Annotated in this window: 207 protein-coding genes, 1 tRNA gene, 2 pseudogenes and 1 riboswitch (2 of these 211 cut by a window edge); of the genes and pseudogenes, 113 read left to right on the top strand and 97 right to left on the bottom strand. The window is 68.1% G+C overall.

The window, feature by feature from the left end; genetic code table 11:
• The 4 genes from cls to PTQ19_RS14655 form a co-directional block, all read right to left on the bottom strand.
• Positions 1-129, bottom strand: the 5' end (the start) of a protein-coding gene (gene cls / locus PTQ19_RS14670) for a cardiolipin synthase (protein WP_274367875.1). Its footprint begins 1320 nt before the window's first position; the window shows 129 of its 1449 coding nt (coding positions 1-129); the start codon lies at positions 127-129; its stop codon lies beyond the left edge, outside the window.
• A complete protein-coding gene (locus PTQ19_RS14665) occupies positions 126-608 on the bottom strand; it encodes an ASCH domain-containing protein (RefSeq protein ID WP_274367874.1) in 483 nt (160 codons plus the stop codon). Before PTQ19_RS14665 ends, cls begins: the two co-directional genes overlap by 4 nt.
• Positions 609-624: 16 nt before the next feature.
• Entirely contained in the window at positions 625-1152 is a 528-nt protein-coding gene (locus PTQ19_RS14660) for a hypothetical protein (protein ID WP_241263509.1), read from the bottom strand.
• Between the two features lie 22 nt (positions 1153-1174).
• Positions 1175-1248: transfer RNA gene (locus PTQ19_RS14655), tRNA-Gly, on the bottom strand.
• A gap of 277 nt (positions 1249-1525) precedes the next feature.
• On the opposite strand from PTQ19_RS14655, the gene PTQ19_RS14650 reads away from it, so the two are divergent.
• The 4 genes from PTQ19_RS14650 to PTQ19_RS14635 all read left to right on the top strand — a co-directional run bounded on the left by PTQ19_RS14650 (position 1526) and on the right by PTQ19_RS14635 (position 4550).
• Positions 1526-2470, top strand: a complete 945-nt coding sequence (locus tag PTQ19_RS14650; RefSeq protein WP_274367873.1) for an ABC transporter ATP-binding protein — start codon at positions 1526-1528, stop codon at positions 2468-2470.
• The gene (locus PTQ19_RS14645; RefSeq protein WP_274367872.1) at positions 2467-3273 is read left to right on the top strand and encodes an ABC transporter permease; all 807 of its coding nucleotides are present in this window, start codon (positions 2467-2469) and stop codon (positions 3271-3273) included. The genes PTQ19_RS14650 and PTQ19_RS14645 overlap by 4 nt, the downstream gene beginning before the upstream one ends.
• 112 nt (positions 3274-3385) lie before the next feature.
• Positions 3386-3991, top strand: a complete 606-nt coding sequence (dcd, locus tag PTQ19_RS14640) for a dCTP deaminase (protein WP_274367871.1) — start codon at positions 3386-3388, stop codon at positions 3989-3991.
• Position 3992: 1 nt separating this feature from the next.
• Positions 3993-4550 (top strand): hypothetical protein, encoded by a 558-nt coding sequence (locus tag PTQ19_RS14635; RefSeq protein ID WP_274367870.1) that lies wholly within the window; start codon positions 3993-3995, stop codon positions 4548-4550.
• 121 nt (positions 4551-4671) lie between these two features.
• Here PTQ19_RS14635 and PTQ19_RS14630 read toward each other — a convergent pair whose 3' ends face one another.
• From PTQ19_RS14630 to PTQ19_RS14600, 7 genes are all read right to left on the bottom strand, one after another.
• Positions 4672-8538 (bottom strand): endo-alpha-N-acetylgalactosaminidase family protein, encoded by a 3867-nt coding sequence (locus PTQ19_RS14630; protein ID WP_274367869.1) that lies wholly within the window; start codon positions 8536-8538, stop codon positions 4672-4674.
• 236 nt (positions 8539-8774) lie between these two features.
• Positions 8775-10163 carry a bifunctional cytidylyltransferase/SDR family oxidoreductase gene (locus PTQ19_RS14625; RefSeq protein ID WP_274367868.1) on the bottom strand — a complete coding sequence of 463 codons (1389 nt, stop codon included), beginning with the start codon at positions 10161-10163 and terminating at the stop codon, positions 8775-8777.
• Positions 10164-10470: 307 nt separating this feature from the next.
• Positions 10471-13623: a CDP-glycerol glycerophosphotransferase family protein gene (locus PTQ19_RS14620; RefSeq protein ID WP_274367867.1), complete on the bottom strand. Its 3153-nt coding sequence runs from the start codon at positions 13621-13623 to the stop codon at positions 10471-10473.
• Positions 13620-14774, bottom strand: coding sequence for a CDP-glycerol glycerophosphotransferase family protein (locus tag PTQ19_RS14615; RefSeq protein WP_274367866.1), 1155 nt, complete (start codon positions 14772-14774; stop codon positions 13620-13622). Before PTQ19_RS14615 ends, PTQ19_RS14620 begins: the two co-directional genes overlap by 4 nt.
• A 17-nt stretch (positions 14775-14791) precedes the next feature.
• A complete protein-coding gene (locus PTQ19_RS14610; protein ID WP_274367865.1) occupies positions 14792-15946 on the bottom strand; it encodes a CDP-glycerol glycerophosphotransferase family protein in 1155 nt (384 codons plus the stop codon).
• Positions 15947-16140: 194 nt separating this feature from the next.
• The gene (locus PTQ19_RS14605; RefSeq protein WP_274367864.1) at positions 16141-17541 is read right to left on the bottom strand and encodes an MFS transporter; all 1401 of its coding nucleotides are present in this window, start codon (positions 17539-17541) and stop codon (positions 16141-16143) included.
• Between the two features lie 48 nt (positions 17542-17589).
• A complete protein-coding gene (locus tag PTQ19_RS14600) occupies positions 17590-19725 on the bottom strand; it encodes a substrate-binding domain-containing protein (protein ID WP_274367863.1) in 2136 nt (711 codons plus the stop codon).
• Positions 19726-19956: 231 nt separating this feature from the next.
• Between PTQ19_RS14600 and PTQ19_RS14595 the strand changes: the two genes are divergently transcribed.
• From PTQ19_RS14595 to PTQ19_RS14580, 4 genes are all read left to right on the top strand, one after another.
• A complete protein-coding gene (locus tag PTQ19_RS14595; protein ID WP_274367862.1) occupies positions 19957-20418 on the top strand; it encodes a DUF3817 domain-containing protein in 462 nt (153 codons plus the stop codon).
• Positions 20419-20540: 122 nt separating this feature from the next.
• Positions 20541-21440 carry a MetQ/NlpA family ABC transporter substrate-binding protein gene (locus PTQ19_RS14590; RefSeq protein ID WP_274367861.1) on the top strand — a complete coding sequence of 300 codons (900 nt, stop codon included), beginning with the start codon at positions 20541-20543 and terminating at the stop codon, positions 21438-21440.
• 3 nt (positions 21441-21443) lie between these two features.
• Positions 21444-22487 (top strand): methionine ABC transporter ATP-binding protein, encoded by a 1044-nt coding sequence (locus tag PTQ19_RS14585; protein WP_274367860.1) that lies wholly within the window; start codon positions 21444-21446, stop codon positions 22485-22487.
• Positions 22487-23146, top strand: coding sequence for a methionine ABC transporter permease (locus PTQ19_RS14580; protein ID WP_274367859.1), 660 nt, complete (start codon positions 22487-22489; stop codon positions 23144-23146). Before PTQ19_RS14585 ends, PTQ19_RS14580 begins: the two co-directional genes overlap by 1 nt.
• A gap of 24 nt (positions 23147-23170) precedes the next feature.
• Here PTQ19_RS14580 and PTQ19_RS14575 read toward each other — a convergent pair whose 3' ends face one another.
• Positions 23171-24109 (bottom strand): DUF1254 domain-containing protein, encoded by a 939-nt coding sequence (locus PTQ19_RS14575; RefSeq protein WP_274367858.1) that lies wholly within the window; start codon positions 24107-24109, stop codon positions 23171-23173.
• A gap of 54 nt (positions 24110-24163) precedes the next feature.
• Positions 24164-25819, bottom strand: coding sequence for a DUF389 domain-containing protein (locus PTQ19_RS14570; RefSeq protein ID WP_274367857.1), 1656 nt, complete (start codon positions 25817-25819; stop codon positions 24164-24166).
• A gap of 230 nt (positions 25820-26049) precedes the next feature.
• Between PTQ19_RS14570 and dnaK the strand changes: the two genes are divergently transcribed.
• Genes dnaK through PTQ19_RS14550 form a run of 4 tightly spaced genes read left to right on the top strand, consistent with a single transcriptional unit; the run spans position 26050 to position 29978 of the window.
• Entirely contained in the window at positions 26050-27906 is a 1857-nt protein-coding gene (dnaK, locus tag PTQ19_RS14565) for a molecular chaperone DnaK (protein ID WP_274367856.1), read from the top strand.
• A gap of 2 nt (positions 27907-27908) precedes the next feature.
• Positions 27909-28544 (top strand): nucleotide exchange factor GrpE, encoded by a 636-nt coding sequence (locus tag PTQ19_RS14560; protein WP_274367855.1) that lies wholly within the window; start codon positions 27909-27911, stop codon positions 28542-28544.
• A gap of 7 nt (positions 28545-28551) precedes the next feature.
• Positions 28552-29526: a DnaJ C-terminal domain-containing protein gene (locus PTQ19_RS14555; RefSeq protein ID WP_179409713.1), complete on the top strand. Its 975-nt coding sequence runs from the start codon at positions 28552-28554 to the stop codon at positions 29524-29526.
• A gap of 2 nt (positions 29527-29528) precedes the next feature.
• Positions 29529-29978, top strand: coding sequence for a heat shock protein transcriptional repressor HspR (locus PTQ19_RS14550; RefSeq protein WP_274367854.1), 450 nt, complete (start codon positions 29529-29531; stop codon positions 29976-29978).
• Between the two features lie 39 nt (positions 29979-30017).
• Here PTQ19_RS14550 and PTQ19_RS14545 read toward each other — a convergent pair whose 3' ends face one another.
• Positions 30018-31601, bottom strand: coding sequence for a cation:proton antiporter family protein (locus PTQ19_RS14545; RefSeq protein ID WP_274367853.1), 1584 nt, complete (start codon positions 31599-31601; stop codon positions 30018-30020).
• Positions 31602-31723: 122 nt separating this feature from the next.
• Here PTQ19_RS14545 and PTQ19_RS14540 point away from each other — a divergent pair, with 122 nt between their 5' ends.
• Positions 31724-32440 carry a hypothetical protein gene (locus PTQ19_RS14540; protein WP_274367852.1) on the top strand — a complete coding sequence of 239 codons (717 nt, stop codon included), beginning with the start codon at positions 31724-31726 and terminating at the stop codon, positions 32438-32440.
• Between the two features lie 148 nt (positions 32441-32588).
• Here PTQ19_RS14540 and mgtE read toward each other — a convergent pair whose 3' ends face one another.
• On the bottom strand, positions 32589-33947 hold the full coding sequence (gene mgtE, locus PTQ19_RS14535) for a magnesium transporter (protein ID WP_274367851.1): 1359 nt from the start codon (positions 33945-33947) through the stop codon (positions 32589-32591).
• A gap of 272 nt (positions 33948-34219) precedes the next feature.
• Between mgtE and PTQ19_RS14530 the strand changes: the two genes are divergently transcribed.
• The 10 genes from PTQ19_RS14530 to PTQ19_RS14485 all read left to right on the top strand — a co-directional run bounded on the left by PTQ19_RS14530 (position 34220) and on the right by PTQ19_RS14485 (position 45645).
• Positions 34220-34882 (top strand): GntR family transcriptional regulator, encoded by a 663-nt coding sequence (locus PTQ19_RS14530; protein WP_222446724.1) that lies wholly within the window; start codon positions 34220-34222, stop codon positions 34880-34882.
• Positions 34883-34989: 107 nt separating this feature from the next.
• Positions 34990-35955: a tripartite tricarboxylate transporter substrate binding protein gene (locus tag PTQ19_RS14525; RefSeq protein ID WP_274367850.1), complete on the top strand. Its 966-nt coding sequence runs from the start codon at positions 34990-34992 to the stop codon at positions 35953-35955.
• The gene (locus PTQ19_RS14520) at positions 35955-36473 is read left to right on the top strand and encodes a tripartite tricarboxylate transporter TctB family protein (protein WP_274367849.1); all 519 of its coding nucleotides are present in this window, start codon (positions 35955-35957) and stop codon (positions 36471-36473) included. The genes PTQ19_RS14525 and PTQ19_RS14520 overlap by 1 nt, the downstream gene beginning before the upstream one ends.
• On the top strand, positions 36470-38092 hold the full coding sequence (locus PTQ19_RS14515; protein WP_274367848.1) for a tripartite tricarboxylate transporter permease: 1623 nt from the start codon (positions 36470-36472) through the stop codon (positions 38090-38092). Before PTQ19_RS14520 ends, PTQ19_RS14515 begins: the two co-directional genes overlap by 4 nt.
• Complete coding sequence (locus PTQ19_RS14510) at positions 38089-38958, top strand: dihydrodipicolinate synthase family protein (RefSeq protein WP_274367847.1); 870 nt, start codon at positions 38089-38091, stop codon at positions 38956-38958. The genes PTQ19_RS14515 and PTQ19_RS14510 overlap by 4 nt, the downstream gene beginning before the upstream one ends.
• Before the next feature lie 58 nt (positions 38959-39016).
• Complete coding sequence (locus PTQ19_RS14505) at positions 39017-39997, top strand: LacI family DNA-binding transcriptional regulator (RefSeq protein ID WP_206550994.1); 981 nt, start codon at positions 39017-39019, stop codon at positions 39995-39997.
• Positions 39998-40292: 295 nt separating this feature from the next.
• On the top strand, positions 40293-41780 hold the full coding sequence (locus PTQ19_RS14500) for an FGGY-family carbohydrate kinase (protein ID WP_274367846.1): 1488 nt from the start codon (positions 40293-40295) through the stop codon (positions 41778-41780).
• 23 nt (positions 41781-41803) lie between these two features.
• Complete coding sequence (locus PTQ19_RS14495) at positions 41804-43435, top strand: fucose isomerase (RefSeq protein ID WP_274367845.1); 1632 nt, start codon at positions 41804-41806, stop codon at positions 43433-43435.
• Positions 43436-43563: 128 nt separating this feature from the next.
• Complete coding sequence (locus PTQ19_RS14490; protein WP_274367844.1) at positions 43564-44547, top strand: hypothetical protein; 984 nt, start codon at positions 43564-43566, stop codon at positions 44545-44547.
• 96 nt (positions 44548-44643) lie between these two features.
• Positions 44644-45645: an IS481 family transposase gene (locus PTQ19_RS14485; RefSeq protein ID WP_274369086.1), complete on the top strand. Its 1002-nt coding sequence runs from the start codon at positions 44644-44646 to the stop codon at positions 45643-45645.
• Positions 45646-45739: 94 nt separating this feature from the next.
• Here PTQ19_RS14485 and PTQ19_RS14480 read toward each other — a convergent pair whose 3' ends face one another.
• Positions 45740-46324 carry a hypothetical protein gene (locus PTQ19_RS14480; protein ID WP_179409725.1) on the bottom strand — a complete coding sequence of 195 codons (585 nt, stop codon included), beginning with the start codon at positions 46322-46324 and terminating at the stop codon, positions 45740-45742.
• Between the two features lie 155 nt (positions 46325-46479).
• Here PTQ19_RS14480 and PTQ19_RS14475 point away from each other — a divergent pair, with 155 nt between their 5' ends.
• Positions 46480-47694, top strand: a complete 1215-nt coding sequence (locus PTQ19_RS14475; protein ID WP_274367843.1) for a glycosyltransferase — start codon at positions 46480-46482, stop codon at positions 47692-47694.
• A 48-nt stretch (positions 47695-47742) separates the two neighbouring features.
• Here PTQ19_RS14475 and PTQ19_RS14470 read toward each other — a convergent pair whose 3' ends face one another.
• The 3 genes and pseudogenes from PTQ19_RS14470 to PTQ19_RS14460 form a co-directional block, all read right to left on the bottom strand.
• Positions 47743-48117, bottom strand: a complete 375-nt coding sequence (locus tag PTQ19_RS14470; RefSeq protein WP_179409727.1) for an SHOCT domain-containing protein — start codon at positions 48115-48117, stop codon at positions 47743-47745.
• 987 nt (positions 48118-49104) lie between these two features.
• Positions 49105-49938: pseudogene (locus PTQ19_RS14465) on the bottom strand (sulfatase-like hydrolase/transferase); the annotation flags it as partial.
• A 327-nt stretch (positions 49939-50265) separates the two neighbouring features.
• Positions 50266-51156 (bottom strand): formylglycine-generating enzyme family protein, encoded by an 891-nt coding sequence (locus tag PTQ19_RS14460; protein WP_274369085.1) that lies wholly within the window; start codon positions 51154-51156, stop codon positions 50266-50268.
• Between the two features lie 95 nt (positions 51157-51251).
• On the opposite strand from PTQ19_RS14460, the gene PTQ19_RS14455 reads away from it, so the two are divergent.
• A complete protein-coding gene (locus PTQ19_RS14455; RefSeq protein ID WP_206821488.1) occupies positions 51252-52184 on the top strand; it encodes an HAD family hydrolase in 933 nt (310 codons plus the stop codon).
• Positions 52181-53803, top strand: coding sequence for a SulP family inorganic anion transporter (locus tag PTQ19_RS14450; protein ID WP_274367842.1), 1623 nt, complete (start codon positions 52181-52183; stop codon positions 53801-53803). Before PTQ19_RS14455 ends, PTQ19_RS14450 begins: the two co-directional genes overlap by 4 nt.
• Positions 53804-53856: 53 nt before the next feature.
• Here the strand turns inward: PTQ19_RS14450 and PTQ19_RS14445 are convergent, their stop codons facing one another.
• Entirely contained in the window at positions 53857-54555 is a 699-nt protein-coding gene (locus tag PTQ19_RS14445; RefSeq protein WP_274367841.1) for an NRDE family protein, read from the bottom strand.
• 208 nt (positions 54556-54763) lie between these two features.
• On the opposite strand from PTQ19_RS14445, the gene coaBC reads away from it, so the two are divergent.
• A complete protein-coding gene (gene coaBC / locus PTQ19_RS14440) occupies positions 54764-55966 on the top strand; it encodes a bifunctional phosphopantothenoylcysteine decarboxylase/phosphopantothenate--cysteine ligase CoaBC (protein ID WP_274367840.1) in 1203 nt (400 codons plus the stop codon).
• A gap of 24 nt (positions 55967-55990) precedes the next feature.
• Here the strand turns inward: coaBC and PTQ19_RS14435 are convergent, their stop codons facing one another.
• Both PTQ19_RS14435 and PTQ19_RS14430 read right to left on the bottom strand, forming a co-directional pair.
• Complete coding sequence (locus PTQ19_RS14435) at positions 55991-56977, bottom strand: AraC family transcriptional regulator (protein WP_274367839.1); 987 nt, start codon at positions 56975-56977, stop codon at positions 55991-55993.
• Positions 56978-57234: 257 nt separating this feature from the next.
• Positions 57235-58446, bottom strand: coding sequence for a glycine rich domain-containing protein (locus PTQ19_RS14430; protein WP_274367838.1), 1212 nt, complete (start codon positions 58444-58446; stop codon positions 57235-57237).
• Between the two features lie 217 nt (positions 58447-58663).
• Here PTQ19_RS14430 and PTQ19_RS14425 point away from each other — a divergent pair, with 217 nt between their 5' ends.
• A complete protein-coding gene (locus PTQ19_RS14425; RefSeq protein WP_274367837.1) occupies positions 58664-60811 on the top strand; it encodes an ATP-dependent Clp protease ATP-binding subunit in 2148 nt (715 codons plus the stop codon).
• 139 nt (positions 60812-60950) lie between these two features.
• Here the strand turns inward: PTQ19_RS14425 and PTQ19_RS14420 are convergent, their stop codons facing one another.
• Together PTQ19_RS14420 and PTQ19_RS14415 are read right to left on the bottom strand one after the other, a co-directional pair.
• On the bottom strand, positions 60951-61718 hold the full coding sequence (locus PTQ19_RS14420) for an alpha/beta fold hydrolase (RefSeq protein ID WP_274367836.1): 768 nt from the start codon (positions 61716-61718) through the stop codon (positions 60951-60953).
• Positions 61715-61987, bottom strand: a complete 273-nt coding sequence (locus tag PTQ19_RS14415; protein WP_179409735.1) for a DUF1905 domain-containing protein — start codon at positions 61985-61987, stop codon at positions 61715-61717. Before PTQ19_RS14415 ends, PTQ19_RS14420 begins: the two co-directional genes overlap by 4 nt.
• A 56-nt stretch (positions 61988-62043) precedes the next feature.
• Between PTQ19_RS14415 and PTQ19_RS14410 the strand changes: the two genes are divergently transcribed.
• Positions 62044-62703 carry a TetR/AcrR family transcriptional regulator gene (locus PTQ19_RS14410; protein ID WP_274367835.1) on the top strand — a complete coding sequence of 220 codons (660 nt, stop codon included), beginning with the start codon at positions 62044-62046 and terminating at the stop codon, positions 62701-62703.
• A 10-nt stretch (positions 62704-62713) separates the two neighbouring features.
• Here PTQ19_RS14410 and PTQ19_RS14405 read toward each other — a convergent pair whose 3' ends face one another.
• The 13 genes from PTQ19_RS14405 to PTQ19_RS14345 form a co-directional block, all read right to left on the bottom strand.
• Entirely contained in the window at positions 62714-63301 is a 588-nt protein-coding gene (locus tag PTQ19_RS14405) for a nitroreductase family protein (protein ID WP_274367834.1), read from the bottom strand.
• Positions 63302-63549: 248 nt separating this feature from the next.
• Positions 63550-64659 (bottom strand): ABC transporter permease, encoded by a 1110-nt coding sequence (locus tag PTQ19_RS14400; RefSeq protein ID WP_274367833.1) that lies wholly within the window; start codon positions 64657-64659, stop codon positions 63550-63552.
• Positions 64656-65549, bottom strand: a complete 894-nt coding sequence (locus PTQ19_RS14395) for an ABC transporter ATP-binding protein (protein WP_274367832.1) — start codon at positions 65547-65549, stop codon at positions 64656-64658. The genes PTQ19_RS14400 and PTQ19_RS14395 overlap by 4 nt, the downstream gene beginning before the upstream one ends.
• Before the next feature lie 160 nt (positions 65550-65709).
• Positions 65710-66864: a benzoate/H(+) symporter BenE family transporter gene (locus tag PTQ19_RS14390; RefSeq protein WP_274369084.1), complete on the bottom strand. Its 1155-nt coding sequence runs from the start codon at positions 66862-66864 to the stop codon at positions 65710-65712.
• Between the two features lie 38 nt (positions 66865-66902).
• Positions 66903-67604, bottom strand: a complete 702-nt coding sequence (locus PTQ19_RS14385) for a response regulator (protein ID WP_274367831.1) — start codon at positions 67602-67604, stop codon at positions 66903-66905.
• A gap of 34 nt (positions 67605-67638) precedes the next feature.
• Positions 67639-68955: a sensor histidine kinase gene (locus PTQ19_RS14380; protein ID WP_274367830.1), complete on the bottom strand. Its 1317-nt coding sequence runs from the start codon at positions 68953-68955 to the stop codon at positions 67639-67641.
• A 29-nt stretch (positions 68956-68984) separates the two neighbouring features.
• The gene (locus tag PTQ19_RS14375) at positions 68985-69386 is read right to left on the bottom strand and encodes a RidA family protein (protein ID WP_179409741.1); all 402 of its coding nucleotides are present in this window, start codon (positions 69384-69386) and stop codon (positions 68985-68987) included.
• Positions 69387-69438: 52 nt separating this feature from the next.
• The gene (locus tag PTQ19_RS14370) at positions 69439-70689 is read right to left on the bottom strand and encodes an alanine racemase (RefSeq protein ID WP_274367829.1); all 1251 of its coding nucleotides are present in this window, start codon (positions 70687-70689) and stop codon (positions 69439-69441) included.
• Complete coding sequence (locus tag PTQ19_RS14365) at positions 70686-72272, bottom strand: N-acyl-D-amino-acid deacylase family protein (RefSeq protein WP_274367828.1); 1587 nt, start codon at positions 72270-72272, stop codon at positions 70686-70688. Before PTQ19_RS14365 ends, PTQ19_RS14370 begins: the two co-directional genes overlap by 4 nt.
• A gap of 56 nt (positions 72273-72328) precedes the next feature.
• Positions 72329-73144 carry an HAD family hydrolase gene (locus PTQ19_RS14360; RefSeq protein ID WP_274367827.1) on the bottom strand — a complete coding sequence of 272 codons (816 nt, stop codon included), beginning with the start codon at positions 73142-73144 and terminating at the stop codon, positions 72329-72331.
• Positions 73145-73146: 2 nt separating this feature from the next.
• Entirely contained in the window at positions 73147-73989 is an 843-nt protein-coding gene (locus PTQ19_RS14355) for an exodeoxyribonuclease III (protein WP_274367826.1), read from the bottom strand.
• A 94-nt stretch (positions 73990-74083) separates the two neighbouring features.
• A complete protein-coding gene (locus PTQ19_RS14350) occupies positions 74084-77533 on the bottom strand; it encodes a S8 family serine peptidase (protein WP_274367825.1) in 3450 nt (1149 codons plus the stop codon).
• A gap of 147 nt (positions 77534-77680) precedes the next feature.
• Positions 77681-78217 (bottom strand): YbhB/YbcL family Raf kinase inhibitor-like protein, encoded by a 537-nt coding sequence (locus tag PTQ19_RS14345; protein WP_274367824.1) that lies wholly within the window; start codon positions 78215-78217, stop codon positions 77681-77683.
• Between the two features lie 75 nt (positions 78218-78292).
• On the opposite strand from PTQ19_RS14345, the gene pyrE reads away from it, so the two are divergent.
• Positions 78293-78853, top strand: a complete 561-nt coding sequence (pyrE, locus tag PTQ19_RS14340; protein ID WP_274367823.1) for an orotate phosphoribosyltransferase — start codon at positions 78293-78295, stop codon at positions 78851-78853.
• A gap of 42 nt (positions 78854-78895) precedes the next feature.
• Here pyrE and PTQ19_RS14335 read toward each other — a convergent pair whose 3' ends face one another.
• Genes PTQ19_RS14335 through PTQ19_RS14310 form a run of 6 tightly spaced genes read right to left on the bottom strand, consistent with a single transcriptional unit; the run spans position 78896 to position 82641 of the window.
• Positions 78896-79060 carry a hypothetical protein gene (locus tag PTQ19_RS14335; RefSeq protein ID WP_179409749.1) on the bottom strand — a complete coding sequence of 55 codons (165 nt, stop codon included), beginning with the start codon at positions 79058-79060 and terminating at the stop codon, positions 78896-78898.
• Positions 79061-79083: 23 nt separating this feature from the next.
• The gene (locus tag PTQ19_RS14330; protein WP_274367822.1) at positions 79084-79716 is read right to left on the bottom strand and encodes a metal-dependent transcriptional regulator; all 633 of its coding nucleotides are present in this window, start codon (positions 79714-79716) and stop codon (positions 79084-79086) included.
• Between the two features lie 3 nt (positions 79717-79719).
• Positions 79720-80049 (bottom strand): hypothetical protein, encoded by a 330-nt coding sequence (locus PTQ19_RS14325; RefSeq protein ID WP_206551017.1) that lies wholly within the window; start codon positions 80047-80049, stop codon positions 79720-79722.
• A gap of 29 nt (positions 80050-80078) precedes the next feature.
• Complete coding sequence (locus PTQ19_RS14320; RefSeq protein WP_274367821.1) at positions 80079-80948, bottom strand: metal ABC transporter permease; 870 nt, start codon at positions 80946-80948, stop codon at positions 80079-80081.
• Positions 80945-81700, bottom strand: coding sequence for a metal ABC transporter ATP-binding protein (locus PTQ19_RS14315; protein WP_274367820.1), 756 nt, complete (start codon positions 81698-81700; stop codon positions 80945-80947). Before PTQ19_RS14315 ends, PTQ19_RS14320 begins: the two co-directional genes overlap by 4 nt.
• On the bottom strand, positions 81697-82641 hold the full coding sequence (locus tag PTQ19_RS14310; protein WP_274367819.1) for a metal ABC transporter substrate-binding protein: 945 nt from the start codon (positions 82639-82641) through the stop codon (positions 81697-81699). Before PTQ19_RS14310 ends, PTQ19_RS14315 begins: the two co-directional genes overlap by 4 nt.
• A gap of 78 nt (positions 82642-82719) precedes the next feature.
• Between PTQ19_RS14310 and PTQ19_RS14305 the strand changes: the two genes are divergently transcribed.
• Positions 82720-83346, top strand: coding sequence for a TrmH family RNA methyltransferase (locus PTQ19_RS14305; protein WP_274367818.1), 627 nt, complete (start codon positions 82720-82722; stop codon positions 83344-83346).
• 85 nt (positions 83347-83431) lie between these two features.
• On the opposite strand, the gene PTQ19_RS14300 is transcribed toward PTQ19_RS14305, so the two are convergent.
• Positions 83432-83587 (bottom strand): hypothetical protein, encoded by a 156-nt coding sequence (locus PTQ19_RS14300; protein ID WP_274367817.1) that lies wholly within the window; start codon positions 83585-83587, stop codon positions 83432-83434.
• Positions 83588-83770: 183 nt separating this feature from the next.
• Here PTQ19_RS14300 and PTQ19_RS14295 point away from each other — a divergent pair, with 183 nt between their 5' ends.
• A complete protein-coding gene (locus tag PTQ19_RS14295; protein WP_274367816.1) occupies positions 83771-85486 on the top strand; it encodes an acyl-CoA dehydrogenase in 1716 nt (571 codons plus the stop codon).
• A 375-nt stretch (positions 85487-85861) separates the two neighbouring features.
• Here PTQ19_RS14295 and PTQ19_RS14290 read toward each other — a convergent pair whose 3' ends face one another.
• The gene (locus tag PTQ19_RS14290) at positions 85862-87196 is read right to left on the bottom strand and encodes an MATE family efflux transporter (protein ID WP_425313130.1); all 1335 of its coding nucleotides are present in this window, start codon (positions 87194-87196) and stop codon (positions 85862-85864) included.
• A 93-nt stretch (positions 87197-87289) separates the two neighbouring features.
• On the opposite strand from PTQ19_RS14290, the gene PTQ19_RS14285 reads away from it, so the two are divergent.
• The 3 genes from PTQ19_RS14285 to PTQ19_RS14275 all read left to right on the top strand — a co-directional run bounded on the left by PTQ19_RS14285 (position 87290) and on the right by PTQ19_RS14275 (position 90930).
• The gene (locus PTQ19_RS14285; RefSeq protein ID WP_274367814.1) at positions 87290-87859 is read left to right on the top strand and encodes a DUF1992 domain-containing protein; all 570 of its coding nucleotides are present in this window, start codon (positions 87290-87292) and stop codon (positions 87857-87859) included.
• A 54-nt stretch (positions 87860-87913) separates the two neighbouring features.
• Positions 87914-89878: a M13 family metallopeptidase gene (locus tag PTQ19_RS14280; RefSeq protein WP_274367813.1), complete on the top strand. Its 1965-nt coding sequence runs from the start codon at positions 87914-87916 to the stop codon at positions 89876-89878.
• 116 nt (positions 89879-89994) lie between these two features.
• Complete coding sequence (locus PTQ19_RS14275) at positions 89995-90930, top strand: serine hydrolase (RefSeq protein WP_179409761.1); 936 nt, start codon at positions 89995-89997, stop codon at positions 90928-90930.
• Positions 90931-91011: 81 nt separating this feature from the next.
• Here PTQ19_RS14275 and PTQ19_RS14270 read toward each other — a convergent pair whose 3' ends face one another.
• From PTQ19_RS14270 to PTQ19_RS14260, 3 genes are all read right to left on the bottom strand, one after another.
• Positions 91012-92481, bottom strand: coding sequence for a peptide MFS transporter (locus PTQ19_RS14270; protein WP_179409762.1), 1470 nt, complete (start codon positions 92479-92481; stop codon positions 91012-91014).
• Positions 92482-92577: 96 nt separating this feature from the next.
• On the bottom strand, positions 92578-94020 hold the full coding sequence (locus PTQ19_RS14265) for an MFS transporter (protein ID WP_206822471.1): 1443 nt from the start codon (positions 94018-94020) through the stop codon (positions 92578-92580).
• 239 nt (positions 94021-94259) lie between these two features.
• Entirely contained in the window at positions 94260-95063 is an 804-nt protein-coding gene (locus tag PTQ19_RS14260; protein WP_179409764.1) for a TspO/MBR family protein, read from the bottom strand.
• Between the two features lie 45 nt (positions 95064-95108).
• Here PTQ19_RS14260 and PTQ19_RS14255 point away from each other — a divergent pair, with 45 nt between their 5' ends.
• Entirely contained in the window at positions 95109-96428 is a 1320-nt protein-coding gene (locus tag PTQ19_RS14255; RefSeq protein WP_274367812.1) for an alpha-hydroxy-acid oxidizing protein, read from the top strand.
• Between the two features lie 140 nt (positions 96429-96568).
• Here PTQ19_RS14255 and PTQ19_RS14250 read toward each other — a convergent pair whose 3' ends face one another.
• A complete protein-coding gene (locus tag PTQ19_RS14250; RefSeq protein WP_274367811.1) occupies positions 96569-97555 on the bottom strand; it encodes an SRPBCC family protein in 987 nt (328 codons plus the stop codon).
• Positions 97552-97797 carry a hypothetical protein gene (locus PTQ19_RS14245; protein WP_206822468.1) on the bottom strand — a complete coding sequence of 82 codons (246 nt, stop codon included), beginning with the start codon at positions 97795-97797 and terminating at the stop codon, positions 97552-97554. Before PTQ19_RS14245 ends, PTQ19_RS14250 begins: the two co-directional genes overlap by 4 nt.
• Before the next feature lie 94 nt (positions 97798-97891).
• On the opposite strand from PTQ19_RS14245, the gene PTQ19_RS14240 reads away from it, so the two are divergent.
• The 3 genes from PTQ19_RS14240 (at position 97892) to PTQ19_RS14230 (ending at position 101116) form a co-directional block, all read left to right on the top strand.
• Positions 97892-98581, top strand: coding sequence for a GNAT family N-acetyltransferase (locus tag PTQ19_RS14240; RefSeq protein ID WP_206821517.1), 690 nt, complete (start codon positions 97892-97894; stop codon positions 98579-98581).
• Positions 98582-98704: 123 nt separating this feature from the next.
• The gene (locus PTQ19_RS14235; RefSeq protein WP_179409768.1) at positions 98705-100090 is read left to right on the top strand and encodes a glycine--tRNA ligase; all 1386 of its coding nucleotides are present in this window, start codon (positions 98705-98707) and stop codon (positions 100088-100090) included.
• 360 nt (positions 100091-100450) lie between these two features.
• Positions 100451-101116 carry a hypothetical protein gene (locus tag PTQ19_RS14230; protein WP_274367810.1) on the top strand — a complete coding sequence of 222 codons (666 nt, stop codon included), beginning with the start codon at positions 100451-100453 and terminating at the stop codon, positions 101114-101116.
• Between the two features lie 135 nt (positions 101117-101251).
• Here the strand turns inward: PTQ19_RS14230 and PTQ19_RS14225 are convergent, their stop codons facing one another.
• Together PTQ19_RS14225 and PTQ19_RS14220 are read right to left on the bottom strand one after the other, a co-directional pair.
• Positions 101252-104257 (bottom strand): alpha-mannosidase, encoded by a 3006-nt coding sequence (locus PTQ19_RS14225; RefSeq protein ID WP_274367809.1) that lies wholly within the window; start codon positions 104255-104257, stop codon positions 101252-101254.
• Positions 104258-104294: 37 nt separating this feature from the next.
• The gene (locus PTQ19_RS14220) at positions 104295-105596 is read right to left on the bottom strand and encodes a glycoside hydrolase 5 family protein (RefSeq protein WP_274367808.1); all 1302 of its coding nucleotides are present in this window, start codon (positions 105594-105596) and stop codon (positions 104295-104297) included.
• Positions 105597-105734: 138 nt separating this feature from the next.
• On the opposite strand from PTQ19_RS14220, the gene PTQ19_RS14215 reads away from it, so the two are divergent.
• Positions 105735-106211 (top strand): adenylyltransferase/cytidyltransferase family protein, encoded by a 477-nt coding sequence (locus PTQ19_RS14215; protein ID WP_179409772.1) that lies wholly within the window; start codon positions 105735-105737, stop codon positions 106209-106211.
• A gap of 32 nt (positions 106212-106243) precedes the next feature.
• Positions 106244-106882 (top strand): hypothetical protein, encoded by a 639-nt coding sequence (locus PTQ19_RS14210; RefSeq protein WP_274367807.1) that lies wholly within the window; start codon positions 106244-106246, stop codon positions 106880-106882.
• 55 nt (positions 106883-106937) lie between these two features.
• Here PTQ19_RS14210 and PTQ19_RS14205 read toward each other — a convergent pair whose 3' ends face one another.
• Together PTQ19_RS14205 and PTQ19_RS14200 are read right to left on the bottom strand one after the other, a co-directional pair.
• Positions 106938-107360 carry a DUF1801 domain-containing protein gene (locus PTQ19_RS14205; protein WP_274367806.1) on the bottom strand — a complete coding sequence of 141 codons (423 nt, stop codon included), beginning with the start codon at positions 107358-107360 and terminating at the stop codon, positions 106938-106940.
• On the bottom strand, positions 107357-107932 hold the full coding sequence (locus PTQ19_RS14200; RefSeq protein ID WP_179409775.1) for an HhH-GPD-type base excision DNA repair protein: 576 nt from the start codon (positions 107930-107932) through the stop codon (positions 107357-107359). Before PTQ19_RS14200 ends, PTQ19_RS14205 begins: the two co-directional genes overlap by 4 nt.
• Positions 107933-108187: 255 nt before the next feature.
• Between PTQ19_RS14200 and PTQ19_RS14195 the strand changes: the two genes are divergently transcribed.
• Positions 108188-108631, top strand: coding sequence for a helix-turn-helix domain-containing protein (locus tag PTQ19_RS14195; protein WP_206821523.1), 444 nt, complete (start codon positions 108188-108190; stop codon positions 108629-108631).
• Positions 108628-108978, top strand: coding sequence for a HepT-like ribonuclease domain-containing protein (locus PTQ19_RS14190; RefSeq protein ID WP_274367805.1), 351 nt, complete (start codon positions 108628-108630; stop codon positions 108976-108978). The genes PTQ19_RS14195 and PTQ19_RS14190 overlap by 4 nt, the downstream gene beginning before the upstream one ends.
• A gap of 53 nt (positions 108979-109031) precedes the next feature.
• On the opposite strand, the gene PTQ19_RS14185 is transcribed toward PTQ19_RS14190, so the two are convergent.
• A complete protein-coding gene (locus tag PTQ19_RS14185; RefSeq protein ID WP_274367804.1) occupies positions 109032-109700 on the bottom strand; it encodes a FadR/GntR family transcriptional regulator in 669 nt (222 codons plus the stop codon).
• Positions 109701-109889: 189 nt separating this feature from the next.
• Here PTQ19_RS14185 and PTQ19_RS14180 point away from each other — a divergent pair, with 189 nt between their 5' ends.
• A complete protein-coding gene (locus PTQ19_RS14180; RefSeq protein ID WP_425313214.1) occupies positions 109890-111662 on the top strand; it encodes a 2-isopropylmalate synthase in 1773 nt (590 codons plus the stop codon).
• Between the two features lie 205 nt (positions 111663-111867).
• Here the strand turns inward: PTQ19_RS14180 and PTQ19_RS14170 are convergent, their stop codons facing one another.
• Entirely contained in the window at positions 111868-113157 is a 1290-nt protein-coding gene (locus PTQ19_RS14170; RefSeq protein WP_274367803.1) for a glutamyl-tRNA reductase, read from the bottom strand.
• Positions 113158-113236: 79 nt separating this feature from the next.
• Here PTQ19_RS14170 and hemE point away from each other — a divergent pair, with 79 nt between their 5' ends.
• From hemE to PTQ19_RS14145, 5 genes are all read left to right on the top strand, one after another.
• Entirely contained in the window at positions 113237-114250 is a 1014-nt protein-coding gene (hemE, locus tag PTQ19_RS14165) for a uroporphyrinogen decarboxylase (protein ID WP_274367802.1), read from the top strand.
• A 188-nt stretch (positions 114251-114438) separates the two neighbouring features.
• Entirely contained in the window at positions 114439-115692 is a 1254-nt protein-coding gene (locus PTQ19_RS14160) for an ABC transporter substrate-binding protein (protein ID WP_274367801.1), read from the top strand.
• A complete protein-coding gene (locus PTQ19_RS14155) occupies positions 115689-116651 on the top strand; it encodes a carbohydrate ABC transporter permease (RefSeq protein ID WP_206551045.1) in 963 nt (320 codons plus the stop codon). Before PTQ19_RS14160 ends, PTQ19_RS14155 begins: the two co-directional genes overlap by 4 nt.
• Positions 116641-117543: a carbohydrate ABC transporter permease gene (locus PTQ19_RS14150; RefSeq protein WP_274367800.1), complete on the top strand. Its 903-nt coding sequence runs from the start codon at positions 116641-116643 to the stop codon at positions 117541-117543. Before PTQ19_RS14155 ends, PTQ19_RS14150 begins: the two co-directional genes overlap by 11 nt.
• A 64-nt stretch (positions 117544-117607) precedes the next feature.
• A complete protein-coding gene (locus PTQ19_RS14145) occupies positions 117608-119302 on the top strand; it encodes a DUF4091 domain-containing protein (RefSeq protein WP_274367799.1) in 1695 nt (564 codons plus the stop codon).
• On the opposite strand, the gene PTQ19_RS14140 is transcribed toward PTQ19_RS14145, so the two are convergent.
• Entirely contained in the window at positions 119288-120430 is a 1143-nt protein-coding gene (locus PTQ19_RS14140; protein ID WP_274367798.1) for an ROK family protein, read from the bottom strand. The two genes, PTQ19_RS14145 and PTQ19_RS14140, sit on opposite strands and share 15 nt — an antisense overlap.
• Before the next feature lie 132 nt (positions 120431-120562).
• Here PTQ19_RS14140 and PTQ19_RS14135 point away from each other — a divergent pair, with 132 nt between their 5' ends.
• The 10 genes from PTQ19_RS14135 to PTQ19_RS14090 all read left to right on the top strand — a co-directional run bounded on the left by PTQ19_RS14135 (position 120563) and on the right by PTQ19_RS14090 (position 128847).
• Complete coding sequence (locus tag PTQ19_RS14135) at positions 120563-122092, top strand: protoporphyrinogen/coproporphyrinogen oxidase (RefSeq protein WP_274367797.1); 1530 nt, start codon at positions 120563-120565, stop codon at positions 122090-122092.
• Positions 122093-122244: 152 nt separating this feature from the next.
• The gene (locus tag PTQ19_RS14130) at positions 122245-122622 is read left to right on the top strand and encodes a hypothetical protein (RefSeq protein ID WP_274367796.1); all 378 of its coding nucleotides are present in this window, start codon (positions 122245-122247) and stop codon (positions 122620-122622) included.
• Position 122623: 1 nt separating this feature from the next.
• Positions 122624-123031, top strand: a complete 408-nt coding sequence (locus PTQ19_RS14125; RefSeq protein WP_274367795.1) for a phage holin family protein — start codon at positions 122624-122626, stop codon at positions 123029-123031.
• Complete coding sequence (locus tag PTQ19_RS14120) at positions 123018-123305, top strand: hypothetical protein (RefSeq protein WP_179409782.1); 288 nt, start codon at positions 123018-123020, stop codon at positions 123303-123305. Before PTQ19_RS14125 ends, PTQ19_RS14120 begins: the two co-directional genes overlap by 14 nt.
• Positions 123306-123363: 58 nt before the next feature.
• The gene (gene hemQ, locus PTQ19_RS14115; protein ID WP_274367794.1) at positions 123364-124041 is read left to right on the top strand and encodes a hydrogen peroxide-dependent heme synthase; all 678 of its coding nucleotides are present in this window, start codon (positions 123364-123366) and stop codon (positions 124039-124041) included.
• Positions 124038-125030 carry a hydroxymethylbilane synthase gene (hemC, locus tag PTQ19_RS14110; RefSeq protein WP_274367793.1) on the top strand — a complete coding sequence of 331 codons (993 nt, stop codon included), beginning with the start codon at positions 124038-124040 and terminating at the stop codon, positions 125028-125030. The genes hemQ and hemC overlap by 4 nt, the downstream gene beginning before the upstream one ends.
• A gap of 5 nt (positions 125031-125035) precedes the next feature.
• Positions 125036-125833, top strand: a complete 798-nt coding sequence (locus PTQ19_RS14105) for a uroporphyrinogen-III synthase (protein ID WP_179409785.1) — start codon at positions 125036-125038, stop codon at positions 125831-125833.
• Complete coding sequence (hemB, locus tag PTQ19_RS14100; RefSeq protein WP_274367792.1) at positions 125830-126816, top strand: porphobilinogen synthase; 987 nt, start codon at positions 125830-125832, stop codon at positions 126814-126816. Before PTQ19_RS14105 ends, hemB begins: the two co-directional genes overlap by 4 nt.
• Positions 126817-126876: 60 nt before the next feature.
• Positions 126877-128187: a glutamate-1-semialdehyde 2,1-aminomutase gene (hemL, locus tag PTQ19_RS14095; RefSeq protein ID WP_206551054.1), complete on the top strand. Its 1311-nt coding sequence runs from the start codon at positions 126877-126879 to the stop codon at positions 128185-128187.
• Positions 128188-128400: 213 nt separating this feature from the next.
• On the top strand, positions 128401-128847 hold the full coding sequence (locus PTQ19_RS14090; protein WP_274367791.1) for a hypothetical protein: 447 nt from the start codon (positions 128401-128403) through the stop codon (positions 128845-128847).
• Between the two features lie 19 nt (positions 128848-128866).
• Here the strand turns inward: PTQ19_RS14090 and PTQ19_RS14085 are convergent, their stop codons facing one another.
• Positions 128867-131152, bottom strand: coding sequence for an ATP-binding cassette domain-containing protein (locus PTQ19_RS14085; RefSeq protein WP_274367790.1), 2286 nt, complete (start codon positions 131150-131152; stop codon positions 128867-128869).
• A 136-nt stretch (positions 131153-131288) separates the two neighbouring features.
• Between PTQ19_RS14085 and PTQ19_RS14080 the strand changes: the two genes are divergently transcribed.
• Positions 131289-132347 carry an enoyl-CoA hydratase/isomerase family protein gene (locus PTQ19_RS14080; protein ID WP_274367789.1) on the top strand — a complete coding sequence of 353 codons (1059 nt, stop codon included), beginning with the start codon at positions 131289-131291 and terminating at the stop codon, positions 132345-132347.
• Between the two features lie 15 nt (positions 132348-132362).
• Here PTQ19_RS14080 and PTQ19_RS14075 read toward each other — a convergent pair whose 3' ends face one another.
• The gene (locus tag PTQ19_RS14075) at positions 132363-133568 is read right to left on the bottom strand and encodes a glycosyltransferase family 4 protein (RefSeq protein WP_274367788.1); all 1206 of its coding nucleotides are present in this window, start codon (positions 133566-133568) and stop codon (positions 132363-132365) included.
• A gap of 151 nt (positions 133569-133719) precedes the next feature.
• On the opposite strand from PTQ19_RS14075, the gene PTQ19_RS14070 reads away from it, so the two are divergent.
• Together PTQ19_RS14070 and PTQ19_RS14065 are read left to right on the top strand one after the other, a co-directional pair.
• The gene (locus PTQ19_RS14070; protein ID WP_274367787.1) at positions 133720-135447 is read left to right on the top strand and encodes an ABC transporter ATP-binding protein; all 1728 of its coding nucleotides are present in this window, start codon (positions 133720-133722) and stop codon (positions 135445-135447) included.
• Complete coding sequence (locus tag PTQ19_RS14065; protein WP_274367786.1) at positions 135444-137579, top strand: ABC transporter ATP-binding protein; 2136 nt, start codon at positions 135444-135446, stop codon at positions 137577-137579. The genes PTQ19_RS14070 and PTQ19_RS14065 overlap by 4 nt, the downstream gene beginning before the upstream one ends.
• 94 nt (positions 137580-137673) lie before the next feature.
• On the opposite strand, the gene PTQ19_RS14060 is transcribed toward PTQ19_RS14065, so the two are convergent.
• The gene (locus PTQ19_RS14060; protein ID WP_274367785.1) at positions 137674-139446 is read right to left on the bottom strand and encodes a D-alanyl-D-alanine carboxypeptidase family protein; all 1773 of its coding nucleotides are present in this window, start codon (positions 139444-139446) and stop codon (positions 137674-137676) included.
• Between the two features lie 49 nt (positions 139447-139495).
• A riboswitch (TPP riboswitch) is annotated at positions 139496-139605 on the top strand.
• Here PTQ19_RS14060 and PTQ19_RS14055 point away from each other — a divergent pair.
• The 3 genes from PTQ19_RS14055 to PTQ19_RS14045 all read left to right on the top strand — a co-directional run bounded on the left by PTQ19_RS14055 (position 139598) and on the right by PTQ19_RS14045 (position 142510).
• Complete coding sequence (locus PTQ19_RS14055) at positions 139598-140236, top strand: ECF transporter S component (RefSeq protein ID WP_206821536.1); 639 nt, start codon at positions 139598-139600, stop codon at positions 140234-140236. It overlaps the preceding riboswitch by 8 nt.
• Positions 140237-140252: 16 nt before the next feature.
• Complete coding sequence (locus PTQ19_RS14050) at positions 140253-141725, top strand: ABC transporter ATP-binding protein (RefSeq protein ID WP_274367784.1); 1473 nt, start codon at positions 140253-140255, stop codon at positions 141723-141725.
• The gene (locus PTQ19_RS14045) at positions 141722-142510 is read left to right on the top strand and encodes an energy-coupling factor transporter transmembrane component T family protein (RefSeq protein WP_274367783.1); all 789 of its coding nucleotides are present in this window, start codon (positions 141722-141724) and stop codon (positions 142508-142510) included. Before PTQ19_RS14050 ends, PTQ19_RS14045 begins: the two co-directional genes overlap by 4 nt.
• 143 nt (positions 142511-142653) lie before the next feature.
• Here PTQ19_RS14045 and PTQ19_RS14040 read toward each other — a convergent pair whose 3' ends face one another.
• Positions 142654-143391, bottom strand: coding sequence for an aminoglycoside 3'-phosphotransferase (locus tag PTQ19_RS14040; protein ID WP_274367782.1), 738 nt, complete (start codon positions 143389-143391; stop codon positions 142654-142656).
• Between the two features lie 190 nt (positions 143392-143581).
• Positions 143582-143944 carry a DUF488 domain-containing protein gene (locus PTQ19_RS14035; RefSeq protein ID WP_274367781.1) on the bottom strand — a complete coding sequence of 121 codons (363 nt, stop codon included), beginning with the start codon at positions 143942-143944 and terminating at the stop codon, positions 143582-143584.
• 124 nt (positions 143945-144068) lie between these two features.
• On the opposite strand from PTQ19_RS14035, the gene PTQ19_RS14030 reads away from it, so the two are divergent.
• Together PTQ19_RS14030 and PTQ19_RS14025 are read left to right on the top strand one after the other, a co-directional pair.
• On the top strand, positions 144069-144830 hold the full coding sequence (locus PTQ19_RS14030) for an SDR family NAD(P)-dependent oxidoreductase (RefSeq protein ID WP_179409796.1): 762 nt from the start codon (positions 144069-144071) through the stop codon (positions 144828-144830).
• Between the two features lie 32 nt (positions 144831-144862).
• Positions 144863-145693 (top strand): SDR family oxidoreductase, encoded by an 831-nt coding sequence (locus tag PTQ19_RS14025; protein WP_179409797.1) that lies wholly within the window; start codon positions 144863-144865, stop codon positions 145691-145693.
• A 283-nt stretch (positions 145694-145976) separates the two neighbouring features.
• Here the strand turns inward: PTQ19_RS14025 and PTQ19_RS14020 are convergent, their stop codons facing one another.
• Positions 145977-146639: a bifunctional 4-hydroxy-2-oxoglutarate aldolase/2-dehydro-3-deoxy-phosphogluconate aldolase gene (locus PTQ19_RS14020; protein WP_274367780.1), complete on the bottom strand. Its 663-nt coding sequence runs from the start codon at positions 146637-146639 to the stop codon at positions 145977-145979.
• 62 nt (positions 146640-146701) lie between these two features.
• On the opposite strand from PTQ19_RS14020, the gene rlmN reads away from it, so the two are divergent.
• Together rlmN and PTQ19_RS14010 are read left to right on the top strand one after the other, a co-directional pair.
• Complete coding sequence (gene rlmN, locus PTQ19_RS14015; RefSeq protein WP_218847908.1) at positions 146702-147970, top strand: 23S rRNA (adenine(2503)-C(2))-methyltransferase RlmN; 1269 nt, start codon at positions 146702-146704, stop codon at positions 147968-147970.
• 80 nt (positions 147971-148050) lie between these two features.
• Positions 148051-148539, top strand: a complete 489-nt coding sequence (locus PTQ19_RS14010; protein WP_274367779.1) for a SixA phosphatase family protein — start codon at positions 148051-148053, stop codon at positions 148537-148539.
• On the opposite strand, the gene PTQ19_RS14005 is transcribed toward PTQ19_RS14010, so the two are convergent.
• The gene (locus tag PTQ19_RS14005) at positions 148528-149094 is read right to left on the bottom strand and encodes a TetR/AcrR family transcriptional regulator (protein WP_179409799.1); all 567 of its coding nucleotides are present in this window, start codon (positions 149092-149094) and stop codon (positions 148528-148530) included. The two genes, PTQ19_RS14010 and PTQ19_RS14005, sit on opposite strands and share 12 nt — an antisense overlap.
• Positions 149095-149159: 65 nt before the next feature.
• On the opposite strand from PTQ19_RS14005, the gene PTQ19_RS14000 reads away from it, so the two are divergent.
• Positions 149160-149765, top strand: a complete 606-nt coding sequence (locus PTQ19_RS14000; protein ID WP_274367778.1) for an NAD(P)H-dependent oxidoreductase — start codon at positions 149160-149162, stop codon at positions 149763-149765.
• Positions 149766-149780: 15 nt separating this feature from the next.
• Here PTQ19_RS14000 and PTQ19_RS13995 read toward each other — a convergent pair whose 3' ends face one another.
• Positions 149781-151229 (bottom strand): PLP-dependent aminotransferase family protein, encoded by a 1449-nt coding sequence (locus tag PTQ19_RS13995; protein ID WP_274367777.1) that lies wholly within the window; start codon positions 151227-151229, stop codon positions 149781-149783.
• Between the two features lie 19 nt (positions 151230-151248).
• Between PTQ19_RS13995 and PTQ19_RS13990 the strand changes: the two genes are divergently transcribed.
• The 4 genes from PTQ19_RS13990 to PTQ19_RS13975 all read left to right on the top strand — a co-directional run bounded on the left by PTQ19_RS13990 (position 151249) and on the right by PTQ19_RS13975 (position 154907).
• Positions 151249-151569 carry a hypothetical protein gene (locus PTQ19_RS13990; RefSeq protein WP_274367776.1) on the top strand — a complete coding sequence of 107 codons (321 nt, stop codon included), beginning with the start codon at positions 151249-151251 and terminating at the stop codon, positions 151567-151569.
• 90 nt (positions 151570-151659) lie between these two features.
• Positions 151660-153345 carry a DUF4407 domain-containing protein gene (locus tag PTQ19_RS13985; protein WP_274367775.1) on the top strand — a complete coding sequence of 562 codons (1686 nt, stop codon included), beginning with the start codon at positions 151660-151662 and terminating at the stop codon, positions 153343-153345.
• 12 nt (positions 153346-153357) lie between these two features.
• The gene (locus PTQ19_RS13980) at positions 153358-153840 is read left to right on the top strand and encodes a hypothetical protein (protein ID WP_274367774.1); all 483 of its coding nucleotides are present in this window, start codon (positions 153358-153360) and stop codon (positions 153838-153840) included.
• 53 nt (positions 153841-153893) lie between these two features.
• Complete coding sequence (locus PTQ19_RS13975; protein ID WP_274367773.1) at positions 153894-154907, top strand: aldo/keto reductase family protein; 1014 nt, start codon at positions 153894-153896, stop codon at positions 154905-154907.
• A gap of 234 nt (positions 154908-155141) precedes the next feature.
• On the opposite strand, the gene PTQ19_RS13970 is transcribed toward PTQ19_RS13975, so the two are convergent.
• Genes PTQ19_RS13970 through PTQ19_RS13950 form a run of 5 tightly spaced genes read right to left on the bottom strand, consistent with a single transcriptional unit; the run spans position 155142 to position 161013 of the window.
• Positions 155142-156530, bottom strand: coding sequence for an FAD-binding oxidoreductase (locus tag PTQ19_RS13970; RefSeq protein WP_274367772.1), 1389 nt, complete (start codon positions 156528-156530; stop codon positions 155142-155144).
• A 22-nt stretch (positions 156531-156552) separates the two neighbouring features.
• Positions 156553-157458, bottom strand: coding sequence for a carbohydrate ABC transporter permease (locus PTQ19_RS13965; protein ID WP_224818046.1), 906 nt, complete (start codon positions 157456-157458; stop codon positions 156553-156555).
• Positions 157455-158420 (bottom strand): carbohydrate ABC transporter permease, encoded by a 966-nt coding sequence (locus PTQ19_RS13960; protein WP_274367771.1) that lies wholly within the window; start codon positions 158418-158420, stop codon positions 157455-157457. Before PTQ19_RS13960 ends, PTQ19_RS13965 begins: the two co-directional genes overlap by 4 nt.
• A gap of 5 nt (positions 158421-158425) precedes the next feature.
• Positions 158426-159733 (bottom strand): ABC transporter substrate-binding protein, encoded by a 1308-nt coding sequence (locus PTQ19_RS13955; RefSeq protein ID WP_274367770.1) that lies wholly within the window; start codon positions 159731-159733, stop codon positions 158426-158428.
• 44 nt (positions 159734-159777) lie between these two features.
• Complete coding sequence (locus PTQ19_RS13950) at positions 159778-161013, bottom strand: aminotransferase class V-fold PLP-dependent enzyme (protein WP_274367769.1); 1236 nt, start codon at positions 161011-161013, stop codon at positions 159778-159780.
• A gap of 166 nt (positions 161014-161179) precedes the next feature.
• Between PTQ19_RS13950 and PTQ19_RS13945 the strand changes: the two genes are divergently transcribed.
• Entirely contained in the window at positions 161180-161878 is a 699-nt protein-coding gene (locus tag PTQ19_RS13945; RefSeq protein WP_179409815.1) for a FadR/GntR family transcriptional regulator, read from the top strand.
• A gap of 22 nt (positions 161879-161900) precedes the next feature.
• Here the strand turns inward: PTQ19_RS13945 and PTQ19_RS13940 are convergent, their stop codons facing one another.
• Positions 161901-162410, bottom strand: coding sequence for a glycine cleavage system protein R (locus tag PTQ19_RS13940; protein WP_274367768.1), 510 nt, complete (start codon positions 162408-162410; stop codon positions 161901-161903).
• A 113-nt stretch (positions 162411-162523) separates the two neighbouring features.
• Between PTQ19_RS13940 and PTQ19_RS13935 the strand changes: the two genes are divergently transcribed.
• On the top strand, positions 162524-163702 hold the full coding sequence (locus PTQ19_RS13935; protein WP_425313203.1) for an IS30 family transposase: 1179 nt from the start codon (positions 162524-162526) through the stop codon (positions 163700-163702).
• A gap of 107 nt (positions 163703-163809) precedes the next feature.
• Here PTQ19_RS13935 and PTQ19_RS13930 read toward each other — a convergent pair whose 3' ends face one another.
• Genes PTQ19_RS13930 through PTQ19_RS13915 form a run of 4 tightly spaced genes read right to left on the bottom strand, consistent with a single transcriptional unit; the run spans position 163810 to position 167020 of the window.
• Positions 163810-164862 carry a PLP-dependent cysteine synthase family protein gene (locus tag PTQ19_RS13930; protein ID WP_274367767.1) on the bottom strand — a complete coding sequence of 351 codons (1053 nt, stop codon included), beginning with the start codon at positions 164860-164862 and terminating at the stop codon, positions 163810-163812.
• 22 nt (positions 164863-164884) lie between these two features.
• Positions 164885-165661, bottom strand: coding sequence for a GntR family transcriptional regulator (locus tag PTQ19_RS13925; protein WP_274367766.1), 777 nt, complete (start codon positions 165659-165661; stop codon positions 164885-164887).
• Complete coding sequence (rbsD, locus tag PTQ19_RS13920) at positions 165658-166068, bottom strand: D-ribose pyranase (protein WP_274367765.1); 411 nt, start codon at positions 166066-166068, stop codon at positions 165658-165660. Before rbsD ends, PTQ19_RS13925 begins: the two co-directional genes overlap by 4 nt.
• 10 nt (positions 166069-166078) lie before the next feature.
• Positions 166079-167020: a ribokinase gene (locus PTQ19_RS13915; RefSeq protein WP_274367764.1), complete on the bottom strand. Its 942-nt coding sequence runs from the start codon at positions 167018-167020 to the stop codon at positions 166079-166081.
• Positions 167021-167113: 93 nt separating this feature from the next.
• Between PTQ19_RS13915 and PTQ19_RS13910 the strand changes: the two genes are divergently transcribed.
• On the top strand, positions 167114-167770 hold the full coding sequence (locus PTQ19_RS13910; protein ID WP_274367763.1) for a transaldolase family protein: 657 nt from the start codon (positions 167114-167116) through the stop codon (positions 167768-167770).
• A 15-nt stretch (positions 167771-167785) separates the two neighbouring features.
• Here PTQ19_RS13910 and PTQ19_RS13905 read toward each other — a convergent pair whose 3' ends face one another.
• Complete coding sequence (locus tag PTQ19_RS13905) at positions 167786-168466, bottom strand: FadR/GntR family transcriptional regulator (RefSeq protein WP_274367762.1); 681 nt, start codon at positions 168464-168466, stop codon at positions 167786-167788.
• 56 nt (positions 168467-168522) lie between these two features.
• On the opposite strand from PTQ19_RS13905, the gene PTQ19_RS13900 reads away from it, so the two are divergent.
• Positions 168523-169401, top strand: a complete 879-nt coding sequence (locus PTQ19_RS13900; protein ID WP_274367761.1) for an amidohydrolase family protein — start codon at positions 168523-168525, stop codon at positions 169399-169401.
• Positions 169402-169513: 112 nt separating this feature from the next.
• Here PTQ19_RS13900 and PTQ19_RS13895 read toward each other — a convergent pair whose 3' ends face one another.
• The 3 genes from PTQ19_RS13895 to PTQ19_RS13885 form a co-directional block, all read right to left on the bottom strand.
• A complete protein-coding gene (locus PTQ19_RS13895) occupies positions 169514-170275 on the bottom strand; it encodes a DUF559 domain-containing protein (protein WP_274367760.1) in 762 nt (253 codons plus the stop codon).
• Between the two features lie 432 nt (positions 170276-170707).
• Entirely contained in the window at positions 170708-171502 is a 795-nt protein-coding gene (locus PTQ19_RS13890; RefSeq protein ID WP_274369082.1) for an SDR family NAD(P)-dependent oxidoreductase, read from the bottom strand.
• 5 nt (positions 171503-171507) lie between these two features.
• On the bottom strand, positions 171508-172401 hold the full coding sequence (locus PTQ19_RS13885) for a fumarylacetoacetate hydrolase family protein (RefSeq protein ID WP_274367759.1): 894 nt from the start codon (positions 172399-172401) through the stop codon (positions 171508-171510).
• Positions 172402-172524: 123 nt separating this feature from the next.
• On the opposite strand from PTQ19_RS13885, the gene PTQ19_RS13880 reads away from it, so the two are divergent.
• The 7 genes from PTQ19_RS13880 (at position 172525) to PTQ19_RS13850 (ending at position 179995) form a co-directional block, all read left to right on the top strand.
• On the top strand, positions 172525-173820 hold the full coding sequence (locus tag PTQ19_RS13880) for an L-fuconate dehydratase (RefSeq protein ID WP_274367758.1): 1296 nt from the start codon (positions 172525-172527) through the stop codon (positions 173818-173820).
• Positions 173813-174787 (top strand): aldo/keto reductase, encoded by a 975-nt coding sequence (locus PTQ19_RS13875; RefSeq protein WP_206822430.1) that lies wholly within the window; start codon positions 173813-173815, stop codon positions 174785-174787. The genes PTQ19_RS13880 and PTQ19_RS13875 overlap by 8 nt, the downstream gene beginning before the upstream one ends.
• A gap of 26 nt (positions 174788-174813) precedes the next feature.
• Complete coding sequence (locus PTQ19_RS13870) at positions 174814-175233, top strand: RbsD/FucU family protein (protein ID WP_179409826.1); 420 nt, start codon at positions 174814-174816, stop codon at positions 175231-175233.
• 65 nt (positions 175234-175298) lie between these two features.
• Positions 175299-176168 carry a sugar phosphate isomerase/epimerase family protein gene (locus tag PTQ19_RS13865; protein ID WP_274367757.1) on the top strand — a complete coding sequence of 290 codons (870 nt, stop codon included), beginning with the start codon at positions 175299-175301 and terminating at the stop codon, positions 176166-176168.
• Between the two features lie 159 nt (positions 176169-176327).
• A complete protein-coding gene (locus PTQ19_RS13860; protein WP_206551091.1) occupies positions 176328-177833 on the top strand; it encodes a sugar ABC transporter ATP-binding protein in 1506 nt (501 codons plus the stop codon).
• Positions 177830-178861, top strand: a complete 1032-nt coding sequence (locus PTQ19_RS13855) for an ABC transporter permease (RefSeq protein ID WP_206551092.1) — start codon at positions 177830-177832, stop codon at positions 178859-178861. The genes PTQ19_RS13860 and PTQ19_RS13855 overlap by 4 nt, the downstream gene beginning before the upstream one ends.
• Before the next feature lie 138 nt (positions 178862-178999).
• Positions 179000-179995 (top strand): ABC transporter substrate-binding protein, encoded by a 996-nt coding sequence (locus PTQ19_RS13850; protein WP_274367756.1) that lies wholly within the window; start codon positions 179000-179002, stop codon positions 179993-179995.
• Positions 179996-180060: 65 nt separating this feature from the next.
• Here PTQ19_RS13850 and PTQ19_RS13845 read toward each other — a convergent pair whose 3' ends face one another.
• Genes PTQ19_RS13845 through xylB form a run of 4 tightly spaced genes read right to left on the bottom strand, consistent with a single transcriptional unit; the run spans position 180061 to position 184459 of the window.
• Entirely contained in the window at positions 180061-181017 is a 957-nt protein-coding gene (locus tag PTQ19_RS13845; RefSeq protein ID WP_274367755.1) for a phosphotriesterase family protein, read from the bottom strand.
• The gene (locus PTQ19_RS13840) at positions 181017-181970 is read right to left on the bottom strand and encodes a shikimate dehydrogenase family protein (RefSeq protein ID WP_274367754.1); all 954 of its coding nucleotides are present in this window, start codon (positions 181968-181970) and stop codon (positions 181017-181019) included. Before PTQ19_RS13840 ends, PTQ19_RS13845 begins: the two co-directional genes overlap by 1 nt.
• 9 nt (positions 181971-181979) lie before the next feature.
• Positions 181980-182930 carry a phosphoglycerate dehydrogenase gene (locus tag PTQ19_RS13835; RefSeq protein ID WP_274367753.1) on the bottom strand — a complete coding sequence of 317 codons (951 nt, stop codon included), beginning with the start codon at positions 182928-182930 and terminating at the stop codon, positions 181980-181982.
• On the bottom strand, positions 182930-184459 hold the full coding sequence (gene xylB / locus PTQ19_RS13830) for a xylulokinase (protein ID WP_274367752.1): 1530 nt from the start codon (positions 184457-184459) through the stop codon (positions 182930-182932). Before xylB ends, PTQ19_RS13835 begins: the two co-directional genes overlap by 1 nt.
• Positions 184460-184548: 89 nt before the next feature.
• Between xylB and PTQ19_RS13825 the strand changes: the two genes are divergently transcribed.
• Complete coding sequence (locus PTQ19_RS13825) at positions 184549-185154, top strand: glucose-6-phosphate isomerase family protein (protein ID WP_274367751.1); 606 nt, start codon at positions 184549-184551, stop codon at positions 185152-185154.
• 78 nt (positions 185155-185232) lie between these two features.
• Positions 185233-186630, top strand: a complete 1398-nt coding sequence (locus PTQ19_RS13820) for a sulfatase family protein (RefSeq protein ID WP_274367750.1) — start codon at positions 185233-185235, stop codon at positions 186628-186630.
• A 19-nt stretch (positions 186631-186649) separates the two neighbouring features.
• Here the strand turns inward: PTQ19_RS13820 and PTQ19_RS13815 are convergent, their stop codons facing one another.
• The 3 genes from PTQ19_RS13815 to PTQ19_RS13805 are packed head-to-tail and all read right to left on the bottom strand — an operon-like array spanning position 186650 to position 190225.
• The gene (locus PTQ19_RS13815; RefSeq protein ID WP_274367749.1) at positions 186650-188065 is read right to left on the bottom strand and encodes a sulfatase-like hydrolase/transferase; all 1416 of its coding nucleotides are present in this window, start codon (positions 188063-188065) and stop codon (positions 186650-186652) included.
• The gene (locus PTQ19_RS13810) at positions 188062-189054 is read right to left on the bottom strand and encodes a Gfo/Idh/MocA family protein (protein ID WP_274367748.1); all 993 of its coding nucleotides are present in this window, start codon (positions 189052-189054) and stop codon (positions 188062-188064) included. Before PTQ19_RS13810 ends, PTQ19_RS13815 begins: the two co-directional genes overlap by 4 nt.
• 40 nt (positions 189055-189094) lie before the next feature.
• A complete protein-coding gene (locus PTQ19_RS13805; RefSeq protein ID WP_206551102.1) occupies positions 189095-190225 on the bottom strand; it encodes a substrate-binding domain-containing protein in 1131 nt (376 codons plus the stop codon).
• Between the two features lie 228 nt (positions 190226-190453).
• Between PTQ19_RS13805 and PTQ19_RS13800 the strand changes: the two genes are divergently transcribed.
• From PTQ19_RS13800 to PTQ19_RS13780, 5 genes are all read left to right on the top strand, one after another.
• On the top strand, positions 190454-191737 hold the full coding sequence (locus PTQ19_RS13800) for an ABC transporter substrate-binding protein (RefSeq protein ID WP_274367747.1): 1284 nt from the start codon (positions 190454-190456) through the stop codon (positions 191735-191737).
• Positions 191734-192693, top strand: coding sequence for a carbohydrate ABC transporter permease (locus PTQ19_RS13795; protein WP_274367746.1), 960 nt, complete (start codon positions 191734-191736; stop codon positions 192691-192693). The genes PTQ19_RS13800 and PTQ19_RS13795 overlap by 4 nt, the downstream gene beginning before the upstream one ends.
• Before the next feature lie 9 nt (positions 192694-192702).
• Positions 192703-193632, top strand: a complete 930-nt coding sequence (locus tag PTQ19_RS13790; RefSeq protein ID WP_224818025.1) for a carbohydrate ABC transporter permease — start codon at positions 192703-192705, stop codon at positions 193630-193632.
• Positions 193633-193641: 9 nt separating this feature from the next.
• The gene (locus PTQ19_RS13785; protein WP_274367745.1) at positions 193642-194976 is read left to right on the top strand and encodes a sulfatase family protein; all 1335 of its coding nucleotides are present in this window, start codon (positions 193642-193644) and stop codon (positions 194974-194976) included.
• Positions 194977-195053: 77 nt separating this feature from the next.
• Positions 195054-195413: a VOC family protein gene (locus PTQ19_RS13780; RefSeq protein WP_274367744.1), complete on the top strand. Its 360-nt coding sequence runs from the start codon at positions 195054-195056 to the stop codon at positions 195411-195413.
• On the opposite strand, the gene PTQ19_RS13775 is transcribed toward PTQ19_RS13780, so the two are convergent.
• Both PTQ19_RS13775 and PTQ19_RS13770 read right to left on the bottom strand, forming a co-directional pair.
• Complete coding sequence (locus PTQ19_RS13775; RefSeq protein WP_274367743.1) at positions 195406-196410, bottom strand: acetylxylan esterase; 1005 nt, start codon at positions 196408-196410, stop codon at positions 195406-195408. The genes PTQ19_RS13780 and PTQ19_RS13775 overlap by 8 nt on opposite strands.
• Positions 196407-196934, bottom strand: a complete 528-nt coding sequence (locus tag PTQ19_RS13770; protein ID WP_274367742.1) for a CGNR zinc finger domain-containing protein — start codon at positions 196932-196934, stop codon at positions 196407-196409. The genes PTQ19_RS13775 and PTQ19_RS13770 overlap by 4 nt, the downstream gene beginning before the upstream one ends.
• A gap of 48 nt (positions 196935-196982) precedes the next feature.
• Here PTQ19_RS13770 and PTQ19_RS13765 point away from each other — a divergent pair, with 48 nt between their 5' ends.
• Positions 196983-197945, top strand: a complete 963-nt coding sequence (locus PTQ19_RS13765) for an EamA family transporter (protein ID WP_274367741.1) — start codon at positions 196983-196985, stop codon at positions 197943-197945.
• A gap of 80 nt (positions 197946-198025) precedes the next feature.
• Here PTQ19_RS13765 and PTQ19_RS13760 read toward each other — a convergent pair whose 3' ends face one another.
• From PTQ19_RS13760 to PTQ19_RS13730, 7 genes and pseudogenes are all read right to left on the bottom strand, one after another.
• The gene (locus PTQ19_RS13760; RefSeq protein WP_274367740.1) at positions 198026-199363 is read right to left on the bottom strand and encodes an HNH endonuclease; all 1338 of its coding nucleotides are present in this window, start codon (positions 199361-199363) and stop codon (positions 198026-198028) included.
• 57 nt (positions 199364-199420) lie between these two features.
• Positions 199421-199678, bottom strand: coding sequence for a hypothetical protein (locus PTQ19_RS13755; protein WP_274367739.1), 258 nt, complete (start codon positions 199676-199678; stop codon positions 199421-199423).
• The gene (locus PTQ19_RS13750) at positions 199675-199935 is read right to left on the bottom strand and encodes a hypothetical protein (protein WP_274367738.1); all 261 of its coding nucleotides are present in this window, start codon (positions 199933-199935) and stop codon (positions 199675-199677) included. The genes PTQ19_RS13755 and PTQ19_RS13750 overlap by 4 nt, the downstream gene beginning before the upstream one ends.
• Positions 199936-200005: 70 nt before the next feature.
• Positions 200006-200773 (bottom strand): annotated as a pseudogene (locus PTQ19_RS13745) (ABC transporter permease).
• On the bottom strand, positions 200770-201567 hold the full coding sequence (locus PTQ19_RS13740) for an ABC transporter ATP-binding protein (RefSeq protein ID WP_425313123.1): 798 nt from the start codon (positions 201565-201567) through the stop codon (positions 200770-200772). Before PTQ19_RS13740 ends, PTQ19_RS13745 begins: the two are co-directional and overlap by 4 nt.
• Positions 201564-201935, bottom strand: coding sequence for a DUF1048 domain-containing protein (locus PTQ19_RS13735; protein ID WP_274367737.1), 372 nt, complete (start codon positions 201933-201935; stop codon positions 201564-201566). The genes PTQ19_RS13740 and PTQ19_RS13735 overlap by 4 nt, the downstream gene beginning before the upstream one ends.
• A gap of 1 nt (position 201936) precedes the next feature.
• Complete coding sequence (locus PTQ19_RS13730) at positions 201937-202266, bottom strand: PadR family transcriptional regulator (RefSeq protein ID WP_274367736.1); 330 nt, start codon at positions 202264-202266, stop codon at positions 201937-201939.
• Positions 202267-202461: 195 nt separating this feature from the next.
• Between PTQ19_RS13730 and PTQ19_RS13725 the strand changes: the two genes are divergently transcribed.
• From PTQ19_RS13725 to PTQ19_RS13665, 13 genes are all read left to right on the top strand, one after another.
• The gene (locus PTQ19_RS13725; protein WP_274367735.1) at positions 202462-203127 is read left to right on the top strand and encodes a GntR family transcriptional regulator; all 666 of its coding nucleotides are present in this window, start codon (positions 202462-202464) and stop codon (positions 203125-203127) included.
• Positions 203124-204641 carry an MmgE/PrpD family protein gene (locus tag PTQ19_RS13720; RefSeq protein ID WP_179411760.1) on the top strand — a complete coding sequence of 506 codons (1518 nt, stop codon included), beginning with the start codon at positions 203124-203126 and terminating at the stop codon, positions 204639-204641. Before PTQ19_RS13725 ends, PTQ19_RS13720 begins: the two co-directional genes overlap by 4 nt.
• Positions 204642-204789: 148 nt before the next feature.
• Positions 204790-205689, top strand: coding sequence for a methylisocitrate lyase (gene prpB / locus PTQ19_RS13715; RefSeq protein WP_274367734.1), 900 nt, complete (start codon positions 204790-204792; stop codon positions 205687-205689).
• Between the two features lie 18 nt (positions 205690-205707).
• Complete coding sequence (locus tag PTQ19_RS13710) at positions 205708-206898, top strand: bifunctional 2-methylcitrate synthase/citrate synthase (protein WP_274367733.1); 1191 nt, start codon at positions 205708-205710, stop codon at positions 206896-206898.
• Positions 206898-208079, top strand: a complete 1182-nt coding sequence (locus tag PTQ19_RS13705) for a thiolase family protein (protein WP_274367732.1) — start codon at positions 206898-206900, stop codon at positions 208077-208079. Before PTQ19_RS13710 ends, PTQ19_RS13705 begins: the two co-directional genes overlap by 1 nt.
• A gap of 86 nt (positions 208080-208165) precedes the next feature.
• Positions 208166-209002, top strand: a complete 837-nt coding sequence (locus PTQ19_RS13700) for a pyruvate, water dikinase regulatory protein (protein ID WP_274367731.1) — start codon at positions 208166-208168, stop codon at positions 209000-209002.
• Between the two features lie 22 nt (positions 209003-209024).
• On the top strand, positions 209025-211430 hold the full coding sequence (gene ppsA / locus PTQ19_RS13695; protein ID WP_274367730.1) for a phosphoenolpyruvate synthase: 2406 nt from the start codon (positions 209025-209027) through the stop codon (positions 211428-211430).
• 283 nt (positions 211431-211713) lie between these two features.
• The gene (locus tag PTQ19_RS13690) at positions 211714-212157 is read left to right on the top strand and encodes a hypothetical protein (RefSeq protein ID WP_274367729.1); all 444 of its coding nucleotides are present in this window, start codon (positions 211714-211716) and stop codon (positions 212155-212157) included.
• 140 nt (positions 212158-212297) lie between these two features.
• Entirely contained in the window at positions 212298-213800 is a 1503-nt protein-coding gene (locus tag PTQ19_RS13685; RefSeq protein WP_274367728.1) for a CoA-acylating methylmalonate-semialdehyde dehydrogenase, read from the top strand.
• A gap of 9 nt (positions 213801-213809) precedes the next feature.
• Positions 213810-215006: an acyl-CoA dehydrogenase family protein gene (locus PTQ19_RS13680; protein ID WP_222446847.1), complete on the top strand. Its 1197-nt coding sequence runs from the start codon at positions 213810-213812 to the stop codon at positions 215004-215006.
• The gene (gene mmsB, locus PTQ19_RS13675) at positions 215003-215905 is read left to right on the top strand and encodes a 3-hydroxyisobutyrate dehydrogenase (protein ID WP_274367727.1); all 903 of its coding nucleotides are present in this window, start codon (positions 215003-215005) and stop codon (positions 215903-215905) included. The genes PTQ19_RS13680 and mmsB overlap by 4 nt, the downstream gene beginning before the upstream one ends.
• Before the next feature lie 191 nt (positions 215906-216096).
• Positions 216097-216888, top strand: a complete 792-nt coding sequence (locus PTQ19_RS13670; protein WP_179409862.1) for an enoyl-CoA hydratase-related protein — start codon at positions 216097-216099, stop codon at positions 216886-216888.
• Between the two features lie 8 nt (positions 216889-216896).
• A complete protein-coding gene (locus tag PTQ19_RS13665) occupies positions 216897-217334 on the top strand; it encodes a putative immunity protein (RefSeq protein ID WP_179409863.1) in 438 nt (145 codons plus the stop codon).
• Positions 217335-217450: 116 nt separating this feature from the next.
• Here the strand turns inward: PTQ19_RS13665 and PTQ19_RS13660 are convergent, their stop codons facing one another.
• A complete protein-coding gene (locus PTQ19_RS13660) occupies positions 217451-217987 on the bottom strand; it encodes a MarR family winged helix-turn-helix transcriptional regulator (protein ID WP_206551122.1) in 537 nt (178 codons plus the stop codon).
• Between the two features lie 114 nt (positions 217988-218101).
• Between PTQ19_RS13660 and PTQ19_RS13655 the strand changes: the two genes are divergently transcribed.
• From PTQ19_RS13655 to pntB, 5 genes are all read left to right on the top strand, one after another.
• The gene (locus tag PTQ19_RS13655) at positions 218102-218875 is read left to right on the top strand and encodes an electron transfer flavoprotein subunit beta/FixA family protein (RefSeq protein ID WP_274367726.1); all 774 of its coding nucleotides are present in this window, start codon (positions 218102-218104) and stop codon (positions 218873-218875) included.
• A 1-nt stretch (position 218876) separates the two neighbouring features.
• Positions 218877-219845 (top strand): electron transfer flavoprotein subunit alpha/FixB family protein, encoded by a 969-nt coding sequence (locus PTQ19_RS13650; protein ID WP_274367725.1) that lies wholly within the window; start codon positions 218877-218879, stop codon positions 219843-219845.
• 2 nt (positions 219846-219847) lie between these two features.
• Positions 219848-221518 carry a cytochrome b/b6 domain-containing protein gene (locus PTQ19_RS13645; protein WP_274367724.1) on the top strand — a complete coding sequence of 557 codons (1671 nt, stop codon included), beginning with the start codon at positions 219848-219850 and terminating at the stop codon, positions 221516-221518.
• A 180-nt stretch (positions 221519-221698) separates the two neighbouring features.
• Positions 221699-223255, top strand: a complete 1557-nt coding sequence (locus PTQ19_RS13640) for a Re/Si-specific NAD(P)(+) transhydrogenase subunit alpha (protein WP_274367723.1) — start codon at positions 221699-221701, stop codon at positions 223253-223255.
• The gene (pntB, locus tag PTQ19_RS13635; protein ID WP_274367722.1) at positions 223252-224652 is read left to right on the top strand and encodes a Re/Si-specific NAD(P)(+) transhydrogenase subunit beta; all 1401 of its coding nucleotides are present in this window, start codon (positions 223252-223254) and stop codon (positions 224650-224652) included. Before PTQ19_RS13640 ends, pntB begins: the two co-directional genes overlap by 4 nt.
• Before the next feature lie 163 nt (positions 224653-224815).
• Here pntB and PTQ19_RS13630 read toward each other — a convergent pair whose 3' ends face one another.
• Entirely contained in the window at positions 224816-225322 is a 507-nt protein-coding gene (locus tag PTQ19_RS13630) for a GNAT family N-acetyltransferase (protein WP_179409870.1), read from the bottom strand.
• Between the two features lie 119 nt (positions 225323-225441).
• Between PTQ19_RS13630 and PTQ19_RS13625 the strand changes: the two genes are divergently transcribed.
• Both PTQ19_RS13625 and PTQ19_RS13620 read left to right on the top strand, forming a co-directional pair.
• Positions 225442-226002, top strand: a complete 561-nt coding sequence (locus PTQ19_RS13625) for an acyl-CoA thioesterase (RefSeq protein WP_206821597.1) — start codon at positions 225442-225444, stop codon at positions 226000-226002.
• A gap of 51 nt (positions 226003-226053) precedes the next feature.
• Positions 226054-228159, top strand: the 5' portion of a protein-coding gene (locus PTQ19_RS13620; protein ID WP_274367721.1) for a proline dehydrogenase family protein. Its footprint extends 1584 nt past the window's final position; 2106 of the gene's 3690 nt are visible here — the first part of the coding sequence; its start codon is at positions 226054-226056; its stop codon lies off the right edge, out of view.

Here is a 228159-nt window from a genome sequence, read left to right as displayed (position 1 = left end):
CAGCAGCCAAGCCATCGCGGCGGTCGGCTTGCGTTCGCGCGGGATGTAGATCAGGGCGACGATGTTGATCGTGAACGCTGCGAGCAGCGAGACCAGCCAGATGAGGTTGGTCGACAGCAGCGCGCTCATGCGTTCGCGTCGGTTGCGGCGGGGAGCGGATGCACGAGCTCGAATCGCTCGCAGAGCACCGGCATGTCGGGTTCCCAGCCCCGCGGGCTCTCGGAGTGATTGCGCCAGAAACGCTCGTGGATCTCACGCCAGGCGGCCAGCGAGAGGTCGCCCTCACCCTCGGCGTGCGCGTGCTCGGCGGTGACCTCGCCGAACGGCACGATGTCTACTGTCGTCGTGCGGATCACGGCCTGTGGTTCACCGGCGCTGTCGAGGATCACGCTCAGATCGCCGGCTTCGGGCATCCGATCCCCGGCGGCCTCGTAGTCCCACACCGACGATGCGGTTCCGGTCTTGGTGCCCGTGAGCACCAGCTCGAGCAGCGAATCGGCGTGCTCGGGGGTCGCGCCGAACGCCCAGGCCTCGGGGACGGCGGCGGGCAGGTTCGGGACCTCGGCGCGCACTCGGCGCCAGTAGGTGTCGAGCAGCTCGATGGTCATGGGGGCTCCTTGCGGATCAGTGGACGAAGGCCTTCAAGGCCACGAAGACGATGCCGAACGACGCGGTCATCAGCGCGCCGAGCAGGCGCATCAGCATCCCGTTGCCGCGGCGCAGAAACGCCACGTACCCCAGGAAAGCGAGGATCACGGTGCCCGACCACAGGGCCACCTCGTTGGCAGCGTCGTCGGGGATCACCCGGGTGGTGCCGAGCAGCAGGATCAGTGCGGGGACGGATGCTGACGTGAGCATTCCGAACGAGTGGGCCAACGAGTGGGTCAGCGCCGCCCGCACACCGACGTGGCCGTTCTCGGTCTCCTCGCCCATGCGAGCGACGGTTCCGGCATAGACGTGCGCGGCCCAGAACACCAGCACCGTGACCCCGACCGTGATCAGCACCACACCCGAGGTCTCGCCGTGCGCCGACGAGACGGCGATCAGGCCGCTGACCAGGATCGTGCCGTACACGGCGGCCTCGGTGCCGAACCCCGGCTGCAACGCCCGATGCGCCTTGAGGAACGGATGATCGTGTCGTGATCCTGGCATGGATCAGAGCCTATTCGGTGGGTGGAGGGGCTGACGGGAATCGAACCCGCGCTGTCTGCTTGGGAAGCAGAAGTTCTACCATTGAACTACAGCCCCGCACGCCGTTCGGCGCTTTGCAAGCATAACAAACCCGCGCCCAGCGATGAGCGCGGGGATGCTGGCATCCGTCGCTCGGAGATCTGCGCAACTTCGGAGCAGAACCGGGGAGGGTTCTCCGAGATTCTGCAGATCTCCGAAGTTGTGCCGCGCCACACCGCAGCCCGCACCCCACAGCCCCCACGGGCAGCATCCGACGAGCGGAGTACGCCGCACGGACCGATGTCATCCTGTGGGACGACGCGGCGCCGGGGCCCCGCCGAATAGCGTCGAAGGCATGATCACAGCAGAAGGTCTCAGCAAGCGCTACGGTGACAAGCTCGCCGTCGACAACGTGTCGTTCACGGTGCGACCGGGCAGTGTCACCGGCTTTCTCGGCCCCAACGGCGCCGGCAAGTCGACCACCATGCGCATGATCGTGGGCCTCGACCGCCCCTCCACTGGCCGCGTCACCGTCAACGGAAACGACTACGCGAAGCTGCGTGCGCCGCTCACCGAGGTGGGCGTGCTGCTCGATGCCAAGGCGGTGCACACCGGCCGCAGCGCGCGCAACCACCTCAAGGCGATGGCCGCGACTCATGGCATCCCCACGTCGCGCGTCGACGAGGTGATCGAGATCACCGGTCTGGGCTCGGTGGCGGGCAAGCGCGCCGGCGGATTCTCGCTCGGTATGGGGCAGCGCCTCGGCATCGCCGCCGCGCTGCTCGGCGACCCGCACACGCTGATCCTCGATGAGCCGGTCAACGGGCTCGACCCCGAAGGCGTGCGCTGGGTGCGTCAGTTCGTACGGCACGCAGCCTCCGAGGGCCGCACGGTGTTGCTCTCCAGTCACCTCATGAGCGAGATGTCGCAGACCGCCGATCACGTGATCGTGCTCGGCCGCGGCAAGGTGCTCGCCGACGCTCCGCTGCCCGAACTGGTGCGCGCGTGGACCACCGCCCGCGTGCTGGTGCGCAGCCCGCGGGCATCCGAACTCGCCGACATGCTCACCGCCCCCGAGGTCGAGATCGTCGCCGCCGACCGTTTCACGCTCGACGTCACCGGCCTGCCGGCCTCGCGCATCGGCGACCTCGCCGCCGAGCGCGGCATCGCCATCCATGAACTCACCCCCACCAGCGGTTCGCTCGAAGACGCGTACCTCGCCCTCACCGGCGATTCGGTCGAGTACCGCACCCGTGCCGTCCCGCAGGGCGGCGCCCAGCTCGAGGAGGCCCTCGCATGACCGCGATCCAGGCCGGTGCCGTGCGCACCCGCACCAGTCCCTACCGGGTGAACTTCGTGCACCAGGTGCGCAGCGAACTGCTCAAGCTGCTGAGCGTGCGCGGCACCTGGTGGTCGGTGGCGATCGTCGCCGTGCTGAACGTGGGGCTCGCCTTCGCGATCACCTGGGCGCTGGAGGCACCCGCCGACGTGATGATGGCCGTCGTCGCCCCCGTGCAGTTCACCATGCTGCTGGCCGGCATCCTCGGCGTGATCTCGGTGACGGGCGAATACTCGACCGGCATGATCCGCTCGACGCTCACCGCCAACCCGGTGCGCGGCGCGGTGCTCGCCGCCAAGGGCGTGGTGCTGGCAGTGTTCATGTTCGTCGTGGCGTCGGTGATCATGGTCGCCAGCGCGGTGGCGATCACTCCTCTGGCCGCATCGCGAGACCTGAGCATCGCTTGGAGCGAACCCGAGCAGTCGATCCTGCCGATCCTGTCTGCGGCGGGCGCGATGGCACTGTTCGCCATCCTCGGTGTCGGACTCGCCTTCGTGCTGCGCTCGGGGGCCGGAGCGATCGCGGTGACCGTCGGCATCCTGTTCGTGCTGCCGATCATCGTCAGCCTGCTGATCGGCTTCATCCCCGACATCGCCTGGCTGCAGACGCTCGGCGACTACCTGCCCTCGAACGCGGTGCAGAGCGCCGTGATGCCCTCGGAGGAGTGGGGGCTGAGCCGCGGTGAGGCGTGGCTGGCTCTCACGGGATGGTCAGCGGCTGCACTGCTGGGCGGTTGGGCTGTACTGCGCGGTCGCGACGCCTGACACCTGCCAGACATCACAGAGCCCCGTCGTGACGACCACGACGGGGCTCTGTGATGTCAGTGGGCTCTGCGATATCACGGCGCGCAGGCCCTCGGCGCGTTACGCTGAATGCGTGCTTCTCAGCGACCGCGACATCAAGGCAGAACTCGAATCGGGCCGCATCGGGCTCTCGCCGTTCGACGACGAGATGGTGCAGCCGTCGAGTGTCGATGTGCGCCTCGACCGGTACTTCCGTCTCTTCGATAACCACAAGTACCCGTTCATCGATCCGTCGGTCGATCAGCCCGAGCTCACGCGCCTGATCGAGGTCGATCCCGACGAGCCGTTCATCCTGCATCCGGGAGAGTTCGCCCTCGGGGCGACCTTCGAGCAGGTGACGCTGCCCAACGACGTGGCCGCCCGGCTGGAAGGCAAGTCGTCTCTCGGACGTCTGGGGCTCATCACGCACTCGACCGCGGGCTTCGTCGACCCGGGCTTCAGCGGGCACGTCACGTTGGAGCTCGCCAACGTCGCCACCCTGCCGATCAAACTCTGGCCCGGCATGAAGATCGGCCAGTTCTGCTTCTTCCGGCTCACCTCGCCGGCAGAGAACGCCTACGGTTCGGGACCGTACGGCAACCGCTACCAGGGGCAGCGCGGGCCCACGGCATCCCGCGCATTCCAGAACTTCCACCGCACCGATGTGAGCACGACCGATGCGGGAGCGATCGGAGGCTGACATGTCAGACCCTGTCAACGGCGAGAACGAAGAGGCGACCCGGCCCGCGTCGCCCGAGACAGGGGCGGAGTCGCCCGAGCAGGCGGCGGCGGATGCCATCAGCGAGGCCGCTGCGCTCGCCGACGCACCGGCACTGACCGAGGGCGACGTCTCTGACGTCGTGATCGCGGATGCTGAGATCCCGCCGCCCACTGTGCCTGAGCTCGACATTCCCGAGCCGGTGCTTCCGGCATCCGTGTTGCAGGAGCCGGAGATCCCGCCGGAACCGGGCGGCGCCGTCGATGCGCCGACGACACGGGCCGCACGCCGGGGGCTACCGCCACCCGAGTCGCTTCCCGAGCCGGCGCCCATTCCGCGCGATCCGGCCGTGGTGCCGCCCGCTGGCGGTGCGACCACGGGCGGCTACCGCGCGTGGACGATCGTCGTCTTCATTCTTCTCATCGTGCTCCTGACCGCCGCGGTCGTGACAGTTGTCGTGCTGGCAACGACCGGTCCGGCGCTGTTCTCAGCAGAGACGGTCACGGTCGCTGACAGGGCGTTCGGCGGTTCGCCGGCGTAGCGACGCACGCAGGGACAAGCGCACCCAGAGACAAGCGCACACGGCACTGCGGGGCCGGAAACTCGCCCTCCCGTAACCGAGAAGGCGTGTCTCCGACCCCGCAGCGGGTCTACTCAGCGGATCAGCCGCAGGTGAACTTCGCGTCGGCCCAGTCGGCGTGGTCGTTGCCGTTGCCGTCGGGCGTGGTGTCGGCGATCAGTTCGACGAACTGGCCACCGCTTACATCGGCGGTGAGGGCGAACGTCTCGCTGGTGGCCGTCTGCAGCGGCGAGGTCACGACGGTCTCGCCGTCGACCTTCACCGAGAAGATCACCGTTCCTCGGGACGCCTGTGCGTCGTCGATGCCGACGTCGGCCGTGAAGGTGCTGCACTGCCCGCCGAGGAAGTACTTGATGGTGCTGGGCGCGTGCGCACCCAGCCCCTTCTCGTACACGACGCCGTTCAGCGTCAGCGGCGTGCCGTCGCCCGCGCCCTGCGGCCCGTTCGACATATCGCGCTCGACGGGGCCCCAGCCATTGCTGGCCGTCACCCAGTCGTGATCGCTGGCGAACACGGTGGTCGTGGGTGCCTTCGGCAGCGTCTTCACCTTCGTCACGCTGGTGACCTCGCGCTCGCCGACGGGATCGACGGTGGTGGTGTATGTGGCCGTGGCGCCGATGTCGTACGAGCCGTCGACGTCGGCCGGCGCGGTGATGCTCCAGCGGGTCACCAGCGTGCCCTTCGGATCGATCGATGCAGCGGTCGCCGAGGTCACGGCTTCGGCCGTCCATCCCTCGGGCAGGGTCAGCGAGACCTCGACATTCTCGATCGCCGAGCCCTCGTCAGAGGTGAACGTGGTCGTGAACTCGGTCGACGTGCCCTGCTGGATCACGTCGGCACCCAATGCACCACTCAGCTGCGCGCACGCGGGGACCGCTTCGGATGCCCCGAGGTGCTCGACGGTGAAGTCATCGACGATCAGGTCAGCCGCGCCGCCGCCGATGCGGTTCAGGCCCACGAACGTGTCGCCGCAGGCGCTGGCATCCACGATCTGCTCGAACCGCGTGGTCTCGTGCACGGCACCGAACTCGGTGCTCGCGGTGATGCGCGGTCCGGTCGACGAGTCGTAGCCGGTGACCCAGGCGTACTGGCCGGCATCGGTCGACTGGTAGTCGAACGAGACGCGGTAGCGCTGCCCTGGCTCGAACGGCACCGAGTAGTCAGACGTGCGGTAGACGAGCCCGCGGTTCTCCTGGTGGGCCATCAGCGAGTACTCGCCGTTCAGGATGTTGTCGATCTTGCGACCGTTCCACCCCTTCTGCGTGTAGTCGTTGCGCTTGGCGATGTGAGTACGCGGGTCATTGGTGCCCCCGGCGCTGCCCTTGAAGAACGGCCCCCATCCGGCATCCGTGTCTTCGAAGTCCTCGCGGGCGATCACGTCGTCGCCCAGCGTCGGTGCCTTCGCCTCGATGATGCGCACGTCGTCGACGCGCACCGGCGCGTCGCCGTCGCCGGCGGCGATCGTCAGCGTCGTCTTGCCGTTGCCCTGAGCGGGCACGGTGAAGTGCACCTTCAGTCGTTGCAGGGTCGTGCCGTGCCACTCGTCGGATGCCACATAGTTGACCGCCTTCGACGAGTCGATCGTGACGGTGGCATCCGACCCCTTCGGCACGTCAATGCCGAGCGTGACCTCGCGCGTCTTGTCCTTGTCGACGCCGACCCAGGCGCTGGCGGTGTACTCGCCGGCGGGCAGCTTGTCGAGACGCTGCGAGATCGACGACGCCCCCTCGCCGAACAGCGCCGCACGGCGCCCCTTGGCATCGCGATCGATGCTCACGGTGCCACGGGGGTTCCAGGCATCGAGGTCGGTGAGATTGAAGCCCGGGTCGGTGATCGTGGTGCCTTCACCGAAGGCCACCTTCTTCGGCAGAGCGCTGCCGGAGTCGCCCTTCTTTCCGCCGACGAGCACGTAGGGCTGGCCCGCCTCGGCATCGATGGTGACGGCACCGTCGACCACGGCGACGTCGGCGATCTTGGTGCGGCCGCCGTCGCCCAGCGCGAACAGCTGCAGCGAGCGGTTCTTCGCGAAGGTGTCGGTGAGGGTCCAGGTGGTCTCACCGCCGGCAGGGTTGTAGTGGTACATCTTGTCGACCTTCTGGCCGGGCTTCGACGACCACGGCAGCAGGTAGGTGTCGCCGCGCAGCACCTCGTCGCCGTCGACGGTGATCGAGCGGTCGGATGCCGTCGTGCCGGTGATCCGCACGTCGTCGGCGAGGTCGATGGCATCGTCGGTCCAGCGCATGATCTCGTGGTGCTGCACGAACTTCGCCGGCACGTTGGCCGTCCAGACGTTCTCGAGGAAGGCGTTGAAATCGTTCTGACCGGTCCACCCCTCGAACTCGATGATGTGAGCGGTGCCCAGACGGGGGTCGGGGTTCCAGGTGTCGGATTGCGTGTTGTTCACGAAGCGCAGGATCTGCGAGTTGACGCCCTTGTTGGTCGAGCCGCCGTACTTCTCGTCGGTAGCCCAGTGCGACCAGGTGTTGTTCGCCGCGAGCTTGTCGGCCCACTCGGACGCCACGCGGAAGTCGTTGTCGATGAGGGATTCCTGGATCTTCTTCGCCAGCCACCCGTACTTGTAGTAGACGTCGACGTAGACCATGTCGAGGTTGTCGTGAGTGGCGTCGGCCAGTTCGCTGATGCGCTGGTCGAGCAGGCCCTCATTGGTGTCGTAGCGCTGGTCGATGTAGTACGACTGGTCGAGCCAGTTCCAGCCCGGTGCCCGGGGGTCCATGATCTCGTCGCTGAACGAGTTCGCCTCGGGGTAGATCTCGGTGGCGTTGATGTGCACCCCGAACGAGGCGTTCCATTTCTCGCCGGCCTTGAGAGTCTTGTTGAGGTCGTCGAGGCCGCCGGCGCGCTCATTGAAGTTGTCGCCGTAGTCGGTGTTCGCCGAGTCATGGCCTTCGCTGGTGTAGCCCTTCAGCAATGCGACCTGACCGAGCCCGTCGGTGTTCTGCGCGATGCGCTTGACGTCGTCGAGCGTGCGCAGGAACGGGTGGGTGGCCTGTGAGGCGAAGTTGAACGGGATGTGCGTGATGACGTTGTTGGGCGTCTGATCGCCCTTGAACGGGGCGACGCGCAGGTCGCGCAGTGCGATGGCGCCGTCTTGCCAGTCGACGGTGCCGTCGCCGTTGGCATCTGAGGTGATGGCCACCTTGACCCAGGGCAGTTCCTCGGTCTCGGGGGCGCCCTTGGCGCGGTACAGCCACTGGCCGCTCGAGACGCCGACCTCGACGTCGTCGCCGTCCTTGACGATCTGGCGCCAGAAGTTGCCGGAGTCCTTGTGCGCGGGCCCCGACGAGTCGTCGTACATCGCGTTGGTCGTGAAGGTCGCGGCCAGCTCGGATGTGTTAGCGATAACAGTGTTCGTTGAGACCGGCTTGGGGTCGAGGGCGGTGTCGGCGGTGATGGGGAGGAACTTGTCACCGGAGACCGCGCGGTCAACCGACAGGTCGGCCGTGGCGATGTGCGCACCCGGCTGCGCTGATGACACGGTGACGAGATCGTGCCCGGGGATGCGCAGTGTGGCGACCTTCTTGTCGGGGTCGATGATCTCGGTGAACGCGAGCGTGACGACGTTCTGCTTGACGCTGAGCCGCGCCGTGAACTCGACGTCGTCGAGCGCCGTCGGGGTGAGGGTGTACTCGGCGGTGGAGCCGTCGATCTTCTTCGAGCGCACCTCTACCGGTTGCGCCGTTCCGTTGATCTCGAGCTCGGCGAGGGCTGCGTTGTTGCCGTGCATGACGGCGCCGCTGGCGCGATCGGTGTACTGCACGACCTGGGGGAACGTGCCGGAGGCGTGCACCTCAAGGGCGCCGGTGCGCAGGGTGATGCCTTCTGGGGTGGCGTCGGCGCTGAACGCCGGAGCTGCTGCGAGTGGCGACAGGCCTGTGATGACGAGGGCTGCGCCCAGCCCCACTCCGGCCCATCTACGAGGGGTCTTCATTTCTGGCTCTCCTTCGAATCAGTTGCCGGCCTGGGGTACCGGCAGGTTCGAGGATGCCACGTAGTGTTAGCGGAAACAAGGGTTGTGAGTGAATGAACGTGACTGAATAGTGCGCATGTGCGCAGAAAACAGCAACAGCACCCTGCTATTGGGGTTGGCGGGAGGCAACCGCAAACGTCGTGCAGTGGCGGACGCGCCGCTGCAGTCCTGAAGTGCAGCGGCCCGTTTACGTCCGTCTAGATGCTCTGCTGTGCGGCTACCTGTTCTACGCGCACGTTAACGATCTGACCCGTTAGGCCGCTGTCGAGCACCTGGAGGCTCACGGCGGCGACGTTCTGGGGATCGAGAAGAGTGCCCTCGGGCTCTTCGCCAAAAGCGTTCGTGCGCATAGGGGTGCGAGTGCGTTGCGGGTTTATGCAGTTGATGCGCACCCCGTCAGCGGCCCACTCCTCCGACAGTGCTTGGGTCAGGTTGACCACAGCGGCCTTGCTGGCCGAGTAGACACCATAGTTGGCGCGTCCCCGTGTGTGGGAGCTCGATGTGAAGAGAAGCATCTGCCCACCAGTTTGAGCGAGGTACTTGTGTGCGGCGCGAGAGACAATCACTGGCGCGAGAAAGTTTGTCTCGATACTCGACTCGATGTGCTTGACCTTCGTGGCCGTCAGTGGCCCCATACGGAGAACGCCTGCAGACATCACGACCGCATCGATACGGCCTGATTGCTCGTGAGCATGCTTGAGGGCCTTCTTGACGTCAGCGCGAGAACGCACGTCGGTCTGAGTGCTTGATCGACTGAACTGATGAACAGTGGCGCCGGCTTGTTCGGCGAGCTCAACGATGCTCTCGCCAATGCCATAACTGCCGCCGAACACGACGACTACCTTGCCCGCGAGGTCGGGCAGGGTGTCGTCTGCTGTCAGACTGGCTGCCTGCAGCTGAAAGAGCTTGTCGGCGATATGCACGTCGATGGGCTCGGTTACCTTCATGTTCTCTGCTGTGCCGTCGACAACAAAGATCGGCGTGTCCGGCAGGTAGGTGAATACGACTCCACAGTCATCCGTTGCGTGAAAGGTCTTGTCATGGCTGGCCAGTTCGTACGCCTTGCGGATCGTGCCGAGCCGGAACGCCTGCGGGGTCTGCCCGCGTCGGAGCGTCGATCGATTAGGGATGCCCGTGATGTGCGAGGCGGAATCGACCTGAATGATCGTGTCTGCGGAAGGGATCGCTGTGTCCACGGCGTCGTAGTCATCGAGAGCATCGACACAGTCTTCGAGAATCCGATCGTTGATGAACGGTCGGACGGCATCGTGGAAAAGCACCTTGGTGTCAGGATCGTCGCCGAGCGCGTTGAGTGCCGCCATCGTCGAGTCGTTGCGGGTATCGCCCCCGGGGATGATGCGTGTCAGCTTCGGGAAGCGTGCCGGATCCTTGAGCGAGTCAAGCTGATCGATCGCGCCGGCGTTCATGACGATGATGATCTCGTCGACTACGGAGCTGGCGTTCATGACCTCGAGCGTGTGCTCGACTATGGCCTTGCCGGCGATCTTGATCAGTTGTTTGGGGATCCCGAGGCCGACGCGGACCCCGATCCCTCCCGCGAGAAGTACAGCAACGGTGCGTGTCATGGGTGGGTGTCCTCCGTGAAAGCAATGGACGATGACGCGGACGGATCAACGCCGTGCATCTCGCGGGTCAGTCCAATGTCGATGGATATGTTGGGCCTCGTCAAGTGAGTTGCGCCTCTTGGGGCGCGTCTGGGTTCCACGCTGCGCCACCAGACGCCGAATCGGGGCCGAGCCTGACTCGTGGCCGGAGTGTGCAAGCGCCCGAGCGCTCTTCTGCAAATGCTCACTCGGTCGCAGGTCAACGCAAATACTCGGCGAGATCGGTCGGAAGCGATCACAGAGCCATCGACTGGCATTCCGCCGTCCGTCACTTCTCGCCACCCTCTTGCGTGGATATAGCGACATCATTCAGTAGCTCATCACTGAAGAGCCAGGTGGACGAAACTGCTGGGGACGGCGCGCCTCGCAGACGCCGGATGATGCGTCGGAACCCGAATCGCTGTTGCGCCTTGAGCAGCAGGCGCGGGAGGCCCTTGGTGCGCACCGACGTCATCTTCCAGTTCCTGCTGACGGAGGAGCGTGTGTGACGGTTGAGGTAGCGCAAGAACAGCTTAATGTCGAGTGCTGGGGCGAACTCGCGCTCTGCTTCGCCCAGAGCAACCGCATCTCGCAGAGGGGCGAGGTGTTCTACATAGGCGGCATCGGTCGGACTCGATTGGAAGTAATCAAACGCGAACGTGAACAGCGCACGACGTGTGCGCGGCGCGTCTACGAGCGGCAGGGCTAGGAACTCGCGCGTATACGCCGGCAATTCGGCCTCAAGCGCGGAGTGCAAAGCCGGATTGTTGTTCCGCGGCGAGGTTATCGGGACCCAGTGCCCTTCCTCCTGCGTGTACCCTTCGGTCGTTCCATAATCAAGGTTCGCGAACAAGGTCTCCGGGACGAGCATGGAGAACGCGCTGGACGTGAAGTTGTGACGGATGCTCTCCTCGGAGCTGTCGTAGATGCTACGCGCGTAGTAGAACGGCAGAGCGCCGTCGAGCAGGCCACCTGTGCGTAGGATCATACCGAGACAGTCTTGGGTGTACCCGCGTCCCCAGAACTCGACGATCGCGAAGGGCTCCCCAAAATCGATCTCTTGATTCATGTAACCGAGTACCGAGGTGCGCTCGTGTTGCCCTACATCCAGGAGGTGGAGTCGGAGCGCTATAGACGCCGCACAGGCGCCACGGATTGCACGCTGCTGCGCGGGTGTGAGGTGTTTCTCGCCCGCCAGGGGCTTGGCGGCGGGGATGATGTCGATAAACTCGTCCAGCGTCAAGCGCGCCTGCCGAGCAAAAGCCTCAACGGACGTGGCGCCGCCGAAGCTACCAAACGGGCCGAAGACCTCGTCATCGACGTTGTCCACCTGCGCGGCCAACCGCCACGCTTGGCGTGAGCCGTAGACATACTTCGTTTTCAGATCGAGTCCACGCAATCTGATGGCTTCATCGGCGATGCGCTTGAGGTGATAGCCGTCGCGAGCGAGAAAGTACAGGGATTTGTAGCCGCGCTCCAGCGCATCTTCAATGACCCAGAGGACGTATGGCACAAGATACGGCGCTATGTAGTGGTAAGCGAAGTCATGAACGGGGGGGCGCTCGTGGTCACTGATCCGCTTGTCGTAGTGCATTCCTGCGACCTGGAAGCCGTCGAAGCTCTTCAATGATCTGACGACGCGCCATTCGTAAGGGGAGAGTTTGGCTTGGGGGAGCCGCCGAGTCACTATCCCAAGCGCGCGCGCGGGTTTCTCGTCGGCATGGGGGTTGTCGCCAATATGCCGCCATTCCGCGTAGTCATAGGGCTGTTCCTTATATACCTCAAGGTACAGCCTTCCGGTTGTCTTCTGGACTCCGCGCGTACTTGACAGGTACAGCGGAACGTTAGCAAGCTCTGGGTCCGCCTTCATGAGCAACTCGCGGACGACTGCCTCAGGCAGATACATGTCACTGATGAACACCACGCAACTTCCGGTGTTGATCAGGCTCTTGACGCGGGCCACTTGCTGGGGTATTGGACGCGTGACCGAAAGCTCAGTGTCTACTTCCCACACCATCAACTGATCGCGCTGTGGGGCGCTCAGCCCGTAAAGCGATGATATTCGATCGTAGATCTCGAAGAAGTGGATCTCGAATGCCTTGGACTTCTCAAGAGCCGGGTTCTTGCGATTGCGCTCGCGCACGGCCTTCTCGGCTGTGGTCCGAATTCGAACGAAGTCGAATCTTAGATCCGCCGGAAATCCGAGATCGCTCTCAGAGATCAGCTCCTGCACGCGATGGAATACGCTGATCGGCTCGATTGTGGTGCGTCCGATAACCGTGTCGAAAATGTCGAAACTGTAGAGGTTAGGGAGCTGGTTGTCAGCGATATCACGGGTCAGGCCAGCTTCAATCAGGAGTTCGAAAGTTTGATCGTTGTCAAACGCCCAGAAGTGATCCATCAATCGTTCGCGGTCGTTGGAGCTGATTCGGTTCTCTGAGCGCAGCGCCGTGAGGAGTTCGTCGAATGAGTCGGCGAGGGTTCCTGCGGACAGGTCGAGGTAATCTGAGCTGTGGTTGAAGACGCCTTCTTGATCGCGGTCGAAAGCATATCGGATGAACCGGTTTAGGCCGGCCGCGAGCAGGTCGTAGTGGATCGAGGAGTAGTCAATGATCGCGAGGTCGATTTCTGGGAAGATTTCGTATATGTCATCGCTGTTCTCCCAGAAAAGCAAGTGCGCTTCATCTGCATACTTTGTGCGAAGCTGCTGAAACGCCGTATCTGACGCCATATGCGGGTGCATCTTAAGGATCAGCAGAGTATTCGTTTCGCGCAGGGTATCAATTAGCGCCTCCGGGTGAGGGAAGGCCGCGTGTAGGAATGACGAACCGTCATGAATCGTGCGGAAGGTTGGTGCGTACATCGCAAGGCGGGTGTCCGCAGACAGGCCCTGTCGAGTTCGGACGTCGTGATCGAAAGACCTGAATGCACCGAATCGACGTTGGTAAATGTTCTGCGGATAGCTCCCCCTGATGAGCTGATCCTCGCGAAGTCCGACCTGGGAGGTGAAATGCGACTCCATCGCGGGTGAGGTGACAAGGAAGTGTTGCGTATCGCGGTACGCTTTGTTGTTCCGAATGTACTTGCCGGCGATTCGTGGCAACAGGTCGCCGTCGACAAGTCGCCTCTCGATCGTCTTGACCCCAACGCCATGCCACAGGTTCAGGAGGAGGATGCCCGTCATGTCGACGGGGATTCGCTCCTTCACCTGATTCACGACGAAGACACCAGCGCGTCGCTGAACTGCGATGCCCTTGCGGGAACTGAGAACTTCTGCCTTGAACCCGAGCGAACGTACGAATCGGACGCATTCCTCGGATTCGCTCACCCAGATCGCCTCGATGTCGGGGCGTTGGTTGACGATGTACAAGAACATCCACTTTGGGTTGCCCGAAAAAGTGTCTGCACAATTGAATATCCAGGTGCGGCGATTTCGTGTCATCGAGAGTAAGCTCCTTGAAGCGGATTGAGAATTGTGAGAGCCAGCGCATCGCTGCTGAAGGTCGGGGCAAGCGAGGGTGGGAAGAAGATGAACTTCTCGCGCAAGGTCGTCATCATCGCAGCATCCGAGGCTTCGTCGCGCACCATCTCGACGAGCTCGTCGACGCTGCGCGCCATCGGTAGTCCGAGGTCATCGGGGTAGCGGGCGTAGAAGTCGCGCCGCTGGGCGTACTCGTCGAGGTCGGGCGCGAGCAGGTACGACGGCACCTCGGCGACGGCTGCCTCGAACACGGCTGATGAGTAGTCGGTGATGAAGACGTCGACGACCAGCAGAAGGTCTTGCGTCGACAGGCCGGGTGCCGTGCGGAGGCCACCGTGGGTCGGTGCAGGAACGAGCGGATGCAGCTTGGTGACCAACGCATAGCCGGCGTCATTCATCGCCTGCGTCAGCTCGACCGGATCGACGGTCGCGAGGCGTCCCTCGGTGCGGAACGTCGGCGCGAACAACGCGACCTTGGCCCCCACCAGGTCGGGGTAGAGGTACTCGAAGCGCTCGCGTATCGCGGCGCGGCGAGCAGGATCACGCAGCTTGTCGACGCGGGGGAGAGGGGCGACCACCACCTTCGACACGTCGACGCCGAAAGCTTCGGCGAAGGGGGCGCGGCACCGCTCGGCGCTGGCGATCACGACGTCGTACCCGGCGTGCATCCGCATCGCCTTGGCGAGCCGCGGATCGCGTCCCCCCGGCTGTCCGACGATGCTCAGTCCGAATTTCTTCAGCGAGCCGAGTGCGTGCCACAGCTGCACGACGGTCAGGCCCTTCGATTGTGGCGTGGCCGACGCGATGATCGAATAGCCGTCGACGACAAGCACGCGCGACGTCGATGCGTGATACATCTCCAGCAGCAGGTGGGCGGCGTATCCGAGCTTGCGCAGGAGGCCCGGTGGCACCATTCTCGCGATCATCACCACTTCGACCGTCGGGTCGATGCGCAGCATCGCTGTGCGCAGAAGGCGGAAGTCAGACGGGGGCGTGCGGCTCTGTCGGGTGAGCAACGTCACCTTGTGCCGCCGCGGTAGCACCCGCATTACGACGCTCACCAGTGTGAGAGCGAAACGTGCGGCGTACGCGGCGACGACATCCAGTCGCATGCGCCGTGCCCAGGCCATCACAGCGCCATCTCCCCGGCGTTCCCGCCGAGCAACTCGCGGGCAATGCGCGCGCTGGAGCGCCCATCGAGGGCATCTGCGAACTCCGAAACGAACGCATCGAAGCGCTCGACGTCAACCTGCGCGCCTCGGATCGCCTCGGCAAGTCCATCGGCTTCGCGCACTACGGGGCCGACGGCATAGTGGTCGAACGGGCGGTAGAACGATCGTGCGGCCTCGTACTCGTCGAGATCTGGAACGAAGAAGACCATCGGGCGGCGCAGTAGCGCGAACTCGAAGATTGACGACGAGTAGTCGGTCACCAGCACGTCGGTGGCCATCAGCAGGTCGTTCATATCGCCGATCTGCGACGCATCGATGATGCCGTCGGGCAGCGCCCCTTGGGCGACGAACGGGTGCTGGCGAATACCGATGCGCCAACCGGCGCCCAGCGCGTCAGCTATGCCTGCCCAGTCGGCCACCGGCGCTGCGGTAGCGCTGCGTTGGCCGTTGCCGCGGAACGTCGGCGCGAAGACCACGAACCGATCGCCCTCTCCGATACCCAGCGCGCGGCGCACACGCTCGCGGGTCTGCGTGGCGGTGCTCACGTTGAAGAAGGCATCCGATCGGGGCATACCCCAGGGGTGCACCCGCTCAGCGGGAATCCCAAAAGCTTCGGCGTAGTCGTCGACGATGCCCGACGAACTCACGACCGCATCGGTGTAGTTGCGGTGAATCTCGCTGCCCGGCGTCGGGCCGCCCGGGAGGCCCGCGCGGCTGTGCCCCACCTGCTTGAACGCGCCGGCGGCGTGCCAGATCTGCACCAGGCGCGCTTCATCACGCACCGGGAACCGATATATTAGAGGGTAGAAGTCATCGAGCACGATCACCGAACTCGTCGCCAGAAGATACGGCAGGCGCAGCACGTCGCGCAGGGGGCGCCGCGCAGACAGGCTCGACTTGAAGATGCCGATGACTTCCAGAGAAGAGCTCTCGCGCAACATCGCCTCGCGAAGAAACTGCATGTTTCCGACGAAGCCGTCATGTGAATCCGACAGGAACAGGACTCGGTCTGGTGCGACGGATTTCAGGGTCGCCCAGAGCCGATACGGCAGTGAATACGGAAGAAACCGGATGCGACGCAGCAACAGGCTCCTTCGAAGCCATTGGCGCACGGACTGTTCACCTGATGTTCTTCGAGCGGACGGAATCCGTTCAGTATAGGAGAGCGCGTCGACTCGTAATTCTCAGTTTCACAGGTGCCTCAGCGACGCGACCGCGTGGCCCGCACGGGTATCGCTAGGGCGGTACCGCGGCCTGCTGAGAACGCCAGTACGGAGTCGAGCGCGACATCCTGACGGTGGGCGTCTCAGGCGCGACGCTCGTGCACCGGCAGCAACAGAAGCAGGCCGACCAGCAGCACCAGCACGATGCCGAGAATGCCGAAGGTCGTCGACTGCGTCGTCACGATCAGCAGCGTCCACGCGCCCGATGCCATCCAGCTCGCCGCGCGTCCGGTCGTGGCGTACAGGCCGAAGATCTCGCCCTCGCGCCCGGCCGGGGTCAACCTCGCCAGGAACGAGCGGGCCGCGGACTGCGCCGGGCCGACGAACGCGCACAGGATCAGCCCGCCGATCCAGAACACCGTCGTTCCGGCATCCACCAGGAAGAACACCGCCAACCCCGAGATGATCATGGCGCTCAGAGACAGCAGAATGATGCGCTTGGGGCCGAAGCGGTCGTCGAAACGTCCGGCGATGATCGTCGAGACGCCGGCGATCAGGTTGGCGGCGATGCCGAAGATCACCAACTCGGTGAATCCGAAGCCGAACACGACCGCCGCGATCACCGCGCCGAAGGCGAACACGCCGCCCAGCCCGTCGCGGAAGACCGCGCTCGCCAGCAGGAACCAGAACGTCGGTCGCGTCTCGCTCTTGCGGTACAGGCTGACCACGTCTTGTGTGAGCAGCACGTACGACTTGAAGAACCCGGCCTTGCGCTCGGGGCGCCCGAGCGACGGCTCGGGAACGTTCAGGAAGATCGGGATGCTGAAGATGATCGCCCACACCGCGCAGCCCACGGCGATCAGGCGGAACGGCAGGCCGTTGTCGGTCGACATGCCGAACCAGTCGGCGGTGTCGAGCACGACGACGATGACGAGGGCCACGATGCCGCCGAGGTATCCGAAGCCCCAGCCGAGGCCCGAGATGCGCCCGATGTTCTTCGGGTTGGCGATGCCGATCAGCATGGCGTTCGAGTTGACCGCGGCGATCTCGCCGAACACCGATCCCGCCGAGATCAGTGCGACGCCCACCCAGAACATCGACGGCACCGGCGTGACGAACCACAGACCGAACATGCACAGGATCAGCGCGCCGGTGCCGATGCCCAGCCACAGCTTCTGGCGGCCCGCGGCATCCGCCTGCTGTCCGAGCACCGGGGCGAGCAGCAGAATCGCCAGGGCGGCGATCGTCGAACCAAGACCCAGCCCCGAGGTCAGCTCGGCGAGAGCGGCCTCTTTGAGAGGGTCATCGTCGGCCAGCCCCTGCAGATCGGTCGGCAGGAATGCGTCGCTGACCAGGTACAGCGCGGTGAAGATGAAGGTGAGGATGACCGTGTTGAACGGCTGCGTCGCCCAGTCCCACAGGGCCCACGAGTAGACCTGCTTCTTGGGGGCGGGGGTGTCGCCACGCAGGTCTAGCCCCATCACCGCCACGGCATCGGTGCTGGCGGTCGCCTCGGGGTGCGGCACCCGGTGGTCATCACTCATGCTCGCAGTCTGGCCGTGACGGGTGAACGAGCGGTGACGACGCGCCGCTCAGAAGCTGGTCACCAGGTCGCCGAGGATCGCGGTGACCTCGGTCGGGTCGGTCGCGTCATAGAACTGTGCGCCCGTCGCCGACGCGATCTGCTGCAACGTGTCGACATCGGCGCTCGAGCCGTAGGCGAGTGTGAACACCTTCACAGCGGCATCACGCGGCAGCCCGGTGAGGTCGTCGAGCATCTCGGCCTCGGTGATGGTGGGCACCAGGGTCTCATCGGCGCCGTCGCTGAGCACGATCACCGCATTGATGTGATCGGCGACGTGCTCATCCGACCGGGCGCGGGTGAACTCCGACACGGCCGAGTGCAGCGGCGTGTACGCATCCGCCCGCAGGCTCTTCACCCCTGACAGCAGTGCGTCGCGGTTGCTCGCGATGTCGGCAACCGGCGTCAGCATGCCAGGCGCCACGTCAGCCCCACCCGATGACGAGAAGGCGGCCAGGCCCACCAGGTCGCCGTCGGTGAAGTGTCCGAGCGCGGCCGTGATCGCCGACTTCGCGGCCTCGATCTTGGTCTGCCCGCTCGGGATCGTGTTGTTCATCGATCCCGAGGTATCGATGAGAAACAGCACGGCGGCGCGTTTGCGCACACTGGAGAAGCTGTCATGCAGCGCCGTGACCACCTCGCCGGAGGGAAGCTCGATCGCGTTCGGCACACGTCGCGGCAGCACGCCGACGTCCTTCACCACGGGCGCCAGTCGGCCGTCGAGGTCGCGGTATCCGGCATCCGTGACGATCTTCTGTCCCTCAGCGGTGTGCGCGAATCGGAGGAAGTCTGCGGCGGCCGAACGCTCTTGCTCATTGACCCAGTCGCCGTCGAGCACGACGGCGGTACTCTCGGCGACGTACACGCCATCGGTCGGGTAGATCGCCACGAGTTCGTCGTGGGGCACGTCGCCCTTGACTCGGGTGATGCCGTCGTGGCTGATCATGCCCCGGTTGTAGTCCCACACCGATTTCTCATCGACGATCACCGCCGAGAGGAAGTCCGACGACGCGCCGCTCTCTTCGGCCTGCCGCGCGTGCCACAGGAAGTGCTCGGGGGTCGACAGGTAGTGGCTGGTGGCCAGCTCGTGCGTGCGCACCTGATCGAGCACCGCCGTATCGCCGAAGTCGGCCGCCGTCGACGCTCCCACGCCGCTGCCCGAGGCGCCGAACGATGCAAGCAGCGCCGCCTCGCCCGAGGTCGCGACCAGCGGGCTGGTCTTGCCCAGCTTGAACGTGCCCCACTCGGGGTGCCCGAGCACCGACCAGAAATCCGGGCGGTTCGCCAGTGAGAACACCTCGGTCCAGGTGGGCGCCTCGTTGTACCAGCCCGTCGCGAAAGCGAGCGGCGCGGGCATGGCGAGGACGATCCCCGTGCTGGCGACCTCGGTGCCCTCGGTCGGTACGACGGTCGCGCCCTCGTCGTTGGCCACGGACAGCCACGTCGCCGAGTCGGGTAGCCAGATCGTCGGACGCTGATCAGCAGGAACGTCGGCGAAAGAGCCGGCGGCCCGGGTGGCGGCGGCTCCTGACTTGTCCTTCGCGGTGGTGACGGTGACGCAGCTGCCGTCGATGTCGCGCGGAGCGGCGTTGTAGCCCTCCGCGAGCTTCTCGACCATCTCGGTGTTCTCGAACGAGGCCAGCACGTGCACGGTCGTGCACGGCGTCGCCCCGGCCGCCGCTGCGGGGGTGTCGAGCGGGAACAACGGCGTCGCCAGCGTCGAGGGGACGTTCTCATCAGCATCCGACATCGCAGCGGTCGCACCGCCCGGCGCGAGGTTCGCGACGATGGCGGTGCCGACCGCGCCCAGCGCGCCCAGCAGGACGACGATGGTCGCGGTGAGCAGGATCAGCGCCGGGCGGCGGTTGCGTCGCGGGGCCGGGTCGGTGTCGGGTTCGGCGTTCGCCGGTTCGGAGGGAGCGGATGCTGACGCCGGCGCCGCGGTCGGTGCAGGTGCGGTCGATGCCGTCGCCCGTGCCGTGCTGGAGGCGCCGGTGAAGGCGGGGAGCGACGCCGTCTTGCGCGTGCGGCGGCTCGAGCGAGAGGGCGCCTCCGAGCCCGCGACCAGCGCGGTTCCGGCGTCGTCGACGCCGGTGTCGACGTGGGTCGAACGGCGGGCGGGAGGTGTGTCTTCGGGCTCTGGCATGCGCGTACTCCGTCGGGCGCGGTGCTTGTGGCACGTTGCGATGTGGCCGCGCGTGTCGGGGCGCGGCTCAGGGCACGACCAGATTAGTTCATGATCCTTCCTAATTCGACCCCCTTTTCCTCTCCACCATTCGGATGATCTTCTTTGCTGTAGCCCCGTGGATCCGCGCCTGTGGAGCGGATCCATCGACACGGTCGCCTAGCGTGGACGCAGACCCGACGAGGAGACGACTTGTTCATGACACCCGCCCGCCTGTACCGCGTCCTCGCGATCGCTGAAGCGATCACCTGGACCCTGCTGATCAGCGCCCTCATCGCGCGCGCCCTCGGCGTCGACCCGCTGGTCGTCACCATCGGCGGTGGCATCCACGGATTCGTCTTCCTGTCGTACGGCGCGATGGCCGTGCTCGTCGCCTTCAACCAGCGCTGGCACCCGGGCGTCGCGATCACTGCCATCGCCAGCGCGATCGTGCCGTTCGCGACGATCCCTGCCGAGATCTGGCTGCACCGCACGCACCGGCTCGAAGGGGAGTGGCGGCTCACTCAGACCGACGACCCGCGCGACCACACCTGGTACGACCGCACGATGCGCTGGTTCCTGCAGCGCCCGTGGGTGCTCGGCGCACTCATCGCCGTCGCCATCGTCACGCTGTACACCGTGCTGCTGATCGTGGGCCCTCCCGGAGGTAAGTGAGCCCTGCCGGGCGAAGATTAGCGGTGCACGCACCGCTGTGACGCAATGTGACGCACCGATTGTCGGTGGTATCGGGGCAGAACATACGGTTTCTCTCGTCCCCACGAGAGGAAACGATCATCATGTCCCGCCGCATCACCACCGTCGCCGCCGCTACCGCGGCAGTTGCGCTCATCGCATCCCTCGCCGGCTGCGCCTCGTCTCCTGCCACCAGCGGTGAGAGCGAGAGCGACGTCGTGCGCATCGGCGTCGTCGGCAAGAGCGACCCGCAGTGGCCCGCCTTCGTCGACGCGGCAGCGGCCGAGGGCATCGAGGTCGAACTGGTCGACTTCGCCTCGTACGAGCAGCCCAACCCGGCACTTGCCGAAGGCGAGCTCGACCTGAACCAGTTCCAGCACATCGTCTACCTGGCCGACTACAACGTCGCCTCGGGCCAGGACCTCACGCCGATCGGTTCCACGGGCATCTACCCCCTCGGCCTCTACTCGCAGAAGGTCGACGACGTCGCCGACATCAAGGACGGCGACACCGTGCTCGTTCCCGACGACGTCTCCAACCAGGCCCGCGCCCTGCTCGTGCTGCAGTCGGCCGGACTCATCGAGCTGACCAGCGGCGGCACCATCTTCTCTGACCTCGCCGACATCGACGAGGAGAACTCCAAGGTCGAGGTCGTCGCCCTCGAGGCTGCACTGATCCCGAACTCGCTGCCCGATGCCGCCGCGGCGATCATCAACAACGACTTCGTCACGCAGGCCGGCCTCAGCTTCGAAGACGCCATCGCCCAGGACGACCCCTCGGACGCCAACGCGCTGCCGTACGTCAACATCTTCGCCGCTCGCGCCGATGACAAGGACAACGAGACGTACCTGAAGCTCGTCGAGATCTTCCAGACCGACGAGGCCGTGCAGGCGGGCCTCGTCGAGGCATCCGGCAACACGATCGTTCCGCTCCAGACCCCGGTCGCCGACCTCGAGGCCTCGCTCGCGAAGGTCGAGAAGGACACCGCAGAAGCAAAGGGCTGATTCATGGCCATCGTGACTCTCACCGATGTCACGAAGACGTACCCGGCCGCGGTCAAGGGCGCACAGCCCGTGACCGCGGTCGGTGGCGTGACGCTCGACATCGAACAGGGCGACGTCTTCGGCATCATCGGGTACTCGGGTGCCGGCAAATCCACCCTCGTGCGACTCATCAATGCGCTCGAACCCGCCACCAGCGGGTCGATCGTCGTCGACGGCGTCGACATCACCACGCTGTCCGAGCGTGAGCTGCGCGACGTGCGCGGCGGCATCGGAATGATCTTCCAGCAGTTCAACCTCTTCGCCTCGAAGACCGTGAAGGCCAACATCGCCTACCCGCTGCGACTCGCCGGGTGGAAGAAGGCCGACATCGACGAGCGCGTCTCCGAACTGCTCGCCTTCGTCGGACTCAGCGACAAGGCCAAGGCCTACCCCGAGCAGCTCTCGGGTGGGCAGAAGCAGCGCGTCGGCATCGCACGCGCGCTCGCCACCCGCCCCGCCATCCTGCTCGCCGACGAGGCCACCAGCGCCCTCGACCCGCAGACCACGCACGAGGTGCTCGCCCTGCTGCGCCGCGTCAACCGTGAGCAGGGCGTCACCATCGTCGTCATCACGCACGAGATGGACGTCATCCAGACCATCGCCACCAAAGTCGCCGTCATGGAGCACGGTCAGGTGATCGAGCAGGGCGACGTGTTCGAGGTCTTCTCCGACCCCCAGAACCCGGCCTCCCAACGCTTCGTCGGAACCGTGATCAAGGGCATCCCGTCGCCCGCCGAGGCCGCCTCGCTGCGCGAGCGGCACGACGGCCGCCTCGTCACCTTCTCGTTCCGCGACGGCGACTCATCTCAGGCGCAGGTGTTCGTCGACCTCGCCCAGGCCGGGCTGGACTTCGAGCTCGTCTACGGCGGCATCAATGACATCCGCGGCCGCGCGTTCGGTCACCTCACCCTGGCGATCCGAGGGGCGGATGCTGTCATAGACGCCACGCTGACCCGCATCGGCGCGCACGCGACCGTCACCGAGATCGCGCCGGAGGAGGTCGCCTGATGGAACGCCTCAACGAACTGTGGCCCGAGTTCTGGGATGCCGCGCTCGAAACGCTCTACATGACGACGTTCGCGCTCGTGCTCGCCGGCATCCTCGGCACTCTTCTCGGCATCGGACTGTACGTGACCCGACCGGGTGGGCTCATGCCCAACCGCGTCGTGAACGCGCTGCTCGAGCTGCTGGTGAACTTCTTCCGCCCCATCCCGTTCGTCATCTTCATCGCCGTGCTGCAGCCGGTCACCCGCGCCGTGGTCGGCATCGGCATCGGAACGACGGCCGGAGCGTTCGCGATCGGCATCGCCGCCGCATTCGCGATCGGCCGCATCGTCGAACAGCACCTCGTCTCGGTCTCGCCCGGCGTCATCGAGGCGGCGCGTTCGATGGGTGCCGGCCCGTGGCGCATCCTGTTCACCGTCGCGATCCCCGAATCGCTCGGCCCGCTGATCCTCGGCTACACCTTCGTCGTCGTCGCGCTGATCGACATGACCGCCATGGCCGGAATGGTCGGCGGTGGCGGACTCGGCGCCTTCGCGCAGATCTACGGCTTCCGACGGTTCGAGCCGGTCGTGATGTGGGCGGCGATCATCCTGATCGTGCTGTTCGTGCACCTGATCCAGCTGCTCGGCACCCGACTCGCACGTGTGATCATGCGGCGGTGAGCGCGGTCAGGCCTGCAGAGTAGGTCAGGCCTGCAACGTCGGGAACGTCCAGGTGCCGTCGATGATCTGCGCCCGGGGACGGTAGAAGCGCACCAGGTAGTTCCAGCCCTCGGTGATGGGCAACGCATTTGGTGTGCCCTCCGGGTAGTCGCCGAAACGCACAGTGATCGAGCCGTCGTCGTCGCGCGCACCGGTGATGTTGTTGATCGTGTACGCGTCGCGGTCGTTCGGCTCGAAGAACCCCGCGGCGTTGTACACGGAGACCGACCAGAATCCATCGACCGGCACGTCGCGTACCGTCAGCGCATACTGACCCACGGGCAGGCGCGGCTCGACCCCCACGTACACGGCCTCAGAACTGGGAAGCCCACCCCACCCGGCGGCGGAACCGATCAGGTGATGCACCGGGTCGACCTCGTCGCGCGTGCCGAACGTGCGGTCGAACGACGGCAGGTTGCGCGCGAGTGCCAGCAGGGCGTCTCGAGTCTCGTCGAATGTCGTCGCGTCGTAGTCGGGCATTTCGAACGGCCGTTGTGAATCCGCGCGCAAGGCGAACCCGTCTTGCAGAGCGGCGACCGCGGCAACGTCGGCCGGGTCCGCAGGATCGACGAGCGTACGCACGGCGAGCACGACGTGGCGAGTGCCGTGCTGATCCATCGAGAGGTGGTGTTCACCCGCATCGTGGAACACCGCATTGATGTAGTGATGCTCGTTGACGACCATCACTGATACATAGCGGTCGCCGTGCTCGGGGATCGTGATCGTCGCACCCGCACTGATATCGACCACTGCCGCACTGTAGAGCGTGTCGCGGTTCATGCGGATGACCGTCTGCTCGTCGATCGGCGTGGGTACGCGGTTGTGGCGGAAGACGTTGACGCCGCCGTTCGCGGCCTGAATGTCGCGCATCATGCGGTGGGTCTCAGCGGTGGCGAAGTTGTCGACGTTCACAGGAGTGCTCATGGGCACATTGTGTGTGCTCGATGCTCGTGTGACAAGAGGGCATCCGCTTCTGCGTCAGCCCTCTGCGGGCAGCACCGTCACCTCGACGGGGATGACGGTGAGCTCTAGGGCGACAGCAGCGGGGAAAGTGGCTTGCAGCGTCTCATGGAGATCGCTGGCCTGTGGGGGCTCGCCGGGGCCGCTGATCGTGATGCTGACGGTGTCGCCGGTGACCGAGATGTCTGAGACGACGAAGTCGGTGTCGTCGCCGAGCCAGTCCTCGACCGTGTGCTGCACGTCGCGCTGACGGTTCTGGGACTGCAGGATCCCCTCGGACGTCAGCATGAGGGGCAGCAGAATGATGCCGGCCAGGGCGATGAACGGCACGACGGTCTGCATGATCTGACGCGGGCGGTTGCGCAAGGCGTAGGGGCGGGCGAAGCCGGTGAGCACGAACACCGCCGAGGCGCTCAGAACGATCGCCACGAAGTTCGTCAGGAAGAGCAGCGTGGCGCCGCCCGCGTCGGCGTACTGGCCGCCGTTCAGGCTGATGCCCACCACCGCGAGCGGCGGCACGAGGGCGACGGCGATCGCCACACCGGCGATGCCGCTGGCGACGCGTGCGTTGACGGTCGCAAAGGCGCCGGCCGCGCCGGCCGCGATCGCGATCAGCATGTCGACCGTCGTCGGGCTCACGCGCGAGACGATCTGCGAGTTCGTGGCGTGCGAGATGGCGATGGGAGCCCAGGCGCTGATCCCGTAGGCGAGCGCGACGGCGGCCAGAGCACCCGCGACGATGAGGGTTGCCGAGTCGAACGCCCGTCGGCCCCAGCCGTTTACGAGAGCACCGGCGAGGCCGAGGATCGGCGTCATGAGGGGCGCCACGAGCATGGCCCCGATGACGACAGCAGTCGAATCGGCCAGCACGGCGAACGAGGCGATGGCGACCGAAAGCACGAGCATGACCCACCACGTGCCGAGCTTGGTGAGGCGCTGCGGGCGCTCGAAGTACAGGCCGGCGGCGTACTCGGCACGCTGCTTGCGGCCGATGTCGGATCCATCGATCCAGTCCCAGATCAGTTCGGGAACTGTGGCCGTGGGCGGCACGGTCGTCGTGCCTCGGGCTGAGTGACGCAGACTCCACGCGACCAGCAGCAGACCGAGTACCAGCGCGGCCACGGCGCCGCCGATGATCACCGTCGAGACGACCGAGGATGGAACCAGGTATGCCAGGATTCCGGCGATGACGGCGATGGAACCGCCGGCCAGGCGCGGTAGCGGGTCGCGTTCGCGGCGCTTGAGCAGGGCTCCGATGATCGCAACGACCCCGCGAATGCCGATGAAGATACCCGCGAATCCCACGACGAGGGTCAGGGTGAGCGCGTCGCCGGCCGCGTAGATCGCGAGGATCATTACGGCAGCGAGGGCGAGCGCGGCGAGCCCGCGCAGTGCGGCGAGCCAGCGACTGATCCCCTTGCCGAACCAGCGGCGCCCTGACGCCGCGTACCAGAGGTCGGTCGCGCCGCTGAGAGCGAGCAGGGCGACCACGATGAACGTGACGAGCATGGTGGTCGCGTTGGGCAGCAGCAGCACGACGGTGCCGCCGGCCATCGCGAGGAGTCCGCGGACGCCGGCGGGATTGGACAGCGCGGCGACCATCGCGCGGAACCGCTCCCGCGGGGTCGATGTCGGTGGCGGGCTGACCGTGTCTGCCTTGTCGTCGAGCGTCACAGCTGCCTCCCCGTTGCCCTTGTGGTCAGCATAGGATGACGCGCGCGCGTGCGGGAGATGCGTGCGGGCGACGGGGGAGGTTGCACCCAAGGTTGAGTCACCTCATATCAACTTTGAATTGACAGCATCCGACGTTCTGTTTACACTTGAGTCATCACGACTCAGGTTCTCGGCGACCGCCGAAGGGGCCGGGTCGTCCCACAGACTCTCACCCACTAAGGAGAAAACACATGGCACGTGCTGTCGGTATCGACCTCGGAACCACCAACTCCGTCGTCAGCGTCCTCGAAGGCGGCGAGCCCAAGGTCATCGCCAACGCCGAGGGTTTCCGCACCACCCCGTCGGTGGTCGCATTCACCAAGGACGGCGAGGTGCTCGTCGGCGAGACCGCCAAGCGCCAGGCCGTCACCAACGTCGACCGCACCATTTCATCGGTCAAGCGCCACATGGGCACCGACTGGTCGTTCGACGTGGACGGCAAGAAGTGGACGCCGCAGGAGATCTCGGCACGCATCCTGATGAAGCTCAAGCGCGACGCCGAGTCGTACCTGGGTGACACCGTGACCGATGCGGTCATCACCGTTCCCGCGTACTTCAACGACGCCGAGCGTCAGGCCACCAAGGAGGCCGGCGAGATCTCGGGCCTCAACGTGCTGCGCATCATCAACGAGCCCACCGCCGCCGCTCTGGCGTACGGCCTCGACAAGGGCAAGGAAGACGAGCTCATCCTGGTCTTCGACCTCGGTGGCGGAACCTTCGACGTCTCGCTGCTCGAAGTGGGCAAGGACGACGACTTCTCCACCATCCAGGTGCGTGCCACCGCCGGTGACAACCGCCTCGGTGGCGACGACTGGGATCAGCGCGTCGTCGACTACCTGATCAAGCAGTTCAAGGAGACCACCGGCGTCGACGTCTCGGGTGACAAGATCGCCCTGCAGCGCCTCAAGGAGGCCGCTGAGCAGGCGAAGAAGGAGCTGTCGAGCTCGACCAGCACCTCGATCAACCTGCCGTACCTGTCGCTGACCGAGTCGGGCCCCGTCTCGCTGTCCGAGACTCTCACCCGCGCGAAGTTCGAGGACCTCACCAAGGACCTGCTCGACCGCACCAAGAAGCCCTTCGAAGACGTCATCCGCGAGGCGAACATCAAGGTCGGCGAGATCGACCACATCGTCCTCGTCGGTGGCTCGACCCGTATGCCCGCCGTTGCCGAGCTCGTCAAGCGCGAAACCGGCAAGGAAGCCAACAAGGGTGTCAACCCGGACGAGGTCGTCGCCGTCGGCGCCGCCCTGCAGGCCGGTGTGCTGAAGGGTGAGCGCAAGGACGTTCTGCTCATCGACGTCACCCCGCTGAGCCTCGGTATCGAGACCAAGGGCGGCATGATGACCAAGCTCATCGACCGCAACACCGCCATCCCGACCAAGCGCAGCGAGACCTTCACCACGGCTGACGACAACCAGCCCTCGGTCGCGATCCAGGTCTTCCAGGGCGAGCGCGAGTTCACTCGCGACAACAAGCCGCTGGGCACCTTCGAGCTCACCGGTATCGCCCCGGCTCCCCGTGGCATCCCGCAGGTCGAGGTGACCTTCGACATCGACGCCAACGGCATCGTGCACGTGTCCGCCAAGGACAAGGGCACCGGCAAGGAGCAGTCGATGACCATCACCGGCGGCTCGTCGCTGTCGAAGGAAGACATCGACCGCATGGTGCGCGAGGCTGAAGAGAACGCTGCCGAGGACAAGAAGCGCCGCGAGGCCGCCGAGGTCCGCAACCAGGCCGAGACCCTCGCCTACTCGATCGAGAAGCTGATCTCCGAGAACAGCGACAAGCTGCCCGAGGACGTCAAGACCGAGGTGCAGGCCGACGTCGACGCGCTCAAGACGGCGCTCGCCGGTGAGGACGACGACGCGGTCAAGACCGCATTCGACAAGCTCAACGAGTCGCAGGGCAAGCTCGGCGAGGCGATCTACGCCTCGCAGCAGGCCGACGCATCCGCTGAGGGCGCCGCTGAGGAGTCCACCGCAGAGGCGGCCTCTGACGAGGATGTCGTCGACGCCGAGGTCATCGACGACGAGGACGAGAAGAAGTAACCATGACAGACAAGAACTTCGACGAAGTTCCCGAGAACGAGGGGTCGGATGCTGCGGCATCCGGCCCCGCGCCGGATTCGGGAATCCCCGAGAACGCCGACGCGGCTGAGGCCGCAGCGGCGGAGGGTTCGGACGACGACCTCACGGTCGACGACATCCTGGGCGCCATGCAGACCGACGAGGCGACAATGCATGACGCCGACGGCGCAGGCATCGCCGACGCCGAACACGCCCTGCTCAACGATCTCAAGCGTCTGCAGGCCGAGTACGCCAACTATCGCCGCCGTACCGAAGAGCAGCGCCACATCGAGGTCGCCCGTGCCAAGGGTGAGGCCGCCAAGGGCCTGCTTCCTGTGCTCGATGACCTCGACCGCGCCCAGCAGCACGGCGACCTGGTTGAGGGCTCGGCCTTCGCCGTGATCGCCGAGAAGGTGCGCGCGGTCGTCGAGCGGCTCGGTGTGGTCGCCTATGGCGCCGCGGGCGAAGAGTTCGACCCCCAGCACCACGAGGCGATCTTCCAGCAGCCCACCCCCGGCGCCACCACTTCGACGATCCTCGAGGTCGCCGAGGTCGGCTACCGCCTCGGTGATGTCGAGCTGCGCCCGGCGAAGGTCGTCGTCGCCGTACCAGCGGAGTAGGTGATCGATGGCCAGCCAGGATTGGTTCGACAAGGACTTCTACAAGACACTCGGCGTCAGCAAAGACGTCTCGGATGCCGATCTCAAGAAGACCTATCGCAAGCTCGCCCGCAAGTACCACCCCGACTCCAATCAGGGTGATGCCAAGGCCGAGGCGCGGTTCAAAGAGATCAGCGAGGCCTACGCCGTGCTCAGCGACGCCGAACAGCGTCGCGAGTACGACGAGATCCGTGCGATGGGTTCGGGAGCGCGCTTCACGGCGCCCGGACCCGGGGCATCCGGCGGTTTCGAAGACGTCTTCAGTCGTTTCGGACAGGGTGGCCAGCAGGCCGACTTCGACGACATCTTCTCGATGTTCTCGCAGGGCGGCGGATCGTTCGGCTCGGGCCGGTTCGGTCAACCGACCGGCGGGTTCCGCGGATTCGGCGGCCCCCAGAAGGGTGCCGACGTCACCGCGCGCACGACGCTCGACTTCGTCACCGCGGCCAAGGGTGAGACCATCACCCTGCAGGCCGAGGACGGCAAGCCGTTCAAGGTGAAGGTGCCGGCCGGGGTCGCAGACGGGCAGAAGATCCGTCTGCGCGGCCGCGGCCGGCCCTCGCCGGATGGCGGCGAGAACGGTGACATCGTCGTGCAGGTGAAGGTCAGGCCGCACCCAGTCTTCACCCGTGACGGACTCAACCTGCGCCTGACGGTGCCGGTGACGTTCACCGAGGCGACGCTCGGTGCCACCATCGAGGTGCCAACGCTCGGCGGCGAGACGGTCAAGCTGCGGGTCGCCCCCGGCACGCCCTCCGGGCGCGTGCTGCGGGTCAAGGGCCGTGGCATCGTCTCGTCGAAGGGCACCGGAGACCTGCTCGCCGAGCTTCAGGTCGCCGTGCCCAGTCACCTCGATGATGCCGCCCGCGAGGCTCTTCAGCGCTTCCACGACCTGGAGCCGAAGGAGAACCCGCGCGCCGACCTGATGGCGAAGGCGAAGTAGCGATGGACGCCGACGCCCCCGTCTTCGCGATCGCGGTCGCCGCGGAGCTGGCCGGAATGCACCCTCAGACGCTGCGGCAGTACGACCGCATCGGCCTGGTGGTGCCCGGCCGCACCCGCGGCGGCTCGCGCCGCTACTCGATGCGCGACATCGAGCAGCTGCGTGAGGTCGCCCAGCTGTCGAGCGAGGGGATGAGCCTGCCCGCCATCGCCCGCCTGCTCGATCTGGAGGACGAGGTGCGGATGCTACGGCGTCGCGTCGTCGAATTGGAGGGCGCGCTGCGCGCCGAGCGCGAGAACCGGCCCGGTGTACGCGTGTTCGCCGCCGGCGCCACCGGGTCGATCGTTCCGGTCGGCTCCGGCCGCCGGATCCGTCGTTCGACAGAGGTCGTGCTGTGGCATCCGCGTTCCCGCCGCGACGACGACCCCGACCCCGAGCCCTCCGGGGCCTGACTCGCGCGCATCCCGCCGCCCCCTGACCCGCGCAGCGCGTCAGGCGTCGTCGAGGGGGAGTGCGAGGGTCGCGTCCGCGAGTGCGGCGCCCGCGCCGCCATAGACGTTCACCACCGCTCCCACGCCCTCGCCCGCCAGGTGCGCGAGCTGATCCGGATGCTGCGCGACGGCCGACACGCGGCCGTCGAAGCCCGCGGCCCGCAACTGCTCCAGCGCGAACAGGTTCGAGTCGTGGATCGGCATCGCCAGTACGACGGTACGCACGAAACCGCCCGCCACGATGCGGTTCCAGAACTCGTGGTCGGTCGCATCGCCCTCAACGACCTTGTACCCGTCCTCCATGAGTCGCTGCACGACGAGGTGGTCGTTGTCGACGCCCAGTGGCCGCAACTCGCCCTCTTCGGCGAGGCGCGTGTACGCCGCCCGGCCGACCCGGCCCATGCCCAGCACGACAGCATCCGCATCGCTGGTGTCGATCGGGCGATCCGCCACGCGCAAGCGGAGCGGATCCTGCTCGGGCAACCACGTGCTGAGCCGATCGGTCAGATTGAGGCTGCGTGTGTTCACCAGCGACGAGATGACCATGCTCAGCGGCACGGCCACTGCGACGATCGTCAGCCACTTCTCCGAGACGAGGGCAGTCGAGACTCCGACCGCCGTGACGATGATCGAGAACTCCGAGAAGTTGCTCAGCACCAGGCTGGTGCGGATCGTGGTGCGATTGCGCAGGCCGAACAGCCTGCCCAGCAGCACGAACCCGATGAACGTGAGCGGCAGCAGTACCACGCACAGCAGCGTCGCGATGCCCAGATCGAGCCAGGTCGGGCTCGCGCTCAGGCCGATCATCACGAAGAACCCGACCAAGAAGAGCTCCTTGACGCTGAACAGCGACTTCGAGAGCTCGATCGCGCGCGGATGCGTCGAGAACAGCAAACCGGCGACGAGCGCACCGAGATCACCCTTCAGGCCGACCGAGCTGAACGCGAAGTAGCCGGGGCCGAGCGCCATGACCACACCGAACAGCACCAGTAGCTCGCCGTGGCCGAGACGATCGAGCACCCGGCGCAGCACCCACGACAGCGGAACGAGCAGAACGAGCAGCAGCGCCCAGGGGCTCGGCGGGGTGTCGGAGTTGGCGGTCAGAAAGCCCACGGCGATGATGTCTTGCATGACGAGGATGGCGATGGCCGTCTGCCCGTAGAACGAGCCGTCGTCGGAGCGCTCTTCAAGAACTTTCACGCACAGCACGGTCGACGAGAACGACAGGGCGAAACCGACGACCGCGGCCTCGCGCCATCCACCGTCGAGTGAGCTCAGAGCGATGGTCGAGATCAGCCCGACCGTGCCCATGCTGATGACGGTGAGCATCGCGAGGTGGATGGTCGCCGTGCCGTAGGCCTCACGGCGCAGAAGAGAACGTAGGTCGAACTTCAGGCCGATCGTGAACAGTAGCAACACGACACCGAGGTCGGCCATCTGCTCCAACCCGGGGAAGGGCTGCATGCCAAACGCGCCCAGCAGAAAGCCCGCGCCGAGGAATCCCACCAGCGGCGGGATGCGCAGTGCGTACGCCAGGGTGCCCAGCGCCGCCGCCGTCAGCGTCGTCAGGACGATCTGTTCCATGCGGGGCTCCTCGCATCGATCCGCGACGGATGGCGGCGGCGGGCCTGCCGGTTCGCTCTCTTCTTCGAGCGTAGCGGTCTGGGGATGTGGTTCCGAGTGCACCCGATGGCGATATATTGCTAGTGAGTTTGCTGTGGACCCGCTATCTTTGGCTCTACGCGCAGGTGATCGAGGGGGATGCAGTGGTCGAGCAGCAGTCAGCGGCAGTCACACGAGACAGCGGGTGTGGCGGTGTCTCGCGCCGCGCCGTCGTGTCAGCGGCGTGGGCTGCACCGGTCGTTCTGGCGGCGACCGCCGCACCTCGTGCCGCGGCATCGACGAACGCTCAGGTCGACCTGGTTGCGACGGCGCGCCATCCGATTGACTCCGACGGCAGTCACAACTCGCTCGCTTACTACGAGGGCCCGCGTCTGTGTGACTTCACTTTCACGTTCGCCAACGAGGGCCCCGACGTGCTGCCGGCGGGGTCGAGGATCGAGCTCGGTGTGCCGTTCCCCTCGATTTGGAACCTCGACTCGCTCACCATCGTCTCGTCGGGCGCGCAGACGCTGGTGCCGGCGGGGCGCGGCACCGTTGACATCACGACAGGGGACAACCCCACGGCCTATCGCCAGCTGTTCTACTTCACCGTGACAACACCTGTGCCCGTGGGCGCCTTCAACGTGAACTTCACCATTCAGATGAATGGCACGCAGAACACGGCGACGAACTTCTACTACGTGCGCACCACCGCCCGCTTCACTCCGGGCGTCGGCGCGAACGACATCGACCCCGGGAACAACGCCGACTTCGCCGACAACTACGCCTACTACAACCACGCACCGGCGACGACTCCGTAGTCCCGCCGGCGGCACCCCTCACCCGTCTATTCGTCACAGATCGGCCCTATTGCGAGGCGATAGCGCGGGTTCGTGACGAATAGACGGGTGCGCGAGGGCGCGACGGGTGCGAGACGGTCGCGCGGGCGCGCGCGGAGAGGGGCGCGGGTCAGAGGCCCAGCACGGCCTTCGCGATCAGGAAGTAGATGATCAGGCCGGTCGCGTCGACGAACGTCGTGATGAACGGGTTCGAGAACACGGCCGGGTCGACCTTGATCGCGCGCGCGATCAGCGGCATGATCCCGCCGATGGAAGCCGCAACCGTGCAGATCGCGATGAGCGTCAGCCCGATCACGAGACCGACATGCCAGTCATACGCGAGCCCCGCCAGCGCGAACCCCAACAGTCCCAGCAATAGGCCGAGGCTGAAACCGACGCAGATCTCGCGCACGAGCACTTTGCCCACATCGCGCGGGGTGATCTCGCCCAGTGCCAGTGAGCGGGTCACGGTGGTCGCCGCCTGGTTGCCCGTGTTGCCGCCCGTGCCGATCAGCAGCGGCACGAACAGTGCGAGCACGGTCATCTGCGCCAGCGTCGCCTCGAACGCGTCGAGCACCTGCACCGTCAGCGTGGCGCCGACCGCGAGCACCAGCAACCACACCACGCGCGAGCGCACGAGCCGTCGGACGGGTGTCGACAGGTATGAGCGCCGCAGAGGTTCGACGCCGCCCTGGCGGGCAGCATCCTCACTCTCCTCCTGCTTGAGGATGCGCGCGGCGTCGTCGATCGTCAGCACGCCCACCAGGCGCTGCTCGCTGTCCACGATCGGAAGCGCCAGCAACCCGAGGTCCGTCGCGCGGCGCGCGGCGGCCTCGGCGTGCTCATCGGCACTCGCGACGTGCGCGTCGACCATGAGGTCGGCGATCCGGGCATCCGACGCCGCCGCGAGCAGATCGCGCAGGCTCACCACGCCGACGACGCGGCGCCCCGCGTCGGTCACCGGCAGCGTGTAGATCGTCTCGGCGTGATCGAGCGCACCGCGCACTCTCTGCATCGTCTCTCCGACGGTCAGCTGCGGATGGGTGACGACCACCTCGGGGCTCATGCGGCGCCCGATCGCGTTGTCGGGGTAGCCCAGGACGGATGCCGTCAACTCGCGCTCATGCGGTGGCAGTCCGCGCAGTAGCTGGGGTGCGACGGATGCCGGCAGCTCGTCGAGCAGCCAGACACGGTCGTCGGGATCCATCTCGGCGAACAGGGTGGCGACCTCGGTGTGGCGCATCGCCTGCACCAGATCGCTCTGGGTGCCGGGGGAGAGCGCCTCGAACACGTCGAGCGCGCGACCCTTCGCGAGAAGTCGGTACACGATCGCGGCGTTCTCGACGGACAGCCGATCGAGGAGTTCGACGATCTCGGGGACCGGCATCGGAGTGAGAGCGGCGGATGCTTGTGCGAGATCACCGCGGTCGATGGACTGCTCGATCGCGTCGGCGATCTCGGAGATGTGCTGCAGCTGCTTCGGAGTCATGATGTGCCTTTGCGGAGGGCACCGGGATCGGCAGACGCGCAGCGACGAAGCGCCGCTCAGCCGGGCGGTGCGAAAGCGAGAAGGGGAGAGTATCTGTGACTCGGACTGTCACCGGACATGATGAACCACCTCGCTTTCCGTACTCGGGGCTTGTGCGTTGCGCGTTCCAGGAACCGCTGCGCCTCTCAGCCTACTTGTGGTGATCATGGGTGCCACCTGTGGTTGTACCCTGTCAACAGTTGACAGGATTCGGGTGAACAAGAGGAGAACGCGTGGCGGACACAGTCAAGCGCGGTGAGTCGTTGGGGGCGCAGGTCGCCAACGTGCTGCGCCAGCGGATCGTGCGCGGTGACCTCGCTCCGGGCGAGCGCATCACTGAAGAAGCGCTGGCTGAGGAGTTCGACGTCAGCCGCGGACCGATCCGCGATGCGCTGACGCAACTGAGCTTTGAGAAGCTGGTGCGCATCCAGCGGCCCCGTGGAGTGTTCGTCGTCGGGCTCACCAGGGATGATGTCGATCAGCTCTACAGTCTGCGTGCGGCGCTCGAGCAGCTCGCGCTTTCGCGGGCGATCCGCGTCGAGGACGACGCGCGCTGGCAGACGATGGCGCGCGCGGTGCGCCGCATGACCGAAGCTGCCGAGGTCTCGGATCACACCGCTTTCGCGGCGGCCGACCTCGACTTCCACTCGCAGATCTACGCACTCGCCGACCACCCGCGTCTCGAGGGCGCGTGGCGCCAGTACCTGCCGACGTTCTCGGCGTTGCTCGATGTGACGATCAATCACGATTCGGATCTGCACGACTCCGCCGTCGATCACGTCGCGCTGTTCGACGTCATGCGCAGTGGCGACGCGGCGAAGGCCGCCGATGTGCTGACGGCGCACCTTGACGGGGCTCGGGATCGGATGCTGAGTGAGATCGCCATGTCCGAATGACGTGTCGCGGCATAGGTGCTCGGCTTGGTCGTTGACTGTTAACAGTCAACACTGATACGGTCGGGGAGGCCGACAACCGGGTCGGTCCCCGCACCCGAGGAGCAAAGATGCCCCGCATCCGCATGACCCGCGCGACGGTCGCCATCGCAACCGCCGCCGCAGCCGCGCTCGTCCTGGCCGGCTGCAGCCCGGTGGAAGAGGGCGGCGAAGCGTCGTCCTTCCCCGACAAGGACATCCGTCTGATCATCCAGGCCAACCCCGGCGGCGGTTCCGACCTGTCGTCCCGCGCACTGGCATCCGAGCTCGAGAACATCCTCGATGTCAGCGTGATCCCCGAGAACATGCCCGGCGCCGCGGGTGCGCTGGCCATGGAGTTCGTCGGCGCTCAGGAGGCCGACGGGTACGTGATCGGCTTCGCCCCCGTCGAGATCGCCATGCTCAACACCACTCAGGGCGCCGACGTGCTGCCAGAGAACTACGACCTGCTGGGTCAGATCATGCTCGCGCCCGGTGTCGTCACCGTCGGCGCCGACAGCGGAATCGAGTCGCTCGACGACCTCGTGGCCCAGGCTGAAGCGGGCGCCGTGACGGTCGCCAACTCCGGAGCCGGGTCGATCTGGGAGGCCGCGACGCTCGGCCTCGCCGACGCGACCGGTGCCGAGTTCACGCCGGTCGCCTACGACGGCGGCGCCACCGCCGTCGGCGCGGCGGCATCCGGTGAGACCGTCGCGGCCGTCTCCGGGCTCGGCGAGGCACTCGCCCAGGGTGAGGCCGTCCGCATCCTGGCCGTCATGCACGACGAGCGCCACCCTGACGCGGCCGACGTGCCGACGGTCGAAGAGGCGATCGGCGAGGCCGTGGAGTTCGGCGGATGGGGCGGGATCTACGCACCCAAGGGTCTGCCTGACGACGTGAAGGCGACGCTCGAGTCGGCGGTGCAGCAAGCTGTGGAGTCGGACTCGTACCAGGCCTTCCAGAAGGATGCCGGAAACCTCGTCGTGTACCGCGACTCGGCCGAGTGGACCACCTTCGTCGGCGAGCAGTTCGACCTGTTCCAGGAACTGCTCGGCTGATGACCGACGTCGTCGACACCGACCTTCGGGGAGCGGCACCCTCCCGCTCCCTGGAGGTCGTGTTCGCCGCGGTCGCCCTCGCGGTCGCGGCGGGGTACCTGCTGCTGGCGACGCAGATCCCGTTGCGGCGCGAAGCCGCTCCAGGGCAGATCGACGCCCGCTTCTGGCCGACGGCGATCGGCGTCGCCGCCGTCGCGACCGCGATCGTGCTCCTCGTCGTCGCCCTCACTCGCCCCGCACCGACCCGCGATGACGTTGAACGCATCCAGCCGGGCGGTGTGCTGCGCGTCGTGCTCACCATCGTCATCGCGGGGGCGTTCATCGCCGTGTGGTCCCTTGGATCGGTGGTGCTGTTCGGCTATCGCATCGAGGTGTTCCCGATCGCCGCCGGACTGCTCATGGCCGGACTCATGCTGCTGTACGGGCACCGACGCTGGCTGAGCCTCATCATCTACTCCGCCGCGGTGACAGCATTCGTCTACGCCGTCTTCGGCATGCTTCTGAGGATCCCCCTATGACTCCCATCATCGACGGGGTGAACTCGCTTCTCGACATCTCGATCGTCCTCTACATGGGTGTCGGGCTCGTGCTCGGATTCATGGTCGGCGCCTTCCCCGGGATCACCGCCACAATGGCCGTCGCACTGGCGGCCGGGTTCACGATGACGCTCGAGCCGGTCCAGGGCCTGGCCGTGCTACTCACGATCTACGTCACCGCGAACTTCGGTGACCGAGTGCCGTCCATCCTCATCAACACCCCCGGCACACCGGCATCCATCGCCACCACACTCGACGGATACCCGATGGCCAAGCAGGGGCGTGCGGGGCTCGCCCTGACCATCTCGGCGATCGCCTCGGCGATCGGCATCCTGGCATCCCTCGTGCTCTTCGCGATCGCAGCCGTGCCGATCGCGAACTTCGCCCGCGACTACTTCCGTTCTCCCGAGCTGTTCGCACTGGTCGTCTTCGGCATCGCCATCATGATCGGTATCTCTTCAAAATCGATGCTCAAGGGCATCCTCGCGGGCCTGTTCGGACTCATGCTCGGCACGGTGGGCACCTACTCGGCGACAGCTGACCAGCGCTTCACCTTCGGGCTGCTCGAACTCGTCGAGGGCGTGAACTTCATCGCCGTGATCATCGGCCTGTTCGGCATCGCGGAACTCTTCGATCAGCTGCTCACCCACCGCAAGAACCGCACGCGACCGATCTCCAGCCTGGGCCGCTGGTGGCCCAACCGGCGCGAGCTGAAGCAGAGCGGGAGAGCGACCGCGGTCGGCGGCGCTGTCGGACTCGGCGTGGGCCTGATCCCCGCCGCCGGCGGCGACATCGCCGGCCTCATCGGGTGGGAACGCGCGCGCAAGATGTCGAAGACCCCCGACGCCTTCGGCAAGGGGTCGATCGAGGGAGTCGCGGCATCCGACACGGCCTCCAGCGCGACTCTGGGCGGCTCGCTCACCACGACCATGGCGCTCGGCATCCCCGGCGACTCGGTGATGGCCGTGATGATCGGATCGATGATCATCTGGGGAATCACCCCAGGGCCGAATCTGTTCTCGGACCGCCCCGACCTGGTCGTCTCGATCGTCGGCATCATGCTCGTGGCCACCCTGCTGGCGCTCGGACTGAGCCTCGTGCGCATGAAGGGCATGGTCAAGCTGCTCGATGTGCCGCAGCCGTATCTGTGGAGCGGCATCCTCATCTTCTGCATCATCGGCACTTACGCCACCTCGAACAGCCTCTCGACGGTCATCACCATGCTCGTCTTCGGGGTGCTGGGTGTGCTGCTCAAGCGCATGCAGGTACCCGCCGGACCGATCGTGCTCGGGCTGTTGCTCGGACCACTCGCCGAAGAGAACCTCGCACGCACGCTCGCGATTCTGCCGACGCGGCCGTTCTTCGAGGTCGTCAGCCCGATCGCGATCGCACTGCTGCTGCTGGCCGTGCTCTCGATCGTGATGCCGGCGATCCGTTCGGCCCGCAAACCGCGCGCTGAACGGGCATCCTTCGCCGAGTCGGTGCTCGACACCGCGAGCCTCGAGCAGATCGCTCACGCCCACGACCAGCTCGCGGCCGATCCCGACCTGCTCACGTCGACCGTGCGCACAGAGAAGAAGAACCCCAAGGAGAAGAAGTGACCCGCTATGACATCCTCACCGCGATCCCGACCGCCTTCGGGCGTGACGGAACGCTCGATCTCGAGGGGTCGCGTGCGATCTTCCGATACGTCGCCGCGTCGGGCAACGAGGGGGCGTTCGTGCTCGGCACGACCGGGGAGTTCCCCGCGGTCGACGTCGAGGAGTTCTCGGATCTCGTCGCAGCGGCGCTCGACGAACTCGCCGACCGCATGCGGGTGATCGTGCACGTCGGTCGTCCCAGTGCCTTCGAGGCGGTGCGGCTCACGCGGATCGCTCGCGACCTGGGTGCTCGCGAGTTCGCAGCGCTGACGCCGTACTACCTCCGGTCGTCGGATGATGCGGTGTACGAGTACTTCCGTGCGGTGTCGGATGCTGTCGGCGACGGCCGCCTGTACGTGTACGTCTACCCGGCGCGCAGCGGTAATCCCGTCACGCCGCAGTTGCTCGTGCGGCTGGCGCAGCTGCCCAATGTCGTCGGCGCGAAGGTCAGCGAGCTCTCCCTGGAGGAACTGGCAGCGTACCGGGCGGTCGTGCCCGCCGACTTCGAGCTCTACACAGGCGCCGACCGGGATCTGATCGCGGCCGTCGAGGTGGGCGCGCAGGGCGTCGTCTCGGGGGTCTCATCCGTGACGCCGAAGCCGTTCCGAGCGCTCGCCGAGGCCGGTCGAGCCGGTGATGCGGCCGCGGTCGCCGCCGCTCAGGTAGCCGTCGACGAGGTGGTCTCGGTCGTCGGGGGAGACATGGCGCGTATGAAGGAGGCGTACCGAGTGCTCGGCGTCGCCGATGCGTACTGTCGGATGGCCCTCGACGAGCCCGACGCCGCTGCGCGCGCCGCGGTTGCCGCGGTCGTAACGGCGCACGGCTAGGCGGGAGTGGCGGGAGGGGGCGCGGCGCTAGAGTGAGCAGCGAGCTCAGGGGGAACACGTGGCCACGATCTACGACGTCGCGAAGCGCGCCGGCGTCTCACCGGCGACCGTGTCGCGGGTGTTCAACGGCACCAGCGTCTCGCCCGAGAAGGTCGAGGCGGTGCGCGCGGCCGCGGAGCAGCTGAACTTCACGCCCAACCGGGCGGCGCGCACGCTGCGCAGGCAGAGTTCCGAGGTGATCGCCCTGGTGATCCCCGACATCGAGAACCCCTACTTCACCGAGATGGCGCGAGGGGTCGAGGATGCCGCGAGCGAGGCCGGCTACTCGGTGGTGCTGTGCAACTCCGACGCCGACGTCGAGAAGGAATCGACCTACCTGCGCATTGCGATCGCCGAGAACATGGCCGGGGTGATCCTGGCGGCAGCATCTGACCACACGAACCTCGACGAGATCCTCGCCACCGGACGCCCTGTCGTGGCCGTAGACCGCGGCACCGGCTACGGCATCGACGGCGTCGTGATGGCGAACCGCGCCGCCGGCGAAGCTGCGACCCAGGAGCTCATCCGTGCGGGCTATCGCCGTATCGCGTGCATCAGCGGACCGACGCACATCGATACCGCTGCGGAACGCGCCGCGGGATGGCGCGACGCCCTCGACGCCGCCGAGCGCGCGGTCGACCCCGAACTTCTGCGCGTCTCGACTTTTCGTGTCGACGGCGGCAGGGCCGCGATGGAAGAGCTGCTCGCCCTGCCCGAACCCCCGGATGCCGTCGTCGCGAGCAACAACCTCATCGGCGTCGGCGCGATCCAGGTGCTCACCGAGCATGGGCTCACGCCTCCCGCCGTCGGGGTCGCGGTCGTCGGCTCACTGCCGTTCACCACGCTGTCGCCCAGCGCGGTCACCGTCGTGCGGCTTCCCGCCCGTCGCATGGGGGTCACTGCCGCGCGGATGCTGCTCGAGCGCATCCGCGGGAATGACCAGCCGGCCCGTTCGGTGGTCCTGCGCGATGAGGTGCAGCCCGCCAGCATCCGGCGCTGACGCGCCGCCCGCTGACCTGGCGCCCGCTGTCGCGCCGGGCGCTGGTCCGGCACCCGCTGGTGCGCCGCCCGCTATCACGGCGTCCGCTGTCCCGGTATCCGCTGTTCAGGTCGCACTTTCTCCCGCTTCAAGCGCAGCGAAACGGGAGAAAGTGCGACCTGAACACGCGCGGCACCACGGTTCCGGGAGAAAATGCGACCTGAACGCCCGCGGCACCGCGAGTCCGCACCCGCACTTGCCGCTTGAAATCGATTTCGCGTACGCTGGGTTCAGCTTGTCGTATCAAGGAGGACACATGCGCTGCACCCTCGGGGTCGACATCGGAACGTCGAGCAGCAAGGGCGTGCTCGTCGCCGACGACGGCACGATCCTCGCGACTGCCACGCGCGCGCACGAGGTCGATCGCCCGCACACCGGCTGGGTCGAGATGGATGCTCGCATCTGGTGGGACGAGTTCGTCGCGATCGCCCGCGAACTGCGAAAAGCGCACCCGGACGCCCTCATCACCGCCGTGGGAGTGAGCGGCATGGGCCCCTGCGTGCTGCTCGCCGACGAGCATGACGAGCCCGTGCGTCCCGCCATCCTGTACGGCGTCGACACCCGCGCCGCTGAGCAGATCGACCGGATGACCGACGAGCTCGGCCCGAAAGAGATCACCCGCATCGGAGGATCGACCCTCACCTCGCAGTCGGCCGGTCCCAAGATCGCCTGGATCGCCGACGAAGACCCGGATGCCTGGCGACGCGCGAAGCGTCTGTTCATGCCGGCATCCTGGCTGGCGCGCAAGCTCACCGGGGCCTACGTGCTCGACCACCAGTCGGCCAGCCAGAGCTCCCCGCTCTACGACATCGAGAACGAGCGCTGGCACGACGCCTGGTGGCAGCAGTATGCAGACGGCATCGAGCAGCCGCCGCTCACCTGGGCGGGTGAGATCGCCGGGACGGTGACGGCGACAGCATCCGCCCTCACCGGCATCCCCGAGGGCACCCCCGTCATCACCGGAACCATCGACGCATGGAGCGAAGCCGTCAGCGTCGGCGCTCACGGCGACGGCGACCTGATGCTCATGTACGGCACGACCATGTTCCTCATCGCGACGGGAGCGCAGACGCTGCGCACGCCCTCGATGTGGACCACGGCCGGAGCCTTCTCCGGCACCCGCAACCTCGCCGGCGGACTCTCGACCTCGGGCGCCCTCACCGCCTGGCTCAAAGATCTCACCGACGCCGACTACCCGCAGTTGCTCACCGAGGCCGAAGCATCCGGCCCCGGCGCACGGGGGCTGCTGATGCTGCCGTACTTCGCCGGAGAGCGCACCCCGATCCAAGACCCGGATGCTCGCGGCGTCATCGCCGGACTCACTCTCAGTCACGGACGCGGCGACCTCTACCGCGCCGCACTCGAAGCGACCGCACTCGGCGTGCGCCACAACGTCGAGACCATGCGGGCTGCCGGAGCCGACATCCGCCGGATCGTCGCCGTCGGCGGAGGCACACAGGGCCGCCTCTGGCTGCAGATCGTCTCGGATGCCACCGGACTGGCGCAGCAGATTCCCGCCACCACCATCGGCGCCAGCTACGGTGCGGCGTTCCTGGCAGCATCCGCTACCGCACCCGCCGGGCAGGAGCCGCGCATCGACGCCTGGAACCCGGTCACCGAGACCATCACGCCCGATCCTGCCGCCCAACCCGTCTACGACGAGTTGTTCGACCGATACCAGCGCCTGTACGCAGGCACCCGCGACGTCGTGCACGAACTGGCCGCCGTACAACGCGCCCTCTGAACCCCCTCACAACGGAGAACCACATGAGCTACACCCTCCCCGCGCCGGTCGCGCGGCCCCAGGCCACCCCGAAGACCGCCTACCTCATCACCTCAGGCGATCTGCGCGAGTCGGCGAACATCGCCGGCTGGCCCACCCAGGTCGCGCTCGAAGCCGGCGTCACCGGTGTGCTCGAAGACCTCGGTTGGAGCGTCATCCGCCCGTTCGGCGTCGACCCCGCGACCGGGCACGGCTTCATCTCGAGCCAGCGCATGGGCATGGAGATCTTCAAGAGCATCCCTACTGACGCACCGCTCATCGTCGCGATCGCGAACTGGCAGTACTCGCACCACGTGCTCGCCGGCCTGCGCACCCACCAGGGCCCCATTCTCACCGTCGCCAACTTCGCGGGCGACTGGCCCGGCCTCGTCGGCCTGCTGGGGTTGAACGCCGGCCTCACCAAGATGAACAAGCCCTACGCCACCACCTGGTCGGTCGACTTCACCGACGCCTGGTTCACCGACGGCATCCGCGAATGGACCGAAACCGGTGCCATCGTGCACGACGCCACCCACGTGCGCCCGCTGCCCGAACTTCCCGACAGCCCCGAGAAGCAGCTCGGGCAGGCGCTCGCCGCCGAGCTCATCGCCGACAAGGCCATCATCGGTGTCTTCGACGAAGGCTGCATGGGCATGTACAACGCCATCTTCGACGACGAGCTGCTCAACCACACCGGCATCTACAAGGAGCGCCTGAGCCAGTCGGCGCTGTACGCCGAGATGCTGCGCGTCACTGACGACGAGGCCGACGCCGCGTACGACTGGCTGATCGCGCAGGGCATGACCTTCAAGTACGGCGAGGATGCTGCCACCGAACTGACCCGCGACCAGGTGCAGTGGCAGCTGAAGATGTACATCGCCGCGCTGCGGATCGCCGACGACTTCGGGCTCGACGCCGTCGGCATCCAGTACCAGCAGGGACTGAAAGACCTGGTGCCGGCATCCGACCTCGCCGAGGGCATCCTCAACTCCACCGAGCGTCCCCCGGTCACCTCCCGCGACGGTTCGCGCGTGCTGCACGAAGGCCGGGCGTTCCCGCACTTCAACGAGGCCGACGAGGGTGTCGCCGTCGACGCACTCGTCACCGACCGCGTCTGGCGGGCCATGGGACTGGTGCCCGACAACACCCTGCACGACGTGCGCTGGGGCGAGGAGTACGACGGCCAGTTCGTGTGGGCGTATGAGATCTCGGGGTCGGTGCCCGCGTCGCACCTGGGCGGCTGGGACAAGGCTGAGGGCTGGCGTCAGGGGCACGTGTTCTTCCCTGCCGGTGGGGCCACCATCAACGGGGTCTCGAAGCCCGGAGAGGTGGTGCTGAGCCGGGTGTTCATCGCCGACGGCATCCTGCAGGCCGACATCTTCCGCGCGTCGGTCATCGACCTGCCTGCTGATGAGACCCAGCGCCGCCACGACGCCACCAACCCCGAGTGGCCGATCGCGCACGTGGTGTTGCACGGGCAGACCCGCGATCAGTTCATGGCGCGGCACAAGGCCAACCACGCCCAGCTCGTGTACGCGCCTGACGCCGAGACGGCCGATAAGGCGCTGATCGCCAAGGCCGCGATGTTCGACGGCATGGGCATCAAGGTCAACCTGGTGGGCGACGTCCGCCTCTGACCCCCTTCCGCACCCGTCTATTCGTCACAAACCGGCCCTATCGCCGCCGGTTTCCTCGGATTTGTGACGAATAGACGGGGCTGTGGATAACCTCAGCGGGCCGGCGCGCGCTGCGGCAGGTTCGAAGGGTGGGACGACGACGCAGCGCGCTACCGGGCGGGATGCCCGAGGCCTTCACGATCGCGGATGCCCGAAACCGGGGCATCCGACCGGGACGGCTCGACGGCGACGATCTGATCCGGCCGCACCACGGTGTGCGTGCGATCCCGTGCGGTCCACCCGCGCACGATGAGGTGCTGACCGAGCGCGAGCGGTACTGGCGCGATGTGCGTGACCGCCACCTGCAGCGCATGCGCCACTATCTGCCGGTGCTGCCGGCGGGAGGCTACTTCTGCGGCCCGACCGCGGCGTTCATCTGGGGCATCCCGGTGCCACCGCGCGAGTGGCCCGACCTGCACATCGGCGTCCCGCGGCCGCAGCGCTCGCCGCGTCGCCCCGGCGTGGCCGGGCATCAGCACTCCGCCGGGTACGTGCGCACCCGGTTGGCGGAGGGCGTTCCGGTCACCGATCCGGCGAGCACGTGGGCGACCCTGGGCGGGTTGCTCGGCGTCGACGATCTCGTGGTCGTTGCGGATCACGTGTTGCACATACCGCGGATGCCCGGACGCCTCCGCCGCCTGGATGAGACCGCCCTCGCCACACGCCCTGAGCTTGAACTGCTCGCCGATCGCAAGGGCAGGCCTGGTGCACCCCGGCTGCGCCAGGCGCTCGAACTTGCGCGGACCGCGTCGGCCTCACCGCCCGAGACGCGCGTGCGACTGCTGATGCACGACGCCGGGTTGCCCGAGCCCGTGCTCGACCACGATGTGTACGACGATCGCGGGCGGCTCCTGGGGTGCAGCGAGCTCGCGTACCCCGAGTTCAGGGTCGCGATCGAGTACGAGGGCGACGGGCATTTGACGCCCGCGCAGCTGCGCCGTGATGTCGACAAGTACCAGTCGTACGCCGAGGCCGGTTGGACGACGGTGCGCCTGACATCCGAGCACGTGTTCCGTCGTCCCGGCGAGGCGATCCGTCGCATCCGCCACGCCCTGCGCACCGCGCGCCCCTAGCTGTAGTTCCTCGGGAGGTTGTGAACGCGTGACATAGAGAAGACCTCCGGCAAGGATGTGGGTTACCACACTCGCATCTCTAAACCGGAGGTCTCCATGACTCACGCTAATGCTCCGTTGACGCCTGAGGGGCGCCGGCGTCTTGCCCTGTTGATAACTCGTGATGGATGGTCGCTTCGCCGTGCTGCGGAGCGTTTTCAGTGCTCGCCGGCGACAGCGAAACGGTGGGTCGATCGGTGTCGGGCTGGGCTGCCGCTGACGGATCGCAGTTCGAAGCCGCGGAGGTCCCCGAATCAGTTGCCGCGCAAGACGGAGCGGCGCATCGTCGCGTTGCGGTTCACGCGTCGGTGGGGGCCGCATCGGATCGCATATCACCTGCGGTTGCATCGCTCGACGGTCGGACGGGTACTGGCCCGGTATGGGATGCCGAAGCTGACCACCGTCGATCAGGCCACCGGGCTGCCGGTGCGTAGGTCAAAGCCAAAGCGATATGAGGTTGCTGCACCGGGGCAGTTGGTGCATGTGGACATCAAGAAGCAGGGACGGATCCCGGACGGTGGCGGTTGGCGTATCCATGGGAAGGGGTCGATGCACGACCGAGCTGCCGGCGTCGTAAGAGGACGAGCGGCACGCGCCGGCGCGACGGGCTCCCGCGGCTACCGCTACCTGCACCATGCCGTCGACGACCACTCACGGGTGGCGTACTCGGAGATCCTTGACGACGAACGCAAGGAAACCGCGGCCGGGTTCTGGACTCGCGCGAACGCGTTCTTCGCCGGTATCGGCGTAACCGTCACCGCCGTGATGACCGACAACGGCGCGTGCTATCGATCACACGCATTCGCCGAAGCGCTGGGCGACACAGTGAAGCACAAGTGGACCAAGCCCTACCGGCCGCAAACCAACGGGAAGGTCGAGCGATTCAACCGCACCCTAGCCACTGAATGGGCCTACGCGAAGCCCTACACCAGCGAAGCGGAACGGACCGCCGCCTACGCGGCCTGGCTACATCACTACAACCACCACAGACCCCACACCGGCATCAGCGGCCAAACCCCATCAGCCCGTGTACACAACCTCACGGGGAAGTACACCTAGCGTCCCACCCCTTCAAGCCCGTCTATTCGTCACAAACCCGGGCAGAACGGCGCCGATAGCGCGGGTTTGTGACAAATAGAGGAAAGAGGGCAGGTCAGGCCGGGGGGAGGCGCAGAACGTCGGACTCACCCGCGGTGAGGTCATCGGCGATGCGGATGCTGCGCGCGAGGTCATCCAGCGCCCGCTCGACCGTCCCGAAGCGCTCGCGGTCGCCGCTGACGGCGTTGAGCGTGATCAGGTGCGTGCCGGTGTCCCACGTGTACGTCGCCGACGGCGGCGATGCGGGGTTCGGCGGCGTCGGCATCAGCAGCTTCTCGCCCACGCCGAGCGGGGTGGGGAAGTTCTCTGTGTCGTCGTACTCCATGGGCATGGAAGCCCGTGCCATGCGCAGCTGCGGAGTGAGCTCCTGCGCCATGGCCATGGCGACGACGAGCTCGGGATCGGCCTTCCACGTCCAGGCGAGCACCCGTCCGTCGGCCTTGCGCATCGCCAGCGGGATCGCCTGGCTCGCCAGCCACGCACCGACCCGAGACCCGGGCCGGCTGTCGTGTCCGAGCGATGCGTTCGCCTGCGCCATCAGCATCCGCACCGCGGCCTTGCGGTGCCGGCGTCCGCGCAGCCCGAGCGACCCGGTCACGGGCATCCACAGTTCGGAGTCGGCAGACGAAGTCAGACGCATGCTCCCACGCTACGCGAGCGTCCCGGCTTCCCGCTGGGAGTGCGGGTATCGGATGCTACGGCTCGCCGCCCCGGACGATACAGCCCCCTCCGGTAGAGTGGCGTGCGCCCCGGCCGCGCCATGCGGCCCTGAGCGACAGATAGGCAGCATCCTTCGTGACATCCTCCTCCGACGACCACTCGACAGGCTCTGCCGACTCCGGACGTCCTCTGAAGATCCTCATCGGATGCGACACCTTCTCCCCCGACATCAACGGGGCCGCCCGCTTCGCCGAGCGTCTCGCTGCGGGTCTGGTCGAGCGGGGGCATGAGGTGCACGTGATCGCGCCGAACACCCGCTACCGGCGCGCGGACGCCCGCACCGAGATCATCGAGGGGCAGCCGATGACCATGCACCGGCTGCCGTCGGTGCGCTGGCTGCCGCACGACTGGCTGCGGTTCATCTGGCCGTGGCGTTCGAAGCACTACGCCCGCAAGGTGCTCACGGCGGTGCAGCCCGACGTGGTGCACATCCAGTCGCACATCGTGATCGGCCGTGGCCTGGCCCGCATTGCACGACAGCGTGATATTCCGATCGTCGCCACGAATCACGTGATGGCCGAGAACATCCTCGACCACACCACGATGCCCGACTTCCTGAACCGCATTGTGCTGAAGTTCGCGTGGGAAGACGCCGAGCGCACCTTCCACATGACCCGCGCGGTGACGACGCCGACGCGCCGGGCCGCCGACTTCCTCGAGAGCACGATCGACATCGAGGGCGTCGTACCGATCTCGTGCGGCATCGACCGCCGCAACTACACGCCGGTGATCGGGCCGCGCGAGAAGAACCGCATCCTGTTCGTCGGGCGTCTCACAGGTGAGAAGCACGTCGACGTCGTGCTGCGCGCCCTGGCCAAGCTCGACCCGGCTCTCGATGTGACCTTCGACATCGCCGGCGGAGGCGATCAGCGCAAGGCCCTCGAGGTGCTCACCGCGCAGCTCGGTCTCTCGGACCGCGTCACCTTCCACGGGCGGGTGTCCGATGAGCAGCTGCGCGAGCTGTACTCGCGGTCATCGGTCTTCGCGATCGCGTCGATCGCCGAGTTGCAGTCCATCGTGACGATGGAGGCGATGGCATCCGCTCTTCCCGTCGTCGGGGCCGACGCCGTCGCGCTGCCGCACCTCGTGCACGACGGCGAGAACGGCTATCTGTTCGAGCCGGGGAACGTCGACGATCTCGTCGACAAGCTCACGCGCGTGCTCACCGCCGCGCCGGAGGAGTACGAGCGGATGCAACGGGCATCGCTCGACGGGGTGAACGGGCACGACATCAACCGCACGCTCGATACGTTCGAGGCGCTCTACCGAGACGAACCGCTTCCGGCATGAGGAAAGGGCGCCCCGCAGCAGCCGGACGCCCTTCGTGTCTGACGATTCTCAGGCCAGAGCCTTGGCCTTGAGCTTCTCGTACTCTTCGGTGGTGATCGTGCCTGCGGTCAGCAGCTTCGCGGCATCGGCGATCTCATCCGACGGGCTCTTGCCCGCCGCCTGACGAATGTACGCGTCGGTCGCGTCCTTCGCCTGCTGAGCCGAAGCAGCGCTGCGCTCGGCCATTCCCCGCCCGCGGGCGATCAGGTAGACCAGCGCGGTGAGGAACGGCACGAAGATCAGGAAGGCGATCCAGATCGCCTTGAACCAGCCGTTGAGCTTATGGTCGCGGAAGATGTCACCGATGATCGAGAACAGCACCATCAGATAGGCGACGAAGAAGAACGCCCAGATCATGTACCAGAAGAAATCCCAGAACCCCATTGTGTTTTCCTTTCTTGGGAAAGTCGGCGATGCCTGCGATCCCGATGCGTTCATCATCGGGATTTCACGGGCAACAAAGCAATAATGGCGCAGACGCGCGCCGCTGTCTGCAGTCGGTGTGCTTATTCGCGTGCCAGAGCGGCCATCGCCTCCAGTTCCAGGTCCGAGGTACTGCTCGTCGCTGACGTCGACGCCGACACCGAGTAGCGTGCCGGTGAACGTGAACGGACTGGCGTACTGCGCGCTGACCGGGTCGCCGTTGTCGTAGCCGACGCACAGCCCGTCACCACCGAGCGAGAACTTGCCCACCTGAGCGCGCATCGGTCCCTCGGCGACGACCTGGTCATCGATGTACAGCTTGCAGGTGCCAAGGGACTCGCCGTGCTCTCCCGCATCTTCTCGGATGAACTCCATGCCCAGCGCGTGCTTTCCCGGCGTCAGCTCGCCCGACGTGTACGAGCGGCCGCGCACGTTCACGGCGACGCTCTCGGCGATCGCGCTGGTGTGCGGGTAGTAGACGTACCGCGAACGCGGCGGTTCGGACTGCGGCCGCTCGATCGTCAGCAGGTCGCGCGCCGCGCGATCATCCAGCGGCAGCACATGGTTGCGTTCGGCTTCGGAGAACCATGTGTCGATCAGCTCCTTCAGCTTCTCGGGGTGGGAGGCGGCGAGGTCGTTCGACTCGGAGCGGTCCTCATCGACGTGGTAGAGCTCCCAGCGGTCCTCGTCGAACCGGCCGTGGCCGGTCAGCGGCGCATGGATCGCGGATGCCTTCCACCCGTCCTTCCAGATGCCGCGGGTGCCGATCATCGTGTAGTACTGCACCTTCTTCTCGGTCGGCCCGTCGGGCTGTGCGTCGAAGGAGTACTTCATCGACACCCCGTCGAGTGGTCGCTGTTCGACGCCGCGGAACACCTCGGGCATCTCGATGCCGATCACATCGAGCACGGTCGCGACGATGTCGGTCGAGTGGTGGTACTGGTGCCGGATCTCGCCCTTGGCCGTGATGCCGGCCGGCCAGTGGATGACCATCGGGTCGCACGTGCCGCCCGAGAACTGCGAGTAGCGCTTGAACATCTGGAACGGGGTCGAGAACGCCGTCGCCCAGCCGGTGGGGTAGTGGTTGTAGGTCTCGGGCCCGCCCAGCACGCCGATCTTGTCGAGGTTCTCTTTCAGGTCGTCGGGGAATCCGTTGAAGAACTTGTTCTCGTTCACCGAGCCGTCCGGCGATCCCTCGCCCGAGGCGCCGTTGTCGGCGCAGTAGAAGATGAGCGTGTTCTCGAGCTGGCCGGAGTCCTCGAGGTAGTCGATGACCCGGCCGACCTGCGCGTCGGTGTACTCGCTGAATCCGGCGAACACCTCGGCCATCCGGGCGAACAGGCGCTTCTCGTCATCCGAGAGTGTGTCCCACGGCTTGACGTAGTCGGCCGCGTTCGCCTGGTCTTCGGGCATCGGGTTGATGGGGGTGAGGGCGGTGCCCTCGGGCAGGATGCCGCGTTCGATCATGCGGCCGAGCACCCACTCGCGATAGGCGTCGTACCCGTCGTCGAAGGCGCCCTTGTACTTGTCGATGTACTCCTTCGGCGCGTGGTGCGGTGCGTGGTTGGCGCCGGGGCAGAACCAGGTGTACCAGGGCTTGGACGGGTTCGAGGCGTTCTGGTCGCGGATCATGCGGATGGCCTGATCGGCGAGGTCTTGCGAGAGGTGGTACCCCTGCTCGGGCGTGGCAGGCGGGTCGATGAAGTGGTTGTCCTCGACCAGGTCGGGGTACCAGTTGTTGGTCTCGCCGCCGAGGAATCCGTAGAAGCGGTCGAAGCCCATGGACAGCGGCCACTGCTGCTTGCTGCCACCGGTCGAGCGTGGGCATGCTGATGCGACCGCCGTACGGCGACCAGGAGGCCATCCCGGTGTCGTCGTACAGGATGACGAGGATGTTCGGCGCCCCCTCAGGTGCCTTCGGCTGCTCGTACGGGCCCCAGTCGGCGACCGAGTCGCGGACGTCGAGGGCGATCTTGCCTCGGAACTCCTTGGTCATCGTGCTCCCTTCGAACGGCGCGCAGGAGCGCGCGCATCGTGGGCATCACGCTAGTCAGAGCGGGCAAACGCGGGGGGAGCGGCGTCACCCGGGGCGGGTGACGCTCGCTGGGATCAGAGATCGGATGCCAGTCGGAACCCGACATGCGACATGCCGGTGTCCTCCGCCTGTGGTGAGCGTGCCGCGGGACGGAACCGCAGGCAGTAGTCCGGAGAGCACAGGAACGACCCGCCCTTGAGCACCCGTCGGGGGATCTGCTCGCCCTCTCCCTTGCTGCCCGCGGCGAGAAGATTCTGGCGCTTGCCGGCATCGACGGGGCGGTCGGTGGGCACGATGTGGCGGGGCGTGTAGTAGTCGCTGGTCCACTCCCACGTGTTGCCGATCATGTCGAACAGGCCGTAGCCGTTCTCGGGATAGGAGCCCACCGGCGCGGTGCCACCGACGCCTCGACTGTCGTACGGAAAGCGACCCAGCCACGAGTTGGCCAGAGCGCGTCCGCCCGGATACGGATCGGGACCCCACGCGAAGCGGGCGCCGTCCTTACCCCCGCGGGCGGCGTACTCGTGCTCGGCCTCGGTGGGCAGACGCTTGCCCGCCCAGGTCGCGTAGGCCGTGGCATCCTCGAACGCGACGTGCACCACCGGGTGGTCGGCGCGGCGCTCGATCGATGAGCCGGGACCGAACGGGGCGCGCCAGTGCGCTCCGGGCTGCCACCGCCACCAGTTGCGCCAGTCGCGCAGGTCGACCGGCCCCTTCGTCGGGGTGAACACCATGGCGCCCGGCACACGGTCCTCGGCCGCAACCCCCGCGTACAGGGCGGGGTCGAGGGGGCGCTCGGCGACCGTCACGTAACCCGTCTCGTCGACGAAGCGGGCGTAGTCGGCATTCGTGACCGCGAAGCGGTCGATGCGGAACGCCGCGACCTCACGCACGTGCACCGGACGCTCATCCGGATAGAACTCCTCCGACCCCATGCGGAACGAGCCCGCCGGGATCAGCACCATCTCACGTGAGTCATCGGCCATGTCACCACCGTAATGCTCGCGCGCGGCCGTCGCGCCTGACAGGATGCACAAGAGATACGACCGGAGGAGCCGTCATGACCCATCTGCCCTCATGGAACGACACCGTCACCCGTCAGAAGATCGTCGATTTCGTCGAATCGGTCAGCTCGGGCCCGGACGCCGTGCCGGTCGAGGAGCGCATCGCCGTTTTCGACAACGACGGCACGCTGTGGTCCGAGAAGCCGGTCATCATCCAGCTCGACTACATCATCGGGCAGTGGGCCGCCGAGCTGAAACGCGACCCCTCGCTCGCTGAGCGGCAACCGTACCGGGCCGTCGCGACCGGGGATCTCGGATGGCTCGGTGCCGCCGTCGAGAAGCACTACGCCGGTGACGACAGCGACCTGAAGGTGCTGCTGGGAGCCCTGGTCGGGCTGACCGACGGCATGCCGGTGGCCGAGTATGCAGCATCCGTCGCGGAGTTCTTCCGCACCGCGACCCACCCCACCCTCGGCACCCCCTTCTCGGGGGCCGTGTACCAGCCCATGCGCGAACTGCTGCGCTATCTGGAGCACCACGGATTCAGCTGCTACATCGTCTCGGGTGGCGAACGCGACTTCATGCGCAGCATCACACAGGAGTACTACGGCATCCCCCCGGAGCGGGTCATCGGATCGGCCTACGGCCTCACCTACGACGCCGAGGCGCGCACCGTGCGCTACTCGGCGAACCTGGACTACCTCGACGACGGGCACATCAAGCCGGTGCGCATCTGGAGCCGCACCGGACGGCGCCCGCTGCTGGCCGCCGGCAACGCGAACGGTGACCTGCCCATGCTGCAGTTCGCGGTCGGCGACGGTACGGCGCGGCGCGGACTGGCGCTGCTGGTGCACCACGACGATCACTCGGGTCGCGGCGACACCCCGTACGACAAGGGCGCCGAGCAGGCGCTCGCCGCCGACGACATCACCGTGATCAGCGTCGCCGACGACTGGTCGCAGGTGTTCCCCGCACAGGGTGAGGGATGAGCACTCCGGCCTCCGGGCCTGCCGCGCTGAGCTGGCTCGCGCCCACGCTGCGCGGGTATCGGCGCGAGTGGATCGGGGCCGATGTCGTGGCCGGTCTGTCGGCCGGCGCCGTCGTGATCCCCCAGGCGATGGCGTACGCGACCATCGCGAACCTGCCGGTGCAGATCGGCCTGTACACCTGCATGGTGCCGATGCTCGTGTACGCTCTGCTGGGCGGATCGCGCGCGATGAGCGTGTCGACGACCTCGACCATCGCGACGCTCAGCGCCACGACGCTGCTCACGGCCGGCGTCGCCGCCGACGCCGAGAACCCGATCCCCGACCTGATGGCGCTGACGCTGATCGTCGGGGTGATCCTGTTGCTGGCTCGGATGCTGAAACTGGGCGGTCTGGTCGAGTACATCTCGAAGCCGACCATCCTCGGTGTGCAGATCGGAGTCGGGGCCACCGTCGCAATCGGTCAGCTGCCCAAGCTGCTGGGCGAGAACATCGAGCCGTCGGCAGAAGGGTTCCTCCGAGCGATCCTCGCCGCGATCCGGGCGCTGCCCGACGCGAATACGGCGACCGTGCTGCTATCGGTCGGGTCGGTGATCGCGCTGCTGGTGCTCAAGCGCTTCGCGCCGAAGGTGCCGGGCCCGCTCGTGCTCGTCGCGGTCGGCATCGCGTTGATGGCCTTCAGCGGGCTGCGCGAGGCCGGGGTCGCGTTGATCGATCCGGTACCGCAGGGTCTGCCGCCGTTCGAGCTTCCATCGTTCGCGCACGCGGCGGGGCTCGTCCCCGGGGCGTTTGCGATCGCTGTGATGGTGTTCCTCGAATCCAGTGCCGTGGCGCGCAGCATCCGCCGCCCCGGCGAACCGCGCATCGAGAGCAATCGCGAGCTGTTCGCCGCCGGAGCGGTCAACGCTGTCGGCGCGTTCTTCCAGGTGCTGCCCGCCGCCGGAGGGTTCTCACAGAGCGCCGTGAACCGAGCCGCCGGTGCGCGTTCGCAACTGGCCGCCCTCGTGACGGTCGCGATGGCGGTGATCGTCGCGCTGTTTCTCGGGCCGGTGCTCAGCCTCATGCCGCAGGCCGTGCTCGCCGCGCTGGTGTTCGTCGCCGTCGCCGCTCTGATCGACGTGCGCGGCCTGGTCGGCCTCTGGCGGCTGAACCGGTCTGACTTCTGGGTTGCCGCGGTGACGACCGCCGTGGGACTGACCGCGGGGCTGCTCGTGGCCGTGGCCGTCGGAGTCGTCGGCACGTTCGTCGTGGTGCTGCGCGAGCTGAACAAGGTGCGGCTGGCGGTCGACGAGCCCCGCGGCGGTGTGCTGTCCGTGCACCTGCACGGACCGCTCTACACAGCCAATGCGCTGTCATATGAGTCCGCAGTGCTCGATGCGGCCACCGCCGTGCCGGAACTGCGCGTGCTCGTGCTCGACGCCGCGCAGCAGCGCGCACTCTCGGTGACCGTGCTCGACGCGCTGCGAGAGCTCGATGACGAGCTGGCAGGGGCGGGCGTCGAGCTGCGCCTGGCCGCCGTTCCGGACGGAGCCGCTGAGGTGGCTCGCCGCGGTGACTGGTTCGCCGGACTGGAGGAGCAGGGGCGGGTCTTCGACAGCGTAGAGGCCGCCGCGCGCGACTGAGGCGACCTGGGGTCGGTGGGGCTCGGGCGCTTGCCTGCTCGTGGTGCTGTGGATCAGTGCCAGTGGCCGGGTGTGGGCAGCACGTGCGAGTCGACGGCCGCGCCGCCCGCCCCGATCTCGGCCGTGCAGTACAGCAGCGACAACGTCGGATAGCCGTGCACGCGGTTGTCGCGGATGATCGCCCGGTCATCGGTCGGGTCGAGCGTCGTCGTGTCGGCGAGCAGGCCGGCCCAATGAGAGGCCCAGTCCGTGGCATCCGCCGTCTGTCGCGCCTCGGCGCGGAATCGGGGCAGCCACGCTGAGATCCGCGCCGTCGCCTCGTCGTCGAGATCGTCGTGCGCGATCATGTGCACGCCCGGTGCGACCGGCGTCTCGCGCAGCGCGGCGCCGTCCCAGGTGAGCACGCGCGAGTGCTCGGGCGTCACCTCGAGCAGGTTGAACCCGTGCGTGCGCACCGGCGCGGCGGGCGAACGGCCCGCAACCGACTCGAGCACCAGTCCGCCGCGCGAGCGCAGGTCGCTCTCGGGCAGGTCGACGAGGTCGGCCCGGTTGAGCAGTACGGCCAGGCGCCGCGTCGTCGGGTCGAACGCCAGCCACGCGCCACCGGCACGGCGATCGCGGATGCCGATCACACCCGGGTAGTGCTCGGGCCACCAGGCGCCCAGATCGTCCCAGTCGCGCTGCGGATCCTCATCGCGCACGGCCAGCAAACGCGCCTGCCCCAGCTCGACGTCGATCACCACGGTGCACATGAGATCGAGTCTATGGGTGCCCGGTGCGCCGGCCGACTGTACACAACTCCGGAGAATCTGCCGCGTGCGGGTCTCAACAGGCCCGAAACGGGCCCAAGCGACAGGTTTCTCCGGAGTTGCGAACGCAGTGCCGGGTATGACCGGCGGATGCAGCGGTGCCGAGCGGACGTGGATGCCCGGCCGGCGCGCGTGGGGCAGAATCGGAGGCGTGAACATCGTTGTCGCAGTCACGGGCGGCATCGCCGCGTACAAGACGGTGCACCTGGTGCGCCTGCTGATCAAGGCCGGCCACGAGGTGACCGTCGTGCCCACCGAAGACGCGCTGCGGTTCGTCGGCCTGCCCACCTGGGAGGCGATCAGCCGCAACCAGGTCACCACGAGCGTGCACGAGGACGTCGCCCGCGTGCGACACGTCGCGCTCGGACAAGCCGCCGACCTGGTGATCGTCGCGCCGGCCACCGCGAACACGATCGCAAAGATGGCGGCGGGGCTCGCCGACGACCTGGTCGGCACCACGCTGCTCGCGACGACGGCCCCGGTCGCCGTCGCCCCGGCGATGCACACCGAGATGTGGCAGCATCCGGCGACGCAGGCGAACATCGCCACCCTGCGCTCGCGCGGTGTCACGATCCTCGGTCCCGACGACGGCGAACTCACCGGTGGCGACTCCGGACCGGGGCGGATGCTGGAACCCGAGCACATCATCGAACGGGCCCTCGCGCTGATCGGCGACCGCGACCTCGACGGGCTGCGCGTCGTCGTCTCGGCAGGGGGCACGCGAGAGCCGCTGGACCCGGTGCGGTACCTGGGCAATCGTTCCAGCGGGCGACAGGGTGTCGCCCTCGCGCTCGCCGCCGCCGACCGCGGCGCCGAAGTGGTGCTCGCGGCCGCGAACATCGATGCGTCCGTGCTGGTGGATGCCGCGCAGCATCCGCTCATCCGCACCGAGCACGTCGGGACGGCAGCCGAGCTCGCGGCGCTCATGCGCGCGGTATCGGACGACGCCGCGGTGATCGTCATGGCCGCCGCGGTCGCCGACTACCGCCCGGCCGAGATCTCGGCGGGAAAGCTCACTAAAGAGTCCGGCGGCCTCGAACGCATCGAACTGGTCGAGACCGAGGACATCGTCGCCGGGCTCGCCGCCCGCCGCCGACCCGGACAGCTCGTGGTCGCCTTCGCCGCCGAGACCCCGCACGACGACGAGGAACTGCTCGCCCGCGCCCGCCGCAAGCGCGAGCGCAAGGGGGTCGACCTGCTCGTCGTCAACGAGGTCGGGTGGCAGCGGGGCTTCGAGACGGCCGAGAACGCGGTGCACGTCATCGGCGACGAGGGTGAGGTGCTGGCGACGGCCTCCGGCACGAAGCGCGTGGTCGCCGACGCGATCTGGGATGCCATCGCCGACGGGCTGTGACGGCGGGGCGGGAGCGCCCAGTGTCTACCCGCTGGTGCCGGCACCCGGACGACGGGCGGCGCTCGCGCTCACACCGTACACGGCCAGCAGGGCCCGGTTCATCGTGGTCACGGAACGGAAGCCGCTCGCGGCGACCACCTCGTCGAGCGTGAGCGATGTGCTCGCGGTGAGCAGCGGGAACGCCCGTTGGGCGCGCGAACGGCGGATCTCTTGAGCGGGGCGTAGCCCCTGATGCTCGTACAGGCGGTCAAGCGTGCGTCGCGACACGTTGCAGTGCGCCGCCAGCGCATCGACGTCGAACTCGGGGTCGACGGAGTGCTCGTCGATGGTGCGTTGCGCGCGCAGGAATGTGTCGCTCGAGCGGTGCTCGGTGATCGCCGCCTTCATCAGTGCCCGCGCCACTTCACGGGTAAGTGTGCGCAGCACCTCGGTTGCCTCGTCGGGTTGATCAGCGATGCGAGGAACATCGACAGCTGCCTGCAGATAGGCGTACGCGGCACGGAAAACACTCGTGCCGGGGCGAATATCGCCGATGTTGGTGGGCGTGAGGATGTGCGGGGCGATCTCGTCGCGGTCGAACGCGAACAGCACCGCCTCGCTCTGCTCGCTGATCTGCAGGTCGACGGGTTCATCACCGGGGAAGACGACCCCGAGGCCGCCGCCGGCCGACACCCAGCGGTCGGCTTCGCCGTCAATGCTGACTGAGCCGTGGTTGGCGAAGATCAACAGGTACCGCGATTGTGCGGTCACGCGCGCGCGTGACCAGCGGACGTGTATAGCCGGCGTGCGTAGGTGCGAGATGAGGAACGTGCTGAAACGCATCGCCTTGAACTCGAGCAGGCGCGGGTCGCCGCTGATGAGGTCCAGGCCCGCGCCCCGCAGGAAGGCTGTTACCCAGTCGGCGTTCTCCGCCGCCGCCGGCGAGTGCCGGTAGCGACGGTGGCCGACAAGAGCGCGCCACCCCTCCTGCTCGTGGGTAGGCGCCAGCTCGTCGAGAGGATTGTTCTTCATCCGCCTTCTCCAAGACGTCCTGTGCCAGTGATTCTCGCGGGCGCGCCGGTCAGCAGAGTCGAGTGGGCGCTGCTCATAGTGTGCCGGGGTTCGTGCACCGCCGGGCGGCATTGAAACACATCGGCGCGTTGGATGGGCCGCGCGGTGCGTGGCCCATCCATGAAGACCACGAGAACAGACGTGGTGTTACGGCAGAGTCAGCGCAATGGCTGAAACTGACGCACCATGGCGGGGAATGAAGTCCTTGTCTCTTCGCTTCAGCAGGTGTAGAAGGTGACCTGCACGTAGCCCATCTCGCCGTCGTCGGTGCTGACGGGGCGCGGGTCGAGCTGGGTGATACGGTTCGTGACATCGTCGCGCAAGTAGCTGCTGCCGCCGCCGCCTGCGCCGGCGATGCCGTACTTGCCGTCATACGGTGCCGGAACGCCCCACCAAGCAGTCGCCACGGCGGCTCCGCCGCCACCACCGCTGAAGCCGCCGCCACCGCCGCCGGGCCCGCCGCCGGTCGGGGCGCCGGGGGCGGCTGCGCCGTTGCCGCCATTGCGTCCGCTACCGGCCGAGCCCGAGCGTGCCCAGTAGTTGGCGAAGTCCGGGCCGGCGACCCACTGTGGCACGCCGCCCGCGCCGCCGCTGTTCGCGCCCGCGCCGCCGCCGATGCCGCCGCCCGACATCAGCACGATCTGCGTCGGGGTCGGTTCGGCCAGCGAGCTGCGCTGGCCCATCCAACCCAGTGAGCCGGTCTGGCCGCGCACGCCGGGCAAGCCCGCGTTGCACGCTCCTCCGAATGCTGTGACCGAGGAGCTGCCATAGGTGGCGACTTGGTCGTGCTCGAGGCTTGCCGAATAGAGAGCGGCGTTGGGCCCGTCAGGGTAGAAGTTCGTGTTGCTGCCTCCTCCTCCTCCGGCAACCGCGATCGGGCTGCGGCTCGCGTCGAGCAGGGCGCTGGCGCCACCACCACCGTCACCGTGGAAAGCAGCGCCGCTGGCCGTGCTCGCGCCGCCGTTGCCGCCGTTGCCGTAGAGCGACTTGCCCCCGCGTCCGTAGCCGCCGCCGGAGTCGGGGTACCATCCGAACTCACCGCCCGCCCCGGCCTGCAGGTAGAAGGTGCTTCCTGCGGTGACAGCGACATCGCCTTCGAGATACGCGCCCTTCCCTGAGGCATAGCCGCCATTGCGCACGGCATAGCCGCCGTCCCCGCCGACGACGACGAAGTGCATCCGCGTCACGCCGGCCGGGATCGTGACCGGCACTTCCGGGCGCGCGGTGGCGAAGTTCTGCGTGGTCGCGCGCGTCTCGACGAGCTGCCCGACCTGCGTGCATCCGCTCACAGCGTACGCGGGCGCAGCGGCGGCCGCGGCGATGAGGGGCACGCTCCAGGCGGCACCCTTCACGATTGTTCGGCGGTGCAGCCGCGGTACCGCGCTGTCGGCGCCGGTGGCGCGCGTATTGACCTCGACGTTGTCGTTCATTTCTCTCCCCAGGTGGTGCGCGTACTAAGCCCCCTGCTCAGCGCGATCCTGTTGTCAGTTTTTCGGGCGCGCGCGAGGGCCTTTCGCGATTGCGCGCTTTCTGGCGCTGGAGCGATTGAAGTTGGCGGGAATTGAATGGCTTGCCTTTGATCGCACCGTGCGAGTAAACTTGAGTCAACCCCACTCAAGTTTTAAGGAGTCTCCTCAGGAGGAACGAATGGTCAACCCCGCACAGAACGAAGAGCAGCAGAGCGCCCTCGAGCAGTTCGGCATCAACCTCACCGACCGTGCCCGTCAGGGCAAGCTCGATCCGGTGATCGGCCGAGACAGCGAGATCCGTCGCGTGAGCCAGGTGCTCACCCGACGCACCAAGAACAACCCCGTGCTCATCGGGGAACCCGGCGTCGGCAAGACCGCCGTCGCCGAAGGGCTCGCTCAGCGGATCGTCGCGGGAGACGTGGCCGAGTCGCTCAAAGACAAGGAGCTCATCTCGCTCGACATCTCGGCGCTGGTCGCCGGTGCGATGTACCGCGGGCAGTTCGAGGAGCGGTTGAAGAGCGTTCTGAAGGAGATCACCGAGTCCGAGGGGCGGGTGATCACCTTCATCGACGAGCTGCACGTGCTGATGGGAGCCGGCGGCGGTGAGGGCTCGGTGGCGGCATCCAACATGCTCAAGCCCATGCTCGCCCGCGGTGAGCTGCGCCTGATCGGCGCGACGACGCTCAACGAGTACCGGGAGTTCATCGAGAAGGATGCCGCCCTCGAACGCCGCTTCCAGCAGGTGTACGTGGGTGAGCCGTCGGTCGAGGACACCGTCGCGATCCTGCGCGGGCTGAAGGGGCGCTACGAGGCGCACCACGGGGTTACGATCTCGGACAGCGCACTCGTCGCGGCGGCCTCGCTCTCGAACCGCTATCTGCCCAGCCGGCAGTTGCCCGACAAGGCCATCGACCTTGTCGACGAGGCCATGTCGCGCCTGAAGATGGAGATCGACTCGTCGCCGGTCGAGATCGACGAGCTCAAGCGTCAGGTCGATCGGATGCGGCTCGAAGAGCTCGCGCTCAAGCGTGAGAAGGACGCCGCGTCGAAGGAGCGTCTTGCGGCGCTGCGCGAGCAGCTCACCGGTCTCGAGCATGAACTCGCCGGTCTCGAAGAGCGCTGGGCCCGCGAACGCCAAGGGCTCAACCGGGTCGGCGAGCTCAAGAAGAAGCTCGACGATGCCATCACCCAGCGTGATCTCGCCATGCGCGATGCCGACTACACCCGGGCATCCAAGCTCGAGTACGAGACGATCAAGCGTCTGCAGGCCGAGATCGCCGAGGCCGAGCAGGCCGAGGCTGCCGTCTCCAGCGAGGGCCGCATGGTCAACGAGCAGGTCAGTGACGAAGACATCGCCGCGGTGATCGCGGCGTGGACGGGCATCCCCGTCGGGCGCCTGCTGCAGGGTGAGAGCGAGAAGCTGCTGCACCTCGAGAACGAGCTGGGCAAGCGGCTGATCGGGCAGAAGGACGCCGTTACGGCGGTATCAGATGCTGTGCGTCGCTCGCGTGCGGGGATCAGCGATCCCGGTCGTCCGACCGGATCGTTCCTGTTCCTCGGCCCGACCGGCGTCGGCAAGACCGAGCTGGCCAAGGCGCTCGCCGAGTTCCTCTTCGACGACGAGCACGCCATGGTGCGCATCGACATGAGCGAGTACGGCGAGAAGCACTCGGTCTCGCGTCTGGTGGGTGCCCCTCCCGGGTACATCGGCTACGAGCAGGGCGGGCAGCTGACCGAGGCCGTTCGTCGTCGTCCGTACTCTGTGGTGTTGCTCGACGAGGTCGAGAAGGCGCACCCTGAGGTATTCGACGTGTTGCTGCAGGTACTCGACGACGGTCGCCTGACCGACGGTCAGGGGCGCACGGTCGACTTCTCGAACGTGATTCTGATCCTGACGAGCAACATCGGGTCGCCGATCCTGATCGACCCGATCATGTCGACCGAGCACAAGCGCGAACAGGTGATGGCGCTGGTGCGGCAGTCGTTCCGCCCCGAGTTCTTGAACCGCCTTGATGACATCGTGATGTTCCAGGCGCTGAGTGAGGACGACCTGGCGCAGATCGTCGAGCTGTCGGTGGATCAGCTGCAGCGTCGGCTGGCGGATCGCCGGCTCACCCTGGCCGTCACTCCGGATGCCCGTGCCTGGCTCGCCGAGCGCGGCTACGACCCGGTGTTCGGTGCTCGTCCGCTGCGCCGGCTCATCCAGACCGAGGTGCAGAACCGGCTTGCGACGGCGCTGCTGTCGGGCAACGTGCACGATGGTGACACTGTGCGCGTCGACGTCGCCGCTGACGGCGCCGGCCTGGTGCTCACCAGCCAGTCCTGACCCCGGCCGCGCCTTCCGGCCCCGCACCTGGCGCGTTCCGCATCCGTCTATTCGTCACAAACCTGCGCTATCGGCCCCGTTTTCGGCCGGTTTGTGACGAATAGACGGGGGAGGGGGAGAGGGGCAGGGGAGGGGATGGTCAGGAGAGCGGATGCAGGAAATCGGCCAGGCGTTGTGCCATGGCATCCGCATTCCAGGCGTGGTCGGATCCGGGCATCCGCTCGGAGGTTCCGGTCGCGGCGGCGGCCGCCAACGCGTCGGCCGTAGCGACCATGCCCGGGAACGTCTCGGTCGCTGTGAGTGCGACCAGCGGCGCTGACGTGGCATACCCGCGCTGCTCGACGGCGGCCAGGGCCTCACCGTCGGGAACCCAGCCGAGCACGATCCGCGGATACTCGGGGGTCTGCTTCAGCGCATCGAGCCACTCCGGTGGCATCCCGGCCATGTATCGCGCGACCGCCGCCTCAAGGTCGCCGGCGTCGATCGATTCGCGCACCGATGCCCACCATGCCGCCGCTCCTTCGGGAAAGAGGCCGAGTGGCGCTTCCCACAAGAACATCCCGGCGACGTTCGGAACTCTGGCGGCCGCGAGCATCGCGAGTGCGCACCCCGATGAGTGGCCGACGAACGCGATAGGAGCGCGGGAGATCGCGGCGAGTTCGGCGATCGCGGCCAGCTGCGCGTCGAGCGTGATGGGGCCGTTCGACACGCTCTCGCCGCGTCCCAGGCGGTCGGCGAACAGCGAGCGGATTCCCTGGGCAGCCAGGAGTTCGGCCGTGGCCCTCGTGGTCGGGTCGCCGGCGCGATCCGGGCCGGCGCCCGTGATGAACACGACGGCGGGGGCATCCGCCGGACCGGAATCGTCGTAGGCGATGCGGTCGCCTCTCACCGTGGTCAGGACGCTCACGCTGCGGCCTCGATCCTCACCGCGATCGTGTCGCCCACATCCTTGCCGAGCATTTTGCGTGTCGCGGCCTTGACCGGCCCGAGATGGTACCCGTGCCCCGAGGGCAGCAACGTCAGAGCCACCGTGACGGCGTCCAACGTGCCCACGACGCGTACCGGCTTCCCCGTGCCGAACGCTTCGGCAGACCCGGGTGCTTCGAACACGATCCATCCGCCGGCTTCGCTTGCGCGAACCAGCTCTGCGTCGAACTGCATGGATGGTGAGGGCATGGCGCACCACTTTCAAGACTGATCGGTGTGATTTCTCTCAAACTAGACTCATGCGTATGAAAACGTCAAGCGCCAATCGTGCGCTGCGCCCCTCGTCCGTCGCGAAGCGCGAGGCGATCCTCGATGCCGCGCAGGTCGAGTTCCTCGCGCACGGCTACGAGCGCGTGACCATGGATGCCATCGCGCGTCGTTCTGGTGTTGCCAAGCAGACGCTCTATGGGCACTTCGGCGCCAAGGAAGCGCTCTTCCTCGAACTGGTGCGCTCGCAGACCCGTGCGGCGACCGAGCGTGTGCATCGCAAAGAGGCGAGCGGCGATGAAGGCGCGCGTGAGCAACTCGAGCGGGTGTTGATCCAGCAACTGCAGACGGTGCTCGCGCCGAATCTGCTCGCGCTGCGCCGGCTGGTCATCGGACTCATGGCACAGTTTCCTGAGCTGGCCCGCGAGCTCTACGAACAGGGGGCGCAGCAGGCGATCCGGGCGCTGGCCCAGCGTCTGGAGGCGCTGACGTCGGCCGGTGAACTCGCCGTCAGCGACCCGTCACGCGCAGCGACGCAGTTGAACTGGCTCGTCATGGGCGAGCCGGTGAACCGGGCAATGCTGCTCGGCGACGCCGCGGCGCTGGGCGACAGAACGGTCGAAGAGCACGTCACCGAGGCGCTCGATGTGTTTCTGGCGGCCTACGGCGTAGCATCCGATTCCGCCCCCACGCGGTGAGGAGCGGGCGTCAGGCGTTGACGAGCACCGTGTCGGCGAGGGGGCGGCGCACGCGCGGGGCGGTCTCGCGCTCCTGCAGCACCTCGGGAAGGCGCGCGGCGTCGCCGATCTCACCCAGCGCCAGCACCGTCATCGGCGCGAAACGCTCATCGAGACCGAACGTCTCGCTCACCTGAGCGGCGTCGAAACCGCTCATCTGGTGCACGTGCAGTCCGTCATGGTGCGCCTGCACCGACAGGTGAGCGACGGCCTGACCGAGGTCGTAGACCGCGTGGCTGATCGGGGCGCCGTCGGCGCCCGCGACCTCGGCCACTGCGACGATCAGCACAGCCGCGTCGCCGGCCCACGTCTGGTTGAATCCGACGAGAGTCGAATGGATGCCATGGTGCGCCGCCGACCCGCGTCGCGCGACGATGAACCGCCAGGGCTGCGAGTTGCTCGCGCTGGGCGACCACCGTGCGGCTTCGAGAGCGGATGCCAGCTTCGCCTCGTCGATGGGGGTCTCAGCCTCGTAGGCGCGAGGACTCCAGCGCCCGGCGAGGACGTCGAGCACGGGGTGATCGGTCTGGGCGGCGCGGTCGAGGACGGAGTTGCTCACAGGAGGGTCCTTTCGGAGTGTCGGTCAAAGAGGACCCCATCGTCCGAACTCTGCAACCATCCTATGCACGCGCATATTCCGGACTCGTCGCGCTCGCGTGCCCCGCTCTCCGCGCCCCGGCCCCTTGGACGAGAAACCACTTCCCGTTTGAGAAACACGCACACACGTGGTTTCTCAAACGGGAAGTGGTTTCTCAGCGGAAGGCGACCGGCGCGCGAGGCGGCCAGCGAGGCGAGTGCGCGGGGCGCCTAGCCGCGCAGGGCGTCCTTCAGCGAGACGCGGGCGCCCATCCGCAGCAGCGAGTTCTCGTAGATCTTCGCGCCGAGCAGGATCATCGCCACGCACGACGCGAGCAGCAGCGCGAGCGCCGCCAGCGGCTCCCACCACTGGGCCTCGCTGAAGAACAGGCGGATCGGCATGGCCACGGGGGCCGAGAACGGCACGTACGACAGCACGGTCATCACGGTGCTGTTGCCGCCGAAGAAGATCACCAGGAAGTACGGGATCATCGTCAGGTACATCACCGGTGTCAGTGTCGCGCCGGCATCCTCCTGTCGCGACACCAACGACCCGGCCGCGGCGAACATCGCCGCCAGCAGGATGAACCCGAACAGGAAGAACACCGCGAACCACAGCACCGGCGCCCCGAAACCTCGCAGCAGATCATCCTGACCCGTCACGATCAGCCCGACCATGGCCACGCCGATCAGCAGCAGAATCTGACCGAGCGCGAGCACGGTGTTGCCGATCACCTTTCCGGCCAGCATCACCCGTGCGGGGATGGCCGAGAGCAGGATCTCGATGATCCGCGTCTGCTTCTCTTCGACCACGCTGGTGGTGATCGGTGTGCCGAACGAGATCGCCGCCATCATGAACACCATGCCGAACAGCAGCCCCAGCACGGACCGGGCCCCGAAATCGGGGGCGTTGGGAGTGAGCAGTTCAACGGTCGGCGCAACCGATAGCGCCGCGACCAGCCCGTCGGGCGCCGACTCATCGGCGACGATGATCACGCCCGTCGGCGATGCGCTGTCTTCGATGACCGCGGCCTCGACGTCGCCCGAGCGCACCAGCTCTTCGGCATCCGCCCGCCCGGCGACCTCGGTGACCTCGTAGGCGTCCGACGCGGCCAGCCCATCGGCGGCGCCACCGACCGCGGCGATCGAGGTGGTGCCGCTGCTGCTGGAGCCGATGCCCATCCAGAGGATGCCACCGAACACGGCCAGCACCAGGATCACCGTCGAGATCAGGAACGCCTTGCTGCGCACACGCGCGCCGATCTCGCGTTCGGCGACGAGCCAGGCACCCCGCGAGGTGGACAGGGCACGCGGGCGCGCCGGAGCGGTTGGGATGCTCATCGGATGACCTCCTTGAAGATCTGGGCGAGGGTGGGGCGCTGCGGAGCGAAGTGCGAGACGGCGCCGTCGGCCAGCGCGCGGCGCAGCACACGCTGCGCGGTGTCGTCGTGGTCGACGTCGAAGATCGCGTCGCCGGCCTCGAAGTCGATCACGGTCACGCCGGGCTCGGTGCGCAGCCAGCCGACGTCCGATGTGCTCTGCAGCTCCCACCGCGGTGCGGAGTGCTCTGCGCGCAGGTCGGCACGCGGACCCGCCGCGCGGATCGTTCCGTCGGCGATGATGATCAGGTCGTCGCACAGCCGCTCGACGACATCGAGCTGATGCGACGAGAACAGGATGGCGGCGCCCTGCGCGGCGCGCGTCTGCAGCACACCGGCGACGACATCGACCGCGAGCGGGTCGAGACCCGAGAACGGCTCGTCGAGGATCAGCACCTCGGGGTCGTGCACGAGAGCGGCGGCGATCTGCGCGCGCTGCTGGTTACCCAGCGACAGCGCCTCGATCTTGTCGTCCAGGCGTTCGCCGAGACCGAGTTCGGTCAGCAGCGCGGTGGCGCGTTCGGTGGCATCCGCTGTGCTGAATCCGTGCAGTCGCGCGAGGTAGACGACCTGCTCGAGCACCTTCATCTTCGGGTACAGGCCGCGCTCTTCGGGCATGTAGCCGAACAGCTGACGGTCGGCGGCGGTGGCCGGAGCGCCGTTGATGCTGACGGTGCCGGCATCGGCCGCGAGCACACCGAGGATGATGCGCATCGTGGTGGTCTTACCGGCGCCGTTGCCGCCGACGAAGCCCGTCAGTCGCCCCGGGGCGACGTCGAATCGGATGCTGTCGAGCACCGCCCGGGAACCATAGCTCTTGGTGATGCCGTCCAGGCTCAGATGTGTTGCCACGTCGACTCCGTCCACTCAGTGCAGCGCATGCCTCCACGCTACGAATCGGCGGTGCTCGGGGCATCCCCCGCCGGGCGGATTCTGCGGCATCCGTCGTACGGGTGACCGGCGGATGCGAAATGACGGATACGAAGCGACGGATGTGGAACGGCGGATGCCCTCAGCGCTGCCCCAGGTGCAGCACGCCGCGCACGATCAGGCCGGCTCCCAGTGCCCAGAACGCCGCGCTGATGCCGAATGCCGCGATGCCGGATGCCGCCACCAGGAACGTGACGACGGCGGGTAGGCGCTCGCCGGGGTCATCGATCGCCTGCTGCACCGACGATCCGAACGCCCCGAGCAGCGCGAGCCCTGCCACCGCGGGGATCACCGCGGCCGGGGCGAGCAGCACCAGGGTGACGAACACTGCCGAGCACGCCCCGAGCGCGATGTACGACACTCCCGTCGAGACGCCGGCCACCCAGCGTCGTGCCGGATCGGGTTCGGCATCGGGAGCCGCGGCCAGGGCCGCGCTGATCGCGGCGAGGTTGATCGCGTGCCCGCCGAAGGGTGCGCCCACCGCTGAGCCGATACCGGTGACGAGCATCGCGGGACGCCACGGGACCTCATAGCCGTAGCTGCGCATGACGGCGATGCCGGGTACGTTCTGCGACGCCATGGTGACGATGAACAGGGGCAGCGCGATGCCGATGATCGAACCCACGGTGAATGTCGGCGCCGTCAGCGTCAGGGTGGGGAGCAGCTGCGCCGGTTCGACCGCCGTGCCCGAGTTCACGATGCCGACGACCACGACGACGGTCGCCGTGGCGAACGCCCCGGGCACCGCCCAGCGCGGCGCGATCCGCACCAGCAGCAACCAGGTGAGCACCACCGGCAGCACGCCCCAGGGGTTGACCACGATGCCGGTGACGGGAGCGAGGCACAGCGGCAGCAGCACGCCGGCGAGCATCGCCTGGGCGATCGACGGTGGGATCGCCGCGATCAGGGCGCCGAGCCGGGGCACGAGAGCGGTCAGCAGGATCAACGCCGCGGCCACCAGGAACGCCCCGACAGCCGCCGACCAGCGCTGCTCGGGTGGCCCCTCGGTAGCGCTGACGGCGGCCAGCAGTGCGGCACCGGGCGTCGACCAGGCGGCGGTGATCGGCATCCGGTACCGCCACGCGAGGACGACGCAGGCCAGGCCCATCGTGAGGCTCAGCATCAGCAGGCCGCTCGCCGCCTGTGCCGGGCTCGCCCCGACCGCGTCGAGTCCGGTGAGCACCACGGCGAACGAGCTGGTGAATCCGACCAGGGCCGTGACGATGCCTGCCACGATGGGGCGCGACAGCGAGGTGGAACCCGATCGCGTCACGGTCAGGCCAGTCCCTGCCGGTGGGCGATCACGACGGCCTGCACGCGGTCCCGTGCGCCGAGTTTCTGCAGGATGCGCGACACGTGGGTCTTCACGGTCGCCTCGCCGATGAACAGGGCCGAGGCGATCTCGGCGTTGCTGCGGGCATCCGCCATCAGAGCGAGCACCTCGCTCTCGCGCTCGGTGAGCGCTTCGGTCGCGACGAGTGCGGTCGCGGGGTGCGCGGGCGCCGCGGCACGAACGGGCGGAGCGGCGGGCGCGGGGGTGGCGGATGCTGCGAAGCGGGCCAGCACACGGCGCGTGACCTCGGGCGCCAGCATCCCGTCGCCGGAGGCCAGTGCGCGCACGGCGGAGATGAGCTCTTCGGGGCCGGCGTTCTTCAGCAGGAACCCGCTGGCCCCGGCCTCCAGCGCGGCGAAGAGGTACTCGTCGCGGTCGAAGGTGGTGACGATCGCGATGGCGGATGCCACGTGCCCTGCGCCGACGATGCGGCGGGTGGCTTCGAGACCGTCCATGTCGGGCATCTGCACGTCCATGGTGATCACGTCGGGCGCCAGCCGGGCCGCGAGGTCGACCGCGTCGGTGCCGGTCGCGGCCTCGCCGACGACGTCGATGTCGGGCTGGGTGCCGAGAATCGCGCGGAACCCGGCACGCAGCATGCTGTGGTCGTCGACGATCAGCACGCGGATCGGAGAGTCGGTCATGGCGTCCTTCGAGAGCGGTGGCGGCGGGCGGGCATCAGCGCGCGACCGCGGGGGAGCGGGTAGCCGATGTCGCCGGCGATGCGGTGGTGAGGGGAACCGTGACGCGCACGCGGAAGCCACCCTGCGGGCGGGGCAGCAGTTCGATCGTGCCGCCCGACGCCAGCGCACGTTCACGCATGCCGATCTGTCCGAGACCGGCGCGCGGTGCTGAGATCACCCGCCCCGAGTTGAGCACTTCGAGCTCGACGGCATCGGCGTCATAGCGCACGCGCACGTCGGCAGTGGCGCCGCTCCCGGCGTGCCGGCGGGCGTTCGTCAGCGCCTCCTGGGCGATCCGGTAGAGGTTCACGGCGACCGTGCTGGGGACTGCCAACGGCTCACCGATCACCGTGTAGGCGGTGGGCAGACCGGCATCCCGAGACGCCTGCACGAGGTGTTCGATGTCGGTCGGGGTGAGCGCTGCGGCCGAGTCGTCGTGGTCGTCGTCGTGGGCCCGCAGCGTCTCGAGCAGCCGGCGGAAGTCGCCGATCGCCTCGCGGGAGGACTCCTCGACCGCGGCCATCATGGTCTTGGCGCGGGCGGGGTCCTGATCGACGACCAGCCGTGCGGCGCCGGCCTGCACTCCCATCACCGAGACGTGGTGCGCGACGACGTCGTGCAGTTCCCGGGCGATGCGCACGCGGTCGAGGGCCACCGCCTGCGCTGCGGTCACCTCGCGCTCGTGCTCGAGCTCGCGGGTGCGCTCTTCGAGCGCGATGAGCTGCTGGGCGGCGGCCCACGAGCGCTCGCCGAAGTAGTACGCCCCGCCGAAGTAGAGCGCGTTGATGAGCACCTGGATCATCATGTAGGCCAGCACGGGTGAGAACGCGCCGGCGGTGACGTCGGCCTCATCCGCCCCGGTGAGGACCTCGCGGTACATCACCGCGATCAGCCAGATGAACATGCCGACGATGATGCCGACACGCACCCAGAGAGCCGCCCGCCGGTTGTTCATCCAGGCGCCCACCGTGTAGATCGCGATGAACATCGCGATATTGATGACGTACACCTCGGGCGCCCGCAGCGAGACGCTGACGAAGAACAGCACCGCGATGAACACGGCGACCAGCGCCGGCCAGCGGCGTCGCAGGGCGAGGGGAGCGGTGACGCCCAGGACGAACAGCAGTGCGGTCCACAGGGGCGCCTGTTCGTCGCCGTAGAAGCTCGCGACGCTCGTCAGACCGGCGCTGATGATGCCGCCGAGCAGCAGTGCCCCGGCCAGGAGCAGGTCCTGTCGCAGTTCCCGCGGGGTCGGGGTGCGCACGAGGGGGGAGGATGCCGACATGAGACCACCGTAGAGCGTGGGGCTCACGCCGGCATCCACCGCGAGGGGGACAGCGCTCAGACGACGGCGAGGGCGTCGATCTCGACGAGCATCTCGGGGTGCGGCAGGCCGGTGAACACCGTGGTGCGGCAGGGCAGCGCGCCGCTGGGCACGTACTTCTGCACGAACTCGCCGTAGGCCTCGTTCATCGCCGGGAAGTTCGCCTGGTCGGTGAGGTAGACGCGGAACATCAGCACGTCCTCGACAGAGGCGCCGCCGGCCTCGAGGATCGCGCGCACGTTCTCCAGCGTGCGCAGCGTCTGCGCGTGCACGTCGCCCTCAGCGATGTACGTGTTCGTCTCGGGGTCCATCGGCCCCTGGCCCGAGACCTGCAGCATGTTGCCCTTGCGCAGGCCCTGCGAGAACACGTGGGCGGGTGCAGGGGCGGCGTCGGTGCGGATGACGGTGGTGTCGGTCATTTCTCTCCTTGGGAGTTCTGGTGAAGTTCGGCGTTCTGGTGAAGTTCGGCGTTCAGGTGAAGTGCAGTCTGATCAGGTCGCGGATGCGCAGGTCATCGTCGACGAGCGGAACGAGTCCCCACCGGTCGAGGGTGGTGCACGGGTGCGAGATGCCGAGCTCGAGAAGGTCGCCGACCCTGGGGGCGGCGGTCTCGCCGGTGGCATCCGCGTCGAATCGGATGAACGCGTGCTGGTCGGCGAGCTGCACGATCCGGCCGGCGAATGCGCGGGGGGCGGAGCCGTCGCGGCCGCGCACGCCGAGCACGACGGGTAGGTCCTGGTCGAAGCCGACGTCGCGTCGTCCGCACAGTGCGATCACGAGGCCCGGCTCGGGGATGCTGAGCACCGGCGCCCACACCCGGATCGCGGAGCGCAGTTCGGGGCTGCCTGCGCTGGCGCGGGTGAGGGGCGTCGTGCGGGCGTAGAGCCCGTCGTCGTGGGTGAGATACGCACCACTGCGCAGCAGGATGCGCGCGGCGGGGAAACCGCCGTCGATGAGGCCGTCGACCGCTGCGTCGAAGTACGCGCTGCCGCCGAGTGACACGATGCCGTCTTCGGGCAGAAGTCCCTCATCGTGCAGTGCGAGGGTCAGTGTGGCGAGCTCGCGCGCGAAATCGCGCACGTTGTCGGCTTTGGCGGTTTCGGTGTCACCCGCGAGGGTGCCCTCGTAGGTCGCGATACCGACGACGCGGATGCCCGGGGTGCGGGCGGCCTGCTCGGCCAGGGCACGCAACGCGTCCGCGCCGCGCACGCCGGTGCGTCCGCCGGGGTGCCCCACCTCGAGCAGCACGTCGAGGGGACGCTGATCGGCGGGGCCGGCGAGCAGCGCGAGGCCGTCAAGGGAGTCGGCGTACACCGGGCACGTGAACTCCGCATCGGCGGCGAGTTCGGCACGCAGCCAGGCGATGGCTCCGGGCTCGACGAGCTGGTTCGCCAGCAGCAGGCGCGGCAGCCCCGCCGCGCGGTACACGCGCAGCTGCGTGGGGGTCGCCGCCGTGATGCCCCAGGCGCCGGCATCCATCTGCCGCCACGCCAGCGCGGGCGACATCGCGGTCTTGCCGTGCGGGGCGAGCGCCACACCGCGTGATCGTACGTACGTCATCATCTGGGCGATGTTGTGCGCGATCGCCGACTCGTCCAGAGTGAGCTGCGGAAAGTCGCGGTCGGCGGCGAACAGCGAGGTGCCGTGCAGATCGGCCGTGCCGGCATCGTCGAGGCTCGGGCCCAGGCCCTTGGTCAGGCGCAGCGGTGCGGATTCGATCATCGTGAGGGCCTTTCGGTGAGGGTGCTGGCACCCATCGTGCACAGTTCCGCACCCGCGAGAACAGGGGTGCCGCCCACGATGACGTCGGCGATGCCTTTGGCGAGCAGCGTCGGTTCGTCGTAGGTCGCGCGGTCGGTGACCGCGGCGGGGTCGACGAGGCAGAAGTCCGCGCGCGAGTGCGGTCGCACCAGGCCTCGGTCGCCGAAACCGAACCGCCGCGCTGCGCGCAGGGACAGGTGCTCGGCGGCCTCCCACCAGGTCCAGTCCTGCCAGTCGATCACGTGCCTGCGCAGCATCCGCGAGAAGCTGCCCCAGCCGCGGGGGTGCGGATGCCCGCCGAGGAAGATGCCGTCGGAGCTACCCAGGTGCGCACGGTGGTTGGCGATCGCACGAACGTCTTCGAGTCGGTTGGCGGCCGGCTGCTGCACGATCGCGCCGGCACCGAGACCGGTTGCGACGATCAGATCGCACACCGTCTCACCGATCGGGCGGCCTATCCGCTCGGCGATCACGGGCAGGGGCAGCCCTTCGGCCCAGACCCAGTCGGGGTGGTCGGCGACGCTGATGGTGACGCGGCCGAGCAGGTCGGTGATGCCGGGGAACCACTCGCGTTCCAGGCGCCCGCGTGTCGCCGTGTCGGCCAGCACCGCGAGCGTGCGGTGCGGGCCCTCCTGCTGCAGGGCGGCGGGGATCGCCAGCATGGCGAGGATCGTGTTGCCGCGACGGTACGGGTAGGCGTCGAACGTCAGGTCGATGCCCTCGTCGAGTGCCGCGTCGATGATCGGCAGCGCCAGCTCGGCCGGCGCGTGCAGGTGCGCTACATGCACCGGGGCACCAGTGTCACGGGCCAGGGCGATCAGCTCGCCGAGCCCCGCGGGCGCATCGGCCTCGTATCCGCGCACGTGCGCGACGAGCGGCAGCCCGGTATCGGCACCGATCTCGGCGTAACGCCGCAGCTCGTCAGGGTCGGCGAATCCGCCGGGCACATACTCCAAGCCGAGAGAGATGCCGGTCGCGCCCTCGCTGATCGCCGTGCGAGTGATCTCTTCGCTCTCGTCGAGCTGGCGAGTGGTGAGCGGGGCGGCCGAGAATCCGCTGATCGCCGTGCGCACCGTGCCGGCGGGCACGAGCAGGGTGCTCGTCAGGCGCGACACCCGTGCGAAGTGCGCCAGCATGCGTCCCGCACTCATGCCGTGCGGGTGTTCTGCGGGCAGCGGACCGTTGACGGCGGCGAAGTAGCGTTCGTTCAGCGGTGCGGTCTGCGGCGTCGTCGGTGCGAACGAGACACCGTCCTGGCCGAGCACCACGCCGGTCAGGCCCTGACGCAGCAGGGCGAGCTCGCGGTCGTCCCGTCCGAGGGCGCCCTCGCCGTGACTGTGCGCGTCGATGAAGCCGGGCATCAGCACACGACCGGCGGCGTCGATCACCGCCGTGCCCTCCGGAAGGTCGTTGGTGCCGGCAGGAAGAACGTCGGCCACGCGCCCGTCGGCGATGAGCACGGTTCCGCGGTCGAGGTCCGCCGTTCCGGCGGTCGGGAAGCGCGCATCCCGGATGGCGAGCGGTCGCTGTGCCGACCCGGTCATGCTCAACCCCTTTTGTTAGCGACGTGTACTTACAGTGTCTCACGCCGTCCAGGGCGTCAGATCGCCAGCATCCGCTCGATCACTGTCGCGACGCCGTGCTCGTCATTGGTGACCGAGACCTCGTCGGCCGCCGCGCGCACCACGTCGACAGCGTTGGCGACGGCGACGCCGTGCCCCGCCCATCGCAGCATCTCGAGATCGTTCAACGCATCGCCGAACGCGAGCACGTCATGCTGCTGCACGCCGAGGTGCGCGCACAAGCGGGCGAGGCCGGTCGCCTTGGTCACTCCCTGCGCCATCACCTCGACGAACGGTGCACCCGACAGCGTCGCCTCGAAGCCGGTCATCCCGAGTGCTGTGAGTGCCTCGAACAGCGCACTCGGGGTGAGCTCGGGATGCCGGATCACGAGCTTCAGGCTGGGTGCGGCCAACACCTGGTCGAGCTCGACTCCGCCCATCGTGCGCGGGTCACGCTTATGATCCGAGAGCGCGGCGACCTCGGCGTAGCCGTGCTGGGCGATGAACGACTCCCCGCCCTCGCGCACACTGGCGAACAGCAGATCGGGGATCGTCGCACGCAGCGCATCGGCGAGCGTGCGGATCGTCTCGGACGGCAGCTCCTCGGCGAACAGCATCCGCCCCGTCGTCAGGTGCACGCCGAACGCCCCGTTGCCACACAGCGCCCACTCCTCGAAGCCGGCGTCGCCGGCGAGAGCGCGCAGTCCGATCGGCTGGCGCGCCGTGACCGGCACGACGTGGATGCCCCTGTCTCGGGCCGCATCCAGCGCGCGGCGTGTGCGCGGGCTGACCGATGAGTCGGAGTCGAGCAGGGTGCCGTCGAGATCGGTGGCGATCAGCCGGGGCATCGTCATCGTCAGGCGAAGATCATCGGCAGGTCGTCGTCGTCCTCGTCGCCCCGGTTGATGTCGACCACCACGGGGACGTGGTCGCTGGGCTGCTCGCCCTTGCGCTCATCGCGATGGATCGACGCGCCCGTCACCGCCTCGGCGAACGTGCGCGACCCGAGCACGAAGTCGATGCGGATGCCCTCATTGCGGGGGAACTTCAGCCGCTGGTAATCCCAGTACGTGAAGCCCTCGGGGATCAACGGTCGCACCACATCGGTGACACCGGCCTTCTCAAGCGCGAAGAACGCCTCGCGCTCTGCGGGCGAGACGTGGGTCGAGACGCCCTCGACGATCGACGGGTCACCGTTGTCGTGGTCGAACGGAATGATGTTGAAGTCGCCCACCAGCGCCAGCGGCAGATCGGGGTTGGCGGCCAACTCGGCGGCCGTCGCGGTACGCAGCGCCTCGAGCCAGTGCAGCTTGTACGTGTAGTGCTCATCGCCCAGTGCTCGACCGTTCGGCACGTACAGGCTCCAGACGCGCACACCGTCGACCATGACTCCGAGCGCGCGGGCCTCCAGCGGCGCATCCGGCCCCTCGTGCCCCTTCGCGAAGCCGGGCTGGCCGGCGAACGAGGTGCGCACATCGGTGATCGGAAGGCGGCTGGCGATGGCCACGCCGTTCCACTGGTTCAGGCCGTGCGCCTCGACGTGGTACCCGGCCGCCTCGAACGGCTCGTAGGGGAACTGCTCGGGCTTGCACTTGATCTCTTGGAAGGCGAGCACGTCGATGTCCTCGCGCACCGCGAAGTCGACGGCGCGCGAGACGCGCGTGCGGATCGAGTTGATGTTCCAGGTGGCCAGACGCATGCATCCAGCCTATTCGGGCGCGCCGACACCGAGCCCCACGCCTCAGGGGGCGGATGCTGCAGCATCCGCCCCCCCTGAGTCTTGCGATCGCGGTCTACTCGACGACGATCGGCGTGCGCGCCGTCGGGGTCGTGCGCAGCGCGTCGGACGAGAGGGTGGCCACAGCTCCCCATTCGCCCTTCGCCTGAGCCCGCACCGAGTACTCCAGCGTCACCGTGCCACCCGCGGTCGGCGGCGTCGTGCCGACGGCGAAGCCCTCGTCGGCCGACGGCAGACCGTCGAGCACTGCGGCACTGGTGCCGTTGCGGTTCTCGGCCGCGGTGGCCGCCGCCGTGGCGTCATCGGCCGCGCCGTCCTGTCCATAGGTGAACCACACGCCCTCCGTGGCTCCGGTCTGGAGCCACGTCTGCATGGTGTTGGTCGCATTGCCCGAGTAGGTCGGCACCTCTGCCCAGTCGACGACGATCCAGCTATTGCCATCGCCGTCGCCGAGAACGCCTACGCGCACGCCTCCGCTGCCGGATGTCTGCGACGGATCGAGATCCGTCCACAGCGGCGCGAGCACGTTGTTCGGCGCAGCCGGGTCGGGCATCGGCCGGGGCTGGTACCAGATATCGGCATCCGTACCGCCGCCGATCACGAGGTACCCGTTCGACACCACACCGATGCGGGTATAGGTCTCGCCGCCGAAGAGGAACGGGGGAACGTTGAAGTTCACGATGTCCTCGTCGCCGATACCGACCGGGCTGATGCCGAAGAGCGACAGCGGCAGGTAGCCGTCGCCCGGACCGAGATCAGCAGTGAACCCGGTGATCTGCGGCGCCACGGCGGCGCCGAGCGTGCCGCTCCAGCTGGCCGTGTTGCCCTTCTTGCGCAGCGGGTCCTCAACCGACTCGACCTTCAGCTTGCCGTCCGCGGCCACCTCGATCGTGGCCTCAACCTCGACCGGCAGGAAGTTCGACGCGGTCACCGTGCAGTCGGCCACCTCGCGCGGGCTGAGCGTCGTCGGCGTGCAGCTCTGCGTCAGGTTGATACCGGCATCGACGGCATTCGCAGCAACCGGGATCACCAGCGCATCGCCCTTGCGCGGCGTGAGAGTCACCTGACCCTCATGCCACCCGTCCGAGGCGCCGATCGTGTTGATCGTGACCGTGATCTCGCGCGACTGCCCGCTCGGGATCGTCAGCGTCTTCGGTGAGACCGTGATGTCGAACTCACCATCGGTGCTGGCCGCGGTGCGGAAGACCTGCGTCTGCCCGCTCACGTTCGTCACCGTACGGGTCGTCGTCACCGCGCCGGGCAGCGGATCGGCGTTGATGCTCGGCAGGTTCAGATCGATGCGGGTCTTGGCGTCCGCGGCGCTCGCCGCGAAGGCCTCGGCCGACTCGCTGATCGTCGCCAGCGGCGCGATGGCGCGGTCCGCGCGGATCGAGCCCGCGCCGCGGTCGAACACACCGGCATCCGAACCGTCCACGTTGACCACGTCCTGCACCGACGACGTCATCAGCGCCGACTTGATCTGCCCCGGCGTCCAATCGGGGTGTGCGGCCACGAGCAGCGCCGAGACGCCCGCCGCGTGCGGTGCCGACATCGAGGTGCCGGCGATCGCCTGGTACAGCTCGCCCGTGGGCCCACCGTCGATGCCGATCGGCGTCGGCGTGTGCCCGGCGATCACCTGCACGCCGGGTGCGGTGATGTCGGGCTTGAGGAACGGGCCGATCGGTCCGCGCGAGCTGAAGCCGGCCATCACGTCACCCGGGGCGACGTTCGCGGTCCCCTGCGCCCACGTGGCGGTGACGCCGGCGTGCTCGCTGATGAACGACACGATGTCGTCGTTGGGGCCCTCCAACTGGATCGCCGGCAGGAAGTGGTTGTCGGTCTGCAGATCCATCGGCTCGGGGTTCGCCAGGATCATGCCCGCCGCGCCGCCCTGCAGCACGTTGTAGCCCTTCGCGATACGACCGACCTCGCCGCGCATGCACAGTACGACCTGGTCGGTGACCGAATCGGCCGGCATCGGCTGGGTGCACAGCGCATCCTCGTAGCCCGCGACATCGGCCGCCAGCACGACCGGCACATCGCTCACACCCTGCGTGATCGTCGTGCCCTCCTTGACGAGGGTCTCGCCGTCGGTCGAGGCCAGCACCAGAGCCGAGCCGAACGCGCGGTCGGAGGTTGAGGCGCCGACCGTGGTCGTCCACGGGCTGGCGTGGTTGGCCGTCGCTGCTCCCGGTCCCGAGTTGCCGGCCGAGGAGTTGACGGCGATGCCTGCCGCGAACGCGTCGAGGAACGCCAGCTCCGTCGAGTCGTACGGGTCGGCGCTGCCACTGATCGAGTAGTTGATCACGTCGACACCGTCGAGCACGGCCTGACCGATCGAGGCGACCAGGTCGCCCTCGTAGCCACCGGCCGGACCGAGCGCGCGGTACGCGATGACCGAGGCACCGGGGGCGACACCACTGAACGGTCCGCGTTCGATGCCCAGGATCTCGGCCGACTCGACGTTGGCACCCACCGCGGTGGTCGCCGTGTGCGTGCCATGGCCCTCAGCGTCACGCGCCGAGCACAGCGTGCCGTCGCAGTACGCGTCGGCGCCGGCCGCGCCCGAGGTGGACTGGTAAACGTCGAGCATGGCGTAGGCGCCGATGAGCTTGTTGTTGCAGTCGAACTCGTCGCCGACCGTGCCGTCGCCGAACTCGCACGCCCAGGGCCCGCCGTCAGGCACACCCAGGCCGTTGTCGATCAGCATCGGATGCTCGGGCCAGATGCCGGTGTCGATCACGCCGACGATCACGCCCTCGCCGGCGCGATCGCGACCACCCAGGCTCGGCCATACGGCGTCGGCGCCGATGAACGTCGTCGCGTCGTTGTCGGGAGCCGGGGTCGTCTCGGGCAGTTCGGCAGCATCCGCCAAGTCCGAGGTGACCGTCAGTGGAACCGAGATCGTCCCCGTCGTGAGCGATGATGCGTCGACCGAACCGGTCGTCTGACGCAGCTCATTGGACTGCACCGCGGCGATCGACCCCAGCTTCAGCACGTCCTTGGCGCTCTTGGCGGGGATCATGGCCGAGAAACCGCCGTACACCGTCACATAGTCCGAGATCAGCGTCGCCGAGCCGATCAGCCCGGTGACCTCTTTCTTGGCATCGGCGATGGCCTTGGTGACGTACTCGGTGTAGGCGTCGATGGCGGCGCTGCCCTCGGCGATCGGAACACCGGTGACCTCGGGGCTCGTCGCGGCGTAGCCGTCGATCGAGCCGGTGTACGAGGCGACGGGGTCGACGTCGACCTTCACCATGACGGCGACCTGGTCGGCATCCGAGCGCTTGAGAAGCTCGTCGTCGTTGGTGGCCAGGCGACCAGAGGCGGACTTGGCGTTGTTGCTGAAACTGTTGTCCGGTGTCAACGGCGTCGCGCTGAAGCGTCCCGTGTCGTCGTCGCCATCCTCTGCGACGGCCGGGGCGACGCCACCGGCCATCAGAAGGGCGGTCGTCGCCGCGGCCACCGCCCAGATCCGATTACTTCGTCCGTTCGAACTGCGCATTTCACTCCCTTGTGAGGCTGCTGTGGCGAGCCCCGGTCGGGTTCGTCACGTTCGCCCCGAACGGTATCGGGAGAGACGGTGGATGCGCTACGGCTTGTCGCGTCCGCTCGAGCGCCGATAGACTGCGCCGTTCAGCGGAGGGCATGTTCAGCGCTCGGCGGGGTCGCCCGTGCCGATCAGGATGCCGCGGGCCAGCGTGTGGAAGTGACGGTTGAAGCCGAGCACGCCCGGCGTCGAACCCGCCTCGAGGTCGAGGCGCTCGACATCGAGGGCATCCACCACGAAGAAGTAGCGGTGCACACCGGTGCCGACCGGTGGAGCGGCGCCGATGTAGCGCTCCAGGCGCGCTTCGTTGGGCAGCACGACGGCGCCGGCGGGCAGACTCTGCGCCGTGCCGTCGCCGCTCTCGAGGGAGCGCAGATCGGCGGGCAGGTTGTATGCCGCCCAGTGCCAGAAGCCCGAACCGGTCGGGGCGTCCGGGTCGAAGCACGAGATGGCGAAGCTGAGGGTGCCGGCCGGCGGCTGCGACCACTCCAACGTCGGATGCCGGTCTTCGCCGGCGCGCTCCGATGACCAGGCGAAACCGGGTAGCGCCCCGCCGGGCGCGAAGTCCGGACTGTGCAGCTCGAGCGGCGCGACGGGGCGCAGCTCGGCGAGGGCGGCGTAGGGGTCGTACGAGAACATGTGTGGCCTCCTTCTTCCACCGTAGGACAGCATCCGGCATCCGGGATCGGGCGCACGCCGAATAGACTGGATGCCGTGACCGAACTCGAATCCGACCGCCAGGCCCTGCTCGATCTGATCACGGCCGAGGCCGTTTTCCACGGTGACTTCACGCTCTCCAGTGGCAAGAAGGCGACGTACTACGTCGACATGCGCAAGCTCACCCTCGACCACCGGGCCGCTCCCGCCATCGGTCGGATCATGCTCGACCTCATCGCCGACCTCGACGTCGAGGCGGTCGGCGGGCTCACGCTCGGTGCCGACCCGATCGCGAACTCGGTGATGCACGCCTCGGTGGCCACCGAACGTCCGCTCGACGCGTTCGTCGTGCGCAAGGAGCCCAAGGACCACGGCCGCGGTCGTCAGATCGAGGGCGCCGACGTCGCCGGCAAGCGCGTCGTGGTGCTCGAAGACACCTCCACCACGGGGCAGTCGGCGCTGAAGGCCGTTGAGGTTCTGCGCCGCGAGGGTGCCGAGGTTGTTGCGGTCGCCGTGATCGTCGATCGCAAGACCGGCGCGCAGGCCGCCATCGAGGCCGAGGGCCTGCAGTGGCTGGCCGCCTACGACCTCGACGACCTGGGGCTCGACCCGCAGTAGCGCGCGCCGCGGCGGCGCGCGCCGCCTCACGATCGGATGCTGTCAGCTGCGGGGCCCGCGGTGACGGTCGTCGTCATCCCAGGGGCCCTCGTACCACTCGCCGCGGTTGTCGCGCTTGTCGCGGCGCAGCAGACGGAACGAGAACAGCGCGAGCGTGGTCAGCCCAATGCTGATCAGCACCAGGAACAGCAGGTCGTCCTGAGTCATGTGAGTCAGCCTACGTTCCGTGCCTATGCGCTCAGCCAGATCGCCTCTGCCGCGCCCTCGGGCAGAGCATGGCGGATGCCGTCGAGCACGACCCCATCGGTATCCACGCTGGCGACCGCGCCGACGGCGACGCCGATCCCCTCGAGCCGCTGCAGCAGTTCCGGGTCGCGGTCGCTGACCCGCAGCACCCGACCGCGGTGCCCGGCGGGTGCGTCGGCGAGCAGCACGAAGGGTTCGCGGTCGACGTTCCCCTCAGCATCCGGGATCGCATCGCCGTGCGGATCGAACCGCGGGCGACCGAGGCGCTGATCGATGGCATCCAGCATCCGATCACTGATCGTGTGCTCAAGCACCTCGGCTTCGTCGTGCACCTCGTGCCAGGCGTAGTCGAACTCGCGCACGAGCCACGTCTCGATCAGCCGATGGCGGCGCAGCATCTGCAGGGCGCGGGCGCGTCCGGCATCCGTCAGTCGTACCGCGCCGTAGGGAACGTGCGAGACGAGGTCGGCCGCGGCCAGCTTCTTGACCATCTCGGTCACGCTCGACGGGGCGATGCCCAGTTTCGCCGCCAGTTGCGAGGGCGTGATCGGCGCATCCTGCCACTCGGTGTGCGAGTAGACGGTCTTCAGGTAGTCGTCGTACGCGGGGGATGCCATGGCTCAGCCGCCCAGTGCCGCCAACAGGCGGAACGCCTCGCCGCCGGCGAAGAACAGAATGGCGAAGCCGGCCATCGCGGCCAGCAGTGACAGGCGACCGTCGTAGTCCTCGACGCCGCGGGTGCCGATGGCACGGGCGCGGAACGCGAGGAACAGTGTCATCGCACCGAGAGCCAACTGCACCCAGGGGCCACCAGCCGGCAGCAGGTGGGGCCAGGCGATCAGCACGACACCGAGTGCCCCGGCACCCAGCGCGAACCAGGTGCTCAGACGCATCGCCCGGCGGGCCTCGGAATCGTCGCGCGACGGCTTGCTGGATCGTGCTGAGGGCATACGTCGAGCCTAGTCGCGGTGGATGCGCGTCATGCGCCGACGGGTTCGGATGCCCGGTGCCGGCGCAGCTGTCGGCCGATCACTCCCTGCCTCGGGCTGAACAGATAGACGAGCGCGAACACCGCCCCCTGAACCAGCACGACCAGGCCGCCGGGCGAGGCGTCCAGCCAGTAGCTGAGGTAGATGCCGATGACCGAGGCTGAGGCTGACAGGATCGGGGCGATCAGCAGCATCGTGCCGAATCGGTCGGTCAGCAGATGAGCGGTGGCGCCGGGGATGATCAGCATCGCCACGACCAGGATCACACCGACCACCTGCAGGGCGACGACCGCGGTGAGGGCGAGCATGCCCAGCAGCAGGGCCCCGAGCAGGCGGGGTGACAGCCCGATCGCGAACGCGTGCGCGGGGTCGAACGCGAACAGGGTCAGATCGCGGCGCTTGAGCATCAGTACGACGAACGCGATCGCCGCGAGCACGCCCACCTGCACGAGGTCATCCGCCGTGACGCCGAGAATGTTGCCGAAGATGATGTGGTTCAAATCGGTCTGACTCGGTGTGACCGAGATCAGCACCAGCCCGAGGGCGAACAGGGTGGTGAAGACGATGCCGATCGCGGCGTCCTCCTTGACGCGACTGGTGCCGCGCAGCAGTCCGATCAGGCCGACGGCGAGGAATCCGAACACCAGCGCCCCGAGGGCGAACGGCGCCCCCACGATGTAGGCGAGCACGACACCGGGCAGTACGGCGTGCGAGACCGCATCGCCCATCAGCGACCAGCCGATCAGTACCAGCCAGCACGACAGGATCGCGCACACGACGGCGGCGATCACCGTGGTGGCCAGGGCGCGCACCATGAACTCGTACTGCAAGGGCTCCAGCAGCAGGTCGATCGGGGTCATGAGTCGTCCCTTTCCAACACGTCGAGGCCGAAGGCGCTCGCGAGGTTCTGCGGCGCGAGAGCCGTGCGCACGTCGTCGTGGAAGATCACCCGGTGGCGCAGCAGCACCGCCTCGTCGGCCAGCGCAGGTAGAGCATGCAGATCGTGCGTCGACACCAGCACCGTGCGCCCCTCGGCTGCGACATCGCGCAGCAGGCGCACGATCATGGCCTCGGAGCGCTTGTCGACGCCGGCGAACGGTTCGTCGAGCAGCAGGATGTCGGCGCCCTGCGCGAGTCCGCGCGCCATGAACGCGCGCTTGCGCTGCCCACCCGAGAGTCGACCGATCTGGCGGTCGGCGAGATCCGCCAGCTCGACGCGGTCGAGCGCCGCGTCGACCGCTGCGTGGTCGACGCGCCTCGGCCGACGCGTCAGTCCGAGCCCGCCGTAGCGCCCCATCATGACGACATCGCGCACCGACACCGGAAAGGCCCAATCGACCTCCTCGCTCTGCGGGATGTATCCGATCAGGCGCCGCCGCCGCGCCTCGGCGGGAGTGCGGCCGCCGACGCGCACCGTTCCGTGCGAGGGGCGGATGCTCCCCGTGAGCGTCTTGAACAGCGTGGACTTGCCGGCCCCGTTCATACCCACCAGGCCCGTCACGCGTCCGGCCGGGATCGTCAGAGAGACGTCGTCGAGGGCGCGCACGTCGCCGTAGCGCACCGACACACCGTGCACCGCGATCGCGGGTTCTTCGGCGGGAACGGCGCTCATGGCGTGTCACCGCGCAGCGCCGTGGTGATCGTGTCGACGTCGTGCCGCAGCAGGTCGAGGTAGGTCGGCACCGGCCCACCGGCTTCGGAGAGCGAGTCGACGTAGAGGACGCCCCCGAACGTGGCATCCGTCGCCTCGACCACCTGCTGCATGGGCTTGTCAGACACGGTCGACTCGCAGAACACGGCGGGAACCTCATCGCGTCGCACTGCCTCGATCGCCGCAGTGATCTGCTGCGGTGTCGCCTGCTGTTCGGCGTTGACGGGCCAGATGTAGATCTCGGTGAGGCCGGCGTCGCGCGCAAGGTACGAGAAGGCGCCCTCGCACGTGACCAGCGCCCGCTGCTGCTCGGGAATGGTCTGCAGCTCGGTGACCAGCTGATCGTACACCTGCTGCAGCTCGCTCTTGTAGGCCTCGCCATTCGCCGTGAAGTCGGCCGCATGCTCGGGCGAGAGGTCGCTGAAGGCCTCGACCATGTTGTCGACATAGATCTGCACGTTGAGCGGGCTCATCCAGGCGTGCGGATTGGGCTTGCCGGCGTACGCGTCGGCGGCGATGTCGATCGGCTCGATGCCGTCCGAGACGACCACGTGCGGCACGTCGACGTTGTCGACGAACTGCGCGAACCAGGCCTCCAGGCCCAGCCCGTTGTCGATGATGAGGTCGACGTCGGTTGCCTTCGCGACGTCACGCGGCGTGGGTTCGTAGCCGTGGATCTCGGCCCCGATCTTGGTGATCGATTCGACCGCGAGATGGTCGCCGGCGACGTGCTGCGCGATATCGGCGAGCACGGTGAACGTCGTCAGCACGGTCGGTCGCTCATCGGCAGGCTCTTGCCCTGCGGGGGCGCCGGAGTCGGGGGCGCACGCGGACAGCGTCACGGCGAGTACCAGGGCGGCACCTGTGGCGCCCGCGCGGAGGAGAGAACTGGTTTTAGGCACACCGAAAGATTAGCCGGTTTTCGGTGCGCCTAAAAGTGTGGGCCGCTCGTTTGCGCCTGGGCCGGATACGCTGACGGGATGGACGAGCAGACCCCCGAGCACACCACACACGGGGTCGGCCCCTATCCCGGCGGGCGCGAGGCCTGGCCCACCGAAGAGCACTTCGACCCGGAGCTGCTCGAGCACGGCGACACCCGCAACGTGATCGACCGCTACCGCTACTGGCGTATGGAGGCGATCGTCGCCGACCTCGACACCAAGCGCCACGCGTTCCACGTCGCGATCGAGAACTGGCAGCACGACATGAACATCGGCTCGATCGTGCGCAGCGCTAACGCGTTCCTCGCCGACACCGTGCACATCATCGGCCGTCGCCGCTGGAACAAGCGCGGCGCGATGGTCACCGACCGATACCAGCATGTCGTCCACCATCCGGATGTGGCGTCGTTCGCCGACTGGGCGGCCGCCGAAGGCATCCCGATCCTCGCCGTCGACAATGTCGGCGAGGCCGTTCCGGTCGACAAGGCTGAACTGCCCGAGCGGTGCGTGCTGCTGTTCGGGCAGGAGGGGCCGGGGCTCTCGGATGAAGCGCTCGCGGCAGCATCCGCGCACATCGAGATCACGCAGTACGGATCGACGCGCTCGATCAACGCCAGCGCGGCCGGTGCGGTCGTGATGTACGAATGGTGCCGGCGCTACGCCTGAACCGCATGAGACCCGGTCAGTCGCGCTGGGTGCCGAAGGTGTGCTTCATCAGGGCGTTGACGTCGTTGTCGAGTCGGTCGATGCGCTAATGCACCCCGTCAAACCCGGATCGCATCTCGGTGCGCACTGAGCCGATCTCGGTGCGTACCACGCGCACGAACATCGTCGACATGAGCGTCAGCATGCCGAACAGTCCGGCGGCGAACACGCCGATCAGCGTCCAGACCTGGGGTTCCGTCATCGTCAGCACCTCTCCATCATCACCCGTTTCGATCGAGGATGCCAGGGGTCGCCGACCTCGGAGTCCCGAAGGCTCACCGTCTGGGGAAAACGGTCGCAATCGGCGGAATGTGTAGGGCATCACTAGCCGCTGAGACGCAGTCTCGCGTACACTGACTCTCAGTCTCAGTGATTGGAGTGCACGATGGCATCCGACTACACCCCGCCGGTCGACGACTACACCTTCCTCTTCGGAGAGGCTTTCGGGCTCGACCTGCCCGCGCGCGCGACCGACGGCGCCTTCAGCGCCGACGACGCCGCCGAGATCATCGCGGGCGCCGGTGAGTTCGCCGCATCCGTGCTCGCGCCCCTCGAGACCGTCGGAGACCGCGAAGGCGCGCGCCTCGAAGACGGCCAGGTGACCCTCCCGGCCGGATTCGCCGAGGCGTACCGCGCGTTCGTCGACGCCGGGTGGATCACCGCCGAAGCGCCCGAGTCTGCCGGCGGCGACGGGCTGCCCGGATCGATCCGCGCAGGGCTCGGCGAACTGTGGAACGGCTCCAACGCCGCCTTCGCACTGTGCTGGCTGCTGACAGCGGGTCAGATCCATGCGCTTGACGCCGTGGCATCCGATGAGATCCGTGCCACGTACCTCACCAAGCTCGTCTCGGGCGAGTGGACCGGCACGATGAACCTCACCGAACCCGACGCCGGCACCGACCTGGGCGCGATCCGCACCATGGCGACGCCGCGCGCCGACGGCTCGTGGGGCATCAGCGGGCAGAAGATCTTCATCACCTGGGGCGACCACGACGTCGCCGAGAACATCGTGCACCTCGTGCTCGCGCGCACCCCGGATGCCCCCGAGGGTGCCAAGGGTCTGTCGCTGTTCGTCGTGCCGAAGTTCCTGCCCGAGGCCGATGGCACTCCGGGCGCCCGCAACACCGTGACGACTGTCGCGCTCGAGCACAAGCTCGGCATCCACGGCAGCCCCACCTGTGTGCTCGCGTACGAAGACGCCACCGGGTACCTCGTGGGCGAGGTCGGCGGGGGGCTCGCCGGCATGTTCGTGATGATGAACTCCGCTCGCGCTGGCATGGGCTTCCAGGCCACCGGCATCTCGGACCGCGCCTACCAGCAGGCCGTCGCCTACGCCGAGGACCGCCTGCAGGGCGCCGTGATGGACCGACCGGCGGGCACGAAGATCGCCGAGCACCCCGACGTGCGGCGCCTGCTGCTGTCGATGCAGAGCCGCATCTTCGCGATGCGCGCACTGGGCGTGTACCTCGGTGACCTGTTCGACCGTGCCGAGACCGCTGGCACCGGCGCTCTCGCCGAGTTCCTCGTGCCGATCCTGAAGGGCTGGGCCACTGAGGACGCCGTGGCGATCACCAGCGACGCGATCCAGGTACATGGCGGCATGGGCTTCATCGAAGAGACCGGCGTCGCCCAGCACTACCGGGATGCCCGCATCATGCCCATCTACGAGGGCACGACGGCGATCCAGTCGAACGACCTGATCGGTCGCAAGCTGATCCGCAACGGCGGAGCGACCGCCGAAGCGCTGTTCGCCGAGATGGCCGCAACCGTCGAGACACTGCGCGGTCTGGGCGACCCGGTCGCGACGCGCACGGCCGACCGCCTCGACCGTGCGATCGCCGCGGCGCGTGCTGCGACGGGCTCGCTGCTCGGCTTCGGCATGACGCGAGACGCCTACGGCGTCAGCGTGCCGTATCTGATGCTGCTGGGCACCCTCGCCGGCGGATGGATGCACGCGCTCGCGGTCGTCGCCGTGCTCGCGCACGAGACAGCGGATGCCACCGACCGGGCCCGCCTGGTCAGCGCCGACTTCTACGGTGCACACCACCTGCCGCGCGTGCACATGCTGGCCGAGACGGTCGCCGCGGGCGAGGTCGCCTGACGCCCGCTCCGCGCCCGCTCCTGGCGCTGCCTCCCGCTCCCACCCGCCGACACCCCTACTTCTCGCCGAGACCCCTACCTGCGGACGCCCACAGCTAGGGGTCTCGGCGCAAGGTGGGGGTGTCGGCGACGGTGCGCGGGAGTGATTGCGGCGCCGGGCGCTCTGGTGCGTACCCACGTGGCATGCCGCTGGGGTGGATTGTTCGATGCTCCGTTCGAACTTCGCACTTCTCCACCGCTCTCCACCGGTCTGTGCACAGGCAGGCAGCGCGTTTCGCACAAGTTATCCACCTAGTTATCCACAGGTGGATAACTCAGTCGGCGTTTCGACCGAGTCTCGGCGCCGGCCGCTGCCGGTCAGCGGGGCTGACCCGATTCAGGCATCCACTTTCGTCCAGGCGTCGGTGCGTACGCGCCAGCTGAGGGTGCCGAGTCTGGCCAGCAGGTAGACGCCGAAGAAAGCGACCGCGAGCCAGACCAGCCCTGCGGCACCGTCGACGCCGGTGGCGGCGATGATCCAGAGCGCCGGCAGGAAGGGCACGAGGTTGAGCACGCCGACGATCGCCAGGTAGCGGGCGTCGTTCGCCCCCATGAGTACCCCGTCGAGTACGAACACGACGCCGGCGATCGGCTGGGCGATGGCGAGCACGATGAGGGCGGGCTGTATGAGTGCGGCCACCTCTGCATCCCCCGTGAACAGCAGACCGATCACCGGCGACGATGCGGCGATGATGACGCCCACGAGCACTCCGAACCACGCGCCCCACGCAACGGTGCGGCGCAGTACGCGGTGCACCTGGTCGAGGTCGCCGGCGCCGAGACCCTTGCCGACGAGCGCCTGCGCGGCGATCGCCAGCGCGTCGAGCGCGAAGGCCGCGGTCGAGAAGATGGTGAACGCGATCTGCCACCCCGCGAGCTCCTGCGTGCCGATGCCGGTAGCGACCCCGACGGTCACCAACAGCGCCACACGCAGACTGACCGTGCGCAGGAACAGCCAGCCGCTGGAACGAGCAGTCACGCCGAGGCCACCGCGTTGGGCCCGGACAGATGCCCCGTGCCGCACGGCCAGGCGCCGGATGACGAGGGCGTACGCGGCGACCATGCCCCATTGCGCGACGACCGTGCCGAAGGCCGAGCCGGCGATGCCCCAGCCGAGCCCGTAGATGAACACCCAGTTCAGGCCGGCGTTGGCCGCGAAGCCGAGCCCGGCGATCCACAGCGGGGTCATGGTGTCTTGCATGCCGCGCAGCAGACCAGTCGCGGCGAACACGATGAGCATCGCGGGCAGGCCCCACATCGAGATGCCGAGGTAGGCGCGCGCTTCGCCGGCGACCGCATCGGTGGCGCCGAACAGGTCGACCGCCCCCGGCGTCAGCAGCGATCCGACGATGGCGAGCAGCGCACCGAGCGCCAGGGCGAGCCACATGCCGTCGATGCCGACCGACACGGCGTCTCCGGGCCTGCCGGCGCCGAAACGCCGTGCGACGGCGGGAGTGGTCGAGTAGGCGAGGAAGACCATGAGCCCGACGATCGTCTGCAGCACGGCGCTGGCGATGCCGAGCCCCGCCAGCGGCACGATGCCGAGGTGCCCGACCATCGCGGCGTCGATGATGAGAAACAGCGGCTCGGCGACGAGTGCACCGAGCGCGGGTACTGCGAGTCGCAAGATCTCGCGGTTCAGCGTCGCGGGCGGGGGAGTGGATGCCACCATTCGACCCTATGGTGTGGTGCAGACATCTTCTGATGCCACCCGCGCCTGCTCGCCGCTTGACGACGTACCCTGGTGGCACCGGAGGTGATGGCCATGTCGGACGCGATGGGAGAGGCGGCTCGGTACCGCGCCCACCAGGCGGTCGGTGAGGCGCCGGAGGCGGATGCCGACACGCCGCCGCCCATGACGCTGAACGCTCAGAACAAGGCGGAGTTCGTCGAGACCGCGATCCAGATCGCGATCCGGCAGGGGCAGTTCGATGACCTGCCTGGTGCGGGCAAGCCGCTGGAGGGGCTGGGCACGCATCATGATCCCGACTGGTGGATCCGTCGCAAGATCGAGACCGAGAACCTGTCGGGGCTGGGGCCGCCCGCGCTGATGCTGCGCGTGGAGGACCGTGGGCTCGCCGACGATCTCGATCGGCTCACCAACGAGCAGGACGTGCGTGACGTTGTCGAGGACTTCAACCGCCGTGTCATCGATGCGCGCCGGCAACTCAACGGCGGCCCGCCGGTCGTCACGCGCACGCGCGACGTCGACGCCGAGATCTCGGCCTGGCGGGAGCGCCGTGAGGCCGCACGGGCCGCCGAGACGCAGGCGGCGAGGGCGGATGCTGCGAACGAGCCTCGACGACGACGCCGCCGACTCTTCCGACGCCGGTGACGAGCCGAAACGGACCTGCCGCTCGTGTCGGCCCCGGCGCATAGGGTGGATGCCATGACAGACGTTCTGCCCTCCGGTCTCGCCGTCTCCGAGTTCAACCACGACATTCGTCCGCAGGACGACCTCTACCGTCACGTGAACGGCACGTGGCTGGAGGCCGCCGAGATCCCCGCCGACAAGGCACGCTGGGGATCGTTCCACATGCTGGCCGAGCAGGCCGAGAAAGATGTGCACGCGATCGTCGAGGAATCGCAGTCGGCCGAGCCCGGCACGCTTGCCCGCAAGGTCGGCGACCTGTTCACCAGCTTCATGGACACCGAGCGCATCGCGGCCCTCGGTACGGCACCGCTTGCCGAGCAGCTGGCCAAGGTCGACGCGATCGACAGCATTCCCGCATTCCTCGCCACGGTCGGGGCTTTCGATCGCGACGGCGTCGCCGCGCTGATCGGCGTTTTCGTCGAGCCCGACCCCGGCAACCCCGAGCGGTACGTGCCGTTCGCCGTTCAGGCCGGTCTGTCGTTGCCCGATGAGAGCTACTACCGCCTGGAGAACTTCGAGGGAACCCGGGCCGCCTACCGGGCGCACCTCGAGCGGCTGCTGAACCTGGCATCCGTCGCCGATGCTGCGGGCACCGCAGACCGGGCGTTCGCGCTCGAACACGAGATCGCCGGTCACCACTGGGACAACGTCGCATCGCGCGACGCCGTGAAGACCTACAACCTCAAGACGTGGGGCGAGTTCGAACAGCTCGTCGGCGTCGATCTCTCGCCGTGGCGCGACGCGGTCGCCGAGGTGAACCCGGCGGCGTTCGATGAGCTCGTCGTCTTCCAGCCCAGCTTCTTCGAGGGGCTCGGCGCGCTGCTCACCGACGCGCGACTCGAGGACTGGAAGGCCTGGCTGCGCGCGAAGGTCGTGCACGGCGTCGCCGCGTACCTGACCGACGAGTTCGTCGACGAGAACTTCTCGTTCTACGGCACCGAGCTGACCGGCACCCCGAGCATCCGCGAGCGCTGGAAGCGGGGCGTGTCACTCGTCGAGGGCGCTCTCGGCGATGCCGTCGGGCGGATCTACGTCGAGCGGCACTTCCCGGCCGAGTCGAAGGCCGCGATGGACGAGCTGGTCGCCAACCTCATCGAGGCCTACCGCCAGAGCATCGAGACGCTCGAGTGGATGAGCCCTGAGACGCGTGAGAAGGCGCTCGCCAAGCTCGCGACCTTCCGACCGAAGATCGGCCACCCCGACGTGTGGCGCGACTATGACGCCGTCGAAATCGCTGCCGACGACCTGATCGGCAACGCGCGCCGAGCGACCCGGTTCGAGCACGACCGCCAGATCTCGAAGGTCGGCAAGCCGATCGATCGCGACGAGTGGTTCATGCCGCCGCAGATGGTCAACGCCTACTACAACCCGCTGATGAACGAGATCGTGTTCCCGGCGGCGATCCTGCAGTACCCGTTCTTCGATCCCAACCGCGATGCGGCCGCGAACTACGGCGGGATCGGTTCGGTGATCGGTCACGAGATCGGGCACGGCTTCGACGACCAGGGCAGCCGCTACGACGGCGACGGGCGTCTGCAGGACTGGTGGACCGACGCGGATCGCGCGGCGTTCGAGGAGCGCACCAAGGCTCTGATCGCCCAGTACGACGCTCTTACCCCGCTGGGCCTCGATGACGAGCACAAGGTCAACGGCGCCCTCACGATCGGTGAGAACATCGGCGATCTGGGTGGGCTCGGCATCGCACTGAAGGCCTACGAGCTGTCGTTGCAGGGTGGGGAAGACGTTGTGATCGACGGGTACACCGGCGTACAGCGGTTGCTGTTGAGTTGGGCGCAGGTGTGGCAGCAGAAGAGCCGCGACGCCGAGACGATCCGCCTGCTGACGATCGACCCGCACTCGCCGAACGAGTTCCGTTGCAACCAGATCCTCAGCAATGTCGACGCGTTCTACACGGCGTTCGAGGTCTCCGAGGGCGACGCCCTCTACCTGCCCGAACAGCAGCGCGTCACGATCTGGTGACGTGCTGTAGAGGGGCACGGGGGAGCGGACTACGATGAGCACTACGGCTGGAACCGCCGCCGGGGGGACGGCGGTTCCACAGGCCGTGACCTCCCCCATCCCCCGTTAGGAACTGCGTGTCCCCGCACTCCTCTTCTGTTCCCGAGCCCGTCGAAGGCGCCCGCGCGTCGTTGCGCCGTGCGCGGCACCGTGGGCGTCGCGCGCCCCGTCGCGCCGCGGTCGGTCGTCGTTCGTTCGGGTCGAGTCTGCGCGCACTGCAGGAGCTCGCTCAGTCCGGCGCCCAGGTGTCAGTGCACGTCGCCGACCTCGACACCGGCGACGTTGTGCTCTCTGGAGACGACCACGTCGCGCTGCCCATCGCCGGGCTCGGCGTCGTGCCCGTGCTGGTCGAGACGGCGGCAGGTCTGGAGACCGGCCGGATCGAGCCGTTGCAGATCATCGACCGTGTCCGTGCGCAGTTCGTCGCGGGCTCCGGCCTGTGGCGCAGTCTGCGTGCACCGGCGTTGCCGATGGTCGACCTCGCGGTGCTCGCGGCGGCCGCCGGCGATCCGAACGCGGCCAACGCGCTACTCGACGTCGTCGGTCATGACCAGGTGCGTGCCCGTATGGTGAGCCTCGGCATGCCGCGTAGCGCCGTTCTCGACAGATTCCGCGACAAGCGCGGCCCCGACGACGCCCCGCACGTCGCGGTCGGAACGACGCGTGAGTTCGCCGGGCTCATGGCCGCCCTGGTGAACTCCAAGGTCGTCAACGCCGCGGTCAGTGCACAGGTCTCGGAATGGCTGAGCTTGAACCACGACCTGAGCCTGGTCGCTTCGGCGACGGGGCTCGACCCGTTCGCCCATGATCAGGACGCCCACGGGCTGCTGTTCATCAACAAGACCGGACGTGACCGCGGCGTGCGCGCTGAGGCCGGTGTGCTGGGTGGTCCGCGCGCCGGTGTCGCCTATGCGCTCACGGTCTGCTTCGATGACCTCTCGATCAGCCACCGCCTGCGGGCGCATGAGGCCTTCCGCATTCTCGGCACCGACCTCATGGAGTACGCGCACTGATCAGAGGGCGCGTCCTCTGACGAAGGGGCCCGGCGGTGCTGAACGCACCACCGGGCCCCTTTCATCGTCGAGTGTGTGTGCTCAGCGCACTCCGCGCATGAGCGTCAGCACCGGCTTCGCCGCGAGCAGCAGCCCCGCCCCGACCACGATGGCGATGCCGCCGAGGATCGAGAAGTACGGTGCCTCATTGGCTGGGTCGTAGAACTGCACCAGCCAGCCCGAGATGGCCGATCCCAGCGCGATCGAGAGGAAGAACAGCGCCACCATCTGCGTCTGGTAACGGGCCGGCGCCAGCTTGGTCGCCGCCGACAGCCCGATGGGCGAGATCAGCAACTCGGCGACGGTGAAGATGAACAGGATGCCGACGATCGCCAGCAGCGGCGTCGAGCCGGGGCCACCGTTCGCGAAGGGCAGGAACAGCAGGAACGCCCCGCCCATGATGGCGGTGCCGAGCGCGAACTTGACCGGAGTCGACGGCTGCCGTGTGCCCAGGCGCGACCAGAGGGCCGCGAAGACGCCCGAGAGCAGGATGATGAAGACCGGGTTGATCGACTGCACCCACGGGATGGGCATCTCCCAGCCGAAGATCTCACGGTCGAGGCGCTTGTCGGAGTACACCGTGAGTACGGTGAACTGCTGCAGATACAGCGACCAGAACGCCACGCTCGTGATGAACAGCGGCAGAAAGGCCCACACGCGCGAGCGCTCCTGCGAGGTGACGTGACGGCTCGAGAGGATCACGGCGAAGTACGCCACCGTGGCGACCAGCGCGCCGAGGATCACGATGTCCGACAGGTTGTCGGCGCGGATCACGCCGATCAGCACCAGCACGGCGAGCACGGCGATCGAGGCGATCGCGATGATGCCCACCAGCGGGTAGCGGTTGCGCGGCAGGGGGTTGTGCACGACGTGGGCGCTCGCAGGCAGTTCCTTGCGCCCGAAGGAGTACTGGATCAGACCCAGGGTCATGCCCACCGCGGCGAGGCCGAAGCCCCAGTGGAAGCCGGCGGTCGACTGCAGCAGGCCCGTCAGGATCGGACCCAGGAACGCGCCCAGATTGATGCCCAGGTAGAACAGCGAGAACCCGGCATCTCGGCGGGTGTCCTCGGGGGAGTAGAGGGTGCCGACCACCGAGGTGGCGTTGGCCTTCAGCCCGCCCGAGCCGAGCGCGATCAGCACCAGGCCGACGCCGACGCCGATCAGACCCGGCAGCAGAGCCAGCGACAGGTGGCCGGCGACGATCACGATCGCGCTGACGAACAGCACCCGCTCCGAGCCGAACATGCGGTCGGCGAGCCAGGCGCCGAGGATCGTCGACAGGTACACCGATCCGCCGTAGGCACCGAGGATGCCACCGGCGATCGCCTCGGGAACGCCGAGGCCGCCGTCGGCGACCGAGAAGTACAGGTAGATCAGCAGGATGCCCTGCATGCCGTAGAAGCTGAAACGCTCCCACATCTCGACGCCGAACAGGTGCACGAGCGCGCGCGGTTGGCCGAAGAAGCGGGTGTCGCGCGAGGCCGGTTCGGCCTCAGTCGGCGAAGAAGTCATGGGTTCCAGCGTACGCGCGCCGACCCCGGGCATCCGAACCGGGCATCCGAACCGGGCATCCGATACCGACGCGGGCGCGTCCGCCGCGCGGCGGAATCAGCCCGGCAGCGCGGGGTGCTGCTCGGAGTGCGGATGCCGCGGAATGACGAACGTCAGCGCGAAGGCGATGATGCCCGCGGCGATCGCCAACCAGAAGCAGACCTCGAAGGCTTCGCGGGTGGGCACGGCCATGCCGTTGACGTCGATGCTCATGGCGGCGAGGACGCCGCCCATCACTGCGGATGCCGTCGACGTGCCCACCGAGCGGAACAAAGCGTTCAGCCCGTTCGATGCCCCGGTCTCGTGGGCGGGAACGGCGCGCATGATGATCATCGGCATGGCGGCGAATGAGAAGCCGATGCCGACGCCGATGAGGAGGTTGGCGATCAGCAGGTGCCACACCTCGGTGGACCACAGCAACACGAACACGTAGGCGAGCACGATCGCCGCGGTACCCACGGTGAACAGGGGGCGGGGGCCGACCGTGCGCTCGAGGAAGCCCGACAGCGGCGAGATGATCATCATCACCACGCCCGAGGTGGCCACGACCAGGGCGGCCGAGAACATATCGAGTCCCAGGCCCGAGCCGGTCGCGACGGGCAGTTCGAGCAGCTGCGGGAACGTCACGTTCGACGAGAACAGCGCGAAGCCCATGCAGATGGCGGCGATGTTGGTGAACAGCACCGCGGGCCTGGCGGCCACGCGCAAGTCGAGCAGCGGCTCTCGGGTGCGCAGTTGGTACCAGCCCCAGATCAACAGCACGAGGATGCCGCCGACCAGGCTGATCAGTGATGCCGGAGCCGTCCAGCCCCACTCGGCGCCGCGCGACACGTAGAGCAGCAGCCCCGTCAGGCCGATGGCGAGGCCGATCGCTCCGACGATGTCGAGGCGTCCCGGTGACAGCAGCACGTCATCGGGCACGATCAGCATCACCAGGATCGCGCTGATCACTCCGAGGGCTGCGGCGAGCCAGAACAGCGAGTGCCAGTCGGCGTTCTGCGCCAGGTAGGCGGCGACGGGCATGCCGACGGCGCCGCCGACGCCCATGGTCGCGCTCATCAGTGCCACCGAGGTGCCGAGGCGTTCGGGCGGCAGGACGTCACGCATGATGGCGATGCCGAGGGGAACGACCCCGGTGGTGGCGCCCTGCAGGCCGCGGCCGATGATGACGCCGATGATCGAGTTCGACAGGGCGGCGATCACCGATCCGAAGATCAGCAGGATCAGTAGCGCGATGACCACGCGGCGCTTGCCGTACATGTCGCCCAGGCGCCCCGAGATCGGGGTGGCGACCGCGGCGACGAGCAGGGTGATGGTGACGACCCACGAGGTGTCCTCGCGGGAGGCATTCAGGATGCGAGGGAGCTCGGCCTGCAACGGCACGACGAGCGTGAACATGAATGCCGAGCACAGGCCGACGAAGGCGAGCACGGCGACGATCGCGCCACGGGGAGGAACGCGTGACAGGCGTTTTCTCGCTCTGTCGTCCGCATCATCCATTCGCACAGGCTATCGCCACTGGAGCACGCCTGGCCGCGTCGTGTACAGCCACGAGTGCACGCAACTCCGGAGAATCGGATGCCACAGCCGGCAGAACCGCCGATCTCGGCCGTTTCAGCCGGGGTTCTCCGGAGTTATGAACGCAATCCACCTCGCTGCTGGCTGATCATCATCGACTCGGGCGGGGTCTCGGGGCGCGGACCCCTCGGGGCGCGGATCCTTCGGGGCTCGCCGGCAGCTCAGCTCGGGGCGTCCGCTGCGCGGCGCCGCTGACGCCGGAGGCTGCCGGCCACGGCGGCCACCAAAATGCCACCGGCCACGATGATCGCGGTGATCCCGATCGCGTCGCTGTGCGGCTGATCGGTGATGCGCCCCACCGCCAGCCAAGCCAGGCCCCACGAGGTTGCCAGGGCCGGGGCGATCCTGCCGGTGACGAACCCGCTGAGCGCGGCGATCACGAGAACGACGACCAGCACCGCGATGCCCCACGCATCGGCAGACTGCGCCCACTGGCCGGGGACGCTCTGCGTGAGCCAGGCGGCCGTGTTGGCAACGGTGGCGATCGTCACCCACCCGAAGTGCAGACCCATCACACCATCGAGCAGCAGGCGGTCCACCCATCCGCGTGCGGGTGGCGTGTCGAGGCGCACGATGATCACGGCGAGCACCGCCAGCAGGGTTGCGATCACCAGCACGGTCAGCGGCAGTGTGAGGAACTGGGCGGTGACCAGCCAGAGGCCGTTGAGCAGCATCGACAGGGCCACCCACCAGCCGGTGCGCATCTGCCGGGGGTCTTCGCGCTGGGAGGGCAGCGCCTGCCACACCGTGTACCCGATGAGGCCCACGTAGATGACCGACCAGATCGCGAAGGCCGGTCCTGCCGGAGCAAGATATGACCCCTGCGCGGAAAGAGCGCCGTCCTGCAGATCCTGCACCGGAGTGCCCCCGAGCGCACCGCCGCCAATGGTCGCACCAATGAGCATGAAGACCGCCGCAGCGATGACGGTCGACTGCCGGAGTACTGCTGTGCCCGCGCTCGTCATGGCACGACCCTACTGGGGTGCGGCCCGTGAGGATAGGGTGACCGCATGAGCAACGTGGCTCCGAACGATCCGGCGGCGGCGCGGGGGATCTCACGCCGCACGCAGTCCGATATCTACCGTGCGGGCATCAGCGGTGAACGACCGGCCGTGCCGATCGATGCGACCGCGCTCCAGTCCGCCGCACAGGCGGCGCTCACGCCCGAAGCGTATGCGTACGTGGCCGGGGGCGCCGGCGCGGAGGCGACCGTGGCCGCGAACCGCGCCGCCTTCGGCCGCTGGCAGGTGTGGCCGCGTCCGTTGCGCGATGTGAGCAGTCGTGACCTGTCGGTGGAGTTCCTCGGGCGCACCCGACCCACACCCCTGCTGCTTGCGCCTTTGGGGGTCATGGAACTCGCGCACCCCGAGGCCGATCTCGCCGTGGCGCGGGCGGCAGCATCCGCGGGTGTGCCGTACACCGTCTCGAACCAGGCGTCGTTCCCGCTCGAGCGGATCGCGCAGTCCGCACCGGGCGCTCCGCGACTGTTCCAGCTGTACTGGTCGGCCTCCGATGAGCTCAACGCGTCACTGCTCGCCCGCGCCGAGGCGTCGGGATGCGAGGCGATCGTCGTCACGCTCGACACGCACCTGCTTGGGTGGCGCACACGCGACCTCGATCTGGCCTACCTGCCGTTCACGAGGGGGATGGGTATCGCCCAGTACACCTCAGACCCGGTGTTCCAGAAGTTGGTGCAGCAACGGGCATCCGCTTCCTCCGGTGACAGTTCGGCCGTGCGGGTGACGCCCAAGACGATCGCCGCCGGGGTGTCGATCGCGCGCAGGGGCGCCGCGCTCACCGGCAGCCGCAGCTTGCGCGACAACCTGCGCTCGCCGCTGCCGCGCGCTGCCGTCGAGACGTTCCTCGACGTGTTCTCGACCCCGACGCTCACGTGGGACGACCTCGCCAAAGCGCGTGAATGGACGTCGCTGCCGATCATCTTGAAGGGCATCGTGCATCCGGACGATGCCGAGAGGGCGGCGGATGCCGGAGCCGACGGCGTCTGGATCTCGAACCACGGCGGTCGGCAGATCGACCGCTCGGTGCCTACGCTCGACGTGCTGCCCGAGATCAGCGAGCGCATCGGCGGGCGGATGCCGGTGATCTTCGACTCCGGGGTGAGGGGCGGTGCGGACGCCGCGATCGCCCTCGCGCTCGGTGCCGACCTGGTCGCCCTCGGACGCCCGTATGCGTACGGGCTCGGCATCGCCGGCGAGCGGGGCGTGCAAGAGGTGATCCGCAACGTGCTCGCCGAACTCGACATCACCCTGGGCCTTGCCGGGCTGACCTCAGTGGCCGACCTCGATCGCGACGCGTTGCGCGCAGTGTGAGCGCGCGACGGTCGGAACTTCGGCGCCGTTGACGGTTCGCAACTCCGGAGATCCGTGCGTTCGGACGGCCGATCTGGCACCTGACGCCCTGCACGGCGAGGTCTCTCCGGAGTTGCGTGCAACGGCGTGCGAGTCTGCCGTCAACGGAACTCGCGGCTGACGGCTCCGCCGATCTGGAAGAGCATTATCCACATGACGAACTTCTGTACGGGGCGCAGCGCGATACCGACGACGCGCCGCCAGCCCGGCCTGCGAGACCAGGAGAGGGTGATGGTGACCTGCGTTCCGCCGGTCGTGGCGGAGAGGTCGAAAGTCGTGGTGACCGGGCTCGCGTTCGCCGCATCGGGATAGGCGAAGCGCCAGACGGCGCGCTCGGGCCGCTGAGCGGTGACGAGTTCGATGGTTCGTCGTCTGAAGTCCGGCCGGACCTTCGTGGGGCGCCCGTCGGGGCGGTGTTCCGGGGCGCGCCCCTCCCAGACGGAGTCGACTCGTGCCTCGTGATCAGTAGTGTCCACCTCGCCGATGCTCGGCTCCCAGGAGGGCACGCGCGCCGGGTCGGACACGAAGCGCCACACCTCATCGACAGGGGCAGGCACGAAGGTCTCGGATGCCATCGTTGCGCGGCCCTTCTTCTTTGGACGGGGTGAGGGCGTGCGACGGGCCGCATCGATGCGGTCGAGATGCGAGGTCACTTCTGCGGGGGTCGTCCCGAGCCTCTGCAGGATGCCACTGATCAAGCCGCTTGGCTCTGCGACGAGTTCCCGTAGAACAGCTGCGGCATCCCCGGATCGTCCTTTGCCGCTGGAACGGGCGAGCAGGTCGGTGGCCCGCTTGCTCCACGTGTACCCACCGGTCTCGTGAAACACGATGGGCCCCGCAGCGGGGAGTTGCGTCTCGATGCCGAGGGTGGCCAACTGCATCTCATGCTGCTCTTGAACGGCACGGCGTGCGGTCTCGATGTCGATGCCCAGCTCGCGCAGTGCCTGCCCCGCGTTCTGATCGGTGATGACCAGCGCGAGCAGGAGGTGTTCGAGGTCGGCTTCACGGCGCCCGGTTCGTGAGGCCTCCTCCATGGCGGAGAGTGAGAGCGATTGGCTTGTCTGCGCGACGCGGACGAACTTGTTCATGCGTTTCTCCTGGGGGTGGGGATTGTGGGGTCGACCCGCTTGGCGTGCTTCTTGTGTGCGGCCTGGCGGGTGACGCCGAGGGCGTCGGCGATCTCCTGCCAGGTCATGCCCGACCGCAGTGCCGCTTCGACCTGGCGCAGCTCCAGGGTGTCGGCCAGTGCGCGCAGAGACGCGACGGCACGAAGGCCCCGCTTCGGATCAGCGGTGTCTGCGGCTACGGCTGCGAGCTGCGTGGATTCCATGGTGTCAACCTAGGTTGCTACAGACTGCGGTGTCAACCTGGGTTGCTCACCACGCCGGTTTCGGCATCGGGGCATCGAGGGGCAGACTGGGGGCGTGCGCACCATCCGAGATCTCGACACTGTTGAACTGATCATTGAAGCCCAGGGGCTGCTGGATTCGATCCGCGGGCCCGAGCGGGTGATCGACGCGGGCACACTGCGTGCTCTGCAGCAGTCCGGAAACTACGTGGTCGGCCTGTTCGACGGCGACGACGGTGATGAGCGCATGGTCGGCGCATCGGTGGCGTTCTTCGGTGTGCCGGGCCGGCGCACGATGCACTCGCACATCACCGCACTGCTTCCCGATTACCGCGGCCGCGGCTGGGGGCGTGAGCTCAAGGAGCACCAGCGCCAGTGGGCGTTCTCGCGCGAGGTCGGGCGCATCACGTGGACCTTCGATCCGCTCGTGGCGCGCAACGCCCACTTCTTCCTCACCGTGCTCGGCGCCCGCGTCACCGACTACGCCGTCAACCAGTACGGCATCTTCGGCGGCGGCGATGCCGGTGACGAGAGCGACAGGTTCGACGTCGAGTGGGCGCTCGCCGATATCGCGAAGCCTCCGGCATCCGATGCCGTCGTCGCCACGCTTGAGATCCCCGCCGACGTCGAGGCGATGCGGGAGTCCGACCCCGCCGCGGCGCACGAGTGGCGGTTGCGCCTGCGCGGCGAGGTCGAGCAGCTGCTCGGGCGCGGACTGCGCGTGGCCGGGTTCGAGACTGGCCGGGGCTACCTCTTCAGCGAGTAGGCGCCGACCTCTGACCCTCGGAGGGCATCCGAGGGCGGACCACCGTGCGAGGGGCTCGCCGGTAGGATGAGGATGCCCGCTTCTCGGGCGAATTCCCCGCAGCATCCGACCATTGGAGCCACCGTGGCCGAACAGTCCCGTCTTGACAAGGTCATCGCCCTCGCCCGCCACCGCGGGTTCGTGTTCCAAGCGGGTGAGATCTACGGCGGTTCCCGCTCGGCATGGGACTACGGTCCCCTCGGCACCGAGCTGAAGGAGAACATCCGCCGGCAGTGGTGGCAGACCTTCGTGCGCGGCCGTGGCGACATGGTCGGCCTCGACTCGTCGATCATCCTGCCCAAGCGCGTGTGGGAGGCCTCCGGCCACGTCGCGACCTTCACCGACCCGCTGGTCGAGTGCCTCCAGTGCCACAAGCGTCACCGTGAGGACCACCTCATCGAGGCGTTCGAGGCGAAGAAGGGGCGTCAGCCCGAGAACGGCATGGCCGACATCGTCTGCCCCGATTGCGGGACCCGTGGTCGCTGGACCGAGCCGAAGTCGTTCTCCGGCCTGATCAAGACGTACCTGGGCGTCGTCGACGACGAGTCTGGCCTGCACTTCATGCGCCCCGAGACCGCGCAGGGCATCTTCGTGAATTTCTCGAACGTGCTCACCGCCTCGCGCAAGAAGCCGCCGTTCGGCATCGGCCAGGTCGGCAAGGCGTTCCGCAACGAGATCACGCCCGGAAACTTCATCTTCCGTACCCGCGAGTTCGAGCAGATGGAGATCGAGTACTTCGTTCCTCCGGCCGAGGCGCAGGAGTGGTTCGAGCACTGGGTCAAGGCCTGCTGGGACTGGTTCATCGACCTGGGTGTCGACCCCGAGAACATGCGTCAGTTCGACGTTCCCGAAGAGGAGCGCGCGCACTACTCGGCGGGCACGATCGACTTCGAGTACCGCTTCGGCTTCCCTGGCAAGGAGTGGGGCGAGCTGATGGGTGTCGCCAACCGCACCGACTACGACCTCTCCAGCCACTCCGAGGCATCGGGCCAGAGCCTGACGTACTTCGACCAGGCCTCTGGCGAGCGGTACACGCCCTACGTGATCGAGCCCTCGTTCGGTCTGACCCGCTCGATGATGGCCTTCCTGGTCGACGCGTACGAAGAAGAAGAGGTGCCCAACGCCAAGGGCGGCACCGACACGCGCACCGTGCTCAAGCTCGACCCGCGCCTGGCGCCCATCAAGGTCGCCGTGCTGCCTCTGTCGCGCAACGAGCGCCTGTCGCCGCTGGCACGTGAGGTCGCCGACACCCTGCGCGGCACCTGGAACATCGACTTCGACGACGCCGGCGCCATCGGCCGCCGCTACCGCCGCCAGGACGAGGTCGGTACGCCGTTCTGCGTCACCGTCGACTTCGACTCGCTCGACGACCGCGCCGTCACCGTGCGCGACCGCGACACCATGGGCCAGGAGCGCGTGCCGCTCGACGCCCTCGAGCAGTACCTGGCCGAGCGCCTGCGCGGAGCCTGACAGGCCTGGCTCCTACGACGAAGCCCCTGCGGATCCTTTGGATCGGCAGGGGCTTCGTCGTGCGCGCGTGCGCTCAGTAGTCTTCGCCCTCGGCCTGCGAGGGGTGCTTGTCGAACCAGAGCGGTCGACCGATGAACAGGTGTGCATCGGTGTCGAAGAGTTCGTTGGTCTCGTTGCGGTTCACGATGGGCTCCTTTGCGCGAGTGGTCCATATCAGGATCGCTCATAGAATCGTGCTCTTGTGCAGGGGATGGCGCGAAAGAACATGCGAAGTTTCGTCAAGGGCAAGTCGAGGGGTGGGTGCGGCAGATCTGTGGATAACCTGCGTCGACGCGCACGCGGCGACGTAGCCTCGTCGCCATGCATACGACAACCGAAATGACTGCGGATGCCACGGTCGCGACCGCCCGCGCGAAGACTCTGCTCATCGGTGGCGGACTGCTACTGCTCGGCGGCGTCCTCGAAGTCATCGGGCCGTTCGGATGGGGTGAACTCCTCGCTACGTCTGTTCTGGTCCCCCGACTGCTGGTGCTCGCGTCGGCCGTGGTCTTCTCGGTCGGGGTCGGCGCGGGAGCCGCACTCGCAGGCACTCGGCCATTGAGTCGGATCGCACTGATCCTGCTCGGTTTCTCGAGCTTCGTGTCGCTCATGGCCCCAGACGTGTTCATGCTCGTCGTGTTCTTCGGCTACCTGGTGCCGCCTGTGATCCTTCAGCCGACGGTCATCATCACCGTCGCCGCCAGCGCGCTCCTCCCGGTCGCATTCGCGGTGATCGCGGGCGTGAGCATCGGTCGCGCCCGCGTTATGCCGAACCCGTGGGCATGGGTGCCGCTCCCTCTTCTGGTGCTGGGCGTCGCTGCTGGCACACTTCAGGCGCTCATCTACAGCCGGCTCACGCCGCTCACAGATCCGCACGCCGGCACGCGACTCGAACTCGTGCACACCGTCATCCCGCTCATCCTCGGTGGCCTTGCCGTGGCCGTCGGGCTCGTTCTGGCCCGGCGCCGTGCCGTCAGCTCTCGGTGATGCCCAGTCTTCCGGCATCCGCCACTGTCTGAGAACAGGCCCGTTCGCCGCAACAGGACGAATTCTCAGGAATCGGCCTGTTCTCGGTGAACGGCCTGTTCTCGGTGACAGGCGGGGTCGCGAAGCGCGCCGTCGTCAGCGCACGATGCGCATCGTGCGCACCTCGAACGGACGCAGCGCGAGCTCGCCGCCGACACGCGCGTCGTCGAGGTCATCCTCGATCAGCGAGACCTCGCGGATGCCCGAGTGCGCGAACCCGACCGACAGGATGCCGCGGGCACGGCGCCCGAGCGACTCGTACACCCGCACGATGACGTCGCCCGAGCGGTCATCGGCCAGCTTCACCGACGACACGACGATGCCCTCGCCTGACACCGCCACGAGGGGTTCGACCTCGTGCGCCCCGCGCATCAGTGTCGGCATTGCGTTGAGGCGGATGCCCTCGGCGGTCGCGATGGCGGCATCCGCTCCGATCACGAACCCGACCTCGATCTGGTGCGCGCCGTGGTCGGTCTCGGGATCGGGAAAGCGCGGCGCCCGCAGCAGCGACAACCGGATCGTCGTGGTGACATCGTCACCGTCGACGTCGCGCGAGGTGTCGTAGCCGTAGATCGAGTCGTTCACGAGCGCGGCGCCGAACCCGTCGTCCTCCTGTGCGAGTACGAACCGGTGCATCGAGGTCTCGAACTTCGCCGCCTCCCAGCTGGTGTTCACATGGGTGACGCGGCGCTGAAAGCCGAACTGCGTCTCGGCGAGGGTCTCTCGGGCGAACAGGTCGAGGGGGAAGGCGAGTTTGAGCAGCTTCTCGGTTTCGTGCCAGTCGATGTCGTTCAGCAGCAGAACGGTGCGTGAGCCAGGCCGCAGAAGGATGGTCTGCTCGATCGTGGACTGCGAGAACTCGCGCCGCACGATGACCGAGGCAACACCGTTCAGCACCGACGTGTCGATCGACGAGACCGCGGTGAGGTCCTCGACGCGGTTGCGGTAGTACCGGTCGATGTCCCATGCGTCCCACATGTTCGGGAAGTCCTGGTGCAGCTGGAACAGGTTCGCAGGCGACCCTGCGGGGATCGTCTCGCGGCCCGTGGCCTTGTCAATCGCCGAGACGATCAGACCGTCGTGCGAGACGGTGACCGTGACGAGATCGTTGGCGAGCACGAAGCCGTCGGCCTGTTCGGTCAGCGTGGCGGGCGCATGACCGGAGTCCGTCTCTGAGACGGCGGTCGCGCCGAGCGGGCGGTCATCGGATGCCCCTCGCACCGACGACGGGGTGAATCGCAGCAGCCGATCGCCGTGGCCGGCCAGGGCGCGGCGCGCCGCGGCAGACAGATCTTCGGCATCCGAGATCACATCTCCCAGCGCCTCGACGGCCTCGCGGTGCACCCACGCGATCGACGTGCCGGGCAGGATGTCATGGAACTCGTGCAGCAGCACGACCTGCCACAGGCGGTCGAACGCGTCGTAGTCGTACGCGGTGCCGCGCTGCACGGCGGCGGTCGCCGCCCACAGCTCCGCCTCGATCAGCGCCTGCTCGGCCCAGCGGTGCAGCGCCTTGGTGGCGTGCTGGCTGGTGAGCGTGCCGCGGTGCAGCTCGAGGTAGAGCTCGCCGACCCAGACGGCCGGGTCGGTCAGCTCTGCGCGCGCCTCAGCGAAGAACGCGTCCGGATGCTTCCACTCGACCTTCGCCGAGCCCTCCAGATCGGCCAGACGGGCGGCCTTCCCCGTCATCTCGCGGGTCGTTCCGCCGCCGCCGTCACCCCAACCGACCGGGGCGATCGACATCGACGCGACCCGGTTCTCTTTGAACTGGCGGGACGCCTTGGCCACCTCGGAGCCGCTCAGCTGCGCGTTGTAGGTGTCCATCGGTGGGAAATGCGTGAACATGCGCGACCCGTCGATGCCCTCCCACAGGAACGAGTGGTGCGGAAAGACGTTGCGCTGGTTCCACGAGATCTTCTGCGTGAAGAACCACTCGAACCCGGCCCGACGCATCAACTGCGGCAGTGCGGGGGAGTATCCGAAGCTGTCGGGCAACCACACCCCCTTCGAGCGGATGCCGAACTCGCGCTCGAAGAACCGCTGACCGTACGCGAACTGGCGCACCAGCGACTCACCGGTCGGCATCACCGTGTCGGACTCGACCCACATGCCGCCCAGCGGCACGAACCGGCCCTCAGCCACGGCCTCACGCACCCGCTCCCACACCTCGGGGCGATGCTGCTTGATCCACGCGTACTGCTGCGCGCTCGACATCCCGTACCGGAAGTCGGGATCATCCTCCAGCAGTGCCGTCATCGACGAGGTGGTGCGGGCGACCTTGCGGATCGTCTCGCGCACTGGCCACAGCCAGGCCGAATCGATATGCGCGTGCCCGATGGCGGCGATGCGGTGCGCACTCGCCTCGGCAGGAGATGCCAACACCCCGGCCAGGTGCGCGCGGGCATCCGACGCCGTTTCGACGATGCGCTGCAGATCCAACGCATCGAGCGCGTCGTCAAGCGCCTGCAACACGCGCATGCGCCGCGGAGACGTCTCGGGCAACTCACCCTGCAACTCCAGCAGCACCTCGAGGTCGAGCGAGAGCTCGAACACCTCGGGCTCGAACACGGCGAGGTCCATGTGCCGCACGCGGTACAGCGGCTCGGGTGACGAGGTGAGGACGTCGCCCTCCTGCGTCGGCAGGAACGGGTGGTAGTCGAGCAGCACCGGGTTTGAGGCACCCTCCAGGTAGAACTCGACCGACCCGCCCGCCTCAGCATCCACCGGCAACCACTGGTTGCGCGGATTGAGGCTCTTGATCGGCGTTGCGTCTGGGCGGTAGGCGAGGGCCTCGCACTGGAACCCGGTCATGTTCACGTCGAATCCGAGGTCGATCAGGGCCTCGACCTTCTTGCCCGCCCACTGCGCTGGCACCTCGCCGCGTACCCGGAACCACGTCGTGCCCCACGCCGGCCCCCACAAGCCGCCCGCGGCGAACGGCTCGTAGTCCAGTGCGAGGCCCTCCGCCGGAGCGATCGGCTCACCGGGCAGGGAATGAGCAGCGATCTGCAGCGGGACACGAGTCGAGTGGATCGCCGGGCGCACGCGCTCTGCGAGCACCCGCGTCACCCGCCCGACCGTGAGCGAGGTCTCTTCGTGCATCGCGTCCTCCTTGTCGCGGGTGTGAGGTCGAGCCTACTCAGACGACGGTGTTGTTCGACGAGTAGGTGCCCACGCCGTCGGCGGAGTCCGGGACCAGCAGCTCGGTGATGCCACGGCGGGCGAGCAGGGCGGCATCCGCCGCATCGGTCGAGGTGACGAACGTCGCATCCGCACCCGATGCGCAGGCCTGCACCCACGCCTCGAACACGGCACCGCCGGGGCTGAGCGCCGCGCGGCTGACAGGCACATCACCCTCGTCCACCTCGACGACGATGCCCAGCGACCGCGCCGGGGCGCTCGGGCGCTCGCGCAGCTCGGGGATGATCTCGGCGAAGCGGCGCCCGATGGGCTTGGCGGCGCCATCGTTGTCGATCAGCCCCAGCGAGTACTCCAGCTCGGGGTAGTCGGCCAACGCGCGGCTGACATCGTGCGAGCACCACCAGGTGACGCCCCACAGGTTCTCGGTGCGCGCCGCGCTGCGCACGGTCGCTTCGAGAAAGTCGGGCATCTCATCGGTGCTCAGGCAGTTCGACGGCGCACCGACCTCCTGCAGCCAGATCGGTCGCCGCGCGTCGGTTTGGAAGGCGCGTGAGAGCTCGATCATGTACTCGGCGTGGCGATCGGATGCTACCGACCGGCCGCCGTAGCGCTGAGCGGTGCCGTTGAAGATCCACGAGTGCACGGTCGTCATGGCACCCAACCGTGACGCGAGCGCGGGGGTGAAGCCGTGGCCGTCCATGTACCAGGCGGCGTCGTACTCGCTGTGCACGTGCGGCTGGTCGGGTGCGGAACGCTCGGCGGCATCGAGCAGCGTGGTGATCCAGTGGGCGGCGTCGGACTCGGTCACGGGCCACGGATGCGGGTGATTGCGCGCCGAGAACTGATTGGTCTCGTTGCCGAGGGTGAACCCGAGGAAGTTGCCCGCGTCGCCGAGTGCCGCGCCCAGGCGCTCGACCAGCGCCACCTGTCCGCTGAGCGCGTCAGGGTGGGTGAACATGTTCTTGTCGTGCCAGGTGAACAGCCAGGACGGCACGAAGTCAAAACTCGACAGGTGCCCCTGGATGACGTCGACGCTGGCGTCGAGCCCGAACTCCGCGGCGACGTCGACCACGGCACGCACGTCGGCGACGGCCTCATCGCGGATCAGGGTGCGGTTGGGCTGCAGCACCGGCCACAGCGGAAAGACACGCACGTGATCGAGACCGAGCTCGGCAAGGCCCGCGAAGTCTCGACGCACGGCATCGAGATCGAGCGAGAGCCAGGAGTGCATCCACTCCTTCGACGGGGTGTAGTTGGCGCCGAAGCGCAGCGGTGCGTCGGGGGAGGAGAACGCGGGCATAGTCGACCTTTCTCAGCGCCGGGAAGCGATCGGATCTCGGCAGACGCTAGCACGCCGGCATCGGTACCGGGGCTACGCTCAGCAACGCCTGTCGTGCGGCCGCATAGACTCATCACGGCACGATCTGAAAGGACCGCTATGACGGACGAAGCGCCCAAGAAGCACCAGGACTACAATCCGGGACCGCGGGTGGGGATCACCTTCTCTACCTTCGATCTGCTGCACGCCGGGCACATCATGATGCTCGCCGAGGCGAAGCGGCAGTGCGATTATCTGATCTGCGGTCTGCAGATGGATCCGACCCTCGACCGGCCCGAGAAGAACGCGCCGACCCAGACGGTCGTCGAGCGCTACATTCAGCTGCGCGGGTGCGAATACGTCGACGAGATCGTGCCGTACTCGACCGAGCAGGACCTCGAAGACATCCTGCGCTCGTTCAAGCTCGATGTGCGCATCGTTGGCGATGAGTACATCGACCGTGACTTCACCGGCCGCGAGTACTGCGAGCAGGCCGGCATCGAGCTGTACTTCAACAGCCGCAACCACCGCTTCTCCAGCTCGGGGCTGCGCAAGATCGTCGCCGCGAAGGAAGCCGAGCGTCTCTCCCGGGCCTGACAACAGAACGCGAACGGCACTAGGGTGGGCGGATGTCTTCCGCCCACCCCCTGACCGATGACCTTCGCGCCCGCCGACGCACGTGGCTGCTCGGCGGGGTGCTGTTCGTGGCGTACGTCCTTGTCGGCTGCAGCCAGCCGGCCGTTCCCGGTCTGTTGACGGGCTGGGTGCCCAATGTGCTGTTCGGGGCTGGGGCTGTCGTGTTCGCGATCGGACTCGGCCGCGCCGGAAGCGTCACGGGGCGTCAACCGCTCGGGACCGGCGCGATTATCGCTCTGGCGGTGTGGCAGCTCCTGGCCCCGATGTGGGGGGCGATGCTGTTCGGGCCGTCGCCCGAGGTCGACGATCTGCTCGGGATCATGATCGTCGACACGGTCGTTCCGGTCGTCGCGGTCATGCTCGCGGCCATCGCGGTGGTGCAGATCGCGCGCGCCGGGGTGGTGCCGCCGCGGTGGCGCTGGGCTCCGCTGTGGGCTTTGATCGCTGTGGTCGTCGTGCCGCTGCTCGAGGCGGTGCTGAATGCCGCCCAGGTGCTCACCGCATCAACGGGGTACTACGTCCTCCTGGCCTTCGGTGGTCTTATCCACGCCGCCGCGATGACCTTCCTCGGCGTCTTGGCGATCGCCCTTGCGTCGCAACAACCCGTGACGGCTACCGAGGCGTCGGCGTAGCCGCGCTCGTCTGATGGCCGACGCGACGGCATCCCGCACGCGGCGGTGGATGGCGTCAGCCGGTGACGGTGATCGTCGCGTACTCGCCGCCGCCGTTCTCGGACCACTGCAACGACGCGGTGAGGATGCCGCGGAGGACGTCGAGATCCACTGTTTCGAGGTCCTTGATGTAGAGGCAGCCGACGCCGGTCGTGTGCGGGCCCAGCCGGCCCAGCGCGTCGGCGTGCGCGGCCGTCGACTCCAGGTAGATGGTCGAGGCGGCCCTGCGCGGAGCGAACGCCAGCAACGGCATATCGCCCTCGTTGCCGGTCGGGTACCGATAGTGGCAGCTGCCGAACCCCACGATCGTTCCCCACAGCACGGGCTCGCGGCCCGAGACCTCCTGCAGCATGGCCGTCAGTGTCTCAGCATCCCGTTGCCGTTTCGCAGGGCTCACCTCCGCGATGAACTCCGCGACGTCACCCCCGGTCGGCTTCATGGCTTCGCCGCCTTCGCGGCGGCCTTCATCGCCTTCTTGTGCTCGCGCACCTGGGTGAGCGACTCGGGCGAGACGATGTCGGCGACGCTGCGGTAGGCGCCCTCTTCGCCGTAGGGAGCGGATGCCTCCCGCCAGCCCGCGCCGGTGAAACCGTACTGCTTGCCGAGCAGGGCAAGGAAGATCTTGGCCTTCTGCTCACCGAAGCCCGGCAGCTTCTTCAGGCGCTTGAGAACTTCGGCGCCGTCGGGGTTCCCCTGAGTCCACAGCGCGGCAGCGTCGCCGCCCCATTCATCGACGAGAGTCTGGCAGAGCGTCTGCACCCGTGCCGCCATCGAACCGGGAAAGCGATGCACGGCCGGCGTCTGCTTGAACGCTTCGAGGAAGGCATCCGGGTCCATGCCGGCGATCGCTTCGGCATCCGTCGCTCCGGTGCGCTGTTCGATCTTGAGCGGGCCAGCGAACGCGGTCTCCATGGGAACCTGCTGGTCGAGCAGCATTCCCACCAGCAGAGCGAGCGGGTTCTCGGTGAGCAGGGTGTCGGCGGCGGTGTCTCCGGTGATGTGAAGGGCCATACGACCAGTGTGCCATTCGTGTCTGTGTCAGCTTCGAGCAGTCCGAAGATGTGCGTGCGGAACGTGACGGTCGACGGGGTCGCACTCTGGCGCGAACGGTCGAGGCGGAAGCTCTGTGCGGCTTGCCCGCCCCGCGTGACAGATATGGGTGCGCCTACCGGGTTCCGGGCGGCGGGACGTCGTCGAGGTCATGATCCACTCGGCGCCCGCGCCCTTGCTCTTCCATCGAACTCCACCGGGCCATATCATCGAGATATGGGAGAATCGCTGCGCGAATTGCGCGAGCGGGCGGGGCTCAGCCAAGCGCAGCTCGCGGCGCGCAGTGGTGTTGCGCAACCGAACATCGCTGCATACGAGTCGGGGCGGCGACACCCCTCGGCTGCCATGGTCGACCGATTGCAGGCGGCCATGCGCCCGCTGCCGCGCGAGGCGCTCGAACGGCATCGTGACGAGCTCAAGGATCTCGCGTCGGAATTTGGGCTGAGCAACATTCGCGTGTTCGGATCCGTTGGCCAGGGAACGGACACGACGGAGAGCGATCTCGACATCCTCGTCACCCGCTCTCCGAACATCGGGTTGCTGGCGATCGCCGAGTTCACCATCGCGGCGGAAGAGCTGCTCGGCGTCCCCGTGGACGTGGTCACTGACGGCGGGCTCCCCATGGATCATCCGATTCGCCAGTCAGCGGTGGCTGCATGAACGAGCGGGACGAACGAGCCCTGTGCGAGATTGTCCGACTATGCCATGACGGCACCCGACTCGCCGAGCGAGGACGCGACTGGTGCGCGTCAGATGAGTTGAACATCCCCGGTCTGGCCGCCGAATCGATCATCATCAAGATCGGCGAGAACGTTGCACGGTTGAGCGCCGAGACGATTGTTGCGAACCCGCAGGTTCCCTGGTCGAGTATCAAGCGCATGCGCGATCGGCTTGCGCATCACTACGAGGCGACTGACTACGACGCGGTGTGGGCCACGCTCACCGTCGAACTGCCACGTGTTCGCGTCGTGATCACCTCGCTCCTCGCCGAGACAGCTGGCGATTGATCACGCATCCGCCCAGGGTTGGCCGTTGTTGGCCATGAGGTTGTTGACAGGGGTTAGTTGAGCAGTTCCTTGAGCGCTTGGAGGTGGGCGCGGGTCAGCCCGGCGGCGGCTTCGACGTCATGTGAGGCGATTGCGTCGTAGATGCGTTCGTGGACTCCCTGGTCGACGTCATCTCCGTGGTGGCCTCGAAGGCGGAGCATGTCGGTCATCGCTTGTCGGCTGCGGGGCGCGAAGCTATTGAAGAGTTCCAAGAGGACCGGGCTCTGCGCCGCGACGATGATGGCGCGATGGAACGCCATGTCGGTCTCCACGTGCTCTCCGATGCCAGAGCGGTGTTGTTCTCGCTCGTCTAGCGCAGCGCGTAGGGCCTTCAGCTCCGCGAACGTGTGACGTTCGGCGGCAAGCGAGGCTGCTTCGACCTCGATCGCGGTCCTCGCCTCGATGACCGCGACGATATCGGCACGCTCTAGGAGAGCATCCCAGCTTTCAGGGATGTCGGTGGCGGTGACGAACACACCGGATCCTTGGCGAGTGGCGAGGATGCCGCGCCCGGCGAGGATGCGGATCGCCTCCCGCGCCGTTGACCGCCCGACGCCGAGTTGCGGAGCGAGCGTCGTCTCGCCCGGCAGCTTCCCACCGATCTCCCATTCCCCACCCCGGATGCGAGTGATGAGAAGCTCGGCGGCCCGCTCGGCGAGGGATTCGCGGCGCACCATTGTCATGCGGCCATTCTCCCATCAAACGTCACTTCTCTACTTGTCTGAGGAGTTGTGATAGTTTCGACCCGTGTTCAACTCCTGGTTCCTCCTCCTTCGCCGCCACGGCGGGGCCTAGCCAGACCGGCTCCCCGACGTGGGGCCGCAACGCGCGCCGGTCGACTACTTCTGAACGCTCCGGACAGGAACCTGACCATGACCAGCAGCACCTTCCCGACCCTCGCCACCCCCGCAGGCCCTATCCCGGGCGAAGCGCCAACGTGGAACCGCCAACGGCACTCGCAGATGCCTTCTCACCGCTACCAGGACGTGTACTCCCGCGTCTCGTTGCCGCTCACTACCCGTGACTGGCCCGCCAACCGGCTGACGACAGCACCGCTGTGGGTGCCGGTGGACCTGCGCGACGGGAACCAAGCTCTGGCCGAGCCGATGGACCCAACCCGCAAACGGCGCTTCTTCGAGCTGATGGTCGCGATGGGCTACAAAGAGATCGAGGTCGGGTACCCGTCGGCCTCGCAGACGGACTACGACTTTGTCCGCCTCGTCGCCGAAACTGACATCGCACCCGACGACGTCACAATTGTGGTCTTCACCCCGGCGCGGCGCGATCTGATCAGGCGCACCGTGGAGTCCATCCGCGGCATGCGCAATCCCGTCGTGATCCACATGTACACCGCCACCGCCCCCACCTGGCGCGCACTCGTCCTCGGCCAGGACCGCGACAGTTTGAAAGCGCTGATCTTGTCAGGCGGCCGGGACGTGATCGAGTTCGCAGGGCACCTGCCGAACGTCAGGTTCGAGTTCTCGCCCGAGGTATTCAACCTCACCGAACCCGATTACGTTCTCGACGTTTGCGACTCGATGACCACCCTGTGGGATGCTGCGCCGGAGCGCCCGGTAATCCTGAATCTTCCGGCGACCGTGGAGATCGCGACACCGAACGTGTATGCCGACCAGATCGAGTACATGCACAAGAACCTCGCCCGCCGCGATGCCGTGATCCTCTCGGTGCACCCCCACAACGACCGCGGCACCGGTGTTGCGTGCGCCGAGCTCGCAGTCCTCGCCGGTGCGCAACGAGTTGAGGGCTGCATCTTCGGCAACGGCGAACGCACCGGGAACGTCGACCTCGCCACCCTCGCTCTAAACCTACATGCGCAGGGCATCGACCCGATGATCGACTTCTCCGACATTGACGAGATTCGACGCACCGTCGAGCACTGCAACCGCACCGAGATCCACCCCCGTCACCCCTACGTCGGCGATCTCGTCCACACCGCTTTCTCCGGCACCCACCAGGACGCAATCAAGAAGGGCTTCGCCGAACACCGCACCCGCTCCGCCGCAGAGGGCCGACCTGAGTCGGAGATCGCGTGGCGGGTCCCGTACCTGCCCATCGACCCGGCCGACATCGGACGTAACTACGACGCCGTGATCCGCGTGAACTCACAATCCGGCAAAGGCGGCATCGCCTACTTGCTGGAGGCCGAGTACGGGATTGAACTCCCGCGCCGCCTCCAGATCGACTTCGCCCGCCACGTCCAACAACACACCGACGAGACCGGCAGCGAAGTCACCGCCGAACAGCTCTGGAGCATCTTCAACGCCACGTACCTCGCCACTCGGGCCGATGCCCCCATCGAACTCGTCGGATACGACACGACCGACCAGAACACCACCATCACGCTCCGGGCTGGCGGCATCGAGCACACCACCACACACGATGGTGTCGGGCCTGTCGAAGCACTCACCGCAGCGCTCGAGCAGCGTGGATTCCCGGTCGAGATATTGAACCTTCACCAGGCCAGCACCAGCGCCGGCAATGACAGCGACGCCATCACCCTCGTCGAATACCGCCACGGCCCGCGCACCGCATGGGTCGCAGGCAAAGACCGATCCGTCCTTACCGCCTCCTTGACCGCCATCATGAACACGACAGCAGATAAACCCGGAGCGATCGCGCGGTGAACAGCCACCGCAATGCGCTCAGAACGCCAACGAGAGAAGGCGCTCGAGACCTGGAACCTGCACTACAACTACCACCGGCCCCACGGCGGTAGGCCGCCGGCATCCACAACACCATCACACGTCAGCAACGTCTTGGCCCCATACAGTTAGCGCACAAATCCGCGCGAAGCGCACGCCCGAGCACCCGCGAAGAGCTCGCAGTCGATCAGGCGATGGCGGTCACCGTGGCGTCGGCGCCAGCATCCGGCCCGAGGCCGTACAGCGTCTGCATCGCCGCGGCGAACTCGGCGCCGCGCCCCTCGGCGGCCAGCTCGTGCGCGCGCGTGGTGGGCGTGTGCAGCAGCACGCCGGCGAGGTGGCGCATCGCCTGCTCGACCAGTCCGTCTTCGTCGCCGCGGCGGCGCGCGCGATCGATCTCGGCTTCGAGCAGCCCGAAGATGTGCGTGCGGAACGCGACGACCGACGGGGTGACGCTCTGGCGTGACCCGTCGAGGTGGAAGCTCTCGGCGGCCTCGCGCACCACGACGCGGGCGGCATCGGTGGCCTGCAGCTCCTCCAGCGGTGCGTGCAGGCGGATGGTCTCAAGATCGAGCAGCGCGACGCCTTCGAGCTGTGCGACGGTGAGGTCGACGTTGCGGGGCATGCCCAGGTCAATCACCAGCTGCGAATGCGGGGCATCCGCCGCCATCGGACCCATCGGGCAACCTGCGCCCGCCTCGTTCCCGTTGCGCGCGAACTGCGCCGGGCCGAGCACGGGCTCGGTCGCGGTGGTGCACGTGATCAGCAACGTCGACCGCTGGGCGACAGCGGCGTACTCGTCATCGAACACCGGTGTGATGCCGTACTTCTTCGCGAACAGCTCGGCGCGGCCCGACGGCGAGTACACCGAGATGTCGACGGCGCCGCGTTCGCGCAGCGTCGCCAGCGTGACGGCCGCATATTCACCCGTGCCGACCAGCAGCACCCGCTCGGCGGCCCAGTCGGCGATGCGACTGTCGGCGAGCTCGAGCGAGAGACGCACCAGCGAACGGCCGGCGCGGTGCAAAGCGGTGACGTTCTTGACTTTGCGCTGGGCCTGGCTGGCGCGCTGGAACAGGCGCTCCAGCTCGGATGACGTGGTGCCCGCCTCGCGGGCGACGGTCAATGCACGGCGCACCTGACCGGCGATCTCGCCCTCACCCGAGACGACCGACTCCAGTCCCGACGCCACGGCGAACAGATGCTCGGCGACGTGGCGATCGCCGATGACGCGTGACGACCCGTGCAGGTCGGTCGCCGGGATGCCCGTGGCCAGCGCGACCGCCTCGACAACGGTGTGCTGCTCGAAGTCGTCCGCTTCGATGTACGCCTCGAAGCGGTTGCACGTCGCCAGCACGACCGCGCCCTGCGCACCGGCATCCACCAGGTTGGGTGCGACGGTGTCGGGGGTGCGGCTGAGGCGTTCGAGCAGATCGAAGGAGGCCGTCTTGTGACTGGCCGTGACGCAGAACAGCACGAAGGGGAGTGTACCCCTCTCATCTTTGAACGAGCTTGGCGACCGGCGGACGCATAGGAGCGGATGCCACGATAGGCGCATGAGTGATCTGCTACGCGCGCTCGCCGGAGACAAGCCCGAGCGCACCCCGGTCTGGTTCATGCGTCAGGCGGGGCGGTCCCTGCCCGAGTACCGCGAGTTGCGCGTCGGCACGCGGATGCTGGATGCGTGCCTCACCCCCGATATGGCTGCCGAGATCACGCTGCAGCCGGTGCGACGCCACGATGTCGACGCCGCCGTGTTCTTCAGTGACATCGTCATCCCGCTGCGTCTGGCCGGTGTCGAGGTCGAGATCGAGCCCGGTCGCGGCCCGGTGTTCGCCAACCCCGTGCGCACCGTTGACGACGTCGCGCGCATCACACAGATCGACCCGGCTGACCTCGATGGCACGGCGATCGCTGAAGCTGTCCGCCTGACGGTGGCCGAGCTCGGCGACAAGCCTCTGATCGGATTCGCCGGCGCGCCCTTCACCCTCGCCGCGTATCTGATCGAGGGTGGTCCGTCGAAGGAGCACCTGCGTGCCCGCGCGATGATGCACGCCGACCCTGACTCGTGGAACGCCCTGGCCGGCTGGCTCTCGCGCATCTCGCGCCGGTTCCTTGAGATCCAGCGCGACGCCGGCGCGTCCGTGGTGCAGCTGTTCGATTCGTGGGCCGGTTCTCTGAGTCCCGCCGACTACCGTGCGCACATCGCCCCGCACTCGCACGCCGCGCTCGACGGCATCGGTCTGCCCAGCATCCACTTCGGTGTCGGAACGGGGCCGTTCCTGGACGACATGCGTCTCGGTGGGATCGTCGATGGCGTCGGTGTCGACTGGCGGATGCCCTTGGATGAGGCGATCCGCATCGTCGGCCCGGACGTGGCCGTGCAGGGAAACATCGACCCGGCACTGTTGCAGGCGCCGTGGCCGGTGCTCGAAGCGCACGTGCGCGACGTCATCGCGCGCGGGCGCGGCGCCAAGGGGCACATCCTCAACCTCGGCCACGGCGTTCCGCCCGAGACCGACCCCGACCAGCTGACGCGCATCGTGCGGCTCGCCCACGGCGAGATCTGACCCGCACTCTTCTCTGAGAACCGCGTGGTGCCCGAGGGCGCCACGCGGTTTCTTGTTCTCGGGAAGGCGTCGATCTATAAGAAAAGTCACATTAATAAAGTGGTTTATGATATGAATGATGCGTGAGCACCGACGCGCTCGCATCGCCGCGATGGCGACTGACCCCGATGAAGAGATTGGTTTGCCGCATGAACATGAAGTACCGGACGATCGCCGCAGTCACATGCGTCGGCGCTCTGACTGCACTGGCTGCTTGTACGACGGACGGCGCGGCCGCTGACAAGGCTCTCGAAGTGTGGATGCCCACCACCTTCGCCGCGGCAACAGCCGACGAGGAGGCCGCGACCTGGCGAAGCATCCTTGCCCCGTTCGAAGAAGAACACGGCGTCGAGGTCAATGTCACCCTGGTCCCCTGGGCCAGCTACGAGGAGAAGTACCTCACGGGTGTCTCCAGTGGACAGGGGCCCGACGTCGGCTACATGTACACCGAGATGATGGGTGACTACGTGTCGAACGGAGCACTCGCGCCGTTCGATGATCACCTCTCCGAAGAGACCACGTCGAAGATGCTGTACCTCGACCAGGGAAAGGTCGACGGCAGCCAGTACGCCATGCCCTTCGTCGTCGGCGGCATCCGACTGCTGTGGGGGAACATGGACCTGCTCGCCTCTGCAGGCATCGACGAGGTCCCAACGACATGGGACGAATTCCTCGACGATGCCCGAACCCTGCACGAAGCGGGCATCACCCCGCTGTACCAGGAGTGGGGCGCACCGAACCGCGGAATGCTCAACGCGACTTACTTCCCGCTCCTCTGGCAGGCCGGCGGAGAGATTCTGAACGAGGAGGGCACGGCGACGGCGTTCAACAGCGACGCGGGTCTCGCCGCCGCCGAGTTCCTCAAGACCCTGCTCGACGAGGACCTGATGCCCGCCGATGTCTCCGGCCTCACGCCGGAGGAAGTGCAGAGCGCCTTCTACGAGGGGGAGACCGCATTCTTCTTCGGCAGTGACGGAACGTGGGCCGACCTGGAGCAGACCGAGATGAACGTTGAGTTCGTCCCGGGACTCGTAGGCAAGCAGGCGGGCACGTTCGTGGCCAGTGACGCGCTTGTGATGTTCGAGTCCTGCGCCGATAAGCAGCTGTGCGCTGATCTCGTTGCCTTCCTGCTCGGTGGTGACCAGATGGCCGAGTTCCACCAGCAGATCGTCGCCTACCCGCCGGTGGCGACCGATGAGCAGAGCGAACCGACGAAGTTCACCGAGACGTATGCCGAATCGGCGGAGTCTCTGCATTCGCTGCCGATCGCGGCCGGTGGCGCCGGCGTGTACAACGCCCTGTACGAGAACCTGCAGCAGATGGTTCTCGGCCAGAAGTCTCCGCAGCAGGCGCTCGCCGACGCCGCCGAGGCGGGCGACGCCGCACTGGCGCAGGCACGATGAGAACCGGGGCAGGCGCCGGAGCGAGCGAGCCGGTCGTGAAGGACGACGCAGCGTTCGCCGTCAGACCACGCCAGCGACGGCGTCGCCCCGGAAAACGGGCTGGGCAGTACGTCGGAGTGCCCTTCGTGCTGCCCAGCCTGGTGATCCTGATGGTCGTCGTGATCATCCCCATCGTGATGTCGCTGTACTTCAGCATGACGCAGTACAGCGTGCTCGGATCACCGACCTGGGTCGGCACGGACAACTACACGAAGCTGCTCAACGATGATGCGTTCGCCGCGGCGCTGGGCAATACCGTCGTCTACACGCTGATCTCGGTGCCGCTGCAGACCGTGATCGCCCTGCTGCTCGCCGATGTGCTGGCCAGACGCTTCCGCAACCGATTCGGCGCGATCGTGCGCTCGACTCTGTTCATCCCGGTGATGAGCTCCCTGGTCGTCGTGGGTGTCGTCTGGCGGACGATCCTCGGCACCAACGACGGCGCGGTGAACGTGTTCCTCGAGGCGTTCGGGCTCGAGCGCGTGAACTTCCTCGGCGACCCCACCCTGGCGATCTGGGTTGTCGGCCTGGTCACGGTCTGGAAGAACATCGGCTACTTTCTGGTCATCTACTACGCCGGGATGATGGACGTTCCGGCCGAACTGTACGAGGCGTCCGGCCTCGACGGCGCGGGGCGCTTCGGGCAGCTGTGGCACGTGACGATCCCGTCCCTGCGCCCGGTGACCCTGCTGGTGGTCATTCTCGGCACAATCTGGTCGTTCCAGGTGTTCGACCTCGTCTACGTGATGACCGGTGGTGGTCCCGGCGGTGCCACGACGACCATCGTCATGATGATCTTCCGTGCGGGGTTCCAGAACTTCCAGATGGGATACGCGAGCGCCATGGCGGCGGTGCTGTTCGCCCTGATCCTGATCATCGCGGTCGTCCAGCGGAAGGTGCTCAAGAGCAATGAAGACTGACATCGTCGAGGTCACGACCCGCTCATCGGTCGTCGTTGACAAGGCGGCACTGCGACGAGAATCGCGCCGACCGCAGGGGCGCGGATGGCCCCGGCTCGCAGACAGCATCGCTGCCACCGTGCTGATCGTGTTCTGCCTGATGGCGTTGCTGCCGTTCGCCTTCATGGTGGTGACATCGCTGCAGCGTACGAACGTCATCACCATCTTTCTCGACCCCGCCAAGCTCGAGCTGTCGAACTACGTGCGGTTGTTCACCGAGAACGGGTTCGGGGCTGCGTTGGTCACCAGCATCGGCGTGGTCGTGCTTGCCTGTGTCGTCAACGCGATCGTGTGCTCGTTCGCCGCCTATGCCTTCGCAAAGCGTCCCTTCCCGGGGTCGGAGGCGCTGTTCTGGTTGTACGTGGCCACGATGATGGTCCCCGCACAGGTCACGCTCATCCCGCTGTTCACGATCATGCGTGATCTGGGTCTGCTCAACACCTGGGTGTCACTGTTCCTTCCGGTGATCAACGCCTTCGGGGTCTTCCTCATCCGCCAGTTCATGTCGTCCATTCCGGACGAGATGCTCGAGGCGGCGCGTATCGACGGCGCCAGCGAGATGCAGCTGTTCTTCCGGATCGTGCTGCCCTCTATGAAGCCGGTGATCGTCGCGCTGACCATCTTCACGTTCTTGACCACCTGGAACGACTTTCTCTGGCCGCTCGTCTCCATCACGAACGACCGGATGCAGACCGTCACCCTCGCGGTCGCCAAGCTGCAGGGGCGTCTGCTCACCGACTACGGGATCATCATGGCGGGCGCGACGGTGTCGTTCCTCGTGCCGTTGATCGTCTACTTCGTGCTGCAGAAGCAGTTCGTCGAAGGCGTGACCTCCAGCAGCGTCAAGGGCTGACGCCTTCTCATCTCTTCCTCTTCTTTCCTCTCTCCCCACCCCATCCCGTTGAAGGAGCCCTTTGTTGACCCCACACAGCACCTGGCAGACCGTTCTCTGCGACTCGCTTGAGAAGGTGTTCCCAGATCAGGCGCCCAGGCCGTTCACCGAGTCCGTCCCGTTGGTGGCTTACCGCGGGCAGCTCGCGTCATTCCAGATCGCTGTGCGACCGCCGCGCCTGCGGGAGTCGACACGGCTCGGTGACGTCGAACTCGAGATCGTCGCACCGCCGGGCCTGCGCGCCGACGTCAGCGTGGTCGACTTGGTTCCCAACGACCTCGCCGCCTTCGAGGACGCGGATGAGGGGTACCTGCGCACCGGCCCAGGGTTGTTCCCCGATCTGCTGCGCCCTGCGCCTCACGCCAGGCTCCAGCCGGTCGTTGGTCAGTGGCGAGCTCTGTGGGTCGATGTCATTGCCGACGCCGAGGCGGCAAGCGGTGACCAGACCGTGCTCGTGCGAGTGCACAGCCTCGCCGATGAATGCGTGATCGGCGAGTTCCAGGTGCCGGTGCGCGTGCCTTCCGTGGACCTCGCGCCGCTCGAGATCGCACACACCGAGTGGTTCCACTGCGACGGACTCGCCGATTACTACGGCTTCGGGGTCTTCTCGGAGCCGCACTGGGCGGCGATCGAGAACTTCCTCGAGTCGGCCGTACGCGCCGGGGTCAACACGATCCTCACCCCGGTGTGGACTGCCGCGCTGGACACCGGCGTCACAGAGCGGCGAACACCTACGCAGTTGCTGCGGATCATCGATCGCGGCGAGGAACAGTACGAGTTCGACTTCAGCGGGGTGCGCAGATGGATGACGGTCTGCCGCAAGGTCGGCATCCGCAATCTCGAGATCGTGCACCTGTTCACGCAGTGGGGTGCGCGGGCGACACCGCCGATGATCGTCGACACGCCGGAAGGGCCAGAGCAGCGGTTCGGGTGGCATGTACCTGCCGATGACCCCCGATACCGGCGACTGCTCGAACAGATGCTGCCGGCACTGCGTCGGGTGCTCGACGAGGAGTGGGGGCTGGACCGGGTCTTCTTCCACGTCTCCGACGAACCCACGCTTGCGCATCTCGAGTCCTTCGCTACGGCGTGGGGAATCGTGGCCGATCTGCTGGAAGGGTGCACGGTCATCGACGCGCTCGCCGAGCTCGAGCTGCACTCGAAGGGCCTCGTGGCCCTTCCGATCGTGTCGAACGATCATGCCGATGCGTTCCTCGACGCCGGGGTCCCATCGATGTGGCTGTACTACTGCGTTGCGCAGAGCCGGCGGGTGGCGAATAGGTTCATGGCCCTGCCCTCGTCTCGCAGCCGGGTGCTGGGCGCGCAGTTGTATCTGACTGGTGCGGAGGGATTCCTGCACTGGGGGTTCAACTTCTACAACTCCTTCCTGTCGCGACGACGAATCGACCCGTTCCGCGATACCACGGCGGGGAGCGCCTTCCTCGGGGGCGACGCGTTCCTTGTGTACCCGGGACCCGAGGGCAGACCTTGGGAGTCGATCCGGCATCGTGTCGTCGCAGAAGCGTTCGTGGACCATCGGGCGATGGCGATGCTGGCACGATGTACTTCGGATGGGAACGTGCGCGCCATCGTCGATCCGTCGGCCGATCTGACGCTCACGTCTTTCCCCGCGGATCCCGATCACTATCGCCGGGTTGCGGTCGCGCTGGCTGACGGGCTCGTTGACGCAGCCGGTAGCCGATCCTCAGACCAGGCCTAGTTCACGGGAGAACACCTCGCTCGCCGCTCCGATCAGCGCGAGCGAGGTGCCATCCGTGTACGCGTCGATGAGCACGTCTCCGGCCATCGCCGGCATGATCCGGGAGCGAACCGTCTCATCGACGGCGTGCAGGAACGTGCCCGGTACGAGTTCGGGGTCCCCGATGACGGCGACCTCACTGACATTGAGGAAGTTGACGACAGGGGCGAGCGCGTCACCGAGCACCTGACCAGCATCCGCCAACAGCGCCTCCCGGTCTTGCGGGGCCTGCGCCAGAGCCTGGCGGAGCGCGTCGCCGCTGACGATCGTGTCCAGGCACCCGCGCCCGCCGCAAGAGGGGCACAAGTGACCGTGATCGCGCATCTTCAGGTGACCGAGCTCGCCCGCGGCGAACTGCTCGCCGAGCAGAATCCGCCCGTCGATGAAGGCCGCCCCAGCCGCACCGTGGTCGATCGCGATCGCAATGAGATCTCTGTCGGAGCGCCGGCGGAATCGGCGAATGCCGAGCGCCATCAGGTCTACGTCATTGCCGATGATGGTCGGCAGCCCGGTCTTCTCGGCGATGAGTGAGCCGAGCGGAAGTTCACGCCAGTCGAACCTGTTCGCCAGGTGCACGATGCCCGCGTCGTCGACGAGGCCGTGCGAGGCGACCCCGATGCCGACGAGCGGCAGTGGCGCCGCGTCGATCAGGGTGTCGAGCAGTTCCATCAGCACATCGAGTGCGGTGCCCGGTGTGCCGTCGTGCGGGTGCGTGAGGCGAAGCTTCTCTTCGCCGGCGAGGTTGAAGACCGCCCCGACGAAGCCACCACGTGCGGTGGTATCGACCGCGACGACGAACGCACCGTCATCGTTGATCTGCACGTAGCTAGCAGGTTTTCCCACGCGCGCAGCGCCGTCGATGCCGATATCGCACACCACCCCGGCATCGGACAATTCCCCGATCAACGTCGTGACGGCCGGTACCGAGAGGCCCGAGAGGCGTGACAGCTGCGGTCGCGTGCGCGGGCCTTCGGCCCGAAGCAAGCGCAACAGCAGCGTCCTGTTGTGCACGCGCTGGTCCTGCTGGTCGGACTTCTTGAGCTCTTCCGGGGGACGCCGCAGCGCACGCAGCTTCTCGGTGGTGAGCATCCGAGAGTCCATTGGCAGCTCCAGGCGCGAGTTCTCGTTGATCCCCCCATCTTCGCAGGCGTTCGCCCGCCAGGGGCTTTCGCCCGGCCCGCACCGGGGAATTCGCATAGACGGCGGTGGAAGAATCAGAGCATGACCGAACACGCCGCCCCCGCACTGGCCGCCCGCGCCGCTGAACAGCACGTCGTCGTCGTCGGCGGTGGCATCGGTGGTCTTGTCGCGGCGCGCGAGTGCGCCAAGGTGGGCATGCGTGTGACGGTGCTCGAGGCGACGGATGCTCTCGGCGGCAGCATCCGCACTGCTGAGCTCGACGGCCTGGTCGTCGACGCGGGCGCCGAGAGCTTCGCGACCCGCGGCGGGCACGTGCGCGCGCTGGTCGATGAGCTCGGGCTCAGCGACCTGGTGGTGGCGCCCGAGGGAGGCGGGGCATGGCTGAGCGGGATTCCGGATGCCCCGGATGCTCCGCTCCCGGTCGGCGGTCTGCTCGGCATCCCGGCCAATCCGTTCCAGGACGACGTGCGCCGCATCATCGGCTGGCGCGGCGCCTGGCGTGCTTACGTGGATCGCCTGCGCCCCCCGCTGACAATCGGCCACGAGCACAGCCTCGGCAAACTCGTGCGCGCCCGCATGGGCGATCGCGTGCACGACCGACTGGTCGCGCCCGTGACCGCCGGTGTGTACTCGGCGCTGCCCGGTGACATCGACACCGAGGTCGCCGCTCCCGGACTCAACGCCGCACTCACCCGCACGGGGTCGCTCAGCGGTGCTGTCGGCACGCTGCTCGCGCAGCGCGATGCCCGCGACCCCGGAAAGGCACCGGGGTCGGCGGTGCTCGGCCTGATCGGGGGGATGGGCAGGCTGGTCGAGGCGCTGCGCGACGACCTCGTGACCTACGGCGTCGAGGTGCGCACCGGCGCGCGGGTGACCTCTGTGGTGCGCGAAGGCGCGGCGTGGGTGGTCGCGTACGAGACGACGCCGGATGCCCCCGACGAGGGTGCTGCGGATGCCGCCGCTGACGAAGAATCGGCGCTCGGGACCGCGGAACCAGAGCAGAAGTCGCTGGCCGCCACGGGTGTGATCATCGCCACCCCCGAGCCCGCGGCGCGCGCGCTGCTCGGTGCTCACGCGCCCGAGCTCGGCGATTCGGGCGATGCCCCCGAGATCGAGCTCGTCACGCTCCTGCTACAGGCGCCCGCCCTCGACGACGTCCCGCGGGGGAGCGGAGTGCTCACCGTACCCGGAAGCCACGTCGCCAAGGCGCTGACCCACTCCACTGCCAAGTGGGGCTGGCTGCGCGATGCCGCGGATGGTCACCACGTCGTCCGCGTCTCGTTCGGCACCCAGGGCGAGGTCGCGCCCACCGTCGGTTTGGATGACGACGCGGCAGCAGAGCTGGCGATGTCTGAGGCATCCGCGCTCCTCGGGGTTGATCTCGCACCCGAGCAGCTGCTGGCCGCGCATCGGGCACGCTTCGTTCAGGCGCAGCCCGTTTCGCTCATCGGGGCGGGCGAGCGCCGCGCCGCCGCGCGCGAGGCTGTGCAGCAGATCCCGGGTCTCGCCGTGGTCGGCGCGTGGATGGCCGGAACGGGGCTTGCGCAGGTGATCCCGGATGCCATCGCCGAGACCGACCGGTTGCGCAGCGCGCTGCTCTGGGAGGACTGAGCGCCGCACTCCGCGGCATTACACCGCCGGGCGGCATCGCACAACCGTAGATGCCGAGCCAGGAATATGCGACTACGCTGGAGACCGATCGCGCGGGGTCCGGCGAGTTCCGGCCCGGTGGAGACGCCGCAACAGGAAGTCAGGAGGCTCCCATGAAGGGGAAGATCGGACTCGTCGTCGGGCTCGGCGTCGGATACGTGCTCGGCACGCGCGCGGGGCGCGAGCGTTACGAGCAGATCAAGACGCAGTGGCTGAAGCTGTGGCACACCGATCCGGTGCAGCACCAGGTCGAGCGCGTGCAGCAGTTCGCCAAGTCGCAGGCCGCCGCCGTACCGGGTGCCGTCTGGAACGGCGCCGTCAAGGTCGTGAAGGCGGTCTCGTCGGCGGGAACGCCGGGTGAGAAGCTCGACGGCGCGATCGACGCGACCAAGGACGCCGTCGAAGAGGTCGCCGACGCTGCCGAAGACACGGTCGAGGACGCGAAGAAGTCCGCTGCGAAGAAGAGCACCTCTAAGAAGAACGGGTCCTGACATGCGCCGCGGATACCGCGACCGCGCCGACGACAGCCTGCTGACGCTGCTCGGCGATCTGCCCGAACTGGTGCGCAACCTCGTCGTCGCCGAGGTCGAAGCAGCCAAGGCCTGGGTGCGTCGCACCGCCAAGGACGGCATGTTCGGCAGCCTGTGGTTCATCATCACGCTGTTCCTGCTGTTCTGGGCGATCCCCGTGTTGCTCGCGTTCGCGATCATCGGGCTCTCGTCGTGGTGGCCCGCATGGGTCGCCGCATTGTCGGTGTTCGGGTTCCTGCTACTCGCGATGGTCGTCTTCGCGCTGCTCGGCGTCCTGCGCTTCCGCAAGATCATGAAACGACAGAACCCCGGGCAGGCCGTCGCCACCGACGTCCGTCTGGTGAAGGAGGCAGGCCATGACGAACTCTGAATCCCAGCATCCGACGCCTCTTCCCCGCACCGCAGTGCCGGACGGCATCACCGACCCGGTGGAGTCCGCTCGCGCGGAACTCAAGGCGGCCCTCGCCGCGATCGAGGTGCGCGGTAACTTCCCACGCCGCATCGAGAAGGCCTCGCAGCGCGGCATCGTGCAGGCGCGCGCGTTCGCGCAGCGCAACCCGGTGGGCGCAGCGGCGGCCGTCGCCGGTGTCGCGGCCGTCGTCGGCGGTATCGTCTGGCTGATCGCCCGCGCCGCGTCGCGCTGAAACCCCGATATGCCGGCCCCGGTTCGCTGTCCTGGCGTTCACGAGGCACACTGGAGACATGTCGGAACCTCGTGTTGACTCCCCGTCCGGATTCACCCTGTGGGCCGTGTGGCGCCGCAACCCCGATGCACCGGTCCGTGAGACCGATGCGACCGAGCTCGAGACGATCGTCGGCCATATCGAGGACTCCGGCGTCGCCGTGCGCGGGTTCTACGACGTCAGCGGGCTGAAGGCAGACGCCGATCTGATGGTGTGGCTGCACGGCGACATCGCCGAAGAGCTGCAGCAGGCGCTGCGGCGCCTGCGTCGCACCGAGTTGCTGCGCACGCTGCTGCCGGTGTGGAACGTGATGGGCGTGCACCGTGACGCCGAGTTCAACCGCGCACACGTGCCCGGCTTCCTGCGGGGCATCGAGCCGAAGGGCTGGCTGTGCCTGTACCCCTTCGTGCGCACGCCCGAGTGGTACCTGATCGACGAGGACGACCGCCGGCGCATGCTGGCAGACCACGGTCGACGCGGCGCCGCCTTCACCGGCGTGATCGCCAACACTGTCGCTGCCTTCGCACTGGGCGACTACGAATGGCTGCTGCCTCTCGAAGCCGACGACCCCACCGAGCTCGTCGACCTGATGCGCGACCTGCGCTACACCGAGGCTCGTGAGTATGTGAAGGAAGAGGTGCCCTTCTACACCGGGCGTCGCCTGCGCCTCGACGAGATCGCCGACGTGCTGCAGTGAGCACCGCGGCCCCGATCCGTCTCGGCACGCGCCGCAGCCCGCTCGCGCAGGCGCAGTCCGGTCATGTCGCCGACGCGTTGGCCGAGGTCGCTGGACGCCCTGTCGAGCTCGTGCCGATCGTGTCGGAGGGTGACACGAACCGGGCTTCCCTGTCACTGATCGGCGGCACGGGGATCTTCGCCAACCGGCTGCGTGAGGCGCTCGTCGCCGGGGAGTGCGACATCCTCGTGCACTCCCTCAAAGACCTGCCGACCGCCATCCCGGCCGAGCTGACAATCGCGGCGACCCCGTCCAGGGCGGATGCCCGCGACGTCGTCATCACCCGCGACGGCACCCCGTTGCACGAGATGGGCCGCGGCGCCAAGGTCGGCACCGGCGCACCACGGCGCATCGCCCAGGTGCGTCGCCGTGCACCGCACGCCGAGGTCGTCGACATCCGCGGCAACGTCGATTCGCGCCTCGAGCGGGTGTCGTCGGGCGAGCTGGATGCCGTCATCCTCGCCGCCGCGGGGCTCTCCCGCCTGCGGCCCGAGATGCGGCTGCACCGCGAAGAGCTCGGATTGAGCGAGTGGCCGACCGCACCCGGACAAGGATCACTCGCTGTCGAGACGACCGTCGACGCCCCGCAGGAACTGCTGGCCGCGCTCGCACAGCTCGATGACGAAGACACCCGCCTCGCCGTCACGGTCGAGCGGGCGATCCTCGCCGGACTCGACGTCGGATGCCAGGCGCCGATGGCCGCCCACGCGGTGGTGACCGGCGACAGCATCCGCGTGCGCGCTGTGGTCTACGAGCCCGGCGGTGGCCGCCGGATCGGACTTGATGTCACCGAGTCCCTGAACCGGGGGTATATTCGACGAAACGGCAGCGGCAACGGTGCGGATGCTGCCGATGGTGCAGACCCGATGCGCGTAGCCCGTGGCATCGGCGAATCTGCGGCCCATCGGCTGCTCGAACAGGGAGCGGCCGACCTTCTCCCGCGAGAGTGAACCTGATGACTGCTTCCGAAACAAAGACGGCCCGGCCGCTGGACGGCTGGCGAGTTCTCGTACCCCGTGGTGGCCCGTGGGGTGACAGTGTCGCTGCGAGCCTGCGCTCGCAGGGCGCCGTGCCGGTGGTGGCACCGCTGATCAACTTCGCCCCCACGACCGACCAGGACGCGCTGGACGCCGCCCTGGCGCGACTGGCCGCGGGGGAGTACGACTGGCTCACCATCACCAGCGCCACCACCGTCGATGTGCTCTTTGCGCACCGCGTGGAGGTGCCGCGCAGCACCAGGATCGCGGCCGTCGGCGAGACCACCGCGGCCGCTCTGCAGGCCGTCGGCTACGAGGTAGCGCTCGTGCCCGATCTCGACAATTCGGCGGCCGGTATGGCCGAGCAGATGATCGCCCTGGAGCCCGACCCCCGGCGTGTGCTGTCGCTGCGCAGTGAGATCGCCAAGCCCGTGTTGTCGGTCATGCTCAAGGACGCCGGGCACGACGTCGACAGCGTGGTTGCCTACCGCACGGTGGGCGTGCCGGTCACCGACCGCATCCGCCGCGACGTCGAGAACGGGCGGATCAACGCGATCCTCATCACCAGTGGCTCGGTCGCCGGGCAGGTGCGCGAGCAGTTCCCCGAGATCCCCGACAGCACGTTGCTGGCGGCTATCGGCCCCCGCACCGCGAACGACGCCCGCCGTGCGGGCCTGACCATCGCCGCCATCGCCGACAAGCAGACCGTCGACGCGCTGATCGAGACGGTGTCGCACTTCACGCTTCCGCACGCCGCCGACGAGTTCGCGCCGTGAGCCGTTTTCCTGAGGCGCGGTTGCGCCGGTTGCGTCAGTCCGCGCCCGTGCGCGAGCTTGTGCGTGAGACCTCGCTGGAGGCGCGTCAGCTCGTGCTGCCGATGTTCGTGCGAGAGGGGCTCACCGAGCCCGCCGCGATCGGTTCGATGCCCGGCGTGGTGCAGCACACGCTCGACTCGCTGAAGAAGGCGGCGGCGGATGCTGCCGAGCTGGGCCTCGGCGGAGTGATGCTGTTCGGTGTGCCCGCCCGACGCGATGCCACCGGCTCGGGCGCCGATAACCCGAAGGGCATCCTGAACGTCGCGACGGAGGCCCTCGCCGCTGAGGTGGGCGATGCGCTCGTCGTGCAGACCGACCTGTGCCTGGATGAGTTCACCGATCACGGGCACTGCGGGGTCCTGAGCGCATCGGGCACCGTCGTCGACAATGACGCCACTCTCGAGCGCTACACCGCCATGGCGCTCGCACAGGCCAGAGCGGGGTCTCAACTGCTCGGTCTGAGCGGCATGATGGACGGCCAGGTTGCAGCCGTGCGTCAAGCGCTGGACGAAGAGGGCTTCGCCGACGTGCTGCTGCTGGCCTACTCGGCCAAGTACGCCAGCGCGTTCTACGGGCCGTTCCGCGAGGCCGTCGATTCGCAGTTGCAGGGCGACCGACGCACCTACCAGATGGATCCCGGCAACCGTCGCGAGGGCGTGCGCGAAGCGCTGTTCGATCAGGACGAGGGCGCCGACATCGTGATGGTCAAGCCCGCGATGGGGTTCCTCGATGTGCTGCGCGAGGTGCGCGACGCCGTCGACGTACCCGTGTGGGCGTATCAGGTGTCCGGTGAGTACGCGATGATCGAGGCCGCCGCCGCAAACGGCTGGATCGACCGCCGCGCCGCGATCCTGGAGTCGCTGACGTCGATCCGCCGCGCCGGAGCCGACGCGGTGCTCACGTACTGGGCCGCCGAAGCGGCTCACTGGCTGCGTACCCGCTAGGCCGAGTCCCGCCGCGCTTCCTTGACGGGGCGCATAGGGGCAGGTCCTACGCTGGAGATCATGAGCGACCGCAATGACTCCCTGTTCGACGCCGCCCGTGCCGTGATTCCCGGGGGCGTGAACTCGCCGGTACGCGCATACGGCTCTGTCGGCGGGACGCCGCGATTCCTGGCATCCGCCTCCGGCGCGACGGTGACCGACGCCGCCGGCCGCACCTACCTCGACCTCGTCGCCTCATGGGGCCCCGCGCTGCTCGGCCACGCGCACCCCGAGGTCGTCGACGCGGTGCAGCAGGCCGCGACGCGGGGGCTGTCGTTCGGCGCACCCACCGAAGGTGAGGTCGAACTCGCCCAGCTGATCTCGGAGCGCGTGCGTCACGGTGACGCGCGTCCGGTTGAGCGCGTGCGCCTGGTGTCGACGGGCACCGAGGCGACGATGACGGCCATCCGCCTCGCGCGCGGAGCCACCGGCCGCGATCTGCTGGTGAAGTTCGCCGGCCACTACCACGGTCACTCCGACGGCCTGCTGGCCGCCGCCGGTTCGGGCGTCGCGACGCTCGCGCTGCCCGGGTCCGCGGGCGTTCCGGCCCCGATCGCCGCGCAGACCCTCGTCATCGACTACAACGACCCTGACGCGCTGGCGGCGGTCTTCGCCGAGCACGGCGACCGCATCGCCGCGGTGATCGTCGAGGCCGCCTCGGCCAACATGGGCGTCGTGCCCCCGCTGCCGGGCTTCAACCGTCTGATCGCCGAGACCGCTCATGCCCACGGTGCCCTGATGATCCTCGATGAGGTGCTCACCGGTTTTCGGGTGCACCCCGCCGGATTCTGGGGTCTGCAGCAGGAGGCCGGCGAGACCTACCAGCCCGACATCATCACCTTCGGCAAGGTCGTCGGCGGGGGTATGCCGCTCGCCGCGCTCGGTGGTCGCACCGAGGTGATGGATCTGCTCGCTCCGGTGGGGCCCGTCTATCAGGCGGGCACCCTGTCAGGGAACCCGCTGTCGGTCGCCGCAGGGCTCGCCACATTGCGACTGGCGACGCCCGAGGTGTACGCCGGCATCGACCGGGCGGCCGAGCGTCTGGCATCCGCTCTCGATGCCGCGCTGACGGACGCCGGCGTCGTGCACACCGTGCCGCGCGCCGGAAACCTGTTCGGCGTCGCCTTCGCCGCCGACGTGCCTCGTGACTACGCGCAGGCTCAGGCGCAGGAGTCGTTCCGCTATGCGCCCTTCTTCCACGCGATGCGCGAGCAGGGAGTGGCGCTGCCGCCGAGCGTGTTCGAGGCGTGGTTCCTCACTGCGGCGCACGGCGAGCAGGAACTCGCCGCGATCGAGGCTGCACTGCCGGCGGCCGCGGCCGCTTCGGCCTGAGCGTCGTCCAGCCCGCGCGGGTGGTGTCGTCGTGCGGGTGGTGTCGGAAATCCCAGAGCGGATGCCGGTGACTCGGCGTGTCATGGCGCGACGCGCCGACGGGCGATCACATCATCTGGGATTTCCAACGTTGTGGATGGCCACAGAAGTATCGTTGCGGTCCTGTGAGCAAGTCGCCAGCATCCGACCGGACTGCGCTGGCACACTGGAGACATGGTGACGTTGCTGTTGGATCAGACACGACTGGAAGTCGTGCTGTCCCCGATCGAGCGGGCGTCGACGTTCCACCGCGACAATGTGCGCGTCGAGCGCGAGCACATCACGAAGGTGCAGCTGACGGAGGACGCCTGGACCTGGATGCGCGGAGTACCGGGACCGGGCACGTACATTCCCGGCATCCTGGCCGCGGGAACCTGGAAGGGCACGGGTACGACCGATTTCGTGCTGATCCGCCGCCGGCGTCCGAGCGTCGTGATCGACCTCGACGGTGACCCGCAGTACCAGCGGCTGATCCTCACCACCCGACACGGGCTGGCGCTCACCCAGGCACTGCGCCTGGATGTCACCGAGCATCCCGAGGACGTCGTCGACATCGCCTCGACGGCGCCGATCCCCACGCTGAAGCCCCAGCGTCCGGTCATCCGCCCGCGCCCCGCCTGAGCAGGGCACGCGGCGGCTGTCAGTCGCGAGCGTTCTCGTCGCGGTCCGTGTCTGCGGACTGGTCGTCCTGTGCGGAGCCGTCCTGCTCGGAGTCGTCCTGCTCGGAGTCGGTCTGTTCCGGCTGCGCGGCTTCAGCGGCGGCCCCGGCCTGCTCGGCCGCGTGGGCACTGGCGCGGATATCGGCCCGCGTGTACGGGTAATCCGGCGCCGGGCCATCGAAGAACCGGCTGGCCGCTGACGACAGCGAGGTGCGCATTGCGGCGAGACGCGGGTCGTCCTCGTCGTCATCGACGGTCGAGTCGTCATCGTCGTCGTGCAGCACCGACACAGCCTCGACCGAGATCGCTTCGGTCGCGGGTGCGGCTTCGTCGGCCGAGTCGGCGGGGATTCCCGTGATCAGCTCGGTGAACGACGTCACCGTGGGCGACGGTGGCAGCGACACCGCTTCGGTCGCCAGGGGCAGAACGCCGGGAACCTCAGCGTCGGCCTCATCGGATGCTGTGGCATCGGCCGTGCGCGGAGCCCACGCCACCGTGATGTCGATCTCGTCGATGATCTCGGTGACCGCCGGTGCGGCGTCGGCGTTCGGCTCACCGTCTGCCTGCACGCGCTCGTCGGTGCGCTCTGCCTCGTCAGCCGGCGTTTCGTCAGCCGGCGCCTCGTCAGCCGGCGCCTCGTCACTCGGCACCTCGTCATCGGTGGTGTCGCTCTCGTCGGCAGCGGCGGTCTCGTCGACCGGAACATGCTCGTCGTGCGGTTCGGGCGCGGATTCGTCAGACGCGGCGTCGTCACTCGGGGCGGCGTCTTCTGCGGTAGAGCCCTCGGCCGGCAGCGGCTCGTGGTGCGCAGCGTCGGCAACGGGTGCCGCGTCGCCGAACAGCGCGCTGACCGTCGCGGAGATGTCTTCGACAGGGGACGACTCGTCGGCTGAAGCCGGCGCTGCGTCGATAACCGTGGTCTCGCCCGTGACCGAATGCTCATCGATCACAGGAGTTTCGAGCCCGGTCGCCTCGGCCTCGGCCTCGGCCTCGGACGCGTCCTCGGCCACACCAGCGTCGGCGGCTGTGCCCTCGATAGGTGCGGCGTCGTCACCGACGGTCTCGGTCTCATCGGCCTCGGTCTGGTCGGCAGGCGCCTCTTCGGCGGGTACCTCCTCGGCGGGCGCCTCATCCGCAGCATCCGCTGGCTCAGCAGCATCCGATTCGGAGCCCTCCGGGCGCACGATGTCGATCGGCGCGGTGCCGTATCCGACGCCGGCTGCGGCGACGACGCCACCGTCGGCGATCACGGCGGCCGCTCCTGCGAGCGGAACCCCGCCCGCGACCAGTGCGGCGTCGCCGACCGGGTCAGCGGAACTCTCGGGGGCGTGCGCGACAGGGTTCGCGACCTGATCCAGGCGCGGGCTGTCGGCGCGGCGCCCGTAGACGAGGTCGAGGAAGACCTCTTCCAGACTCGGGCCGCGCTGCTGAAGAGTGCTCAAGGCGATGCCGGCCTCGGCGGCGACGGCGCCGACGCGGGCGGCATCCGAATCGCGCACCGTGACGCCCGAGCGCAACAGATCGAAGCTCAATCCGGCCGCGGTCAGCGCCGTCACCAGCGCGGCGCGGTCGGTGGCATCCACGACCACGGCGCCGCCGGAAGGATCGGCGAGTTCATCCATGCTGCCCGAGAAGACCGCGCGTCCGCGCGAGAGCACCACCACGTTGTCGGCGACCTGTTCGATCTCGCTGAGCACGTGCGAAGACACGAGCACGGTGCGTCCCTCGTCGGCGAGGCGGCGCATCAGCAGGCGCATCCAGCGGATGCCCTCGGGGTCGAGTCCGTTCGCGGGCTCGTCGAGCACCAGCACACCGGGGTCGCCGAGCAGCGCGGTCGCGACGGCCAGGCGCTGGCGCATTCCCAGGGAGTAGCTGCCCAGACGTGTGTCGGCGTCATCCTGCAGCCCGACGAGGCGCAGCACCTCATCGACGCGCTCGACGGGGATGCCGTTGGCCTTGGCCGCGATCAGCAGGTGGCGCATCGCCGAGCGGCGCGGACGGTACGCGGACTCTTCGAGGACCGCGCCGACGGTGCGCAGCGGCTGGCGCAGGTCGGAATAGGGGACTCCGCCGATCGTGGCCGTGCCGGAGGTCGGTTTGATCTGGCCCAGCATGATCCGCAGCGAGGTGGTCTTGCCGGCACCGTTCGGTCCGAGGAACCCGGTCACAACTCCCGGTTCGACGCGCACGGAGAGCTCTGAGACCGCGGTCACCGTGTTGAAACGCTTGGTGACGCCGGTGAACTCAAGCACCTGTCCTTCAGGCATGGTGATTCCCCCTGTTGTCTGCCAGTTCATCCCATCTTCGCGGAAATCCTGCAGAATCGACGGCTCACCTGCCGGGAAACGCCCATCCCGCACCGGAAAATGCGTGCGGAACGCGAAGCCGAGTAGCCTGACGATCGTGACAGACGTCGAAGAAGCCACCGTCCTCGTGCGCACCGAGAACTCCCTGGGGCGCATCACCCTGAACCGTCCGCGGGCGATCAACGCCCTCGACCTGGGCATGATCGAGCAGATCACGGCGGCCCTGACCGCCTGGATCGACGACAGCGATGTGCAGACCGTTCTCATCGACGGCTCGGGTGATCGCGGTCTGTGCGCCGGCGGCGATGTGCGTGCGCTGTACGACCAGATCGTGTCGGGCCACGCCGACCGAGTGGCCGACTTCTTCCGTGCCGAGTACGCCATGAACGCGCTCATCGCCGAGTACCCGAAGCCGGTCGTCGTCTTCGCCGACGGCATCACGATGGGCGGTGGCATCGGTTTGGCCGGCCACGCCGCCGTGCGGGTCGTCACCGAACGGTCGCGCCTCGCGATGCCCGAGACGCGCATCGGCTTCACCCCCGACGTCGGCGGCACGTGGCTGCTGGGCCGCGCGCCGGGACGCATGGGTGAGTACTTCGGGCTCACCGGGCGCAGCATGAACGGGGCGGATGCCATCCACCTCGGCTTCGCGGATCACTTCGTGCCGTCCGAGAACCTCGACGCCGTGCGCGACGCGCTTGCGCACCGCGCCGACCCCGGCACACCGAATGAGCTGGTGCTGCTGTTCGACGAGACCCCCGAGCCGTCGTCGCTGCCCGATGACCGGGCGTGGGTCGACGAGGCGTTCTCGGCCGACACCGTCGGTGAGATCGTCGAGCGCCTGCGCGCATCGGATGCCCCGGGGGCAGCATCCGCTCTCGCGACGCTCGAAGAGCTCTCGCCCACCGGACTCGCCGTCACGCTCGACGCGGTGCGCGAAGCACGCACGATGAGCGGCGTGCGTGAGGCACTGGTCGGCGAGTACCGCCGAGTGATGTGGTTCGCCCACCACCACCCCGACCTGGTCGAGGGAATCCGCGCGCAGCTCGTCGACAAGGATCGTCAGCCGAAGTGGCAGCCCGCGACGATCGCCGGGCTGGCGGATGCCGCGGGCGCGGGGGCGCGCGAGTTCGTTCCGGAGAAGCCGCTGTTCTGATCGGATGCCGGCGGTTCAGTCCACCGAGGCGATGAGCTGCTGCAGACGCGCGACGTGCGCGGCTGGCTGGCGCTCGTCGGCGTAGGCCACGGCGGCCTCGCGGTGCGCGGCGAGCACACCGCGGTCCGCCTCCAGGCGCAGGATCAGATCGGCCAGCCCGGCGGCATCCGGGGTCGGCGTGCCCAGCGCGGCGTCGCCGAACTCTGTCGCGAGCACCGGATCGCTGACGATGACCGGGCGCCCGTGCGCGAAGGCCTCCAGAGCGACCATGGGCTGGTTGTCGAACCCGTGCGAGGTGATCAGCGCGGCATCGGCGGCATCCATCAGCTCACCCACGCGCTCACCCGGGACGGGGCCGTGGAACTCGACGCCCGGCACGGCACGGTGCGTGCCGCCGGCCACATCGAGCCGCACACGGTCGGGGCCGAGCCGGTCGACCACGAGACGCATCGCGTCGAGGGCGACGTCGAGGCGCTTCTCGGGCGCGAACCGCGCGACCCACAGCAACCGGAGCGGACCGTCTGCGGAAGGGGCGGATGCCAGGCGCAGCGGCTGCGCCACGTTCGAGAACGCCTCGACGCGTGCGGCGCCGGCCTCGCGCAGTGCTTCGGCCTGATGCTTGGAGGGGGAGAGGACGATGTCGGCGCGCTCGGCGACGCGCAGGGTCATCGTGCGCAGCGCGTTGTTGAGCGGGTGGCTGCCGGTGAATCGCTTGCCCTCGCGGATGCCGGTGAGTGTCGCATGCACCTTCGTCACGATCGGCGCGAACGGCGCGAGAACGGCGGGCGCGCGCCAGAAGAACGTGTGCACCGTGTGCAGTGAGGGGATGCCCGTGCGCGCGGCGACGGCGATCGCGGCGGCGGCCAGCGCGAACTCCGAATGCACGACGACGGCGCCGACGCCGTGCCGACGGATGGTGGCGGCCACGAGCGGCTCGAGATCACCGGCGCGGCCGAGCAGCGGCAGATCGAGCACCGGGATGGTCCCGCGGCGGGGTGGTGCGATCGTGACGATCGGATGCCGGACGGCATCCGACATCGCGGCGTCCGCCCTGCGCAGGGCGAGGGAGTCGGCATCGGGCGCGAGCACCACCACGCGGACGCCCTCATCCGCCAGGGCCTCGGCCTGTCGCAGGAACGCGGTCTGCGCGCCGCCGAGGTACTGCAGCGAGTAGTCGCACACCATCAGAACCGCGGGTGCGGCCGTCTCGTCGTCGCGCATGTGTTCCCTTCGCATCGCTTCAGCGAGTCTATTCGTGCGTTTCGCTGTCAGCGAAGGTCATCCTCCAGGGGGATACGAATGTCGGTGGATCGTGGCACGCTAACCTGTGGCCCCTTCTCGGCCCCACTGAATCTCGCAAGGAAGTCCGCCTGTGCTGGGAAAAATCCTCGTCCGCTATCTCTCCAGATACCGATGGTTGCTCTTGGGCGTGCTGGTGTTCCAGTTCGCCAGCGCCATGGCATCGCTGTACCTGCCGCGCCTGAACGCCGACATCATCGACAAGGGCGTCGCCCGTGCCGACATCGGCTACATCTGGTCGCACGGCGCCTTCATGCTGACCGTCTCGCTCGGTCAGATCCTCGCCTCGATCATCGCGACGTTCTTCGCCGCGAAGGCCGCCATGTCGGTCGGCCGTGACATTCGCGCCGACGTCTTCTCGCGTGTGAGCGGGTTCTCCGAGCGTGAGGTCTCGCAGTTCGGCGCCGGCTCGCTGATCACCCGCAACACCAACGACGTGCAGCAGGTGCAGATGCTGGCGATGATGGGCGCGACGATGTTCGTGACCGCGCCGCTGCTGGCCATCGGTGGCATCATCATGGCGGTGCAGACCGATGTCGGCCTGAGCTGGCTGATCGCCGTGTCGGTTCCCGTGCTGCTCGTCGTCGCCGTGCTGATCATCAGCCGCATGGTGCCGCTGTTCCGCGCGAACCAGAGCAAGCTCGACACCGTCAACCGCATCATGCGCGAGCAACTCACGGGTGTGCGCGTCGTGCGCGCCTTCGTGCGCGAGCGCATCGAAGAGCAGCGGTTCCGGGTCGCGAACACCGACCTGATGGTGCTGGGCCGCAAGATCGGCTCGCTGTTCGTGCTGCTGTTCCCACTGTTCATGCTGATCCTCAACGTCACCGTCGTCGCGGTGATCTGGTTCGGCGGCATCGAGATCAACCAGGGTGGTGTCGAGGTCGGCACCCTGTTCGCGTTCATGCAGTACATCGGCCAGATCATGATGGGCGTGATCATGTCGAGCTTCATGGCGATGATGATCCCGCGCGCTGCGGTCTCGGCCGAGCGCGTCGGTGAGGTGCTCGACGCCGAGGCGTCGATGACCCGCCCCGAGAACGGCACCACCGCGTTCCCCGAGCCCGGGGCCGTCGTCTTCGACGACGTCGAGTTCACCTACCCCGGCGCCGAGGCGCCCGTGCTCAGCGGCATCAGCTTCGGCGCATCCCCCGGCGAGACCGTGGCGATCATCGGGTCGACGGGCTCGGGCAAGACCACCCTGGTCTCGCTCATCCCGCGATTGTTCGACGTCACCGGCGGTGCCGTGCGCGTCGGCGGTGTCGACGTGCGAGAGGCCGACGTCGACGCGCTCTGGCAGGACATCGGTCTGGTGCCGCAGCGTCCGTTCCTGTTCACCGGCACGGTGGCATCCAACCTGCGCTACGGCCGTGAGGACGCGACCGACGAGGAACTCTGGAAGGCCCTTGAGATCGCTCAGGGGCGTGACTTCGTCGAAGAGATGCCCGAGGGGCTCGAATCGCGCATCGCCCAGGGCGGCACGAACGTCTCAGGTGGTCAGCGGCAGCGCCTCGCGATCGCCAGGGCGATCGTGCATCAGCCGAAGGTGCTCGTGTTCGACGACTCGTTCTCGGCGCTCGACCTGACCACGGATGCCCGGCTGCGCCAGGCGCTATGGCGCGAGCTGCCGGACGTGACCAAGATCGTCGTCGCGCAGCGCGTGTCGACTATCACCGATGCCGACCGCATCGTCGTGATCGAAGACGGCGCGCTCGCCGGCGTCGGCACCCACGACGAGTTGCTCGCCAGCAGCGAGACCTATCGCGAGATCGTCGATTCGCAGTTGGGGGTGGACGCATGAGCGACGCGAAAGACACCACGATGACGTCCACCGAAGCAACCGACGCGACCGGTGACGAGGCCTACGAGGCCGAACTCGCCGAGCAGGCGCGCCTCGACGGCGGCGGATGGGACAGCCCGGCCGCGGGCAAGGCCGACAACTTCGGCAAGAGCTTCGCCCGCATGATCGGACTGCTCAAGCCGTCGGCGGTCTGGTTCGTCTTCGTCTCGTTCCTCGGTGCGATCGGCGTCGTGCTCGCCGTGATCGCCCCGAAGGTGCTCGGCGAGGCGACCAACATCGTCTACGAGGGCTTCGTCTCGAACATGCTCGCCACAGGAATGGGCGGCGCACCCGGCTTCCCACCGGGCACCAGCAAGGATCAGGTCGTCGAGGCGCTGCGCGCCGCTGGTCAGGACGACTTCGCCAACATGGTCGGAGCGATGGCCGATTTCCAGGTCGGCGACGGCGTCGACTTCGAGCGCCTGCGCTGGATCATCATCGCGGTGATGGCGATCTACATCGTCGCCGCGCTGCTGAGCTGGATCCAGGGCTACGTGATCAACGTGATCATGGTGCGCACCATGTGGCGCCTGCGTGAGAGCGTCGAGGCGAAGATCAACCGCCTGCCGCTGTCGTACTTCGACAAGGTGCAACGCGGCGAGCTGATCTCGCGCGTCACCAACGACATCGACAACATCACCCAGACGATGCAGCAGTCGCTGTCGGGGGCGCTCACCTCGGTGCTGACGGTGATCGGTGTGCTGATCATGATGTTCTCGATCTCGTGGCAGCTGGCGCTGGTCGCGCTGATCTCGCTGCCGCTGATGGGCATCATCTTCGGTGTCATCGGGCCGCGCTCGCAGAAGGCCTTCGGCATGCAGTGGCGCAAGGTCGGCAGGCTCAACGCCCGGGTCGAGGAGTCGTTCTCGGGTCACGCGCTGGTCAAGGTGTTTGGCCGCGAGCAGGACGCCCTCGACAAGTTCCAAGCCGAGAACGAAGAGCTGTTCCAGGCGAGCTTCAAGGCGCAGTTCCTGTCGGGCATCATCATGCCCGCGATGACCTTCGTCGGAAACCTCACCTACGTCGGCATCGCAGTGCTCGGCGGACTGATGGTCGCCAGTGGAAACCTGCGGCTGGGCGACGTGCAGGCGTTCATCCAGTACTCGCAGCAGTTCAGCCAGCCGCTGAGCGAACTGGGCGGCATGGCCGCGGTCGTGCAGTCGGGAACCGCCTCTGCCGAGCGTGTGTTCAACTTCCTCGACGCGGACGAGCAGGATCCCGACGACGAGGACGCCCCGACGGTGACCGACGGGCACGGAGTGATCGAGTTCGAGCACGTCGCGTTCTCGTACACCCCCGACCGACCGCTGATCACTGACCTGTCGTTCCGGGTCGAACCCGGGCAGACCGTCGCCATCGTCGGCCCGACCGGCGCCGGGAAGACGACGCTGGTGAACCTCATCATGCGGTTCTACGAGCTCGACTCCGGACGCATCCTGCTCGACGGGCAGGACATCGCGCAGATGACGCGTGACGACCTGCGCGGCCGAACGGGCATGGTGCTGCAGGATCCGTGGCTGTTCGGCGGCAGCATCCGTGAGAACATCCGCTACGGCAACGCGTCGGCGTCCGACGACGAGATCGTCGCGGCCGCCGAGGCGACGTACGTCGACCGCTTCGTGCACTCGCTCCCCGAGGGGTACGAGACCGTGCTCGATGAGGACGCCTCGAACGTGTCGGCCGGTGAGCGGCAGCTGATCACGATCGCGCGGGCCTTCGTCGCACAGCCGTCGATCCTCATCCTCGACGAGGCGACCAGCGCGGTCGATACCCGCACCGAGGTACTGCTGCAGCACGCCATGGCGGCCCTGCGCGAGGGACGCACCTCGTTCGTGATCGCGCACCGTCTGTCGACGATCCGCGATGCCGACTTGATCCTGGTGATGGAGCACGGCGACATCGTCGAACAGGGTGACCACGAGCAGCTGATCGCGCAGCAGGGCGCCTACTGGCGCCTGTACCAGTCGCAGTTCGAGCAGGCCGCGACCGATATCGACGCCGAAGAGGCCATGACCGGATCGATCCCCGTGATCGTCACCGGCGATGCCGCGGAGGACGTCGAGGTCGGCGCCGCCGAGGCCCGCCAGGACTGACTCGTCGCGCCTCAACGCGAGAGCGCCCGCCCCGGAAATCGGGGCGGGCGCTCTTGTCTCAGTGCTGGGCTCAGTTCCAGTCCCAGCGCATGCGTCAGTCGATACCGAACAGCGCCATCGGGTGCGTCAGACGCCACCAGATGCTCGGCGGCGCGACCTCATCGGCGAGCGAGACCGACGTTTCGGCGGTTCCGGTCGGGCCATCGACGGTGAGCGTGCCCACCACGGTGCCGGTCTGCGTGGCATCCCCGAGATCGAGTTCGGTGTCGGCGGTGGCCGTCGCGCCGTTCCAGAGCACGACCTGGGCGTCAGCATCCGTCACGATCTCGACGCGACCGCCCCACTCGGCGGTGACGTGTCCGACCACGCTGCCGGCCGGTACAGCAACGGGCTGCTCGGCGAGCGACTTCTCGACCTCGGCGAACAGCTGCCGCGTCACGGCGAGGCGGGTGTCATCGTCGTCCTGGCCGAGCACCGAGGCGTAGACGCGCACGGACGTTCCGCCGACGGGCACGTCCTTGGCCGTCAGCAGGTTCCAGTGCGACAGAGTGCCGGTCTTGATGCCCACTACACCGGCATCCTCGAGCATGCCGTTGGTGTTCTCGACCGTGCCCGCACCGGGGATCTCCGCAGAACGCGTCGCGACGATCTCGGCGACCACCGGGTTCTTCATGGCCAACTGACCCAGCTTGGTCAGATCTGCGGGCGAAGCCGTGTTGAACTCGCTGAAGCCGGAGGGCGAGGCGAGAGTGATCCCACCGAGGCCGTGATCACTCAACCACTTCTCGGATGCCTGCGAGAACGCCCAGTCCGAGCCCCAGATCTCGTCCGACAGGCGGTCGGTGTAGTTGTTGGCCGAGCCGAGCAGAATGCCCTGCAGCATCTGGTACTGCGTGAGGCTGCCGCCCACCGGCACATCGAGGGCCGACTGGTTCAGGTTGCGGTACTGCCAGTACTCCAGCGTGTCGCCGTAGTCGAAGGCGAAGCTCGGCCCCTCCTCGCCGGGCTGCAGCGGCAGCTCGTCGAGGATCATCAGCACCGTGGCGACCTTCGTGATGCTGGCGATCTCGTCGCGCTCGGTCGTCGATGAGGCGGGCCCGATTCCCTCTACCGCGACGGCGGCGCTGCCGGTTTCCGGCCAGGTGAGAGCTGCCGCTTCTGCCGGCGCGATCTCTGTCTTCACGGCGGCCGCTGCAGGAGCGACCGCGTCGAGCGGCCACAGCAGAGTCGAGGCGACGTATGCGCCGCACAGGGTTCCGACGATCCCGAGGGGGATCAGTACTCCCGGGCGTCGCCAGCTCGGCGCTAGATGTGCGCCGTCGAGGAGGTCGGGCGTGCTCCGGGGTTCCGGCAGCGACTCAGCCTTCAACGTCGCGGTATCGAGCCAGGTCAGTGCGGTCGGCGGCCGCTTTTCATCCGCCCAAGCCGTTTGCGGCGCAGAGGGCTCGTCCGCAGCATCCGAACCGACGGCGGTGCCGCTGGGCTCGCTGGCGTCGGGAGAGAGCACCGGGTTCTCGCGCGTCGGAGCATCGTCATCGTCGAAGGCGCTGAGGAACGCCGGCTCCGGGTCGTTCTCGACGGCGTCCACAGCGACAGTATCGACGGCATACGCGGCGAAACCGGTATCCCACGACGGGGCGGCAGCCCGCGTGTCGCCCAGGGGCGGCGCGTCTGAGAAGCGTTCGGCGTCGTCGACGGCGTCGTCGTTCGGGGCGGGCACGTCATCAATGACGGTGTTGTCAGGAGTGCGCAGTGTGTCACCGAATGCGGGCAGCGGAGCACGAGAGGACTCCGTCGTCTGCGGGTGGGCACGCTCGCGCAGTTCACGGCGCGTGGCGGGGCGCGTGGACTCGGGGGAGGTGGTCACCCGTCCACGCTACCCAACGTCCCTGTGTGCGGTCGGCGGGATATGATCGATGAACCACCACGGGAGTCCGGACCGCCGGGCTGAGAGGAAGCGAAGAGCGCTTCGACCGTCGAACCTGATCCGGATCATGCCGGCGCAGGGAGGAGTTCCTATGAGCACGTCCACGTCCAGTTCCGCGTCCACGAACACGGGGCGTATGCGCCCCGAGATCTGGCGCTGGCGCATCGTCGACATCGTCGTCGCCAGCGTGCTGGGCGTCGCCTGCGGTGTTCTGTTCCTGCTGTGGAACGTTGGCTACCTCGGCCCCAAGGCGCTGCTCGACCCGCTGCTGCCCGGCGTGCAGGGACTGCTCGACGGGCCGTGGCTGATCGCCGGCGTGCTGGGTGGCCTCATCATCCGCAAGGCCGGCGCTGCGATCTACGTCGAGACCCTCGCCGCCGTCGTCTCGGCCCTGGCCGGCGCACAGTGGGGCGGGTTCCTCACCATTGAGGCCGGACTCGTGCAGGGCCTCGGCGCCGAACTGATCTTCCTGCTCTTCGCGTACCGTGTCTGGTCGCTGCCCGTGGCGATGCTCGCCGGCGCCGGCGCCGCCCTGCTGGGCGGGATCAATAACATGATCCTGTGGTTCGCGGGTGCCGACGCAGCCTTCACCGTCGTCTACCTGATCTGCACCGTCATCTCGGGCGCCGTACTCGCCGGTCTGCTCGGCTGGCTGCTCGCCCGGGGCCTCGCGGCTACGGGTGCTCTCGACCGCTTCGGCTCGGGCCGAGAGGTGCGCAAGCGGGTCTGACCGACCGGCGATCGCCATGGTGTCAGGAGGGATCGCGCCCGCCGCGGTCGAGGCGCGTGGATGGGGCTGGCGGCACGCCAGTCGCCTCGCCTGGGCGGTACGCGATGTCACGCTGCGCATCGAGCCCGGTGAGCGGGTACTGCTGCTCGGCGCCTCGGGTGCCGGCAAGTCGACGCTCATGCATGGCCTGGCCGGTGTGCTCGGCGGTGATGAGGAGGGCGAGGCCGAGGGTGAGCTGCTCATCGATGGCCTGCCCGCCGCGGCCGCGCGCGGCCGGGCCGGCCTTGTGCTGCAGGACCCCGACTCGCAGGTCATCCTTGCGCGCGTCGGCGACGACGTCGCCTTCGGATGTGAGAACCTCGGCCTGCCCCGGGACGAGATCTGGCGCCGCGTCGACGCCGCGCTCGACGCCGTGGGCCTCGACGTGCCGCGGGATCGCCCGACGAAGGCGCTCTCGGGTGGGCAGAAGCAGCGCCTCGCGCTCGCCGGGTCGCTTGCGATGCGGCCAGGACTGCTGCTGCTCGACGAGCCGACGGCGAACCTTGACCCCGACGGCATCGCCGAGGTGCGCGACGCCGTGGAGCGGATGCTGGCCGCGCAGCGCACCACGCTGATCGTCGTCGAACACCGACTCGACGTCTGGTTGCCGCTGATCGATCGGGTCATCGTGATCGGCGACGACGGTGCCGGCGGAACCGGGGTGATCGCCGACGGGAATCCGGATGCCGTGCTCACCGCGCAGGGCGAGCGCCTCGCACAGGCCGGAGTGTGGGTGCCGGGCTTTCCGCCGAAGCATCCCGCACCACCGGCATCCGCCCCCGGCGACGTGCTGCTGCGCGGCGACGACCTTGCGGTGGCGCGCGTGCGCGGCACGACTGTGGCATCCGGTATCGACGTGGCCGTGCGGGCAGGTTCCACCCTGGCGATCACCGGGCCGAACGGCGCCGGAAAATCCACGCTCGGCCTGACGCTGGCGGGGCTCCTCCCACCGGCGTCGGGCGCCGTGACGGCCTCGGATGCCCTCGCCGGCGGAGCGGGGCCGCATCCGATCCGGTGGGCGTCGCGGCAGTTGCTGACGCGCATCGGCACCGTGTTCCAAGAACCGGAGCACCAACTGCTGGCCTCCACGGTGCAGGACGAACTCGCCGTCGGACCACGCTCGCTCGGGCTCGCTGAGGGCGAGATCGCCGCCCGCAGCGACGAACTGCTGCAACGGCTGCGGCTGGAACGGCTCGCGAAGGCCAACCCGTACACGCTGTCCGGTGGCGAGAAGCGGCGGCTCACCGTTGCTGCGGCGCTGGCCACCCGGCCTCGGGTGCTCGTGCTCGACGAGCCCACCTTCGGGCAGGACGCCCGCACCTGGCAAGAACTCGTGGCCATGCTCGCCGACCTGCGCGACGATGGCGCCGCGCTGGTGACGGTCACCCATGACCTCGATGTCGTCGAAGCCCTGCATGCCGAGCGCTTCACACTGGGGGTGGGCGCATGACGCTCCTGGAGACCCGGGCACGCACGGGCGCGATGGCGCAGATCAACCCGGTGGCGAAGTTGGGCGCGAGTGCGCTGATCGCCCTGCCGTTGATCCTCACCCTCGACATGGTCTCGGCCGCCGTCGCGCTGGCGTTGGAGTGCGTGCTGTTCCTGTTCGCCGGAATCGGCTGGCGGGAATTCTGGGTGCGCACCTGGCCGGTGTGGCTGGCCGCGCCGCTGACCGGCGTGACCATTGCGCTGTACGGCGAGCCGAGCGGCACGGTCTACGTCGAGTGGTTCCTGGTGCGGGTGAGTGACGGCTCGCTGGCGTTGGCGGGAGCGACCATGCTGCGGGTGCTGGCGATCGCACTGCCCTCGGTGGTGCTCTTCGTCACCGTCGATCCGACCGACCTCGCTGATGGTCTGGCGCAGACCCTGCGGCTCCCGGCGCGTTTCGTGCTGGGGGCGCTGGCGGGACTGCGCATGGTCGGCCTGTTCGTCGACGACTGGCGTGCGCTCGAATTGGCGCGTCGCGCCCGAGGTGTCGCCGATCGGGGGCGCGTGCGCAGGTTCCTGGGGATGGCGTTCGCGCTGCTGGTGCTGTCGATCCGACGTGGGGCGAAGCTGTCGACGGCCATGGAAGCGCGTGGGTTCGGGGCGGACGTGCGGCGCACGTGGGCGCGCCCCGCGCGCTTCGGCGCCCGCGAGTGGATGCTATTGCTCGCCGGTGCGGCGATCTCAGCATCCGCCATCATCGCCGCCGTCGCGACCGGCGCCTGGAACTTCATCCTCGGCCCCGCCTAGCGCGCCGCTCGCGTCGCTCGCGCTCGCGTTCCCTTCCGCTGAGAAACCACTTCCCGTGTGAGAAACCGCGTCCAGTGTGATGTCTCACACGGGAAGTGGTTTCTCACGGGAGTGGGTAGGGGAATGGGCGAGGCAGTGCGGGGTCAGGTGGCGTTCCAGAGGGCGCGGTAGTAGGCCTGGCGGGCCGGATCGGGGGCGATGCCGTACGCGGCGATGAGTGTGTCGTCCCAGCCGGGGCCGTAGTTCCACTCGGTGCTCATGGCGGCGACGGCGAGATCTGCCCAGCGGTCGGCGGTGCCCATCTGGCCGAGGTCGACGTGTGCCAGCCAGCGTCCGTTTGTGTCGAGAAGCGTGTTGGGGCAGCAGGCGTCGGCGTGCGCGACGACGAGCCGGTCGATCGGCGGCGGCGTGCGCAGGCTCTCGGGCACACGGATGCCGCGCTGCTCGGCGGCGTCGATACGGGCGGCTACGCCCCAGTCCCATGGGCATTCTTCGACGGGCAACGCGTCGTGCCAGGCGCGCAGCGCTTCTCCGACGGCGCGCACAGCCGTCTCGGGGCGCTCTCTCCAGTACGGCGATACGGCGCTGTCGCCCGCGAGGGCTGCCGTCACCAGCCACTCCTCGGCGGCATCCTCCCCGTGACTGAGCACTTGCGGAACCCGAGCCCATCGCCCCGCCCACTGCATCCGCTCCGCCTCGTCGCGCATGGTCGACTCGTCGTGACGGGGTCCCCACTTGATGAAGAACGGCTCACCGTATTGCGGGGCCGCGCGCAGCGTCAGGCCGCCGAGATCGTTCTGCCAGACGCATTCGAGCGCGGCACCCCTGGCGAGCTCGCGCACGCGCGGCGGAACAACGACGGGCATCACAGGGATCGACACACCCCTCATTCTCCCCGCCCCGCGCGCCCCTGCGCGCGCCTGCCCCGCGCGCCCCTGCGCCGCTGAGAAACCACTTCCCGCTCGAGAAACCACGTCTGAGGTGATTTCTCAGACGGGAAGTGGTTTCTCAGTGCAAGGGAGGGGTGGGGAAGGGAGGGGCGAGGGGGGACGGGGGAGGAAAGGAGGGGGGCTACGGGGCGAGGTCGTGCAGGGCCCGCTCCAGGACGATGACGTGGTTGTGCTCGGTGTCACGCGCGGCGTAGACGAGCGTGACGACCGGATGTTCGCTCAGCTCGTCCGCGAGCGCGCGCAGCGCGCCCGCGTCGTCGGCGGCCAACTGTGCGCGATAGCGCGCTGCGTAGATCTCGAAATCGGATGCCGGTGCCGCGTGCCATTCCCGACGCAGCTCGCTAGTCGGTGTGACGTCCTTGGCCCACAGGTCGATCTCTGCGTTCTGCTTCGAGACCCCTCGCGGCCACAGCCGGTCGACCAGCACGCGGAAGCCGTCTTCGGGCGAGGGGGTGTCGTAGGCTCGCTTGCGACGCAGGTCCATGCCCTCAGCATCCGCTTCTCGTGAGAGATCCGCCAGTAGTGGCGGTACTCGGAACCACGTATGCTGAGACTCAGTCGCACGCGACGCCGGGCTCAGGTGCCGTGCCGTTTCAAAGGAGAACACGATGCAGATCACCGGACAGGGCGCCCTCATCACAGGCGGCGCCAGCGGTCTCGGTCTGGCCACCGCGCGGCGGCTCGCCGCAGCCGGAGCGCAGGTCACGATCGTTGACCTGCCCACCTCGAACGGTGAGGAGATCGCCGCCGAACTGGGCGGTATCTTCGCCCCGGCTGATGTGACCGACCCCGACCAGATCGCTGCGGCCGTGGCATCCGCCCAGGCGATCGCGCCGCTGCGCGTCGTCGTCAACTGCGCCGGCATCGCGCCGCCCGCCAAGGTGCTCGATCGCGACGGCAACCCGACCGACCTCGACGCGTTCGAGCGGGTCGTCCGCATCAACCTCGTCGGCACCTTCAACGTCATCTCGCAGGCATCCGCCGTCATCGCGCAGAACGAGCCCACCGAGGGCGGCGACCGCGGCGTCATCGTCAACACCGCCAGCGTCGCGGCCTTCGACGGCCAGATCGGCCAGCCCGCCTACTCGGCCTCGAAGGGCGGCGTGCACGCGATGACCCTGCCCATCGCCCGCGAACTCGCCCGCCACGGCATCCGCGTGTGCACGATCGCCCCCGGGATCATGGAGACCCCGATGCTCGCGGGGCTTCCGCAGGCCGCGCAGGACTCGCTGGGCCAGCAAGTGCCGTACCCGGCGCGACTCGGAAAGCCCGACGAGTACGCCGCACTCGTCGAGAGCATCGTCGCCAACGGCTATCTCAACGGCGAGACCATCCGTCTCGACGGCGCCATCCGCATGGCACCGAAGTAAACCCGCGTCACGCGACACGAACAGGAGTGAACATGTCACTGGCAGGAAAGACCATCCTCATGTCGGGCGGCAGCCGCGGCATCGGCCTCGCGATCGCGCTGCGTGCAGCGGCCGACGGGGCGAACATCGCGATGCTCGCGAAGACCGACAGCCCGCATCCGAAGCTCGAGGGAACCGTGCACACGGCGGCCGAGGCGATCCGTGCGGCCGGCGGCCAGGCGCTGCCGATCGTCGGCGATGTGCGCGACGACGACGACATCACCGGTGCCGTGCTCAAGACCGAGGGTGAGTTCGGCGGCATCGACATCGTGATCAACAACGCCAGCGTCATCGACCTGTCGCGTTCGACCGATCTCGCCGCCAAGAAGTACGACCTCATGCAGGACGTCAACGTGCGCGGCACGTTCATGCTCTCGCGCGCCGCGGTGCCGGTGCTGCGTGAGGCGAGCAACCCGCACATCCTCTCGCTGTCGCCGCCGCTGAACATCTCGCCGAAGTGGCTCGGCGCGCACACCGGCTACACGCTGGCCAAGTACGGCATGACGATGGCGACGCTGGGATTGGCCGCGGAGTTCGCCGCCGACGGCATCGCCGCCAACACGCTGTGGCCGCGCACGACGATCGCGACCGCCGCGGTGCAGAACCTGCTCGGTGGTGACAAAGTGATGGCCGCCAGCCGCACCCCCGAGGTCTACGCCGACGCGGCCTACGCCGTGCTGACCAAGCCGTCGCGCGAGTACACCGGCCAGACGCTGATCGTCGAGGACGTGCTCGAGGCCGACGGCGTCACGGACTTCTCGAAGTACGCGGCCGTCCCCGGCACCCCGGACGATCGGCTGTTCCCGGACATCTTCCTGGACTGACGCTCCGTCTCGGACGGGTACACCAGCGGCCGGCGGCGCTTCGTGCGCCGTCGGCCGCTGGTGTTTGCGTTGGCCGCTGGCATTCCCGTCGCAGTTTCTCCCGCTTCGAGCGCCCGGATGCGGGAGAAAGTGCGACCGGAGTGGGTGGGCGGCGCGAGGATGCGGGAGAAAGTGCGACTGGAGTGGGTGGGCGGCACGAGGATGCGGGAGAAAGTGCGACCGGAGTGGCCAGCCGGCCAGTCAGTCAGTCAGCCAGCCGCCGTGGCGCCCGCCGTGCCGGATCTCAGGCGCGGACGGCGGCGAGGGCCTCGGCGAAGCGGGCGGAGCGGGCCTCGAGATCGGCCCAGTCGGATGCTGCGATCGACGCGCCATTGGCGAGGTCGCCTCCGGCGCCCACGGCCACGGCGCCCGCGGCGAACCAGTCGGCGAGATTGTCGGGCTTGACGCCGCCGGTGGGCATGAGCGGCGCGTGTGGGAACGGGCCGCGCAGCGCGCCGAGGTACGAGGGGCCACCGAGGGATGCCGGGAAGATCTTGACGACGTCGACACCCAGGTCGAGTGCCGTCATCACCTCGGTCGGCGTCAGCGCGCCGGTCATGACGACGGTGCCGGTGTCGAGCATCGCGCGGGTGAGGTCGGGCAGTGTGCCGGGGCTGACAAGGAACTCTGCCCCGGCGTCGGCGGCGGCCGCGGCCTGCGCGGGGGTGGTGACGGTGCCGGCGCCGATGTGGGCGCGCTCGCCGTGGCGGGCGATGAGCTCGCGGATGACGGCGGGTGCGTCGGGGGTGGAGTAGGTCACCTCGATGCCGGTGATCCCTCCGCGGATGATCGCCTCGGCGGCGTCGAGGGCGCTCTCGGGGGAGGGTGCGCGCAGGACGGCGAGGACGCCGGTCTGGCGCGTGCGGGCGAGGCGGTCGGTCATGAAGGCTCCGTTCGTCTGTTCCATTCTCCCCGCCCTAACTTGTAATTACAAGTTCTTTACGCAGGTGGCTCCCGTACCCTGGAGACATGTCAGCATCCGATGAGAACTCGCGCCCCCGTTCCACCCCGGTGCGCGCCACCGGATCTGCGCGCACTCAGGTGCGCCCCAAGACCGAGGGATGGACGCAGCAGAAGGATGCCGAAGGTCGGCCACTGCTGCAGTTCGCCAGCCCCAAGCGCGGCAAGCCTCCCGTGCACCTGGCCGATCTGACCCCCGCCGAGCGGGTCGAGAAGGTCAAGGAGCTGGGCCTGCCCGGGTTCCGGGCCAAGCAGCTGTCGACGCATTACTTCACGCACTACACGTCCGACCCCGCGCAGATGACCGACCTGCCCGCGGCGCAGCGCGACGAGCTCGTGGCGGGCATGCTGCCGCCGCTGCTGACCGAGGTCAAGCGCCTCGAGACGGACCGTGGCGACACGATCAAGTTCCTGTGGCGCCTGCACGACGGTGCCCTGGTCGAGTCGGTGCTGATGCGCTACCCGGGGCGGATCACCCTGTGCGTGTCGAGCCAGGCCGGCTGCGGCATGAACTGTCCGTTCTGCGCGACCGGACAGGCGGGACTGACCCGCAACATGTCGACCGCTGAGATCATCGAGCAGATCGTGCGTGCGAACCGGTTGATCGCCGAGGGCGGTCTGGGCGGCAAGAAGGCCAGCGACCACAGCATGGAGCGTGTCAGCAACATCGTCTTCATGGGCATGGGTGAGCCGCTCGCCAACTACAAGCGGGTGATGGATGCCGTGCGCATCATGGTCGGCCCGCAGCCGGATGGCCTCGGCATGAGTGCTCGCGGCATCACCGTGTCGACCGTCGGCCTGGTGCCGGCGATCAAGAAGCTCGCCGATGAGGACATCCCGGTCACCTTCGCCCTCTCGCTGCATGCGCCCGACGATGAGCTGCGCGATGAGCTGATCCCGGTGAACTCGCGCTGGAAGGTCGGCGAGGCGCTCGACGCGGCCCGCGAGTACTTCGACAAGACCGGGCGCCGTGTGTCGATCGAGTACGCGCTGATCAAGGACATGAACGACCATCCGTGGCGCGCCGACCTGCTGGCGTCCAAGCTCAACTCGCGCGGTCGCGGCTGGGTGCACGTGAACCCCATCCCGTTGAACCCCACGCCGGGGTCAATCTGGACGGCATCCGACAAGGCCGTCCAAGACGAGTTCGTGCGGCGCCTGAACGATGCGGGCATCCCCACGACTCTGCGCGACACCCGCGGCAAGGAGATCGACGGTGCGTGCGGTCAGTTGGTCGCGACCAGCGAGGACGAGGTCGCCGCGGCCGCGATGGCCTGATCGGATGCTGACGCTCGACCGCCCGGGAAGGCAAGCCCAGGGTTGCCGAACTCAGAGCAGTCGAGTGTGACAATGGTGGCGTGAAGACGCTGCTGCTGGCACGCCATGCGAAGTCCGACTGGGGCCATGCGTCGCTGGTCGACCATGACCGGCCGCTGAATGCCCGTGGCCGGCGCGATGCGCCGCTGATGGCCCGCAGGTTGCGTGATGAGGGCATCCGCCTGGCCCGTATCGTCTCGAGTACGGCCGTGCGGGCACGCACCACGGCGGCCGAGTACGCCGCCGCGCAGGGTGTCGAGGTGGTGCACGAGCCGCTGCTGTATGCGGCGTCGGCCCGTTCGATCCTGGCGGCGGCCTCGCGCCTGCCCGATGAGGCGGAGGTTGCGATGCTCGTGGGGCACAACCCGGGCATGCAGGATGCTGTCGCCGAGCTCACCGGTGCGTTCGTCGAGTTTCCGACGTGCGCCGTCGCGGAGTGCCTCGTCGACGTCGACTCATGGGCCGAACTGATTGAGGGGTCGGGCCGGCTGGTGCAGCTGCGTACGCCTGCCGGGCGGTCAGCGCGCTAGCATCGCCCGCACCGCGGATTCGAACGAGGTCGTCGCCACGTCGAGGGGGAAGTGCCCCGCCGCGGCGAGCGTGCCGAGTCCGTGCACGAGTCCCCAGCACGCGGTGAGGGCACTCTCGTGCAGGCCGGCGTTGACGACCGCGCCACCGAGCAACGTCTCGAGCTCGTCGATCAGCGGTGCCATGGTCTCGGTGGGTGCGCCGGGAATGCACACGGTCGGGTCGTAGATCACGTCGAACGCATGGGGGCGTTCGACGGCGAAGCGGATGTAGGCCTGTCCGCCAGTGATCAGTGCCGCCGTCGCGTCCGGTGCGGCGGCGAGGGTGGCCCGCACGTCGTCGACGAGTTCGGCCATGCTGCGCTCGGCGAGGGTCTTGAGCAGCCCGCGCCTGTCGGAGAAGTGGTGGTATGGCGCGTTGTGGCTGACATCGGCTGCGCGCGCGACCTCGCGCAGGCTGATCTCGGTGGCGGGCTTGTCGGCGAGCAGCTGCATCGCCGCGGCTTCCAGCGCGTGCGCGAGATCTCCGTGATGGTAGGCCGCTCGAGAACTTGACACGCGCAACATTGTTCCTTATCTTGACACTGTCAACCAAATGGACACTGTCAAGATTGGAAACCTGCATGGCCTCCACCCTCGTCATCGACGGCCACCCCGACGACCACTCGCTCACCGCCGAGCTCTCCCGCCGCTACGCCGCAGCGCACGGAGACGCGCGCCTGCTCGCCCTGCGCGACCTTGACTTCGACCCGCATCTGCGTTTCGGGTACCGGCAGCGGATGACGCTCGAGCCCGACCTCGTCGAGGCGAAGGCCGCCCTGCACGAGGCCAGCAACGTCGTCGTCGCCGCCCCGCTGTGGTGGGGCGGTGTGCCTGCGGTGCTGAAGGGATTCTTCGACCGGGCCCTCCTGCCGCAGCAGGAGTACCGCTACAGCCCCGCGGGTCTGCCGATTGGTCTGGTCGGCGCGAACCGCGGCCGCCTGCTGCTGCTCGCCGACACCCCGTGGTTCTTCACGCCCATCACCGGCGTGCCCGCACAGACCCAGGTGGTGCGCAACACGATGAAGCTGGTCGGCATCCGCTCGGTGCGCACGCATCGGATGCTGGGGGTGAAGACCGCACCTCCCTCGCGCATCGAGGGCTGGCTCGACCGCGCCGCAGCGCTCGGCGAGCGAGACGCTGTGCGCGATCGGAACGGTGCCCCGCGCGTACCCGCCGTCGCGCACTGACGGGAACCCGGCGCGTCAGAGCGTCGCGCGGTACTGGGCCCAGGCGGCACCCAGCCGGCGCACCCCCTCGGTCAGCACGTCATCGGGCGCGGTGAAGGGAATGCGGATGTGGTCGTCCGGCGATGTCGATGCGGCGAACTCGCCACTGCCCGCCACCGAGACGCCATGCACCGCCGCGACCCGGGCGAGGGCATCCGCCGATCCGATCGGAAGCCGCGCCCACAGCGAGAGCCCGCCGCGCGGCTCGACGAAGCTCCATTCGGGCAGGTGGCGGGCCATGAGCTCACGTAGCAGCCCGAGCCGAGCGTAGTGCTCGCGAGCCACCTCGCGCCGCAACTCACCCGCGTGCGCGAGCAGGTCCATCGCGAGAAGCTGCCCGGGGATACTCGTGGACTGGTCGGCGAGCTGCCGGGCGCCACGCAGGCGCCGCACGAGCACGGGGTCGGCGCGCAGCCAGCCGATCCGAAGTCCCGCCCACGCCCACTTCGAAAGCGACTCGACCACCACCACGGGGGCATCCGCCCGCTCGGCAGCCAGTGGCGGGGGGATCACGCCGTCGAAGGCGATGCCGGCGACCACGCGGTCCTCGACGACGACCACCCCGTACTGTGCGGCCAGATCGGCGACGCGCCGTCGTGCGGCCGGCGGCAGCCGCGTGCCCGTCGGGTTCTGATGGTGCGGGTTCAGGGCGACCAGCACGGGCCGCATCCGCGCCATCGCCACCTCGAGGGCCACGGGGTCGAGGCCGTCGTCTCCCATCGGGATGCCGTGCACGATGCCGCCGCGCTGGCGCACACTGTCGGTGACGCCCGGCCAGGTGACCTCCTCGGCCAGCACGACATCACCGGGAGAGACGAGCGCGTCGATCAGCAGGCTGATGGCCTGCTGCGCACCGTGGGTCACGAGGATCTGCTCGGGTGATGTCACCGCGCCCTCAGAGGTGTACAGGTCGGCGATCAGCGCCCGCAGCGACGGCAGTCCGGCCGGATCGGTCTCGGGTAGCAGGGCGGTGGCGAGGTCGGGGTGGTGCGCACGGATCACCTGCACCCCCAGATCGGGGATTCGCGGCACCGTGCGCAGCAGATCGATCGAGTTCGGCAGCGCCGAGAAGAGCACCTCACCGCGCCCGCCGCGCCCCGGAGCCGACAGCGGCGAGCCGGCAATGCGCGTGCCGCTGCCCTGGCGGCGTTCGACCGCACCGCGATCGGCGAGCTCGCCGTACGCCGCGACGACTGTGCCGCGAGAGACGGCCGCGGCGGCCGCCAGCGCCCGCTCGGCCGGCAAGCGATCGCCCGGGCGCAGTTCTCCCGTGTCGATCAGGGAACGGATGCCGGCGGCGAGCCGCGCCGACAGGGTGCCGTCGCCGTGCGCCCACCGACCCAGACGTGCGGCCAGCGCCGTCGAGTCGACCGTGGCCGCGCGGTGGTCCACCAGCCGCTGATTGGCACTGTTCGTTGTGCTCATAGCGACACATTCTGGTCCAATGAGCCCGTCACGCACCACCCCTTCAGCCAATCCCGCCGATTTCACGTCTGATTGGACTATCAACGAGATCCTCCACCACTATGCGGCCCACGATGCCCTGCCCTCCGGTCTCACCGCCGACACTCTGCAACGGGTCGACGATGCCCTGAGCCCGCAGCAGTCATGGCGTCGGCCGCCGCACCCGGTGGCGGTCATGCGCTCTCTCGGGGTGCGAGTGCGTCAGCATCCGCCGACCGGCGCGCTACGTGTGGCGCAACTGATCGGGTCCCCCGACGACAGCCGTGCGCCCGCGGTCGATCACACGATGGTCATCGCCTGACCGATGGGGTGGCGGACCCAGGCGCGTTCCTGGGAGCCGTCCCAGCGATCGTCCGGGACTCCCACAGGCACGGTTTCCTACCCTCGAGGGATGTCCTATTCCGCACATCGCCCTGGTCGGATGGATTCCCAGGGGCGGATCTCGTTGGAGACCGACGCGTCTGACGGCTCGGTGACCGACGAGGACCTCGACTTCTTGCGACACTACGAGCCGACCGGTGCGCCCGCCCCGGCGACTCCGGTCGACCCGTCCGAGCCGGCCGACCCATCCGAGCCGGCCGACCCATCCGAGCCGGCCGACCCATCCAAGCGCGCCGAGCCCGCGCCCGCGGAGCTCCCCGAGACCGAGCCGGACTCCGCGCCGGCGAACGCGCGCACGCCCCGCCGCGAGCGCGCCCCACGTCGCCAGCGTGCGCCCCGGGCCGAGCGCGCGCCCCGTGTCGAGGGTTCGCGCCTGCGCACCATGGCCATCCTCGGCGGTGCCGAGGGGGAGATCCTCGACCGGGTGCCCGGCGAGACCCCGCGGTTCGTGCAGATGTTCTTCGTGCTGCTGGGAACAGCGCTCGTCTCGGCGATCTCGATGATGTTCGCCCTCACCACGGGCGTGCAGGTCGCGATCTGGGTGGCCGTGCCATTGGCCGTCGTCTGGGGCGGCATCATCTTCAACCTCGACCGGTTCCTGACCTCGACCATGACGTCGACGCGCAGCGTCATGAAACTGATCGCCCTCGCTGTGCCGCGCGTGGCCATGGCGGCACTGATCGGCTTCCTCGTCGCAGAACCCCTCGTGCTGCAGGTGTTCCACAACGACATCGCGCGCGAGGTGGCATCCACCAACATCACCCAGTCACAGTCCGATCAGGCCGCCCTCGAAGAGGGACCCGAGAAGATCGCGCTCGAGGCGGCATCCGCCCGGGTCGCCGCCCTCGAGAACCAGGCCGCGACAGGGATCGTCGCCGGCACCGAATCGGGCTCGGCGTCGACGGCCGCGGCGGCCTCGACCGTCGACGACGTCACCGCGAAGATGACCGAGCAGCAGCAGGTCATCGATGACGCCCGCGCGCTGTACCAGTGCGAGCTCACCGGAGAGGGCGCCGGTGAGGTGCCCGGCTGCACGGGCGTGAACGGGGAGGGCTCCAGCTCGGACGCCGCCAAGGCGCAGCTCGCTCAGGCCCAGCAGACCTACGATGCGCTCGCCGCGCAGCTGCGCGACGCCAACGACGACCTCGCCGCCGCCGAGACCGCTGCCAAGCAGAACACCTCGGCCTCGGAGGCCACCAACCGTCAGCAGGCGCAGGACCAGTTGCCCGCCGCGCAGCAGAGCTACGAGCAGGCCCTTGCGGCCTACAACGCCCGCGCCGATTCGGTGGCCGCCGGCAACGCGCAAGCCGTTGGCCTGCTCAGCCAGATCACCGGACTGAAGAACCTCGCCGCGAAGGAGCCCGCCATCTGGTGGGCGCATGTGCTGATCGCGGCGCTGTTCTTCATGATCGAGCTGCTTCCGGTGATCGTGAAGGTGCTCACCAGCTGGGGAGACCCCTCGCTGTACGAGAAGGCGAAGGCGATCCGCAAGCAGGTCGAGCTCGATCGCGTGACCGCTGACGGCTTCCGCGATCGCGCCGCGATCGTCGCCGAGAACGCCTCGCCCCCGTTTGCGGTCGGCACCACGGATGCACCGGATGCTGCCCGCGGGCGGGCATCCGACCCTGTCGTCGATCCCGGTCCGCCCACTGTGCCGATGACGCGCGCCGATCTGCGCGAACCGGCGGGCGTCTGAGAGGCTGTCGCCATGAACCGACGCGCGATGGTATCTCTGGCCGGTGTGGTGGCGGTGGCGCTGTACGCCGTGTGGGCGGCCGTGCAGATCTTCGTGTTGAACCCGCTGGCCGTCGCCCCCGGGCTCTCACTTGATGAGGTCTATGCCGAGATGGCGGCCGTCGGCGAGACGATGCCCGTCGGGTTCGGGCTGGGAGTGCTGGCGGTCGGCGTCGTCATCGCGATCGTCATCGCGGTGCTCGGCATGCGCGCCGACCTCGACCCCGAGGTGCTGATGCTGCTCTTCCTGATCGTCTTGGTGCTCGGTGCTCCGGCCTACTTCGTCGCCTCGTTCGCTCCGGGGATGAGCCTTGCCGACACGTTCTTCATCTCCGGCGCGGATGCGTCGCCCTGGGCAGCATCGCTGTACATCACGAGCCTGCTGGCTTCGGCGGGCATCGTCTGGCTCGTCGTGCGCCTGGCGCGGAGCCGCCCGGCTGCTGTGTCGGTCGCCTGATCGGCTGACTCTGAACCGCCCCACGCGGTGCGGAACGCCACTAGCGTGGGCACATGGTCAACTATCGCTATCTGGGCAACAGCGGACTCAAGGTCTCGGAGATCACCTACGGCAACTGGGTGACGCACGCATCGCAGGTCGGCGACGACGCCGCCGTCGCGACCGTGCACGCGGCGTTGGATGCCGGCATCACCACCTTCGACACCGCAGACACCTATGCCAACACGGCCGCCGAGGTCGTGCTCGGCAAAGCTCTGGAAGGTCAGCGGCGCGCGAGCCTCGAGATCTTCACCAAGGTGTACTTCCCCACCGGGCCGAAGGGACCGAACGACACCGGACTCAGCCGCAAGCACATCTTCGAGTCGATCGACGGATCGCTCACGCGCCTCGGCACCGACTACGTCGACCTGTACCAGGCACACCGCTACGACCACGAGACTCCGCTGGAAGAGACGATGCAGGCCTTCGCCGACGTCGTGCGCCAAGGCAAGGCGCTGTACATCGGCGTCTCCGAGTGGACCGCCGAGCAGTTGCGCGCAGGCCACGCCCTGTCGAAGCAGCTGGGGTTCCAGCTGATCTCGAACCAGCCGCAGTACTCGATGCTGCACCGCGTGATCGAGGGCAAGGTCGTGCCGACCTCGGAAGAACTCGGCATCTCGCAGATCGTCTGGTCGCCGATGGCCCAGGGCGTGCTGAGCGGCAAGTACCTGCCCGGTCAGCCGGTGCCCGAGGGATCGCGGGCGACCGATCCGCACTCGGGGGCGCACTTCATCCAGAGCTTCCTGCGCGACGAGATCCTCGAAGCGGTGCAGCGGCTGAAGCCGATCGCCGACGAGGTGGGGCTGACGATGCCGCAGCTCGCGATCGCCTGGGTGCTGCAGAACCCGAACGTCGCCGCCGCGCTCGTGGGCGCGTCGCGTCCCGAGCAGCTTGCCGACACGGTGAAGGCGTCCGGAGTGCGGTTGGATGCCGACACGATGGCCGCGATCGATTCCGCGCTCGCCGGCGTCGTCAACGACGACCCGGAGCACACATACGGCGTCTCTCCCGCGCAGCGCCTCGTCTGAGGCATCCACCGCGCCCCGCCTTCCCCTCTCCGCGCCCCCGCCCCCACCCTCGCGCACCTATTCCCCGCACGCCGCCCCCGCGCACCCATTCCCATCCACGAGGGGTCAAAATCTGTCGGGTTCAGAGGCCTGCACACGACGAATATTGACCCCTCGTGAAGGAGCGCGTGGGTGGAAGCGGCGCGCGGGCGGAGGGGTGCGCGGGCGGAAAGGGGCGCGTGAGGGGAGGGCGCGCTACGAGGCGTCGAACATCACGCCGGGGTTGAGGATGTTCTGCGGGTCAAGCGCCTGTTTGATGCGCTGGTTCAGCTCGAACACGTCGTCGCCGAGGTACGCGGCCAGCCAGGGCTGCTTGAGCCGGCCCACTCCGTGCTCACCGGTGATCGTGCCGTCCAGCGCGAGCGCCAGATCCATCACCTCGCCGAAGGCGCGATCGGCACGGGCGCTCTGATCGGCGTCCTCGCGGTCGAACACCAGCAGCGGGTGCGTATTGCCGTCGCCGGCGTGCGCGATGATCGAGATCTCGATGCCGTTGCGCTCGGCGATCACCTGCACGCCCTCGACCAGGTCGGCCAGTCGCGGCATGGGCACGCCGACGTCTTCCAGCAGCAGCGCTCCGCGACGCTCCACCGCCGGCACGGCCATCCGGCGGGCGGCGATCAGCGCCTCGCTCTCGTCAGCATCATCGGTCGCGTACACCTCGGTGGCGCCGGCCGCCGTGCACAGCTGCTCGATCGCCTCGGCCTGGGCCGCTGCCACCGCGCCTGACTCGTCGGACTGCACCAGCAGCATCGCCGCCGACGTGCGATCGAGCTCCATGCGCGTCATGTCCTCGACGGCGTTGATGGCCACCTGGTCCATGAACTCCAGCATCGACGGGCGCATCGTGGCCTTGATGTCGACCACGGCCTGCACAGCGCCCGAGAGAGTGGGGAACATCGCCACCAGCGTGGTCGGTGTGCTCTGCGCGGGCACCAGCCGCAGCACCACCTCGGTGACGATTCCGAGAGTCCCCTCGCTGCCGACGAACAGCTTCGTCAACGACAGCCCCGCCACATCCTTCAGACGCGGGCCGCCGAGCTTCACCGCGCGTCCATCGGCGAGCACCACCGTCAAGCCCAGCACGTAGTCGCTGGTGACGCCGTACTTCACGCAGCACAGCCCGCCGGCATTGGTGGCGACGTTGCCGCCGATCGAGCAGAAGTCCTGCGACGACGGGTCGGGCGGGTACCAGAGGCCGTGCTCGGATGCTGCGGACTTGACCTCGGCGTTGAACGCCCCCGGCTGCACGACCGCCATCTGCACGGCCGGGTCGATGGTGATCGCCCGCATCCGCTCCAGCGAGATGACGATCGCGCCGTCGACGGCCGACGTGCCGCCCGACAGGCCCGAGCCCGCGCCGCGCGGGATGACGGCGAGATTCTCGCGGGCCGCGATGCGCACCGCGGCCTGCACGTCCTCGGTCGACTCGGCGCGGACGACCGCGAGCGGCGTGCCGGCTCGCGGGTCGTCCGCACGGTCGCGGCGGTAGGCCTGCAGGGAGTCCTCGTGGGTGATGAGCGCTCCCTCGGGGAGCGCTGCCGTGAGCGCGGCGAGAACGCTCGCGCGACGATCGGTGTCCATCATCCGAGGCTATCGCCGCAGGTCACTCCTTGACGGCACCCGAGGTGAGTCCCGCCACGATCCAGCGACTGGCGAGAGCGAACAGCACCATCGTCGGCAGGATCGTCAGCACCGCGGCGGCCGACATCGAACCCCAGTCGATGTTGAACGTCGAGATGAAGCCGTTCAGCGCCGACGGCACCGTCCGCTTCTCCTCGGAGTTGATCAGCACCACCGACAGGAAGAGCTCGTTCCAGCAGTTCACGAAGTTGAAGATGAACGCGGCGATGATGCCGGGCGTCATCACCGGGACGAGCACACGGAACAGCGCGGTCAGGCGCGAGCATCCGTCGATCATCGCGGCTTCTTCGAGCGCGGCCGGGACGTTCTCGAAGAAGCCCCGCAGCATCACCGTCGAGAACGGGATGCACACCGCGACGTACACCAGCACGAGCCCGGGGCGGGTGTCGACCAGCCCCAGGTCGGTCATCATCGAGTACAGCGGTCCGAGCGCGATGAACGCGGGGATCATCTGCGTCAGCAGGAACGCCACCAGCACCGGGCCCTTGCCGCGGAACTCGAACCGTGCGAGCACATAGGCGCTCAGCAGGGCGATCAGGGTCGCCACGGCTCCGGCTGCCAGCGCCACGATGGCGGAGTTCATCAGGAACACCCCGAAGCTGCTCTTCTCGAACAGGCTCGAGTAGTTCTGCAGCGACGGCTCGCTCGGCCAGTACTCGATGGGGAACGCGTTGATCGTTCCCGGTGACTTGAACGACGTCAGTGCGATCCAGTACAGCGGGAACAGGGTGATGATCAGCCAGATCGCCAACCCGGTGAAGCGCACGACCCCGCCGACGGTGAGCCGGCGGCGCGGGCGCGGTGCCTGCGGCGCGCGGCCGGAGCGCTTGGTCGCCTCGGCGGTCGTGATGGCCATGGTCGCGCTCATCGTTGCATCCTCCTCATCGCCATCAGGTAGAACCCGCAGAACACCAGCAGGAAGGCCACGACGATCAGACCGATGGCGCTGGCGATGCCGTAGTTGCCCTGCTGGGTGAAGTCGATCATCCACGTGGTGACGATGTCGGTCTGGTTGGCGGGGCCGCCGCCGGTCATCGCCCAGATGATGTCAGGGAAGTTGAAGATCCAGATGATGCGCAGCAGCACGGTCAGCAGCAGCGTCATCGAGATGTACGGGATGATGATCGAGAACAGCTGGCGCACCTTGCCGGCGCCGTCGATGCTCGCAGCCTCAAGCATCTCGTCGGGCACCGACTGCAGTGCCGCGAGGATCATGATCGCGAAGAAGGTCACGCCGTACCAGATGTTCGCGGCGATCACGGCGAACATCGCCAGCTTCGGGTCGGCCAGCCACGGCAGCGGCTGTGCGATCAGACCGGCCTTCATGAGCAGGTCGTTGATCACGCCGAACTCGGCGTTGAACATCCAGCGGAACAGCATGCCGATCAGGAAGCCCGAGACCGCCCAGGGGAAGAACACCAGTGCCTGGTAGACACCGCGGAACCGGAACCGCTTGCGCAGCGCGAGGGCGATGAGAAAGCCGATCACCAGCTGGGGGACGAGCGACCCGACCACCCACAGCACCGAGTTCCAGGCGACGGTGGGGAACACCGGGTCGGTGAACACGGTGACGAAGTTGTCGAAGCCGACGAACGGCGTCGAGGTGAGGTCCCAGAGGTTCCAGTCGTGGAAGGCCATGCGGGCGCCCTGCAGCATCGGTACGTAGGTGAACCAGACGACGAAGATGATCGCGGGCGCCATGAAGGCGAGCAGGGTGAGCGCGTGCTTCGCTCGGAAGACGCGGTGCCGGGAGTCGGATGCCGGCGTGCGGGCGGGGGAGGCCCCGCCGGCTGCGCCGACGGGGCCTCCCTTCACAGTGCGAGCAGCCAACGGGGTCAACCCTTCTCCGTGGCGTACTTCTCCGTCCAGTACTCGTCCCACGACGCCAGCAGCTCCTGCGTGGACATGTCGCCCAGCAGCACCTTCTGCACGTCCTGGTCGGACTTCTGGATCCATTCGGTCCACCAGCTCACGCCGCGCGGCTGCACGACGTTGACGTAGGTGTCGGGGTTCTCGGTCATCGTGACGTAGCTGGTCCACGGGCCGGTCTTGTAGAAGTCATCCTCTGCGGCGCCGGCGATGATCGGCACCAGGCTGTTCTTCTGCGCGAAGGTGGTGGCCGGGCCCGACGACGACAGGAACTCGACGAGCTTGACCGCCTCTTCCTTGTGCTCGCTGGCCTCGGTCACGCCCCATCCGGCGGTGGCAAGCGGCTGCGCGGCCTTGCCGGTCGGGCCGACGAGCAGGGGAGCGGTGTCCCACTGATCCTCGGCCAGCGATGATTCCTGCACGGTGGCGATGACCTCGGGGTCCTGCAGCAGGAATGCGGTGGTGCCGTTGGTGAAGCCGGCCACCATCTCGGGGTAGCCCCACGAGACGGCCGACGGCGGCGATGCCTGGGTGAACAGCTCGAAGTAGGTGTCGACGGCGTCCTGCGCCTCGGGGGCGGCGAACATCGTGGTGCCGTCGTTGAGCAGGAAGGCATCCTCGACGTTCAGGTCGTCGATGACGTACGCCTCGATGGCCGCGACGACGTTGCTGTTCGCGTTGGGGCCGCCGCGGAAGGCGTAGCCGTAGACGTTGCTGGACGGGTCCTGGATGGCCGCTGCCTGCTCGAGCAGGTCTTCCCAGCTCTGCGGCGGGCCGTCGAATCCGGCATCCGCCACCAGGTCGGTGCGGTAGAACAGCGACAGGCCGTAGAAGCCGTAGGGCACGAAGTAGCTCTTGCCGTCGGTGTCGGCGGCGGCCTGGGCGTTCTCGGTGAGCTCGTTCCAGCCGTCCCAGTCGGCCAGGTCGCTCTTCATGTCGTAGAGCCAGCCGTTGTTCGAGAAGGGGCCGACGGTGAGGTCGCGCACCTCGAGCACGTCGACGCCCTTGCCGGACTGCAGCATCTGCTGGATCTTCTGGTCGGCCTGCTCGGTGGGCGGCGAGACCAGCTTGACGGTGATACCGGGGTTCTCGGCCTCGAACTCGTCGAGCAGTCCGCGCAGCAGGTCGGTGCGTGCGGGGTTGGTCAGGCTCTCGACCATCTGCAGGGTGACGTCGCCGTCGGCCGAGCCGCCGTCGCTGCTGGCCGAGCAGCCGGTCAGGGCGAGCGCGGCGACGGTGCCGATGCTCGCGGCTGTCAGAAGCTTGTGCTTCATGAGGTGCCTCTTCTCTTTCAGGGTTGGGTGTTCTCGGGTGGGAATCAGATGACGTGTGCGGGCGCGGGGGTGCGGATGCCGGCGCGCTGAAGGATCTCGGGAACGCAGCGGTCCACGAAGGCCTCGAAGTCGGATGCTTCGGTGTACAGGTGGGCCGAGAGTCGGAAGTAGCCGACGCCCTCGAAGCTGGTGAACGCCGTCTCGACGCCGACGGCGTCGATCAGTTGCATCCGCAGGTCGTCGGCCTGCTCGCGATTGCGGCCGAGGGCGTCGGGCAGGCGGATCAGGCGCATCGACGCGACGGGTGTCGGCAGCGGCGCGAGCGCCTCGGCCTCGGTGTAGGGCTGCAGGGCATCGGCGATGACGCGCGCCCCATGGTCGGCCATCGCGGCGATCGCCTCGCGAGCGGCGTCCCAGCCGATCTCGCTCTCGACGAAGTCGATGGATGCCGGTGTGCTCAGGTAGGTGGTGGCGTCGACCGTGCCCTGGGTGTCGAATCGGACCGGGTAGGGGTCGGGTGCGCCCCAGGAGTCGATCAGCGGCCAGAGGTCTTGGCGGTCTTCGGCCGTGGTCACCAGCAGGGCGGAGCCGCGCGGGGCGCACGGCCACTTGTGCATGTTGCCGAACCACCAGTCGCCGCCTCCGGCGACGGCGGCGTCGGGAATGAGGCCGGGGGCGTGCGCGCCGTCGACGAGCGTGCGTACGCCATGCTCGGCGGCGAGGGCGGCGATCCGCGCAGTGGGGAATCGGCGCGCCGTGGCGGAGGTGATCTGGTCGATGACGATCAGCCGGGTGCGCGCGCTGATCGCGTCGGCGAAGCGCTGCACCACCTCGTCGTCATCGGCGAGCAACGGCAGGTGCACCACGCGCACGGTTGCTCCGAAGCGTCGGGCCAGGCGCTGTGCGCCCATGGTCACGGCGCCGTAGCCGTGGTCGGTGACGAGGATCTCGTCGCCGGCAGACAGTACGAGTGCGTTGAACACCACGGTTGCGGCGGCCGAGGCGTTCGGCACGAATGCGGTGTCTTCGGCCCGCGCTCCGACGAACGGGGCGGTGCGCTCACGGGCTTCGCGCACGCGCTCGGCGATGCGCGGGAACCACTCGACCGGGCTGAGGTCGGCGCGGCGGCGCAGGGCGTCCTGATGCGCGACGACGCTGGTGGGCACGGCTCCGAACGACCCGTGGTTGAGGTGGATGATGGTCGGATCGAGCGGCCACGCGTCGCGTGCGCGCTCGAAGGACTTCAGCCGGATCGGCGGTGGGGTGGTGCCCGTGGTCATGCATCCTCGCAACGGTGGGGGGAGAACTTGTTGCACAACCATGCCACGTCTCCGGGGATATGTCGAGTGAAATCCGCTTTTAGTGACTAAGTTGTTCTACAAATAGTCTCCGAGGTGTCCTTCCGACAGACTCGCTGCAAGCACGACGGAGACACGGGGAGAACCGATGAGTGCACTCGACACCGCCCTGCACGGGTTGCGATCGCTGATCGCCGATGGCGCCTTGCGCCCCGGCGACCGCCTGCCCAGCGAAGGCGAGCTGTGCGAGCAACTCGGTGTGTCGAGAGGCTCGCTGCGCGAGGCGATTCGGATGCTGGCGGCGCTGGGCGTTCTCGAGACCAGGCACGGATCGGGCAGCTACGTCGGCGAGCTGCGCGCCGCCGACCTGATCAGCAGCCTGTCACTGACCGTCGGGCTGCTGCCCATGGAGGGTGTGCTCGAACTCACCGAGCTTCGCCGTGCTCTCGAACCGCACGTCGCCGCGCTCGCGGCCGCGCGCATCGATCAGGACGAGATCGCCCGCCTCGATGCGCTGCTCACCGAGATCGAGTCCAACGACGACTTCCAGGCGCACTCGCGCCTGGATCACGAGTTCCACATGGCCATCGCCGAGGTCGCCGGGCAGGATGCACTCACCAGCCTGCTCGACGTTCTGCGCTCCCGGTCGCGCGCGTACCGCCTCTCCGACCCGGCGGATGCCGCCGAGCTGAAGCGCAACTCCGATATCGGGCACCGCGCCATTCTGCGCGGCCTCGCCGCGGCCGACCCGGTCGCCGCGTCCGCGGCGGCGTCTGCGCACGTCGCCGACACGGCCGCGTGGGTGCGGACGCACTCCGCCGGAGAAGCGGAGCCGGTGCGGGACTGACGCCCGCGCTGAACTGTGTCGGTCAGCCGACGGTGATGTCGACCTGGATCTCGCTGGCGATCCGCTCGAGCGCTGCGCGCAGAGCATCCATGTCGGCCGAGGCCGGGACGACAGCGGTCACGGACGATTCGAACAGTCGGCCGCCGGCCATCGCCGCGTCGCGCGTCTCGGTGGTCATGCTCTCGATACTGAGGGCGTGCGCCCCCAACGCGCCTGAAACCTCGCGCACGATTCCGGGTCGGTCGTTGCCCAGGACGGTCAGCGAGATCCGTTGCGGCGAGGCATCGGCCCCGCTGCCCGCCCCGGCGTGCACCGTCACCGTCAGCAGGCCATCCAGCGCGTCGAGGGCTGCGCGCAGGTCATCGACGCGGTCCGGAGCGACCGAGACCTGGATCACGCCCGCGAACATTCCGGCAAGCTCGGCGAGGCTGCTGTTCTCCCAGTTGCCGCCGTGGGCATCGACGACATCGGCGACGGCAGAGACGAGTCCGGGGCGATCCGTTCCCGCGACGGTGAGGATGAGCGTAGTCATGGCCCCAGGGTAGCCCGGTGCTGGTCGCTGTCGGTTCACAACTCCGGAGAACTCCAGTGGTCTGGCGGGGCGGATTCATATGGTCGATGCATCGGTTGATGTGGAGGTCGTTGATGACGTATTCGGTTGCGGTCAGGGATGCGGCGCTGTTGGCGGTGTGTCAGGGGCTCTCTTTCGGGCGCGCTGCGCAGGTCGTTGGCGTGTCAGACAAGACGATCGGGATGTGGTGGCGGGACAGTGTCGGTATGCCAGTGTTTCGTCGCCAGAAGCCTGTTTCCGACCCTCTACGCCCGGACTCGGTGCCAGGTCGGGGGTTGACGTTGGAAGAGCGAATCGAGATCCAGTCCGGCGTGCGAGCGGGCCTGTCTCAGCGCGAGATCGGTTGGCGGGTTGGCCGGGATCAGTCGGTGATCTCTCGTGAACTCGCTCGGCACCGGGGTGTGGATGGTCAGTATTGTGCGGCGGTCGCGGAGCTGTCCGCGCAGCGTGGCCGGCGACGGCCGAAGGAGTTCAAACTCAACACGAACCCATCCCTCGCCGCGCAGATCACCGACTGGATGGACGATGGGTGGAGTCCGAAGCTGATCGCGACGGTCCTCGAAATCGACCATCCGGACGACAAGACTTGGCGGGTGAGCCACGAGACGATCTATCAGGCCCTGTATGTCCAAGGGCGCGGCCAGTTACGCCAGGATCTGGCCCGTCAGCTGTCCACCGGGCGCACGGCCCGCAAGTCCCGGGAAGGGGCGAGCAGGCGTTCACCGAGCCCGTTCAAAGACGCGTTGAAGATCAGCCAACGCCCTGCTGAGGTCGAGGACCGTGCGGTCCCTGGGCATTGGGAGGGGGACCTGATCCTCGGCGCAGGGAACCGGTCAGCGATCGGGACACTGGTGGAGCGGACCACCCGGTTCACGATCCTGCTGCACCTGCCCAACTGCCACACGGCAACCGAAGTCGCCGGGGCGATGATCCGCGAGATGAGCAAGCTCCCCGACCACCTGCGCCGATCGATCACCTGGGACCGAGGAACCGAACTGGCTGACTACGTCGACATTCAACTCGATCTGCAAGCCCCCGTCTACTTCTGCGACCCACACTCACCCTGGCAGCGCGGCACGAACGAGAACACCAACCGGCTCCTGCGGCACTGGTTCGCCAAGGGCAGCGACCTATCCGCCTGGACCGCCGAGGACCTGCGCCACGTCGCCGACAAACTCAACGCCAGACCCCGCCCCACCCTTGAGCTGAGAACACCCGCCCAAGCGTTCAACGAGTTCCTCCTAACCGCATGATGCATCCACCGCTTGACTTCCGGCGGCAAAACGGCTCAGATGACCGGATTCGGTGAGAATCTCCGGAGTTGCGAACGGAACCGCGCGCCCAACGACTCGACGCGCGCTTACCCCCAGGCGCTTCCGGCGAGAAAATCGATCATCCGCTGCCGGTGCGGGGCCAGATCGAGACCCTGCGCCGTGACCCATTCGTCGGAGTAGTAGGTCTGCGTGTAGCGGATGCCGCTGTCGCAGATCAGTGTGACGACGCTGCCGGTCTCGCCGGCATCGCGCATGCGCCCGATGAGTTCGAAAGCGCCGTACAGGTTGGTGCCGGTCGAGCCGCCCGCCAGATGAAGCGTGCGCTCACGCAGCAGGCGGATGGCGGCGACCGAGGCCGCATCCGGCACCGCGATCATCTCGTCGATGACGCTCGGGACGAACGAGGGCTCGACGCGCGGACGCCCGATGCCCTCGATGCGGCTCGGCTGCCCGGTCGCCTCGGTGTCGCCCTTCCAGGCGGCGTAGAACGCCGACCCCTCGGGGTCGACGACCGCGACCTGTGTGGCGTGACGCCGGTAGCGCACGTAGCGTCCGAACGTGGCGCTGGTGCCGCCGGTGCCGGCGCCGACGACGATCCAGCGGGGGACCGGATGCCGTTCCTGAGCCAACTGGCTGAACACGCTCTCGGCGATGTTGTTGTTGCCCCGCCAGTCGGTGGCACGCTCGGCGAACGTGAACTGGTCGAGGTAATGCCCGTAGCATCCGGCCGCCAGCCGCCGCGCCTCGGGGGAGATGTCCTCGGCCCGATCGACCAGGTGGCAGTGCCCGCCGTAGAACTCGATGAGGTCGATCTTCTCCTGGCTCGTCGAGCGCGGGATGACCGTGATGAACTTCAAGCCCAGCATTCGGGCGAAGTACGCCTCTGACACCGCCGTCGACCCGCTGGAGGACTCGACCAGCGTCGTGTTCTCGTCGATCAGGCCGTTGACCAGCCCGTACAGGATCAGTGATCGTGCCAGGCGGTGCTTGAGCGACCCGGTCGGATGCACCGACTCGTCCTTCAGATACAGGTCGATGCCCCACTCCGCCGGGAGGGGGAACAGATGCAGATGCGTATCGGCCGAGCGGTTGGCATCCGCCTCGAGCACCCGGATGGCGGAACTGACCCACTCACTCATGATTCGAGGGTAGCCGTCGCGGTCACGGGATGCGGATGAGCTCGCCCCGCGAGCTGTCGGCGTCGAGCTGGAACTCGAAGCGGGAGCGGTCGCCGCGGTGGTAGGCCACGAAGAACTCGATCGGCCGTCCGCTCTCATCGCGGCTCACGCTGCGCAGCCGCAGTAGGGCCGCGCCCGCGGTCAACCCCAGCAGCTGGGCCTGCTCGTGCGTGGCCACCGTCGCCTCAGCCGAGCGGACGCCGTGCGTGGCGACGATGCCCTGCTCTGCGAGCAGTCGGTAGAGCGAGGCCTCCCGCAGGTCGACGTCGAACGAGTGCGTGCCGACGTCCTCGGGCATCCACGTCGTCGACAGCGACCAGGCGTCGCCGTCGACGTGACGCAGACGTTCGAGCACGACCACCGGGGCGCCCTCGTCCAGCTCGAGCGCCCGCGCGACCTCGGCATCGGCGGTGATCCGCTCATGGCGCAGGATGTCGCTGTGCACGTGCCCGCCGCGGCGCTCGACCTCCTCGTAGAGTCCGACCAGCGTGTGCACGAGCGATTCGGCCGTGCGCGGCCTGGCCACAAAGGTGCCCTTGCCCTTGACCCGTTCGATCAGGCCCTCGTGCTCCAGTTGACCCAGTGCCTGCCGTACCACCGTGCGCGAGACGCCGTACTGGTCGCACAGTCGGTGCTCGCCCGGCAACGGGTCGCCGGGCTGCAGGCGGTCGTTCTCGATGTGCTCGACGATCAGCCGTCGCAGCTGGTCGTACATCGGAGCGGCGGAGCGGCGGTCGATCCCGTCGTTGCTCTCGATCATGACGGTGCTCCGTACGCGACGCCCGCGTGCAGGATCACGTTGGCGTACGGTGTGAACTCGCCGGAGCGCACGAAGGCGCGGGCATCCGCGGTCCGCTTCTTGAACTCGATGTGCGGCACCAGCTCGATCTCGATGCCCGGCAGGCGCTCACGCAGTGCGTCGAGCACGTGCGGGCTGACCTCGGCGACCTCTGCCGACACGGTCGCACCCTCCACGACCATCTCGGCGAGCACGGTGTCGAGCACATCGAGGAACGCCGGTGCGCCGGGGCGGTATGCCAGATCGATGCGCTCGGTACCGGGCGGGATCGGCAGTCCGGCGTCGGTCACGACGATCAGGTCGGTGTGACCCGTTTCGCTGATCACGCGTGAGAGCGCCGGGTTGATGGTGGTGTCGGTCTTGCGCATGGGCTCCTCCTCAGCTCTGCGACGCGCGCAGGGCATCCACTTCTGCACGACGGGGCAGGCTCGGTGAGGCGCCCTGGCGGGTGACGGCGATCGCGCCCGCCGCGCTGGCCAGCTCGGTCGCCTCGGCCAGCGTCCAGCCCTCGGCGAGTGCCGCTCCCAGGTAGCCGGCGTAGGCGTCGCCCGCGGCGGTCGTGTCGACGGCTTCGACGGGGATCGGGTCGATGAACGTGGTGCCCTCGGCGGTCACGACGCACGACCCCTTCTCGGCCATCGTGATCACCGCGGCGCCGGCGCCCTGCTCACGGAACCAGCGGCCCGCACGCTCGGCCGAGTCGCGGTCGACGACCTCGATGCCGCTCATCAGTGTCGCCTCGGTCTCGTTCGGGGTGACGATGTCGATGTGTGCCCAGACCGCGGCATCCAGTGGTGCTGCCGGAGCCGGGTCGAGCACGACGCTCATGCCGTGCTCGCGGGCGCGCGAGGCGATGTGCAGGGTGAGGGATGCCGGGGTCTCGAGCTGCGTCAGCAGCACCGACGTCGTCGGCGCGAGCGCGGCGAGGGCCGCGTCGATCTGCTCGGCGTTGAGGTGGGCGTTGGCCAGCGGCACCATGACGATGTCGTTCTGCGCCGAGGCGTCGACGCGGATGTGGGCGATCCCGGTGGGGCCGGGCACCGTGCGCAGGTGGGTCAGATCGACACCCGCGCTGCTGAGACCGTCGACGACGAGATCGTGGAACAGGTCATCGCCCACGCAGCCGACGAAGCTGGTGCGGGCGCCCGCGAGACCGGCCGCGACGGCCTGGTTCGCGCCCTTGCCGCCCAGCACCAGGGTGAACTCATCGCCGAGGATGGTCTCGCCGCGGGCGGGGAGCCGCTGGGAGAAGGTGGTCACATCGGCGGTGACGCTGCCGACGATCACCACACCGGTGCGGCTGGACTGGTCGCTTGTCATGTTCTCCCGATCGGCTTTGACTTCGACGAACGCTGTCATTACATTAGCCGCATCCCTACCTGTAATCACAGGTTGGACGCGTGAGGAGACCGGATGACCGCGCCGCGGCTGTATGTGGACAGTGCTGATGTCGAACGTGTGGGACGGTTGCTCGACGCCGGCGTGGTCCACGGCGTGACGACGAACCCGACCATCCTCGAGCGCGGCGGCCGCACGGCCGCCGACATTCCAGAACTCTACGCGCGCTGGACCGGCCAGGGCGCACGCGAGGTCTTCTTCCAGACCTGGGGCGGTGACCGCGACTCCTTCCTGCGCAACGCCGCGGGCCTGCTCGAGCTGGGTGACCGCATCGCCGTCAAGGTGCCCGCCACCGAAGAAGGCTTCGCGGCGGCATCCGCCCTCGTGCGTGACGGGGCGACCGTGCTCGTTACCGCCGTCTACTCCGTGGCGCAGGCGCTTGCCTGCGCCAGCATCGGCGTGCGGTACATCGCCCCCTACCTCGGGCGGATGCGCGACGCCGGCCTCGACGGCGACGGACTCATCGCCCGCATGCAGGCGGTGTGCGCCGACAGCGACACGGACGTGCTCGCCGCGAGCCTGCGCTCGGCCGACGACATCGTCGCGCTGCGCGAGAACGGCGTTCCCTACTTCACGGCCGCACCGGCCGTGCTCGATGAGCTCTTCGCGCACCCGGTCAGCGACTCGTCAGCCGCCGAGTTCGACGCCGCGATGGTGCGCCTCGGAGCCTGAGCAGAACCGGTCGCGTCAGGCCTGAGCGGCCTGACGCAGCCAACGCTCCACACCGGCGACATGCGCGCTCGCGAGCGATGCCGCCAGCGTCGCATCGTGGTTCGCGATGGCCTCGGCGATCGCGCGGTGCTCCGAGAGCGTGCGCTCCACGGCCCCCTGCTCGGTGAGCCCGCGCCACACCCGCGCCCGAATGGTCTGACTGCTCAGGCCGTCGATCAGGCTGGCGAGATACCCGTTGCCGGCCAGGCCGACCACTTGCGAGTGGAAGTGCGTGTCATGCGCCACGAGGTCGTCAATCGATACGGTCTTAGGATCGACGGCGTTGACCTCGTCGAGCAGTGCACCGGCATCATCGGCGCCGGCATGGCCCGCGGCCAGCGCGGTCGCCTGGGACTCGAGGATGCGGCGCACGGCGAACAGCTCCAGTAGCGAGTCATCGTCGTGCATGTCGACGACGAACGTGATGGCCTCCAGGAGTAGATGCGGTTCGAGACTCGTCACATACGTGCCGTCCCCGCGGCGCACATCGAGTACGCGGATGACCTCGAGCGCCTTCACCGCCTCGCGCATCGAGTTGCGGGAGAGGCCGAGTCGCTCGGCGAGTTCCTTCTCGGGCGGCAGGCGGTCGCCGGGGCCGAGTTCGCCCGACACGATCATCGCCTTGATCTTCTCGATCGCCTCGTCTGTCACAGCCATGCGCACATCTTCGCATATTGATCGGATGTCTCGGTGAGGTGTGTGAGCATGGGTGCATGCGCGTCATGGACTCTCACCTCCACCTGTGGGACCCGGAGGTCCTCAGCTACCCCTGGTTGGAAGGAGAGCTCGACAGCCGCTTCGCCGTCGATGAGCTTCTCAACGACCGGATCGACGATGTCGACGAGCAGATCGCAGTCTTCGTGCAAGCCGACCCCGTCGAGAAGCAATCGATCGACGAAGTGCGCTGGGTCGACGCGATCGCCGAGGCGACCGGCGTCGTCGCAATCGTTGCGGGGGCTCGGCTCGACCGCGGTCGCAAGACCACACGGCACCTCGACGCACTCGCCCGATACGAGAGTGTCGTGGGGGTGCGGCACCTGCTGCAGGGAGAGAAGGACGGACTCGCCCGCACCCCGAAGTTCATTGAGGGCGCCCGAACCCTGGCATCCCGAGGATGGACGTTCGACGCCTGTGTGCGCGCGCATCAGATCCCCGACGTCACAGCCCTTGCCGACGCCGTTCCGGGTCTGAACATCGTGCTCGACCACCTCGGCAAGCCCGCTGTCGGCACCCCGGACGGGCCGTTGCGGCCGAGTGCGGACTGGCTGCGCGACCTGGCCGATCTCGCGCGACACCCGCAAGTGTACGTCAAGCTGTCCGGTCTGCCGGCCGAAGCAGGTGGGGTGTGGGATGAGGATCAGCTGGAGCCCTTCCTGGATGCCGCGGCGGACGCTTTCGGGGAGAACCGGCTGATGTGGGGCAGTGACTGGCCGGTGTCGTCGATCGACGCCACCGTGATCGACGGCGGTGCCTACGTTCCGGGGGGACGTGACGACTGGTGCCACACCATCGCCGACTGGGCAGAGCGCCGCGGCCTTGATGTTGACAAGATCCTCTGGACGAACGGTCGCCGGTTTTACGGCATCCGCTGAAGTCGGTGGTGTCGGGCGCCCGGTTCGGCTGCTCCGGTCGCACTTTCTCCCGCTTCGCGAGGTCGCATGCGGGAGAAAATGCGACTGGAATGGCGGGCGCGGGCAGCGCAGGTCAGCCGGCCAGTGCCCGGCGGATGCGTGCGATGAGCTCATCGGGGCGGCGGTAGAGGGCATCGGTGACCTCGATCACCGTCCAGCCTGCGGCGCGTAGTGCGGCGATCCGCTCGACGTCGGCCGCGTAGCTCGCATGGTGCAGGCGGCCCTGGTACTCGATGGCAACCTTTCGTTGCGGATACGCCATATCGACGCAGGCCAGGAATCGGCCGTCCGCGGTGAACACGTCGTGGTTGAGCGCGGGCTCGGGCAGTCCGGCCATCACGATGCGATATCGCACCAGCGATTCCCGCGGGGACCAGGAGTCTTCGCGGATGAGATCCACTGCTGTGCGGAGCCGCGCCATGCCGATGCGGCGTCCGGACGCCAGCATGGTGCGCAGGTCGGTGATCGTGGTCCACGGTTGGCGCCCCACTGTCGGGCGGCCGGGACCCGGCCGGTGCAGGCGGCACAGGTAGTCACCGAGTGCGACGAGGTCGGGCACGCTCCACGAGCCCATCTGCGTCCACAGAAATGCTGGATGCACGGCGTTGATGCCGTCCCCTTCCAGCCACGGCACTTCTTCAGGGATTCGGTGGCCACGCACGCCTGCCGCGCGCACGAGCGGTCCCGCGCCTCGGGTGCTGACGTGCACGGGTAGGGTCGCACCGTCGAGGGGGCCGTTCTCGTCGAGTGCGAGCGGCATCGGTCCGCCGATGAGGGCGATCGCGCTCTCGTGGCTGATCAGTTGGTTTGGCCGAAGTCGCGGCGCGTAGGCCAACGTACGGAGTCTGTGCTCGTGCCGCTGGCGCGCGAACGCATCTGCGGGCTCTGGCGTGGCGGAGGACCCCGCGCGGCGGGAGCGCACGCCCTGAAACGGGCGATCCAGGTCAGCGCGGTGCAGGCGCCCGCGGTTCACTCCTGCGACCGCGGCGTCCCGCACGGCGAAGTGCGTGGGAAGGTGAGGCGGGAGAGGGCGCGGGCGCGGTGGCATCCGCCCACGATGGCATCTCGGGGCCGGTGCCGGGCCGGTTATCCACAGGCGCCGACGCGCGGCGCGCCATTACGGGCATCCGCCGGGTGGTTCCCGTCGCAGTTCCTCCCGCTTCGCGACGGCGGATGCGGGAGAAACTGCGACCGGAATGAGGATGCGCCGGCGGATGCGGGAGAGACTGCGACCGGAGCGCGGGCGACAAGCCGGCCGAAGGCGCGACTACTCGCTGCGCAGGCGCAGCTGCGCCATGCCGCCGTCGACCTCGATGCAGGTGCCGGTGGTCGAGCCCGACAGTGGGCTGACCAGGTAGAGCACGGCGCCGGCGACCTCGTCGGGCGAGACCAGGCGGCCGTGCGGCTGGCGGGCGTTCAGCGCTGCGCGCTCGGCGGCGGGGTCGTCGGCCGAGTCCAGCAGGCGCCCCACCCAGGGGGTGTCGGCGGTGCCGGGGTTGACGGCGTTGACGCGGATGCCCTCGCGCAGGTGATCTGCGGCCATCGCCCGGGTCAGCGCCGAGACGGCGCCCTTGGACGCCGAGTACAGAGCGCGCTGGGGGAGCCCAGTGGTGGAGGCGATGGATGCCGTGTTGCAGACGGCTGCGGCGGGCGAGCGTCGCAGCCAGGGGAGCGCCGCCGCGGTCACTCGCGCGATGCCGGTGACGTTGATCGAGAGCACGCGGGCCCATTCGTCGTCGTCGTTCGCGGCGATATCGCCCTGGGCGCCGACGCCGGCGTTGTTGATCACGATGTCGATGCGGCCGAACTTCTCTGCGACCGCCGCGACGGCGGCATCCACCGACGCGCGGTCGGAGACATCTGCGGTGAACGCGGCGAAGGCGGCATCGGCGTGGGCGATGTCGCGGTCGAGTACCGCGATCTGCGCGCCTTCGGCGTGCAGCGCTCCGGCGACGGCGGCGCCGATACCCGAGGCGCCGCCGGTGACGATCGCGACGAGTCCGTCGAGCTGGCCGCCGGCGCGTCTCGTCTCGCCTTCGGCTCGCTCAACGACCGGGTCGATGCCGCTCACTTCGTCTCGCTCCGCTCGCTCAGCGCACCGCACTTTGCACGCTCCCAGGCGACGAACTGCTGGCGCTGCGCGCCCAGGCCCTCGATCTCGATGTCGACGACGTCGCCGGCCTTCAGGTACGGGAACTTGCCGCCGAAGGCGACGCCCTGCGGGGTGCCGGTGAGGATGAGGTCGCCGGGCTCGAGGGTGACGTACTGCGACAGGTGGTGCACGATGGTGCGCACGTCGAAGATCATGTCGTTGGTGTTCGAGTCCTGTCGGGCCTCGCCGTTGACGAAGCTCTTCAGAGTGAGGTTGTCGACGTCGACCTCGTCGGGGGTCACCAACCACGGGCCGGTGGGGTTGAAGCCGAAGGCGATCTTGCCCTTGGACCACTGCCCGCCCGAGACCTCCATCTGGAAGGCCCGCTCGGAGACGTCGTTGGCGACGACGTAGCCGGCGATGTGCGCCGCGGCCTCGTCGACCGAGTCGAGGTAGGCCGCCCGCGCGCCGATGACGATGCCGAGCTCGACCTCCCAGTCGGTCTTCTCGCTGCCGCGGGGGATCGTCACGGTGTCGTTCGGGCCGACGACGGTGTTGGGCGTCTTCAGGAACATGATCGGCACCGTGGGCGGCTCGGAGCCCGACTCACGGGCGTGGGCGGCGTAGTTCTGGCCGATGCAGATGACCGTGCTGGGGCGGGCGATCGGTGCGCCGATGCGCAGCTGGTCGGCGTCGGTCAGCTCGGTCAGCTCACCGGCGTCGAGCGCGGCGCGGGTGCGGGCGACGGGTTCGTCGGCCAGGAACGCGCCGTCTACATCGGATGTCACGGGGCGCAGATCGAAGGTGCGGTCTGCGTCGATGACGACGGGGATCTCTCTTCCGGCCTCGCCAAGTCGCGCGAACTTCATGGTTCTCCTTCTCGTCTTCGGGGGCGGGCGCCATAGGGGCTGCCGCCGTTGACAGTATAGACATCGGATGTTTACACTTCCAAGTGATCTGCGTCGGGCACTCCGACGCGTTGAAGGAGCATTGTGAGCCGTATCGTCGCGCTGGACACCAGCGACATCCGCTTCCCCACGTCGTTGAGCCTGGACGGCTCGGATGCGATGAACCCCGACCCCGACTACTCGGCGGCCTACGTGGTGGTGCGCACCGATGCGGCCGACGGCATCGAGGGGCACTCCTTCGTCTTCACGATCGGCCGTGGCAACGACGTGCAGGTCGCCGCGATCGACGCCCTCGCGGGCCACCTCGTCGGGCGCGAGATCGAACCGCTGCTCGACGACATGGGCGGTACGTTCCGCGAGATCATCGGCGACTCGCAGTTGCGCTGGCTCGGCCCCGAGAAGGGCGTCATGCACATGGCGATCGGTGCGGTGATCAACGCACTGTGGGACATCAAGGCCAAGCGCGCTGGTCTGCCGCTGTGGCAGCTGCTCTCGCGCATGACACCCGAGCAGATCGTCGACCTGGTCGACTTCCGGTACCTGACCAACGCGCTGACCCGTGACGAGGCGCTCGAGATCCTGCGCGCCGCGGTGCCCGGTCGCGCAGAGCGCGAGGCCGAGCTGCTGGCCACCGGATACCCCGGCTACACCACCAGCCCCGGATGGCTGGGCTACTCGGACGAGAAGCTCGAACGCCTGGCCCGCGAGGCGATGGCTGACGGCTTCACCCAGATCAAGCTCAAGGTCGGCGCCGACCTCGAAGACGACATCCGCCGTTTCCGCAAGGCGCGCGAGGTGTGCGGACCGGACTTCCCGATCGCGATCGATGCCAACCAGCGCTGGGAGGTCTCGGAGGCGATCGCGTGGGTGAACGCGCTCGCCGAGTTCGACCCCGCCTGGATCGAAGAGCCCACCAGCCCCGATGACATCCTCGGCCACGCCGAGATCGCCCGTGGGGTCGCCCCGATCCGCGTCGCCACCGGCGAGCACGCTCAGAACCGGATGATCTTCAAGCAGTTGCTGCAGGCCGAGGCCATCGAGGTCATGCAGATCGACTCGGTGCGCGTCGCCGGAGTGAACGAGAACATCGCCAACCTGCTGCTCGCCGCCAAGTTCGACAAGCCGGTGTGCCCGCACGCGGGTGGCGTGGGCCTGTGTGAGGCCGTGCAGCATCTGTCGATGTTCGACTTCGTGGCCGTCAGTGGCACGCGTGAGGGGCGCCTGATCGAGTACGTCGATCACCTTCACGAGCACTTCGTGGTCCCCACCGACATCCAGGGCGGGTCGTACATGGCGCCGACTGAGCCTGGCGCGAGCATGGAGATGAAGGCCGAGAGCATTGCAAAGTACACCTGGACGGGGCAGCACGTTGTTGACTGACGCGGAATCCACTGACCTCGCCCTGCCGACGCTCGGGTACGGTGCCGCCAACGTCGGCAACCTGTTCCGGTCGCTCACCGACGATGAGGCCTGGGCGGTGCTCGAGGCGGCCTGGGATGCGGGCATCCGCTACTTCGACACTGCGCCGCATTACGGGCTGGGGCTCTCCGAGAAGCGCCTGGGCGCCTTCTTGCAGACGAAGCCGCGCGACGAGTTCGTCGTCTCGACCAAGGCCGGGCGTCTGCTGCGCCCGAACCCCGAGCACCAGTCCGGCGGACTCGACACCGACAACGACTTCCATGTGCCTGACGACCTGCGTCGCGAGTGGGACTTCACCGAGGCGGGCATCCGCGCCAGCATTGCCGAGTCGCAGGAGCGCCTGGGGCTCGACCGCATCGATCTGCTCTACCTGCATGACCCCGAGCGGCATGATCTCGATCTCGCGCTGGCCGAGGCGTTCCCGGCGCTTGAGAAGGTGCGTGGCGAGGGCGCGGTGACCGCGATCGGCATCGGATCGATGGTGTCGGATGCCCTGACTCGGGCCGTGCGCGAAGCCGACCTCGACATCATCATGGTCGCCGGCCGCTACACCCTGCTGGAGCAGCCGGCTGCGGCCGAGGTGCTGCCGGCGTGTGATGAGCGCGGCACGGGCATCGTCGCTGCGTCGGTGTTCAATTCGGGGCTGCTCGCGAAGAGCGAGCCGACCCGTGACGGGCGCTACGAGTACGGCCAGCTGCCCGAGCAGCTGTGGGACCGCCTGGTGCGCATCGCCGATATCTGCAAGGACCACGGCGTGCCGCTCCCCGCCGCGGCGATCCAATTCCCTCTGCAGGCCGACGCCGTGCGTTCGGTTGTCGTCGGTGGCAGCCGGCCCGCCCAGCTTGCGCAGAACGCCGAGTACGCGGCGCTGCCGATTCCGGCGGAGCTGTGGCAGAACCTCGCCGCCGAGGGGCTCATTCCCGCCTGACCGGAGCTTGACAGAAGGACACGACGATGCTCGAAGGAATCAACCCGCTGCTGACGGGTGAACTGCTGCTGCACCTCGATCGTATGGGGCACTCCGATGCGGTCGTCGTCGCCGACGCCCACTTCCCCGCGTGGGCGCTCGGCGCGCGCGTGATCGACCTGCCGGGCACGACGACGCCCGAGGTGGTCGCCGCGATCCGTTCGGTGCTGCCGCTGGATGACGCCCCGGGTATGGACCTGATGGAGTCGGCCGACGCGACGGTGCTCGATGTGCAGCGCGAACTGATGACGGCCGCGGGCACGACGGTGCAGACCACGCGCTTCGTGGAGCGTTTCGCGTACTACGACGTGGCCAAGGGGGCCTATCTGATGGTGCGCACCGGCGAGACCCGCAAGTACGGCAACGCCCTGCTGCGCAAGGGTGTCGTCGGGCATCCGTCGGCCTGACGGTTCCCGGTCGCTGCGGCCGTAGACGCAGACAGAAGTGAAGAGAACCCAGCAAAGGAGCTGTGATGAACATCGGATGCCATGGACTGGTGTGGACGGGCACGTTCGACGCCGCCGGGATCGAACGGGCGGTGCGCAAGACCGCCGAGGCGGGTTTCGACCTGATCGAGTTCCCCCTGATGGACCCGTTCGCCTTCGACGTCGGTGCCGCGCGGCGCGCGCTCGACGAGCACGGCCTGGCTGTGAGCGCCTCACTGGGGTTGTCGGATGCGACCGATGTCACCAGCGACGACCCCGCGGTGGTCGCGGCGGGCGAAGCGCTGCTGATGCGGGCGGTCGATGTGCTGGCCGATCTGGGCGGGACACATTTCTGCGGAGTGATCTACTCGGCGATGAAGAAGTACATGCTTCCTGTTTCGGAGGCCGGTGTCGCACGCAGTCAGCGGTCGATCGCACGCGTCGTCGATCATGCGGCGTCGCGGGGCGTGCAGGTGTCGCTCGAGGTGGTCAACCGCTACGAGACCAATGTGCTCAACACCGCGAGGCAGGCGGTCGAGTACGTGGGACAGGTCGATCGGCCGGGGCTCGGCATTCACCTCGACACGTACCACATGAACATCGAGGAGTCGGATATGACCGCTCCTGTGCTGGATGCCGCCGAGCTGTTGCGCTACGTGCACATCGGTGAGAGTCACCGCGGGTACCTGGGTACCGGCACGGTCGACTTCGATGCGTTCTTCAAAGCACTCGGCCGTATCGGCTACGACGGCCCGATCGTGTTCGAGTCGTTCTCGTCGGCGGTGGTCGCCGAGGACCTCAGCCGGATGCTCGGAATCTGGCGGAATCTCTGGACCGATAGTGACGAGCTGGGGGCGCACGCCAACCGGTTCATCCGCGACAAGCTCGTCGCCGTGGAGTCGATCGCGTTGCACTGATGCCCTGTAATCAACTTGTTATTACAGGTCTGGCGCAACCGCGAATTCTTAGATACATTTAGATACAACTTGCATCGGAACCGCGAGAAGCGCACAATTGACCCGATGTTTGAAATGGATTCCAAGAGGGGTCCGCAACCTCCGAGGGAGTAGGGCAACATGACCGAACCCATCCTCCGCATGGCCGGGATCAGCAAAGGGTTCCCCGGTGTGCAGGCGCTTCAGGATGTGAACCTCGAGGTGCGGTCGGGCGAGGTGCTCGTTCTCGTCGGAGAGAACGGCGCCGGCAAGTCGACCCTGATGAAGATCCTCTCGGGCATCTACACCCGCGATGAGGGCACCATCCACTTCGAAGGGCAGCCGGTCGAGCTGACCAGCCCGCTGCAGGCCCAGCAACTGGGGATCACGATCATCCACCAGGAACTGAACATGATGCCCGACCTCACGGTCGCCCAGAACATCTACATCGGCCGCGAGCCCAAGACCGGTCCGTTCCTTTCGGAGCGTGCGCTGAACAAGCAGACCGACGAGCTGCTGGCACGTCTGGGCATCCGCCTGGACGCACGACAGAAGGTGGGCGAGCTGACCGTCGCCGAGCAGCAGATGGTCGAGATCGCCAAGGCGCTGTCGTTCAACGCCAAGGTGCTGATCATGGACGAGCCCACGTCGGCGCTGACCGATACCGAGGTCGAGACCCTGTTCGTGCTGATCGAGCAGCTCAAGCAGCGCGGCACGGGCATCGTCTACATCTCGCACCGCATGGACGAGCTGCGTCGTCTCGCCGATCGGGTCAGCGTGCTGCGCGACGGCGCGTACATCGGCTCGCTCGAGAAATCCGAGATCAGCATCCCGCGCATCATCGAGATGATGGTCGGCCGCGCGATCGACGAGGGCACCCGCCCCGAGGCGCGTGAACACCTCGACGACCCGGTGGTGCTCGACGTGCAGGGGCTGTCGACCAAAGCCCTGCTGAAGGACGTGTCGTTCCAACTGCACCGGGGCGAGATCCTCGGCTTCGCGGGACTCATGGGTGCTGGTCGCACCGAGACGGCCCGTGCCGTGATCGGTGCCGACCGAAAGGACGCAGGCACCGTCAGTGTCGCCGGCAAGGTCGCCCGCATCCGCCAGCCCGAGGACGCCGTCAAGCGCGGCATCGGCTACCTCTCGGAGGACCGCAAGCTGCTCGGGCTGATGCTCGACCAGGACGTCACGTTCAACACGGTGCTCGCCTCGCTCGACTCCTACGCCAATGCGATCGGCTGGATGGGCGACCGCAAGGCGAAGAACCAGACCAAGGAGTACGTGCAGCAGCTGCGCGTGAAGACGCCCTCGGTCAACCAGATCGTCAAGCTGCTCTCGGGCGGCAACCAACAGAAGGTCGTCATCGCCCGCTGGCTGATGCGCGACTGCGACATCCTCATCTTCGACGAGCCCACCCGAGGGATCGACGTCGGTGCCAAAGAGGAGATCTACCGTCTGATGCAGCAGCTCGCGGCATCGGGCAAGTCCATCATCGTCATCTCGTCGGAGCTGCCCGAGATCCTGCGCGTCGCGAACCGCATCGCCGTGTTCGCCAACGGCAGGATCACCGGAACGCTCCGCAATGAGGAAGCAAGCCAGGAGAAGATCATGCAGCTCGCCGCCCACGGGGAGGAAGAACAATGAGCACGCCCCAGCAGCCCGGATCGACGACGACCGTCGTTCAGCAGGCCGTGACAGAGAACACCGACAAGCGCGACATCGCCGGAGCGCTGAAGCGACAGCTGCAGCAGTCGCTGGCGTTCGGCACGCTGATCGTGCTGGTGATCTTCTTCTCCATCGCCAGCCCCGCCTTCTTCACCGTCAGCAACCTCACCACGGTGCTGCTGTCGACCGCGGTGATCGCGATCCTCGCACTCGGCACCACCTTCGTCATCATCACCGGCGGCATCGACCTGTCGCTGGGAACCGGCATGGCGCTCTCGGCCGTGATGACGGGTGTGTTCATCACGAACTGGGGCATGCCGATCTGGGTCGGCGTGCTCGGCGGAATCGCCACCGGCGTGCTGATGGGGCTCGTCAACGGTGTGAACATCACCATCCTGCGACTGCCCCCGTTCATCGCCACGCTGGCGATGATGATGATCGCCGGTGGCCTGGCGCTGGTGATCTCGAACGTGCGACCCATCTACTTCTCGACGTCGGCGCCCGAGTTCAAGCGCATCGCGCTGGGAACGCTGATCCCCGGCATCCCGAACGCCGTGCTGATCACGCTGGTGCTCGCGGTCGTCGCGGCGCTCGTGCTGTCGAAGACGCTGCTCGGCCGCTACACCTTCGCGATCGGCTCGAATGAAGAGGCCACGCGGCTCTCGGGTGTGAACACCCGCCGCTGGACGATCTTCGTCTACATGTTCGCGGGTGCGTTCGTCGGCGTGGCTGGTGTCGTCATCGCCTCGCGACTGGACTCCGCCCAGCCCCAGATCGGCATGGGCTACGAACTGCAGGCCATCGCGGCCGTGATCATCGGCGGCACCTCGCTGCTGGGAGGGCGCGGATCGATCGTCGGCACCGTGATCGGTGCGCTGATCATGAGCGTGCTCGTCAACGGCCTGCGGATCATGTCGATCCAGACCGAATGGCAGAACGTCGTGGTCGGCGTGGTCGTGCTGCTGGCGGTGTTCTTCGACTCGCTGCGCAACCGACAGCGCACCTGATGATTCGGGTGGCGGCGATACCCGTGCCTGTCACCACCCGATCGGCTCCGGCCGAACCCGCGGAGCGATCCGCACGGCACAGCACCAGATGTCCACACCGCCGACCTCGGTCGGCACACAGAGAACAATGGAGTTTCCATGCGATTTGGTAAGAAGACCGCGTTCGCGGCGATCGTCGCAGCCTCCGCTATCGCCCTCGCCGGCTGCGGTGGTGGCGATGTGGTCAGCGAGAGCCCCGCGGGCGAGTCCGGCAACGACGGCGAGATGTACATCGCCCTCGTCTCGAAGGGCTTCCAGCACCAGTTCTGGCAGGCCGTCAAGACGGGAGCCGAGCAGAAGGCCGAGGAGCTCGGCGTGCGCGTCACGTTCGAGGGCCCCGCTGCCGAGACCGAGATCGCTCAGCAGCTCGACATGCTGACCACCGCGATCAACAACAACCCCGACGCCATCGGCTACGCGGCACTCGACCCCGAGGCGTGCGTCGCCCCGCTCGAGCAGGCGAAGTCGAAGGACATCCCGGTTGTCTACTTCGACGCCCCCTGCAACGGTGACGTCGGGCTCAGCCTGGCCGCCACTGACGGCAAGGCCGCCGGTGCACTGGCAGCCGAGCACATGGCCGAGCTGATCGGCGGCGAGGGCGAAGTCGCCATCGTCGGCCACTCGCAGATCAACTCGACCGGTGTCGAGCGTCGTGACGGCTTCGTCGAGAAGATCGAGGCCGACTACCCCGACATCACGATCGTCGACATCCAGTACGGCGATGGTGACCACCTGAAGTCGGCCGACATCGCCAAGAGCATGATCGCCGCACACCCCGACCTCAAGGGCATCTACGGCACCAACGAGGGCTCGGCCATCGGTGTGGTGAACGCGGTCAAGGAGCTCGGGCTGGCCAAGGGTGAGTTGACGATCATCGGCTTCGACTCGGGTGCCGCTCAGGTCAACGCGATTAAGGACGGCACGATGGCCGGTGCCATCACCCAGGACCCGATCGGCATCGGTGCCCGCACCGTCGAGTCGGCCGTGGCCGCGGCCAACGGCGAGACGCTCGATGAGTTCTACGACACCGGCTCGTACTGGTACGACGCCGACAACATCGACGACCCGAAGATCGCGGCAGTCCTCTACGAGTGATCTGACACGACAGAGAAGGCCCCCTCGCGTGAGCGAGGGGGCCTTCTGCTGTCGTGCGGTGCCTGTTAGCGCAGAGTCAGCAGACGTGCCGGATTGGTCGTGAGCAACGCGTCGACAGCCGCGTCGCCAACAGCGCTGCGCAGGCGCGGCAGGTACCGTTCGCCGAGATAGGCGAGTCCGGGCATGCCACCGTAGGCGATGTAGCGCGTGGCGCGTGCCACATCGCCGCCCAGGACGATGCGATCGCCCCCGCCGCCCGCGATCACCGTGTCTGTCAGCGTCAGCAGCTCGGCATCCGAGCGCGTGCGCGGGCGGGCGTAGCCGTCGTAGCCGAGGTAGGCGCCGCGCTCGGTGAGCGAGAGATGCAGACCGGCATCGGGGTCGCGGTCGGCGTGGGCCAGCACGACGCGGTCGGATGCCACACCCTCGTCCGCCAGCAGATCGAGCACCTCGTGTGCGGCGGTGCAGAACTCCAGATGCACCATGATGGGCGCGCCGGTCGCGCGGTGCGCCTCGGCGATGGCCATCAGCGTGGTGCGCTCGAACGCGCTGATCCGCCAGTAGTCCGCGCCGCCCTTGAGCATGCCGGCGCGCACTGACGCGCCGGTCGGTGACAGCGCGCGCGGACCGCGCGGATCGGCGTCGGTCGCGGGCATCCCCTCGCGCACATCGGCGATGAACAGGGCGGCCAGCTGTGCGGCATCCGCTTTGCGCGTCGGATGATCCGGCGCGTAGTGGGCCTCTCGATGCCGCCCGGTCGTGGCGATCACGCCGAGTCCGGTGGCGGTGCTGATCCGCGCCAAACCCGCGGGGTCGCGCCCGAGTCCGAACGGCGTGGCATCGACCATGGTCTCGAACCCACTGGCTCGCAGCAGAGCGGCCTCGGCGCTCGAAGACTGCTCGTCATCGAGCTCGTCCCCCGGCAGCAGGGGCGAGACCTGAAAGAGGTGCTCGTGGTAGTTCACCCTGCCCAGCGCCGCCGGTTCGGCGTCACCGAGGACGGTGCGCACCACGGCGGTCATCAGCGCACCGACTCCGCTGCCGCCGCGAGCCGGTCGACCGTGTCGGGGGTCAGCTCGATCTCGAAGACGTCGGCGACGACCTGCGACCAGCCGTGGATGAAGTAGCGCCAGCCGTCGACCACCTGCAGCGCCCGGCGGTCGCGTTGGGCGGCGGCCTGGTGCAGGAACTCCAGCGAACCGCGGTAGTTGAACTCCCACGCCCACGCTCGTTCGGGGAAGACCACGGCATCGGTGAGAGGGGAACCGGGGCGGTCCTTGCCGAGGCCGGTCGCATTCGCGATCACCGAACCGGGAGGGGCCGCCTCGACGAGGGCGTCGGCGTCGGTCGCGTGCGGAGTGACCACGTACCGGATCAGGTCATCCGGGGTGCCGTGCTGGCGGTGCACCTCGCGCAGATGGTCGAGCTTGTCCTGCGTGCGCGCGGTGACGGTGATGCGTGCGGGCGCGTCCGCGCGCTCGGACAGCGCCCAGCTGAGCGCCGTGCCGGAGCCGCCCGCGCCCAGGATGATCACCTCGGCACCGGTGCGGGCGAAATGATCGGCGGGCAGGAAGTCGTTCAGCGCGAGGTCGACCGTGAGGGGGTCTTTCGCGCGTCCGATCAGCTTCGCCCCGCGCTTGGAGATGCTCGAGATCTCGGAGCACGAGACGGCGAACGGATCGAGCTCGTCGAACAGATCGGATGCCGCCGCGAACACGTTCATCTTGTGTGTTGTGACCAGGGCGCCGCGGTGGTGCTCGTCGTCGCGGATGCGCTCGACCATCTCGCGGTAGACGCCGGGGGCGGCATCCATCGGCAGATCATGCCCGACAAGGGTGCGCGTCGGCAGGCCGAGGATGTCGGCCCACAGTGGGAACACCTTCATGATCGACGACGAGCCGGTGGTGACGCCGACGAAGCCCATGTAGTCATCAGAGGGAGCCACGTGGTCATCGGAGAGAGGGAGGGTGGTCATCGGCTGCTCCTAGCGGGTGACGGGGTGGGCGGGGGCATCGCCGCGCAGCACGGCGATGACGTCGTCGAGCGACATGCGTCCCATGTTGTCGACGGCCTGGGTGGTCTGCGCCGCCAGATGCGGTGTGACGATCACGCGGTCGGCGAGGTCGGGGGCCAGCAGCGGGCTGGCGCCGCCCGCGGTGTCGCCATCGAGCGTGTCGGCTGCGTACCCGGCGATGACGCCCTCGTGCAGCGCGGCGGCGACGGCCTGTTCGTCGATCAGGTCGGGACGCGCGGTGTTCACCAGCACGGTGCCGCGGCGCAGGAGCGCCAACCGGGCCGCATCGACCAGTCGTTGACCTCCTGGCGCGTGCAACGTGATCAGGTCCGCTTCGCGGAACAGGTCGTCGAGAGTGGCGGGCTCCGCGCCCGCCTCGCGGATCGCCTCGGCCGGGACGTAGGGGTCGGATGCCAGCATCCGAGCGCCGAAGCCGCGCAGTCGCGCGGCGACGCCCTGGCCGATGCGGCCGAAGCCGACGATGCCGACGGTCGCCGCCCCCAGCTCGCGCCCGCGGCGGACGCTCCAGTCGCCTGCGCGTACGCGGCGGTCGCCGTCCGGGATCGTGCGCAGCGCCGCGAGCATGAGCCCGACGGCGTGATCGGCGACGGCGTTCGCGTTCGCGCCGGGGGTGTTGGTGACGGGGATGCCGCGCGCCGCAGCCGCGACCAGATCGACCGACTCGTATCCCACGCCGTAGCGCGCGATGATCTTCAGTCGCGGGGCCGCGGCCAGGTGCTCGGCGGTCACCGGGCCGGTGCCGGCGATCCAGGCGTCGCTGCCGTGCAGCAACGGCCGCAGGTCGTCGAGGGCGTGGTGCGCCGGACCGTGCATGATGCGGTGCCCGGCGGACGCGGCCCGCTCGACGAGGTCGAGGTCGCCATCCGAGAACGACCGGCTGGTCACGAGGATCACAGCCATCAGTGGGCTCCGCCCTCGGCCAGCATGTCGGCGTTCTGAACATGCGGTGCGGCCGCGAACCAGGGCGCCAGTGCCTCGTACGCGGCGGTGAAGCGGGCGTGGCGTCGTGCGTAGGCGGCGTGCCGGGCGGCATCCGGAACGAACTCGGCCGTGACCTCGCTCAGCGCCCGCGCGGCCGAGAAATCGGCCAGGCCCAGTCCGACCGCGGCGGTCACCGCGGCGCCCAGGCTGTTGGCCTCTTCGACGATCGTGCGCCGGCGTACCGGAATGCCCCAGACATCCGCGAGCACCGACAGGTAGGCGTCGCTCTGGGCCCCGCCGCCGACGGCGTCGATGCGATCGATCACGGCGCCCGAGGCGCGGAACGCCTGGATGCAGGTGAGCAGGTTGAACGCGGTGCCCTCCAGCACCGCGCGGACGAGGTGCGCACGGGTGTGGTGCCGGCCGATGCCCACGAAGGCTCCGCGTGCGTGCGGATCCCAGATCGGGGCGCGCTCGCCCAGCAGGTAGGGCAGAAAATAGAGGTCCTCAGTGTCGATGCCGTCGGCGGCTTCGGCAGTCAGCCGACCCGTCTCAGGTTTCGCGGGATCGAGCGAGAGCGCCTCGGCGATCCACTGCACCGATGCGCCGCCGGCCTGCATGGTCGCCGTCGGCACGAACAGGCCGGGAGCGACGTTGTCGAAGGTGAAGGTGCGCATCGCGGGGTCGAGCAGCGGCGCCTCGGTGACGAACGAGATCCACGAGCTCGTGCCCAGACACACGTAGGCGCCGTCTTCGGGTGAGACGATGCCCGAGCCGACCGCTGCCATCGGCCCGTCGCCGCCGCCCATGACCACCCGCACGCCGGTGTGCAGGCCGAGCTGCTCGGCGGCGTCGGCGGTGAGTGCGCCGACCACGGCGGTGGAGTCGAGGATCTCGGGAAACAGCGCCGGGTCCAGTTTGGCCGCCGTCAGCACCTCGTCCGACCAGGTGCCGCGCTGCTGATCGTAGGCGTTGGTGCCCGAGGCGTCAGAGCGGTCGGTGGCGAGACGCCCGGTCAGGCGCAGCACGATGAAGTCCTTCGCGACGCACGTGCGACGCACGCGTGCCCAGACATCGGGCTCGTTGTCGCGCACCCACATGATCTTCGAGACCGAATAGGTGGGGTTCAGGCGGTGCCCGAGCAGTCGATAGGCGTGCTCGGCCCCCAGCGCGGCCTCGAGCTCGCGCTGCTGGGCACCCGATCGGGTGTCGGCCCAGATGATGGCGGGCCGCACGGGCTCTCCCGCCGAGTCCAGCAGGACTGCGCCCATCATCTGTCCGCTGACGACCAGGCCGGCGATCTCTGCGGGCGCGGTGCCGGTGCGGGCGAGCAGCTCTCGGGTCGCCGTGACCGTCGCATCCCACCAGTCCTGCGGGTTCTGTTCGGCGACGCCGCCGGCGGCGAAGTGCGCGGGATAGGGGACGGTGACCGAGGCCACCAGTCGGCCGTCGTCGTGGTGCAGCGATGCCTTGTCGCCGGTCGTGCCGAGGTCGTGCGCGATGATCACAGTTCGTCCTGTCTCACTGGCAGAGGTGCGGTTTGGGTTTCGAGGTACGAGGGAGTATACCTGTAATTACAAGTTACCAGGAGGTCCCCGTGAGCACTCACACCGTCGTCGATTTCCCCGTCCCGCTGCAGATCTCACCCGCGGGCGGCATCGAAGGGCGCTCCCGTCGGTACGAGAAGTTCTTGGGCGATATGTCGGGTGTCTACCGCGACGAGGCCGCCTGGCGGGCCGCGGTCGAGGAGCGGGGCGACTCCGAGCTCGTCTACTGGGTCGACGATCACAAGTATCAGGACGGGCCGGGTGCGCTCATCGTCGGCACCAGCACTCTGCTGCCAGGACGCATCGGCGAGGAGTTCGCCGTGACCCGTGGTCATCTGCACGCCATCGCCAACCGCGCCGAGCTGTACTACTGCCTCAGCGGTCGCGGGGTCATGCTGCTCGAGACTGTCGACGGGCAGTCCGAAGCGGTCGAGCTCACCCCGGGCAAAGCGGTGAACGTGCCCGGACACTGGATCCACCGCAGTGTGAACACCGGCGACGAGCCGTTCGTCACCCTGTTCTGCTACGCAGCGGACGCCGGCCAGGACTACGCCCTGATCGCCGATGCCGGCGGTATGAAGAACCTCGTCGTGGCTGATGGTGAAGGATGGCGACTCGCACCCAACCCCGACCACACCGGGTACCGACGCGGCTGATCCGACGCACCGCGGCGGTGCGTGTTGATTCCTCTTGTCGGCACGGAGTTGACTGGAGCGGACACCCTAGGAGGCCCCTTGCCGAATCGCCCGAACATCCTCGTCATCATGGCCGACCAGTTCCGCGCGGCATCGCTCGGGATGCTGGGTGAAGACCCCGTGCACACGCCGAATCTCGACAGGCTCGCCGCGGAGGGGTGCCTGGTGCGGCAGGCGGTGAGCAACTATCCGGTCTGCAGTCCGCACCGCGCGATGTTCCTCACCGGCATGCGGCCGGTCGACAACGGCGTCACCCTGAACGTCAACTCCGAGACCGCGCAGGACGGCATCGGTCTGCGCAGCGGGCTCGACACGTGGGCCGGCGTGCTGCGTCGGCACGGATGGCGCACCGGCTACATCGGCAAATGGCATCTCGAACCGCCCGTTGATGAGGATGCGAAGTTCGGTGAGGGGCGCCGCAGCGACGGGAAGGTGTGGGACGCCTGGTCGCCGCCCGATCGCCGGTTCGGGTTCGACTTCTGGTACTCGTACGGCGCCGCCGACCGTCACCTCACCCCGCACTACTGGACGACCCGTGCCGGGCGCCACGAGCGCGTCGATATCGATCAGTGGTCGGCCGAGCACGAGACCGATGTCGCGATCCGCTTTCTGCAGCAGGCCGGTGACGAGCCGTTCGCGCTGATGCTGTCGCTCAATCCGCCGCATCCGCCGTTCGAACTGGTACCCGATCGCTATCGAACGCGTTACGCAGAGCTCGACGACGCGACCCTGTTGCCCCGCCCGAACGTCCGCCTCGGCACCGAGACCGCGCACAAGGCGGCCGGCATCGCCCGCGATTACTACGCGGCCGTGACCGGCGTCGATGAGCAGATCGGACGCCTGCACGCCGCCGTGCAGGCGTGCTCGGGCGACCGTCCCACGGTGATCGTCTTCACCTCGGACCACGGAATGCAGATGGGCAGCCACGAGCTGCTGTACAAGAACGTCGCCTACGAGGAGTCGATGCGGCTGCCGTTCATCGTCCATTCGCCGCAGCTCGTCCCCGCAGGCGAATCACAGGTCGTCATCGACTCGATGGACGTCGCTCCGACGATCCTCGGCCTCGTCGGGTTCGCGCTCGGTGGGGATGCCGTCGCGGGGCGCGACCGTTCCGGAGCGCTGCGCGGAGAGCCGGGCGGAGCCGGCGATGACACGGCGATGTACTACCGCTACGCCTCTCGCAGCGATCCGACCAGCGTGCGTGGCCTGCGAACGCCTCAAGCGAAGATCGTCGCCACGTGGGACCCGAAGGGTGGGCTCTCCGTCGAGGTGTTCGATCTCGACGACGACCCGTTCGAGCTCAGCAGCCGTCCGCAGACGCCCCTGGCGGCGACGATGGCGCGGATGCTGCACGAGGCCCTCACGGCCGCCGGCGACGACTGGGCCGGCGCGCACGCGCTGGCAGACACCTATCGCCTCGCGCCCATGAACGCCTGAGCGTCCGGTGCGGTGCGTGTCAGACGGCCCCGTCCCACCCCGGAGCGGAGAACGCGCCGAGGGGATCCGTGCCCAGGGCACGGTGCTGACCGGCGCCGACCACCGGCAGTGCCCGGCCATCGGCATCCGATCGTGAGAACCGCACGAACCAGTCGTGCAGCATCCCGCGAAGCCGCTCCTGATCATCGCGATACGCGGCATCGTCGATGAGGTTGCGCGACTCCCGAGGGTCGGAGGCGAGGTCGTAGAACTCGTGCGGTCCGTACGGATGGCGGTGCACGTACTTTCGATCGGCCGTGCGGATCATGCGCGCGGGCCCGTACTCACTGTGTACGACGACCGGGCGCTCGGGGCGGGCGGGAGCTTCGCCGCGCAGCAGCCCCGCGAAGCTGCGTCCCGGCCCCTGCTCGAACTCGTGCGAGGGAAGGCCGAGCAGCTCCAGCAGGGTCGCGGGCAGATCGTAGGCGCTGAGCAGGTCGTCGTGCACGACGCCGACCGGGAGCATGCCCGGGGCCGAGACGATGAAGGGCACCATGACCGACTCGTCGTACATGTTCATCGGGAACGTGCCGTTCCCCTTGCCCCAGAACCCGTGATGACCGCAGCTGAAGCCGTTGTCGCTCAGGAACACGACGATCGTCTCCTGCTCGATGCCGTGCGCGCGCAGCCGATCCAGTACCCGCCCGATCGCGGCATCCATCGCCGTCACGGCCGCGAAGTAGCCGATCAGTGCCTCACGCGTATCGGACTCGCCGCCGATCGGGGCGCCGTCCAGTGTTTGCAGCCAGGGGTGCGGGCTCTCTTGCGGACAACTCTCGAACGCGCAGTCGCGGTACAGGTCGGTGAACCGCTCGGGGTGCTGCCCGGCGAACGGCTTGTGCGGCGCGGTGAAGTTCAGCGCGAGGAAGAACGGATTCGGATGCTGCTGCTCGGCGTCGATGAAGGCGATCGCGTCGTCGGCGATGACATCGGTCAGGTACTCACCGACGTGTTCGGCGACACCGTCGCGATACATGACGGCGTCGCGGTAGGCGCTCCCGCCCCCCTCCAGGGCGTACCAGTGCACGAACCCCGCACGCGGCGCGTCGCTGGCTCCAAGGTGCCACTTTCCCGACAGCCCGAGTCGGTAGCCGGCATCAGCCAGCGCGTCGGTCAGTGTGGGCACCCCCTGCAGGTAGTCCTGGCTTTCGGTGCCGACATGCGCGCCGTCGAGATAGTCGTGCACCCCGTGCGCTGAGGGTATGCGGCCGGTCAGCAGGCTCGCCCGTGCCGGTGAGCACACCGGCGACGCGCAGAAGAAGCGGTCGAGTCGGATGCCGCGGGCGGCGAGGTCGTCGAGAACGGGGGTGCGGATCTCGGGGTTCCCTGCCGCGCCGAGCGCCCAGGGACCCTGGTCGTCGCTGACGATGAGGATCAGGTTCGGGAGGTTCGTCACGCGGGCACCCCGGCAGGCAGGAGCGACAGCGCCCTGCCCTCATCCGCCGAACGGTACGCCGTGAGCACGAGCTCGACCACGTGACGCGCGTGCTCGTGCGCGACGGTCGGCTCGGCCCCGGCGATGACCGCTGCGAAGTCGGCCAGCTGTGCGGTGAACGCGCGCTGGATGTCGTCGGCGTGATGCTCGTGCACGACCCGCGACCGCCCGTCGGCGTGCACCGTCGTGCCCACCCGCGGGTCGATCTCGATCACACCGCGGTCGCACACGATCGTCAACAGGTCACCGCGCGTACCGGGGTCACTCACCACGGCGATGCTCACCCCCACGCCGTTGTCGAGCCGCAGCAGCATCGCACCGTCGGTCTCGACGGCGGCGCCGAACCGGTGCACGGTCGTGGCGAGCACCTCGACCGCGCGGCCCCCGCCGAACCACAGGGAACGGTCAAGGCAATGCCCGCCGATGTTCATCAGGGCACCCCCGCCGGCGATCTCGGGGGAGAAGAACCACTCCGATCGCGATCCCGGACGGTAGTCGGTGCTGCGGTTGTCGCGGATCATCCGCACCGCCCCGAGCTCACCGGTCGCCAGCACGCGCTGCGCGGCGACCTTCTCGGGCATGTAGTGCTGGATGTGGCCGATGGTGAGCCCGACACCCGCCTGTCGGCACAGCTCGGCGAGTCGGTCGCAGTCCTGCAGGGTGGTCGCCATCGGCTTCTCCACCATCACATGAGCGCCGGCGGCCGCGGCATCCGCGCCGATCGGCAGGTGCGTGGCGTGTGGGGTGTTCACGATCACGGCATCGACGACCCCGGCGGCGAGCATCCGCCGGTGGTCGGTGAACACCGCCGCGCCGGATCCGGATGCCGCGCGGGCCGCGGCATCCGCATCGATGTCGCAGACGGCGGTGAGCTCGAGTCCGTCGTTCTCGGCCGCCGCCGTGATGTGGAACGGCGCGACAGCGCCCGCCCCGATCAATCCGATGCGCACGTGATCTCCTCTTCGATGTACGGGTGAAACGGCCGGCGGGTCAGCGCGTCGCGGATGCCGGCTCGGCGCCGCACGATCGACGCACGACGACCCTGGGGCGCAGCCGGATCTGGTGCAAGGGGCATTCGTCGCCCTCGATCAGGCGGCGCAACATGACGTCGGCCGCCATGCGACCGATGCGGTACTTCGGAGGGGCGACGGCAGTCAGCGGTACCTCGGCGAGATCAGCCACCTCGTCGTCGTACGAGACGAGTGCGAGGTCGTCGGGCACGTGCCGGCCGTTGCGTCGCGCGGCGCCTTCGAGCATCGCAGCCTCCCGGTCGCCGAAGGTCAGCGCCGCGGTCGCCTCGAAGTCGCGCAGCGCGCGGTAGGCCGCCTCGGCGGAATCGGCCTCCCATTCGGTCTTCGACTGCGAGAATCGCAGATCCGGTGTCAGTCCGAGATCGGTGACGGCCTGCAGGTACCCCTGCACCACTCCGTACTCGGTCACGGTGCGCGACCGCGTCAGCAGAGCGATGCGACGGTGGCCGAGCCTGGCGAGGTGGGCGACGGCGTCGTAGGCGCCGCCGGCGTGGTCGGAGCAGACGTGCTCGGTGATGTCGGCGGGCCCAAGGCCCTGCAGGCTGCGTTCGACCAGCACGACGGGTACCGGCAGCGCCATGAGCTGCTGTGCGCGGGCCGCGGGGTCGTTGATCCCCGAGAGCGTCGGGGCGAGCAGCAGGCCATCCACCCCGGCCTCGAGCAGTGCCGCGATGGCTTCGTCCTCGCGATCGGGGTCGTAGCGGTAGGTCGCCAGTTGCAGCGACGCTCCCGCCGCCGACAGCGACTCATCGATCCCCTGCAGCACGCGCGGGTAGTACAGCTGCGTGTCGGGGAGCAGGACGCCGATGCGCCGGCGCGCTCGCTCCTCGCGGGGGCGGGCGGGCGCCACGAAGCTGCCCGCGCCCTGACGGCGTACGACGATCCGCTCCGCGACCAACTCGTCGAAGGCGCGGCGCACGGTCGTCAGCGACAGACCCGTCTCCTTCGACAGCTCCTGCTCGGTCGGCAGCTTCTGCCCGGCCGTCCACGTGCCGGCGATGATGCCCCGGCGCAACTGGTCGGCCAGGATCTCGAACTTCAGCCCCCGTGTCTCGGCGTCGCGCACCGCTGCGCTGCGCTGTGATGCCATGCCCCCACCTCCGTCGTTCTTCCTCTGATTCTGTTCTCTTCAAAGAAAGGAATAAAGGGGTAATCGGGGATTCCGTCGTCAGTTCGCTCGCAGTTCTCCGGTGGTGACGGCGGTCTTCGGGCGATGAGGGCAGATGAATTCCGGAATACTCCTTGAATGCTCTTGTCAGGCGGCGCGAGAGTCGACCGACAGAGGCGAAGACGCCTCTCCCAGACGGAAGGAAAACCGATGGCGAAGATCCGCACACTGTCCGCAGTCGCCCTCGTCGGTGCGTTCGCTCTCACCGGATGCGCCTCGGCGTCCGGCGACGCCGGCGGCTCGAAGGAACTCACCTACTGGTCGATGTGGAAGGAAGGCGAGGCCCAGCAGAAGGTGGTCGCCGACGCCATCGCCGACTTCGAGGAGGAGACGGGGATCGAGGTGAACGTGCAGTGGCAGGGACGCGACAACATCAAGAAGACCGTTCCCACGCTGAACACGAACAAGGTGCCCGACCTCGTCGACGGGTCGTTCGCCAAGCTCGCCCCGGTGCTCGCCGAGACCGGCCAGGCCAAGCCCCTGGTCGAGGCGTATGGCGCCGAGATCGAGGGCGACGCCGTCTCTTCGCTCATCCCCGAGGCGTACCTCGCAGGCGATGTCGTGACCGTCGAGGGTGAGGACGCGCCGTGGATGCTGCCCTACTCGCTCACCAGCGATGCCATCTGGTTCAATGCCGCCGAGCATCCCGACCTTGCGGCAAACCCGCCGCAGGACTGGGCGTCGTTCTTGCCGGTGATGGACGAGATGAAGGCCGCCGGCACCACGCCGATCGCGATCGACGGTGATGTCGCCGGCTACAACGCCTACTGGTACACCTCGGCGATGGTGGGGCTCGCGGGGCCCGGATCGCTGCGTGAGATGGCGGCGGACGAGACGGGTGAGGCGTGGGATGCACCGGAGGCGCTTGAAGCCGCGCAGATGATCGAGGGACTCGTCGAGGGTGGGTACTTCATCGACGGGTACAACGCCAGCAAGTGGCCGGCTCAGCAGCAGGCCTGGTCCGACAACCAGGCCGCCCTGATGTTCAACGGCACCTGGATCCCCACCGAGACGGGCCCCTATGCGGCCGAGGGCTTCGAGTACTCCTCATTCCCCTTCCCCGCCCTGGGCAGCAGCGCCCGTGCGGACTTCGTCGGCTTCGCCGTCCCCGCCCGTGCGAAGAACTCCGATAACGCGCAGGATCTCGCCGCGTTCTTCTTGAAGAAGCAGTATCAGGACGCGCTCGGCACCGACGCGAAGATCATCCCCATCCGTCCCGACGCGGCTGTCAGCGATGAGATGTCCACGGTCACCGACGCCCTCGCGGCAGCCGACTCCTACTACCAGCAGAACGACGGCATCAGCTTCCCCGGGTACTCCGAGAAGCTCTTCTGGCCGGCTGTCAGCGACCTGGTGCTCGGCAAGATCGATGCGGAGGCCTTCGTCGAGACGATGAAGACCGGTCAAGTCGACTACTGGAAGCTCAACTCATGACCGATGCCGCCCTGGCGCCTGCCGCTCCCCGCCTCGCGGCCGCTCGTCGGCGGCGAGGCGGGGGCAGCACGATCGATCGCGCTCGCCGCCGGCTGCTCGTGCCCTTCGTCGGCCCCGCTTTCGCGCTCTACACGATCCTGTTCGTCGTCCCGTCCCTGTACGCGATCTGGATCAGTTTCAACAAGTGGGCCGGGGCTGGTCCCATGGAGTTCGTCGGGTTCGGCAACTACGTGCGATTGTTCTCGGACAAGCTGTTCCTGCGGTCATTCGGCAACACCCTGCTGCTGCTGTTCGTGGTCGGTCTCGCGATCTTCGTCATCGCCTTCGCGCTCACGCTCGTGCTGCGCGACATGACCGGTCGCAAGATCGCACGCTCGGTGATCTTCTTCCCGCACCTGGTCAACGCGATGATCTTCGGCGTGCTCGCCGGCTTCGTGTTCAACCCCGGCGGGCTCGTGAACACCCTGCTCGGCGCGTTCGGCGTCACCGACCCGCCCGCATGGTTGGCGCAGGACAACCTGTTCCCGCTGATCATGGTGATGATGACCTGGATCACCACCGGGTACTTCACCACGATCCTGATGGCGGGCGTCGACCGCATCCCGCCCTACTACTACGAGGATTGCGCGCTCGCCGGAGCGAATGCCTGGCAGCGGCTGCGCTACGTGATCCTCCCGCTCACCTGGGACGTCTTCGGCACCTGCGCGGTGCTGTGGACCATCTCATCGGTGAAGATCTTCGAGATCATCTGGATCTTCGGCGGGTCCACGGGGCAGGGTATGCCTCCGACCCAGACCTGGACCACCGCCGTCTACACGTACGTCACCGCGTTCTCGGGCGAATCGGTGCCGGCCTACGGTGCGGCATCCGCATCGGCCGTGCTGTCGTTGGCGCTCGTGTCCGTGCTCGTGTTGCTGCTGCGTCGCGTGATGAAGCGCGACGCGATCGAGTTCTAGGAGAACATCGTGACCGCTATCGCACCACCACCGGTGTCTGATCAGACCACCCGCACGCTCGTCGTGCCCTCGCCGCGGCGCAGAAACCGCAACCGGGCCGCGATCGGGCGCGACCGCAGTGTGCTGCGCGGCATCGGCCTCGTGCTGCTGTGGGCGTTCGTCGTGCTGAACGTCGCCTGGATGGTCTGGATGGTCATCCAGGCGTTCCGTGACACCCGCGCGATCCTCGCAGACCCGTGGGGCATGCCGACATCGCTGGATCCGGTCAACTTCGTCACAGCCTGGACCGTCGGCGACTTCGCGACGGCGACGATGAACAGCGTCGTCACCACCGTGGTGTCGTCCTTCCTGACCGTGGCGCTCGCCGCCCCCGCCGCGTACTACCTGAGCCGCGTCGAGAACCGGCTGACGAACTCGTTGACCCTGTACTTCGTGCTCGGTCTCGGCATTCCCGCGCAAGTGATCGTGATTCCGCTGTTCGTCATGCTCAACGAGGTCTATCTGACCGACAGCCTGATCGGCTTGAACCTCGTCTACATCGGCGTCTCGATGCCGTTCACCGTGTTCCTGCTGACCGCTTTCTTCCGGTCGTTGCCGCTCGAGATGGAAGAGGCGGCGGCGCTCGACGGCACAACGGCCTTCGGTACGTTCTGGCGCATCACCCTCCCTCTGGCGAAGGGCGGAATCCTCACCGCTTTCGTGCTGCAGGTGATCTCGCACTGGAACGAGACCCTGCTGGCCCTGACGCTGCTGCAATCGACCGAGAAGTACACCTTGCCGGTGGCGCTGATCTCGTTTATCCAGCAGCAGACGTACTCCGGCGCCGACTGGGGAGGCCTGTTCGCCGGCCTGTGCATCGTCGTGCTGCCGATGCTGGCGATCTACCTGTGGCTCGGGCGTCGGCTCACCGAGGGCCTGACGCTCGGCATGGGCAAGTAGGGCTGAGACGTGCAGCCGAACATCCTGGTGATCACCGCCGACCAGCTCGGAGCGCACGTGCTCGACCGCGATGAGGGGTGGGTGGCGACGCCCCATCTCGACGGGTTGCGCCGCGACGGCGCGGACTTCCGTCGCGCCTATGTGACCTTTCCGCTGTGCGTGCCCTCGCGCGCATCGATGCTGACCGGTCGGATGCCGCACGAGGTGGGCATCGGGGGCAACCGGGCCCAGTCCGACACCGTCGTCGAGCCGGGCGCGCGCGCCGACAGTCTCGGTCATGCGATGGCGGCGGTCGGGTATACGTGCGCGTACGCCGGCAAGTGGCATGCGACCCAGGCGAGTGCCCCCGCGGATGCCGGATTCGAGGTGCTGGCGCCGTTCGGCGATCGCGGGCTGGTCGATGCGTGCGCGGAGTGGCTGCGGGGGCGCGCAGACGAGGAGGAGCCGTTCTTGCTCGTCGCCTCTTTCGATGACCCGCACACCATCTGCGAGTACGCGCGGCGGCAGTCGATGCCGTACGGCGACGTGGATGCCGGAGGGGCGCGCGAGGCGCCGCCGCTGCCGGCGAACTTCGCTCCGGCGCCATTCGAACCCGAGGCCGTGCGGTTCGAGAAGGCGGCCGCCGGGCAGGTGTACGGCACGGCAGACTACACGGCGGATGACTGGCGGATGTACCGGGCCGCCTACCGTCGGCTCGTCGAGCGGGTCGACGGGTACGTCGGGCGGTTGCTGCACGCGCTCGACAGTGCGGGACTCAGCGACTCGACGTTGGTGATCTTCACCAGCGATCACGGCGATGGCGACGCCGCGCACGGGTGGAACCAGAAGACGGCACTGTTCGAGGAATGCGTGCGCGTTCCGCTCATCGTCCGCGGTCCGGGGGTCTCGCCCGGGGTGCGGTCGGGGGTGGTGTCGGTCGGGCTCGACCTGCTGCCCACGGTGCTGACGGCGGCGGGATGCCCGCGACCGGGCGAGCTGCGGGGAGCCCCGCTCGCCCTGGGGGTCGGCGACGGGTCTGCCGAGCGCGTCGTGGTGGTCGAGACCCGGTTCGAGCGATCGGATCCGCCTCTCACGCGAGGGCGTGCGCTCGTGCGGGGTCCGTACAAGTACACCGTCTACAGCTGGGGGCGTCACCGGGAGCAGTTGCAAGATCTGAGCAACGACCCCGGTGAGCAGCGGAATCTCGCCGTCGAGTCGTCCTTCGACGACGTGCGCGACGAGATGCGCACCGCGCTGCTGCGCTGGTGCCGAGACACCGACGACCGCGACTTCCTGAAGTTCGTGCCGCTGCCGACCGGAACACCCGCTGCCGTGCACGACGAGATCTTCGCCGTGCCGTACTGACGCGCACCGCCGGAACCTCTTGTCTTCGCGCCCTCTCAGGCGCAGACTGGCCGCGTCGGCAGACGAGAGGACGGATCATGGCGCACGGCGACATCACGCACATCGACATCCCGGTGGGCGACATGCAACGGGCGATCGACTTCTACCACGGGCTGTTCGGGTGGGAGATTGCCGAGATGCCTGGTTTTGAGGGGTACCCGATGTGGCAGGCCCCGAATGGGATCTCGGGCGGCGGGCTCGCCCCGCGCGAGGACGGATTCGAGCATCCGCGTTCCTACGTCGAGGTCGACTCGATCGACGAGACGATCGCCGCGGCGAAGGCCGCGGGCGGATCGGTGGCCTTCGAGAAGTCGCCGATCACCGAGACGAGCGCGTGGGCGGTGATCGTCGATCCGGACGGCAACCGCATCGGCCTGTTCGAGGGGATGGTCAGCTGAGCGCGCGATCGAGGTGCGCCAGGCCCTCGCGCCGTGCGTCGACCAGGACGCGACCGAGCCCGGGGTAGTCGGCGTGCCCCGCCGGCAGCACCCTGAGTTGGAGCAGGTCGTGCGGCACGGCGTTGGCGACGGCGAACTGTCCCTGCGGCGGCACGGACTGATCCCACAGTGCGGCTTCGACGCGCACGGGGATCGTGAAGAACGCCGCAGAGGTCGAGGCGTCGAACAGCCGTAGCTGCTCCCTGGCCTCGGGATGCTGTTGCACGTGCATCCGCTGGTACTCGCCACTGCCCAGGCAGGGCACGGCGAGGCGCTCGTCGTAGTGCCCGAAGGTCGGCACCACGAGCGTGGCCCCGATGAAGCGATCGTCCCATGGGGCGGCCAGCGCGCCGATGCCGCCGCCGAAGCTCTCTCCGACGTAGTAAAGAGGCAGTTCGCCTGCCAGCGAGACAAGGGCGTCGGCGGCCAGCCACAGGTCGCGTGCACACAGGCCGGGCACGTAGTCGTCTGCCGAGGCGAGGCCCGCGAGCACGTGTTCACCGACCGGCTCGGGTGCTCCGATGCCGGCGTTGAGGGCTCCGAGGCCACGGGCGACCGGGAAGATCGCCGCCGCATCAGCGGGCACGCGTCCGTACTCGACGCGGTCCCGACCTCCGTACCCGTGGCTGTGCACCACTCCGACGCGCGGATGCCCGGAGGCCGGCGCCACGTACCAGGCGCGCAGTCGTGTGCCGTCCGCGCCGGAATGCTCGATCAGTGACACATCGCGGCGGCCGCGCTGCTGGGTGGACAGAATGCGGGGTGCAGCATCGACCAGGCGTGCCTCAGTACGCCACCTGCGCCATTGCACGGCGAAGGCGGGGGTCGCAGCGATCGGAGCGATGTCGCGCAGGGTGTCGAGGGTGTGGCCGTAGCTGCCGTCGAAGGTGGCATCCGGAAACCAGGAGTCGAACGGCGGCGCCGTCCGTGTCGTCTCGATCCGTGTCGTATCGGTCATGTGCCGGCTCCTTGCCGTGCCCGGTAGGCGGCGACGGCGTTGCGGTTGGCGCAGGTGGTCGAGCAGTAGCGCTTCGAGCGGTTGCGGGAGAGGTCGAGGGCGATGGCGCGGCAGTCGTCGTCGGCGCAGACGGTGAGACGGCTGCCTTCGCGGCTGCGGATGACATCGATCAGCGCCATGGCGGTCTCGATGAGGATGCGTTCGGCCAGGGGGCGGTCGTCGGCGATGGCGTGCAGATGCCAGTCGACACCGTCGTGCCTGGCGAGGCGGGGAGAGAGGGTGACGCGTGCGAGCGCGTCGTTGACGCGCGGGGCCATCTCATCGCGCGGGGCGAGCAGCATCTCGCGCAGCAGGGGTCGCAGGGCGCGTAGCTCGGCCAGCTCGGTCTCGTCGCGGTCGATGCGTCCGGTGTAGGGATGCTGAGTCAGGAACACCTCGAGGTCGAACGCATCCACGGGTTCGGCGGAGTTCACCAGCGCGACGGCAGCGCGCAGCGCCTCATCCGTGTCATCGGTGAAAATCATGTTGACATCTTACGCACGCCGGGCGTAGTGTCATCGATCATGACGACTATGACCCATGACACTCGCCGAGCGGGGGTCGGGGCCGGCCTGCTGGTTGCCGTGTCGGCCGCGTTCGCGTTCGGCATGTCCGGTGCGTGGGCGCGAGGGCTGATCGATGCCGGGTGGACGCCGGGCGCCGCCGTCACCGCACGCATCTGGGTCGCGGCGATCGTGCTGATCGTGCCGACCGTGCTGGCGTTGCGGGGCCGGTGGGGTCTGGTGCGGGCCAACGCCGGCATGATCGTCACCTACGGGCTGCTCGCGGTCACGGCCACCCAGTTGTTCTACTTTCAGGCCATTGCGGTGATGGATGTGGGTATCGCCCTGCTGATCGAGTACACCGCACCGGTGGCTGTGGTGCTGTGGTTCTGGATCCGTCGTGGCGAGCGCCCGAGTCGGCGCAGCGTCCTCGGCGCGGCGATCGCGTTCATCGGGCTCGTGCTGATGCTGGACGTGCTCACCGGCGCGCGCATCGATGGCGGGGGAATCCTCTGGGCGTTGGGAGCGATGGTGGGTGCGGCGACCTACTTCGTGCTCTCGGGGCGCGGCGACACGGGGCTGCCGCCGATGGCGCTGGCAGGGCTCGGCCTGCTGCTCGGGGCGCTCGGGCTGACCACGGCCGGTCTGATCGGCATCCTGCCGATGGCCTGGAACACCGACGACGTCGCCTACCGGTTCGGGACGGTGCCGTGGTTCGTGCCGGTGATCGCCATCGGGTTGTTGGCCACCGCTCTGGCATACGTGCTCGGCATCACTTCGACGCGCATGCTCGGCTCGCGTCTGGCGTCGTTCGTCGCGCTCGCCGAGGTTATTGCCGCGATGCTGTTCGGATGGATGCTGCTCGGCCAGCTGCCCGGCACCGTGCAGCTGCTTGGCGGAGCGCTGGTGCTGGTCGGGGTTGTGCTCGTGAAGCTCGGTGAGCCCGCGACGCAGGAGTTCGTCGAGCCGTTGCCCGAGCCTGCCGTGCGCTGAGTCTTGCCATGCGCTGATTCTTGCCGTGCGCTGAGCCCTGCTGCGGCGTGGCGCCGCGGACGCCACCGGCGCGTTCGACGTCAGAAAGGCGCCAGTAGCTGCGCGGGCACGTGAGCCCAGGGGTCTGCGCCGGGACGGGCACTCGATTCCTCGCCGTCCTCCGCGAATCTGACCGTGTTCTGGGGTGGCGGTTTGTCGATGTAGGTGCGGCCGGTGGGGCTGGTCCACTCCAAGAGGCCACCGCCGAGCTGTTCGACGTGCCAGGGCGAATGATGCTTGAGCACGTGGTGCCGGCGGCAGAGTCCGCCGAGGTTGTTCTCTTCGGTGGCGCCGCCGAGCGCCGCATCGACCGTGTGGTCGAGGTCGTTCTCGCGAGAGGGCATGCCGCAGGTCAGGAAGCGGCAGCGCTGGTCTCTCGCCTGCAACTGTCGGCGCATCGACGCGGTCGGGCGGTACCGATCCACTGCGAGGATCGCTCCCGTGATCGGGTGAGTGAGGATGCGATCCCATCCGGTCACCGCTCCGGCCAGTCGCCGTGCGGTGTCGCTGTCGATCGGAGCGCGGCCATCCAGCGCTGCCGGGGGAGTGCTTATGCCCTCTGCGCCCAGCAGCGTGGTCACGGGGACGGTGACGGACACGTGCGGGGCGATCGCGCCCAGCATCCCTTCGGCGGTGTCATGCCCCGCCGGGGCACCGGTCAGCAGCAGATCCAGCGCGAGGTCGGCGCGCTTGTGCGCGACCGTGCGCGCGTCGGGGTCCGGAGCAGCCCCGGGCGCCGAGTTTGGTTCGGTGTCGGTCGCGGCCATGCGCGTGAGGCGTTCGAATGCGCCGTGCACGAGGGCGGCGGGACCGAAGACGCCCAGTTCGGCCATGCCGTCATCGGCGTCCTTCACCCAGACGGAGCGTATCTCGCGGGCATCCGCATGCCGTTCCTCCAGCGGGCGCGGCTGGTACTGCTCGGCGATTCGCGCGGCGATCGCCCGTACGCGATTCGGGGACTCCTCTTCGGCGAACTCCAGCACGCGCGCGGCGTAGGCGTCGCGCGACGCCGCGTCGTCGAGGTGGGCGCCGGCGTCGATGATCACACGCGCGTGCGCTGCGCTGATCCGCCCCGTGCCCTGTGCCTGCCACACCGCCGGGAACCGGTCGACCTTGAGTTCGGCGTCGCCCATGCGCCGTTGCACCGTGCGATCGGATACTCGGAGCGCCGCACCGAGTTCGGCCGCGACCGTGCGGAGCGTGATGTCGGCCTCATCCGCGTCGCCGGCGGCGCTCAGCGCCCATCGCGACGCGAGCGCGAGCACGCCGTCGAGTCCTGCCTGCATCGCGGCTATCGAGCGCTGCATGTCCACAGCCAGGTCGACCAGCTCGTCGAGCGTGGCCACCTGCTCTCGTGAGGCATCCATCAGCGCCGTCATGGATCCAGTATGAGAGAGGCCACCGACATCGAGGCCGCCGAACCGGCATCCGCCCACTCAACCAGGCTGCGTGCACTCGCTGGTGGCGTGCATCGTGATCCGCGCTGCGCCGGCGGCGTCGCTGGCGATCATGTTCACGATGGTCAGGTCGGGAGACACGATGCGGATGCGCAGGTCATCGCGGGCATCCGTGGCGCCCTGCGTCGTGACGCGCATCACCCACCCCTCCTGCTTCGCGAGCTCGTGGCTGAGGTCCGCGGCCCACCGCGCCCGATCGAGGTGCGAATCGACGTCGATGACGCGCTGCACCTTCACCTGGGGCCCGATTCCTCCAGGGGGCACGGCAGCGGAGCGATACGCTCCGAGCGACCCTGTACGACCTCCTCGGGGATGGTGTCCTCTATCCGATCGAGGTGCGAGGTCACGGTTGCGGTCGCGGCCTCGAGCGTCGCGGGTCGAGGGTCGGGCAGGAACAGCGTGACGACCCACAGCACGAGCACCAGCGCGCCGGCACCGGCGATCGCGATGATCGCCGACCTCACGGCTCTCGAACGCTGATGGTCGGGCGGCATCACGTCATGCTAGCCCCCGTACCCCGCGACGGGTCGCGAGGTGCGGGGGCTGGCACTCGCCCCGCGGCCGTCATCCGATGCGCCGGCGATACACCCGCATCGCCACGACGTAGGCGATGATCAGGATGCCGAGGCACCAGGCCAGCGCGACCCAGAGGTCGGCTCCCACCGGCTGCTGCGCGAACAGCGCCTGGATGGAGTTCACGATGGATGTGACCGGCTAGTGCTCGGCGAACCACCGCACCGGTCCCGGCATGGTGTCGGTCGGCACGAACGCTGAACTGATGAACGGCAAGAAGATCAGCGGATACGAGAACGCGCTCGCCCCGTCGACCGTCTTCGCCGACAGCCCTGCGATGACGGCGAGCCAGGTCAGCGCGAGCGTGAACAGAGCGAGGATGCCGATGACGGCCAGCCATGCCCACACACTCGCCGATGTACGGAAGCCCATCAGTAGAGCCGCGCCGAACACGATGGCCAGGGTCATGGCGTTCGCCACGAGGGATGTCAGCACATGAGCCCACAGGATGCTCGAGCGGGAGATCGGCATGGAGTGGAATCGCTCGAAGACGCCGCCCTGCAGATCGGTGAACAGGCGGAACGCCGTGTAGGCGATCCCCGAGGCGATCGTGATCAGCAGAATGCCGGGGAGCAGGTAGTCGATGTACGCGGCATCGCCGATGCTCTGCCGCAGGGCCCCGCCGAACACGAACACGAAAAGCACCAGCAGGGCGATCGGTGTGACTGCCGTTGTGATGACGGTGTCGGCACTGCGCAGGATGTGGCGCAGCGACCGACCGGTGAGGCTCGCCGTATCGGCGAGCACGTGCGTGCTCATGCGGCATCGCTCCTCTCAGCGTCGCTGGTCGACGGACCGACCAGCGCGAGGAAGACCTCTTCGAGTGTCGGTTGCCGCTTGACGTACTCCACTCGTGTGGGCGGCAACAACTGCTTGAGCTCGGCGACCGTGCCGTTGGCGATGATGCGCCCCTCGTGCAGGATCGCGATGCGGTCGGCGAGCCGTTCGGCCTCATCGAGGTACTGCGTCGTCAGCATCACGGTTGTGCCGCCGCGCACGAGTTCCTCGACCACGGCCCACACCTCCTGTCTGGCCTCGGGATCGAGCCCTGTGGTCGGCTCATCGAGGAAGACGACCTGCGGATGCCCGACGAGACTCATCGCGATGTCGAGCCGACGTCGCATCCCGCCCGAATACGTTCCCGCGCGTCGCGAGCCCGCCTCGGTCAGGCCGAACCTGGCCAGCAGGGCATCCGCCGTGTCACCCGGGGCTGTGAAGTGACGCAGCCGCCCCACCAGAACGAGGTTCTCGCGTCCGGTGAGCACGTCGTCGACGGCGGCGAACTGCCCCGTGAGGCTGATGACCTCGCGCACCTGGGCGCCCTTCTCGTGCACGTCCATCCCCTGCACGTGGGCGCTACCGGCATCCGCTGCGAGCAGAGTCGAGAGGGTGCGCACCATTGTCGTCTTCCCGGCGCCGTTCGACCCGAGCAGCGCGAAGACGCTGCCGCGGTCGACGGCGAAGTCGACGCCGCGCAGCACGTCGTGTGCGCCGAAGGACTTGCGGATGCCGCGTACGTCGATCGCTCGCGGATCGGCGTGCACGGCGTTCACGACGACTCCTGGGCACGCGTGGCCGCCTCGACGGCATCGATCAGGCGCTGACGCTCCTTGTCGATCCACCGCTTGCCGGTGTACGCCTGGGCGAACGACTCGGCGAACTCGACGGGGTCCTCTCCGGTGATCGCCGACACCGGCGTTGCGTCGAGTGCGGCGCGTTCCCACAGGTCGGCGAGGTCGACGAACATCTGCACCAGGGTGTCGCCATCGGTGACGCCGCCGTAGTACATGAGGTACCGCGTCAGCGCGGTCGCAGTAACGCGGTAGGGCTCGGGCAGCGCGTCCATGCGCGCCTTCGCCTGTCGGTAGTTCCTCTTCTGTTCGAGCGGTCCGGTGACCGCTTCGATCCACTTCGCTGCCATGTCATTCTCCCTTCGTGCGGAGCTCTGCGATCCGGTCGGAGATGAAGCTCCAGGTCATCCAGAACTCGTTCAGTTCGGCGGTGCCGCTCGCATTGAGCGTGTACACCTTGCGGGGCGGGCCCTTCTCGCTCGGCACCTTCGCGACGTCGACGAAGCCCTTCTGCTCGATGCGTACGAGCAGTGCGTACACGGTGCCCTCGGCGATGTCGGCGAAGCCGCGGTCGCGCAGTTGCGCCGTGATCTCGTACCCGTATGCCGGTCGGTCGACGAGCAGGGCGAGCACGATGCCCTCGAGGGTGCCTTTGAGCATCTCTGTCATCTGTCTGCCCATCCGGCACCTCCGTGTACTACTCAGTGATACTGACTACCACTACATAGTACCGCTGAGTAGTGGGAGCGCAACCCCCGGATCGCAGAAAGTCGTAGGGATGCGCCAGCGCCCGCCGCACCCCGGTTATGTATACGCAAGTGGGCTGATCGGTGAACAAAGCTGGTATCAGCGCGTGTTTGTGTATACGCTGATCCCGTGAGCACCACTGTTGAGTCTCTTCGCGCCAGCGACCGCGCCTACGCGGTGCTGCTCGATGAGATCCAGTCCGGCATCCTTCCCGCCGGTGCCGTGCTCGCCGAAGTCGAACAGGCGGCGCGCCTCGGAGTGAGCCGCACGCCCATGCGCGAGGCGCTGCGCCGACTCGCCGCCGAAGGGCTCGCCGTGCAGCAATCGCCGCGAGTCACCGTCGTCGCCGATCTCGACGCCGACGACATCCGATCGCTGTTCGAGATCCGCCGCGCACTCGAAGAGACCTCGGCGCGACTCGCGGCCATGCGCGGCGACGCCGTGCTGTTCCGCGAGCTCGCCGACGAGTTCGCCCGTGTCGACCTCGACCGCCCCGAGGGTCGTGACGCGTACTACGCCCTGATCGCGCGCTTCGACGCCGCGCTCGACGCCGCCGTCGGCAACGACTACCTCAGCTCGGCGCTGCGCACCGTGCGCACCCACCTCGTGCGCGTGCGGCGCATGGCGCGCGACAAGCCCGAGCGGCTGGCCGCATCCGCCGGCGAGCACCACCTGATCGCCCGCGCCCTGGCATCCCGCGACGCCGAACTCGCCGCCCACGCCACCCACGTCCACCTGCACAACGCTCTCGACAGCATCCTCGAATCGCTCGAGTCCCCGGAAGGAACACGATGACCGTCAACCACCCTGTTCGCGTCTACCGCTCCGAAGAGAACCTGCCCCGCGAGGGACAGCTCGCCTGGAAGATCGCCGAGGTCGCCACCGACCCCGTCGAGGTCGAGCCCGCCGTCGTCGACATGATCATCAACCGCATCATCGACAACGCCTCGGTCGCCGCGGCCTCTCTCACGCGCGCACCCATCAACGCCGCCCGGGCCCAGGCCTTCGCCCACCCCGTCTCGACCGGCGGAAAGGGCGCCACCGTCTTCGGCGCTGAGCTCGACCACCGCACCAGCCCCGAGTGGGCCGCCTGGGCCAACGGCGTCGCCGTGCGCGAGCTCGACTACCACGACACGTTCCTGGCCGCCGACTACTCGCACCCCGGCGACAACATCCCCCCGATCCTGGCCGTCGCGCAGCACGTCGGCAGCGACGGACGCGCCCTGGTGCGCGGACTCGCCACCGGCTACGAGATCCAGGTCGACCTGGTGAAGGCGATCTGCCTGCACAAGCACAAGATCGACCACGTCGCCCACCTCGGCCCCTCGGCCGCGGCCGGCATCGGCACCCTGCTCGGCCTCGACGCCGAGACGATCTACCAGGCCGTCGCGCAGGCGCTGCACACCACCACCGCCACCCGACAGAGCCGCAAGGGTGAGATCTCGACCTGGAAGGCGCACGCCCCGGCCTTCGCCGGCAAGATGGCTGTCGAGGCCGTCGACCGCGCCATGCGCGGTCAGACCTCGCCGTCGCCGATCTACGAAGGCGAAGACGGCGTGATCGCGTGGATGCTGGACGGACCCGACGCGGCCTACGAGGTGCCGCTGCCGGCCGCCGGCGAGGCCAAGCGGGCCATCCTCGACACGTACACCAAGGAGCACTCGGCCGAGTACCAGGCGCAGGCGTGGATCGACCTCGCCCGCAAGCTGCACCGCGAGGGCATCGACACCTCGGCCATCGACAGCGTCGTGCTGCACACCAGCCACCACACCCACTACGTGATCGGCTCGGGGGCGAACGACCCGCAGAAGTACGACCCGACGGCATCGCGCGAGACCCTCGACCACTCGATCCCGTACATCTTCGCCGTCGCGCTGCAGGACGGCACCTGGCACCACGTCGACTCGTACGCTCCCGAGCGGGCCGCCCGTGAGGACACCGTTGCGCTGTGGCACAAGATCACCACGGTCGAGGACGCCGAGTGGACGCGGCGCTACCACTCGCTCGACATCAGCGAGAAGGCCTTCGGCGGTCGCGTCGAGATCACGATGAACGACGGCACGAAGGTGATCGACGAGATCGCCGTCGCGGATGCCCACCCGCTGGGGGCCCGCCCGTTCGCCCGCGAGAACTACATCAACAAGTTCCGCATCCTCGCCGAGCCCGTGCTCGAGCCGGCAGAGATCGACCGCTTCCTCGAGCTCGTCCAGCGCCTGCCCGAGCTGACCGCGGACGAGGTCGCCGAGCTGTCGATCATCGCGAAGCCCGGCCTGCTGGCATCCGCCGACGCCCCGAAGGGGCTGTTCTGATGCTGAGCCTGCCGGGCTGCGCGTTCACAACTCCGGAGAATCGTCGCGATTTCGCCCGAATCTCGCCCAGGAGCGGCGCTGGCGCCAGAATCTCCGGAGTTACGAACATCGAGCGAGCGAACACCGAGCGAACGAAGGGGCTGTTCTGATGCTGTACTCGACCGTTCCCGCGCACGAGAAGCGTCGGGCGTTCCGCGAGCGCCTCGCCTCGGGTGAGCTGCTGCGCTTTCCCGGTGCCTTCAACCCGCTCAGCGCACGCCTGATCGAGCAGAAGGGCTTCGAGGGCGTCTACATCTCGGGCGCCGTGCTCTCTGCCGACCTCGGGCTGCCCGACATCGGCTTGACCACGCTCACCGAGGTCGCCGGTCGCGGGCAGCAGATCTCGCGCATGACCGACCTGCCGACCATCATCGACGCCGACACCGGGTTCGGCGAGCCGATGAACGTCGCGCGCACGATCCAATCGATGGAGGATGCCGGTATCGCCGGCGCCCACATCGAGGACCAGGTCAACCCCAAGCGCTGCGGGCATCTCGACGGCAAGGCCGTCGTCGACGCCGACACCGCGGTCAAGTGCATCCGCGCCGCCGTCGATGCGCGTCGTGACGAGAACTTCCTCATCATGGCGCGCACCGACATCGCCGCCGTCGATGGGCTGGAGGCGGCGAAGGACCGCGCCAAGGCGCTGGTGGATGCCGGTGCCGACGCGATCTTCCCCGAGGCGATGCGCTCGCTCGACGAGTTCGCCGCGATCCGCGCCGCCGTCGACGTGCCGATCCTGGCGAACATGACCGAGTTCGGCAAGAGCGACCTGTTCAGCGTCGATCAGCTGCGTGACGTCGGCGTGAACATCGTCATCTGGCCGGTGTCGATGCTGCGTATCGCGATGGGCGCGACCGGTCGTGCCCTTGATACGTTGATCGACGAGGGCCACCTGACCTCGAAGCTCGGCGAGATGCAGCACCGCGCCGATCTCTACGACCTGATCGACTACGAGTCGTACAACCGGTTCGACTCGGGCGTCTTCAACTTCACCATCGATCGCTGAACACGAGGGAGTGACGGAATGAGCGAGACCGAGATCAAGAAGGGGCTGGCCGGAGTCGTCGCCGATGTGACGGCGATCAGCAAGGTCAATCCCGAGACCAACAGCCTGCTGTATCGGGGCTATCCCGTGCAGGAGCTCGCGGCCACCCAGCCGTTCGAGGCGGTCGCCTACCTGCTGTGGCACGGCGAGCTGCCCACGGCCGCACAGCTGGCAGACTTCCGCGCGACCGAGCGTGCGCACCGTGCGCTTCCGCCCAAGGTGAAGGCGGCGATCGACGCGCTGCCGCTCGACGCGCACCCGATGGACGAGGTGCGCACCGCCGTCAGCGTCATCGGTGCGATCGAGACCGCGGGCACCGGCAATGTGCTCGATGCCGTCGGCACCCCCGAGCAGAACCTGCAGCGCAGCCTGCAGCTGTTCGCCGTGCTGCCGGCGATCGTCTCGTACGGTCAGCGTCGCCGCCGTGGGCAGGCGATGATCGATCCGCGCGACGACCTCGACTACGCGGCGAACTTCCTGTGGCTCACGTTCGGCGAAGAGCCCGACCCGGTCGTCGTCGACGCGTTCAACCGCTCGATGATCCTGTACGCAGAGCACTCCTTCAACGCCTCGACCTTCACCGCCCGGGTGATCACCTCGACGCTGAGCGATCTGTACTCGGCCGTCGTCGGTGCGATCGGTGCGCTGAAGGGGCCACTGCACGGTGGCGCCAACGAGGCCGTCATGCACATCTTCGATGAGATCGGATCGGCCTCGGAGGTCGTCGGCTGGCTGGATGCCGCCCTCGCCGAGAAGCGCAAGATCATGGGCTTCGGGCACCGCGTGTACAAGCGCGGCGACTCGCGCGTGCCCACCATGAAGGCGGCGCTCGACACCCTCGTCGCGCACTACGACCGCCCCGATGTCGCCGAACTCTACGAGACGCTCGAGAACGAGTTCGTCTCGCGCAAGGGCATCTACCCGAACCTCGACTACCCGTCGGGCCCGGCGTACAACCTGATCGGCTACGACACGCTCACCTTCACGCCGTTGTTCATCGCCGCGCGCATCACCGGATGGACCGCGCACGTCCTCGAACAGCAGGCCTCGAACGCGCTGATCCGCCCGCTGTCGGCGTACGTCGGTGTCGATGAGCGCCACATCGCCGAGTACGTGCCTGACACGGCGGCGATCGATGTGCAGGAGCGCGCCGAGGAAGCCGCGGGCTGATGAGCACCGAGGCCGTCGTCGTCGATGTGGTCCGCACCCCGGTGGGGCGCGGAAAACCCGGCGGGATGCTGTCTGACGTGCATCCGGTCGATCTGGCCGCCGGCGCGCTGCAGCAGATCCTCGAGCGCAACGGCCTCGAGTCGGGGCAGATCGACGACGTGCTGCTGGGCTGCGTCAGCCAGGTCGGCGACCAGTCGATGAACATCGCCCGTCAGGCCGTGCTCGCCGCGGGGTTCGACGAGCGCGTGCCCGCGACGACGATCGACCGCCAGTGCGGGTCGAGTCAGCAGGCCGTGCACTTCGCTGCCGCCGGGATCATGGCCGGCGAGAGCGACATCGTGGTCGTCGGGGGAGTGGAGTCGATGAGCCGCGTGCCGTTGGGCTCGTCGGCCACCGGTGGTTCGCCGATGTCGCCGCGCCTGCGCGCGCGGTATCCCGAGGGCCTGGTGAACCAGGGCGTCAGCGCCGAGCTGATCGCCCAGCGCTGGGGCTTCGACCGCGACCGACTCGACGCGTTCGCCGCCGAGTCGCACCGCCGGGCGGCGCAGGCGTGGGCGGACGGGTTCTTCGACCGCACGGTGGTCGCCGTGCCGGAGGCACCGGATGCCCGCATCGATGAGACGGTGCGGGCCGGCACCACAGCAGAGAAGCTCGCCGGCCTTCCGGCGTCGTTCCGCACGGATGCCCTGGCCGAGCGCTTTCGCGAGCTCGACTGGCGCATCACGCCGGGCAACTCGTCGCCGCTCACCGATGGGGCCTCGGCTGCATTGATGATGAGCGCCGACCGTGCCGAGCAACTCGGATTGCGTCCGCGGGCTCGACTGCGCGCCTTCGACGTGGTCGGGGACGACCCGCTCATGATGCTCACCGGACCGATCCCCGCGACGCGCCGGGTGCTGGAGCGCGCCGGGCTCGAAATCTCGGACATCGACGCGTACGAGGTCAACGAGGCGTTCGCCTCGGTGCCGCTGGCCTGGGCCGCCGAGCTCGGAGCCGATCCCGACCGGCTCAACCCGCGCGGCGGAGCGATCGCGCTGGGGCACGCGCTGGGCTCATCGGGCACGCGCCTGCTCGGCACGCTGCTCGACCATCTCGATGAGACGGGTGGCACGCTCGGGCTGCAGACGATGTGCGAGGGCGGCGGCATGGCCAACGCGTTGATTGTGGAGCGCCTCGCGTAGCGCAGTTCTTCACAAATCGTAAAACCACGAAAACCTTCGGGTGAATTCGCTGGTAAGGGGGCATGTTCCTTCCATACGGTGGGAACGTGCCCCCTACTGATTCCGCGCCCGTCGCCGGTACGCGTGCTGCGTACTTCGTCTCGGACAGCACCGGAGTCACCGCAGAGACGCTCGGCAACGCACTGCTGGCGAACTTTCCGGGCATCCGCTTTCTGCGGCACACGATCCCGTTCGTGCTCACCGACGCCGAGGCGCGCTCGGTCGTCGCGAGCATCGACACAGACGTCGCGCGCGGACACGACCCCCTGCTGTTCATCACCGTGAAGAACGCCCAGCTGCGCGGCATCCTCAGCGCCTCGGGCGCGACGGTCATCGACCTGCTCGCCGGCCACCTCACCGAGCTCGAGAACGCTCTCGGCGTGACGGCCTCCGAGCAACTCGGCAACTACCACGGCCTCGGCGACACCGACCGCTACTTCGCACGCATGCGTGCTGTCGAGTACGCCATCGAGCACGACGACGGGCAGAGTTCGCGCGCTCTCGACCAGGCCGATGTCGTGATCATCGCGCCGTCGCGCTGCGGCAAGACGCCCACCACGATGTACCTCGCCCTGCAGCACGGGCTGCGCGTCGCGAACTACCCGCTCACCGACGACGACTTCGGCAGCGAGGCGCTGCCGCGTCCGATCGCGAAGTACGGCCCGCGCTGCTTCGGGCTCACCACGACGCCGCTGCGCCTGAGCCAGGTGCGCCACGAGCGCCGCCCCAGCTCGCGCTACTCCAGCCTCGAGCAGTGCACGCTCGAGCTGCGCCGCGCCGAAGACCTCTACCGCCGACACCGAATCCCGTTCCTGAACTCCTCGACAAAAAGCGTCGAGGAGATGTCCGCGGTCATCATGCAGACCATGAAGCTGCGTGCGTGACCCGAGCGAAAGTAGCAGCGCTATGAGCAACATCCTGTGGTTCCACGAGGTCACGATGACGGACCTCCCCCAGGTCGGGGGCAAGAACGCCTCGCTGGGCGAGATGGTCTCGCACCTCTCGGATCTCGGCGTGCGCGTCCCCGGCGGATTCGCGACCACAGCCGACGCCTATCGGGCCTTCCTCGCCTCGGACGGGCTCGACACCCGCATCCGTGAGGCCGTCGAGGCGATCGACGTCGACGACGTCACCCAGCTCACCCGCGTCGGTGCGACGGTGCGCGAGTGGATCGAGCGGCAGCCCCTTCCGGCGGACATCGAGAACGACATCCGCGCCGCTTACGCGCACCTCGTCGAGAACGACCCGACCCCGGATGCCGTCTCCTGGGCCGTACGGTCATCGGCGACCGCCGAAGACCTGCCGGATGCCTCGTTCGCCGGCCAGCAGGAGACCTTCCTGAACATCTCGGGGATCGAGAACATCCTGCAGGCCGTCACGCAGGTCTTCTCATCGCTGTACAACGACCGGGCCATCGCGTACCGCGTGCACAACGGCTTCGACCACCACGACGTCGCGCTCTCGGTCGGCGTGCAGCGCATGGTGCGCTCCGACATCGGGGCATCCGGTGTCATGTTCACCGTCGACACCGAGTCGGGCTTCGAAGACGCCGTGTTCATCACCAGCTCGTACGGTCTGGGCGAGGCCGTCGTGCAGGGGGCGGTGAACCCGGACGAGTTCTACGTGTACAAGCCCGCGCTGGCGGCGTCGCGACCGGCGATCCTCAAGCGGGCGGTGGGTGAGAAGGCCGTCGCGATGCGCTACACCGACAGCGCGCAGGTGGGCGGCACGACCGTCTTCGAGGACGTCCCGGCCGCCGAGCGCCGGCTGCTGAGCATCTCGGATGTTGAAGTCGAGGAACTCGCCCGCCACGCCGTCACGATCGAACAGCACTATGGCCGCCCGATGGACATCGAGTGGGCCCGCGACGGCGTCGACGGCCGCCTCTACATCCTGCAGGCGCGCCCCGAGACGGTGGTCTCGCGCACGGACGCCAACGTCATGCGCCGATTCGTGCTCGGTGAGCGCGCCGAGGTGCTCTCGACCGGCCGTGCGATCGGGCAGAAGATCGGCTCGGGCGCGGTCAGCGTGCTGCGCTCCCTCGACGATATGGCGGCCTTCCGTGCGGGCGACGTGCTGGTCGCCGACATGACCGACCCCGATTGGGAGCCGATCATGAAGAAGGCCTCGGCGATCGTCACCGACCGCGGCGGCCGCACCTGCCATGCTGCGATCATCGCGCGCGAACTGGGCATTCCTGCCGTCGTCGGCACGGGGGACGCCACCCGGGTGCTTACCGACGGCCTCGACGTCACCGTGTCGTGCGCCGAGGGCGACGACGGGTTCGTCTACCGCGGCCTGCTCGAGTACCGCGAGGAAGAGACGCAGCTCGATCGGATGCCCGAGGTACCGGTCAAGATCATGATGAATGTCGGCACTCCCGATCAGGCGTTCTCGTTCTCGCGTCTGCCCAACCGGGGCGTGGGGCTGGCCCGGTTGGAGTTCATCATCAACCGCCAGATCGGCATCCACCCCCGCGCGCTGCTCGAGTACGACGCCCTGCCCGCCGATCTTCAGGCGCAGGTCGCTGAGCGCATCGCCGCCTACCCGTCGCCGCGGGAGTTCTTCGTGCAGCGCGTGACCGAGGGTATCGGCATGCTGGCCGCGGCGTTCGCGCCCGAGCCGGTGATCGTGCGGATGAGCGACTTCAAGTCGAACGAGTACGCCAACCTGCTGGGCGGGGAGCGCTACGAGCCGCATGAGGAGAACCCGATGATCGGGTACCGCGGTGCCTCGCGGTACATCTCGCCCGAGTTCCGCGAGTGCTTCGACATGGAGTGCGAGGCGATCCGCCGCGTGCGCGACGACATGGGCCTGCAGAACGTCAAGGTCATGATCCCGTTCGTGCGCACCGTCGCCGAGGGTGCCGCGGTCGTCGAGATGCTGGCAGCAAACGGACTGCGCCGGGGTGAGAACGGTCTTGAGGTCGTGATGATGTGCGAGGTGCCCTCGAACGCGCTGCTGGCCGATGAGTTCCTCGATCACTTCGACGGGTTCTCGATCGGGTCGAACGACATGACCCAGCTCACGCTCGGGCTCGACCGCGACTCGGCACTGGTCGCATCCACCTTCGACGAGCGCGATCCAGCCGTCAAGAAGATGCTCGCGATGGCGATCGAGGCGTGCCTGCGTCGCGGCAAGTACGTCGGCATCTGCGGGCAGGGCCCGTCGGATCACCCCGACCTCGCGGACTGGCTGCTCGACCAGGGCATCGAGTCGATGTCGCTGAACCCCGACACCGTCGTCGAGACATGGATGCGCCTGGCGGCGCGATCGGCGGATGCCACGGCGCAGCCGGCATCCGATTCCTGAGACGGAAGAGACCCCCGCCGACCCGATTCGGCGGGGGTCTCGCGGTCTGAGACCGCGGCGGGAGGCTGCGACCGCACTCACCGCGGCGCGAGTTCCGACGACACCCGATTCCGATCTGTCTTCCGTCGCGCGGGTTCTTTTCTAGAGGGCGCAGGTGGCCGGTGGGTGTACGGCGGGCGAACTCCTGACGAGTCTTCGTGCACAGGCGGGCGGTTCCGAGGAGTTGTCCACAATGGGGCGAATCCGGTTACGCGGGCGAGGCGCGCGCGACAGTGTGGTGCGCATGGAAACTCAGCAATCGCCGCGAGACCGCGTGCTGCACACCGACGACCAACTGCGCGACATGATCGAGCTCCTGCTGCGCAAAGCGAAGCAGCGACAGTTCTGGCTGCTGTTCATCGACGAACGCGGCTGCCTCGGCGATCCGCTCATGCCGATGGCCGACTATCCCGAGGACCCGGGCGAGAGCGTGCGCGTCGACGACCTCGGTGAGGTATCGCACGGTCATCTGCTCATGCACCGCATCGGGTCCATGCGCGAGATGACCGGCAACGCCCAGGTCGTGCTGGTGTGGGAGCACCCCGGACTGCACGAGCCGCGCGAGGTCGACCGGGCCTGGGCGCGTGCGATGGCCGAGCAGGCTGAGGCGCTCGACGTCCCGCTCCGGGCGCAGTTCACGCTGTTCGAGCGGGGTGTCCGGCAGATGCATCCTGACGACTACGTCTGAGTCGGACGGCCTCTCAATCGGAGGCCCGCTGAACGTCGAGGGAGCGCCCTCAGTGGATTTACTAGGGCTCCCTAGTAAATCCACTGAGGGCCGAGTATCATGACACTGTGCCAAAGAAGGCACAGAGGAGAGTCAGCACAATGACCCGAATGATCCCCCACTTCGTAGGCGGAAAGCACGTCGACCCGACCGGTGGACGCGTCGCCGACGTGTTCGACCCGAGCACAGGAGCCGTGCAGGCCCACGTGCCGCTCGCCTCGGCCGACGAGGTGCGCGCCGTGATCGCGAACGCCGAGGCCGCACAGGCCGAATGGGCCGCGACCAACCCGCAGAAGCGCGCCCGCGTGCTGATGCGCTTCGTCGAACTCGTCAACCGCGACATGGACGACCTCGCCCGCCTGCTCTCCAGCGAGCACGGCAAGACCTTCGACGACGCCAAGGGCGACATCCAGCGCGGCATCGAGGTGATCGAGTTCTGCATCGGGGCACCGCACCTGCTCAAGGGCGAGTACTCCACCGGTGTCGGCGCCGGTATCGATGTCTACTCGATGCGTCAGCCGCTCGGCGTCGTGGCCGGCATCACCCCGTTCAACTTCCCCGCCATGATCCCTCTCTGGAAGGCGGGCCCCGCCCTGGCATCCGGAAACGCGTTCGTGCTCAAGCCCAGTGAACGCGACCCCTCGGTCCCCGTGCGCCTTGCCGAGCTGTTCCTCGAAGCGGGCCTGCCCGCCGGAGTGTTCAACGTCGTCCACGGCGACAAAGAGGCCGTCGACGTGCTGATCAGCGACCCGCGCATCCAGGCGGTCGGCTTCGTCGGCTCCACGCCGATCGCCGAGTACATCTATACGACCGCGATCAGCAACGGCAAGCGTGCCCAGTGCTTCGGCGGCGCCAAGAACCACATGATCGTGATGCCCGACGCCGACCTCGACCAGGTCGCCGATGCCCTGATCGGCGCCGGCTACGGTTCGGCCGGTGAACGCTGCATGGCCATATCGGTCGCGGTGCCGGTGGGTGAAGAAACCGCGGATGCCCTCGCCGCCAAGCTCACCGAGCGCGTCGCCGCTCTGAACGTCGGCCCGTCGCTGTCTGAGGGCGCCGACTACGGGCCGCTGGTCAACAGCGCCGCCGTCGAGCGGGTCACCGGCTACATCCAGCAGGGCGTCGACCAGGGCGCGACGCTGCTCGCCGACGGTCGGGGATTCACCGTCGGCGGGCACGAGGGCGGCTTCTACCTGGGCCCCACCCTGTTCGACCACGTCACCACCGACATGGCGATCTACCGCGAGGAGATCTTCGGGCCCGTGCTCGTGATCGCCAGAGCGGCCGACTACGAGCAGGCGCTGGCGATGGCATCCGATCACGAATTCGGAAACGGCGTCGCGATCTTCACCCGCGACGGCGACGCCGCGCGCGACTTCGCCGCGCGCGTGAACGTCGGAATGGTCGGCGTGAACGTGCCGATCCCCGTGCCGATCGCGTACTACACCTTCGGCGGCTGGAAGCGCAGCGGGTTCGGCGACCTGAACCAGCACGGCGCCGACGCCTTCCGCTTCTACACGAAGACCAAGACGGTGACCAGTCGTTGGCCCTCGCACGGCGTGCGCGACGGTGCCAGCTTCGTGATCCCCACCATGAACTAGGAACACACGATGACCATGATCAACACCTCCGTCACCGCCGAAGAGCGCGAGGCGATCCTCGACGCCGTGCGCGAGTTCACCGAGACCGAGCTGGCGCCGCACGCCGCCGAGCGCGACGAGAAGCACATCTTCCCGCGGGAGTCGCTGCACCGGGCCGGTGAGCTCGGGCTGGGCGGTATCTACGTCCGCGAGGACTTCGGCGGCACCGGGCTGGGCCGCGTCGACACCGTGGCGATCTTCGAGGAACTCGCCAAGGGCGACCCGGCCGTGGCCGCGTACATCTCGATCCACAACATGGTCGCCTGGATGATCGACACCTACGGTGACGACGCCCAGCGCGCGCAGTGGCTCCCGCCGCTCACCGCGATGGAACAGTTCGGCGGCTACTGCCTGACCGAGCCTGGCGCCGGGTCGGATGCCGCCAACATCACCACCAGCGCGACGCGCGACGGTGACGACTACCTGATCACGGGCGTGAAGCAGTTCATCTCGGGCGCGGGCGAGGCCGGCGTGTACGTGGTGATGGCCCGCACCGGCGAGCCGGGCGCCAAGGGCATCAGCGCCTTCCTCGTGCCGGGCGATGCCGACGGCCTGAGCTTCGGCGCGCACGAGAAGAAGATGGGCTGGCACGCGCAGCCGACCCGTCCGGTGATCCTCGACGGTGTGCGGGTGCCGGCATCGGCGATGCTCGGCGACGAGGGGCGAGGATTCGCAATCGCGATGTCGGCGCTCAACGGTGGCCGGCTCAACATCGCCGCCTGCTCGCTGGGCGGCGCGCAATGGGCGCTCGAACGCGCCGTGCAGTACGTGCACGAGCGCGTCGCCTTCGGCGAGCCGCTCGCCGAGAAGCAGTCGATCCTGTTCGCAATCGCCGATATGCGCACCGACCTGCAGGCCGCGCGCCTGATGGTGCGCGATGGTGCGCAGGCGGTCGACGAGAAGGCGCCGGATGCCACGATGCGCTGCGCCATGGCCAAGCGCTTCGCCACCGACGCCGGCTTCGACGTCGCCAATCGGGCCCTTCAGCTGCACGGCGGCTACGGGTACCTTCAGGACTACGGGATCGAGAAGGTCGTGCGCGACCTGCGCGTGCACCAGATCCTGGAAGGGACGAACGAGATCATGCGACTCATCGTCGGACGCGAGATGCTGCGTCCTGCGGGATCAGCCTCGCAGCAGCGGGCTCAGGCGCGGAGCGCCTCATGACCGCGTCGGCATCGAAGAAGGTCGCCTTTCTCGGCCTCGGCCACATGGGCCTGCCGATGGCGCTCAACCTCGTGAAGGCCGGGCACGACGTGCGCGGATTCGACCTGGTGCCCGCCGCGGTCGACGCCGCGCGTGATGCGGGCATCCCGGTCGCGGACAGTGGTGCGGATGCTGTCGCCGGCGCCGACGTCGTCATCACGATGTTCCCCGCCGGGCGGCACGTGATCGCCGCCTATCAGGACGAGCTGCTCGCCGCTGCCGCGCCGGGCACGCTGTTCATCGAGTCGTCGACCATCGCCGTCGATGAGGCTCGCACCGCGCACGAGCTGGCGCTCGCCGCCGGCCACCGGAACATCGACGCGCCGGTCTCGGGCGGCGTGGTCGGCGCCGAGAACGGCACCCTCGCGTTCATGGTCGGCGGGTCGGATGCCGATTTCGCCGACGCGCTGCCGTTGCTGGAGGCGATGGGCAAGCGCATCGTGCACTGCGGCGGGCCGGGTCTGGGGCAGGCCGCGAAGGTCTGCAACAACATGGTGCTCGCGGTGTCGCAGATCGCCGTCGCCGAGGCGTTCGTGCTGGGTGAGCGGCTGGGGCTGGAGCACCAGGCGCTGTTCGATGTCGTCTCGCAGGCATCGGGGCAGTGCTGGTCGATCACGACGAATTGCCCGGTGCCGGGGCCGGTACCGACGAGCCCGGCGAACCGCGACTACCAGCCGGGTTTCGCGGGCGCGCTGATGGCCAAAGACCTGGGGTTGGCGCTGCAGGCGATCGAGCAGACGTCGACGGATGCCAGGATGGGCCGACTCGCCCAGCAGATCTATGCCGCGTTCGCCGCCGGCGACGGCGCCGCCCGGGACTTCTCGGGCATCATCACCGACATCCGAGCCACCGACTCCTGACCCGCCCCCGCACTTCGCTGCTCCACGCCCCGCGGCATCCGTCTATTCGTCACAAAACGCCCCTATTCGGGCCGAATAGTCGGGGTTTGTGACGAATAGACGGGAGCGACGTGGGGAGGGCGGAGTGCGCGCGGGGGCGCGAGGGACTGAGATACTGGAAGCGCCGCAGGGACGCGGCGGAGGGAGCGCACATGCCTGAAGGAAACGTCGCCGAGTACGAGACGATCATCGTCGAACAGCGAGGACGGGTGGGCTGGATCACCCTCAACAGACCCGAGGCGCTCAACGCCCTCAACGGCCTCGTGTCCGAAGAAGTGGCCGCGGCCGCCGAGATCTTCGACGCCAGCGATGAGATCGGCGCGATCGTCGTCACCGGATCCGAGAAGGCGTTCGCCGCCGGGGCCGACATCAAAGAGATGGAGTCGAAGACGGCATCCGAGATGCTCGACACCGACCACTTCGGCGCCTGGACCCGCTTCGCGGCCGTCCGCACACCAGTGATCGCCGCCGTCTCGGGGTACGCGCTGGGCGGCGGATGCGAACTGGCGATGATGTGCGACATCATCCTCGCCGCCGACTCGGCACGCTTCGGTCAGCCCGAGATCAACCTCGGTGTCGTGCCGGGCATGGGCGGCACCCAGCGCCTCATCCGCGCGGTCGGGTACTACAAGGCCGCCGAACTGATTCTGTCGGGACGCATGATCGCCGCCGACGAGGCCGAACGCATCGGCCTCGTGTCGCGCGTCGTTCCGGCATCCGATCTGCTCGCCGAGGCGACGACGCTCGCCGAGACGATCGCGTCGAAGTCGCTGCCGTCGCTGTACGCGGCGAAGGCGACGTTGGATGCTGCCATGGAGACGACCCTCGAGGCGGGACTTGCCGTCGAGAAGCAGCAGTTCGCCGCTCTGTTCGACACTGCAGATCAGAAGGAGGGGATGGCCGCTTTTCGACAGAAGCGCCCCCCTCACTTCCAGCACCGATGAGATCGACCGTGAACAGCCAGCCCGACGACGCAGACCTCAGACTCTCCGAGCACGATCGCCGCGAGCTGGTGGAATGGACCGTGGCCTGCGCAGAGCGGATGCTGCCGTTCTTCCTCGAAGAACGGCCCGACGACCTCAGACCCCGCGAGGCGCTCGACGCGGCGCAGGCGTTCATCCGCGGAGAACTCGCGATCGACGAGGTACGCGAGCGGTCGTTCGGTAGCCACGCGGCCGCGCGCGAGGCGTCTGAGGCGTCGGCCATTGCCGCGGCGCGGGTGTGTGGGCAGGCCGCGGCTGTCGCGCACATGGCCGGGCACGCCCGCCAGGTGCCGCGGTACACGGCCAAGGCGTTCCCCGGCGACCGTGAGCGGCGCGACGAGGAGCTCGCCTGGCAGCGTCAGCGTGTGCCTGAGCGGTTCGACCAGTACGTGTACGAGGGCGACTGAGCACGCCCTCCCGGTGAGAAACCACTTCCCGTTTGAGAAACCACGTCACACGTGGTTTCTCAAACGACAGATGGTTCCTCGGCGGTGTGGCCAGCGGCCAGAGCGGCCAGAGCGGCTCAGAGCGGCTCGGGCAGTGGGCGTGGGTCGGTGAAGTCGCCGGCGTTCTTGCGTAGCCGCGCGACGATGCCGACCAGTTCCTTGGCGTCGTCGGCGGCCAGCCCGGGCGAGGAGAACACCTCGGTGTTCAGCGCGGCAGTGGCACGCTCGACGAGATCGCGGCCGGCATCGGTGAGGGTCAGCAGTGCGGCGCGGCCGTCGTGCGGGTGCGGATCACGGCGCACCAGTCCGTCGCGCACGAGGCGCTCGGCCGTGCTCGTCAGGCTCGTAGCGTGCACCTGCAGCCTGGCCACGACGCTCGACAGCGGCAGGGTGCCCGTGCGACTGAAGGCGAGCAGACGCAGCACCTCGTAGCGCGCGAAGGTCACGCCGAAGGGCTTGAGTGCTGCATCCACTCGTGCGAGCAGCAGCTGCTGGGCGCGCATGATCGAGGTGACCACGGCCATGCCCTCGGCGGCATCGTTCCAGCCGTGCGCGAGCCATTGCCGCTTCGCCTCGGCGAGCGGATCGATGGGAAGAGGGCGGGGGCGGGCCATAGAGCCACGGTATCGGGTCGCCATCGAGTCCGGCTGATACTCAATTTCACCGGCTGCGGAACTGAATCTCAGGTACGCTCGCAGGTAGACTCGAATCCGGCGTAAGGAGGCTCGATGAAGATCTATGTCCTGGTGAAAGAAGTGCCAGACACCTACGGTGACCGAAAGCTCGATCTCGAGACGGGACTGGCTGATCGTTCGGGTGATGTCGTGCTGGATGAGATCACCGAGCGTGCTCTCGAAGCCGCGCTCTCGTACGCCGACAAGAACGCCGGCACCGAGGTGGTCGCCCTCTCGATGGCGCCGGAGTCGTCGGCAGCATCCGTGCGTCGTGCCCTGGCGATCGGCGCGGCATCTGCCGTGCACGTCGTCGATGAGGATCTGCGCGGCGCCGACCTCACGCTGACCGCAGAGGTGCTCGCCGCCGCGATCCGCCGCGGTGAGCCCGACCTGGTCATCACCGGCAACCTCTCGACCGACGGCTCCGGCGGTGTCATCCCCGCCATGCTCGCCGAGCACCTCGGGTTCGCGCAGGCGACGGCGCTCAGCCAGATCGAGATCTCCGACGCACAGGTCGTCGGCACCCGTACCGGCGACGACGGCACGCAGCAGATCACCGCGGCACTGCCCGCGGTCATCTCGATCACCGAGGCGCTGCCCGACGCGCGCTTCCCCAACTTCAAGGGCATCATGGCGGCTAAGAAGAAGCCGCTCGAGGTGCTCTCGCTGGCCGACCTGGGTGTCTCGGCGGATCCCGCTCTGGCGCCCCGCGCGATCATGACGACGGTCGCAGAGAAGCCCCCGCGGGCGGCCGGTGTCAAGATCACCGACGAGGGCGACGCCGCCGCTCAGCTCGTCGAGTTCCTCGCACAGAACAGGCTGGTGTGACATGGCGTACCCCGCGAACCCGCTCCTCGTCCTCGTCGACGTCGACCCCGCCGGCAATGCCGCCAGCAGCACGGCGGCGCTCATCGGTGCGGCATCCACCATCGGCGCTCCCGTCGCGTTGATCGTCGGTGGCAGCCCCGCCGCGGCGGATGCCGCCGCAGCGGCCGGAGCGCAGGTCGTGCTCACGGCCGCCGGCGACGCCGGCAAGCTGACCGTCCCGGTCGTCGACGCGCTGCAGGCCGCCTATGCACAGGTGAAGCCCGATGCCGTGCTGATCTCGAACTCGATCGCCGGCCGCGATGTCGCCGGACGTTTCGCCGTGCGCGAGAAGCTCGCCCTGTCGGTGGATGCCGTCGGCGTCTCCCGCGACGATGAGGGCGTCACCGCCCAGCACTCCGTCTACGGCGGCTCGTTCCTCACCGATTCGGCCCCGACCTTCGGCGCCCCGGTCATCACCGTCCGTCAGGGCGCTGTGGATGCCCGCGCCGAGGCCGCCGACCTCGCGATCGAGGAGCTCACGGTCACCGCGTCCGATGCGGTCGCCGCAAGTGCCGGAGAGATCGTGGCCGAAGAGAAGACCTCGTCGCGTCCCGAGCTGCGCGGTGCCGCTCGAGTCGTCTCGGGCGGCCGTGGCCTGGGCTCGAAGGAGAAGTTCGTTCTCGTCGAGCAGCTCGCCGACACGCTGGGTGCCGCCATCGGCGCCTCGCGGGCGGCGGTCGACGCCGGGTACATCCCCTATGCGCATCAGGTCGGTCAGACCGGCGTCTCGGTGTCGCCGCAGCTGTACATCGCGCTCGGTATCTCGGGCGCGATCCAGCACCGCGCCGGCATGCAGACCGCCAAGACGATCGTCGCGATCAACAAGGACGGCGAGGCGCCGATCTTCGACGTCGCCGACTTCGGCATCGTCGGTGACGTCTTCACTGTGGTGCCGCAGCTGATCGAGGCGCTCGAAGCGCGGAAGAACTAACCATGGGAACGCGGATGCTGCGCCGCGGACTGCCGCGGATCAACGGCGGAGAGCCCTGGCCTCCCGTCACCGAGGTGACCGTCGAGGGCGCTGAGAACGTGAACGAGATGCCGGTCGTGGAGGCTGTTGCCGCCGCGCCAGCGCCGGTGGAGTCCGCTCCCGCCGCGCCCGCGGCCGAGCCGGGTGCCACATCGGTCGGCGCTGCGGTGCCGAGCGCTGCTCCGGCGACCGCCGTCGCCCCGACCGCCGTAGCACCGAGCGCCAGTCTGCGCCGTGGTCTGCCGCGCGTTGCCGGGGGAGAGCCCTGGCCGCCGGCATCCGCTGCTCCGGCACCTGCTGCTCCGGTACCTGCTGCTCCGGTACCTGCTGCTCCGGTACCTGCTGCTCCGGCACCCGCGATGGCCGCCCCCGCCCCGGTTGTGACCGAGGCGCCCGAGCCGGCCGTCGCCCCGGTGGCGGCTACCGCTCCAGAGGCGACCGCCGTAGCCACCGCGCCGGGCGCCGAGCTGCGCCGCGGCCTGCCGCGTGTCGCCAGCGGTGATCCGTGGCCGCCCGCCGGTACCGCTTCGGTCGCCGCGGTTGCCGCGTCATCGGATGCTGTCGCCGAGGCTGCGGTGACGGAAGCCCCGTCCACCCAGACTGCGGTGGTCGTAGCATCCGACCGCCCCGACCTGTCGACGCCGCTGCCGTTCACCCGCACCGTCTGGCAGGGACGCGCGCCGCGGCAGGCTTCGCAGCCCGTCGCGCAGCCCTCGAAGCTGCGCCCGACGTGGCCGCAGGCCATCGGTGGACTGCTGGGTCTCGCCTCGCTCGGTCTGCTGGCCGCGGCCGGGGTGTTCCTGATGCGGGCGTTCCTCACTCTGCCGTTCATGCAGGACTTCCTGGCCGCCTACCCCGGCGAGTACCACCCCGCGTTCGAGACCGAACCGGGCTTCGCGCCGTGGGTCAACTGGGCTCACTTCTTCAACATCTTCCTGATGGTGCTGATCATCCGTTCGGGGCTCGGGGTGCGCACCGAGAAGCGGCCCACCGTGTTCTGGGCGCCGCGCGGCAACAGCAAGGGCAAGATCAGCCTGACTCTGTGGTTCCACCAGTCGCTCGACATCCTGTGGATCGTCAACGGAGTGATCTTCGTGGTGCTGCTCATCGTCACCGGCCACTGGGCGCGCATCGTGCCCACCAGCTGGGAGGTCTTCCCGAACGCGCTGTCGGCCCTGCTGCAGTACATCTCGCTCGACTGGCCGACTGAGAACGGCTGGGTGAACTACAACAGCCTGCAGCAGCTGGCGTACTTCACGACGGTGTTCATCGCCGCGCCGCTCGCGGTGGTCACCGGGTTCCGTATGTCGGGGCTGTGGCCGAAGAAGGCCGAGAAGCTGTCGAAGGCGTACCCGGTCGAGTGGGCGCGTGCGCTGCACTTCCCCGTCATGCTGTACTTCGTGGCGTTCATCATCGTGCACGTCGCGCTGGTGTTCCTCACCGGTGCGCTGCGCAACCTGAACCACATGTTCGCTGCGCAGGGCTCGGTCGATGGCATCGCCTATGCGGATGTCTGGACCGGTTTCTGGGTGTTCGTCGGAGCCATGGTCGTGGTCGCTGCCGGCTGGTTCGCCGCTCGCCCGCTGGTGCTGGCGCCGATCGCGAAGCTGTTCGGGCAGGTGTCCGGGCGCTGACGCCACGCATTTCTTGAGAGGCCCCCGTGCTGAGCACGGGGGCCTCTCGCTTTCTCCATTGATCAATTTCGCCTGATTTTCAGCGGTCACAGAGCAGATTTCCCCTCATTCCTTCTCGAACGGTCAGTAGTCTGAGCAAAACGCTGAGGCCGACAGTGATGTCGGGACGGAAGGATCGCAGTGACGCAGATCGGAATCGTGCGGGAAGGCCCGGAGGAGACACGTGTCTCTGCCACCCCAGCCACCGTGCAGACCCTGAGAAAGCTCGGCTACGAAGTGGCCGTCGAGAGCGGGGCGGGCGAGCGATCGTCGTACCCGGATGACGAGTACCGGCAGGCCGGTGCGACGATCGTCGCACCGGAGCAGGCGTGGCGCAGCCCCGTCGTCCTCAAAGTGAACCCGCCATCGGATGCTGAAATCGACGCCCTGGCCGACGAAGCCACCCTGATCGCGCTGCTCTCACCCGCACTCAAACCCGAACTGATCGAGAAGCTCGCCCAGCGTGGGATCACGGCGCTTGCCCTTGACGCGGTTCCGCGTATCTCGCGCGCGCAGTCGATGGACGTGCTCAGCTCGATGGCCAACATCTCGGGCTACCGCGCCGTCGTCGAGGCCGCCCATGAGTTCGGCCGGTTCTTCACCGGGCAGGTGACGGCGGCCGGCAAGGTACCGCCCGCGAAGGTGCTCGTCGCCGGTGCCGGCGTCGCCGGACTCGCCGCGATCGGAGCAGCATCCAGCCTCGGCGCCATCGTGCGCGCCACAGATCCGCGACCCGAGGTCGCCGACCAGGTGTCGTCGATCGGCGGCACCTACCTGGCCGTCGACGTCGCGGTCGAGAAGTCCACCGACGGCTATGCCAAGGCCACCAGCGCCGACTACGACCGCCGCGCCGCCGAGATCTACACCGAGCAGGCCGCCGACGTCGACATCATCATCACGACGGCACTCATCCCGGGGCGCGCAGCGCCGCGCCTCATCACAGCATCCGACGTCGCGCAGATGAAGCCGGGCAGCGTGATCGTCGACATGGCCGCCGCGCAGGGCGGCAACGTCGAGGGTTCGGTGGCGGGCGAGCGCGTCGTCACCGACAACGGCGTGATCATCCTCGGCTACACCGACCTCGCCTCGCGGCTGGCCGCGCAGGCCTCGCAGCTGTACGGCACCAACGTCGCCAACCTGGTCGCGCTGCTCACCCCGGGCAAGGACGGCACGCTCGCCATCGACTTCGACGATGTCGTGCAGCGCGCGGTCACCGTGGTGCGCGACGGTGAGGTCACCTGGCCACCACCGCCAGTGCAGGTCGCCGCCGCGCCGGCCCCGGCGGCACCCGCCGCCTCTGCAGCACCCGTTCCCGAGCCCAAGAAGATGAGCGCCGGCAAGAAGATCGCGCTGATCGTCGTGGGCATCGCCGCGCTGTTCCTCGTGAACGCGTTCGCACCCGCGCCACTGCCGCAGCACTTCACCGTGCTGATGCTCGCCGTCGTCGTCGGCTTCTACGTCATCGGCAAGGTGCACCACGCGCTGCACACCCCGCTGATGTCGGTCACCAACGCCATTTCGGGCGTCATCGTCGTCGGCGCGATGCTGCAGGTCACCGACGCCAACCCCATCGTGCAAGCCCTCGCCGCCGTCGCCGTACTGGTCGCGAGCATCAACATCTTCGGTGGATTCGCCGTCACCCGCCGCATGCTCAGCATGTTCACGCTCGGCAAGACGACAGGGGGCGACCACAAGTGACCGTCGACGCACTCGCCGGCGCGGCCTACATCGCCGCCGCCCTGCTGTTCATCCTGAGCCTGGCCGGGCTCAGCCGCCACGAATCCGCCCGTGCGGGCGTCGTCTACGGCATCGTCGGCATGACGATCGCCCTCGGCGCCACTCTGGCGCTCACCGTCGCCGACGCCTGGGGCGGCAGCGGTGCCGCCCTCGGCCTGAGCCTGCTCGCCGTCGGTGTGCTGGTCGGTGCGGCGATTGGCCTGTGGCGCGCCAAGGTCGTGAAGATGACCGAGATGCCGCAGCTTATCGCCCTGCTGCACAGCTTCGTCGGCCTTGCCGCGGTGCTGGTCGGATGGAACGGCCACCTCTCGCACGCGTCGATCCCGGCCGAACTGGTCGACATCCACAACGCCGAGGTCTTCATCGGCATCTTCATCGGTGGTGTGACCTTCACCGGCTCGATCGTGGCGTACCTGAAGCTGTCAGCCAGGATGTCGTCACGTCCGCTCGTGCTGCCGGGCAAGAACCTGCTCAACGTCGGCGCGCTGATCGCGTTCGTCGTGCTGACGGTGTGGTTCGTGCTCGACCAGCAGCTCTGGCTGCTGGTGGCGGTGACCCTGCTGTCGTTCGCCCTCGGCTGGCACCTGGTGGCCTCGATCGGCGGCGGCGACATGCCCGTCGTCGTCTCGATGCTCAACAGCTACTCGGGCTGGGCGGCGGCTGCGGCCGGCTTCCTGCTGAACAACGATCTGCTCATCGTCACCGGCGCGCTGGTCGGATCGTCGGGTGCGTACCTGTCGTACATCATGTGCAAGGCCATGAACCGGTCATTCCTGTCGGTCATCGCCGGAGGCTTCGGAATCACAGCATCCGCCTCCGACGACGTCGACCACGGCGAGCACCGCGAACTCAACGCCGAGGCCGCTGCCAGCCTGCTGTCGCAGGCGCAGTCGGTCGTGATCACCCCCGGCTACGGCATGGCGGTCGCACAGGCCCAGTACCCCGTCGCCGACCTGGTTGCGAAGCTGCGCGAGCGCGGCGTCGACGTGCGCTTCGGTATCCACCCCGTCGCGGGGCGCCTGCCGGGGCACATGAACGTGCTGCTGGCCGAGGCGAAGGTGCCGTACGACATCGTTCTGGGCATGGACGAGATCAACGACGACCTCGCCTCGACGAGCGTCGTGCTGGTGATCGGTGCCAACGACACGGTCAACCCGGCCGCCGCCGAGGACCCGGGCAGCCCGATCGCCGGCATGCCCGTGCTGCGGGTGTGGGAAGCCGAGAACGTGATCGTGTTCAAGCGGTCGATGGCCGCGGGCTACGCGGGCGTGCAGAACCCGCTGTTCTTCCGCGACAACGCCCAGATGCTGTTCGGCGACGCCAAGGAACGGGTGGAGGACATCATCCGGGCGCTGTGACCCGGCATCCGCCCCGCCCCGGTCCGGGCCGGACCCGGTCCCGGGCCAGGCCTCGGCCTAGGATCGCCGACACCCCCACCTGACGCCGAGACCCCCTGCTGCAGACGTCTGCAGCAGGGGGTCTCGGCGCGAACACGGGGTGTCGGCGCGAAGAGAGAAGCGCTCAGCGCACGAAGCGCACCTCGGTCAGCGTCTCGCCGAGGAAGGGCTCGGTGTGGCTCGCGCCGTCGAGCGAGAATCCGTTGCGGGCGTAGAAACGGTGCGCCCGGGGGTTGTCCTCGGCGACCCACAGGTACAGGGGCTCTTCCTTCTCGACGGCCGCGTCGAAGAGCTGCTGGCCGATGCCGGTGCCGTGGTACTCGTCGAGCAGATAGATGAAGTACAGCTCGCGGAACGCGGGGGCATCCTTGTCGCGCGCAGGCCCCGAGCCGACGAAGCCGACGATCTCGCCGTCGACGAGTGCGGCGCTCATCTTGAAGTCCTCGCCCTGACGGGCCCAGTTCGTCCAGAGCTCGGCCATGCGGCGCGGTGAGATGCGCTCCAGCGCCGCCTTGCTGATCAGGTGGTCATAGGTCTCGTGCCACGTCTGCGCGTGCACGCGACCGAGGGCTTCCGCATCCACGTCGCGGACCGGACGGACGATGATCTCGGGCTGGGCTTCGGCGCTCATGCCGCGACTCTACGCTCGAGGGCCCAAGAGGTGAAATCGGCCCGTCACACACCCCCTCGTGTGTGGAAACCCGCCAACGAAGTTGGGACATGCATCGTGGATCACTACTATCGCCCCTTGTGAATGTGATCTGGCGCACCCTCCTCGTGATCTTTCAGGCGCGGCGGCGCGTGCGCCGCGACGGCACACTCGGCCCCACCGACGTGGGTACGGTCCGGCTCACCACACTGCCCACCGACATCGACATCCTGCGGCACATGAACAACGGCCGGTACCTGTCACTGTTCGACCTGGGCCGTTGGGACCTGCTGATCCGCACCGGCCTGTTCGACTCCATGAAGCAGCGCGGCTGGTACGCCGTCGTCTCCAGTGAGACCGTCACGTTCCGCAAGTCACTGGAGCTCTGGCAGCGCTTCGACGTCGAGTCGCGCATGATCGGGCACGACGACAAGGCGGTCTTCCTCGAGCACCGCGCCGTCGTCGACGGCGAGGTCTATGCCCGCGTGATCGTACGGGCGCGGATGCTGCGACGCAGCGGTGGCACGGTGAGCCACGAAGAGCTCTTCGCCGCCGTGGGGCGCCCCGAGGGCATTCCCGACATCGAGGAGTGGATCCACGACTGGGCCGCGGCGGTCGCCCTGCCGCCGACGAAGGCGCCCGCGCCCAGCACCTGGAACTGACACGGCGCGCATCACCCGCCCCTGACGCCGGCACGCGCCTAGTGTGGACACATGGCAGAGCAGTCGTCATCGCCCACCGGAAGCGACCTGGCAGAAGCGGCCGTCGAACTCGCCGCGCGCTGGGTTCTGCAGGCCGCCGATGAGCACGTCGACCCGGCCGCCGAGCGCCTCGCGGGGGTGCTGCAGGATCCGAAGGGGATGCCCTTCACCCTGGGCTTCGTCGACGGGGTGATGCGCCCGGAGAGCGCGTCGGCGGCAGCATCCAATCTGCATCGGGTCGCGACGCTCGCGCCCGACTTCCTGCCCTGGTACCTGCGCGGCGTGGTGCGGCTCGGTGGGGGCGTCGCCCCGCTGCTGCCCGTGCCCACCGTGCCGATCGCACGGCGCGTGCTGCGTGAGATGGTCGGCCATCTCATCGTCGACGCGCGACCCGACAAGCTCGGACCCGCGCTGCAGAAGCTGCGCGTCTCGGGCTCGCGGCTCAATCTCAACCTGCTCGGCGAGGCGGTGCTCGGCGAGGCCGAGGCGAAGCGCCGGCTCGACGGCATCCACGCGCTGATCCGCCGCGACGACGTCGACTACGTCTCAGTGAAGGTGTCGGCGATCATCAGTCGCATCTCGATGTGGGCGTTCGACGAGATCGTCGACCAGGTGATCGAGCGTCTTCTGCCGCTCTACGTGACCGCCGCGGCGAACGGCACGTTCATCAACCTCGATATGGAAGAGTACCGCGACCTCGATCTGACGGTCGCGGTGTTCACGCGTCTGCTGGAGGATCCACGGCTGAAGCGCCTTGAGGCGGGCATCGTGCTGCAGACCTACCTGCCCGACGCGCTGCCCGCGCTGCGCGAGCTGACCGCCTGGGCGCGCGACCGCCTCGACCACGGCGGTGCGCCCATCAAGGTGCGGCTCGTCAAGGGCGCCAACCTCGCGATGGAGAAAGTGGATGCCGTGATGCACGGCTGGCCGCAGGCCCCGTACACCACCAAGCTCGACACCGACGCGAACTACCTGCGCTGCCTCGACGAGGCCTTCACGCCCCGCAACGCCGCCGCCGTGCGCATCGGCGTCGCCGGGCACAATCTCTTCGACATCGCCTATGCGTGGTTGCTGGCGGGGGAGCGCGAGGTGCGCGACGCCATCGAGTTCGAGATGCTGCTCGGCATGGCGCAGGGGCAGGTGGCGGCCGTGGCCCGCGAGGTCGGCGAGGTGCTGCTGTACGTGCCCGTGGTCGATCCCGCCGAGTTCGACGTCGCGATCAGCTATCTCGTGCGCCGTCTCGACGAGAACGCGTCGCCGTCGAACTTCCTCTCGGCGGCGTTCCATCTCGCCGAGGACCCGTCGTTGTTCGAGCGTGAGCGGCTGCGCTTCGTGGATTCGCTCACCCGCAAGGACGACCGCACCCTGCAGATCGGGCCGCGGCGCACCCAGGACCGCAACGCACCGGCGCACGAATCCGTGCGTCCCGCGCCGCGCCGGGCGGTCGAGAGCGAAGACCTCACCGGGGTCGTGCTCGATATCGCCCGAGGCTCGGAGGATGACGGCGACGCCTTTCTGCAGACCGCCGTGTACGCGCGTCACGAGCTGGCTGTCGCGGTGGACGGCACCGCAGGTGCCCCCGGTTTCGAGAACACCCCGGACAGCGATCCGGCGTTGCCCGCCAACCGTGAGTGGGCGCGCGGCATCCTCGCCCGCGTCGCCGAGCCCGACGCGTGCGCCCTGGGCCTCGAGACGGTGCGCGCCGCGCGGATCGACGACGAGCGGATGCTGGAGCAGACCCTCGACCGGGTGCAGGCCGGCGGTGCCCAGTGGGGCGCGCGTCCGGCATCCGAACGTGCCGAGATCCTGCAGCGCGCGGCCGTCGCGCTGCAGACGCGACGCGGCGATCTGATCGAGATCGCCGCCGTCGAGACGGGCAAGGTGTTCTCGGAGGCCGATATCGAGGTCAGCGAGGCCGTCGACTTCGCGAAGTACTACGCCAGCCGCGCGCGTGAACTCGACGCGGTCAGTGGCGCGCGTTTCGAGCCGGCGCAGGTGACGGTGGTCACGCCACCGTGGAACTTCCCGCTCGCGATTCCCGCCGGCGGTGTGCTTGCCGCGCTGGCGGCGGGATCCGGGGTCGTCTTCAAGCCCGCCCATCAGGCGCGTCGGTGCGCC

Source organism: Microbacterium esteraromaticum, assembly GCF_028747645.1.
GTDB lineage: Bacteria > Actinomycetota > Actinomycetes > Actinomycetales > Microbacteriaceae > Microbacterium > Microbacterium esteraromaticum_C.
The sequence above is the reverse complement of the archived record's forward strand: the minus strand, read 5'-3'. Positions and strand labels throughout refer to the sequence as shown.

Excerpts from the sequence above, each read along its gene's own strand:
- PTQ19_RS14665 (WP_274367874.1), bottom strand. The coding sequence starts at position 608 with ATGACCATCGAGCTGCTCGACACCTACTGGCGCCGAGTGCGCGCCGAG.
- PTQ19_RS14660 (WP_241263509.1), bottom strand. The coding sequence starts at position 1,152 with ATGCCAGGATCACGACACGATCATCCGTTCCTCAAGGCGCATCGGGCG.
- PTQ19_RS14650 (WP_274367873.1), top strand. The coding sequence starts at position 1,526 with ATGATCACAGCAGAAGGTCTCAGCAAGCGCTACGGTGACAAGCTCGCC.
- PTQ19_RS14645 (WP_274367872.1), top strand. The coding sequence starts at position 2,467 with ATGACCGCGATCCAGGCCGGTGCCGTGCGCACCCGCACCAGTCCCTAC.
- PTQ19_RS14635 (WP_274367870.1), top strand. The coding sequence starts at position 3,993 with ATGTCAGACCCTGTCAACGGCGAGAACGAAGAGGCGACCCGGCCCGCG.
- PTQ19_RS14630 (WP_274367869.1), bottom strand. The coding sequence starts at position 8,538 with ATGAAGACCCCTCGTAGATGGGCCGGAGTGGGGCTGGGCGCAGCCCTC.
- PTQ19_RS14625 (WP_274367868.1), bottom strand. The coding sequence starts at position 10,163 with ATGACACGCACCGTTGCTGTACTTCTCGCGGGAGGGATCGGGGTCCGC.
- PTQ19_RS14620 (WP_274367867.1), bottom strand. The coding sequence starts at position 13,623 with ATGACACGAAATCGCCGCACCTGGATATTCAATTGTGCAGACACTTTT.
- PTQ19_RS14615 (WP_274367866.1), bottom strand. The coding sequence starts at position 14,774 with ATGCGACTGGATGTCGTCGCCGCGTACGCCGCACGTTTCGCTCTCACA.
- PTQ19_RS14605 (WP_274367864.1), bottom strand. The coding sequence starts at position 17,541 with ATGAGTGATGACCACCGGGTGCCGCACCCCGAGGCGACCGCCAGCACC.
- PTQ19_RS14600 (WP_274367863.1), bottom strand. The coding sequence starts at position 19,725 with ATGCCAGAGCCCGAAGACACACCTCCCGCCCGCCGTTCGACCCACGTC.
- PTQ19_RS14590 (WP_274367861.1), top strand. The coding sequence starts at position 20,541 with ATGTCCCGCCGCATCACCACCGTCGCCGCCGCTACCGCGGCAGTTGCG.
- PTQ19_RS14585 (WP_274367860.1), top strand. The coding sequence starts at position 21,444 with ATGGCCATCGTGACTCTCACCGATGTCACGAAGACGTACCCGGCCGCG.
- PTQ19_RS14580 (WP_274367859.1), top strand. The coding sequence starts at position 22,487 with ATGGAACGCCTCAACGAACTGTGGCCCGAGTTCTGGGATGCCGCGCTC.
- PTQ19_RS14575 (WP_274367858.1), bottom strand. The coding sequence starts at position 24,109 with ATGAGCACTCCTGTGAACGTCGACAACTTCGCCACCGCTGAGACCCAC.
- dnaK (WP_274367856.1), top strand. The coding sequence starts at position 26,050 with ATGGCACGTGCTGTCGGTATCGACCTCGGAACCACCAACTCCGTCGTC.
- PTQ19_RS14560 (WP_274367855.1), top strand. The coding sequence starts at position 27,909 with ATGACAGACAAGAACTTCGACGAAGTTCCCGAGAACGAGGGGTCGGAT.
- PTQ19_RS14555 (WP_179409713.1), top strand. The coding sequence starts at position 28,552 with ATGGCCAGCCAGGATTGGTTCGACAAGGACTTCTACAAGACACTCGGC.
- PTQ19_RS14550 (WP_274367854.1), top strand. The coding sequence starts at position 29,529 with ATGGACGCCGACGCCCCCGTCTTCGCGATCGCGGTCGCCGCGGAGCTG.
- PTQ19_RS14545 (WP_274367853.1), bottom strand. The coding sequence starts at position 31,601 with ATGGAACAGATCGTCCTGACGACGCTGACGGCGGCGGCGCTGGGCACC.
- mgtE (WP_274367851.1), bottom strand. The coding sequence starts at position 33,947 with ATGACTCCGAAGCAGCTGCAGCACATCTCCGAGATCGCCGACGCGATC.
- PTQ19_RS14525 (WP_274367850.1), top strand. The coding sequence starts at position 34,990 with ATGCCCCGCATCCGCATGACCCGCGCGACGGTCGCCATCGCAACCGCC.
- PTQ19_RS14520 (WP_274367849.1), top strand. The coding sequence starts at position 35,955 with ATGACCGACGTCGTCGACACCGACCTTCGGGGAGCGGCACCCTCCCGC.
- PTQ19_RS14515 (WP_274367848.1), top strand. The coding sequence starts at position 36,470 with ATGACTCCCATCATCGACGGGGTGAACTCGCTTCTCGACATCTCGATC.
- PTQ19_RS14500 (WP_274367846.1), top strand. The coding sequence starts at position 40,293 with ATGCGCTGCACCCTCGGGGTCGACATCGGAACGTCGAGCAGCAAGGGC.
- PTQ19_RS14495 (WP_274367845.1), top strand. The coding sequence starts at position 41,804 with ATGAGCTACACCCTCCCCGCGCCGGTCGCGCGGCCCCAGGCCACCCCG.
- PTQ19_RS14485 (WP_274369086.1), top strand. The coding sequence starts at position 44,644 with ATGACTCACGCTAATGCTCCGTTGACGCCTGAGGGGCGCCGGCGTCTT.
- PTQ19_RS14480 (WP_179409725.1), bottom strand. The coding sequence starts at position 46,324 with ATGCGTCTGACTTCGTCTGCCGACTCCGAACTGTGGATGCCCGTGACC.
- PTQ19_RS14470 (WP_179409727.1), bottom strand. The coding sequence starts at position 48,117 with ATGGGGTTCTGGGATTTCTTCTGGTACATGATCTGGGCGTTCTTCTTC.
- PTQ19_RS14460 (WP_274369085.1), bottom strand. The coding sequence starts at position 51,156 with ATGGTGCTGATCCCGGCGGGCTCGTTCCGCATGGGGTCGGAGGAGTTC.
- PTQ19_RS14455 (WP_206821488.1), top strand. The coding sequence starts at position 51,252 with ATGACCCATCTGCCCTCATGGAACGACACCGTCACCCGTCAGAAGATC.
- PTQ19_RS14450 (WP_274367842.1), top strand. The coding sequence starts at position 52,181 with ATGAGCACTCCGGCCTCCGGGCCTGCCGCGCTGAGCTGGCTCGCGCCC.
- PTQ19_RS14445 (WP_274367841.1), bottom strand. The coding sequence starts at position 54,555 with ATGTGCACCGTGGTGATCGACGTCGAGCTGGGGCAGGCGCGTTTGCTG.
- PTQ19_RS14435 (WP_274367839.1), bottom strand. The coding sequence starts at position 56,977 with ATGAAGAACAATCCTCTCGACGAGCTGGCGCCTACCCACGAGCAGGAG.
- PTQ19_RS14430 (WP_274367838.1), bottom strand. The coding sequence starts at position 58,446 with ATGAACGACAACGTCGAGGTCAATACGCGCGCCACCGGCGCCGACAGC.
- PTQ19_RS14425 (WP_274367837.1), top strand. The coding sequence starts at position 58,664 with ATGGTCAACCCCGCACAGAACGAAGAGCAGCAGAGCGCCCTCGAGCAG.
- PTQ19_RS14415 (WP_179409735.1), bottom strand. The coding sequence starts at position 61,987 with ATGCCCTCACCATCCATGCAGTTCGACGCAGAGCTGGTTCGCGCAAGC.
- PTQ19_RS14410 (WP_274367835.1), top strand. The coding sequence starts at position 62,044 with ATGAAAACGTCAAGCGCCAATCGTGCGCTGCGCCCCTCGTCCGTCGCG.
- PTQ19_RS14400 (WP_274367833.1), bottom strand. The coding sequence starts at position 64,659 with ATGAGCATCCCAACCGCTCCGGCGCGCCCGCGTGCCCTGTCCACCTCG.
- PTQ19_RS14385 (WP_274367831.1), bottom strand. The coding sequence starts at position 67,604 with ATGACCGACTCTCCGATCCGCGTGCTGATCGTCGACGACCACAGCATG.
- PTQ19_RS14375 (WP_179409741.1), bottom strand. The coding sequence starts at position 69,386 with ATGACCGACACCACCGTCATCCGCACCGACGCCGCCCCTGCACCCGCC.
- PTQ19_RS14370 (WP_274367829.1), bottom strand. The coding sequence starts at position 70,689 with ATGATCGAATCCGCACCGCTGCGCCTGACCAAGGGCCTGGGCCCGAGC.
- PTQ19_RS14365 (WP_274367828.1), bottom strand. The coding sequence starts at position 72,272 with ATGACCGGGTCGGCACAGCGACCGCTCGCCATCCGGGATGCGCGCTTC.
- PTQ19_RS14360 (WP_274367827.1), bottom strand. The coding sequence starts at position 73,144 with ATGACGATGCCCCGGCTGATCGCCACCGATCTCGACGGCACCCTGCTC.
- PTQ19_RS14355 (WP_274367826.1), bottom strand. The coding sequence starts at position 73,989 with ATGCGTCTGGCCACCTGGAACATCAACTCGATCCGCACGCGCGTCTCG.
- PTQ19_RS14350 (WP_274367825.1), bottom strand. The coding sequence starts at position 77,533 with ATGCGCAGTTCGAACGGACGAAGTAATCGGATCTGGGCGGTGGCCGCG.
- PTQ19_RS14345 (WP_274367824.1), bottom strand. The coding sequence starts at position 78,217 with ATGTTCTCGTACGACCCCTACGCCGCCCTCGCCGAGCTGCGCCCCGTC.
- PTQ19_RS14335 (WP_179409749.1), bottom strand. The coding sequence starts at position 79,060 with ATGACTCAGGACGACCTGCTGTTCCTGGTGCTGATCAGCATTGGGCTG.
- PTQ19_RS14330 (WP_274367822.1), bottom strand. The coding sequence starts at position 79,716 with ATGGCATCCCCCGCGTACGACGACTACCTGAAGACCGTCTACTCGCAC.
- PTQ19_RS14325 (WP_206551017.1), bottom strand. The coding sequence starts at position 80,049 with ATGCCCTCAGCACGATCCAGCAAGCCGTCGCGCGACGATTCCGAGGCC.
- PTQ19_RS14320 (WP_274367821.1), bottom strand. The coding sequence starts at position 80,948 with ATGACCCCGATCGACCTGCTGCTGGAGCCCTTGCAGTACGAGTTCATG.
- PTQ19_RS14315 (WP_274367820.1), bottom strand. The coding sequence starts at position 81,700 with ATGAGCGCCGTTCCCGCCGAAGAACCCGCGATCGCGGTGCACGGTGTG.
- PTQ19_RS14305 (WP_274367818.1), top strand. The coding sequence starts at position 82,720 with ATGGACGAGCAGACCCCCGAGCACACCACACACGGGGTCGGCCCCTAT.
- PTQ19_RS14300 (WP_274367817.1), bottom strand. The coding sequence starts at position 83,587 with ATGACGGAACCCCAGGTCTGGACGCTGATCGGCGTGTTCGCCGCCGGA.
- PTQ19_RS14295 (WP_274367816.1), top strand. The coding sequence starts at position 83,771 with ATGGCATCCGACTACACCCCGCCGGTCGACGACTACACCTTCCTCTTC.
- PTQ19_RS14290 (WP_425313130.1), bottom strand. The coding sequence starts at position 87,196 with ATGGTGGCATCCACTCCCCCGCCCGCGACGCTGAACCGCGAGATCTTG.
- PTQ19_RS14285 (WP_274367814.1), top strand. The coding sequence starts at position 87,290 with ATGTCGGACGCGATGGGAGAGGCGGCTCGGTACCGCGCCCACCAGGCG.
- PTQ19_RS14280 (WP_274367813.1), top strand. The coding sequence starts at position 87,914 with ATGACAGACGTTCTGCCCTCCGGTCTCGCCGTCTCCGAGTTCAACCAC.
- PTQ19_RS14270 (WP_179409762.1), bottom strand. The coding sequence starts at position 92,481 with ATGACTTCTTCGCCGACTGAGGCCGAACCGGCCTCGCGCGACACCCGC.
- PTQ19_RS14265 (WP_206822471.1), bottom strand. The coding sequence starts at position 94,020 with ATGGATGATGCGGACGACAGAGCGAGAAAACGCCTGTCACGCGTTCCT.
- PTQ19_RS14260 (WP_179409764.1), bottom strand. The coding sequence starts at position 95,063 with ATGACGAGCGCGGGCACAGCAGTACTCCGGCAGTCGACCGTCATCGCT.
- PTQ19_RS14255 (WP_274367812.1), top strand. The coding sequence starts at position 95,109 with ATGAGCAACGTGGCTCCGAACGATCCGGCGGCGGCGCGGGGGATCTCA.
- PTQ19_RS14250 (WP_274367811.1), bottom strand. The coding sequence starts at position 97,555 with ATGAACAAGTTCGTCCGCGTCGCGCAGACAAGCCAATCGCTCTCACTC.
- PTQ19_RS14245 (WP_206822468.1), bottom strand. The coding sequence starts at position 97,797 with ATGGAATCCACGCAGCTCGCAGCCGTAGCCGCAGACACCGCTGATCCG.
- PTQ19_RS14230 (WP_274367810.1), top strand. The coding sequence starts at position 100,451 with ATGCATACGACAACCGAAATGACTGCGGATGCCACGGTCGCGACCGCC.
- PTQ19_RS14225 (WP_274367809.1), bottom strand. The coding sequence starts at position 104,257 with ATGCACGAAGAGACCTCGCTCACGGTCGGGCGGGTGACGCGGGTGCTC.
- PTQ19_RS14220 (WP_274367808.1), bottom strand. The coding sequence starts at position 105,596 with ATGCCCGCGTTCTCCTCCCCCGACGCACCGCTGCGCTTCGGCGCCAAC.
- PTQ19_RS14215 (WP_179409772.1), top strand. The coding sequence starts at position 105,735 with ATGACGGACGAAGCGCCCAAGAAGCACCAGGACTACAATCCGGGACCG.
- PTQ19_RS14210 (WP_274367807.1), top strand. The coding sequence starts at position 106,244 with ATGTCTTCCGCCCACCCCCTGACCGATGACCTTCGCGCCCGCCGACGC.
- PTQ19_RS14205 (WP_274367806.1), bottom strand. The coding sequence starts at position 107,360 with ATGAAGCCGACCGGGGGTGACGTCGCGGAGTTCATCGCGGAGGTGAGC.
- PTQ19_RS14200 (WP_179409775.1), bottom strand. The coding sequence starts at position 107,932 with ATGGCCCTTCACATCACCGGAGACACCGCCGCCGACACCCTGCTCACC.
- PTQ19_RS14195 (WP_206821523.1), top strand. The coding sequence starts at position 108,188 with ATGGGAGAATCGCTGCGCGAATTGCGCGAGCGGGCGGGGCTCAGCCAA.
- PTQ19_RS14190 (WP_274367805.1), top strand. The coding sequence starts at position 108,628 with ATGAACGAGCGGGACGAACGAGCCCTGTGCGAGATTGTCCGACTATGC.
- PTQ19_RS14185 (WP_274367804.1), bottom strand. The coding sequence starts at position 109,700 with ATGACAATGGTGCGCCGCGAATCCCTCGCCGAGCGGGCCGCCGAGCTT.
- PTQ19_RS14180 (WP_425313214.1), top strand. The coding sequence starts at position 109,890 with ATGACCAGCAGCACCTTCCCGACCCTCGCCACCCCCGCAGGCCCTATC.
- hemE (WP_274367802.1), top strand. The coding sequence starts at position 113,237 with ATGAGTGATCTGCTACGCGCGCTCGCCGGAGACAAGCCCGAGCGCACC.
- PTQ19_RS14160 (WP_274367801.1), top strand. The coding sequence starts at position 114,439 with ATGAACATGAAGTACCGGACGATCGCCGCAGTCACATGCGTCGGCGCT.
- PTQ19_RS14155 (WP_206551045.1), top strand. The coding sequence starts at position 115,689 with ATGAGAACCGGGGCAGGCGCCGGAGCGAGCGAGCCGGTCGTGAAGGAC.
- PTQ19_RS14150 (WP_274367800.1), top strand. The coding sequence starts at position 116,641 with ATGAAGACTGACATCGTCGAGGTCACGACCCGCTCATCGGTCGTCGTT.
- PTQ19_RS14140 (WP_274367798.1), bottom strand. The coding sequence starts at position 120,430 with ATGCTCACCACCGAGAAGCTGCGTGCGCTGCGGCGTCCCCCGGAAGAG.
- PTQ19_RS14135 (WP_274367797.1), top strand. The coding sequence starts at position 120,563 with ATGACCGAACACGCCGCCCCCGCACTGGCCGCCCGCGCCGCTGAACAG.
- PTQ19_RS14130 (WP_274367796.1), top strand. The coding sequence starts at position 122,245 with ATGAAGGGGAAGATCGGACTCGTCGTCGGGCTCGGCGTCGGATACGTG.
- PTQ19_RS14125 (WP_274367795.1), top strand. The coding sequence starts at position 122,624 with ATGCGCCGCGGATACCGCGACCGCGCCGACGACAGCCTGCTGACGCTG.
- PTQ19_RS14120 (WP_179409782.1), top strand. The coding sequence starts at position 123,018 with ATGACGAACTCTGAATCCCAGCATCCGACGCCTCTTCCCCGCACCGCA.
- hemQ (WP_274367794.1), top strand. The coding sequence starts at position 123,364 with ATGTCGGAACCTCGTGTTGACTCCCCGTCCGGATTCACCCTGTGGGCC.
- PTQ19_RS14105 (WP_179409785.1), top strand. The coding sequence starts at position 125,036 with ATGACTGCTTCCGAAACAAAGACGGCCCGGCCGCTGGACGGCTGGCGA.
- hemL (WP_206551054.1), top strand. The coding sequence starts at position 126,877 with ATGAGCGACCGCAATGACTCCCTGTTCGACGCCGCCCGTGCCGTGATT.
- PTQ19_RS14090 (WP_274367791.1), top strand. The coding sequence starts at position 128,401 with ATGGTGACGTTGCTGTTGGATCAGACACGACTGGAAGTCGTGCTGTCC.
- PTQ19_RS14085 (WP_274367790.1), bottom strand. The coding sequence starts at position 131,152 with ATGCCTGAAGGACAGGTGCTTGAGTTCACCGGCGTCACCAAGCGTTTC.
- PTQ19_RS14075 (WP_274367788.1), bottom strand. The coding sequence starts at position 133,568 with ATGCGCGACGACGAGACGGCCGCACCCGCGGTTCTGATGGTGTGCGAC.
- PTQ19_RS14065 (WP_274367786.1), top strand. The coding sequence starts at position 135,444 with ATGAGCGACGCGAAAGACACCACGATGACGTCCACCGAAGCAACCGAC.
- PTQ19_RS14055 (WP_206821536.1), top strand. The coding sequence starts at position 139,598 with ATGAGCACGTCCACGTCCAGTTCCGCGTCCACGAACACGGGGCGTATG.
- PTQ19_RS14050 (WP_274367784.1), top strand. The coding sequence starts at position 140,253 with ATGGTGTCAGGAGGGATCGCGCCCGCCGCGGTCGAGGCGCGTGGATGG.
- PTQ19_RS14045 (WP_274367783.1), top strand. The coding sequence starts at position 141,722 with ATGACGCTCCTGGAGACCCGGGCACGCACGGGCGCGATGGCGCAGATC.
- PTQ19_RS14035 (WP_274367781.1), bottom strand. The coding sequence starts at position 143,944 with ATGGACCTGCGTCGCAAGCGAGCCTACGACACCCCCTCGCCCGAAGAC.
- PTQ19_RS14030 (WP_179409796.1), top strand. The coding sequence starts at position 144,069 with ATGCAGATCACCGGACAGGGCGCCCTCATCACAGGCGGCGCCAGCGGT.
- PTQ19_RS14025 (WP_179409797.1), top strand. The coding sequence starts at position 144,863 with ATGTCACTGGCAGGAAAGACCATCCTCATGTCGGGCGGCAGCCGCGGC.
- PTQ19_RS14020 (WP_274367780.1), bottom strand. The coding sequence starts at position 146,639 with ATGGAACAGACGAACGGAGCCTTCATGACCGACCGCCTCGCCCGCACG.
- rlmN (WP_218847908.1), top strand. The coding sequence starts at position 146,702 with ATGTCAGCATCCGATGAGAACTCGCGCCCCCGTTCCACCCCGGTGCGC.
- PTQ19_RS14000 (WP_274367778.1), top strand. The coding sequence starts at position 149,160 with ATGGCCTCCACCCTCGTCATCGACGGCCACCCCGACGACCACTCGCTC.
- PTQ19_RS13995 (WP_274367777.1), bottom strand. The coding sequence starts at position 151,229 with ATGAGCACAACGAACAGTGCCAATCAGCGGCTGGTGGACCACCGCGCG.
- PTQ19_RS13990 (WP_274367776.1), top strand. The coding sequence starts at position 151,249 with ATGAGCCCGTCACGCACCACCCCTTCAGCCAATCCCGCCGATTTCACG.
- PTQ19_RS13985 (WP_274367775.1), top strand. The coding sequence starts at position 151,660 with ATGTCCTATTCCGCACATCGCCCTGGTCGGATGGATTCCCAGGGGCGG.
- PTQ19_RS13980 (WP_274367774.1), top strand. The coding sequence starts at position 153,358 with ATGAACCGACGCGCGATGGTATCTCTGGCCGGTGTGGTGGCGGTGGCG.
- PTQ19_RS13975 (WP_274367773.1), top strand. The coding sequence starts at position 153,894 with ATGGTCAACTATCGCTATCTGGGCAACAGCGGACTCAAGGTCTCGGAG.
- PTQ19_RS13970 (WP_274367772.1), bottom strand. The coding sequence starts at position 156,530 with ATGGACACCGATCGTCGCGCGAGCGTTCTCGCCGCGCTCACGGCAGCG.
- PTQ19_RS13965 (WP_224818046.1), bottom strand. The coding sequence starts at position 157,458 with ATGAGCGCGACCATGGCCATCACGACCGCCGAGGCGACCAAGCGCTCC.
- PTQ19_RS13955 (WP_274367770.1), bottom strand. The coding sequence starts at position 159,733 with ATGAAGCACAAGCTTCTGACAGCCGCGAGCATCGGCACCGTCGCCGCG.
- PTQ19_RS13950 (WP_274367769.1), bottom strand. The coding sequence starts at position 161,013 with ATGACCACGGGCACCACCCCACCGCCGATCCGGCTGAAGTCCTTCGAG.
- PTQ19_RS13945 (WP_179409815.1), top strand. The coding sequence starts at position 161,180 with ATGAGTGCACTCGACACCGCCCTGCACGGGTTGCGATCGCTGATCGCC.
- PTQ19_RS13940 (WP_274367768.1), bottom strand. The coding sequence starts at position 162,410 with ATGACTACGCTCATCCTCACCGTCGCGGGAACGGATCGCCCCGGACTC.
- PTQ19_RS13935 (WP_425313203.1), top strand. The coding sequence starts at position 162,524 with ATGACGTATTCGGTTGCGGTCAGGGATGCGGCGCTGTTGGCGGTGTGT.
- PTQ19_RS13930 (WP_274367767.1), bottom strand. The coding sequence starts at position 164,862 with ATGAGTGAGTGGGTCAGTTCCGCCATCCGGGTGCTCGAGGCGGATGCC.
- PTQ19_RS13925 (WP_274367766.1), bottom strand. The coding sequence starts at position 165,661 with ATGATCGAGAGCAACGACGGGATCGACCGCCGCTCCGCCGCTCCGATG.
- rbsD (WP_274367765.1), bottom strand. The coding sequence starts at position 166,068 with ATGCGCAAGACCGACACCACCATCAACCCGGCGCTCTCACGCGTGATC.
- PTQ19_RS13915 (WP_274367764.1), bottom strand. The coding sequence starts at position 167,020 with ATGACAAGCGACCAGTCCAGCCGCACCGGTGTGGTGATCGTCGGCAGC.
- PTQ19_RS13910 (WP_274367763.1), top strand. The coding sequence starts at position 167,114 with ATGACCGCGCCGCGGCTGTATGTGGACAGTGCTGATGTCGAACGTGTG.
- PTQ19_RS13905 (WP_274367762.1), bottom strand. The coding sequence starts at position 168,466 with ATGGCTGTGACAGACGAGGCGATCGAGAAGATCAAGGCGATGATCGTG.
- PTQ19_RS13900 (WP_274367761.1), top strand. The coding sequence starts at position 168,523 with ATGCGCGTCATGGACTCTCACCTCCACCTGTGGGACCCGGAGGTCCTC.
- PTQ19_RS13885 (WP_274367759.1), bottom strand. The coding sequence starts at position 172,401 with ATGAAGTTCGCGCGACTTGGCGAGGCCGGAAGAGAGATCCCCGTCGTC.
- PTQ19_RS13870 (WP_179409826.1), top strand. The coding sequence starts at position 174,814 with ATGCTCGAAGGAATCAACCCGCTGCTGACGGGTGAACTGCTGCTGCAC.
- PTQ19_RS13865 (WP_274367757.1), top strand. The coding sequence starts at position 175,299 with ATGAACATCGGATGCCATGGACTGGTGTGGACGGGCACGTTCGACGCC.
- PTQ19_RS13860 (WP_206551091.1), top strand. The coding sequence starts at position 176,328 with ATGACCGAACCCATCCTCCGCATGGCCGGGATCAGCAAAGGGTTCCCC.
- PTQ19_RS13855 (WP_206551092.1), top strand. The coding sequence starts at position 177,830 with ATGAGCACGCCCCAGCAGCCCGGATCGACGACGACCGTCGTTCAGCAG.
- PTQ19_RS13850 (WP_274367756.1), top strand. The coding sequence starts at position 179,000 with ATGCGATTTGGTAAGAAGACCGCGTTCGCGGCGATCGTCGCAGCCTCC.
- PTQ19_RS13845 (WP_274367755.1), bottom strand. The coding sequence starts at position 181,017 with ATGACCGCCGTGGTGCGCACCGTCCTCGGTGACGCCGAACCGGCGGCG.
- PTQ19_RS13840 (WP_274367754.1), bottom strand. The coding sequence starts at position 181,970 with ATGACCACCCTCCCTCTCTCCGATGACCACGTGGCTCCCTCTGATGAC.
- PTQ19_RS13835 (WP_274367753.1), bottom strand. The coding sequence starts at position 182,930 with ATGGCTGTGATCCTCGTGACCAGCCGGTCGTTCTCGGATGGCGACCTC.
- PTQ19_RS13805 (WP_206551102.1), bottom strand. The coding sequence starts at position 190,225 with ATGGCATCACAGCGCAGCGCAGCGGTGCGCGACGCCGAGACACGGGGG.
- PTQ19_RS13800 (WP_274367747.1), top strand. The coding sequence starts at position 190,454 with ATGGCGAAGATCCGCACACTGTCCGCAGTCGCCCTCGTCGGTGCGTTC.
- PTQ19_RS13795 (WP_274367746.1), top strand. The coding sequence starts at position 191,734 with ATGACCGATGCCGCCCTGGCGCCTGCCGCTCCCCGCCTCGCGGCCGCT.
- PTQ19_RS13780 (WP_274367744.1), top strand. The coding sequence starts at position 195,054 with ATGGCGCACGGCGACATCACGCACATCGACATCCCGGTGGGCGACATG.
- PTQ19_RS13775 (WP_274367743.1), bottom strand. The coding sequence starts at position 196,410 with ATGACCGATACGACACGGATCGAGACGACACGGACGGCGCCGCCGTTC.
- PTQ19_RS13770 (WP_274367742.1), bottom strand. The coding sequence starts at position 196,934 with ATGATTTTCACCGATGACACGGATGAGGCGCTGCGCGCTGCCGTCGCG.
- PTQ19_RS13765 (WP_274367741.1), top strand. The coding sequence starts at position 196,983 with ATGACCCATGACACTCGCCGAGCGGGGGTCGGGGCCGGCCTGCTGGTT.
- PTQ19_RS13760 (WP_274367740.1), bottom strand. The coding sequence starts at position 199,363 with ATGACGGCGCTGATGGATGCCTCACGAGAGCAGGTGGCCACGCTCGAC.
- PTQ19_RS13750 (WP_274367738.1), bottom strand. The coding sequence starts at position 199,935 with ATGCCGCCCGACCATCAGCGTTCGAGAGCCGTGAGGTCGGCGATCATC.
- PTQ19_RS13735 (WP_274367737.1), bottom strand. The coding sequence starts at position 201,935 with ATGGCAGCGAAGTGGATCGAAGCGGTCACCGGACCGCTCGAACAGAAG.
- PTQ19_RS13730 (WP_274367736.1), bottom strand. The coding sequence starts at position 202,266 with ATGGGCAGACAGATGACAGAGATGCTCAAAGGCACCCTCGAGGGCATC.
- PTQ19_RS13720 (WP_179411760.1), top strand. The coding sequence starts at position 203,124 with ATGACCGTCAACCACCCTGTTCGCGTCTACCGCTCCGAAGAGAACCTG.
- prpB (WP_274367734.1), top strand. The coding sequence starts at position 204,790 with ATGCTGTACTCGACCGTTCCCGCGCACGAGAAGCGTCGGGCGTTCCGC.
- PTQ19_RS13710 (WP_274367733.1), top strand. The coding sequence starts at position 205,708 with ATGAGCGAGACCGAGATCAAGAAGGGGCTGGCCGGAGTCGTCGCCGAT.
- PTQ19_RS13705 (WP_274367732.1), top strand. The coding sequence starts at position 206,898 with ATGAGCACCGAGGCCGTCGTCGTCGATGTGGTCCGCACCCCGGTGGGG.
- ppsA (WP_274367730.1), top strand. The coding sequence starts at position 209,025 with ATGAGCAACATCCTGTGGTTCCACGAGGTCACGATGACGGACCTCCCC.
- PTQ19_RS13690 (WP_274367729.1), top strand. The coding sequence starts at position 211,714 with ATGGAAACTCAGCAATCGCCGCGAGACCGCGTGCTGCACACCGACGAC.
- PTQ19_RS13685 (WP_274367728.1), top strand. The coding sequence starts at position 212,298 with ATGACCCGAATGATCCCCCACTTCGTAGGCGGAAAGCACGTCGACCCG.
- PTQ19_RS13680 (WP_222446847.1), top strand. The coding sequence starts at position 213,810 with ATGACCATGATCAACACCTCCGTCACCGCCGAAGAGCGCGAGGCGATC.
- mmsB (WP_274367727.1), top strand. The coding sequence starts at position 215,003 with ATGACCGCGTCGGCATCGAAGAAGGTCGCCTTTCTCGGCCTCGGCCAC.
- PTQ19_RS13670 (WP_179409862.1), top strand. The coding sequence starts at position 216,097 with ATGCCTGAAGGAAACGTCGCCGAGTACGAGACGATCATCGTCGAACAG.
- PTQ19_RS13660 (WP_206551122.1), bottom strand. The coding sequence starts at position 217,987 with ATGGCCCGCCCCCGCCCTCTTCCCATCGATCCGCTCGCCGAGGCGAAG.
- PTQ19_RS13655 (WP_274367726.1), top strand. The coding sequence starts at position 218,102 with ATGAAGATCTATGTCCTGGTGAAAGAAGTGCCAGACACCTACGGTGAC.
- PTQ19_RS13650 (WP_274367725.1), top strand. The coding sequence starts at position 218,877 with ATGGCGTACCCCGCGAACCCGCTCCTCGTCCTCGTCGACGTCGACCCC.
- PTQ19_RS13645 (WP_274367724.1), top strand. The coding sequence starts at position 219,848 with ATGGGAACGCGGATGCTGCGCCGCGGACTGCCGCGGATCAACGGCGGA.
- PTQ19_RS13630 (WP_179409870.1), bottom strand. The coding sequence starts at position 225,322 with ATGAGCGCCGAAGCCCAGCCCGAGATCATCGTCCGTCCGGTCCGCGAC.